Source organism: Salmonella sp. 32082101201600294FB01SM01 (genome assembly GCF_017572865.1).
GTDB lineage: Bacteria > Pseudomonadota > Gammaproteobacteria > Enterobacterales > Enterobacteriaceae > Salmonella > Salmonella enterica.
The window spans coordinates 115,344-346,029 of sequence record NZ_JAGESB010000004.1 but is presented as its reverse complement, the minus strand read 5'-3'; the positions used below and the strand labels follow the sequence as shown (position 1 = coordinate 346,029).

General features: G+C 53.4%; 190 protein-coding genes, 7 tRNA genes and 11 pseudogenes (2 of these 208 only partly in view). 139 read left to right on the top strand and 69 right to left on the bottom strand.

The annotated features are described in order from the left end of the window. Nucleotides 1-721: the 5' portion of a stationary phase inducible protein CsiE gene (gene csiE / locus J4645_RS18050; RefSeq protein ID WP_023214579.1), read on the bottom strand. 557 nt of this gene lie to the left of the window's left edge; 721 of the gene's 1,278 nt are visible here — the first part of the coding sequence; the start codon lies at nt 719-721; its stop codon lies off the left edge, out of view. A gap of 125 nt (nt 722-846) precedes the next feature. Between csiE and J4645_RS18045 the strand changes: the two genes are divergently transcribed. Continuing rightward, nucleotides 847-1,485, top strand: coding sequence for a DUF1007 family protein (locus J4645_RS18045; protein ID WP_000843763.1), 639 nt, complete (start codon nt 847-849; stop codon nt 1,483-1,485). Then, nucleotides 1,476-2,462 (top strand): nickel/cobalt transporter, encoded by a 987-nt coding sequence (locus tag J4645_RS18040; protein WP_000111031.1) that lies wholly within the window; start codon nt 1,476-1,478, stop codon nt 2,460-2,462. The genes J4645_RS18045 and J4645_RS18040 overlap by 10 nt, the downstream gene beginning before the upstream one ends. On the opposite strand, the gene asrC is transcribed toward J4645_RS18040, so the two are convergent. The 5 genes from asrC to suhB all read right to left on the bottom strand — a co-directional run bounded on the left by asrC (nt 2,463) and on the right by suhB (nt 7,360). Further along, entirely contained in the window at nt 2,463-3,476 is a 1,014-nt protein-coding gene (gene asrC, locus J4645_RS18035) for a sulfite reductase subunit C (protein WP_000020685.1), read from the bottom strand. Nucleotides 3,477-3,486: 10 nt separating this feature from the next. After that, nucleotides 3,487-4,305, bottom strand: a complete 819-nt coding sequence (gene asrB / locus J4645_RS18030) for an anaerobic sulfite reductase subunit AsrB (protein ID WP_000017587.1) — start codon at nt 4,303-4,305, stop codon at nt 3,487-3,489. Between the two features lie 3 nt (nt 4,306-4,308). Further along, nucleotides 4,309-5,352: an anaerobic sulfite reductase subunit AsrA gene (gene asrA, locus J4645_RS18025; RefSeq protein ID WP_000985214.1), complete on the bottom strand. Its 1,044-nt coding sequence runs from the start codon at nt 5,350-5,352 to the stop codon at nt 4,309-4,311. A 181-nt stretch (nt 5,353-5,533) separates the two neighbouring features. Then, nucleotides 5,534-6,412 (bottom strand): alpha/beta hydrolase, encoded by an 879-nt coding sequence (locus tag J4645_RS18020; protein ID WP_000174950.1) that lies wholly within the window; start codon nt 6,410-6,412, stop codon nt 5,534-5,536. Between the two features lie 144 nt (nt 6,413-6,556). Then, nucleotides 6,557-7,360: an inositol-1-monophosphatase gene (gene suhB / locus J4645_RS18015; protein WP_000553473.1), complete on the bottom strand. Its 804-nt coding sequence runs from the start codon at nt 7,358-7,360 to the stop codon at nt 6,557-6,559. A gap of 118 nt (nt 7,361-7,478) precedes the next feature. Between suhB and trmJ the strand changes: the two genes are divergently transcribed. From trmJ to sseB, 11 genes are all read left to right on the top strand, one after another. Beyond that, nucleotides 7,479-8,210, top strand: coding sequence for a tRNA (cytosine(32)/uridine(32)-2'-O)-methyltransferase TrmJ (gene trmJ / locus J4645_RS18010; RefSeq protein ID WP_000940033.1), 732 nt, complete (start codon nt 7,479-7,481; stop codon nt 8,208-8,210). 159 nt (nt 8,211-8,369) lie between these two features. Continuing rightward, nucleotides 8,370-8,864, top strand: coding sequence for a Fe-S cluster assembly transcriptional regulator IscR (gene iscR, locus J4645_RS18005; RefSeq protein ID WP_001241346.1), 495 nt, complete (start codon nt 8,370-8,372; stop codon nt 8,862-8,864). A 180-nt stretch (nt 8,865-9,044) separates the two neighbouring features. Further along, nucleotides 9,045-10,259: a cysteine desulfurase gene (gene iscS / locus J4645_RS18000; RefSeq protein WP_000775263.1), complete on the top strand. Its 1,215-nt coding sequence runs from the start codon at nt 9,045-9,047 to the stop codon at nt 10,257-10,259. 27 nt (nt 10,260-10,286) lie between these two features. After that, nucleotides 10,287-10,673, top strand: a complete 387-nt coding sequence (iscU, locus tag J4645_RS17995) for a Fe-S cluster assembly scaffold IscU (RefSeq protein ID WP_000331704.1) — start codon at nt 10,287-10,289, stop codon at nt 10,671-10,673. A gap of 28 nt (nt 10,674-10,701) precedes the next feature. Beyond that, complete coding sequence (iscA, locus tag J4645_RS17990) at nt 10,702-11,025, top strand: iron-sulfur cluster assembly protein IscA (protein ID WP_000028952.1); 324 nt, start codon at nt 10,702-10,704, stop codon at nt 11,023-11,025. Between the two features lie 195 nt (nt 11,026-11,220). Then, complete coding sequence (gene hscB / locus J4645_RS17985; protein WP_000384398.1) at nt 11,221-11,736, top strand: co-chaperone HscB; 516 nt, start codon at nt 11,221-11,223, stop codon at nt 11,734-11,736. A 12-nt stretch (nt 11,737-11,748) separates the two neighbouring features. Further along, nucleotides 11,749-13,599 (top strand): Fe-S protein assembly chaperone HscA, encoded by a 1,851-nt coding sequence (hscA, locus tag J4645_RS17980; RefSeq protein WP_208208998.1) that lies wholly within the window; start codon nt 11,749-11,751, stop codon nt 13,597-13,599. Nucleotide 13,600: 1 nt separating this feature from the next. Continuing rightward, entirely contained in the window at nt 13,601-13,936 is a 336-nt protein-coding gene (gene fdx, locus J4645_RS17975) for an ISC system 2Fe-2S type ferredoxin (RefSeq protein ID WP_001124466.1), read from the top strand. Nucleotides 13,937-13,947: 11 nt separating this feature from the next. After that, nucleotides 13,948-14,148 (top strand): Fe-S cluster assembly protein IscX, encoded by a 201-nt coding sequence (iscX, locus tag J4645_RS17970; protein ID WP_000523621.1) that lies wholly within the window; start codon nt 13,948-13,950, stop codon nt 14,146-14,148. Between the two features lie 53 nt (nt 14,149-14,201). Continuing rightward, a complete protein-coding gene (gene pepB, locus J4645_RS17965; protein ID WP_000133546.1) occupies nt 14,202-15,485 on the top strand; it encodes an aminopeptidase PepB in 1,284 nt (427 codons plus the stop codon). 109 nt (nt 15,486-15,594) lie between these two features. Further along, nucleotides 15,595-16,371: an enhanced serine sensitivity protein SseB gene (gene sseB / locus J4645_RS17960; protein WP_001533245.1), complete on the top strand. Its 777-nt coding sequence runs from the start codon at nt 15,595-15,597 to the stop codon at nt 16,369-16,371. A gap of 568 nt (nt 16,372-16,939) precedes the next feature. Here sseB and sseA read toward each other — a convergent pair. Beyond that, on the bottom strand, nt 16,940-17,782 hold the full coding sequence (gene sseA, locus J4645_RS17955) for a 3-mercaptopyruvate sulfurtransferase (RefSeq protein WP_000205241.1): 843 nt from the start codon (nt 17,780-17,782) through the stop codon (nt 16,940-16,942). A gap of 208 nt (nt 17,783-17,990) precedes the next feature. Here sseA and J4645_RS17950 point away from each other — a divergent pair, with 208 nt between their 5' ends. The 20 genes and pseudogenes from J4645_RS17950 (at nt 17,991) to shdA (ending at nt 62,998) form a co-directional block, all read left to right on the top strand. Continuing rightward, the gene (locus J4645_RS17950; protein WP_023214578.1) at nt 17,991-22,925 is read left to right on the top strand and encodes an alpha-2-macroglobulin; all 4,935 of its coding nucleotides are present in this window, start codon (nt 17,991-17,993) and stop codon (nt 22,923-22,925) included. Next, nucleotides 22,926-25,241 (top strand): peptidoglycan glycosyltransferase PbpC, encoded by a 2,316-nt coding sequence (gene pbpC, locus J4645_RS17945; RefSeq protein WP_023214577.1) that lies wholly within the window; start codon nt 22,926-22,928, stop codon nt 25,239-25,241. A gap of 154 nt (nt 25,242-25,395) precedes the next feature. Further along, nucleotides 25,396-27,774: a DMSO/selenate family reductase complex A subunit gene (locus J4645_RS17940; RefSeq protein ID WP_023214576.1), complete on the top strand. Its 2,379-nt coding sequence runs from the start codon at nt 25,396-25,398 to the stop codon at nt 27,772-27,774. Further along, complete coding sequence (locus J4645_RS17935) at nt 27,771-28,400, top strand: DMSO/selenate family reductase complex B subunit (protein WP_000077441.1); 630 nt, start codon at nt 27,771-27,773, stop codon at nt 28,398-28,400. Before J4645_RS17940 ends, J4645_RS17935 begins: the two co-directional genes overlap by 4 nt. Next, nucleotides 28,393-29,202: a dimethyl sulfoxide reductase anchor subunit family protein gene (locus J4645_RS17930; RefSeq protein WP_023214575.1), complete on the top strand. Its 810-nt coding sequence runs from the start codon at nt 28,393-28,395 to the stop codon at nt 29,200-29,202. The genes J4645_RS17935 and J4645_RS17930 overlap by 8 nt, the downstream gene beginning before the upstream one ends. Continuing rightward, nucleotides 29,202-30,065 (top strand): 4Fe-4S binding protein, encoded by an 864-nt coding sequence (locus J4645_RS17925; protein WP_023214574.1) that lies wholly within the window; start codon nt 29,202-29,204, stop codon nt 30,063-30,065. Before J4645_RS17930 ends, J4645_RS17925 begins: the two co-directional genes overlap by 1 nt. A 120-nt stretch (nt 30,066-30,185) precedes the next feature. After that, a complete protein-coding gene (ndk, locus tag J4645_RS17920) occupies nt 30,186-30,617 on the top strand; it encodes a nucleoside-diphosphate kinase (protein WP_000963846.1) in 432 nt (143 codons plus the stop codon). 206 nt (nt 30,618-30,823) lie between these two features. Further along, the gene (locus tag J4645_RS17915) at nt 30,824-31,990 is read left to right on the top strand and encodes a bifunctional tRNA (adenosine(37)-C2)-methyltransferase TrmG/ribosomal RNA large subunit methyltransferase RlmN (RefSeq protein ID WP_000003213.1); all 1,167 of its coding nucleotides are present in this window, start codon (nt 30,824-30,826) and stop codon (nt 31,988-31,990) included. 292 nt (nt 31,991-32,282) lie between these two features. Beyond that, complete coding sequence (gene rodZ / locus J4645_RS17910) at nt 32,283-33,287, top strand: cytoskeleton protein RodZ (RefSeq protein ID WP_001090885.1); 1,005 nt, start codon at nt 32,283-32,285, stop codon at nt 33,285-33,287. 26 nt (nt 33,288-33,313) lie between these two features. Then, on the top strand, nt 33,314-34,432 hold the full coding sequence (ispG, locus tag J4645_RS17905) for a flavodoxin-dependent (E)-4-hydroxy-3-methylbut-2-enyl-diphosphate synthase (RefSeq protein WP_000551832.1): 1,119 nt from the start codon (nt 33,314-33,316) through the stop codon (nt 34,430-34,432). A gap of 110 nt (nt 34,433-34,542) precedes the next feature. Then, on the top strand, nt 34,543-35,817 hold the full coding sequence (gene hisS, locus J4645_RS17900; protein WP_023214571.1) for a histidine--tRNA ligase: 1,275 nt from the start codon (nt 34,543-34,545) through the stop codon (nt 35,815-35,817). A gap of 13 nt (nt 35,818-35,830) precedes the next feature. Continuing rightward, nucleotides 35,831-36,451: a YfgM family protein gene (locus J4645_RS17895; protein ID WP_000409190.1), complete on the top strand. Its 621-nt coding sequence runs from the start codon at nt 35,831-35,833 to the stop codon at nt 36,449-36,451. A 10-nt stretch (nt 36,452-36,461) separates the two neighbouring features. Next, entirely contained in the window at nt 36,462-37,640 is a 1,179-nt protein-coding gene (bamB, locus tag J4645_RS17890) for an outer membrane protein assembly factor BamB (RefSeq protein ID WP_023214570.1), read from the top strand. A gap of 116 nt (nt 37,641-37,756) precedes the next feature. Then, the gene (der, locus tag J4645_RS17885) at nt 37,757-39,229 is read left to right on the top strand and encodes a ribosome biogenesis GTPase Der (protein WP_023214569.1); all 1,473 of its coding nucleotides are present in this window, start codon (nt 37,757-37,759) and stop codon (nt 39,227-39,229) included. An 88-nt stretch (nt 39,230-39,317) separates the two neighbouring features. Further along, nucleotides 39,318-39,539 carry a zinc ribbon domain-containing protein gene (locus J4645_RS17880; RefSeq protein ID WP_000406472.1) on the top strand — a complete coding sequence of 74 codons (222 nt, stop codon included), beginning with the start codon at nt 39,318-39,320 and terminating at the stop codon, nt 39,537-39,539. A gap of 346 nt (nt 39,540-39,885) precedes the next feature. Further along, nucleotides 39,886-42,078, top strand: coding sequence for an intimin-like inverse autotransporter SinH (sinH, locus tag J4645_RS17875; RefSeq protein ID WP_000252237.1), 2,193 nt, complete (start codon nt 39,886-39,888; stop codon nt 42,076-42,078). A 57-nt stretch (nt 42,079-42,135) separates the two neighbouring features. Beyond that, a complete protein-coding gene (locus tag J4645_RS17870; RefSeq protein WP_023214568.1) occupies nt 42,136-43,101 on the top strand; it encodes a SinI family autotransporter-associated protein in 966 nt (321 codons plus the stop codon). 119 nt (nt 43,102-43,220) lie between these two features. After that, nucleotides 43,221-48,824, top strand: coding sequence for a DUF823/DUF824 repeat adhesin RatA (gene ratA / locus J4645_RS17865; protein WP_071667765.1), 5,604 nt, complete (start codon nt 43,221-43,223; stop codon nt 48,822-48,824). Between the two features lie 125 nt (nt 48,825-48,949). After that, a pseudogene (gene ratB / locus J4645_RS17860) lies at nt 48,950-56,267 on the top strand (DUF823/DUF824 repeat adhesin RatB). Nucleotides 56,268-56,899: 632 nt separating this feature from the next. Then, nucleotides 56,900-62,998, top strand: a complete 6,099-nt coding sequence (shdA, locus tag J4645_RS17850; protein WP_024150807.1) for a fibronectin-binding autotransporter adhesin ShdA — start codon at nt 56,900-56,902, stop codon at nt 62,996-62,998. Nucleotides 62,999-63,162: 164 nt separating this feature from the next. Here shdA and xseA read toward each other — a convergent pair whose 3' ends face one another. Then, on the bottom strand, nt 63,163-64,512 hold the full coding sequence (gene xseA / locus J4645_RS17845; protein ID WP_208208997.1) for an exodeoxyribonuclease VII large subunit: 1,350 nt from the start codon (nt 64,510-64,512) through the stop codon (nt 63,163-63,165). Between the two features lie 160 nt (nt 64,513-64,672). On the opposite strand from xseA, the gene guaB reads away from it, so the two are divergent. From guaB to J4645_RS17830, 3 genes and pseudogenes are all read left to right on the top strand, one after another. Further along, entirely contained in the window at nt 64,673-66,139 is a 1,467-nt protein-coding gene (gene guaB / locus J4645_RS17840) for an IMP dehydrogenase (RefSeq protein WP_023215030.1), read from the top strand. 68 nt (nt 66,140-66,207) lie between these two features. After that, complete coding sequence (gene guaA, locus J4645_RS17835) at nt 66,208-67,785, top strand: glutamine-hydrolyzing GMP synthase (protein WP_000138296.1); 1,578 nt, start codon at nt 66,208-66,210, stop codon at nt 67,783-67,785. A gap of 213 nt (nt 67,786-67,998) precedes the next feature. Then, a pseudogene (locus J4645_RS17830) lies at nt 67,999-68,142 on the top strand (Arm DNA-binding domain-containing protein); the annotation flags it as partial. Here the strand turns inward: J4645_RS17830 and J4645_RS17825 are convergent. The 3 genes and pseudogenes from J4645_RS17825 to J4645_RS17815 all read right to left on the bottom strand — a co-directional run. After that, nucleotides 68,131-68,904, bottom strand: a pseudogene (locus J4645_RS17825) (DUF927 domain-containing protein); the annotation flags it as partial. The pseudogenes J4645_RS17830 and J4645_RS17825 overlap by 12 nt on opposite strands. 62 nt (nt 68,905-68,966) lie before the next feature. Further along, nucleotides 68,967-69,155: an AlpA family phage regulatory protein gene (locus tag J4645_RS17820; protein ID WP_023207709.1), complete on the bottom strand. Its 189-nt coding sequence runs from the start codon at nt 69,153-69,155 to the stop codon at nt 68,967-68,969. Between the two features lie 298 nt (nt 69,156-69,453). Then, a complete protein-coding gene (locus tag J4645_RS17815; protein ID WP_023207710.1) occupies nt 69,454-70,110 on the bottom strand; it encodes a hypothetical protein in 657 nt (218 codons plus the stop codon). Between the two features lie 432 nt (nt 70,111-70,542). Between J4645_RS17815 and J4645_RS17810 the strand changes: the two genes are divergently transcribed. From J4645_RS17810 to J4645_RS17795, 4 genes and pseudogenes are all read left to right on the top strand, one after another. After that, on the top strand, nt 70,543-73,866 hold the full coding sequence (locus tag J4645_RS17810) for a VPA1262 family protein (protein WP_023215028.1): 3,324 nt from the start codon (nt 70,543-70,545) through the stop codon (nt 73,864-73,866). 102 nt (nt 73,867-73,968) lie between these two features. Beyond that, nucleotides 73,969-74,202 (top strand): type II toxin-antitoxin system Phd/YefM family antitoxin, encoded by a 234-nt coding sequence (locus tag J4645_RS17805; RefSeq protein ID WP_004853132.1) that lies wholly within the window; start codon nt 73,969-73,971, stop codon nt 74,200-74,202. A 195-nt stretch (nt 74,203-74,397) separates the two neighbouring features. Then, nucleotides 74,398-74,565: pseudogene (locus J4645_RS22305) on the top strand (type II toxin-antitoxin system RelE/ParE family toxin); the annotation flags it as partial. A 328-nt stretch (nt 74,566-74,893) separates the two neighbouring features. Continuing rightward, nucleotides 74,894-75,223 (top strand): annotated as a pseudogene (locus J4645_RS17795) (DDE-type integrase/transposase/recombinase); the annotation flags it as partial. A gap of 79 nt (nt 75,224-75,302) precedes the next feature. Here the strand turns inward: J4645_RS17795 and J4645_RS17790 are convergent. After that, on the bottom strand, nt 75,303-75,632 hold the full coding sequence (locus tag J4645_RS17790; protein WP_023215027.1) for a DUF1493 family protein: 330 nt from the start codon (nt 75,630-75,632) through the stop codon (nt 75,303-75,305). Continuing rightward, nucleotides 75,617-75,934: pseudogene (locus J4645_RS22425) on the bottom strand (STM2901 family protein); the annotation flags it as partial. The pseudogene J4645_RS22425 and the gene J4645_RS17790, both read right to left, overlap by 16 nt. On the opposite strand from J4645_RS22425, the gene J4645_RS17785 reads away from it, so the two are divergent. Beyond that, entirely contained in the window at nt 75,858-76,094 is a 237-nt protein-coding gene (locus J4645_RS17785; protein WP_024146631.1) for a hypothetical protein, read from the top strand. The pseudogene J4645_RS22425 and the gene J4645_RS17785 sit on opposite strands and share 77 nt — an antisense overlap. 166 nt (nt 76,095-76,260) lie before the next feature. Here the strand turns inward: J4645_RS17785 and J4645_RS17780 are convergent, their stop codons facing one another. The 3 genes from J4645_RS17780 to J4645_RS17770 all read right to left on the bottom strand — a co-directional run bounded on the left by J4645_RS17780 (nt 76,261) and on the right by J4645_RS17770 (nt 77,751). Continuing rightward, nucleotides 76,261-76,800 (bottom strand): DUF5384 family protein, encoded by a 540-nt coding sequence (locus tag J4645_RS17780; RefSeq protein WP_001645527.1) that lies wholly within the window; start codon nt 76,798-76,800, stop codon nt 76,261-76,263. A 15-nt stretch (nt 76,801-76,815) separates the two neighbouring features. Further along, nucleotides 76,816-77,331 (bottom strand): glycine zipper 2TM domain-containing protein, encoded by a 516-nt coding sequence (locus tag J4645_RS17775; RefSeq protein WP_001009636.1) that lies wholly within the window; start codon nt 77,329-77,331, stop codon nt 76,816-76,818. Between the two features lie 228 nt (nt 77,332-77,559). Then, nucleotides 77,560-77,751 (bottom strand): YfgG family protein, encoded by a 192-nt coding sequence (locus J4645_RS17770; RefSeq protein ID WP_000075924.1) that lies wholly within the window; start codon nt 77,749-77,751, stop codon nt 77,560-77,562. Nucleotides 77,752-77,929: 178 nt separating this feature from the next. Between J4645_RS17770 and J4645_RS17765 the strand changes: the two genes are divergently transcribed. After that, the gene (locus J4645_RS17765) at nt 77,930-78,067 is read left to right on the top strand and encodes a hypothetical protein (RefSeq protein ID WP_001581698.1); all 138 of its coding nucleotides are present in this window, start codon (nt 77,930-77,932) and stop codon (nt 78,065-78,067) included. Between the two features lie 96 nt (nt 78,068-78,163). Then, the gene (locus J4645_RS17760; RefSeq protein ID WP_023215026.1) at nt 78,164-80,377 is read left to right on the top strand and encodes a sensor domain-containing phosphodiesterase; all 2,214 of its coding nucleotides are present in this window, start codon (nt 78,164-78,166) and stop codon (nt 80,375-80,377) included. A 35-nt stretch (nt 80,378-80,412) separates the two neighbouring features. Here J4645_RS17760 and ppx read toward each other — a convergent pair whose 3' ends face one another. From ppx to purM, 4 genes are all read right to left on the bottom strand, one after another. Further along, nucleotides 80,413-81,954 carry an exopolyphosphatase gene (gene ppx / locus J4645_RS17755; protein WP_023215025.1) on the bottom strand — a complete coding sequence of 514 codons (1,542 nt, stop codon included), beginning with the start codon at nt 81,952-81,954 and terminating at the stop codon, nt 80,413-80,415. 4 nt (nt 81,955-81,958) lie between these two features. Beyond that, nucleotides 81,959-84,025 (bottom strand): polyphosphate kinase 1, encoded by a 2,067-nt coding sequence (ppk1, locus tag J4645_RS17750; protein ID WP_000529555.1) that lies wholly within the window; start codon nt 84,023-84,025, stop codon nt 81,959-81,961. 188 nt (nt 84,026-84,213) lie between these two features. Beyond that, nucleotides 84,214-84,852: a phosphoribosylglycinamide formyltransferase gene (gene purN / locus J4645_RS17745; protein WP_001028588.1), complete on the bottom strand. Its 639-nt coding sequence runs from the start codon at nt 84,850-84,852 to the stop codon at nt 84,214-84,216. Further along, on the bottom strand, nt 84,852-85,889 hold the full coding sequence (purM, locus tag J4645_RS17740) for a phosphoribosylformylglycinamidine cyclo-ligase (protein ID WP_000130477.1): 1,038 nt from the start codon (nt 85,887-85,889) through the stop codon (nt 84,852-84,854). Before purM ends, purN begins: the two co-directional genes overlap by 1 nt. A gap of 413 nt (nt 85,890-86,302) precedes the next feature. Between purM and upp the strand changes: the two genes are divergently transcribed. The 3 genes from upp to J4645_RS17725 all read left to right on the top strand — a co-directional run bounded on the left by upp (nt 86,303) and on the right by J4645_RS17725 (nt 89,102). Beyond that, entirely contained in the window at nt 86,303-86,929 is a 627-nt protein-coding gene (gene upp, locus J4645_RS17735; RefSeq protein WP_000706208.1) for a uracil phosphoribosyltransferase, read from the top strand. Nucleotides 86,930-87,016: 87 nt separating this feature from the next. Then, on the top strand, nt 87,017-88,306 hold the full coding sequence (uraA, locus tag J4645_RS17730; RefSeq protein WP_000198344.1) for a uracil permease: 1,290 nt from the start codon (nt 87,017-87,019) through the stop codon (nt 88,304-88,306). A gap of 94 nt (nt 88,307-88,400) precedes the next feature. Further along, the gene (locus tag J4645_RS17725) at nt 88,401-89,102 is read left to right on the top strand and encodes a DnaA inactivator Hda (protein ID WP_061835882.1); all 702 of its coding nucleotides are present in this window, start codon (nt 88,401-88,403) and stop codon (nt 89,100-89,102) included. 26 nt (nt 89,103-89,128) lie between these two features. Here J4645_RS17725 and arsC read toward each other — a convergent pair whose 3' ends face one another. Both arsC and bepA read right to left on the bottom strand, forming a co-directional pair. Further along, entirely contained in the window at nt 89,129-89,488 is a 360-nt protein-coding gene (gene arsC / locus J4645_RS17720; protein ID WP_000132650.1) for an arsenate reductase (glutaredoxin), read from the bottom strand. Nucleotides 89,489-89,527: 39 nt separating this feature from the next. Beyond that, complete coding sequence (gene bepA / locus J4645_RS17715; protein WP_000489631.1) at nt 89,528-90,991, bottom strand: beta-barrel assembly-enhancing protease; 1,464 nt, start codon at nt 90,989-90,991, stop codon at nt 89,528-89,530. A gap of 207 nt (nt 90,992-91,198) precedes the next feature. Between bepA and J4645_RS17710 the strand changes: the two genes are divergently transcribed. Further along, nucleotides 91,199-92,266 (top strand): AI-2E family transporter, encoded by a 1,068-nt coding sequence (locus J4645_RS17710; RefSeq protein ID WP_000892057.1) that lies wholly within the window; start codon nt 91,199-91,201, stop codon nt 92,264-92,266. A 216-nt stretch (nt 92,267-92,482) separates the two neighbouring features. Beyond that, nucleotides 92,483-92,797, top strand: a pseudogene (locus J4645_RS17705) (glycerate kinase); the annotation flags it as partial. 61 nt (nt 92,798-92,858) lie between these two features. Here J4645_RS17705 and bcp read toward each other — a convergent pair. Together bcp and J4645_RS17695 are read right to left on the bottom strand one after the other, a co-directional pair. Further along, complete coding sequence (bcp, locus tag J4645_RS17700) at nt 92,859-93,329, bottom strand: thioredoxin-dependent thiol peroxidase (RefSeq protein ID WP_001068686.1); 471 nt, start codon at nt 93,327-93,329, stop codon at nt 92,859-92,861. Continuing rightward, a complete protein-coding gene (locus J4645_RS17695) occupies nt 93,329-93,901 on the bottom strand; it encodes a glycine cleavage system transcriptional repressor (RefSeq protein WP_000189061.1) in 573 nt (190 codons plus the stop codon). Before J4645_RS17695 ends, bcp begins: the two co-directional genes overlap by 1 nt. Nucleotides 93,902-94,046: 145 nt before the next feature. On the opposite strand from J4645_RS17695, the gene dapA reads away from it, so the two are divergent. From dapA to tmcA, 5 genes are all read left to right on the top strand, one after another. Continuing rightward, complete coding sequence (gene dapA / locus J4645_RS17690) at nt 94,047-94,925, top strand: 4-hydroxy-tetrahydrodipicolinate synthase (protein WP_000494020.1); 879 nt, start codon at nt 94,047-94,049, stop codon at nt 94,923-94,925. A gap of 16 nt (nt 94,926-94,941) precedes the next feature. Further along, complete coding sequence (gene bamC / locus J4645_RS17685) at nt 94,942-95,976, top strand: outer membrane protein assembly factor BamC (protein WP_000331877.1); 1,035 nt, start codon at nt 94,942-94,944, stop codon at nt 95,974-95,976. Nucleotides 95,977-96,150: 174 nt separating this feature from the next. Further along, complete coding sequence (gene purC / locus J4645_RS17680; RefSeq protein ID WP_001171630.1) at nt 96,151-96,864, top strand: phosphoribosylaminoimidazolesuccinocarboxamide synthase; 714 nt, start codon at nt 96,151-96,153, stop codon at nt 96,862-96,864. A 130-nt stretch (nt 96,865-96,994) separates the two neighbouring features. After that, on the top strand, nt 96,995-97,858 hold the full coding sequence (locus J4645_RS17675) for a neutral zinc metallopeptidase (RefSeq protein ID WP_001267523.1): 864 nt from the start codon (nt 96,995-96,997) through the stop codon (nt 97,856-97,858). Nucleotides 97,859-97,873: 15 nt separating this feature from the next. After that, nucleotides 97,874-99,892 carry a tRNA cytosine(34) acetyltransferase TmcA gene (gene tmcA, locus J4645_RS17670; RefSeq protein WP_023215023.1) on the top strand — a complete coding sequence of 673 codons (2,019 nt, stop codon included), beginning with the start codon at nt 97,874-97,876 and terminating at the stop codon, nt 99,890-99,892. A 26-nt stretch (nt 99,893-99,918) separates the two neighbouring features. Here tmcA and J4645_RS17665 read toward each other — a convergent pair whose 3' ends face one another. Genes J4645_RS17665 through J4645_RS17655 form a run of 3 tightly spaced genes read right to left on the bottom strand, consistent with a single transcriptional unit; the run spans nt 99,919 to nt 101,634 of the window. Continuing rightward, complete coding sequence (locus J4645_RS17665) at nt 99,919-100,119, bottom strand: YpfN family protein (RefSeq protein WP_000383842.1); 201 nt, start codon at nt 100,117-100,119, stop codon at nt 99,919-99,921. A 27-nt stretch (nt 100,120-100,146) separates the two neighbouring features. Then, nucleotides 100,147-101,274, bottom strand: a complete 1,128-nt coding sequence (gene dapE / locus J4645_RS17660; RefSeq protein WP_001277825.1) for a succinyl-diaminopimelate desuccinylase — start codon at nt 101,272-101,274, stop codon at nt 100,147-100,149. A 3-nt stretch (nt 101,275-101,277) separates the two neighbouring features. Beyond that, nucleotides 101,278-101,634, bottom strand: a complete 357-nt coding sequence (locus J4645_RS17655; RefSeq protein WP_000631923.1) for an ArsC family reductase — start codon at nt 101,632-101,634, stop codon at nt 101,278-101,280. A gap of 412 nt (nt 101,635-102,046) precedes the next feature. Here J4645_RS17655 and ypfM point away from each other — a divergent pair, with 412 nt between their 5' ends. Then, nucleotides 102,047-102,106 (top strand): protein YpfM, encoded by a 60-nt coding sequence (gene ypfM, locus J4645_RS17650; protein ID WP_001386977.1) that lies wholly within the window; start codon nt 102,047-102,049, stop codon nt 102,104-102,106. 101 nt (nt 102,107-102,207) lie between these two features. On the opposite strand, the gene acrD is transcribed toward ypfM, so the two are convergent. Then, nucleotides 102,208-105,321: a multidrug efflux RND transporter permease AcrD gene (acrD, locus tag J4645_RS17645; protein ID WP_001263076.1), complete on the bottom strand. Its 3,114-nt coding sequence runs from the start codon at nt 105,319-105,321 to the stop codon at nt 102,208-102,210. A gap of 184 nt (nt 105,322-105,505) precedes the next feature. Further along, nucleotides 105,506-107,206 carry a nitrate/nitrite two-component system sensor histidine kinase NarQ gene (gene narQ / locus J4645_RS17640; RefSeq protein ID WP_000216815.1) on the bottom strand — a complete coding sequence of 567 codons (1,701 nt, stop codon included), beginning with the start codon at nt 107,204-107,206 and terminating at the stop codon, nt 105,506-105,508. 185 nt (nt 107,207-107,391) lie between these two features. Here narQ and aegA point away from each other — a divergent pair, with 185 nt between their 5' ends. Further along, nucleotides 107,392-109,353, top strand: coding sequence for a formate-dependent uric acid utilization protein AegA (gene aegA / locus J4645_RS17635; protein ID WP_023215022.1), 1,962 nt, complete (start codon nt 107,392-107,394; stop codon nt 109,351-109,353). Between the two features lie 448 nt (nt 109,354-109,801). On the opposite strand, the pseudogene pbp4b reads toward aegA, so the two are convergent. Then, a pseudogene (gene pbp4b, locus J4645_RS17630) lies at nt 109,802-111,100 on the bottom strand (penicillin binding protein PBP4B). Between the two features lie 203 nt (nt 111,101-111,303). Between pbp4b and nudK the strand changes: the two are divergent. The 3 genes from nudK (at nt 111,304) to J4645_RS17615 (ending at nt 113,406) form a co-directional block, all read left to right on the top strand. Next, nucleotides 111,304-111,879, top strand: coding sequence for a GDP-mannose pyrophosphatase NudK (gene nudK, locus J4645_RS17625; protein ID WP_000084033.1), 576 nt, complete (start codon nt 111,304-111,306; stop codon nt 111,877-111,879). 124 nt (nt 111,880-112,003) lie between these two features. Then, a complete protein-coding gene (locus tag J4645_RS17620; protein ID WP_001270668.1) occupies nt 112,004-113,047 on the top strand; it encodes a DUF1176 domain-containing protein in 1,044 nt (347 codons plus the stop codon). Nucleotides 113,048-113,175: 128 nt separating this feature from the next. Further along, nucleotides 113,176-113,406 (top strand): hypothetical protein, encoded by a 231-nt coding sequence (locus tag J4645_RS17615; protein WP_000700635.1) that lies wholly within the window; start codon nt 113,176-113,178, stop codon nt 113,404-113,406. 62 nt (nt 113,407-113,468) lie between these two features. On the opposite strand, the gene tkt is transcribed toward J4645_RS17615, so the two are convergent. Together tkt and tal are read right to left on the bottom strand one after the other, a co-directional pair. Continuing rightward, nucleotides 113,469-115,469: a transketolase gene (tkt, locus tag J4645_RS17610; protein WP_000087328.1), complete on the bottom strand. Its 2,001-nt coding sequence runs from the start codon at nt 115,467-115,469 to the stop codon at nt 113,469-113,471. Between the two features lie 19 nt (nt 115,470-115,488). After that, complete coding sequence (tal, locus tag J4645_RS17605) at nt 115,489-116,439, bottom strand: transaldolase (RefSeq protein ID WP_001072443.1); 951 nt, start codon at nt 116,437-116,439, stop codon at nt 115,489-115,491. Nucleotides 116,440-116,710: 271 nt separating this feature from the next. On the opposite strand from tal, the gene maeB reads away from it, so the two are divergent. The 18 genes from maeB (at nt 116,711) to eutR (ending at nt 134,197) form a co-directional block, all read left to right on the top strand. Continuing rightward, nucleotides 116,711-118,990 carry an NADP-dependent oxaloacetate-decarboxylating malate dehydrogenase gene (maeB, locus tag J4645_RS17600; RefSeq protein WP_000344300.1) on the top strand — a complete coding sequence of 760 codons (2,280 nt, stop codon included), beginning with the start codon at nt 116,711-116,713 and terminating at the stop codon, nt 118,988-118,990. 416 nt (nt 118,991-119,406) lie between these two features. After that, on the top strand, nt 119,407-119,742 hold the full coding sequence (gene eutS, locus J4645_RS17595; protein WP_001031445.1) for an ethanolamine utilization microcompartment protein EutS: 336 nt from the start codon (nt 119,407-119,409) through the stop codon (nt 119,740-119,742). A 12-nt stretch (nt 119,743-119,754) separates the two neighbouring features. Then, nucleotides 119,755-120,234: an ethanolamine utilization acetate kinase EutP gene (gene eutP, locus J4645_RS17590; protein ID WP_023215020.1), complete on the top strand. Its 480-nt coding sequence runs from the start codon at nt 119,755-119,757 to the stop codon at nt 120,232-120,234. Continuing rightward, nucleotides 120,212-120,901: an ethanolamine utilization acetate kinase EutQ gene (eutQ, locus tag J4645_RS17585; RefSeq protein WP_000733869.1), complete on the top strand. Its 690-nt coding sequence runs from the start codon at nt 120,212-120,214 to the stop codon at nt 120,899-120,901. Before eutP ends, eutQ begins: the two co-directional genes overlap by 23 nt. Then, the gene (gene eutT / locus J4645_RS17580) at nt 120,898-121,701 is read left to right on the top strand and encodes an ethanolamine utilization cob(I)yrinic acid a,c-diamide adenosyltransferase EutT (protein ID WP_000997661.1); all 804 of its coding nucleotides are present in this window, start codon (nt 120,898-120,900) and stop codon (nt 121,699-121,701) included. The genes eutQ and eutT overlap by 4 nt, the downstream gene beginning before the upstream one ends. Then, nucleotides 121,698-122,714 (top strand): phosphate acetyltransferase, encoded by a 1,017-nt coding sequence (gene pta / locus J4645_RS17575; protein ID WP_001528591.1) that lies wholly within the window; start codon nt 121,698-121,700, stop codon nt 122,712-122,714. Before eutT ends, pta begins: the two co-directional genes overlap by 4 nt. A 40-nt stretch (nt 122,715-122,754) precedes the next feature. Beyond that, nucleotides 122,755-123,045 (top strand): ethanolamine utilization microcompartment protein EutM, encoded by a 291-nt coding sequence (gene eutM / locus J4645_RS17570; RefSeq protein ID WP_000387716.1) that lies wholly within the window; start codon nt 122,755-122,757, stop codon nt 123,043-123,045. Between the two features lie 112 nt (nt 123,046-123,157). After that, a complete protein-coding gene (gene eutN, locus J4645_RS17565) occupies nt 123,158-123,445 on the top strand; it encodes an ethanolamine utilization microcompartment protein EutN (protein ID WP_001522340.1) in 288 nt (95 codons plus the stop codon). Nucleotides 123,446-123,456: 11 nt separating this feature from the next. Then, nucleotides 123,457-124,860 carry an aldehyde dehydrogenase family protein gene (locus J4645_RS17560; protein ID WP_001075640.1) on the top strand — a complete coding sequence of 468 codons (1,404 nt, stop codon included), beginning with the start codon at nt 123,457-123,459 and terminating at the stop codon, nt 124,858-124,860. 10 nt (nt 124,861-124,870) lie between these two features. Continuing rightward, nucleotides 124,871-125,710, top strand: coding sequence for an ethanolamine utilization protein EutJ (eutJ, locus tag J4645_RS17555; RefSeq protein ID WP_000929675.1), 840 nt, complete (start codon nt 124,871-124,873; stop codon nt 125,708-125,710). Beyond that, a complete protein-coding gene (gene eutG / locus J4645_RS17550) occupies nt 125,700-126,887 on the top strand; it encodes an ethanolamine utilization ethanol dehydrogenase EutG (RefSeq protein ID WP_001147505.1) in 1,188 nt (395 codons plus the stop codon). Before eutJ ends, eutG begins: the two co-directional genes overlap by 11 nt. A 119-nt stretch (nt 126,888-127,006) precedes the next feature. Continuing rightward, nucleotides 127,007-128,233 (top strand): ethanolamine utilization protein EutH, encoded by a 1,227-nt coding sequence (gene eutH / locus J4645_RS17545; RefSeq protein WP_000512360.1) that lies wholly within the window; start codon nt 127,007-127,009, stop codon nt 128,231-128,233. Continuing rightward, nucleotides 128,230-129,633 carry an ethanolamine ammonia-lyase reactivating factor EutA gene (gene eutA / locus J4645_RS17540; RefSeq protein ID WP_001097518.1) on the top strand — a complete coding sequence of 468 codons (1,404 nt, stop codon included), beginning with the start codon at nt 128,230-128,232 and terminating at the stop codon, nt 129,631-129,633. Before eutH ends, eutA begins: the two co-directional genes overlap by 4 nt. A gap of 11 nt (nt 129,634-129,644) precedes the next feature. Further along, nucleotides 129,645-131,006, top strand: a complete 1,362-nt coding sequence (gene eutB, locus J4645_RS17535; RefSeq protein WP_000769990.1) for an ethanolamine ammonia-lyase subunit alpha — start codon at nt 129,645-129,647, stop codon at nt 131,004-131,006. Between the two features lie 18 nt (nt 131,007-131,024). Next, nucleotides 131,025-131,921: an ethanolamine ammonia-lyase subunit EutC gene (gene eutC / locus J4645_RS17530; RefSeq protein ID WP_023215019.1), complete on the top strand. Its 897-nt coding sequence runs from the start codon at nt 131,025-131,027 to the stop codon at nt 131,919-131,921. A 9-nt stretch (nt 131,922-131,930) separates the two neighbouring features. Continuing rightward, entirely contained in the window at nt 131,931-132,590 is a 660-nt protein-coding gene (gene eutL, locus J4645_RS17525; protein ID WP_001111056.1) for an ethanolamine utilization microcompartment protein EutL, read from the top strand. A 12-nt stretch (nt 132,591-132,602) separates the two neighbouring features. Continuing rightward, a complete protein-coding gene (eutK, locus tag J4645_RS17520; protein WP_000606266.1) occupies nt 132,603-133,097 on the top strand; it encodes an ethanolamine utilization microcompartment protein EutK in 495 nt (164 codons plus the stop codon). Nucleotides 133,098-133,144: 47 nt separating this feature from the next. Beyond that, nucleotides 133,145-134,197: an HTH-type transcriptional regulator EutR gene (eutR, locus tag J4645_RS17515; protein ID WP_000753666.1), complete on the top strand. Its 1,053-nt coding sequence runs from the start codon at nt 133,145-133,147 to the stop codon at nt 134,195-134,197. 261 nt (nt 134,198-134,458) lie between these two features. Here eutR and J4645_RS17510 read toward each other — a convergent pair whose 3' ends face one another. From J4645_RS17510 to amiA, 3 genes are read right to left on the bottom strand one after another with little or no spacing between them, the layout of a single operon-like run. Beyond that, complete coding sequence (locus tag J4645_RS17510; protein WP_023207719.1) at nt 134,459-135,130, bottom strand: hypothetical protein; 672 nt, start codon at nt 135,128-135,130, stop codon at nt 134,459-134,461. A gap of 26 nt (nt 135,131-135,156) precedes the next feature. Continuing rightward, nucleotides 135,157-136,056 (bottom strand): oxygen-dependent coproporphyrinogen oxidase, encoded by a 900-nt coding sequence (gene hemF / locus J4645_RS17505; RefSeq protein ID WP_023215410.1) that lies wholly within the window; start codon nt 136,054-136,056, stop codon nt 135,157-135,159. A gap of 2 nt (nt 136,057-136,058) precedes the next feature. Beyond that, on the bottom strand, nt 136,059-136,928 hold the full coding sequence (gene amiA / locus J4645_RS17500) for an N-acetylmuramoyl-L-alanine amidase AmiA (RefSeq protein ID WP_000102880.1): 870 nt from the start codon (nt 136,926-136,928) through the stop codon (nt 136,059-136,061). A gap of 212 nt (nt 136,929-137,140) precedes the next feature. Here amiA and J4645_RS17495 point away from each other — a divergent pair, with 212 nt between their 5' ends. The 11 genes from J4645_RS17495 to J4645_RS17445 all read left to right on the top strand — a co-directional run bounded on the left by J4645_RS17495 (nt 137,141) and on the right by J4645_RS17445 (nt 146,469). After that, nucleotides 137,141-137,566, top strand: coding sequence for a GNAT family acetyltransferase (locus J4645_RS17495; protein ID WP_000406008.1), 426 nt, complete (start codon nt 137,141-137,143; stop codon nt 137,564-137,566). Beyond that, entirely contained in the window at nt 137,553-138,002 is a 450-nt protein-coding gene (locus tag J4645_RS17490) for a DUF2919 domain-containing protein (RefSeq protein ID WP_023215016.1), read from the top strand. Before J4645_RS17495 ends, J4645_RS17490 begins: the two co-directional genes overlap by 14 nt. 61 nt (nt 138,003-138,063) lie before the next feature. Beyond that, nucleotides 138,064-138,639, top strand: a complete 576-nt coding sequence (locus tag J4645_RS17485; RefSeq protein WP_000838967.1) for an RpoE-regulated lipoprotein — start codon at nt 138,064-138,066, stop codon at nt 138,637-138,639. Between the two features lie 94 nt (nt 138,640-138,733). Beyond that, a complete protein-coding gene (yfeX, locus tag J4645_RS17480; RefSeq protein ID WP_000084583.1) occupies nt 138,734-139,633 on the top strand; it encodes a porphyrinogen peroxidase in 900 nt (299 codons plus the stop codon). A 236-nt stretch (nt 139,634-139,869) separates the two neighbouring features. Continuing rightward, nucleotides 139,870-140,661: an SDR family oxidoreductase UcpA gene (gene ucpA / locus J4645_RS17475; RefSeq protein ID WP_000517460.1), complete on the top strand. Its 792-nt coding sequence runs from the start codon at nt 139,870-139,872 to the stop codon at nt 140,659-140,661. Nucleotides 140,662-140,818: 157 nt separating this feature from the next. Continuing rightward, entirely contained in the window at nt 140,819-141,835 is a 1,017-nt protein-coding gene (gene cysP / locus J4645_RS17470) for a thiosulfate/sulfate ABC transporter substrate-binding protein CysP (RefSeq protein WP_001645467.1), read from the top strand. Next, nucleotides 141,835-142,668, top strand: coding sequence for a sulfate/thiosulfate ABC transporter permease CysT (gene cysT, locus J4645_RS17465; RefSeq protein ID WP_000881746.1), 834 nt, complete (start codon nt 141,835-141,837; stop codon nt 142,666-142,668). Before cysP ends, cysT begins: the two co-directional genes overlap by 1 nt. Beyond that, nucleotides 142,668-143,543 (top strand): sulfate/thiosulfate ABC transporter permease CysW, encoded by an 876-nt coding sequence (cysW, locus tag J4645_RS17460; RefSeq protein ID WP_000852705.1) that lies wholly within the window; start codon nt 142,668-142,670, stop codon nt 143,541-143,543. The genes cysT and cysW overlap by 1 nt, the downstream gene beginning before the upstream one ends. After that, entirely contained in the window at nt 143,533-144,630 is a 1,098-nt protein-coding gene (gene cysA, locus J4645_RS17455; RefSeq protein ID WP_000021076.1) for a sulfate/thiosulfate ABC transporter ATP-binding protein CysA, read from the top strand. Before cysW ends, cysA begins: the two co-directional genes overlap by 11 nt. A gap of 67 nt (nt 144,631-144,697) precedes the next feature. Continuing rightward, on the top strand, nt 144,698-145,609 hold the full coding sequence (gene cysM, locus J4645_RS17450) for a cysteine synthase CysM (RefSeq protein WP_023215015.1): 912 nt from the start codon (nt 144,698-144,700) through the stop codon (nt 145,607-145,609). 251 nt (nt 145,610-145,860) lie between these two features. Continuing rightward, entirely contained in the window at nt 145,861-146,469 is a 609-nt protein-coding gene (locus J4645_RS17445; RefSeq protein ID WP_023215014.1) for a tetratricopeptide repeat protein, read from the top strand. A gap of 99 nt (nt 146,470-146,568) precedes the next feature. Here J4645_RS17445 and J4645_RS17440 read toward each other — a convergent pair whose 3' ends face one another. Genes J4645_RS17440 through ptsJ form a run of 3 tightly spaced genes read right to left on the bottom strand, consistent with a single transcriptional unit; the run spans nt 146,569 to nt 149,037 of the window. After that, nucleotides 146,569-146,952 (bottom strand): YfeK family protein, encoded by a 384-nt coding sequence (locus J4645_RS17440; RefSeq protein ID WP_072206302.1) that lies wholly within the window; start codon nt 146,950-146,952, stop codon nt 146,569-146,571. Nucleotides 146,953-147,010: 58 nt separating this feature from the next. Continuing rightward, on the bottom strand, nt 147,011-147,730 hold the full coding sequence (locus J4645_RS17435) for a type 1 glutamine amidotransferase (RefSeq protein WP_001606681.1): 720 nt from the start codon (nt 147,728-147,730) through the stop codon (nt 147,011-147,013). Between the two features lie 14 nt (nt 147,731-147,744). Beyond that, a complete protein-coding gene (ptsJ, locus tag J4645_RS17430) occupies nt 147,745-149,037 on the bottom strand; it encodes a transcriptional regulator PtsJ (RefSeq protein WP_001606679.1) in 1,293 nt (430 codons plus the stop codon). Between the two features lie 82 nt (nt 149,038-149,119). On the opposite strand from ptsJ, the gene pdxK reads away from it, so the two are divergent. Then, entirely contained in the window at nt 149,120-149,986 is an 867-nt protein-coding gene (pdxK, locus tag J4645_RS17425) for a pyridoxine/pyridoxal/pyridoxamine kinase (RefSeq protein ID WP_000529601.1), read from the top strand. Next, on the top strand, nt 149,983-150,222 hold the full coding sequence (locus J4645_RS17420) for a hypothetical protein (protein WP_000844541.1): 240 nt from the start codon (nt 149,983-149,985) through the stop codon (nt 150,220-150,222). Before pdxK ends, J4645_RS17420 begins: the two co-directional genes overlap by 4 nt. A 162-nt stretch (nt 150,223-150,384) precedes the next feature. On the opposite strand, the gene crr is transcribed toward J4645_RS17420, so the two are convergent. From crr to cysZ, 5 genes are all read right to left on the bottom strand, one after another. Then, on the bottom strand, nt 150,385-150,894 hold the full coding sequence (crr, locus tag J4645_RS17415) for a PTS glucose transporter subunit IIA (RefSeq protein WP_000522253.1): 510 nt from the start codon (nt 150,892-150,894) through the stop codon (nt 150,385-150,387). Between the two features lie 40 nt (nt 150,895-150,934). After that, complete coding sequence (ptsI, locus tag J4645_RS17410) at nt 150,935-152,662, bottom strand: phosphoenolpyruvate-protein phosphotransferase PtsI (RefSeq protein ID WP_000623118.1); 1,728 nt, start codon at nt 152,660-152,662, stop codon at nt 150,935-150,937. Nucleotides 152,663-152,710: 48 nt separating this feature from the next. After that, nucleotides 152,711-152,968, bottom strand: coding sequence for a phosphocarrier protein Hpr (gene ptsH, locus J4645_RS17405; RefSeq protein ID WP_000487600.1), 258 nt, complete (start codon nt 152,966-152,968; stop codon nt 152,711-152,713). 383 nt (nt 152,969-153,351) lie between these two features. Beyond that, nucleotides 153,352-154,323, bottom strand: coding sequence for a cysteine synthase A (gene cysK / locus J4645_RS17400; protein ID WP_000036904.1), 972 nt, complete (start codon nt 154,321-154,323; stop codon nt 153,352-153,354). A 163-nt stretch (nt 154,324-154,486) separates the two neighbouring features. Beyond that, nucleotides 154,487-155,248: a sulfate transporter CysZ gene (cysZ, locus tag J4645_RS17395; RefSeq protein ID WP_000255008.1), complete on the bottom strand. Its 762-nt coding sequence runs from the start codon at nt 155,246-155,248 to the stop codon at nt 154,487-154,489. A gap of 231 nt (nt 155,249-155,479) precedes the next feature. Between cysZ and zipA the strand changes: the two genes are divergently transcribed. From zipA to J4645_RS17380, 3 genes are all read left to right on the top strand, one after another. After that, a complete protein-coding gene (gene zipA / locus J4645_RS17390; protein ID WP_000983115.1) occupies nt 155,480-156,466 on the top strand; it encodes a cell division protein ZipA in 987 nt (328 codons plus the stop codon). A gap of 71 nt (nt 156,467-156,537) precedes the next feature. Continuing rightward, nucleotides 156,538-158,553 (top strand): NAD-dependent DNA ligase LigA, encoded by a 2,016-nt coding sequence (gene ligA, locus J4645_RS17385; RefSeq protein ID WP_023215012.1) that lies wholly within the window; start codon nt 156,538-156,540, stop codon nt 158,551-158,553. A gap of 1 nt (nt 158,554) precedes the next feature. After that, on the top strand, nt 158,555-158,773 hold the full coding sequence (locus J4645_RS17380; RefSeq protein ID WP_001519708.1) for a DUF3820 family protein: 219 nt from the start codon (nt 158,555-158,557) through the stop codon (nt 158,771-158,773). Here the strand turns inward: J4645_RS17380 and J4645_RS17375 are convergent. Then, nucleotides 158,770-159,768, bottom strand: a complete 999-nt coding sequence (locus J4645_RS17375) for a bile acid:sodium symporter family protein (protein ID WP_000765569.1) — start codon at nt 159,766-159,768, stop codon at nt 158,770-158,772. The two genes, J4645_RS17380 and J4645_RS17375, sit on opposite strands and share 4 nt — an antisense overlap. An 89-nt stretch (nt 159,769-159,857) precedes the next feature. On the opposite strand from J4645_RS17375, the gene J4645_RS17370 reads away from it, so the two are divergent. Beyond that, nucleotides 159,858-160,784, top strand: a complete 927-nt coding sequence (locus J4645_RS17370) for a LysR family transcriptional regulator (protein WP_001109835.1) — start codon at nt 159,858-159,860, stop codon at nt 160,782-160,784. A gap of 61 nt (nt 160,785-160,845) precedes the next feature. Here the strand turns inward: J4645_RS17370 and J4645_RS17365 are convergent, their stop codons facing one another. Continuing rightward, a complete protein-coding gene (locus tag J4645_RS17365; RefSeq protein ID WP_000722939.1) occupies nt 160,846-161,607 on the bottom strand; it encodes an outer membrane protein OmpK in 762 nt (253 codons plus the stop codon). 255 nt (nt 161,608-161,862) lie between these two features. Between J4645_RS17365 and xapA the strand changes: the two genes are divergently transcribed. Genes xapA through J4645_RS17345 form a run of 4 tightly spaced genes read left to right on the top strand, consistent with a single transcriptional unit; the run spans nt 161,863 to nt 165,160 of the window. Continuing rightward, nucleotides 161,863-162,696, top strand: a complete 834-nt coding sequence (gene xapA, locus J4645_RS17360) for a xanthosine phosphorylase (RefSeq protein WP_001119755.1) — start codon at nt 161,863-161,865, stop codon at nt 162,694-162,696. A gap of 54 nt (nt 162,697-162,750) precedes the next feature. Further along, nucleotides 162,751-164,007: a nucleoside permease gene (locus J4645_RS17355; protein WP_023215011.1), complete on the top strand. Its 1,257-nt coding sequence runs from the start codon at nt 162,751-162,753 to the stop codon at nt 164,005-164,007. Between the two features lie 58 nt (nt 164,008-164,065). Beyond that, a complete protein-coding gene (locus J4645_RS17350) occupies nt 164,066-164,224 on the top strand; it encodes a DUF1427 family protein (RefSeq protein ID WP_000658727.1) in 159 nt (52 codons plus the stop codon). Between the two features lie 51 nt (nt 164,225-164,275). Continuing rightward, complete coding sequence (locus tag J4645_RS17345) at nt 164,276-165,160, top strand: LysR family transcriptional regulator (RefSeq protein WP_000438884.1); 885 nt, start codon at nt 164,276-164,278, stop codon at nt 165,158-165,160. Between the two features lie 163 nt (nt 165,161-165,323). Here the strand turns inward: J4645_RS17345 and J4645_RS17340 are convergent. The 4 genes from J4645_RS17340 to J4645_RS17325 all read right to left on the bottom strand — a co-directional run bounded on the left by J4645_RS17340 (nt 165,324) and on the right by J4645_RS17325 (nt 165,717). Then, a tRNA-Lys gene (locus J4645_RS17340) sits at nt 165,324-165,399 on the bottom strand. Between the two features lie 4 nt (nt 165,400-165,403). Continuing rightward, a tRNA-Val gene (locus tag J4645_RS17335) sits at nt 165,404-165,479 on the bottom strand. Between the two features lie 41 nt (nt 165,480-165,520). Then, a tRNA-Val gene (locus J4645_RS17330) sits at nt 165,521-165,596 on the bottom strand. Between the two features lie 45 nt (nt 165,597-165,641). Next, nucleotides 165,642-165,717 (bottom strand) — tRNA-Val (locus J4645_RS17325). 258 nt (nt 165,718-165,975) lie between these two features. Here J4645_RS17325 and gltX point away from each other — a divergent pair. Further along, complete coding sequence (gene gltX / locus J4645_RS17320; protein WP_000695623.1) at nt 165,976-167,391, top strand: glutamate--tRNA ligase; 1,416 nt, start codon at nt 165,976-165,978, stop codon at nt 167,389-167,391. Between the two features lie 53 nt (nt 167,392-167,444). Here gltX and J4645_RS17315 read toward each other — a convergent pair whose 3' ends face one another. Both J4645_RS17315 and J4645_RS17310 read right to left on the bottom strand, forming a co-directional pair. Next, nucleotides 167,445-167,837, bottom strand: coding sequence for a YfeC-like transcriptional regulator (locus J4645_RS17315; RefSeq protein ID WP_000826515.1), 393 nt, complete (start codon nt 167,835-167,837; stop codon nt 167,445-167,447). 1 nt (nt 167,838) lies between these two features. Beyond that, nucleotides 167,839-168,201 carry a YfeC-like transcriptional regulator gene (locus J4645_RS17310; protein WP_000472034.1) on the bottom strand — a complete coding sequence of 121 codons (363 nt, stop codon included), beginning with the start codon at nt 168,199-168,201 and terminating at the stop codon, nt 167,839-167,841. 221 nt (nt 168,202-168,422) lie between these two features. On the opposite strand from J4645_RS17310, the gene J4645_RS17305 reads away from it, so the two are divergent. The 3 genes from J4645_RS17305 to J4645_RS17295 all read left to right on the top strand — a co-directional run bounded on the left by J4645_RS17305 (nt 168,423) and on the right by J4645_RS17295 (nt 170,995). Further along, nucleotides 168,423-168,498, top strand: a tRNA-Ala gene (locus tag J4645_RS17305). 42 nt (nt 168,499-168,540) lie between these two features. Then, nucleotides 168,541-168,616: transfer RNA gene (locus tag J4645_RS17300), tRNA-Ala, on the top strand. A gap of 189 nt (nt 168,617-168,805) precedes the next feature. Next, a complete protein-coding gene (locus J4645_RS17295) occupies nt 168,806-170,995 on the top strand; it encodes a sensor domain-containing phosphodiesterase (protein WP_023215010.1) in 2,190 nt (729 codons plus the stop codon). A gap of 52 nt (nt 170,996-171,047) precedes the next feature. Here the strand turns inward: J4645_RS17295 and nupC are convergent, their stop codons facing one another. Next, nucleotides 171,048-172,250, bottom strand: coding sequence for a nucleoside permease NupC (nupC, locus tag J4645_RS17290; RefSeq protein ID WP_000376343.1), 1,203 nt, complete (start codon nt 172,248-172,250; stop codon nt 171,048-171,050). Nucleotides 172,251-172,592: 342 nt separating this feature from the next. Here nupC and J4645_RS17285 point away from each other — a divergent pair, with 342 nt between their 5' ends. Beyond that, nucleotides 172,593-173,834 carry an Nramp family divalent metal transporter gene (locus J4645_RS17285; protein WP_000131734.1) on the top strand — a complete coding sequence of 414 codons (1,242 nt, stop codon included), beginning with the start codon at nt 172,593-172,595 and terminating at the stop codon, nt 173,832-173,834. 60 nt (nt 173,835-173,894) lie between these two features. On the opposite strand, the gene ypeC is transcribed toward J4645_RS17285, so the two are convergent. Both ypeC and mgrA read right to left on the bottom strand, forming a co-directional pair. After that, the gene (gene ypeC, locus J4645_RS17280; RefSeq protein WP_000490091.1) at nt 173,895-174,221 is read right to left on the bottom strand and encodes a DUF2502 domain-containing protein YpeC; all 327 of its coding nucleotides are present in this window, start codon (nt 174,219-174,221) and stop codon (nt 173,895-173,897) included. A 113-nt stretch (nt 174,222-174,334) separates the two neighbouring features. Beyond that, nucleotides 174,335-175,333 (bottom strand): L-glyceraldehyde 3-phosphate reductase, encoded by a 999-nt coding sequence (mgrA, locus tag J4645_RS17275; RefSeq protein WP_000640285.1) that lies wholly within the window; start codon nt 175,331-175,333, stop codon nt 174,335-174,337. A 179-nt stretch (nt 175,334-175,512) separates the two neighbouring features. On the opposite strand from mgrA, the gene J4645_RS17270 reads away from it, so the two are divergent. Further along, nucleotides 175,513-177,165: an alpha-keto acid decarboxylase family protein gene (locus tag J4645_RS17270; RefSeq protein WP_023215009.1), complete on the top strand. Its 1,653-nt coding sequence runs from the start codon at nt 175,513-175,515 to the stop codon at nt 177,163-177,165. A 19-nt stretch (nt 177,166-177,184) separates the two neighbouring features. Here the strand turns inward: J4645_RS17270 and J4645_RS17265 are convergent, their stop codons facing one another. Continuing rightward, nucleotides 177,185-178,420 (bottom strand): ion channel protein, encoded by a 1,236-nt coding sequence (locus J4645_RS17265; protein ID WP_000468932.1) that lies wholly within the window; start codon nt 178,418-178,420, stop codon nt 177,185-177,187. 203 nt (nt 178,421-178,623) lie between these two features. On the opposite strand from J4645_RS17265, the gene glk reads away from it, so the two are divergent. Both glk and alaC read left to right on the top strand, forming a co-directional pair. Then, nucleotides 178,624-179,589: a glucokinase gene (gene glk / locus J4645_RS17260; RefSeq protein WP_000170380.1), complete on the top strand. Its 966-nt coding sequence runs from the start codon at nt 178,624-178,626 to the stop codon at nt 179,587-179,589. A 720-nt stretch (nt 179,590-180,309) separates the two neighbouring features. Further along, complete coding sequence (gene alaC, locus J4645_RS17255) at nt 180,310-181,548, top strand: alanine transaminase (RefSeq protein WP_000763118.1); 1,239 nt, start codon at nt 180,310-180,312, stop codon at nt 181,546-181,548. A gap of 50 nt (nt 181,549-181,598) precedes the next feature. On the opposite strand, the gene ypdK is transcribed toward alaC, so the two are convergent. Together ypdK and lpxP are read right to left on the bottom strand one after the other, a co-directional pair. Then, nucleotides 181,599-181,670 carry a membrane protein YpdK gene (gene ypdK, locus J4645_RS17250; RefSeq protein WP_010723117.1) on the bottom strand — a complete coding sequence of 24 codons (72 nt, stop codon included), beginning with the start codon at nt 181,668-181,670 and terminating at the stop codon, nt 181,599-181,601. A gap of 402 nt (nt 181,671-182,072) precedes the next feature. Next, nucleotides 182,073-182,993: a kdo(2)-lipid IV(A) palmitoleoyltransferase gene (gene lpxP / locus J4645_RS17245; RefSeq protein WP_000484431.1), complete on the bottom strand. Its 921-nt coding sequence runs from the start codon at nt 182,991-182,993 to the stop codon at nt 182,073-182,075. Nucleotides 182,994-183,514: 521 nt separating this feature from the next. On the opposite strand from lpxP, the gene J4645_RS17240 reads away from it, so the two are divergent. Next, nucleotides 183,515-183,757 (top strand): YfdY family protein, encoded by a 243-nt coding sequence (locus J4645_RS17240; RefSeq protein WP_000639889.1) that lies wholly within the window; start codon nt 183,515-183,517, stop codon nt 183,755-183,757. Nucleotides 183,758-184,032: 275 nt separating this feature from the next. Here the strand turns inward: J4645_RS17240 and pgtP are convergent, their stop codons facing one another. Next, nucleotides 184,033-185,424 (bottom strand): phosphoglycerate transporter PgtP, encoded by a 1,392-nt coding sequence (gene pgtP, locus J4645_RS17235; RefSeq protein ID WP_000955743.1) that lies wholly within the window; start codon nt 185,422-185,424, stop codon nt 184,033-184,035. Nucleotides 185,425-185,859: 435 nt separating this feature from the next. On the opposite strand from pgtP, the gene pgtC reads away from it, so the two are divergent. From pgtC to J4645_RS17200, 8 genes and pseudogenes are all read left to right on the top strand, one after another. Continuing rightward, complete coding sequence (gene pgtC, locus J4645_RS17230; protein WP_000467985.1) at nt 185,860-187,053, top strand: phosphoglycerate transport regulator PgtC; 1,194 nt, start codon at nt 185,860-185,862, stop codon at nt 187,051-187,053. Continuing rightward, nucleotides 187,050-189,056, top strand: a complete 2,007-nt coding sequence (gene pgtB / locus J4645_RS17225; RefSeq protein WP_000678493.1) for a two-component system sensor histidine kinase PgtB — start codon at nt 187,050-187,052, stop codon at nt 189,054-189,056. The genes pgtC and pgtB overlap by 4 nt, the downstream gene beginning before the upstream one ends. Beyond that, nucleotides 189,046-190,293: a two-component system response regulator PgtA gene (pgtA, locus tag J4645_RS17220; protein WP_000930843.1), complete on the top strand. Its 1,248-nt coding sequence runs from the start codon at nt 189,046-189,048 to the stop codon at nt 190,291-190,293. Before pgtB ends, pgtA begins: the two co-directional genes overlap by 11 nt. A gap of 267 nt (nt 190,294-190,560) precedes the next feature. Further along, nucleotides 190,561-191,493, top strand: a complete 933-nt coding sequence (gene pgtE, locus J4645_RS17215; RefSeq protein ID WP_208208996.1) for an omptin family outer membrane protease PgtE — start codon at nt 190,561-190,563, stop codon at nt 191,491-191,493. A gap of 344 nt (nt 191,494-191,837) precedes the next feature. After that, nucleotides 191,838-192,197: pseudogene (locus J4645_RS17210) on the top strand (helicase); the annotation flags it as partial. Between the two features lie 209 nt (nt 192,198-192,406). Continuing rightward, a pseudogene (locus tag J4645_RS22420) lies at nt 192,407-192,679 on the top strand (ogr/Delta-like zinc finger family protein). Between the two features lie 469 nt (nt 192,680-193,148). Then, on the top strand, nt 193,149-193,916 hold the full coding sequence (locus J4645_RS17205) for a DUF2971 domain-containing protein (RefSeq protein WP_000992783.1): 768 nt from the start codon (nt 193,149-193,151) through the stop codon (nt 193,914-193,916). 10 nt (nt 193,917-193,926) lie between these two features. Further along, nucleotides 193,927-194,943 carry a DUF2971 domain-containing protein gene (locus tag J4645_RS17200; protein WP_060634163.1) on the top strand — a complete coding sequence of 339 codons (1,017 nt, stop codon included), beginning with the start codon at nt 193,927-193,929 and terminating at the stop codon, nt 194,941-194,943. Here J4645_RS17200 and J4645_RS17195 read toward each other — a convergent pair. The 3 genes and pseudogenes from J4645_RS17195 to J4645_RS17185 all read right to left on the bottom strand — a co-directional run bounded on the left by J4645_RS17195 (nt 194,913) and on the right by J4645_RS17185 (nt 197,332). Then, nucleotides 194,913-196,080: pseudogene (locus tag J4645_RS17195) on the bottom strand (tyrosine-type recombinase/integrase). The gene J4645_RS17200 and the pseudogene J4645_RS17195 sit on opposite strands and share 31 nt — an antisense overlap. Before the next feature lie 160 nt (nt 196,081-196,240). Beyond that, nucleotides 196,241-196,315 (bottom strand) — tRNA-Arg (locus J4645_RS17190). A gap of 75 nt (nt 196,316-196,390) precedes the next feature. Then, on the bottom strand, nt 196,391-197,332 hold the full coding sequence (locus tag J4645_RS17185; protein WP_000377772.1) for a formate/nitrite transporter family protein: 942 nt from the start codon (nt 197,330-197,332) through the stop codon (nt 196,391-196,393). Between the two features lie 288 nt (nt 197,333-197,620). Between J4645_RS17185 and mlaA the strand changes: the two genes are divergently transcribed. Beyond that, nucleotides 197,621-198,376: a phospholipid-binding lipoprotein MlaA gene (gene mlaA / locus J4645_RS17180; protein WP_000776787.1), complete on the top strand. Its 756-nt coding sequence runs from the start codon at nt 197,621-197,623 to the stop codon at nt 198,374-198,376. A 60-nt stretch (nt 198,377-198,436) separates the two neighbouring features. On the opposite strand, the gene fadL is transcribed toward mlaA, so the two are convergent. Beyond that, the gene (gene fadL / locus J4645_RS17175) at nt 198,437-199,744 is read right to left on the bottom strand and encodes a long-chain fatty acid transporter FadL (protein WP_001549822.1); all 1,308 of its coding nucleotides are present in this window, start codon (nt 199,742-199,744) and stop codon (nt 198,437-198,439) included. A gap of 370 nt (nt 199,745-200,114) precedes the next feature. Between fadL and J4645_RS17170 the strand changes: the two genes are divergently transcribed. The 4 genes from J4645_RS17170 (at nt 200,115) to sixA (ending at nt 204,727) form a co-directional block, all read left to right on the top strand. After that, nucleotides 200,115-200,399: a YfcZ/YiiS family protein gene (locus J4645_RS17170; RefSeq protein ID WP_000030904.1), complete on the top strand. Its 285-nt coding sequence runs from the start codon at nt 200,115-200,117 to the stop codon at nt 200,397-200,399. A gap of 176 nt (nt 200,400-200,575) precedes the next feature. Next, nucleotides 200,576-201,886: an acetyl-CoA C-acyltransferase FadI gene (gene fadI / locus J4645_RS17165; protein ID WP_001248130.1), complete on the top strand. Its 1,311-nt coding sequence runs from the start codon at nt 200,576-200,578 to the stop codon at nt 201,884-201,886. Then, nucleotides 201,886-204,024 carry a fatty acid oxidation complex subunit alpha FadJ gene (fadJ, locus tag J4645_RS17160; protein WP_023215007.1) on the top strand — a complete coding sequence of 713 codons (2,139 nt, stop codon included), beginning with the start codon at nt 201,886-201,888 and terminating at the stop codon, nt 204,022-204,024. The genes fadI and fadJ overlap by 1 nt, the downstream gene beginning before the upstream one ends. 217 nt (nt 204,025-204,241) lie before the next feature. Then, entirely contained in the window at nt 204,242-204,727 is a 486-nt protein-coding gene (sixA, locus tag J4645_RS17155) for a phosphohistidine phosphatase SixA (RefSeq protein WP_001195805.1), read from the top strand. A gap of 99 nt (nt 204,728-204,826) precedes the next feature. On the opposite strand, the gene smrB is transcribed toward sixA, so the two are convergent. Beyond that, nucleotides 204,827-205,378: an endonuclease SmrB gene (smrB, locus tag J4645_RS17150; protein WP_023215006.1), complete on the bottom strand. Its 552-nt coding sequence runs from the start codon at nt 205,376-205,378 to the stop codon at nt 204,827-204,829. 165 nt (nt 205,379-205,543) lie between these two features. Between smrB and prmB the strand changes: the two genes are divergently transcribed. From prmB to J4645_RS17120, 6 genes are read left to right on the top strand one after another with little or no spacing between them, the layout of a single operon-like run. Then, the gene (prmB, locus tag J4645_RS17145; RefSeq protein ID WP_023215005.1) at nt 205,544-206,476 is read left to right on the top strand and encodes a 50S ribosomal protein L3 N(5)-glutamine methyltransferase; all 933 of its coding nucleotides are present in this window, start codon (nt 205,544-205,546) and stop codon (nt 206,474-206,476) included. Between the two features lie 35 nt (nt 206,477-206,511). Then, nucleotides 206,512-207,597: a chorismate synthase gene (gene aroC / locus J4645_RS17140; RefSeq protein WP_000918457.1), complete on the top strand. Its 1,086-nt coding sequence runs from the start codon at nt 206,512-206,514 to the stop codon at nt 207,595-207,597. Between the two features lie 3 nt (nt 207,598-207,600). Next, entirely contained in the window at nt 207,601-208,425 is an 825-nt protein-coding gene (mepA, locus tag J4645_RS17135) for a penicillin-insensitive murein endopeptidase (RefSeq protein WP_023215004.1), read from the top strand. Next, on the top strand, nt 208,425-209,234 hold the full coding sequence (locus J4645_RS17130) for a sulfite exporter TauE/SafE family protein (RefSeq protein ID WP_000368599.1): 810 nt from the start codon (nt 208,425-208,427) through the stop codon (nt 209,232-209,234). The genes mepA and J4645_RS17130 overlap by 1 nt, the downstream gene beginning before the upstream one ends. Then, nucleotides 209,234-209,782, top strand: coding sequence for an elongation factor P hydroxylase (locus tag J4645_RS17125; RefSeq protein WP_001089211.1), 549 nt, complete (start codon nt 209,234-209,236; stop codon nt 209,780-209,782). Before J4645_RS17130 ends, J4645_RS17125 begins: the two co-directional genes overlap by 1 nt. Nucleotides 209,783-209,814: 32 nt before the next feature. Beyond that, a complete protein-coding gene (locus J4645_RS17120) occupies nt 209,815-210,090 on the top strand; it encodes a YfcL family protein (protein ID WP_023215003.1) in 276 nt (91 codons plus the stop codon). Nucleotides 210,091-210,141: 51 nt separating this feature from the next. On the opposite strand, the gene mnmC is transcribed toward J4645_RS17120, so the two are convergent. Then, a complete protein-coding gene (gene mnmC / locus J4645_RS17115; RefSeq protein ID WP_023215002.1) occupies nt 210,142-212,142 on the bottom strand; it encodes a bifunctional tRNA (5-methylaminomethyl-2-thiouridine)(34)-methyltransferase MnmD/FAD-dependent 5-carboxymethylaminomethyl-2-thiouridine(34) oxidoreductase MnmC in 2,001 nt (666 codons plus the stop codon). A gap of 159 nt (nt 212,143-212,301) precedes the next feature. Here mnmC and fabB point away from each other — a divergent pair, with 159 nt between their 5' ends. Together fabB and J4645_RS17105 are read left to right on the top strand one after the other, a co-directional pair. Then, nucleotides 212,302-213,516: a beta-ketoacyl-ACP synthase I gene (fabB, locus tag J4645_RS17110; RefSeq protein WP_000817161.1), complete on the top strand. Its 1,215-nt coding sequence runs from the start codon at nt 212,302-212,304 to the stop codon at nt 213,514-213,516. 97 nt (nt 213,517-213,613) lie between these two features. Continuing rightward, entirely contained in the window at nt 213,614-214,270 is a 657-nt protein-coding gene (locus tag J4645_RS17105) for a type II CAAX endopeptidase family protein (RefSeq protein WP_023215001.1), read from the top strand. A gap of 66 nt (nt 214,271-214,336) precedes the next feature. Here J4645_RS17105 and J4645_RS17100 read toward each other — a convergent pair whose 3' ends face one another. From J4645_RS17100 to J4645_RS17090, 3 genes are all read right to left on the bottom strand, one after another. Then, nucleotides 214,337-214,855, bottom strand: a complete 519-nt coding sequence (locus J4645_RS17100; protein ID WP_000847534.1) for a YbjP/YqhG family protein — start codon at nt 214,853-214,855, stop codon at nt 214,337-214,339. Then, entirely contained in the window at nt 214,855-215,223 is a 369-nt protein-coding gene (locus tag J4645_RS17095; protein ID WP_023215000.1) for a hypothetical protein, read from the bottom strand. The genes J4645_RS17100 and J4645_RS17095 overlap by 1 nt, the downstream gene beginning before the upstream one ends. A gap of 168 nt (nt 215,224-215,391) precedes the next feature. Then, entirely contained in the window at nt 215,392-215,640 is a 249-nt protein-coding gene (locus J4645_RS17090) for a transcriptional regulator (RefSeq protein WP_000433429.1), read from the bottom strand. 172 nt (nt 215,641-215,812) lie between these two features. Between J4645_RS17090 and J4645_RS17085 the strand changes: the two genes are divergently transcribed. After that, a complete protein-coding gene (locus tag J4645_RS17085; RefSeq protein WP_001051266.1) occupies nt 215,813-216,187 on the top strand; it encodes a hypothetical protein in 375 nt (124 codons plus the stop codon). Between the two features lie 178 nt (nt 216,188-216,365). Beyond that, the gene (locus J4645_RS17080) at nt 216,366-217,544 is read left to right on the top strand and encodes an MFS transporter (protein ID WP_000127731.1); all 1,179 of its coding nucleotides are present in this window, start codon (nt 216,366-216,368) and stop codon (nt 217,542-217,544) included. On the opposite strand, the gene flk is transcribed toward J4645_RS17080, so the two are convergent. Continuing rightward, nucleotides 217,541-218,542, bottom strand: coding sequence for a flagella biosynthesis regulator Flk (gene flk / locus J4645_RS17075; RefSeq protein ID WP_000553396.1), 1,002 nt, complete (start codon nt 218,540-218,542; stop codon nt 217,541-217,543). The two genes, J4645_RS17080 and flk, sit on opposite strands and share 4 nt — an antisense overlap. Before the next feature lie 103 nt (nt 218,543-218,645). Here flk and pdxB point away from each other — a divergent pair, with 103 nt between their 5' ends. From pdxB to purF, 9 genes are all read left to right on the top strand, one after another. Next, nucleotides 218,646-219,782 (top strand): 4-phosphoerythronate dehydrogenase PdxB, encoded by a 1,137-nt coding sequence (gene pdxB / locus J4645_RS17070; protein WP_000699176.1) that lies wholly within the window; start codon nt 218,646-218,648, stop codon nt 219,780-219,782. A gap of 67 nt (nt 219,783-219,849) precedes the next feature. Continuing rightward, nucleotides 219,850-220,863, top strand: coding sequence for an aspartate-semialdehyde dehydrogenase (locus tag J4645_RS17065; RefSeq protein WP_001289141.1), 1,014 nt, complete (start codon nt 219,850-219,852; stop codon nt 220,861-220,863). Beyond that, nucleotides 220,863-221,675: a tRNA pseudouridine(38-40) synthase TruA gene (gene truA / locus J4645_RS17060; protein ID WP_000016631.1), complete on the top strand. Its 813-nt coding sequence runs from the start codon at nt 220,863-220,865 to the stop codon at nt 221,673-221,675. The genes J4645_RS17065 and truA overlap by 1 nt, the downstream gene beginning before the upstream one ends. Nucleotides 221,676-221,723: 48 nt before the next feature. Continuing rightward, the gene (locus J4645_RS17055; protein WP_023214998.1) at nt 221,724-222,383 is read left to right on the top strand and encodes a DedA family protein; all 660 of its coding nucleotides are present in this window, start codon (nt 221,724-221,726) and stop codon (nt 222,381-222,383) included. Nucleotides 222,384-222,532: 149 nt separating this feature from the next. Beyond that, nucleotides 222,533-223,447 carry an acetyl-CoA carboxylase, carboxyltransferase subunit beta gene (gene accD, locus J4645_RS17050; protein ID WP_000118383.1) on the top strand — a complete coding sequence of 305 codons (915 nt, stop codon included), beginning with the start codon at nt 222,533-222,535 and terminating at the stop codon, nt 223,445-223,447. A gap of 67 nt (nt 223,448-223,514) precedes the next feature. After that, nucleotides 223,515-224,783: a bifunctional tetrahydrofolate synthase/dihydrofolate synthase gene (folC, locus tag J4645_RS17045; protein ID WP_000792275.1), complete on the top strand. Its 1,269-nt coding sequence runs from the start codon at nt 223,515-223,517 to the stop codon at nt 224,781-224,783. Continuing rightward, nucleotides 224,773-225,447 carry a cell division protein DedD gene (dedD, locus tag J4645_RS17040; protein WP_000157030.1) on the top strand — a complete coding sequence of 225 codons (675 nt, stop codon included), beginning with the start codon at nt 224,773-224,775 and terminating at the stop codon, nt 225,445-225,447. Before folC ends, dedD begins: the two co-directional genes overlap by 11 nt. A 310-nt stretch (nt 225,448-225,757) precedes the next feature. Beyond that, nucleotides 225,758-226,246, top strand: a complete 489-nt coding sequence (gene cvpA / locus J4645_RS17035) for a colicin V production protein (protein WP_000262102.1) — start codon at nt 225,758-225,760, stop codon at nt 226,244-226,246. A gap of 37 nt (nt 226,247-226,283) precedes the next feature. Beyond that, entirely contained in the window at nt 226,284-227,801 is a 1,518-nt protein-coding gene (purF, locus tag J4645_RS17030; RefSeq protein ID WP_000334205.1) for an amidophosphoribosyltransferase, read from the top strand. A 35-nt stretch (nt 227,802-227,836) separates the two neighbouring features. On the opposite strand, the gene J4645_RS17025 is transcribed toward purF, so the two are convergent. Continuing rightward, a complete protein-coding gene (locus J4645_RS17025) occupies nt 227,837-229,264 on the bottom strand; it encodes a sigma-54-dependent Fis family transcriptional regulator (RefSeq protein WP_000168925.1) in 1,428 nt (475 codons plus the stop codon). 209 nt (nt 229,265-229,473) lie between these two features. Here J4645_RS17025 and J4645_RS17020 point away from each other — a divergent pair, with 209 nt between their 5' ends. Further along, nucleotides 229,474-230,686 carry the 5' portion of an alanine racemase gene (locus J4645_RS17020; protein ID WP_000132306.1) on the top strand. The gene runs 185 nt beyond the window's last position, so the window shows 1,213 of its 1,398 coding nt (coding positions 1-1,213); it begins with the start codon at nt 229,474-229,476; its stop codon lies off the right edge, out of view.

The window sequence follows — 230,686 nt, the reverse complement described above, 5'->3', positions numbered from 1 at the left end:
GCCGCGCCACCTCCAGTCGCAGTTGCTGCGCCCGTTGATGCGTGTCGCGAATCGGGTCGGGGAGGCGAATCATTGAAAACAGTAACGCCATAAACAGCGCTTCATTGAGCGGTGCGGCCTGCATCACGTGGCGCTGCCAGTGACGACCAATTTCCTGGGCGAGTGGATATTCCGCGCACGACTGCGCCCAAATCTGCTGTACAGGGTTGAATTCCGGGGTGATGCCAGCATGGTGTTGTAGCAGACAATACTGTAAAAAGAGACGCAGGAACTGCACGTCGCGATGTTCAAATGGTTTTTGCAACCGGCGGGCGCACAGATTGATGAGCGCGTGCAGATTAATATCGTCATACAGCGGACGCGCGATACCGCGCTGCTTTAGCGCGTTTTTTAAGGCCGGGGTAAACTGTTGCGTGACGAAGGTCGGGCATAAACGCAGGCCGCGCCTGAGCCAGTGTAAAAGGCAAAGGCGCTGATCGAGTGCTGTACCTTCGATCCGATAGCAACCGTTCTGGCATGTTGTGATGGCAAGGCGATGATAGCGCTGGATCTCCAGGCTTGTCTCAGTGATATCCTCACGGGCAGTATCATCATCAACGCCATTAAGCGCGCTGAAGATTTCCACCGTGGCAATTGGCTCCGGCTGGAAAAGCGTCAGCAATACCTGACAGCGGCGCTGGGGAGCGGAAAGTACAGATGGTGGGGCAATTGTCGGCATCATCTGTCAGGTCTCCCGTTAGTTTGTCTGGTAAGGATAGCTAAAGTTTGCGTGTGAAAAATGTGATAAGCGTGCTTTTAGGTCAGGAATGCTGAGGAGCGTCACAGAATTTTTATCGCGAGGAACAGATGAAGTCAGTGAAACGCAGCGCCTTAACACTATTTCTTGCCGTTTTATCTTTCGTGGCGGCGGCGCATCCGCACAGCTTCATCCGTCTGCAAACGCAGGTGGTCAGTGAAAATGAGCAATTTGTGGCGTTAAAAATGCGCTGGACAATGGACGCGCTGACATCCGCAGATCTGCTGTATGACGCCGGAAACGCGGCTCCGGGGTCAGAAATATGGAAAAAGTTGGCGGCGGAAGTGATGGCTAACGTACTTGGGCAGCACTACTTTACAGAAGTGTGGCGCAATGGCGCGAAAGTGAAGTTTAAAAACAGGCCGACAGAATACGGTATGACGCGTGACGTGCATCAGGCGGTATTGACCTTTACGCTACCGCTGGCTGAACCGCAGCCGTTAAGCGGACAGACTTATACCTTTTCAACGTTTGATCCCTCTTATTATGTCGATATGCATTATGACCAGGACAGCGATATCACGATGCCGGAACCGCTGCGCGAAAAGTGTCGGATTCAGGTTTATACTCCTGCGCCCGGCGAAGAGACGCTACGTTTCGCCCAGTCGCTGGATAAAGAGGACGCGCCGCCGGAGGATATGGATTTAGGTAAACAGTTTGCCCAAACGGTGACCTTGCAATGTCAGTAATTTTTTCTCAACGCACTCCGGGGTGGCGCTGGCTCTCGCTGTGGCCATTGGCGTTATTCCTGCTGCTGATGCTGGTTGGCGGTCTGTGGATATGGCAGGCCTGGCCGCAGGTGATGTTGAAAAGCGCTCTTTGGCAGCGGGACGTAAATCAGCAGTTGAGCGCGCTGCTTAACGCGGTGTCGACGCATCCTGAGCGGGCGGGCAGATCGTTGCTTCTGCTGAGTTTTATGTATGGCGTGCTTCATGCGCTGGGGCCGGGACACGGCAAAGTGGTGATCGCGACATGGCTGGCGACGCATCCTTCGAAGCTGAAATCGAGTATCGTGTTAACCCTCGCCGCCGCGTTATTACAGGGGTTCGTGGCTATCGGGTTGGTGGTGGGCGTGCTGACCGTATTGCAACTTCCGGCCAGGCAGCTCCATCTGAGCGGCTTCTGGCTGGAAAAGGGGAGCTATGCGTTAGTTGGCGGCCTGGGCATCTTGCTGTGCTGGCGGGCCATAAAAAGGTTACGCGCGCTGCTACGTAAACCTGTCTTTATCGCTTTTACGCCGCGCCATGTTCACCATGAAAAATGCGGCTGCGGACATCAGCATTTACCGACGCAGGAACAATTGCATAGCGGCGATGACTGGCGCGCGCGACTCATGATCGTACTGTCTATGGGGATGCGGCCCTGTTCCGGCGCGATAATGGTGCTGTTATTCAGTAAAGTGATTGGCGTTTTTAGCTGGGGAATGGCGTCGGTACTGGCGATGGCGGCGGGAACCTCGCTAACGATTACCTCGCTGGCGCTGCTGGTACACACTTTTCGTGCTCTGGCGGTGAAGCTCAGTGGAAACAAAGCGCCGGCGTTATGGCGGCAGGTAGGCTGGTCAACGCTGGCGCTGGCCGGAGGGGTCATACTGCTTGTCGCGGCGCTGGTCATGTGGTTTAGCGTGCCGCAGCCTGTGGGCGGGCTGCGGCCATGGCGTGGTTGATTAGTGCCCGGCGGGTTTGAGATGCATCCGCGCGACGGATTCGTCTTCGGCCCAGTAAATGCGTTCGGCGACCATCGCTTCCGGATTGAGCTGAACGCCGCGCAGTACCCGTTCTTTAAAACGCAGGTAGCCGCCTTTGTCGATCAGATGGCCCATATGGAGATAGATCGGTTTTCCGCCGAGCATCTCTTTTTCAAATTCATACAGGTTAACGATCACCTGCTTTATCACATCTTCAGTCACCCAGTTGAGGAAGAGCTTGCCGACGCGCGGCGTCTTTTTACTGGTGCGTCCGCCCAGACGGACTTGCCAGAGCTGATCCGGCTTACGTTGCCAGGCCAGCGTCGGACAGGCCAGCACGCACTCGCCGCAGCCGATACAGGCGGACTCTTCTTTGACCGCTTTGCCGTTCTTCAGCGCCAGGCAGCCTACCGCGTGGTGACTACAGGCCTTCACGCAGGCGCCGCAACCGATACAGCGATCGGCAGTGAAGCGCATTTTCGCCACGCCAATAATCCCCAGATCGGCCATTGACGCCTTCGCGCAGTCATTCGGGCAGCCGACGATGACCGTTTTGAGATGATAAGGGCTGGGATAGACCAGTTTTTCAAGACGACGGGACAGACCGGTCGTGTCAGTGTTGGCTTTCTGGCAAATGCGGTTCCCCTGACAGGCGACAATATTTCGCCCGCCAATAGCGAGATAGCCCGCTTTGGTATCCTCAACCTGGACGTCGCACAGTTCTATTTCAATCTCGCGAAGAAACGGCTCCAGCGCGGCGTTCACGTTGTCGATATCTTCGTAACGGATACCCGGCATCGCCAGCTTCTGGCGGGTAGTGAGGTGAATTTGTCCGTTGCCCCAGGTTTCGGCGATGTCACGCGCCACCGTTAGCAAATGCGCGGGCAAAATACCGCCGGGAATGCGGACGCTGATCATGGCTTCGCCGCGCACTTTTGACAGGCGATATTCGTTTTTCGCACGGGCTTTAATGATATCAATATCAATGCTCATGATGTTCTCCTTAATCGGCAAAACGTTGCGCGACGGCGTAGTTAAATATCGGGCCGTCGGTGCAGACATACACTTCGCCCATACGGCAGTGGCCGCACTTCCCGACGGAGCAGGCCATCCGGCGTTCGTAGTCCACCCAGATTTGCTCCGGCTTGAGCCCTTTTTGCAGCAGCATTTTTACGGTAAAGGTAATCATTATTGGCGGCCCAACGACGATGGCCTGCATGGTGTCGATATCGCTAAGCGTCATGTCGGCAAGCCGATCGGTCACCCGACCAATCTGGTAACGGTCATCAGCCTCGCCTTCATCCAGCGTGAGCACCAGATTATGTTTGCCGCGCCACGTTGCCATTTCTTCTTTGTACAGCACGCAATCGCGATTTTTATAGCCGAGAATCATATCCAGTTGACCAATTTCCTGCGGATTCTCAACGAAATAGCGCATTAAGCCTTTCACCGGCGCGACGCCCGTGCCGCCTGCGACAACCAGTAAGGGTTTATGGCGCAGCGTATCGACCGGATAGCCATTGCCATAGCAGCCGCGTAGCCACACGTTGTCGCCTTCTTTCAGCGTAAAGAGGGCGCTGGTCACTTTTCCGACATTACGAATCAGCAGATCTATCCAGCCGTCGCCGTAGTCGGAAACGGAGATGGGCGCTTCGCCGACGCGCGGCAGCGACACCTCAACAAATTGCCCCCAGTGCGCGGGAAAATCGACGGCCACGCGGAAATTCCACTCCAGCGGCGTGTGGCGAGTAATACTGAGGATGCGGTACGCCGCAGGCAGCAAACTGTGCTGCGGTTTATCATGACAGGAACAATGTGACATGCGTTATGCCTCCTCTGCCAGCGCCTGCCGAACGGCAGCAGTCATTTTATTGATAATCAAAGAAAATTTGATGTATTGTGGGCAGCGATCGTCGCAGCGGCCGCAGCCGACGCACATATGTTCAATGCCGTTGCGCGCTTTGTAGTCATTGACCTTATGCAGGGCGCGGTAGCGCAGACGCTCGCCGGGTTTTTCGCGAAAACCATGACCGCCGGCCATGTCGCTAAAGCCTGGCACCATGCAGCTTGCCCACTGGCGGCGGCGTTCGCCGCGCTGCGGATTTTCATCATAGGCGACGTCAAAGACGCTATAGCAGGTACAGGTTGGGCACCCGGTAGTGCAGCGGCCACAACTGATGCAGCGGCTGTCGTAAGCGTCCCATAGCGGATGGCGGGTGAGAATGTCGCGAATTTTTTGCGGATCGCGGCAAACGCTGTCCGGCGTGACGACGGTTTCCCGGTTTTCGCTGACGAAAGAGGGGGTATAGTCAGCCTCCTGCCCCAGCCCTTGTATCGCCGCCTCGATAAAGGGATCGCGGATGCTGACAAGCGCGCCTTCATCGCTAAAACGCATAGCGGCGCTATAACAGTCAGTTTTATTAGTACCCATTGAGACGCAGAAACAATTTTCGAAGCTTTCTTCACACTCAATAAGGACGAAACGAATATGCTCCCGTAGCAGTTGATAACTGTAATCGGAATTATTCCCATTTGATAAATACATATAATCCAGCCGCGACATGGCGTTAATGTCGCAGGCGCGGGCAAAGACGATTATCGGGGAGGTGTCTGTCTCGGCAATTTGAATGGTGTCTTTATCGAAATAAAAGAGCGTTTCGGTGATAGGGGCAATAATGGTATTCGGCGACATGTGCGATTTCTCGTGCCAGATGAGATCGCGCCAGCCGCTAATTCGTTGATAAATAATGTTGTCAGTGTCGGAAAAACGTCCGCCGCGAAACTCTGCGGACGGGGCAAACACGCGCCATTTTTTGTTTAATCGCTGGATAAGCAAACTAAACTCGTCAGGCGTAATTTTGATAGCCATCACATACTCCACAGTAATATTCAGGAAAAACAAATGAAAATAAATTGTTATAAAAATCAGTTGAATATTACTGTTACGCTAGCGCTAATCCACCGCCTTCGCTAACGGGAAAAAATGGTTTTTACTATCGGTATAATAAATATATTCTTAGTCATAAAATATGCATATATACAGCGTCGCGCTATTTAGCGGATAGCGCGGTCTGAATAAAATTAATCATTGCATCGCGGTAAAGGTTTTCATAACGCCCGGAAAGAGCATCAATGTGATCGCCGCCAGGAATGAAGATTTTTTGTTTGGGCTCTTGGGCGAGGGCATACAATTTCTCACTGTCCTGCCAGGGAATAACATGGTCTGCCGTGCCATGAAGAATCAATACCGGAATGGGGCTGACGCTGGCGATATTGCGATCCGCGCTATAGCGGTCATCAAGCAAATAGCCGCTGCCCGGGATCATCTGGTTGGCGATGGAGGAATAGGATAAAAACGTTGAGTCGAGGATAATCGCACGTATGCCCGCCTGGTCGGCGTAGCGCATATTTGCGCAGCCTACGCAGTGGCCTACGGCGGCCAGTACATTATTGCCGCCCAGGCTCTGCCCCAGCAGTACCAGGCGCTCGGGATTAACGTCGTCGCGATGCCGCACATAATCTATCGCGCTTTTCGTATCGTCCTGTAACCCCTCTTGTGATGGGGTGCCCTCAGATTCGCCAAAACCACGGTAATCAAACATAAACAGGTTTACGTTGCGTTCTGGCAGCCAACTGACTAACGGCCAGTGCGCCGACATATTTCCGGCGTTGCCATGGACATGAATCACCGTCGCGACGGCGTTTTCCGGCCTGCCGAAAGCAGTGGGAATAAACCAGCCGTGCAGATGCGTGCCATCTTTGGCGGTAAAGGTAATGGATTCAGCTTCGGCAGGGGTTGGCCCATAGACTTTATTGTCCGGGTAATAAAAGGCATTGATCGCTACGCGGGGTAGCAGGTAAATACAGACCACAATGATAAACAGAATAAAAAGGGATTTGACGATGCGTCGGGTATGTTGAAGGGTCATGTTCGCTTCCTTGCCGCTTTATGCCAATAGCGGAGCAGGGAGCGATCGTACAAAAACATGCAGGCAAGTAAAGCGATGAGGCTGTGTTTAGGAAAAACGCCTGAAAAGGCACGGCGGATGAGTGGCCCCATCCGCCGAAGAGACTTAGCGCTTCAGCGCATCGCTCAGTTCGTCGCGCATATTCGCCAGCATGGCTTTAACGACGCGCGGATTCCCCGCCACGATATTACCGGTCATCATGTAGTTATGACCGCCGGTGAAATCGCTGACGATACCGCCCGCTTCACGAACCAGCAGTTCACCCGCGGCGAAATCCCATGGACGAAGGCCAATTTCAAAGAAACCATCGACACGACCTGCAGCCACATAGGCCAGATCCAGCGCGGCGGAACCGGTGCGGCGGAAATCGGCGCATTCGGTGAACAGCTTGCCGATAATATTAATGTAGGTGGTCGCGTATTGTTTGGCTTTGAACGGGAAGCCGGTAGCGAGGATAGTGCCGTCCAGATCGCGAGCGGTACTGCCGCGCAGACGGTAGCCGTTCAGTTGCGCGCCCTGACCGCGGGTGGCGGTGAACAGTTCGTTACGCATCGGATCGTAAACGACAGCCACTTCAGTACGGCCTTTAATGCGTACAGCAATGGAAACAGAGAAGTGTGGCAGACGTTTGATGAAGTTGGTGGTGCCATCCAGCGGATCGATAACCCATTGAACATCCTGATCTGTGCCAACGTGCTCACCGCTTTCTTCGGTGATAATAGTGTGTTGCGGGTAAGATTTGCGAATGGTGTCGATAATTACCGCTTCAGCGGCCTTATCCACATTGGTCACAAAATCGTTACTGCCTTTTTGGCTCGCTTCTACAGCGTCCGGAGTTTCATAGTTTTTGGCAATTACATTACCCGCCTTGCGCGCTGCGCGCACGGCGATGGTCAGCATCGGATGCATCGGTCTCTCTCACTGGATGTTAAAGAACGGGAAAACGGCGCAGAGTATAGCAGCGAGATCGGAATCTGTCTTGGTTTTATGGTAAGATGTCAGAATAATCTTTAGCTGAAGAAAGACAATGCTGCAAAACATTCGAATTGTGCTGGTGGAAACCTCCCACACCGGCAATATGGGCTCTGTGGCTCGCGCTATGAAAACCATGGGCTTAACTAACCTGTGGCTGGTAAACCCGCTGGTGAAACCGGACTCCCAGGCCATCGCCCTGGCGGCAGGCGCCAGCGATGTGATCGGTAATGCGCAGATCGTCGATACGCTGGATGAAGCGTTGGCTGGCTGTAGCCTGGTGGTCGGCACCAGCGCCCGTTCCCGCACTCTGCCGTGGCCGATGCTTGATCCGCGCGAGTGCGGCTTAAAAAGCGTGGCGGAAGCGGCAAATACGCCGGTTGCGCTGGTTTTTGGTCGTGAGCGTGTCGGGCTGACTAACGATGAGTTGCAAAAATGCCATTATCACGTCGCGATTGCCGCTAACCCGGAGTACAGCTCGTTGAATCTGGCGATGGCGGTACAGGTCATCGCATATGAAGTCCGTATGGCCTGGCTGGCGACGCAGGAAAACGGCGACGCGGCAGATCATGAAGAGACGCCGTATCCGCTGGTGGACGATCTTGAACGTTTCTACGGCCATCTGGAGCAGACGTTGCTCTCCACTGGCTTTATTCGCGAAAGCCATCCGGGGCAGGTGATGAATAAATTGCGCCGTCTGTTTACCCGCGCCCGCCCGGAAAGCCAGGAGTTGAATATTCTGCGTGGGATTCTGGCGTCTATTGAGCAGCAGAATAAAGGCAAGTAACCGCGTCAATACCGCACGGAACGCTAAATACCTGACTAATTTACTCAAGTAAATAGTTGACCAAATTACTCGGGAATGTCAGACTTGTCCCTGCTATGCAATACCCCCATTTTACAATAAAAAACCCCGGGCAGGGGCGAGTTTGAGGTTAAGTAAGACATGAGACTGACATCTAAAGGGCGTTATGCCGTGACCGCAATGTTAGACGTTGCGCTCAACTCCGAAGCGGGCCCGGTACCGTTGGCTGATATTTCTGAACGTCAGGGGATTTCCCTTTCTTATCTGGAACAGCTATTTTCCCGTTTACGTAAAAACGGTCTGGTTTCCAGCGTACGCGGGCCGGGCGGCGGCTATCTGCTGGGTAAAGATGCTGGCAGTATCGCGGTCGGCGAAGTGATCAGCGCGGTTGATGAATCCGTTGACGCGACCCGTTGCCAGGGCAAAGGCGGCTGCCAGGGCGGCGATAAATGCCTGACCCATGCGCTGTGGCGTGATTTAAGCGATCGCCTGACCGGTTTTCTCAACAATATTACCTTAGGCGAGCTGGTGAATAACCAGGAAGTTCTGGATGTGTCTGGTCGCCAGCACACGCATGACGCGCCGCGCGCCAGTGGTCGTGCGCAGGACGCTATCGACGTTAAATTACGTGCTTAATTAAAATATTACGCCATCTCTTCTGGCGGCCTCATGCGGTGAATGCCGCGGTCGTCTGAAGGATGAAGCGTAAAAAAGAATTCAGAATCAGGCCGGGACGCGGACGTCCCGTCAACACGGTCGTACATCCAGCCGGTTGCCTGATTCCTTGCATTGAGTGATGTACGGAGTTTAAGAGCAATGAAATTACCGATTTATCTCGACTACTCCGCAACCACGCCGGTGGACCCGCGTGTTGCCGAGAAAATGATGCAGTTTCTGACCCTGGACGGAACCTTTGGGAACCCGGCGTCTCGTTCACACCGTTTCGGCTGGCAGGCTGAAGAAGCCGTCGATATCGCCCGCAACCAGATTGCTGAACTGGTCGGCGCCGACCCGCGTGAAATCGTCTTTACCTCAGGGGCGACGGAGTCTGATAACCTGGCGATTAAAGGCGCTGCCAACTTTTATCAGAAAAAAGGCAAGCACATCATCACCAGCAAGACCGAGCACAAAGCGGTGCTGGACACCTGCCGTCAGCTTGAGCGCGAAGGGTTTGAAGTGACCTACCTGGCGCCGCAGCGCAACGGCATCATCGATCTCAACGAGCTCGAAGCAGCGATGCGTGACGACACCATTCTGGTTTCCATCATGCACGTGAACAACGAAATCGGCGTGGTGCAGGATATCGCAACCATCGGCGAAATGTGCCGCGCGCGCGGTATCATCTACCACGTTGATGCCACCCAGAGCGTGGGCAAACTGCCTATCGACCTGAGCCAACTGAAAGTGGATCTGATGTCCTTCTCCGGTCATAAAATTTATGGTCCGAAAGGCATTGGCGCGCTGTATGTGCGTCGTAAGCCGCGTATTCGCATTGAAGCGCAGATGCATGGCGGCGGGCACGAGCGCGGTATGCGCTCTGGTACTCTGCCTGTTCACCAGATCGTCGGCATGGGCGAAGCTTACCGTATCGCGAAAGAAGAGATGGAGACCGAAATGGCCCGTCTGCGCGGTCTGCGTAACCGTCTGTGGAACGGCATCAAAGATATTGAAGAAGTTTACCTGAACGGCGACCTTGAGCAGGGCGCGCCAAACATTCTCAACGTGAGCTTTAACTACGTTGAAGGCGAGTCGCTGATCATGGCGCTGAAAGACCTGGCGGTCTCTTCCGGTTCCGCCTGCACCTCCGCCAGTCTGGAACCGTCCTACGTGCTGCGCGCGTTGGGCATGAATGACGAGCTGGCGCATAGCTCTATCCGTTTCTCTTTAGGTCGTTTTACCACTGAAGAAGAGATCGACTACACCATTGATCTGGTTCGTAAATCCATTGGCCGTCTGCGTGACCTTTCTCCACTGTGGGAAATGTACAAGCAGGGTGTGGATCTGAACAGCATCGAATGGGCACATCATTAATCGGTATCGGAATCAGGAGAATTTATAATGGCTTACAGCGAAAAAGTAATCGATCACTATGAGAACCCGCGTAACGTAGGGTCGTTTGACAACAACGACGATAACGTGGGAAGCGGCATGGTTGGCGCGCCGGCCTGCGGCGACGTCATGAAGTTGCAGATTAAAGTTAACGATGAAGGTATCATTGAAGACGCGCGCTTCAAGACTTATGGCTGCGGTTCCGCTATCGCCTCCAGTTCTCTGGTAACGGAGTGGGTGAAAGGGAAATCCCTGGACGAAGCGCAGGCGATTAAAAACACCGACATTGCAGACGAACTGGAACTGCCGCCGGTGAAAATTCACTGCTCTATTCTGGCGGAAGACGCGATTAAAGCCGCTATTGCGGATTACAAAAGCAAACGCGAAGCGAAATAAAATAGAACGTTAACATTGAGGTTTTGTTATGTCGATTACACTTAGCGACAGTGCAGCAGCGCGAGTTAATACCTTCCTGGCCAACCGTGGTAAAGGGTTTGGTCTGCGTCTGGGCGTGAGAACCTCCGGCTGCTCAGGTATGGCTTATGTACTGGAATTTGTTGACGAGCCAACGGCGGAAGACACCGTGTTTGAAGACAAAGGCGTTAAGGTAGTGGTTGACGGCAAGAGCCTGCAATTTCTGGACGGTACACAGCTGGACTTCGTAAAAGAAGGTCTGAATGAAGGGTTTAAATTCTCCAACCCGAATGTGAAAGATGAGTGTGGTTGCGGCGAAAGCTTCCACGTATAACCGTGTTCCGCTGTTATACCGAGCATTCGTGCTGCAGAAAAGCGGCAAGCGAGTGAATCCCCAGGCGCTTATTTGAGTAAGTGACTGGGGGAACCCGCGCAGACAACGCATCTGCGGCGCGAAGTAAGAAGGTATAACCCCACCGTGGTCGCCTGCGTGTGGGGTTTGTTCTGACAGGCTATCCCTGAGAATGTTATGGATTACTTCACCCTCTTTGGCTTACCAGCCCGTTATCAGATTGACACCCAGGCGCTGAGCCTTCGTTTTCAGGATCTGCAACGCCAGTATCACCCTGACAAATTTGCCAACGGCACTCAGGCGCAGCAGCTTGCCGCCGTCCAGCAATCCGCCACGATCAACCAGGCCTGGCAAACGCTGCGTCACCCTTTGACGCGCGCGGAGTATCTGCTTTCCTTACACGGGTTCGATCTGGCCAGCGAGCAACATACGGTACGCGACACCGCGTTTCTGATGGAACAACTCACGCTTCGCGAAGAGCTGGACGATATCGAACAATCAAAAGACGACGTGCGGCTGGAAAGCTTCATCAAACGCGTACAAAAGATGTTTGATGCTCGTCTTCAGCAAATGGTGGAACAGTTGGACAACGCCGCGTGGGACGCGGCGGCGGATACGGTGCGCAAACTGCGGTTTCTCGATAAACTGCGAAGCAGCGCAGAACAACTCGAAGAAAAGCTGCTCGATTTTTAACTGGAATCTAACATGGCCTTATTACAAATTAGTGAGCCTGGTCTGAGCGCCGCGCCGCATCAGCGTCGTCTGGCGGCGGGCATCGACTTAGGCACTACCAACTCTCTGGTTGCGACGGTTCGCAGCGGCCAGGCGGAAACTCTGCCTGATCACGAAGGGCGCCACCTGTTGCCTTCAGTGGTTCACTATCAGCAGCAGGGCCATACGGTCGGTTACGCTGCGCGCGACAATGCCGCGCAGGATACGGCCAACACTATCAGCTCTGTGAAACGCATGATGGGACGCTCGCTGGCGGATATCCAGGCGCGCTATCCGCATCTGCCTTACCGGTTTAAGGCAAGCGTTAATGGGCTGCCGATGATTGACACGGCGGCTGGATTGCTCAATCCGGTACGCGTATCGGCTGATATTCTCAAAGCGCTGGCCGCGCGGGCTAGCGAATCGCTCTCCGGCGAGCTGGATGGTGTGGTGATTACCGTTCCCGCCTATTTCGATGATGCCCAACGTCAGGGAACGAAAGACGCCGCGCGGCTGGCAGGCCTGCATGTGTTGCGCCTGCTCAACGAACCGACAGCGGCGGCGATTGCCTACGGTCTGGACTCAGGCAAAGAAGGCGTTATTGCTGTTTACGATCTCGGCGGCGGTACCTTCGATATCTCTATTTTACGCCTGAGCCGCGGGGTGTTTGAAGTGCTGGCGACGGGCGGTGATTCTGCGCTCGGCGGCGACGACTTTGACCATCTGCTGGCGGACTATATTCGTGAGCAGGCGGGAATTGCCGATCGTAGCGACAATCGCGTTCAGCGCGAACTGCTGGATGCCGCGATTGCGGCGAAAATCGCCTTAAGCGATGCCGATACCGTTCGCGTTAACGTTGCGGGCTGGCAGGGGGAAATCACTCGCGAGCAGTTTAACGATCTCATTTCCGCGCTGGTTAAGCGCACGCTATTGGCCTGCCGTCGTGCATTGAAAGATGCCGGCGTTGATCCCCAGGACGTTCTGGAAGTGGTCATGGTCGGCGGTTCGACCCGTGTACCGCTGGTGCGTGAGCGAGTAGGCGAATTTTTTGGCCGCACGCCGTTAACCGCTATCGACCCGGATAAAGTGGTCGCTATCGGCGCAGCGATTCAGGCCGATATTCTGGTCGGCAACAAGCCGGACAGCGAAATGCTGCTGTTGGACGTGATTCCACTCTCTCTTGGGCTGGAAACGATGGGCGGCCTGGTGGAAAAAGTCATTCCGCGCAACACCACTATCCCGGTGGCGCGCGCGCAGGATTTCACCACCTTCAAAGACGGTCAGACCGCGATGTCTATCCATGTGATGCAGGGCGAACGCGAACTGGTGCAGGACTGCCGCTCGCTGGCGCGTTTTGCGCTGCGCGGGATTCCGCCGCTGCCGGCGGGCGGGGCGCATATTCGCGTGACCTTCCAGGTAGACGCTGATGGCCTGTTGAGCGTCACCGCAATGGAAAAATCCACCGGCGTCGAGGCCTCCATTCAGGTCAAACCTTCCTATGGCCTGACCGATGGCGAAATCGCCTCGATGATCAAGGATTCCATGAGTTTTGCCGAGCAGGACGTGAAAGCGCGTATGCTGGCGGAGCAAAAAGTCGAAGCCGCGCGCGTGCTGGAAAGTTTGACCGGCGCGCTAACTGCCGACGCCGCGCTGTTAAGCGCCGCAGAACGTCAATGCATTGATGATGCCGCCGCACATTTAAGCGCGGTCGCACAAGGCGATGATGTTGACGCCATAGAACAAGCCATTAAAAACGTAGATAAACAAACCCAGGAATTTGCCGCTCGCCGCATGAACCAGTCGGTTCGTCGCGCGTTGAAAGGCCATTCCGTAGACGAGGTTTAACATGCCGAAGATTGTTATTCTGCCTCATCAGGATCTTTGTCCGGATGGCGCAGTTCTGGAAGCTGAGACCGGTGAAACCATTCTTGACGTTGCGCTGCGCAACGGCATCGAGATTGAACACGCCTGTGAGAAATCGTGCGCCTGCACCACCTGTCACTGTATTGTACGTGAAGGCTTCGACTCCTTGCCGGAAAGTTCGGAAGAAGAAGACGATATGCTGGATAAAGCGTGGGGGCTGGAGCCGGAAAGTCGACTGAGCTGCCAGGCCCGCGTTACCGACGACGATCTGGTTATCGAAATTCCACGTTACACAATCAACCATGCGCGTGAGCATTAACAGAGGGTAGTATGGGACTCAAGTGGACCGATAGCCGCGAGATCGGCGAAGCGTTATACGACGCATATCCTGATGTCGATCCTAAAACCGTTCGTTTCACCGATCTGCATCAGTGGATCTGCGAACTGGACGATTTTGACGACGACCCTAACGCATCCAATGAAAAAATTCTGGAGGCGATTCTGCTAGTCTGGTTGGATGAAGCAGAGTAAGTCAAATAACGGGCTGCCCTACGGCGGCCCGTTTGCTAATAAGGAAAATAACAATGACAGAAGCCATGAAAATTACGCTTTCCACGCAGCCTGCCGATGCGCGCTGGGGCGATAAAGCCACTTACAGTATTAATAACGACGGTATTACCTTGCATCTTAACGGTAAAGACGATCTGGGGTTGATCCAGCGTGCGGCGCGTAAAATCGACGGCCTGGGAATAAAACAGGTCGCGCTGACAGGCGAAGGATGGGATACCGAGCGTTGTTGGGCATTCTGGGCGGGTTACAAAGGACCAAAAGGCGTCCGTACCGTAATGTGGCCGGATTTAGACGATGCCCAACGTCAGGAGCTGGATAACCGCCTGACTATTATTGACTGGGTGCGCGACACCATTAATGCTCCGGCGGAAGAGCTTGGGCCGGAGCAACTGGCGCAGCGCTCGGTGGATCTGCTGTGCAGCGTCGCGTGCGATAGCGTCACTTACCGTATCACCAAAGGCGAAGATCTGCGCGAGCAGAACTATATGGGGTTGCATACCGTAGGCCGTGGTTCTGAGCGTCCGCCGGTACTGCTGGCGCTGGATTACAACCCGACGGGAGACAAAGATGCGCCGGTTTATGCCTGCCTGGTCGGTAAAGGTATCACCTTTGACTCCGGCGGCTACAGTATCAAACAAAGCGCTTTTATGGACTCAATGAAATCCGATATGGGCGGCGCGGCGACAGTAACGGGCGCGCTGGCATTCGCCATTACCCGTGGGCTGAATAAACGCGTAAAACTGTTCCTGTGCTGCGCCGATAATCTGATCAGCGGCAATGCGTTTAAACTGGGCGACATTATTCGCTACCGTAATGGTAAGAATGTCGAAGTCATGAATACCGATGCGGAAGGGCGACTGGTGCTGGCGGATGGCCTAATTGACGCCAGCGCGCAACACCCGCAGCTAATCATTGATATGGCGACGTTAACCGGCGCGGCGAAAACGGCGCTGGGTAACGACTACCATGCGCTATTCAGTTTTGACGATACGCTGGCGGGGCGCTTGCTGACCAGCGCGGCGCAAGAGAATGAACCGTTCTGGCGTCTGCCGCTGGCGGAGTTCCACCGTAACCAGCTGCCATCTAACTTTGCGGAACTGAACAACACAGGCAGCGCGGCGTATCCCGCTGGGGCAAGCACCGCCGCGGGTTTTCTGTCGCACTTTGTTGAAAATTACCGCGAAGGCTGGCTGCACATTGACTGTTCCGCCACTTATCGCAAAGCGCCGGTTGAGCAGTGGGCTGCCGGGGCAACCGGTCTGGGTGTGCGCACCATCGCGAATTTGCTGACCGCCTGAACGGTGTTTTTGTAGGCCGGGTAAGCGAGGCGCCACCCGGCATTTTGCCTGATGGCGACGCCGTGCGTCTTATCAGGCCTACAACCCATATACATAATTTGTGATTCCTATGTCCGAAACTAAAAATGAATTAGAAATCTTGCTGGAGAAAGCGGCGACTGAGCCCGCGCATCGTCCGGCATTTTTCCGTACCTTACTGGAGTCCACCGTCTGGGTGCCGGGCAGCGCTGCCGAAGGCGAGGCGATTGTGGAAGACAGCGCTCTGGATTTGCAGCACTGGGAAAAAGAAGACGGTACGACCGTCATTCCCTTCTTTACTTCTTTGGAGGCGCTGCAGCAGGCCGTGGAAGACGAACAGGCGTTTGTGGTGATGCCGGCGCGCACGCTGTTTGAAATGACGCTTGGCGAAACGTTATTCCTCAACGCTAAATTGCCGACCGGCAAAGAGTTTATGCCGCGTGAAATCAGCCTGCTTCTCGCTGAGGAAGGCAGTCCATTAAGTACGCAGGAAGTACTGGAAGGCGGCGAGTCGCTTATTTTATCCGAAGTGGCCGAGCCGCCGTCGCAGATGATTGATTCCCTCACTACGCTGTTTAAAACCATCAAACCGGTGAAACGCGCGTTTCTCTGCGCGATTAAAGAACATGCGGACGCCCAACCCAATCTACTGATTGGCATTGAGGCTGACGGCGAAATTGAAGAGATCATTCATGCGGCGGGCAATGTGGCGACCGACACGTTACCGGGTGACGAACCGATCGATATTTGTCAGGTGAGGAAGGGCGAGCAGGGTATCAGCCACTTTATCACCGAGCATATCGCGCCGTTTTACGAGCGCCGCTGGGGCGGGTTCCTGCGCGATTTTAAACAGAACCGCATCATCTGAAGAAAAGAAAGCCGCCCAACAGGGCGGCCTCCTGGCTTACCTGCTCTGGACGTTGAGCGTTACGGGAACAGAATTACCGGGGTAGCTTCTGTCTGCGTGAAGACACAACGTGCCAGAAACAAGAAGCACGACACAAAAGTATCGTACCTTCATGTTGCGGTCCTTGCGAAGACCGCATCACGGCAGCACCGCTGGCGATAATGCCGTGATAGCAGGCACTGTGGTGTGCCTGTGCTTACGGCCATGGAACATCCTCTCCTGAAGCCAGCGCCCGTTTGCGAGACGGCGGAGGGGGCCGGGAAAGATAATACCTCAAATGCTGAATAGTTTCGTCGTGAATTAACTTGACTTTGCTGTCCTTAAAAGGGAGTATTTACCTACTGTGGTGTGCCTGCGTTGCTATGGCAACAAAGCCTGCTGGAAAGGCCGCGAACCGGACCAGCACAAAAAAACCGCTCAATTGAGCGGTTTTTTTGTGGCCTGCTTAAACAGAATTTATGTAGATTCGTTTTAAATCAGCCTGAACGGTAGGCCGGATAAGCGTGAGCGCCATCCGGCATGGCAGATATTAAGCGGGTTCAACCGGTAAATCGGTACGCGCGCCCCATTCGCTCCATGCGCCGTCGTAAAGCGTGACGTCAGGCACATCCAGCGTGGCGAGCGCCAGCACCACGACCGCGGCCGTCACGCCGGAACCGCAACTGGCGATAATCGGTCTGTCGAAACTCACGCCGTGGCTGAAAAAAACCTCATTCAGTTCGTCAGTGGTCTTTAATTCGCCCTCATACACCAGTTCCGTCCACGGGACGTTTAGCGCGCCAGGAATGTGTCCGCGCCTCAGTCCCGGACGCGGTTCATCAGCCTGAGCGTTAAAACGCGCCGCCGGACGCGCGTCAACGATTTGCGCGGTTTTTTCATGACTTGCCAGCAATACGTCGGTGAGACGCACCACGGCTTGCGGCGCGAATTTCGCCTCAAACTCGCCTCCTTCATGCGCCTCCTCGCCTTCGCGCAATAGCCATTCGTCACGCTGCCAGCCCGCCAGTCCGCCCGCCAGAATGGACACTTTCTCGGCACCGAACGTGCGTAGCATCCACCATGCCCGCGGAGCGGAGAACAGATTGCCTTCATCGTATATGACCAGGTGTTTATCCTGGCGAACACCCAGTTCACGCATGGCCACCGCAAACGCTTCCGGGCGCGGCATCATATGCGGCAGCGGCGATGCGCGATCGGAAAGCGCTTCAATATCAAAAAACAGCGCGCCGGGAATATGTCCGGCGCGATATTCGCCCGCCATATCACGATGTTCCTGTCCTGGCGGCGCCATACGGGCGTCAAGAATCTGTATTTCCGGATCATCAATATGTTCGGCAAGCCAGTCGGCGGCGACAAAAAAGGCGGTGGTCATGGGCATCTCCATTGTTACCTGATTATGATCAAATTGTCGGACGTTTCCCGAAAAGGGACAAGTAGAAGAGGCTGTTTTGGCTGGCGAAACCACATTTCTGCGTAAAATTTTCGCATCATCACAGTAATACGGACTTACACAATAAAATTTCTCGCGCATAATATCTCATCAACCGTTGCTGACAGGCCGTTAAGGCCAGGGATGAAAGATGAAACATTTACGCGTGGTGGCCTGCATGATCATGCTGGCGCTGGCGGGATGCGATAACAACGATAAAACCGCCCCGACGACTAAAAGCGAAGCGCCAGCCGTAGCGCAGCCCTCGTCCGCGCAAGACCCGGCACAGCTACAAAAGCTGGCACAGCAAAGCCAGGGCAAAGCGCTCACGCTATTAGACGCCTCCGAAGCGCAGCTCGACGGCGCGGCGACGCTGGTGCTGACGTTTTCAATTCCTTTAGATCCTGAACAGGATTTCTCCCGTGTGGTTCACGTGGTTGATAAGAAAAGCGGCAGCGTTGACGGCGCATGGGAGCTGGCGCCAAATTTAAAAGAGCTAAGGTTACGTCATCTGGAACCTGAGCGCGTGCTGGTGGTCACGGTTGATCCCGCCGTTAAGGCGCTGAATAACGCCACCTTCGGCAAGTCTTATGAAAAAACGATTACCACGCGTGATGTCCAGCCCAGCGTCGGCTTTGCCAGCCGGGGATCACTGCTACCGGGGAAAATCGCGGAAGGACTGCCGGTCATGGCGCTTAACGTCAACCACGTTGATGTGAACTTTTTCCGCGTTAAGCCCGGATCGCTGGCGTCATTTGTCAGCCAGTGGGAGTACCGTAGTTCTCTCTCTAACTGGGAGTCCGACAATCTGCTGAAAATGGCGGATTTGGTTTATACCGGTCGTTTTGATCTTTATCCGGCGCGCAATACGCGTGAGAAACTGCTGCTGCCATTAAGCGATATTAAGCCGCTGCAACAGGCGGGCGTATATGTGGCGGTAATGAATCAGGCTGGACACTACAACTATAGTAATGCCGCTACGTTGTTTACCCTTAGCGATATCGGCGTGTCCGCGCACCGTTACCATAATCGGCTGGATATCTTTACGCAAAGCCTGGAAAACGGCGCGGCGCAGTCGGGAATTGAGATCGTTCTTCTGAATGATAAAGGTCAGACGCTGGCGCAGGCGACGAGCGACGCGCAGGGACATGTGCAACTGGAAGCTGATAAAGCGGCGGCGCTATTACTGGCGCGTAAAGAGGAGCAGACCACGCTGCTCGATCTCACGCTTCCGGCTCTGGATCTGTCGGAATTTAATGTCGCTGGCGCGCCCGGCTACAGCAAGCAGTTTTTTATGTTCGGCCCGCGCGATCTCTACCGCCCGGGCGAAACGGTTATCCTCAACGGATTACTGCGCGATAGCGACGGTAAAACGCTGCCCGATCAACCCGTTAAGCTGGAAGTGGTAAAACCAGACGGACAGGTGATGAGTACCATCGTCAGCCAGCCGGAAAACGGGCTATACCGTTTGAATTATCCGCTGGATATCAACGCGCCGACCGGCTTGTGGCATGTCCGCGCCAACACCGGCGATAATTTGCTGCGGAGTTGGGATTTCCATGTGGAAGACTTTATGCCGGAGCGGATGGCGCTCAACCTGACGGCGCAAAAAACACCGCTGGCACCTGCGGATGAGGTGAAATTCTCCGTTGTCGGCTATTACTTGTATGGCGCGCCTGCTATCGGCAATACCCTGCAAGGGCAACTTTTCCTGCGTCCGCTGCGCGACGCTGTCGCGGCGTTGCCTGGTTTCCAGTTCGGCAATATTGCCGAAGAGAATCTTTCGCGCAGCCTGGACGAAGTTCAGCTTACGTTGGATAAAGGCGGGCGTGGTGAAGTGAGTGCTGCCAGCCAGTGGCAAGAAGCGCATTCGCCGCTGCAGGTGATTCTACAGGCCAGCCTGCTGGAGTCTGGCGGTCGTCCGGTCACTCGTCGCGTAGAGCAGGCGATTTGGCCTGCCGATACGTTACCGGGAATTCGTCCACAGTTCGCCGCCAAAGCGGTATACGACTACCGTACGGATACCACCGTTAATCAACCGATTGTCGACGAAGACAGCAACGCCGCATTCGATATTGTTTACGCCAACGCGCAGGGCGAGAAAAAAGCGGTGTCTGGTTTACAGGTGCGGCTCATCCGCGAGCGTCGCGACTATTACTGGAACTGGTCGGAAAGCGAAGGCTGGCAGTCGCAGTTTGATCAAAAAGATCTGGTAGAGGGCGAGCAGACGCTGGATCTGAACGCGGATGAAACCGGAAAAGTCAGCTTCCCGGTGGAATGGGGCGCGTACCGTCTGGAGGTCAAAGCGCCGAATGAGACGGTCAGCAGCGTTCGTTTCTGGGCCGGCTATAGCTGGCAGGATAACAGCGACGGTAGCGGCGCGGCGCGTCCGGATCGCGTCACCCTCAAACTGGATAAAGCGAATTATCGTCCAGGCGACACCATGAAATTGCATATCGCCGCGCCGGTCGCCGGTAAAGGTTATGCGATGGTGGAGTCCAGCGATGGTCCGCTGTGGTGGCAGGCGATCGATGTGCCGGCACAAGGTCTGGAGCTCACGATTCCGGTGGATAAATCCTGGAATCGCCACGATCTCTATCTCAGTACGCTGGTGGTGCGTCCCGGCGATAAATCTCGTTCCGCGACGCCAAAACGCGCCGTGGGGTTACTACACCTACCGCTGGGGGATGAAAACCGCCGCCTCGATCTGGCGCTGGAAAGCCCGGCTAAAATGCGCCCGAATCAGCCGCTCACCGTCAGGGTGAAAGCCAGTGTTAAACACGGCGAAATGCCAAAACAGATCAACGTGCTGGTCTCCGCAGTCGATAGCGGCGTATTGAATATCACCGATTACGCGACGCCGGACCCGTGGCAGGCGTTCTTCGGTCAAAAACGCTACGGTGCGGATATCTACGATATTTACGGCCAGGTCATTGAAGGGCAGGGGCGGCTGGCGGCGTTGCGTTTTGGCGGCGATGGCGACGACCTTAAGCGCGGCGGAAAACCGCCGGTAAACCATGTCAATATCATCGCGCAGCAGGCGCAGCCGATCACGCTCAATGAGCAGGGCGAAGGCGTCGTAACGCTGCCGATTGGCGACTTTAACGGCGAACTGCGGGTTATGGCGCAGGCATGGACAGCGGACGATTTTGGTCGTGGCGAAAGCAAAGTTGTTGTCGCCGCGCCAGTGATTGCCGAGCTGAATATGCCGCGTTTTCTGGCGGGAGGGGATGTTTCGCGACTGGTGCTGGACGTCACCAATCTGACCGACCGCCCGCAGACGCTGAATATTGCGCTCGCCGCCAGTGGGTTACTGGAACTGCTTAGCCAGCAGCCGCAACCGGTCAACCTGGCGCCGGGCGTGCGCACCACCTTATTCGTTCCGGTACGCGCGCTGGAAGGTTTGGGCGAAGGCGAAATCCAGGCGACCATTAGCGGTCTGAATCTGCCGGGAGAAACCCTCGGCGCGCAGCATAAGCAGTGGCAAATCGGCGTGCGTCCGGCCTGGCCTGCCCAAACGGTAAATAGCGGCATTGCGCTGGCGCCGGGAGAGAGCTGGCATGTACCAGAGCAGCATCTGGCAAACGTCTCGCCAGCCACGTTACAGGGACAACTGCTGTTAAGCGGAAAACCGCCGCTCAATCTGGCGCGCTACATTCGCGAGCTGAAAGCATATCCGTACGGGTGCCTGGAACAAACCACCAGCGGGTTATTCCCGGCGCTGTATACCAATGCCGCTCAATTGCAGTCGCTCGGTATTACCGGCGATAGCGATGAAAAACGGCGCGCCGCAGTGGATATCGGCATCTCACGGGTACTACAGATGCAGCGTGATAACGGCGGTTTTGCGCTATGGGATGAAGATGGGGCGGAAGAGCCCTGGCTAACGGCCTACGCGATGGATTTCCTCATTCGCGCGGGCGAGCAGGGATATAGCGTCCCGCCGGAAGCCATTAACCGGGGCAATGAGCGACTGCTGCGTTATCTGCAGGATCCCGGCACGATGCTGATTCGTTATAGCGATAATACCCAGGCCAGTACTTTTGCCGCACAGGCTTACGCCGCGCTGGTACTGGCGCGTCAGCAGAAAGCGCCGCTCGGCGCGCTGCGCGAAATCTGGGAGCGCCGTAGTCAGGCGGCTTCAGGACTGCCGCTGATGCAATTGGGCATCGCGTTAAACACGATGGGTGATGCCAGACGCGGCGAAGAGGCCATTACGCTGGCGCTGAATACGCCGCGTCAGGACGAACGGCAATGGATAGCGGATTACGGCAGTTCTCTGCGCGATAACGCTCTGATGTTGTCGCTACTGGAAGAGAACAACCTCAGACCGGACGCGCAAAACGCGCTATTAAGCTCGCTTTCTGAGCAGGCCTTCGGTCAGCGCTGGCTCTCTACCCAGGAGAACAATGCCTTGTTCCTCGCCGCGCATTCGCGACAGGCCAGCGCGGGCGCCTGGCAGGCGCAGACCTCGTTAGAGGCGCAGCCGCTGTCGGGCGACAAGGCGCTGACCCGTAATCTGGATGCTGACCAGCTGGCCGCCCTTGAGGTGACGAACACCGGTAGCCAGCCGCTATGGTTGCGTCTGGATAGCAGCGGCTATCCCTCATCTGCGCCTGAGCCTGCCAGCAACGTTTTGCAGATTGAACGACAAATACTGGGAACCGATGGTCAGCGCAAATCGCTGTCCTCGTTGCGTAGCGGCGAACTGGTGCTGGTCTGGTTAACGGTAGTGGCCGATCGCAATGTGCCGGATGCGCTGGTGGTGGACCTGCTCCCGGCCGGGCTGGAGCTGGAAAACCAGAATCTGGCTGACAGCAGCGCCAGCCTGCCGGAGAGCGGTAGCGAAGTGCAAAATCTGCTTAATCAGATGCAGCAGGCGGATATTCAGTATATGGAATTCCGCGACGATCGGTTTGTGGCTGCCGTCGTTGTCAATGAGGGCCAGCCCGTGACGCTGGTCTACCTGGCGCGCGCGGTAACGCCGGGGACGTACCAGCTTGCGCAACCGCAGGTGGAATCGATGTACGTGCCTCAGTGGCGGGCAACCGGCGCGAGCGAGGGGCTGCTGATTGTGACGCCTTAAATGAACGGTTGGCGTGGTAAACGTGGCCGCTGGCTGTGGCTGGCGGGCGTGCCGCTTTTTATTTTCCTGGCGTTATGGGCGGCGGATAAACTCTGGCCGCTGCCGCTCAATGAGGTCCATCCTGCGCGGGTCGTGGTAGCCCATGACGGTACGCCGCTGTGGCGCTTTGCCGACGCCGGGGGGATCTGGCGTTATCCGGTGACGATAGAAGAGGTCTCTCCCCGTTACCTGGAGGCCTTAATCAATTACGAAGATCGCTGGTTCTGGCGGCACCCTGGCGTTAACCCTTTCTCCGTCGCGCGCGCGGCGTGGCAGGATCTTACCGCCGGGCGCGTTATTTCCGGCGGCAGTACGCTGACTATGCAGGTGGCGAGACTGCTGGACCCGCATTCGCGCACGTTCGGCGGTAAAATCCGCCAGCTTTGGCGCGCCCTCCAGCTTGAATGGCATTTGTCCAAGCGCGATATCCTGACGCTGTACCTGAACCGCGCGCCGTTCGGCGGCACGCTACAGGGTATTGGCGCTGCAAGCTGGGCCTACTTCGGCAAGCCGCCCGCGCGCCTGAGCTACGCTGACGCGGCGCTGCTGGCCGTATTGCCGCAGGCACCGAGCCGGTTACGCCCCGACCGCTGGCCTGCGAGAGCCGAAGCGGCACGAAATAAAGTACTGGATCGGATGGCGGCGCAGGGCGTCTGGCCTGCCGAAACGGTACGCGAGTCGCGTGAAGAGCCGGTCTGGCTGGCGCCGCGTCAAATGCCGCAACTGGCGCCGCTTTTTGCCCGAATGATGTTGAGTAAAAGCCAGAACGACAAAATTGTGACCACGCTGGACGCCGGATTGCAGCGGCAACTGGAAGATCTGGCGCGGGCATGGAAAGGGCGGCTGCCGGCACGCAGTTCGTTGGCGATGATCGTCGTCGATCATACCGATATGAGCGTGCGCGGCTGGGTAGGATCGGTAGACCTTAATGACGACAGCCGTTTTGGTCATGTCGACATGGTAACGGCGATCCGATCGCCGGGATCGGTACTCAAACCCTTTGTGTACGGTCTGGCGCTGGATGACGGCTTGATCCATCCCGCATCATTATTACAGGACGTTCCGCGCCGCACCGGAGATTACCGCCCGGGAAACTTCGACAGCGGATTTCACGGCCCGGTCAGCATGAGCGACGCGCTGGTACGCTCGCTGAATCTGCCTGCCGTTCAGGTGCTTGAAGCCTATGGGCCGAAACGATTTGCGGCAAAACTGCGTAACGTCGGCCTGCCGCTATATTTGCCTGCTGGCGCGGCGCCCAATCTTTCGCTGATTCTGGGCGGCGCGGGCGCGCGGCTTGACGAGATGGCGGCGGCATACAGCGCGTTCGCTCGTCATGGGAAAGCGGCGAAACTACGGTTACAGCCGGACGATCCGCTGTCGGAAAGACCATTAATGTCGCCGGGAGCGGCGTGGATCATTCGACGGATTATGGCGGATGAAGCGCAACCCTTGCCGGATAACGCGCTGCCACGCATTGTGCCGTTGGCGTGGAAAACCGGCACCAGCTACGGCTATCGCGATGCGTGGGCTATTGGCGTTAACGCGCGCTATATCATCGGTATCTGGACAGGCAGGCCCGACGGCACGCCTGTGGTGGGGCAATTTGGTTTTGCCAGCGCGGTGCCATTGCTTAACCAGGTCAATAATCTGTTACTGGCGCATACGGGACGCCTGCCGGAAGATCCGCGTCCGCAGACGGTAAGCCGCGGCGTCATTTGCTGGCCGGGCGGACAGACTCTGCCTGCCGGAGACAGCAACTGTCGCCGCCGACTGGCGACATGGCTTCTCGATGACAGCCAGCCGCCCACGCTGCTGTTACCTGAGCAGGAAGACATCAACGGTATTCGTTTCCCGGTCTGGCTGGATGATACGGGGCGGCGTGTCGCTGCCGACTGTCCGCAGGCGCGTGCGCATACGTTTATCGTCTGGCCGCGGCCGCTGGAGCCGTGGCTGCCGCCTGCGGAAAGACGTAGCGCCCGCTTGCCAGCGGCGTCCGACCACTGTCCGCCGCTGCAGGGCAATGATGCCGCGCCGTTAATGCTGTCAGGAGTGAGGGATGGCGCGGTGATCAGGCAATTGCCAGGCCAGGAAAACGTCACGCTGCCCGTCTCGACTACCGGCGGTAAAGGGCGTCGCTGGTGGTTTTTAAATGGCGAACCTGTTAATGGCGAAAATAATCGTCTTTCTTTATTACTCAATATCGCTGGACGTTATCAACTTGTCGTAATGGATGAGTCCGGTCAGGTTGCAGCGGTTAATTTTGAATTAATACGTTAACAACTCTTCAGAATAAATTATGAATTTCATTTAATTTAAAGTTAATGAGAATTATTAATTTTCCGGAATTACCCTTAATGAGGGAGCTTGATAAATATCAAGAGATCTAACACTTAAAAACGTGAGAATGGGTTTTTATTTGACGAGTCGGATCATGAAAAATATAAAAAGCCAGGGAAATGGCGAACAGCCCGCTATTTCTCGCCGCCACTTTATCCAGGCCAGCTCCGCGCTTATTGCGTTACCGTTTGTCTCCTCGCCAGCTACCGCTCAGGCGCGCGCTGTGACGGCAACTGAAAACAGGCCTGCGGAAAAAGTCGTTCAGACATGCAGCACTTTTGACTGCGGGGGCAAATGCGATATTCGGGCGCATGTTAGTGACGGTATCGTGACGCGAATTTCAACGCGACCGGATAATGCGCTGGATGCGCAAATGCCGGTGATGCGTGCCTGTGTTCGTGGACGCGCATACCGTAAATTTGTTTATCATCCTGACAGACTTAAATATCCCATGAAGCGCGCAGGAAAACGCGGTGAAGGAAAGTTCGAGCGAATTTCCTGGGATGAAGCGACAACCTTAATCGCCGATAATTTAAAATCGATTACTGAAAAATATGGCCCGGCTTCGCGCTATGTTCATGTTGGCACCGCCGTTTCCGGCGGCACCTTTTCCGGCGATAAAATGGCGCGTCGCCTGCTGAATCTGACCGGCGGCTATCTCGAAAGCTACCATTCTGTGAGTATGGGCAACACGGCGGCGGCGACGCCTTATACTTACGGCACTGCCGCCAGCGGCAGTTCGCTGGATACGCTTTTGGAGACCAAACTGGTGATTCTGTGGGGCCATAACCCGACGGAGACCATTTTTGGTCATACCAACTATTTCTTGCAGAAGATGAAGCAGAACGGTACGCGGTTTATCGTGGTCGATCCGCGCTATTCCGACACCGTTTCGTCGCTGGCGGATCAGTGGATCCCGCTACTGCCCACCACCGACAATGCGCTGATGGACGCGATGATGTACGTCATCATCAGCGAGAATCTGCACGATCGTGCATTTATTGCGCGCTACGCTATCGGTTTTGACGAAGACTCAATGCCGGAAGGCGTACCGGCTAACGAATCGCTGGTGGCGTATCTGACCGGCGCCAAAGACGGTGTCGTTAAGTCCCCCGAGTGGGCGGAAAAGATCACCCATGTGCCGGCGCAAACCATTCGCCAGTTAGCGCGTGATTACGCGAATACCAAACCCGCCGCGTTGATTCAGGGGTGGGGACCACAGCGCCACAACTGCGGCGAGCGCACCGCGCGCGGCTCGACCCTACTGGCGACCATTACCGGTAATGTCGGCATCAAAGGCGGTTGGGCTGCGGGTTACGGCGGCTGCGCTAACCGTAAATTTGCCGCGGGTCCGGAGATGCCGGATAACCCGGTAAAAGCCAAAATTTCGGTGATGAACTGGGTACAGGCCGCAGACGACGCCAGCAAAGTGACGCCGGATATGGGGCTGAAAGATGCCGATAAGCTGGACAGTAACATCCGTATTCTGTTCTCGCTGGCCGGGAACTATCTGGCGAATCAGAACCCCGATCTGCACCAGGCGGTACGCGTACTGGAGGATGAATCAAAGATCCAGTTTATTGTCGCCAGCGATCTGTTTATGACGCCGAGCGCGAAATACGCTGATCTACTGCTGCCGGAAACCAGCTTTATGGAACGCTGGAACATCGGTGAAACCTGGGGCACGGCAAGCTACCTGATACTCTCTGAAAAGCTGATCGAGCCTGAATTTGAGCGGCGCTCCGACTACGACTGGCTACGTGAGGTGGCGGCGAAATTAGGCATTGAGAATGAATTTAGCCAGGGGCGCGATGAGAAAGCGTGGATTGAACACATCTGGGAACAGACGCGCCTGGCGATGCCGGACGAAAATCTGCCGGATTTCGCCACGCTGCAAAAGACCCGTCAGCATCTGTTCAAAAGCGCGCCATTTGTCGCCTTTGAAGACAATATTCGCGATCCGGACAATCATCCGTTCCCGACGCCGTCAGGGAAAATAGAGATCTTCTCGAAGCGCCTGTACGACATGCAGCATCCGGAAATCCCGGCGTTATCGCACTACGTTCCCGCGCATGAAGGCCCGGAGGATGCGCTGGCGAAAGATTTTCCGCTTCAGTTAATTACGTGGAAAGGAAAAAACCGCGCCAACTCAACGCAATACGCTAATCCGTGGCTGATTGAAGTGCAGCAGCAGACATTGTGGATCAACCCGCAGGATGCGCAAAAGCGCGGCATTACGCATGGCGACATGGTGCGCATTCATAACTCACGCGGGATTTGCGAAATCCCGGCGGAAGTGACGCCGCGCATTATTCCCGGCGTTGTCGCAATGCAGGCTGGCGCCTGGTGGCAGCCGGATGAGAACGGTATTGATAAAGGCGGCTGTGCGAACGTCCTCAGCTCGGCCCGTATTACCGCGCTGGCGAAGGGAAATTCACATCAAACCATGCTGGTGGAGGTGGCTAAAGCATGAGTCAGTTTACACATTACCCGCCGGTGAGCGATAAACAACTGGGATTTTTTATCGACTCCTCACGCTGCTCCGGTTGTAAAGCCTGCCAGGTGGCCTGCAAAGACAAAAACAATCTGGAAGTAGGCCGTCGTTTCCGCCGCGTCTATGAAGTCAAGGGCGGAAGTTTCATCCCGACCGGGCAGGGCGGGGTCAGCAATAACGTATTTGCTTATACGCTTTCCATTTCCTGCAACCACTGTGCGGACCCTGTCTGCACCAAAAATTGCCCGACTACCGCTATGCATAAACGCCCTGGCGACGGCATCGTGCGCGTTGATACCGACAAATGCGTCGGCTGTGGCTACTGCGCCTGGTCCTGCCCTTACGGCGCGCCGCAGCTTAACGAGCAGACCGGCCAAATGTCCAAGTGCGACATGTGCGTTGATTTACAGGCGAAAGGTGAACCGCCCGTCTGTGTCGCGACCTGTCCGCTGGAGGCCATCAAGTTTGGCCCGATTGATGAACTGCGCGCGAAGTACGGTAGCGTATGCGACGTTAACGGGCTGCCAGATTCATCCATAACCAAGCCTAATCTGGTTGTAAAAGCGCATCAGGGCGCAGAAAAAGAGGGTAAACGCCATGCATGAGTTACCGCTGCTGATTTTTACGCTCTGTTTGCAAGGGTCTGTGGGGGTGACTCTGTGGCTGGCGTTGGGCCGCCAGTACGCCGTAGAGGGACGCGTGCCTGCACGCGTCGCGCTTCCCGCGATGGCGGGGGCGTTTGTGCTGGCCTGCGTGGGGCTGCTTGCTTCAGCGCTGCACATGGGCTATCCCCTGAATGCGCTAAATGCGTTACGTCATGTCGCCAGTTCGTGGCTGAGTCGCGAAATCGTCTTTGCCAGCCTTTATCTGGCGGCGCTGGGACTGGGGGTTGTGCTGCTGTTTTTCCGAAAGCCAGGCTGGCAGCCGCTGCTGGCGCTGGCGGCAGCGTTCGGGCTGGTGGATGTATTCTGCATGGCGCAGGTTTATATCCATGCCTCGGTGGCGACCTGGCAGCATAGCAACACGCTGGCGCTGTTTTTTGGCACGTCAGGCATTATCGGTTCGGTAGTCATTGCGCTGGCTTATCTGCGCAACGCTGGCACCGCAATGCGCTGCGCTGTGGTGGTGGTCGCACTGATGGTGCTGATTCGCCTGATCATGCAGCCGCTATGGCTGGCGGATATTAATGCGGTGGATACGACGATCGTCACTTTCCCGCATCATCCGCTACAGGCGCTGGCGCAGTTGCGTGACGTCTATCTTCTCGGCTGGTGTGTCTCAGCGGCGGGAATGCTCTGCTTTGCCGCAGGCGGTCTGCGAAACGCCAGAGGGACGCTGGTGGCGGGCAGCGTATTGCTGCTTATCGGCGAGATTATGCTGCGCTACGTCTTCTTTAGTATTGGCTGATGGTTAACCTGACGATCGATCCGGTGGTAGACGTGACGCAGGCCTGCGTCCGTCGTCGCTTTCGTTTTTCTTCCTGCCGCGCTTGCGCCGATGTTTGTCCGGCGCAGGCGTTTTCGCTGGCGCAGGGGCAGGTCAGCATAGATACGACGCGCTGCATAGCCTGTGGCGACTGTCTGTTTGTCTGTCCTGTTGACGCCATTACCGGTATCAAACCGGTTAAACGCTTTGTGCAGGGGGATACGTTGGTGGGGCCGTTTTCGCTACAGGCGCCAACGGTCGATGAACTGCTTCTCTGGCACAGCCAGTACGGTATTCGCTTTATTGATATTGCGGTGGAGCGATCGGCGCAGTGGCTGATGGCGCTGGCGGGGCTAAATTTAGCGCTGCGCCGCTATGGCGAGCCGGGCTGGTCTTTCAAACACGTTGTCGGCGCGGAGATTAACGCCTCGCGGCGCACTCTGTTTCATGTTCCGCGCGACGCCATTACCCCGTGCGCCGTCGAGCCGGGGAAACGGCGTCTCAGACAGGCGTTTTCCGCGTTCAGCGAATGCGTACCCGAAATCAGTCCGCAAGAGTGCAGGATGTGCGGCGCCTGCTGGCGAAGCTGCCCGGAAAACGTTATCCAGTTTGACGACAATACCCTGACGATAGCGGCGGCGCGTTGTACGGGATGCGGCGGCTGTGCGGCGGTATGTCCGCATCAGGCGCTGTGGCTGCGGTTTGACGTGGAACCCGCCTCAACGCGGCATAGTGCGGCGTATACGCTCACCTGCGAAAGCTGCAAACGTACTTTCCATGCTCTCACGCCTGAACACACGCACTGCGTGCTGTGTCAGTCCCCTGAGTTTGCTGTGCGCCTTTAACTTTTGTTGCTAATGCTCATTTTATTTTAAAAAAATGTTACCTGCATCCATAGGCAATTGATGGGATGCTCTTTATAATCCGCGCCTGACATAACAACAGAACATATTTCAGAGGTAAACATGGCTATTGAACGGACTTTTTCCATCATTAAACCCAACGCGGTGGCAAAAAACGTTATTGGCAGCATCTTTGCGCGCTTTGAAGCTGCAGGGTTCAAAATTGTTGGCACTAAAATGCTGCACCTGACCGTTGAGCAGGCGCGCGGCTTCTATGCTGAGCACGACGGCAAGCCGTTCTTTGACGGTCTGGTGGAGTTCATGACCTCTGGCCCTATCGTGGTATCCGTGCTGGAAAGTGAAAATGCGGTACAGCGTCACCGCGATCTGCTTGGCGCCACCAATCCGGCGAACGCGTTGGCGGGTACGCTGCGCGCCGACTACGCTGATAGCTTAACTGAAAACGGCACCCACGGTTCGGATTCGCTGGAATCCGCGCAGCGCGAAATCGCCTTTTTCTTCGGTGAAGGCGAAGTGTGCCCGCGCACCCGTTAATCTCCTTCGTCTTTCACGCTGTAAATGCGTTGGCGATAAATTATCGGTTCAAATATTATTTTTGCTAATGCCGCGTACAGACGTGGCATCCTTACGCCAGAATTTGTACAATGCAGCGCCCCCGGACGAGCAGTAAGCTTACCGGGGCGTTTCTTTTTTCAACCCTCCAGGGGCCATAACGTGTAATAACGAGGCCGGAATAGCATATGTCTGAACAAATTGTCACACCTGAAAGCAGTACCCCGGTAGTTCCTAACAACGAAACAAAAATCAACCTGCTGGATCTCAACCGTCAGCAGATGCGCGAGTTTTTTAAAAACTTAGGTGAAAAGCCTTTCCGCGCCGATCAGGTGATGAAATGGATGTATCACTATTGCTGCGATAATTTTGATGAGATGACCGACATCAACAAAGTGTTGCGCGGCAAATTAAAAGAGGTCGCGGAAATCCGCGCGCCGGAGGTCGTTGAAGAGCAGCGTTCCTCAGACGGCACCATTAAGTGGGCGATTGCTGTCGGCGATCAGCGCGTTGAAACGGTCTACATCCCGGAGGACGACCGCGCTACGCTGTGTGTCTCTTCACAGGTAGGGTGCGCGCTGGAGTGCAAGTTTTGTTCAACTGCGCAGCAGGGCTTTAACCGTAACCTGCGCGTATCGGAAATTATCGGTCAGGTCTGGCGTGCGGCGAAAATCGTCGGCGCGGCCAAAGTCACCGGCCAGCGTCCGATCACCAACGTGGTCATGATGGGGATGGGCGAGCCATTGCTTAACCTGACCAATGTTGTACCGGCGATGGAAATTATGCTCGATGACTTTGGTTTCGGCCTGTCCAAACGTCGTGTCACGCTCTCAACGTCCGGCGTGGTGCCTGCGCTGGATAAGCTGGGCGATATGATAGATGTCGCGCTGGCTATCTCCTTACATGCGCCGAATGACACTATTCGCGACGAAATCGTCCCGATCAACAAAAAATACAATATCGAAACGTTCCTGGGTGCGGTTCGCCGCTATCTGGAGAAATCCAACGCCAATCAGGGGCGCGTGACGATTGAATACGTGATGCTTGACCACGTCAACGACGGCACTGAACACGCGCATCAACTGGCGGAGCTACTAAAAGAGACGCCTTGTAAGATTAATCTGATTCCGTGGAACCCGTTCCCTGGCGCGCCGTATGGCCGCAGCTCTAACAGCCGTATCGATCGCTTTTCTAAAGTTTTGATGAGTTATGGTTTCACGACCATCGTACGCAAGACGCGTGGCGATGACATTGATGCGGCATGCGGACAGTTGGCAGGCGATGTGATTGACCGTACTAAACGTACCCTGCGTAAGCGTATGCAGGGAGAGGTGATTGACATCAAGGCTATTTGATAGCAGTTGCGCCACGGTGCATTCATTATACCGTGGCGCAATGTCAGTTGAATAATGTCTGGCGTTGTACTTGTCTGGTCAATAATAACGGTGCGTTTTTGTCGACTTTAAGGCAGTATGTAACGGTGCAACAAGAGTTTAGCCTTGTGTCTTACGCGGTTTTGTCATCTGCGGCCTGACAGGCTTATACTGTCTGACTAAGGTTAACTAACCTGATGTTTCGCGGTGTGGGCGGGCATTACGGCTCGTCGGCGCCTGAATCCTAATTTACACGTACCTGTAGCTGTAGCGAATGAATACTGAAGCCACGCACGACCAAAATGAAGCACAAACCACCGGCGTTCGTCTGCGCAATGCCCGTGAACAACTCGGACTCAGCCAGCAGGCTGTCGCTGAGCGACTTTGCCTGAAGGTTTCTACGGTACGCGATATTGAAGAAGATAAGGCGCCGTCCGATCTTGCTTCAACCTTCCTGCGCGGATATATCCGCTCATATGCGCGTCTGGTGCATGTTCCAGAAGAGGAACTGCTGCCGGGACTGGAAAAACAGGCCCCGCTGCGCGCCGCCAAAGTCGCTCCGATGCAGAGTTTCTCATTAGGAAAGCGTCGCAAAAAACGCGACGGCTGGTTAATGTCTTTTACCTGGCTGGTACTGTTTGTGGTCGTAGGGCTGACCGGCGCCTGGTGGTGGCAGAACCATAAGGCGCAGCAGGAAGAGATCACGACAATGGCCGATCAAAGCACGGCTGAACTGAACGCAGATAAAGACAGCGGCCAAAATGTACCTCTGGACACCCGTGACGCGACAAGCCAGGATACGACGCCAGCGCAAACGGCTCCGGCTCCTGCGACGCCGGTTGATTCGACAGCGGCGACGCAAACGCCAGCGCCAACGGCAACGGCAACGCAAAATACGGTAGTCGCGCCTTCGCAGGCGAATGTCGATACGGCTGCGACATCTGCCGCGCCAGCGGCAACGGAAACGCCGTCCGCGCTGCCGACCAGTCAGGCTGGCGTAGCGGCGCCTGCTGCCGATCCGAACGCGCTGGTGATGAATTTTACCGCTGACTGCTGGCTCGAAGTCACTGACGCCACGGGTAAGAAGCTGTTTAGCGGTATGCAGCGTAAAGATGGTAATTTAAACCTAACAGGTCAGGCGCCTTATAAACTTAAAATTGGCGCGCCGGCCGCGGTGCAGATCCAGTATCAAGGAAAACCTGTCGATCTGAGCCGCTTTATCAGAACTAATCAGGTTGCGCGTCTGACCCTTAATGCCGAACCGACACCGGCGCAGTAACAGACGGGTAACGCGGGAGATTTTTCATGCATAACCAGGCTCCGATTCAACGTAGAAAATCGACACGTATTTACGTTGGGAATGTGCCGATTGGCGATGGCGCCCCCATCACCGTCCAGTCGATGACTAACACGCGTACCACTGACGTGGAAGCGACGGTTAATCAGATCAAAGCGCTGGAACGCGTTGGCGCAGATATTGTTCGTGTTTCTGTACCGACCATGGACGCCGCCGAAGCATTCAAGCTTATCAAACAGCAGGTTAACGTCCCGCTGGTTGCCGATATTCACTTCGACTACCGCATTGCGCTGAAAGTAGCGGAATACGGCGTTGACTGTTTGCGTATCAACCCCGGCAATATCGGTAACGAAGAACGCATTCGCATGGTGGTGGACTGCGCGCGCGACAAAAACATCCCTATTCGTATCGGCGTAAATGCCGGATCGCTGGAAAAAGATCTGCAGGAAAAATACGGTGAGCCGACGCCGCAGGCGCTGCTGGAATCAGCCATGCGCCATGTCGATCATCTCGATCGTCTCAACTTTGATCAGTTCAAAGTGAGCGTAAAAGCGTCCGATGTATTCCTTGCCGTTGAGTCTTATCGTTTGTTAGCCAAGCAGATCGATCAGCCGCTGCATCTGGGGATCACCGAAGCGGGCGGCGCGCGTAGCGGGGCAGTCAAGTCGGCGATCGGTTTAGGTCTGCTGTTATCGGAAGGCATCGGCGACACGCTGCGCGTATCGTTGGCGGCCGACCCGGTGGAAGAGATCAAAGTCGGTTTCGATATTTTGAAGTCGCTGCGCATTCGCGCGCGCGGCATCAATTTCATCGCCTGCCCGACCTGTTCTCGCCAGGAGTTCGACGTTATCGGCACGGTGAACGCGCTGGAGCAGCGTCTGGAAGATATCATCACCCCGATGGACGTCTCGATCATCGGTTGCGTAGTGAACGGGCCTGGCGAAGCGCTGGTATCGACGCTGGGCGTGACGGGCGGCAATAAAAAAAGCGGCCTGTATGAAGACGGCGTGCGTAAAGACAGACTCGACAACGACGATATGATCGCGCAGCTTGAATCCCGTATTCGCGCGAAAGCAAGTCAACTTGATGAAGCGCGTCGGATTGACGTGCTGCAGGTTGAAAAATAAGAACGTGATGGGAAGCGGCGCGCTTCCCGTGTATGATTGAACCCGCATGGCTCCCGGTTCGTTCGGGGAAGCGCTGAGGGTTCATTTTTATATTCAGAAAGAGAATAAACGTGGCAAAAAACATTCAAGCCATTCGCGGCATGAACGATTATCTGCCTGGCGAAACCGCCATCTGGCAGCGCATTGAAGGCACACTCAAAAACGTGCTCGGCAGCTACGGTTACAGTGAAATCCGCTTGCCGATTGTAGAGCAGACCCCGTTATTCAAACGCGCGATCGGTGAAGTTACTGACGTGGTTGAAAAAGAGATGTACACCTTTGAGGATCGCAACGGCGATAGCCTGACATTGCGCCCTGAAGGTACGGCGGGCTGTGTACGCGCCGGCATCGAACATGGTCTCCTGTACAATCAGGAACAGCGTTTGTGGTATATCGGCCCGATGTTCCGTCATGAGCGTCCGCAAAAAGGCCGCTACCGTCAGTTCCACCAGCTAGGCGCCGAAGTCTTCGGCTTACAAGGCCCGGATATTGACGCGGAGCTGATTATGCTGACCGCACGCTGGTGGCGCGCGCTGGGCATCGCTGAACACGTTAGCCTGGAGCTGAACTCTATTGGTTCGTTAGAGGCGCGTGCGAACTATCGCGATGCGCTGGTCGCGTTCCTCGAACAGCATCAAGAGACGCTGGACGAAGACTGCAAACGCCGCATGTATACCAATCCGCTGCGCGTGCTGGATTCAAAAAATTCGGACGTGCAGGCGCTGCTCAACGACGCGCCCGCTCTCGGCGACTATCTTGATGACGATTCACGCGAGCACTTTGCCGGCCTGTGTAAATTGCTGGACGCGGCGGGGATTGCCTACACCGTCAACCAGCGTCTGGTACGCGGTCTGGATTACTACAACCGCACCGTATTTGAATGGGTAACAAACAGTCTGGGGTCACAAGGCACCGTCTGTGCGGGTGGTCGTTATGACGGTCTGGTGGAACAACTGGGCGGTCGCGCTACCCCGGCAGTGGGCTTTGCGATGGGCCTGGAACGACTTGTTTTGTTAGTTCAGGCAGTTAATCCGGAATTTATTGCCTCTCCTGTTGTCGATATATACCTGGTAGCTGCCGGCGCACAAACGCAGTCTGCGGCAATGACGCTGGCGGAGCGGCTGCGCGATGAAATGCCAGGCGTGAAGCTAATGACAAACCACGGCGGCGGCAACTTTAAGAAACAGTTTGCCCGCGCCGATAAGTGGGGCGCCCGTATTGCACTGGTTCTTGGCGAATCTGAAGTCGCCGATGGAACTGTTGTAGTGAAGGATTTGCGCTCCGGTGAGCAAACGGCAGTGGCGCAGGACAGCGTCGCCGCGCATTTGCGCACTTTATTGGGCTAAGGAGAAGGACAGCGTGGAAATTTACGAGAACGAACACGACCAGGTGGATGCGATTAAACGCTTCTTTGCCGAAAACGGCAAAGCGCTGGCTGTCGGAGTGATTTTAGGGGTTGGCGCGCTGGTTGGCTGGCGTTACTGGAGCAGCCATCAGACGGAGTCCGCGCGTGCTGCTTCTCTGGCGTATCAAAATGCGGTGACGGCGGTAAGCGCCGATAAGCCGGATAGCATTCCGGCCGCTGAAAAATTCGCGGCTGAGAATAAAAATACCTATGGTGCGCTGGCGTCTATGGAACTGGCGCAGCAGTTTGTGGATAAGAATGAACTTAAAAAAGCCGAAGCCCAGTTGCAGCAGGGGTTGGCGGCCACCAGCGATGAAAATCTCAAAGCGGTGATTAATCTGCGTCTCGCTCGCGTTCAGTTACAGCTTAAGCAAGCTGATGCCGCGCTGAAAACTCTGGATGCCGTTAAAGGCGAAGGATGGACGGCCATTGTCGCGGATTTGCGCGGCGAAGCGTTGCTGAGTAAGGGTGATAAAAAAGGCGCGCGCAGCGCATGGGAAGCTGGCGTCAATAGCGATGCTTCTCCGGCGTTGAGCGAAATGATGCAGATGAAAATCAATAATTTGTCCATCTGAGAGGGACCCGATGCAATTGCGTAAATTACTTCTGCCAGGGTTGCTTTCCGTTACCCTGCTCAGCGGCTGTTCACTGTTTAGCGGCGAAGAAGATGTCGTCAAGATGTCTCCATTACCGCAAGTTGAAAACCAGTTTACCCCGACCACTGTCTGGAGTACCTCTGTCGGTAACGGAATTGGCGAATTTTATTCTAACCTTCATCCGGTAATGGCAGATAACGTGGTCTATGCAGCCGATCGCGCGGGCGTGGTAAAAGCGCTCAATGCGGATGATGGCAAAGAGATCTGGTCTGTGAATCTGGGCGAGAAAGACGGCTGGTTCTCTCGTTCGTCCGCGCTGTTGTCCGGCGGCGTCACGGTCGCGGGCGGTCACGTCTATATCGGCAGTGAAAAGGCCGAGGTTTATGCGCTGAATACCAGCGACGGTACCACAGCATGGCAGACGAAGGTCGCAGGAGAAGCGTTGTCTCGCCCGGTTGTCAGTGATGGAATCGTCCTTATCCATACCAGCAACGGTCAGTTGCAGGCGCTAAATCAGGCGGATGGCGCCATTAAATGGACGGTGAACCTGGATATGCCTTCGCTGTCGCTGCGCGGCGAATCTGCGCCGGCAACCGCGTTCGGCGCGGCTATCGTTGGTGGCGACAATGGCCGCGTCAGCGCCGTGTTGATGCAACAAGGCCAGATGATTTGGCAACAGCGTATCTCCCAGGCCACTGGCCCAACGGAAATTGACCGTCTGAGCGACGTTGATACCACGCCGGTTGTGGTAAACGGCGTCGTTTACGCGTTGGCGTATAATGGTAACTTAACGGCGCTGGATCTGCGCAGTGGTCAGATTATGTGGAAACGCGAGCTGGGTTCGGTCAATGACTTTATCGTCGACGGCGACCGTATCTACCTGGTCGATCAGAACGATCGCGTGCTGGCGCTGACCACTGAGGGCGGCGTAACGCTGTGGACGCAAAGCGATCTGCTGCACCGTTTGCTGACCTCCCCGGTACTGTATAATGGTGATTTAGTCGTCGGCGATAGCGAAGGTTATCTGCACTGGATTGATGTTGATGACGGGCGTTTTGTGGCCCAACAAAAAGTAGACAGTTCCGGTTTTCTGACCGAACCGACGGTGGCGGATGGTAAACTGCTCATCCAGGCCAAAGACGGTACGGTCTACGCGATTACGCGTTAATCGTCACGGTTGTGCGTTTTAAAAAACGGCTCCTGGTGTAGGGGCCGTTTTCCTGTTTTTAACAATGGCGCAAAATGCGCGCGTTGTCTGATGATTTTTTTAATGAGGCTTTAAACATGGTACCTGTGGTCGCGCTTGTCGGGCGCCCTAACGTCGGAAAATCCACGCTATTTAACCGTCTGACCCGCACCCGAGATGCGCTGGTTGCGGATTTCCCGGGTCTGACTCGTGACCGTAAGTACGGTCGTGCGGAGGTTGAAGGCCGCGAGTTTATCTGTATCGACACCGGCGGTATTGACGGCACCGAAGATGGCGTCGAAACGCGGATGGCGGAACAGTCGCTGCTGGCGATTGAAGAAGCGGATGTGGTGTTATTCATGGTAGATGCGCGCGCTGGCCTGATGCCGGCGGATGAAGCGATTGCCAAACATCTGCGTTCCCGTGAAAAACCGACCTTCCTGGTGGCGAATAAAACGGATGGTCTCGATCCCGATCAGGCGGTTGTCGATTTTTACTCGCTGGGGTTAGGCGAAATTTACCCTATCGCCGCCTCACATGGTCGCGGCGTATTGAGCCTGCTGGAACATGTGCTTCTGCCGTGGATGGATGATGTCGCTCCGCAGGAAGAGGTGGATGAAGACGCGGAATACTGGGCGCAGTTCGAGGCGGAACAAAATGGCGAAGAAGCGCCGGAAGATGATTTTGACCTGCAAAGCCTGCCGATAAAGCTGGCGATTGTCGGTCGCCCGAACGTAGGTAAGTCCACACTCACTAACCGTATTCTCGGCGAAGAGCGCGTGGTGGTATACGATATGCCGGGCACCACTCGCGACAGCATTTATATCCCGATGGAACGCGACGAACGGGAATATGTGCTGATTGACACGGCGGGGGTGCGTAAGCGCGGAAAAATCACCGATGCGGTAGAAAAGTTCTCGGTGATTAAAACGTTGCAGGCGATTGAAGACGCTAACGTCGTACTGTTGGTTATCGATGCGCGCGAGGGGATCTCCGACCAGGATTTGTCTCTGCTGGGCTTTATCCTCAATAGTGGGCGCTCACTCGTTATCGTAGTCAACAAATGGGATGGCCTGAGCCAGGAAGTCAAAGAGCAGGTGAAAGAGACGCTGGATTTCCGTTTGGGCTTTATTGATTTTGCCCGCGTTCATTTTATCTCTGCGCTACACGGCAGCGGCGTCGGCAACCTGTTTGAGTCCGTACGCGAGGCTTACGACAGCTCCACTCGCCGGGTGAGCACTGCGATGCTGACCCGTATCATGACGATGGCGGTGGAAGATCATCAGCCGCCGCTGGTGCGCGGTCGCCGTGTGAAACTGAAATATGCCCACGCTGGCGGCTATAACCCGCCGATTGTGGTTATTCACGGCAACCAGGTAAAAGATCTGCCAGACTCCTATAAGCGCTATCTGATGAACTACTTCCGCAAGTCGTTGGAAGTGATGGGTACGCCGATTCGCATTCAGTTTAAAGAAGGGGAGAACCCGTATGCGAACAAGCGTAACACACTGACGCCAACGCAAATGCGCAAACGTAAGCGTCTGATGAAACATATCAAGAAAAGCAAGTAATGCTTTTTCAGTAATATTCCAGGCCTGACAAGCGCTGCGCTATCAGGCCTTTCAAGTAAAAGTGAGTCACGCGCCTGAGGAGAATGTTATGGAAATAACCTGTCCCGTTTGCCATCACGCGCTGGAGCGCAATGGCGATACAGCGCATTGCGAGACATGCGCTAACGATTTCTCGTTACAGGCAATTTGTCCTGACTGCCGCCAGCCGTTACAGGTTTTGAAAGCCTGCGGCGCAGTGGACTATTTTTGCCAGAATGGTCATGGTTTAATTTCAAAAAAACGGGTTAACTTCGTCATTTCCGATCAATAAAACCGCTGTCGACGTTGCGCCGCAGAGCAGAGGCGCCGACGTCTTATCCGGCTAAGGACAAAAGCGTTATTCGATACTCCCGTAATATCAGCATCGTATCCTGCCCGGTAGCTATTTTATTCTTTTTATTTATTCAACTATTTATAGGGAATATTATTTCCGAAAATTAATATTAGAAATAAATAATAGCTTTCTTTTTTATTTATTATATCAATATTATAAATCTGTTTCATATTAAACTTTTCTTTTTAGGAATATATTTAGGTCTGTTAGTTATGATTCCATCTGAATCATCCATATAATATCTTTTCATAGCGGCGTGTTTATTTAACGACAGGGATATCATATGGTGCGAAGGATTCGCATTCTGGTTTTGCTATTAGTGTCTGGAGTATCAGTTGCGGCTTCCGGCGCAGATAACTCTGTATCTGCAAATGATGAAAGCCACTCCTCCCTGCCTGATTTAGCCAGCGAATCCGCGAAAAAAGAAGAACAGGAAAATAAAGGAAAGACCTTTAAAGAACAGGGCGCTAACTACTTTATTAATTCCGCCACCCAGGGCTTTGATAATCTCACTCCGGAAGCGCTGGAATCCCAGGCGCGCGGTTATATTCAAGGGCAAGTCACGTCTTCTGCGCAATCCTATCTCGAAGGTATGCTTTCGCCTTATGGTAAAGTGCGCACCAGTTTATCTATTGGCGAAGGCGGCGATCTGGACGGCAGTTCGCTGGATTATTTTATTCCCTGGTATGATAACCAGAGCACGCTTTTCTTTAGCCAGATTTCGGCTCAACGTAAAGAAGACCGCACCATTGGTAACGTTGGGCTTGGCGTGCGCCAGAACGTCGGCAACTGGCTGCTTGGCGGCAACGCATTCTATGACTACGATTTTACGCGCGGTCACCGTCGATTAGGTCTGGGAACCGAAGCCTGGACGGATTACCTGAAATTCTCCGGCAACTATTACCATCCTCTTTCTGACTGGAAAGATTCCAAAGATTTCGACTTTTATGAAGAACGACCCGCGCGCGGCTGGGATATCCGCATGGAAAGCTGGCTGCCGTTTTATCCGCAGCTTGGCGCTAAATTAGTTTATGAACAGTACTACGGCGATGAAGTGGCGCTGTTTGGCACCGATAACCTGCAAAAAGATCCTCATGCCGTTACCGTCGGACTAAATTACACGCCGGTACCGCTGGTCACGGTTGGTACGGATTACAAAGCCGGTACTGGCGATAGTAACGATTTTAGCGTTAACGCGACCGTGAACTACCAGATAGGCACGCCGCTGGCGGCGCAGCTCGATCCGGAAAACGTTAAAATTCAGCACTCCTTAATGGGCAGCCGCACCGATTTTGTCGATCGTAACAATTTCATCGTTCTCGAATATCGCGAGAAAGATCCGCTGGACGTCACGTTGTGGCTGAAGGCCGACGCCACCAACGAACACCCGGAATGCGTGATTGAAGATACGCCTGAGGCCGCGGTGGGTCTGGAAAAATGCAAATGGACTGTCAACGCGCTGATTAACCACCATTACAAAATTATTTCTGCTTCCTGGCAGGCGAAAAACAACGCCGCCCGTACGCTGGTGATGCCGGTGGTGAAAGCGGATGCGTTAACCGAAGGTAACAACAACCGCTGGAATCTGGTGCTTCCTGCCTGGGTTAACGCCGATACCGAAGAGCAGCGCACCGCCCTGAACACCTGGAAAGTACGCATGACGCTGGAAGACGAAAAGGGCAATAAGCAGAACTCCGGCGTGGTGGAAATCACTGTCCAGCAGGATCGCAAAATTGAGCTGATCGTCGACAACATTGCCGATACCGATCGCAGCGATCATAGCCATGAAGCCAGCGCGTTGGCCGATGGCGAAGACGGCGTGGTGATGGATCTCCTGATCACCGATTCCTTTGGCGACGCCACGGATCGCAATGGTAACGAACTGGTGGACGATGCCATGACGCCCGTGTTGTACGACAGCAATGATAAAAAAGTCACCCTGGCCCAGACGCCCTGCACTACGGAAACCCCCTGCGTGTTTATTGCCAGCCGTGATAAAGAAGCGGGGACGGTGACGCTTTCCAGCACCCTGCCGGGCACTTTCCGCTGGAAGGCGAAAGCAGACGCCTATGGCGACAGTAACTACGTTGATGTCACTTTTATCGGCGACAACCTGAGCGCGCTGAATGCGGTGATTTATCAGGTCAAAGCCGCCAACCCTGTCAACCTTATCGGCAAAGAAGATAAGCACCCTACGGTCAATAATACCTACCGTTTCCTGCTGTGGCGCGACAAGAATAAAGACAATGTTTTTCAGATGTCCGAGCAGCTCACGGAAGAAGAGATGGCGCTGTACGACTACCAGTGGGAGTTTACCGGGCAGAGTACAAACGGACATACCGGCGCGCTGGCCAACACCATGAATGAAGATCTTGTCCTGCCAGTAACCAATAAAGAGGCGGCACAGAAGTTTGCCGCCAATGAGGAAGATGGCGTTCAGGGTTACGGCATACGCGTTACGTATAGCCAGAAATAGCGTCAGCGTTATGGCTGACCAGCCAGCCGCTGAATTTTGAGAAAAAGGAGAGTCTGAATGCAAGCAACAGTAAAACGGCGGCTGACGAAGGTCGCTTTAGCATTAGTAGTTGCCGGGTATTGCGCCGCGCCAGCGGTGGCGGCAAACGGTAATCTGAAATCGGGGCAGTGGCAGATTGTCTCTGAACAGACGGGCACCATTCAGGGTTCGGTGCCGTGGATTACCCGTGCAGCGGATAAAACCGCGGATACCGACAAAGATCACGTGACGGTAACTATCGATCGCGGCGATCGTACCGTTGTGACCGAAGGCGATAAGCAGTTCCACGTTGGCGATAAGGTCACGGTGAACTGGGCGATTGGCGATACGGAAGGCGACCTTGACGCCAACAACACCGCCACGAAACAGACGGTGCAGTGGATGAGATACAGCGACCAGAATGGTAGCAATCCCGAAGAGATTGGCACCAAAGGTAGCGATACCTATGAAATTCAGGCGAGTGACGCAGACCATTATATCGGTATCAAAATCACGCCAACCACCACCACCGGTGATCCTGCCGTGGCAACCGAACTGCTGTTGAAAGACCTGTCGACCGATGCGGGCGGTGGTGCGGATGGTGACGATATTCCGGAAGGTCCGGTGGTGGATGAAAACGTCCATGTGGTTATTCATGAGAAAGATTCGAATACCAACCTGTTGAAGAATACAGGGACGAAACTCAAAACGAATACCACCTACCAGGTATTGCTGTGGAGCGATAAGAACGGCAACGGCACCTATGATGCCGGTGAAAACGTTACCGACCAGTATGACTACCGTTGGAAATTCGTTGGCACCAGCGCAATTGCAGGTACTGGTACCGGCGGTATCGTTAACGAAAGCTGGAACGATAAAGACCTTGTCATCCCGCTTACCAACGCCGAAGCGAAAACGGCGTTCGAGGGAGCAGACGGCGGCGTTACCGTGGGTACCGACGGTGTCCAGGGCTTTGGTTTGTCCATCGACTACAGACGCAAATAAGTTGTCCTCAACATACCACTCCCCGCGGGGAGTGGTATTTTCCGCGCACTTTGCTTAGCTGCACGCTAAGCAAAGTGGGTTGAATCACGACAGAGAATGAATACGGGTGGCTATCGCTCATGAACAGGAATCGGCAAGTGAATAAAGTGGTACATTTCTTACTGACATTACTGATCATGTTTGCAGTGTCGATCGCGCCTGCGCAGGCGCTATTGAAGGGCGGAACCTGGCAAGAGCTGAACTCGACGACCGGCGCGGTTAACGGCACCGCGCCGCTGGCCGACGGTGCCACTATTCCCCTGTATCAGGGAAGTATGCTGCTTGACCCTACCAAGACCTACGATATCGAGTTTACCGCCATGCCGCGCGATTTTAGCGCTGATGCCTCCTCAACCTCGATGCGTGCGGTCAACTCCACCGATACGGAAGGCGATCTCTTTACCGATCCGCCCTCCATCGCCTGGGAAAATCAAGAACCGCCGACCATGAGCCTGGTATGGGCCGATGCCGCCACGCCGGATACACCGCTCTCGCCGCAGCCGATTCTTAACCAGACCTTTTGCGCCCAAAACCTCGCCGGGCGGCAACTGGTTGCCTGGGCGCAGGTGGAAGATGAGAACAGCGTTCCCGCACTGTGGCTTTATACCCGTACCGGGGTGCCGAACAGTGCGGTCATTCCGCTACTTAGCCCGAAAGTGACGCTGAATATCAAACCGGCGGTGAGCGATCCTGTTTCTGTGAGCGGCGATCATATTGACGCCAACTTTGCAGCCTCGAAAGTCAAAGCGGGGGAGAGCATTACCCTCACTGTCTCCACCAAAGCCTGTAATGGCGACGTAGCGCCGAATGCTGCCTTCGTGATCCGTCGCGAGGATGCAATAAATCGCCAGGGCGTGGTCAATAACGCTAACCCGGTGCGCGTTGGCGATACCGAGTTAACGACTACGCAAACAGAATATCACGGTGTAACGGACGGGCAGGGCAACGCCACGGTGGTGGTGACGCAAGAGCAAGGTCCGGGGGTAAAAACACGACTCATCGTCTCTTCGCAAAGCTATCCCACGCTGACCGACAATGTCGACGTCATTTTCACTACCATCACCAGTCCTGACAGTGATAAGGCCAACATGTACGGTCATATGCTTGAGAACGCCACGGCGACGCTGAACGGTACGACCTACACTTTCACCCGCCCGAAACTGGCGGCGGAAACCAGCGGAAATGGCGGCACCGTTGTGGACACCAACGAAACCTGGGCGCAGTTTACCTGGAGTGGCGCGGATAACCATTGCGACATTCTGCCGAATGCCGAACAACTGGTGGCGCTAAGGCATGAGCATAGTGCGTTGGCAACGTACACCGGCTGGCCGGTGACGGGCGATGCGGAATACTGGTCGTCAACCAAAGATCAGATAAACGACTACCACGCTGCCGTGCATATGAACAGCGCGTCGGTCGTCAGGGCCGCCAACAGCGACACGCTACTGGTCAGTTGTGTGGATAAGGCCCAGCCTGCGGCGCATCCGCAGATAACGCTCTCTCCAGAGGGGCCGTATAAAGCACAGGTGGGGGAATCGATTGATTTAGTGATGACCGTTGTGGATCGCGACACGCAAAAGCCGCTGCCTTATCGCTATATGGAGCTGTTCATTGACCCTGCGAAAAACCGCAAAGGAGAGCATCAGGACGCGTGGGATAACCAACGGGTTACAATCAACACCGAAGATATGCGCGCCTCGTCGCCGGAACACTATACCGGTGTGACCGACGCCAACGGCCAGGTACACCTGACGTTAAAACACGACAGCGGCCTGGGCGTAGAAACGCCCATCCGCATCGTGATGCCGGATGATGAAGGCGGCAGCATCGAGTTGCCCTTTAGCGTAATTTTCACCGTGATAACCAGCCCGGATGTGGACGGCGCCAACATGTGGGGCCATATGCAGGGCGTGGTGGACGCGGGCAACCTGTATAGACGCCCGCTGCTGGCGGTGGAAACCAGCCACAAAGACGGTCAGTTCAGCGAAAACAACGAAGAGTGGGCGACGTTTAATTCAGTGGAAAAAGCCACCGCGCAGTGCGGCATCGGCCAGGTGCCGGATCAGTCATCGCTGACGCATTTATACAGCGAACATGCTGGCGGCAAGATGGAAAGCGAACACGGCTGGCCAACCGAAGACTATTACATCGCCGCGGACAGCGACGCTTCGGGAACGGCGCACGTCAACCTTGAAAACGGCGATAGCGGTAAATTTACCAATCAACCGAATTACCTGACCTGCTCGGCCAACGAAATGGTGGCGGTGCTGGACGTCTACTTCAACGATGACCCGGCGACCAAAAACAGCGATGCGGTTGCCAAAGTGGGTGAGCAGATTAAGCTGAACATTCATTCGCGCAACGCCCTCAACGGCATGGCGATCGCCTATACCGACTTCACCGTCACCATGGCGAACGGCAAACGGCGCGACGGGTTGACGACCGGTTTTACCGACACCAGCAATGGTCAGATGCTGTTTGATGACGTGGGCTACCTTGCCGGGCAGGCTTATCATGGGATCACCGACGCCAACGGCGATGCGACCATTATCCTCACCCAGCCGAAGGGAGTAGGGCTGCTGACGCCGTTAAGCATTGCGCCCGTCGATTCATTAATCAGCACGCCCGTTTCCCGCAGCGTGAAGTTTACCGTCGCCACCAGCCCGGATACGCCAAAAGCCAAAATGTGGGGCCATATGGCTGATACCATCACCGTCGGCGATCTGACCTTTGAGCGGCCTAAGCTGGCGGATGAAGTGACGCCGGAACGTACTCAGGCTGAGGCTAACGAAACCTGGGCGCGCGTTCTGCATCCTGACGCGGCGGGCAACCCGGATAAGGGCGGCTGCGCGGCGAACCGCCTGCCGCGCATCGATCAGCTTGAGGCGTTGTACAACGCCAACAGCGACGGCGTGATGAAAAGCACCCAGGGCTGGCCGACACTGCTTAACTACTGGTCTTCGACCTTCCAGAGCGCTACCACGTGGAAACTGATCTCGCTGTTTAGCGGCAGTGAATTCGCCAACGCCAACGTCTCCATTTACGCCAGCTGTCTGGCCAGCGATAACCCGGCGGCGGCCTCGATTACCATTGAACCGGTGGATGCGTCGCAGTGGTACGATGGCAGCGGCGTTCACGCGGTCAAAGCGAAAAAAGGCGACACGATGCAACTGAAGGTGACGGTGAAGGACGCCAGCGGCAACCCGATCCCGGAAGCGCCGTTTGTGCTCACCCGCGGCGACGGTTACGATCGCAGGGGCGAGAAGTACACCGCCAGTGAGGGCAACGATCAGCAAGGCATCGTCACGCCCGTGGTGATCGATGGCGAATCCCTGGCCTGGACCACCACCAAAATGGGGATGCTGACCGGCGCTGACGGCACCCGCATCATCAGCGTTACCCGCCCGGACACACACGGCACCCGAACGGCCATTATCGCCGCGCTGTATGAAAATGCCGCCGTGAGCGCCAGCATTGACACCATCTTTACCGTCATCACCAGCCCGGATGTCGACGTTGCCCGCATGTGGGGGCATATGTTGCCGTCGCTCACGGCGGCGGATGGCGCGGAGTATCAGCGTCCACAGCTCTACGCTGAATTAGCCAATCAGGCAAGTGCCGCGCAATATACCGAAGACAACGAAATCTGGGCGGGGCTTTATGGGCCAGACAGTTCAAAAACCGACCCCGCTGTTAACTGCGCTGCGGGCTATTTCCCTTCCGTCGAGGCGCTGGATTCGCTCTACAGCAAATACCCAAACCGCACGATAAAAACCGCCCAGGGCTGGCCGATCAACCGTTCTTACTGGAGCGGTTCCAGTTCCGGGTCGTTAACCGGCGGAAAGCCCCGATCCTATTACATTGTCGATCTGGATGATGATTCGCGCCGGGGCGTCGTTAATGACGGTGTGAACGACAGGCAATACCAAATTTGCGCAACGACGCCGAAGACGCAGGCTACGCAAATTACGCTCACCTCCACGCTGGCGACGGATGACACTATTCAGGCGGTGAAGGCTAAAAACAGTGAGTCGATCCCACTGCTCGTCACCACCACCGATGCGGCGGGTAATCCGGTGCCTTATACGACGTTTTCGCTTAAGCGCGACGCCGGGACGCCGCGTAAAGCTGACTACCCGTTTACCAACAGCTACACCATGACGATGACGCAGTCTGGTGGCGCGACGCAAGAGTTTGCCTACAGTTCATCGGTTCTTTATGGGGCGACCGGGGCGAACGGTACGTTGGCCCTTTCGCTTGACGAACCTGGCGGAGTCGGGGTGAAAAGCGTGGTGACTGCCAGCCTGTATGATACGCCGACAGTAACCTCGTCGCTGCCGGCAGTGTTTACCGTCATCACCAGCCCGAACAGCGACAAGGCCAATATGTACGGCCATATGCCGGAAACCTTCACCGCCAGCAACGGCGCGGAGTTTATGCGCCCGCTGCTGTATGGCGAACTCTCATCGCAGAATCATACGTCGAGTTACTTCGAAACCAATGAAACCTGGTTTACGGTGAATAATTTTAATACCGGGAATTATGGCGCGTGCCCGATAAATCAGATGGCCACGCAGGATGATCTCCAGTCGCTGTACCGCGATCACCCCAAAGGTAAGATCACGACCGACATTGGATTACCCATCAAGAAAAAATGGTGGGCAGGCGACAGCCTGGTAAAAAATCAATCCATTTACTGGCAATTTACCGATCTCAATACGGGTAATGGCGGCACCACGTTGGAAACTCCGGGGAATTTCTATTACCAGCTCTGTCTGACGGAACCGCGACAGATGAAGATTGCGTTATCTACGGACGTGTGGAACGCGGATAAATCGGCGGCGGTGGCGAAAACAGGCGAGGCGATACCGATGACGGTAACGGTGACTAACGGCGCCGGGCAGCCGCAGGCGGGGGCGACGGTTATGCTGACGCGTGATTACTCTTATTCGCGTGGCACGGTGGATAGCAAATACATTCAGGCCGGTGTGATTGGCGAGCCGGTTGCGTCCAAAGGCGCGTTATCAGACATGACCCTGACGCCGGTATCGCCTGCGGGTGCGGCAGTGGTGTTTAATAACCAGAGGGGAACCAGCACGAAATGGTATGGCGTCACCGGCGATGACGGTAAGTTGCGGTTCACGTTAAACCAGGATAAATCGCTGGGTTTGAGAACATCCATCACGGCGACGCTTTCGGAGCTGGCTGGCGAGACGGCGAGCGTCGATGCGATCTTTACGGTACCAACCAGCCCGGATACGCCGTATGCGTCATACTGGGGCCATATGCCGGATACCGTTGAGGTTAACGGCGTTACGCTGCGCCGCCCATTCCTGAAAACAGAGATGTCCAAAATGCCGCCAGGCACCTGGCCGCTTAATAATGAAACCTGGGCGGCGAACTATATTGATTATGGTGAAACATCCATTCATGCTACGACATCGCTGCCTTATCTTTGCGGCTCGCTGGAAAACGCCGCGACGCTGGACGATCTGAAGGCGCTGAAGAACATCATTGGCGACCTGCACTGGCCTACGGCTGCGCCGGCGTCGTCGTATACATATGACTATGCATCGCAAACGATGGTTGGCGGTAAGTATTGCTCATTTAACGAAACGACCAATACGGAAAACTGTACGCTTTCAAGTCAAGGTTTTGCTTATGCCTCGTGCCGGGTGCAGTAGGTTGGGTGAGGCGCGCCCAACCTGAGTATCCCTTGCGGCTGGCGTTGTGCCGGTCGCGATGCATTTTTAATTCCTTGTATTAATGGAATGAGCTGCAACGAAATGGACTTTTCTCAGGTACGTCAGTGAAATCGAAAAAGTGTGTCGGTTTTTTATCCTGGTTGCTGTTATGCGCCTTTATTTTAACGCCTTTCTTCGCGCAGGCCGTGCGAAGCAGCGGCGCATGGCAGGAACTCACTGAGCAAACTGCGGCTATTAACGGTACTCCCCCTCAGGCCGATAGTGTGACGATCCCGGTCTATCAGGGCAGCGTTCAGTTGCGATCTGATGCGGCTAATTCTGTTGATTACTCCGCGAAACCCAGCCAGTTCAGCACCAGCGATGCCGGCAGCGCGCTGACCTTAACCAATCCGCACGATACTGAAGGCGATATTTTCGCCGATCCGCCGCTGGCCTGGCAGGCTGAACGCGCGCCCACCGTCACGCTGGTGTGGGCCGACGCCGCCACGCCGGATACGCCGCTGTCTCCGCAGCCATCGGCAAACCTGACGTTCTGTGAGCAAAATATGGCGGGCCGCCACCTGGTGGTCTGGCCGCAACTGGATACCTCAACCGCCGTACCGCCGCTGTGGCTGCTTACCCGCACCGGCGTGCCTTATGACAGCGCGGTAGAGATACTCAATCAAAAGATTGCGGTGGATATTGCTCCCGCCGTGGGCGACCCGGTTACTCTCGTCGCCGATCATCTGGACGAGTCGCTAAACGCCGCGAAGGTCAAAGCCGGTGAAAGCATCACGCTGACGGTGAATACCAAAGGCTGTAACGGCGAGCCTGCGGGCAATATCGCGTTCGTGATTACCCGCGGCGATGCGCTGAATCGCCAGGGCGTGGTGAACAATACCGCGCCGGTACGCGTCGGCAATACCGAACTGACCACCACCGCCACAGAATATCACGGCACCACCAATGCGGAAGGCGTGGCGACGGTGACCGTCACCCAGGCTAACGGTCCGGGGGGTAAAAACCCCGCTGGTGGCGCACCCGTCAGGCGCGCCTGCGCTGAAAGCCGACGTGGACGTGATTTTTACCACCCTCACCAGCCCGGACAGCGGCAGCGCCAATATGTACGGCCATATGGCGGACAATTCCACCGCCACGGTGGATGGCGAAAGCTACACCTTTAGTCGCCCCAAACTGGCGGCGGAAACCGACGGCGAAGACCGCGCCGTCAGTATCAACAATGAAAGCTGGGCGCAGTTCAACTGGGCTAATGCGGATAAACACTGCGATATTCTGCCGGATGCGCGCCAACTGGAAGGGTTAAAAATTGAGCGTGGCGATTTATCCACCACCCTCGGCTGGCCGGTGGGGCTGACATCCGGAGATGAAGAGTACTGGTCCTCCTCCCAGGGGTCGATCGCCGCCGACCATATCAGCATTGATATGCGCAGCCGCAGCCTTACGCAAATGCCGGACGCCACGCAATCGCTGGTAAGCTGCGTGGATAAAGCCTCGCCGGAGGTTACGCCGAAGTTAGTGATTAGCGCCGACAGTTTTGATTCAACGGTCAATGCCGCGAAAGTCGAGGTTGGCGATGAGATCAATATGAAGATCAGCGTGACCGACAGCGCCACCAACAAACCGCTGCCCTATCGCTACTTTAATGTCTATCTGGGCGACGAACAGAATCGCCAGAATCAAAAGAACGCCGATATTGACGCGGCGCATCAGTGGTCGGATGAACCGGTCGTCATCACCAATCTGGAAGGCAGCGACGGTCACTATCACGGCGTCACCGACGCCAACGGCCAGTTCTCGCTGGCGCTGACCCAGGATCGGGGCGCGGGCGTGTTAACCCCGGTGCGCGTGGTGCTGTTCGACGGGACGGAAGCGACGCAGAACGTCATTTTTACCGTAGTCACCAGCCCGGACGTGGCGCAGGCGCGCATGTGGGGCCATATGCAGGGCGTGGTGGAGGCGGGCAATATCTACAAACGTCCGCTGCTGGCGGACGAAGCCGCGCAGGACACCGGCTCTGAATTTGAGAATAACGAATACTGGGCCACGTTTAACTCGGTAACGGCGGCGACAAACCAGTGCGGCGCGGGCCAGGTGCCGGGGCAACTGCTGCTGGATACGCTGTATGCGGCCCATTCCGGCAACGCGATGGAAACGACCTACGGCTGGCCGACGCAGAAACACAGCTATATCGCGGCGGATACCGATGGCTCTACCACCGCGCACGTCAACCTGGCGACCGGCGCGGACAGCATGTTCAGCGGCGCTGAACCGAACTATCTTTCCTGTTCCGGCAACGAACTGGTGACCATCCTGAACGTTTACTTCGATGGCAACGAGTCGTTACGCAATGCGGTCGCCAAAGTGGGCGAACAGGTAACGATGAACGTGCACTCCGTCAACGCGCTGAACGGACTGACTGTGCCTAACGCCGCGTTTACCGTGACCATGTCGCATGGCAAAAATCGCGACAACGCGACGACCGGTTTTACCGATTCCAGCGACGGAACGTTGGTCATGGGGGGAACCTCGTTTGGCTCCTCCCAGGCGTCGATGACGTATCAGGGCATCACCGATGCCGAGGGGAACGCCACGCTGGTGATTGAACAGCCGCAGGGCGTCGGCTTGCTGACGCCGCTGACCGTACTGCCGCTCCACTCGCTGATCACCGCCCCCGTCAACCGCAGCGTGAAATTCACCGTACCCACCAGCCCCGACACGCCAAAAGCGCATATGTGGGGACATATGGCGGATACTATCACCGTGGACAATATGGAATTCCAGCGGCCAAAACTGGCGGCGGAAGCGACTGCCGCGACCAGGACCGAAGATCAGAATAACGAAACCTGGGCGCGCGTTACCCATGCCGATGCGCTGAACAACCCCGACGCCGGAGGCTGCGAGGTTAATCATCTGCCGCAAGATCACCAGCTTAGCGCACTCTATACCGCGAACGATGGCAATAAAATTCACACCGTATCCGGCTGGCCGACGTCGTATAACTACTGGTCTTCCACCTTCGCCAGCGCCAGTTCGTGGCAGACGGTATCGCTGGCCTCCGGCGACAAAACCGCTTCCGGCGACGCTTCCGATTTTGTGAGTTGCCTGGTTGGCGTCAATCCCACGGCCGCCTCAATTACCATCGAACCGGTAGATACGTCGCTGTGGTATGACGTCGGCGGCGAGCACGCGGTGAAAGTGAAAAAAGGCGACACCCTTCAGCTCAAGGTGACGGCGAAAGACGCCAGCGGCAATCCGGTCCCGGATGCGCCGTTTGTGCTCAGTCGCGGCGACGGCTATACCCGCCAGGGGGAAAAACACATCGCCGGTAGCGGCGACGGCATCGTTTCTGCGGTGGTCATCGACGGTGAATCGCTCAACGATACCGCCACCAAAATCGGCGAACTGACCGGCGAGGACGGCAGCAAAATTATCACCGTCACCCGCCCGGATACCCACGGTACGAAGGTCGCGATTACGGCGGCGCTGTACGATAACGCCAGCGCGACGGCCAGCATCGACACCATCTTTACCGTGGTCACCAGCCCCGACAGCGATAAGGCTAAAATGTGGGGCCATATGCCGGAAACGGTAGCGGCGGCCAACGGCGAGGTATTTAAGCGCCCGCTGTTATCGGCTGAAATCGCCAGCGGCATTACCCACGGCAGCAATACGGAAAATAACGAAACCTGGGGCAGCGTGAATTTTGAGGTGGCGAAAGACGCCTGCGGCGCGGGATTTGTGCCCTCGCTTGCCGATCTCCAGTCGCTGTACGACGCCTGGCCAGGCGGCGCCATGAATACCCAGCAGGGCTGGCCGCTGGACGGTAAAAACTACCAGGACAGCACCGCCGATTTAAGCAGGACATCGGAAAACCGCTACGTTAAGTCGATTAATCTGCGCGACGGCGGCATCGGTTCGCTGCTGTGGGATGAAAAACTCTATTTTGTCTGTCTGCAAAACGCCCATCCGGTGGCGACGCAGATAACGCTGACTTCGCCGCAGTATAACGACAGCGATGGTTTCGCTAAAGCGAAGGTCGGCGAGACGATTCCGGTCACCATCACCACGCTGGATGCCCAGGGCAAGCCGGTGGCGGACACGCCGGTTATCTTTACGCGCGGCGACAGCATTGGGCGGGCGAATCAGGAGGTTAACGGTTCGCAGGCGGCAGCCATACAGATTAACCACAGCGACGCGCGTAACAGCGGCGTTGAGTATTACACCGCTACCGGCGCGGACGGTACGCTGACGCTGGATATCAGCCAGGACGGGAGCGCTGGCTTTAAAACGCCGCTGATGGCGTCGATAGAGCACAGCAACGCCACAACGACCGCGCCATTGCCGGTTATTTTCACCGTGGTTACCAGCCCGGACACCCCGAAGGCCAGCTACTGGGGCCATATGGCGGAAACGTTAACCGACAGCAGCGGCGTGGCGTACAAACGTCCGCTGCTGGCGAGCGAGTTCAGCGCTACGCCCGGCAAAACGCTGACCATCGCCAACGGCTACTACGACAAGGGCGAAACCTGGGGCATGATAACCGTCGATAAAGCCTGGAACGGCGTCAGCGGCGGCTGCGGGCGCGATTATCTGCCCAGCGTCAGCAACCTCCAGACGCTGTACAATACCTGGCCTGATAATGCCATGCGCAGCCGTAACGGCTGGCCGATGACCAGTTCGGGCAACAACAACGTCAGCCGCTACTGGTGGGCGGGGGATTACGTGATATCGTCAGACGGCGCGCAGTCGCTGTACGCAGCGGTCAACCTGTTTAACGACGGCAATGATGTCAAAACGACGACCAGCACCACGGCTTACTACATGCAGACCTGTCTTGTCTCGGCGCGCCGCGCCGCTGCCAGCCTGACGCTGACGCTGGCAGGCCAGGATGAAGCCACCGGAATCGCAAAGGCGAAGAAGGGCGAGCAGATTGCCGCTACCGTCACGGTGAAAGACGCCGCAGGCCAGCCGATGAAAAACGTGATGGTGAAAATCAGCCGGGGAACGTCGTACAATCGCGCCAATAGCGCCGCATCGGCTTCAGGCGCCACAGACGATATTACGCTACGTAATGTGATGCCGTCCGGCCTTGCGACATCCCTGCTGGATACCTCCGCGAAATATCTGTACGTGGAAACTGATGAACTGGGTCAGGTGACATTTACCCTGGCTCAGGACAGTACCACAGGTTTAAAGACCACTATCAGCGCCGCCACGATGGATGGCAGCAACCTGACGGACAGTAAAGACGCAATCTTTACCGTAGTGACCAGCCCGGATACCGACAAGGCCATATACTGGGGCCATATGCCGGAAACCTTTACCAACAGTAAGGGGGTTGAATTTAAGCGACCGCTGCTGCGCGCTGAACTTTCTTCAACGGCGGACACGTCGGGTTATACGGAAAATAACGAGTCCTGGTATACCTGGAGCCGTTATCCGAATATGTATCAGGACACCGCCAGCCCGTGCGATAGGCTGGGGTTGCCGACGATGGATGAGTTAAAAACGCTGTATGCCGACTATCCGCAGGGCGGGCTAACGGCGGCCTTTGGGCTACCGGTGGCTGGGGGGAAATACTGGGGGGCGGGGGATTCGAAAGTCAACGATACGCACTCGACGAATAATTTCCAGTACATCAGGCTAAATACCGGCGAGACGACAACGACAAGCACCAATACTGCAACGGCGCAACTCTGCCTGGCGAAGTGCAGGGTGCTGTCGATAGCGCTGACTTCCAGCGCCATGAATGCCGAAAAATCCGCGGCGCTGGCGAAAAAGGGGGAAAAAATTCCGCTTACGGTGACCGTCACTGACGGCGCTGGTACGCCGCAGCCCAACGTCCCCATTCGTCTGGGGCGAGGGAACTATTCGCAAAACCGGGCGGGCGGCAATGAAAACGGCAGCAATAGCGACATGCTGTTAACGCCGATTGCGCCGCCAGCGGATGCCAAAGCGTTTGCCTATCATTATTCCGGCGAGCAACTCTGGTACTGGTACGGCACCACGGATGAGAGCGGCAGAGTGCAGTTTGAACTGACGCAGGATAACACCCCCGGCCTGAAAACACGGCTGGAAGCGATGCTTCCCGACAATCCGCCGACGGTCAGCGATATGGACGCGATTTTCACCGTCATCACCAGCCCGGACAGCGTGAAAGCCAAATACTGGGGACATATGCCGGAAACCGTGACCAACAGCGCGGGCGTGGAATTCCGCCGCCCGCTACTGGCGGCTGAGATGACGTCGAACAGCGGCACCTACCTTGACAATAATGAAACCTGGCCGCTGGTGACCATCGCGAACACCCAAAAAGCGGGCGCGACCGGCTGTGATGCGCAGTACCAGCCGTTATTAAACGACCTGCAAACGCTGTATGGCGACAATCCCAACAGCGCTATCGGTACGGCGTTCGGCTGGCCGGTTGGGGCGGGTAAATCCTGGCTGGCGGTAGACCAGGAAACAGGCACCGGGTATTACCAGTATCTGCGGCTGGATACTGGCGCCAAAGGCCGTTCCAGTTCCACGAGCGTGACCGGCGCGCAGGTGTGTCTGGTCGAGCCGCATACTTCTACTCCTGCCAGTATTACGCTGACCTCGACGGCGATGGACGGCGCGAAAAACGCGGCGGTAGTGGAGAAGGGAAGCGCGATGCCGTTAACGGTGACGGTAAAAGATAGCAGCGGTAACCCGGTCGCCAACGTCGGTTTTACGTTGTCACGTGGCGATTCGAAAAATCGGGCAGGTACGGTGGTAACGGATGGCGACGTGGCAGCGGATGCCGGAGCAGACGATCTCATGCTTAAAGCGCTGACACCCGCAAGCGCCAGCCAAAGTATGACCACCACCGGGATTGTCTTTACCGGCACTACCGGCAGCGACGGTACGGCAACGTTTACGCTTAATCAGGATAAAAGCCTGGGACTGAAAACGCCACTCACGGTGAAACTGACGGACAATACGACTCTTCACGCATCACTGGATGTGATTTTTATGGTACTTACCAGTCCGGATACGGATAAAGCGTTGTTCTGGGGAAATATGGCGGATACGACATCCGTTAACGGAAAAACGCTGCATCGTCCGTGGCTTCAGGCTGAGCTGCTGTCAGGCGTGACGCCAGTATTTACCAACGGAGTGCATACAAATAACGAGTACTGGGCGATGGCGCATACGGTGGACAACACTAAATGGGATATTGCCAAGCAGTGCGGTAGCCTTAGCAAAGCACCGGATAATAACGACCTGTTGACGCTGTATCATTCCATTAGCTCGTTAGGCTGGCCGACGCAGGGCTACCCCTATTTATCTAAATCAACCTCGAGCGGCGGCATGTATTGCGGCGTGGATGAGAATACCAGGAATCAAAACTGCGCCATTAAGCCGGCAAGTTCAGCAGGTTATGCGACGTGCGTGGATTAACGTATTAAGCGTCTGGCACGAAAAAAATCTGCTTTTCACGTTCCATTGAGCTTCATGAAAAAGTAATCGACGCATTCATTGAAAAGTATATGTTCTGCTAATTGGAGTCACCACCGTTTGCCGCGAGTGTGTAAAAGCGCCGTCTCGCTTCTGCAACCCGGCATCTGGCGCTACCCATATACTCTAAATAATTCGAGTTGCAGGAAGGCGACATAAAGTAAGTGACTGGGGTGAGGGAACGCAGCCGCAGCACATGCAACTTGAAGTATGACGAGTATATTTACAATAACACCAGGTGTCGCATGATAATCACACCTTTTTCCTCACGCATCTATTTATCTCAATATATGAAACCATTAAATATCATTCATAATATAAATTTTTATAAAATGGATAGATATATTTATATCAATTATGAATTAATCAAAGGTTGACCTGGCATTGAAATAGGCCTTGAAATTAGTTAATAATCTGTCTTTGATAATATATTGTTACAGATGATTGTAATCATTCATAGAACTATATTTTTGTTATTTATTATTTATCTCATTTATATACACCATTTAAAAGCTATTTACAGCCAATCAAAATCAAGTTTGCTTCGTGAACGTTATTAAAAGGAAATTTAAAAATTGAACAGGACCTACAGTATCGTCTGGAGCGCCGTGCGAAATATGTATGTCGTGGCTTCAGAACTGGCGCGAGGCCACAGCAAAGTTAAAATACAGGCGCACGCTAATGAAGTCGCCCCTTCTATTGAAAAGCCTGAGTCAGGATGGACAATTAGTGCAAAACACAATGCGCTGGCCTTCGCAATTGTTGCCGCGCTTGGGTTCGCCAGTCCGCTGGCTATGGCCGATAATCCGGTGTCCTACATTGACGGAACCGACCACGACCTGAACGCAGAAACGTCGCCAATTTCTTATTCAGGTACTGGTGAAGGCACCGCACTGTACCTCGAAGGTTTGCCCACACAGAACCAGGGCTGGCAGCCAACCTCAGCCACAGGCACGGGTGTTGTGATTGAAACGGACGGCGGCGGGGCTCCCCTTTCGGACGGTAGCAGCCATGCAGCCGCCACGGCGGTTAAGCTTACTAACGGCGCGATGCTTAATCTTACCGACGCGGTAATCACGACGTCGGGAGAATATGCTATGGGTATCGAGCTATCAGGACAGAGCAGCATAATGCTAACGGGAGGGACTCTCCTGGCCGGAGGCAATTATGGCATCATGACGCTCAGCGGCGAGTCGCAAGCGACATTGAGCGACATCAAGGTAACAGCAACAGCGGAAACCGGCAGCGATGTAGTTTCGCAAGAAGGCAGCACGCTGAACATCACGGACGGGAGTGAAATCACGCTCACGAGGGGACAACTGCGCGTGGTTGGCAGCACAACAGGCAACGCTTTCCTGAATGTGAGCGATAGTACAGTGAGTTCCACGGGTACAGACAGTACTGTTATCGCGTCCAACAAGGGCGTTCTTGATATTACGAACTCTACCGTCACGCACGATAATGCCAAAGGCGCAGCCATTGAGGCTGGTAATGCCTCAACGGTGACTATTTCCGGCGATAATAAAAGTTCGATGGTCATCAACTCCAAAGATATAGGCATTAAGAGCGCCAAATCTTCCGTCAACATTGACGGCGCCACCATCATCGCCAAAGGCGATGGTATTTTGATGACCACGGGGGGCAGCAGTTTTTACAGCAATAACTCCGGGCTGATGGTCAATAATGCGGACGTGACCTCAGACGACGCCGCCGCGCTGCACGTTGATAAAAACACGGTGATGGAAAAGCCCATTACATTAACCGACAGCACATTGACTGGCCCAACGGCTATTAAACTGGATAATGCGGCAACCGTAGAGGCCAACAACACAACGCTGAATGGCAACATTGACGCGGGGAGCACAGTATCGTCCTTGTCGCTGGCCGAAAAATCCTCACTGCAAGGGAGCGTCAACGGCCTGAACAGTTCATTGACGCTTGACGAAACCAGCCAGTGGAACATGACCAACCCGTCAACCGTCGGCAACCTGACCAACGATGGCGGCATTACGCTGGGCAACGCGAGCGGTTCGACAGGTACGCTGCTGACGGTGGACAATACCCTGACCTTGCAGGACGGCAGCCAGATAAACGCGACGCTGGATACCGCCAACAGCTCGCCAATTATCAAAGCCACCAACGTCACGTTGGACGGGACGCTGAACCTTAGCTCAACGGCCACCTTTGTCGCGCCCGAAACCGACGAGCACTTAGGATCGTTCACGCTGATTGATTCGCAAACTGCGATCACTACCGATTTTGACAGCGTAACGCTGGATGCCGACATCTCTGCTATGCCGGATTACCTTACGATCAACGCGGGCGTTGATGCGAATGATAATACCAACTACGAGTTGTCTACGGGCTTGAGTTGGTACGCGGGCGCAAATTCTGCGCGCGCTGCGCATGGCACTTTTACCGTTGATGCAGGCAGTACCTTTACCGTCACCAGCGAACTGGATGAAACCACGGCGACCTCCAACTGGGATGGCAGCAAGCTAACCAAACAGGGCGACGGCACGCTGATCCTCAGCAACACTGGCAACGACTACGGCGACACTGAAATTGACGGCGGCATTCTGGCCGCCAAAGACGCCGCCTCGCTCGGTACTGGCAATGTGACGATTGCAGAAAGCGCAACGCTTGCGCTGAGCCAGGGCACGCTGGATAACAACGTGACCGGCGGGGGCAAAATTGTCAAAACCGGTAACGATGAGCTGATCGTGACCGGCGATAACACTTACTCCGGCGGCACCACCATAACCGGCGGTACGCTGACGGCTGACCATGCGGATTCGCTGGGCACTGGCGCTATCGTTAACAGCGGCGTGCTTCAGGTGGGCGAAGGCGAGCTGGAAAATACGCTTTCCGGCAGCGGCGCGTTGGTGAAAACCGGTACGGGCGAGCTGACGTTAAGCGGCGATAACAGTTACTCCGGCGACACCACCATTACTGGCGGCACGCTGACGGCTGACCATGCGGATTCGCTGGGCACTGGCGTTATTGCCAACAGCGGCGTGCTTCAGGTCGGCGAAGGCGAGCTGGAAAATACGCTTTCCGGCAGCGGCGCGCTGGTGAAAACCGGTACGGGCGAGCTGACGTTAAGCGGCGACAACACTTACTCCGGCGGCACCACCATAACCGGCGGCACGCTGACGGCTGACCATGCGGATTCGCTGGGCACTGGCGTTATTGCCAACAGCGGCGTGCTTCAGGTGGGCGAAGGCGAGCTGGAAAATACGCTTTCCGGCAGCGGCGCGCTGGTGAAAACCGGTACGGGCGAGCTGACGTTAAGCGGCGACAACACTTACTCCGGCGGCACCACCATTACCGGCGGTACGCTGACGGCTGACCATGCGGATTCGCTGGGCACTGGCGTTATTGCCAACAGCGGCGTACTTCAGGTGGGCGAAGGCGAGCTGGAAAACACCCTTTCCGGCAGCGGTTCGCTGGTGAAAACCGGTACGGGCGAGCTGACGTTAAGCGGCGATAACACTTACTCCGGCGACACCACTATTACCGGCGGTACGCTGACGGCTGACCATGCGGATTCGCTGGGCACTGGCGATATCGACAACAGCGGCGTGCTTCAGGTCGGCGAAGGCGAACTGGAAAATACGCTTTCCGGCACCGGTTCGCTGGTGAAAACCGGTACGGGCGAGCTGACGTTAAGCGGCGACAACACTTACTCCGGCGGCACCACTATTGACGACGGTGTGCTGATTGCCACCAACGTTAACGCGCTGGGCGGCGGTGATGTCGATAACACGGGTACGCTGAAGCTGGACGCGGAGGGCGAATTCAACCTTGCGAATGTCACAACCCAGTCTGGAGCAACGACTGAGCTGGCCAAAGGTACGACGCTCAACGTCGACTCGCTGACTCAACAAGCCGATAGTACGCTGAATATTGACCTCAGTAAGGCCAACGGTGAAAGCGCCATTACCGCCGACAGCGTCACGCTGGGCGGCACGCTGAACGTCACCGGCATCGGCAGCGTTACAGACAGCTGGACGCCTGAGGTATACACCTACACGCTGATTGACAGCGACAGCGCCATTACGAGCGATTTCGACAATCTGACCGTCGCGGGAATGAACAGAGAAGATGTTGACTTCCTGACTATCGACGGAAAAGTCGACGAAGCAGACAACACCCACTATGATCTGACGGCCTCCCTCTCCTGGTATGCGGACAGAGACAACGCTTCTACCGACGCTCACGGTACCTTTACCCTTAGCGACCCTGACGGCAGCTTTAACGTTGCGGCTAATCTGACAGACGTTGACGACACGCTTGATCCGAATAGCACATGGGACGGTAAATCGCTGACCAAAGAAGGCGCAGGCACGCTGATCCTCTCCGGCGACAACGACTACAGCGGCGGCACCACCATCAATGAAGGTACGCTGGTCGCCGCCAGTACGACGGCGCTGGGCACCGGCCTGGTCGACAATAACGCCACGCTGGTGCTGGACGCAGATGGTGAAGTCAGCGCGGTGGGCGGCATCACCACTCATAGCGGCGCGACGACCCAACTGGCGCTCGGCACCTCGTTGGATCTCGGCGACAGCGCGTTAATTCAGGAAGATGGCAGTACGCTGAACGTTGAGCTGAATAGTGACTCAGTGCAACCGCTGATTACCGGCGGCAGCGCCACGCTTGGCGGCGATCTGGTCGTCAGCGACGCCAGCCTGGAAGCGCGCGCCTCCGACGCGGAGTTCCAGTCCTTTAAACTGATGGATATGGACAGCGATATCAGCGGCGACTTTACCAGCCTGACGATGAACCTTACTGACAAGCCGGACTATCTGACCGTAACCGGGACAATCAATCCTGAAGATGCGTCAGAATATCTGCTTACCGAAGGGCTGAGCTGGAATGCGACCGCCACGTCAGCGACGCCAGCACATGGCACGTTTACCCTGGGCGCAGGCGACAGTTTTGAAGTCACCAGCGTACTGGGCGATAAAACCGGCAACGGCGACTGGGACGGTAAATCGCTGACCAAACTGGGCGCGGGTAAACTGACGCTGAGCGGCGCGAATACCTATAGCGGCGATACCAACGTACAGGAAGGCACACTGTGGCTGTCCGGGGACGGTACGATCGGTGAAATGGGCAGCCAGCAAGCGGTGAACGTCGCCTCTGACGCGACCTTCGGCGGCAGCAACGGTACTACCGTTAACGGTAAGGTGACCAACGAAGGGACTCTGGTCTTTGGCGACAGCGAGGAAACTGGCGCTATCTTCACCCTCAATGGCGATCTGATCAACATGGGGACAATGACCAGCGGCAGCTCCTCCAGCACGCCTGGCAATACGCTTTATGTCGATGGTAATTACACTGGCAACGGCGGCTCGCTTTACCTGAATACCGTCCTGGGCGATGATGATTCGGCGACCGATAAGTTGGTCATTACCGGCGATGCCTCCGGCACCACCGATCTGTACATCAACGGCATCGGCAATGGGGCGCAGACCACTAACGGTATCGAAGTGGTGGATGTTGGCGGCACATCGACAAGCGATGCGTTTGTGTTAAAAAATGAAGTTAACGCCAGTCTGTATACCTACCGTCTGTACTGGAATGAAAGTGACAACGACTGGTATCTGGCGTCAAAAGCACAGTCTGATGATGACGACAGCGGCAGTGATGTCACGCCTCCAGATGATGACAGTGATGTCACGCCTTCGGACGACGGCGACGATGGCGGCGATGTCGCACCGCAGTACCGTGCGGATATCGGCGCGTACATGGGCAACCAGTGGATGGCGCGCAACCTGCAAATGCAGACCCTCTATGACCGCGAGGGTAGCCAGTATCGTAACGCCGATGGCAGCGTATGGGCGCGCTTCAAAGCGGGTAAAGCGGAATCCGAGGCTGTCAGCGGCAATATCGATATGGACAGCAACTACTCCCAGTTCCAGTTAGGCGGCGACATTCTGGCCTGGGGCAACGGCCAGCAGAGCGTTACCGTTGGCGTCATGGCGAGCTACATCAACGCCGATACCGACAGTACCGGTAACCGTGGCGCAGACGGTAGCCAGTTCACCAGTAGCGGCAACGTAGACGGCTACAACCTTGGCGTCTATGCCACCTGGTTTGCCGATGCTCAAACGCATAGCGGCGCGTATGTCGACAGCTGGTACCAATATGGTTTCTACAACAACAGCGTAGAGAGCGGTGATGCGGGTTCTGAATCTTACGATTCAACCGCTAACGCTGTCTCGCTGGAAACCGGTTATCGCTACGATATTGCGCTGAGTAACGGCAATACCGTCAGTCTGACGCCGCAGGCGCAGGTTGTCTGGCAGAATTACTCAGCGGATAGCGTGAAGGATAACTACGGCACCCGGATCGACGGTCAGGATGGCGACAGTTGGACAACGCGCCTGGGTCTGCGTGTTGACGGCAAGCTATACAAAGGCAGCCGTACGGTTATCCAGCCGTTTGCTGAAGCTAACTGGCTGCACACCAGCGATGATGTGTCGGTATCGTTTGATGATGCTACGGTGAAACAGGATCTTCCGGCTAACCGTGCGGAGCTGAAAGTGGGTCTGCAGGCAGATATCGATAAGCAGTGGAGCGTTCGCGCTCAGGTTGCCGGGCAGACTGGCAGCAATGATTTTGGCGATCTGAACGGTAGCCTCAATCTGCGCTATAACTGGTAAGTTAGTGACAAAACCGGGCAGGTATTCTCTGCCCGGTTTTGAGGCGAATGACAAACCGGTTGATCGTCAGATTATGGCTACACCTTATCCGATGTGGCGCGTAGGTTGGCTGAGGCGAAGTCGAACCCCAACATCGCGCTGCAAAGGGGGGGGGGAATGTTGGATTACGTGCCCGGCGTGACGGATTTGACTTCACTTTCAAGCCAGCCGTCCTCCAGTCTCGTGGTCATAATATCGCCTGCTTTAACCTGTTTGATCTTTTTCAGCACTTTGCCGTCCGTTGTCGTCGAAACCGTATAGCCGCGCGCCAGCGTGGCTAACGGGCTGACCGCCTCCAGATGCGTGACCGCGTTGCCAAAGCGTTCGCGCTGTTCGCTTAACCGTGAGCGGATATTCTCCGTCAGACGATATTCCAGCTGTTGGATGCGCGACTGCGCACGGTGAATGCGCGGCTGCGGATTTTGCTGGCTCAGGCGTTGACTTACGCGCTGTTGGCGCTGAGTGGCCTGCTTAATCCTGGCCTCAAGCGCAAATCCCATCCGTTGGCGTAGACGTTCCAGCGCGGTTTGCTGGCGGGCCAGACGCAGTTGCGGATGTTGCTGTTGCAGACGGTGAAAAATCTGCGTGAAACGGCAGCTACGGTTAGCGAGGTAGTAGTCCATCGCCATGCCCAGACGCTGCTGGGCGGATTGAATCTGGCGCAACAACTCCTGCTGGTTACGGCTGACAATTTCTGCCGCTGCTGATGGCGTCGGCGCGCGCAGGTCGGCGACAAAATCAGCTATCGTGACGTCCGTTTCGTGACCGACGGCGCTGACCATCGGAATGCGGCTGGCAAAAATAGCCCGCGCCACGCGTTCGTCGTTAAAACTCCACAAATCTTCCAGCGAACCGCCGCCGCGTCCGACGATCAGTACATCACACTCGCCCCGCGCGTTCGCCAGTTCGATAGCACGAACAATCTGCCCCGGCGCGTCGTCGCCCTGGACCGCCGTCGGGTAGATAATTACGGGCAGGGATGGGTCACGACGCTTTAGCACGTGGAGAATATCGTGCAACGCTGCGCCGGTTTTCGAGGTGATCACCCCCACGCAGTGGGCCGGGGAGGGTAACGGTTGTTTATGCTGCTGATCGAACAACCCTTCGGCCTGCAGTTTGGCTTTTAGCTGCTCATATTTCTGCTGCAACAAGCCTTCGCCCGCGGGCTGCATACTTTCGGCGATGATTTGATAATCGCCGCGCGGCTCGTACAGCGTAATATTGGCGCGTACCAGCACCTGCTGCCCGTGCTGCGGGCGGAACGTCACCCGGCGGTTGCTGTTACGGAACATCGCACAGCGCACCTGAGCGGTATCGTCTTTGAGCGTAAAGTACCAGTGGCCCGACGCAGGCTGCGTGAAATTAGAAATCTCGCCGCTGATCCATACCTGTCCCATCTCCTGTTCTAACAGCAGACGAACCGTCTGGTTAAGGCGGCTTACGGTAAAAATTGAGGAAGTTTGAGAGGATAACATGTGAGCGGGATCAAATTCTAAATCAGCAGGTTATTCAATCGATAGTAACCTGCTCACGGGGGATCGCAAGCACTATTTGCAAAAAAATGTAGATGCAACCGATTACGTTCTGTATAATGCCGCGGCAATATTTATTAACCTCCCAGGTGAGATATTGCCCATGCTACGTATCGCTAAAGAAGCCCTGACGTTTGACGACGTCCTCCTTGTTCCCGCTCACTCCACCGTTTTGCCGAATACTGCCGATCTCAGCACGCAGTTGACGAAAACTATTCGTCTGAATATTCCTATGCTTTCTGCGGCGATGGACACCGTGACGGAAGCGCGCCTGGCAATTGCCCTGGCTCAGGAAGGCGGCATTGGTTTTATCCACAAAAACATGTCCATCGAGCGCCAGGCGGAAGAAGTTCGCCGCGTGAAGAAACACGAGTCCGGCGTAGTGACCGACCCGCAGACCGTCCTGCCAACCACCACGTTGTATGAAGTGAAAGCCCTGACCGAGCGTAACGGTTTTGCGGGCTATCCGGTGGTGACTGAAGATAACGAGCTGGTGGGTATCATCACCGGTCGTGACGTGCGTTTTGTGACTGACCTGAACCAGCCGGTGAGTGTCTACATGACGCCGAAAGAGCGTCTGGTGACTGTTCGTGAAGGCGAAGCCCGCGAAGTCGTGCTGGCAAAAATGCACGAAAAACGCGTAGAAAAAGCGCTGGTCGTTGATGATAACTTCCATCTGCTTGGCATGATTACCGTAAAAGATTTCCAGAAAGCGGAACGTAAACCAAACTCCTGTAAAGATGAGCAGGGCCGTTTACGTGTCGGTGCGGCGGTCGGCGCAGGCGCGGGCAACGAAGAGCGCGTTGACGCGCTGGTGGCGGCAGGCGTTGACGTTCTGCTGATCGACTCCTCTCACGGTCACTCTGAAGGCGTGTTGCAACGTATCCGTGAAACGCGCGCAAAATATCCTGACCTGCAAATCATCGGCGGCAACGTTGCGACGGGCGCAGGCGCTCGCGCACTGGCGGAAGCCGGTTGCAGCGCGGTGAAAGTGGGCATCGGCCCGGGTTCCATCTGTACGACTCGTATCGTGACTGGTGTGGGCGTTCCGCAGATCACCGCTGTTTCCGACGCGGTGGAAGCGCTGGAAGGCACCGGGATTCCGGTTATCGCTGACGGCGGTATCCGTTTCTCCGGCGACATCGCCAAAGCCATCGCCGCAGGTGCAAGCGCGGTAATGGTGGGTTCCATGCTGGCGGGTACCGAAGAATCCCCGGGCGAAATCGAACTCTACCAGGGCCGTTCGTACAAATCTTACCGTGGGATGGGCTCGCTGGGCGCGATGTCCAAAGGCTCTTCTGATCGTTACTTCCAGAGCGATAACGCCGCCGACAAACTGGTGCCGGAAGGTATCGAAGGCCGCGTAGCCTATAAAGGTCGCCTGAAAGAGATCATTCACCAGCAGATGGGCGGCCTGCGCTCCTGTATGGGGCTGACCGGTTGTGCTACCATCGACGAACTGCGTACTAAAGCGGAGTTTGTGCGTATCAGCGGTGCGGGCATTCAGGAAAGCCACGTTCACGACGTGACCATCACCAAAGAGTCCCCGAACTACCGTCTGGGCTCCTGATTCTCTTCGCCCGACTTCATGTCGGGCGATTTATTTAATCTGTTTCACTTGCCTCGGAATAAGCGTCAATGACGGAAAACATTCATAAGCATCGCATCCTCATTCTGGACTTCGGTTCTCAGTACACTCAACTGGTTGCGCGCCGCGTGCGTGAGCTGGGCGTTTACTGCGAACTGTGGGCGTGGGATGTGACAGAAGCGCAAATTCGTGACTTCAACCCAAGCGGCATTATTCTTTCCGGTGGCCCGGAAAGCACCACCGAAGAAAACAGCCCGCGCGCGCCGCAGTATGTCTTTGAAGCAGGCGTGCCGGTATTTGGCGTCTGCTACGGGATGCAGACCATGGCGATGCAGCTTGGCGGTCATGTAGAAGGTTCTAATGAGCGTGAATTTGGTTACGCGCAGGTCGAAGTGTTGACCGACAGCGCGCTGGTTCGCGGTATTGAAGATTCCCTGACCGCCGACGGCAAACCGCTGCTGGACGTGTGGATGAGCCACGGCGATAAAGTGACGGCGATTCCGTCCGATTTCGTGACCGTCGCCAGCACCGAAAGCTGCCCGTTCGCCATTATGGCCAACGAAGAAAAACGCTTCTACGGCGTACAGTTCCACCCGGAAGTGACTCACACCCGCCAGGGTATGCGTATGCTGGAGCGTTTTGTACGCGATATCTGCCAGTGTGAAGCCCTGTGGACGCCGGCGAAAATTATCGACGACGCCGTGGCGCGCATTCGCGAGCAGGTGGGCGACGACAAAGTGATCCTCGGTCTCTCCGGCGGCGTGGATTCCTCCGTAACCGCCATGCTGCTGCACCGCGCGATCGGTAAAAATCTGACCTGTGTTTTCGTCGATAACGGCCTGCTGCGCCTCAACGAAGCCGAGCAGGTGATGGACATGTTTGGCGACCATTTTGGCCTGAATATCGTTCACGTACCGGCAGAAGAGCGCTTCCTGTCCGCGCTGGCTGGCGAGAACGATCCGGAAGCCAAGCGTAAGATCATCGGTCGTGTTTTTGTAGAAGTGTTCGACGAAGAAGCGCTCAAACTGGAAGACGTGAAATGGCTGGCGCAGGGCACCATCTACCCTGACGTTATCGAATCTGCGGCGTCTGCAACCGGTAAAGCGCACGTCATCAAATCTCACCACAATGTCGGCGGCCTGCCGAAAGAGATGAAGATGGGGCTGGTTGAACCGCTGAAAGAGCTGTTCAAAGACGAAGTGCGTAAGATTGGTCTGGAGCTGGGCCTGCCGTATGACATGCTGTATCGCCATCCGTTCCCGGGGCCGGGCCTCGGCGTGCGCGTACTGGGTGAAGTGAAGAAAGAGTACTGCGACCTGCTGCGCCGTGCGGACGCTATCTTCATTGAAGAACTGCGCAAAGCGGATCTGTACGACAAAGTTAGTCAGGCGTTCACCGTCTTCCTGCCGGTCCGTTCCGTAGGCGTCATGGGCGATGGTCGTAAGTACGATTGGGTGGTCTCTCTGCGTGCCGTCGAAACCATCGACTTTATGACCGCGCACTGGGCACATCTGCCGTATGACTTCCTGGGTCGTGTTTCCAACCGCATTATCAATGAAGTCAACGGGATTTCCCGTGTGGTGTATGACATTAGCGGTAAACCACCGGCTACCATTGAGTGGGAATAAGCCGATAACCCTTCCTGTGTTTTCATGAACAGGTAAAAGGAAATTTAACCCTCTGTTTTTGCAGAGGGTTTTTATTTATGTGCATAGATGAGTTTTCTGTGTAGCGCACAGCTCCTGACGGTAAATTTGACGTAATCGTCGAAAAAGTAGACAGCCCTCATTAGTCAATACATACAGTAATTAGTCAATTCTGACGGTATTTCCGGAGGGCGTATGCTTACCGATATCCAGCTTAAAAGACTTAAACCGCAGGAAAAAATCTACAAAGTTACCGATCGTGATGGGCTCTATGTAGCCGTATCGCCCACCGGAACTCACTCATTTCGTTACGATTATCGGATTAATGGCCTGCGCAAAGCCGCCAGTCAGATAGTGGCTGCCCTGAAGGATGACATTGTTGCCACCGGGACCGATAACCTCATCCGGCAGCACATACACCCCGCAGTGCCAGCCGGTTTTCTCCACGCAGGTGACCCGGCGTCCGGGGAGTGACCGTGAGATGTACTCGCACAGCAGGCTGCGCAGGGCGGGGCGGGTGGAGATATAGGTCAGGCCATTCTCCAGCAGGATGCGCCGCAGCTCCTCGCCGTTGCCGCTGAGCATCGCCATCGGCATGGCCCAGTGCCGCAACTGCCCGGTGGTGGTGTGCCATTCCAGCAGGCGGCCATAGCTGCCGTCATGGCTGTCGCAGGTGATGGCGGTGACGCGTAGCGGGGAACAGATGCGCTGGGGCTGGACGCCGCTTTCGCCGTCACGGCGTTCGATGAGCTTGTCAAACCACAGCGCCTCTTCATCGAGGCGGAAGTGCTCCGGCAGGATGTCAGAGGGCCTTTCCTGTCGAAGGCGTTCAAGCTGCCCGGTCCAGTTCTCCAGCAACTCCTCCTCGCGGATATCGCCTGTGCGAAGCACCCGGACGTAGAGCGCGTCAGGTCTGATTATGGTCAGGTTATCCAGATCGGCCCGTTCATCCGGTCCGAGAACCACCGGAGGAATATCATCTTCCCGGTCGGGATCTTTTCGCCAGGCGCGTGAGGTCTCCCATGCCAGGCTTCCGGCCAGGATCACCACCTTGAGCGTGCGCTCGGGAGACTGCTTATTGAGAAAAGGGGCGTGTTTCATGATGGGATATCGGTCGGCTCATCCCTGAGCATGGATTAAAGGATGGCGGTGCGGCGCTGTTGTCACTGGCGGATTTCAGCGGCATCGAAGACCACCAGTCGGGAAGAGAGGTGGACGGGGCGGGGGAACCCGGTCTCTTTCACTCTGCGATGGACAGTGGATTCAGTCATTGCTAGGAACTGTGCGACCTGACGGATGCGCACATTTCCTGAAAGAGGAAATTCCGAGGCTGAGGTTGGTAATATATTCATAATCGCTCCTGCTTGGAGTTGAGGTGGCAAGGCCGATAGTATTCAGCTGGTTAGAACACGTCTATAGGGTTGAAAAAATACAGTGAAAGATGCAGTCGTCCAGTGAAAGAAAGTGCTATCTGATGAATAACGATGGATAGGATAAAAAGGGAAGTATAGTTCCAAAATATGTTCTATCTTTATGTATTATAAATAAAAAAACATGGATTGAGCTAATGGGATGACAGAACAGTGAACGACTACGAACCCGTACGAATACGTCCTGAGACGTCCAGGGATGACTGTGGAACACAAAAAGTTAATCTGCGTGGCGATGTTGGACAGACAGAGCCGATTTTAACTTGTTGTAAATGGTAGCGCGTGAGAGACCTTCAGACGAAAATCCTTCGTCTTCCGCAAGGGTTTGTAAATCCCGATAGAGGTTAGACAGACGAGGTGAGTCGAGTGTTCCATATGTACCATTGGCATTTTTGACTAACAGTGAGAGTAATAAAAAAAGCAACCTGTAGGTGTTTTCCTGCTCTGCCGCTTTCCTGTACTGGCCGCGCTGATTGCGGCGTAGTTCCAGACCGCACTCCAGCAATTGCTGGCCTCCAAGTTGCATCAGTAGATCTCTGGCTTTGTTGCGTTTGGCAATAGCAGCTACTGCTCGAAGGCAACGTTCTTGCACTGGTTTTGGTGTGATCTCTTCATCAATCATCAGGTATGCCAGCGCGAACATTTCATCAGCCGAGTGAGTCTGCGAGTTTCTGCCCGGAGGGAAGCATCCGGCAGATTTGATTTGCCGGATAATTTGGTGAAGGAAGATATCGTAGTACTCGTGTTTATCGTCAGGAATTGCAGCGGTTGTGAGGTGTGGTTCCAGAGCACACAACATCAGCGCCAGTTCACGGGCACTGACGGCAGGTAGGTTAGCAGCCCGTTCGAATAGGCTCTGGCGAATAGGACTTATCATAAGAGAGATACTCCAGTTATTTATTAAATACTTAACATGAGGAAAGCTTAAGTTTCTAAGTGGCTTACGAAAAGTGTGTTGCAAGTAACATCAAGTGTCAGTGCCAAGCATACAATCCAGCATTATGTAGGTTAGTCTACACTTAAAATAATGGCTTGGATGAGACTGGTTTTTTAAAATATTGAATTTGGATTTTGGATCTAAGAGAGACTCTCTCTGATCTCCATCAGAGCAATTTTCGTGGAACTATTTTAGCAGGTTTTGTAAAGTGGGAGTTTTTTGCAAGATTTTTCGACTTTTTTGCAACTTGTGTTCTTGCTCTGGATACTATAGATAAAGAGTGTGATATATTTATTAAAATTTACTAAATATATGTTTTAATGTAAAAATATATTCGATTTTGAAATATTATTAAGGATTGGTGGATATTTTATGGCATTTACACTTGATGATTTAATAAATGATAATCGATTAGGGCGATTGTTTTCTGCGGATGAGCGTAATTGTGCGTTGCAACTATGGGTCTTACAGATAACATCCAATTCAATGACGCAAAATCGTATTCTTTATGGGCGTTTGCTCCCATATAACCATTCTAATAATAGCTGGTCCTTTAGTGATAATAATAAATTTCAATCGCTTGGTCAATTCAAAGTAAATGTCACTCGGCTAAATTTATATATTAAAAATAATATTTGTGCCGAGTTGTTAAAAAAAATAAATGATGGTTTGACTATATCTGTAATAAGTGAGGCATTAGGTTTTAAATTTCCTGATAAACTAAATAAACGATTTGGAGAAACAAAGCTTTCTACTGAGGCCTTGGCTTATCGTCCTGTTTCATATTTACTTAATCGAGATGCCTATGACTTTCATACTCTTTCTAGCCCTCATGGCGGAGCAGGGGCACTGAGCGCCTCTATAATCCAGACGGATAAGGCTGCGTTGTTTCGCTTGGGGCCAGATTATGACACTGCGTTAATGGACATGGTAGTCAAGGATCTTAATGAAGATACTGGACTGGACTTCGGAAGAACTGATATTGCCCGATTTGGCGAAATCGAGTTGTTGGTTTTTCCTGCTCTGGATGATAAAGAACGTAAACTACTTGATGTTAGTTGGGTAAATAGACCTAGGGCTTTAGTTGTAAGATTTAATTCTATGCAGGTTCCACAGTTTACGGCTTTTCAGTTTCGCCTGAATATAATGAATAATGGACAGGTTATTTTCTCAGGTATTGCTGTTGGTATTCGTGACTCTGAAGGGATATTTGAATGTTCGTTTGAATTAAGTGACCAAATCCGAACTATTACCGACAGTACAGAAATTGAAATTTTTGGTTTCGTTGATGAATGTTATCGCCTCGGAATGCTGTGTTGCCGCTGGCGTATAGGATATATCCGGGAAATTAATATTCTAGGTCATGCGATTGGACAAAAATCTAATCCAGTAAAATTTGATTGGTTAGAAAAAACGATAAAGCCATCAATGTCAGATCGTGCGAAATCTGCACTCACAATTAATCGCGGTAATTTGGGTTTTACCAGTCATGTTGGAGGGCGTGAAATTGATGTGTGGGTTCCTGCTAACAAAGAGTTGTTATCTATTTTTGAACAGCTTCACCCGAAAAAATCTGAGGGTATGTTTTTCTTGCGATGGGGACAAAGTGATGGTGAAGGACGGTTGCAATTTGTAGAATGGTTTAGGAAAGTTCTATCTCAATACCAAGAACACCAAATAGTTATTTTTGACCCATATTTTGAAGATGCGGGTTTAGGGTTAGTTTTGCTTTGTGCAGCATCAAACTCTGATTATATTATTTTTACGTCTCTTCCAAAAATACCGAAGTTTGATGAAACGGTTGTAGAGGTAGAGTCAGATAAATTATTCACAGGACGAGTTAATAATCTTGTTGCCTGTTGTGAAAATAATATCAACCTGTTAAGTAAGCTTAAGTTACGTATTTATGGAATGAAAGAAGGGCGACTGCATGATCGCTATATCCTAATTATGGGAAGAAATGGATTACCAGTTACTGGGTTTAACCTATCAAATTCTTTCCAGAAAGCCGCAGAAAATCATCCTTTGTTGATAACTCCAATCCCATCAGATGTATTACTTCAGGTGGAGGAGTATATGTCTAGCCTATTGCAGGAAATTGGAACTAATAAGAATGATGATATAGAGGGAAGTACTGCTATACGACTTCTTTTTGACTCAAAGTCATTAGTTATGAGTCCGAAGCGCTATGAACCATTACGTTTTCTTGAGAAAAAGGATGCTGGAAGTGCATTAAGTTTATGGTTTAATCAAATAATATTACGAGATTTAAGTGGTGATAAATTAAAAGAACAGCTAGTAGCACTCGGTTTACTTAAAGGAGACTCACATATTCTGGGTGAAGCCGGTAGCATTCGGTATTATTTAGATAACTTGGCAGTGGATTTATCTGGTTTTATTTCTAGTTGGGATGTCATTGGTGATTTGCTGGCTCATTCCCATAATGATGAGATCAATATACAAAATGAACATAATTTTATTGAATTGTTGACGCAATACCTTGGGTTATCATTTAATCGCTCACATGATGATACTAATAAAGAGTTGGCAGTTGTTGATTCACAACTATTTCAACGAACACTTAAATCTCTCTTACAAACCTCTTATCGTGTAGAACATCTATTTCATTCTACAAAATATACGGTTCTTACTTGGGCTGAATATTACGCAGTCTGTTTATTGTGGCGATATGCTCCTAAACAATTGCTGTTACTTGCTGAAGAGCAAATTACTAAAATGCCAAAAGATACGCAAGGCATAGAAATAGTTAGAATATCTTTATTAAGTCAGATCGTTAGCCAAATTTCCTTATCTATGAATTTTAATCTTAGTGAGGTTCAACAAGAATGTCTTCTCCGAAGTGGCAATGGCTTACTACAATGGATGGGGATAAGTGCTATTGAATCAAAGTTAGAGAAGGTTAAATGTGTTTCCACTGTTTTACCGTTATTAAATATTTTTTCCCATACTGAGCGTGTAATGATATTAGGATGGATGGTTAATCATGCAGCAAGAAACAAGCATGAAACACAGCCCTATAAGGATTTAATCAAAGCATTACATACAGTACTGCCAGAAATTATATCATCAGATGAGTTGCAGCATTTGGTTGACTCTTTACGAGGCCATATGCAGCGATTGGCTTGGGCAGAACCATGGTTATTTACGGATGTAGTTGCTCCTTTGTTGCAAGCGGGAAGAGTGTCTAATGACGACGCTTGTAAAATTTGGACAGAGGAGCTTGTTTATATGCTTGAGGCCCATTCACCGAAGTTGTTTGAGGAATCTAGAGAGGGGCAAACAACTAACATCGCCGCTTTCCTTCTTGCTAATAGTAATCCTGAGGCACAATCGACTAGCGTTAAATTGATACACAATATATTGAAACGTCAGCAACGGATAGTACAACAACCACTTGCGAGTACTTCTAACTGGACTCGATGGGATGGTGCGCTTTTGATTTCTATGTGGATACTGATCTTTGCAAGATGGGGGAAATATTACTTGCGTCAGCGTTCCATGGTTAATGCTGAGTTGGAGCATTTATCACAAGAGGCGTATAGGTTGGTTGTATTTAGACCAGAAGATGAATGGCGATCGAAAAATACAGGTAAAGAAGGTGCATTAATGGCTGTTCTTGATCAAGTAGAGCTACTTTTGACCGAACAGGACGGTGCTGAGGTAAGCCCTCAATAGGCTAAGGTGTTCGCAAGGCAGTTATCAGCACTCATGAATCTTGCTGATGGTCTAAATATAGTCTATATTAAAACCAAAGGATGACTATTAGGCGGACCAATCATGAAAGTAGAGACAATCAGCTACGTTAAAAAGAACGCAGCAACGCTTGATCTGTCAGAACCCATCCTGGTCACACAAAATGGTGTGCCTGCTTATGTTATAGAGTCCTATGACCAGCAACAGGAACGGGAGAACGCCATTGCTTTGCTGAAGCTGCTTACCCTGTCAGAGAAAGATAAAGCTGAAGGGCGCGTGTTCTCGAAAGACCAGTTGCTGGATGGCCTTGCGGATTAAACGCAGCGCGCTAAACGTTAAGGGATTTCCATGGAACAGCAGGTGACCTTTGAGTACACGCTTACGGTAAGACACTGCATTGACACAATAGCCGGTTTTCTGAAGCGTGTTGATGTTGAGCCTCGTCCGGTTATCGCAGATATTCTCACACAGTTTGAGAGTACCGTGGGTCAGTTCCCGCTGGGATGCCAGATTTGCCCTGAATTGCTGAAAATTGGCTGCGCCAAATACCGGGAATTTAACCACTCTGAAGGCTACCGGGTTTTGTATTCAGTAGACGGAACGTTAGTGACAGCACATGCGATCCTGGCACATCGGCAGGATGTTCAGCAGCTGCTGTTTAAGCGTCTGATAATGGCCTGAGAACCCGATCAGTTTACCAATGTCCGCTGTCTGGCAATGGTGAGAGTTCAAAGAAGGCTGGATGTAACTTATGTGTAAAAAATAGTTTACAGCCTCAGCTTTATCATTCTTACGGTATTAATTACGGTATCACAAGAAAGCTTATCTCATAAAACCAATTAATAACAATTAGATAGAATTATTATAAACCATTGAGTGGGAATAAACCGATAACCCTTCCTGTGTTTTCATGAACAGGTAAAAGGAAATTTAACCATCTGTTTTTGCAGAGGGTTTTTATTTATGTGCATAGATGAGTTTTCTGTGTAGTGCACAACTCCTGACGGCAAATTTGACATAATTACGAACCCACGAAGGTTGGCTGTATCTTGCCGTGGTCGTTGATTTGTTCTCGCGCAAAGTTATCGGTTGGTCAATGCAACCACGAATGACAAAAGATATTGTCCTGAATTCGCTTCTGATGGCCGTGTGGTGACGTCATCCCCAAAAACAGGTGCTGGTTCATTCTGATCAGGGTAGTCAGTACACCCGCTATGAATGGCTGAAATCGCACGGACTGGAGGGCAGTATGAGCCATCGTGGCAACTGTCATGACAATGCGGTTGCAGAAAGCTTTTTCCAGCTACTGAAGCGTGAACGGATAAAGAAAAAGATCTACCAACGACTCAGAAGTGCCCAGGTTATCCGTGGCGATTCAGCCCAAATAAGGGGTATTTAAAATATAGTAACTTTATTCTTCAACTATATAACCAACGTCCAGCTTTAGCACTTTCAACGAGCATACCAACTGTTAGTGGCTTACGCGGATCAGGCTCTTTACTTCCAAAGTACTCTGGATTCAGATAGTTGAGTATGTCAAATCCTTCTGAATCTATATTCCAACGCTTGAAGTACTCTTGTAGAAGTTCTTCACTATCTTCAAAAACGAGTTTTAGATCATCCCTAATACTGGTATCAAGCGTGATGGTTCGCTTTGGCCCACAGAGAAAGTACTTTTTAGTGTTATATTCCTGATCGATAAAATCGATAATTTCTTTCTCAATATCTCTCATTAGAAGCACGTCCACTGAATGCGATCTTTAGGAACCGCCACACGATTAAATGTATCTTTAATATCACGCTGGATATCATAAATCGTAGTGAATGTCATAACCCAACCGAGCCAGGGTACATTACGACCAACGAAACGACCTAAATTATTCGTTGAGCTTAGCTGTAATGAGTTGATGGTTTTGCCTGTCAACGTTGGTAATCTGATCCCAGGTGGCAGTTTATAGTTCAACCAATTACTGATGTACTTAGAAGCAATTGATGTTCCTGGAGTTGTTCCACGAGGTTTACCCCTCGTAGGTAGAACTGGTTGCCCTGAACTGCTGAAAATTGGCTGTGCCAGCTACCGGGAGTTTAACCACGCTGAAGGCTATCGGATTTTGTATTCGGTCGAGGGAATCTTAGTAACCGCGCATATGATCTTGTCACCCAGGCAGGATATCCCGCGGTTGCTCTTTAAGCGTCTGATCATGGCCTGAACCCATTGAGTGGGATTGTCTTTTTGCGTTAACGCTAAAGCTTCTTTTTCTTGCGCGGGCTTTTTTATGTAGGGTGACCCGTCCTGAACAGCGAAAATACTGTGCGACCAGACAGAAACCTCCGCTCACGCAGAGGTTTTTTACTGGTCATAAATGATTAGCGAAATCAGTTAAACCAGCCGCTTGCCTTTTCCTCACGGGCTTTACCTTCGCTTTGCAGCAGATCGCGACCGCCTTCAGATAGATTTCTGTTTGCATCAGCATGAGATTGAATAACATCTGTCTGGGCAGCTTTACTTTTCAGCTCTTGATCGATGAATTCATTTTCTCTTTTTACCCGGGCCTCTTCCCTGGCCAGCGCCAGTTTTTGTTTCTGAATTTCTAAACGACGAAGCTCATCTTCGTAGCTTTGATCGCGCGCTTTATCTTGCGCGGCTTCCGCTGCCAATTTTGCTTGCCGTGCTTTCCGTTCAGCTTCTGCCGCTTTTGCTCGCTGCTTAGCAACCGCGGCCGCATTGGCTTGCCTTTGTCTTTCCTGTTGAGCCTCTTGATCTCGTTTGGCTTGCAGAGCATCACGTTGTCTGTTTTCTTCATTTTTTCCTTGCTGTTCAGCCTGGGCTACCGCCGCAAGCTGATCCTGCAAAGAAGAAGATAAAACCGAGCCGCTTAGGGTGAATAAAACAGCGCCGAAAATAACTTTCTTCATAAAATCTCCCGATAGTTAGCTTTTCTCAGGACATTTCGTATTGGGTTGAATTCGCGTTTCGTTATCTTTGGTCGATATCACCATCGCCAGACCGGTGGTAAATTGGCACGTTTTTCCAACCTGGGTGGAGGTATAAACCTTCGTTCCTTCTTTGTAAGTCAAAGATACAGCTTCAACTAACGTTTTATCTTTAACTAATGAACCCGCCGCTGCGCCAACGGCTCCGCCGCCAACCGCGCCGGCAGTAGTACCCAAACCGCTACCTGAACCCACGTTATGACCAGTAACGCCGCCCGCTACAGCCCCAAGAATTGCGCCGAAGGTCTGAGCGGTTTTTTTATTGGCGGTGTTATCTACGGCAACTTTCGCTGGCAAAACAGAGATAATATTGACGGTCTTTGTTTCTTGCTTCGCGTTTAACTGCCCGGTTTGGTAAACATCTGCGGCATAGTCATCCGCATTGGACTGGCATCCGGCAAGAGAAAAAGAGGCAAACAAAACCAGAGGCAAAGCATTTTTTTTAAAATTCATCACAATTCCTTGTTTAGGTAATAACGCAAAAAGGAATGTATTTAAGACTAATCTTAAAAAAAGTAAACTATCGTTTCTTGTAGTTGATTGTTTTTTTAGACTAAAAAACAAAGCATTAGATAGTACGATGCTTTGTTTTTATCGGTTCATGCTAAGCCAGGGAAGGGAAAACAGAGTTCTGGATAACACAGTAAGCCTGTGACGATAATATCGCCAACGGATAACAGCTTAACGTTGTCCCGGCGTGGTGACAGAAAGCGATGACTGTTGCGCTTCTTTTTTATCCTGATGGTGCTGCCAGGCGCCGATAGAAGAGTAGACGAAACGTCCAAAGAAGAAGAGAAAACTGATAAGCAGTACGATACGGGTCATGCGAGTGTTAAATCGATGTCGTTTTCGCATACTGTTGGCCTGACTCACAAAGGGTTCCTTAACGTTGGCCCAGCGATATGGGCGGGATCAGGCCGGGTTCTTCAAGGGTATTATCAAGGCGAAGAACGTAACAAGCCTGCGTTCACTCTACATTAAGGCATACTGCGAACCGATGGTCAATTCCTCTTAATGTAAAATTGCGTCAGTTGATTTATCTTATATTGTTATGGAAGATAATTTTAGTATTTACATTAATAATAAATTAATGATAACAAAGAATAAAAAGACGAATAAAGGCTGCAGGAGAAAGGTAATAATTGACTTAAATCAAATGTTACTTTTGTTTAATAATTACAATCGATGACTATCGTGTGATGTATATCGCATCATCAATTTAAAGTCAGGTGGGATGCCTGTCTGTTAACGCCCCTTTGGGATTGGGGGGTTCTGCTGAGCATCTATGAAACTAAATAAAACTTATATAAATATCAGAGATAAATGGTGGGGACTACCGCTCATTCTCCCTTCGATTTTACTACCTGTTTTAAGTAGCGCAAATACTTATGCGCTTACCAGCACTGGAAATGTGGTTCTTTTTTACCTGCCGTTAGCTTTTATGCTTAGTCTGATGCTCTTTTTCGGCTGGGCAGCACTGCCGGGTATTGTGCTTGCTATCTTCTGGCGCAGATACCCGCAGACAGGGCTGTATGAAACCCTTTCTGTGACGATGCACTTTATCATTACTATCGTGCTAAGTTGGGGCGGCTATCGTGTCTTTTCCCCCCGGCGAAATAATGTTTCCCACGGCGACGCCCACCTGTTGTTTCAACGAATGTTCTGGCAGGTATTTTGTTCAGCAACATTATTTCTGGTCATCTACCAGTTTGCCGCTTTTGTTGGCATGTACGAAAGTAAAGCCAGCCTGATGGGGGTAATGCCCTTTAATATCAACACGCTGATTAATTACCAGGCGTTACTGGTCGGTAACCTTATCGGCGTGCCATTGTGCTATTTTATTATTCGTACTCTCCGCAATCCGCTGCACCTGCGCGGGTATTATCAGCAATTAAAGCTACAGATTGATAGCAAGGTCACTAAAAAAGAGATCGTTATTTGGCTGGCCGTATTGACTACACTAATGTTTATACTGTGTATGCCATTGACTGATAATAGTTCAATATTTAGTACCAACTATACGCTTTCGTTATTATTGCCGGTCATGCTGTGGGGCGCGATGCGCTATGGCTATAAGTTTATTTCAATTATCTGGGCCGTCGTGCTAATTACGTCAATTCATTATTATCAGCGTTATATGCCCTGGTATTCAGGTTATGATACGCAATTAGCGATTACCTCTTCGAGCTATCTGGTTTTTTCTTTTATTGTTAATTATATGTCTGTACTGGCCACGCGCCAGCGCGTAGTGAGTGGTCGCGCACGGCGGCTGGCCTATCTTGACCCGGTGGTACATCTTCCCAATTTACGTGCGTTAAACCGCGCGCTCCAAAATGCGCCCTGGTCTACGATCTGTTTTTTACACGTGCCGGGTCTGGAGCTATTGGGTAAAAATTATGGCGTCATGCTACGCATCCAGTATAAGCAAAAGCTCTCTCACTGGATTACGCCGATGTTGGCCTCAAATGAGTGCGTCTACCAGATGTCAGGGCACGACCTGGTGCTGCGTCTTAATACAGAGGCGCATCAGCAGCGTATTGAAGCGCTGGATAAACATATTAAGCAGTTTCGGTTTATCTGGGATGGACTGCCGCTACAGCCGCCTGTCGGCGTGAGCTACTGCTGCGTGCGTTCTCCGGTTAGCCACCTTTATCTTCTGCTGGGCGAATTAAGCACCAGTTCCGATCTTTCGTTGACGACTAACGCGCCGGAGGATTTACAGCGGCGCGGCGCAATGCACCTGCAGCGCGATTTGAAGGGCAGAATTGCGATGATGAATCGCCTGCAACAGGCGTTGGAGCACGATCATTTTTTCCTGATGGCGCAGCCTATTTTCGGTGTTCGTGGGGACGTTTACCATGAAGTTTTACTGCGACTCAGGGATGACAACGGCGACGTTATCAACCCGGACAATTTTTTACCCGTGGCGCATGAGTTTGGTTTGTCTTCCGCTATCGATCTCTGGGTGATTGAAAACACGCTGCGGTTTATGGCGGCCAGCCGGGAATATATGCCCGCGCATCGTTTTGCCATTAATCTGTCGCCAACATCGGTATGTCGCGCCCGTTTTCCTGCAGAAGTTAAGCAGTTGCTTAAACAATATCAGGTTGAACCCTGGCAACTGGTTTTTGAGGTAACGGAAAGCAACTCTCTCACCAATGCTGAGCAGGCGCAGTTGACGCTGGGACAGCTACAGCAGTTTGGCTGTCAGATAGCGATTGATGATTTCGGTACAGGCTACGCCAGCTATGCGCGGCTGAAAAACGTTAACGCCGATATTCTTAAAATTGACGGCAGTTTTATTCGCAATATAGTGTCAAACAGTCTCGATTATCAGATTGTGGCTTCTATTTGTCATTTAGCGCGAATGAAAAAAATGCAGGTCGTCGCGGAGTATGTCGAGAGCGAAGAAATACGAAGCGTCGTGCTGTCGTTGGGGATCGACTATCTTCAGGGATATTTAATTGGCGAGCCGCAGCTATTATCTGAGATTCAGTAAAGGCAGACGCCGCGGCGCGGCGTCTGATCCACAATTTACGCGGCGATCTCCGGCGAGCTTTCTTCCTCAATATTGAGACGCCAGCCAGTTACCGCTTCCCAGTACTGCTGTTCTTTTTCCAGATCAAGCAGTACCAGCGCATTCTGGCTGAACCAGTCATGCGGAAAACATAACGTCCAGTGGCTGTCATCGGTCGTTAGCCGCAGCGTCGGCGGCGTGGTGGTCGCCTGCCGCTGGTTGTTCAGTAATACGCCCAGCCGAAGTAGCTGAATTAACGGCAGATACTGTTTTTTCTTAAACAGCGTAAAGCGGGGCATATCATCCAGTTTTATGGCTTTACGATGATAACGCACCAGCGTCGCCATCATCATTTGCTGCTCCTGATTAAAGCCGGGCAAATCGCTGTGTTGCAGAATATAAGCCGAATGGCGATGTAAACCGCTGTGATTAATATTCAGTCCAACCTCATGCAGCATTGCCGCCCAGCGGAGCAACGCTTCAAGCTGCGGATGCGCCAGTTTTGGCTGCTGGGCCTGCCACTGCTCGTACATTTGCATGGTGGTTTCCAGCACGCGTCTGGCCTGTTCTCTGTCAATGTTGTATTGATTGGCCAGACTTTTTGCGGTACGGCTGCGAACATCCTGATGGCGGAAGCGGCCTTCCATTTCATACAGCACGCCTTCGCGCAACGCGCCGTCGGAAAGGCGAAGCTCGCGGATAGCCAGAGCATCAAAAACGCCGCACAGAATCGCCAGGCCCGGCACAAAGACCGCTTTTCGTTCTTCAGACAGACCCGGCAGGCTGAGCGCATTAAAGGAGCGGTGCTTCAACACTTCTGACTTCAGTTTATCGAGGCGCTCCGGCGTAATGAAGCCATTTTTCTCACCCAGCGCCAGGAGAACTTCATGAGCGGCCTTAATCGTACCGGAAGCGCCCATCGCCACGTTCCAACCCTGAATACGATACTGCCAGGTTAAGGTTTCCAGTTTTTGCGCCGCCGCCATTCGGGCGCGCTGGAAGTTTTCTTTATTGATAACGCCGCCGGGAAAGTAGAGCTGCGCGAAGCTCACGCAGCCCATACGACGGCTTTCAACCAGCCTGGGTTCGAAGTTTTCGCCAATGACCAGCTCTGTTGACCCGCCGCCGATATCGATCACCAGCTTGCGGCCTTTTTCCGGCTGCGTATGTTCTACGCCCATAAAAATCAGGCGCGCTTCTTCGTTACCGGAAATAATCTCTATCGGGTAGGGAATAACCTTTTCCGCGCGTTTGAGAAAATCAGCGGCATTTTGCGCCTGACGTAACGTATGGGTACCTACGATACAGACGCTGGAAGGGGAGAAACCTTGTAAGCGTTCAGCAAACAACGACAGACAGCTAAGCCCTCGTTCCATGGCTTCTTCGCTGAGTTTGTTATCCGCGCCCAGCCCGTCCGCCAGATGGACGCGCTGTTTTAAGCGCCCGATAATCTGCATTGCGCCGTCAACCACGCGGGCAATGACCATATGAAAGCTGTTTGAGCCGAGATCGACCGCAGCGAACTCCTGCGGGCGAGGGGATTTATCGTAAATTGGCATAGCGTTAGTCTGGTTGCTCGAGTGATTTGATGTAGTCATAAATTGCCAGCTGCGCCTGAACTTTACGGCGATTGCCGCGCGGCACGTAGCGGTTGCTGAGTTCTTTATCGATAAAACGCGCTTTTACCGTGTCGCTAAACAGAATGTCAATGATATCCAGGACGCGTTGTTTAAGCCGCGGGTCGAGGATAGGCGTAGCGACTTCGATACGGTAGTCAATATTACGCGTCATCCAGTCAGCTGAAGAGAGCCAAACTTGCTTATCACCGCCGTTTTCGAAAATATAAACCCGATCGTGTTCCAGATAGCGATCCACGATGCTAATCGCGCGAATATTATCGCTAATGCCTTCCAGCTGCGGAATAAGAGAACACATACCGCGCACCAGCAGATTGACCTGGACGCCCGAACCCGACGCGGCGTATAGCCTGTCGACTAACCCTTTATCAACCAGGTTGTTAAGCTTTAACGTAATCCCTGACGGTAAGCCTTGCTGGGCGTTGGCGATTTCACGATCGATCATCTCATACAGCAGACGCCGTGAGTTTTGTGGAGAAACCATCAAATAATCGAAAGTGACCGGGCGATAGGGGTTTTCAATAAAATTAAAGACCCGACGCACTTCATTGGTAATGCGCGCATCGGCGGTCAGCAGCGAATAATCGGTATACAGCCGCGCTGTTTTTTCGTTGAAGTTACCGGTGCCGATATGCGCATAACGCACCACGTCATCGCCCTCTTTTCGTGAGATGAGAAAGAGTTTGGCGTGAATTTTCAGCCCAGGCGCAGAGAAAATAACATGGACGCCCGCTTCGGTTAACCGCTTGGCCCAGTGAATATTCGCCTCTTCATCGAAGCGCGCCTGCAACTCCACCACCACGGTGACTTTTTTGCCGTTATGGGCGGCATGGATCATCGAGTCAATAATGCGCGAGTCTTTCGCTACGCGATAAATATTGATTTTGATCGCCAGCACGCTTGGGTCAAACGACGCCTGGCGTAGCAGTTCCAGTACATGCTCGAAGGTATGGTACGGATAATAGAGCAGCACATCACGTTCACGAATCGCGTCAAAACCGTTACGAAACTTCTCTTTATCAAACCAAAGATGGCGTAACCGCGGTAACGGTTTATTGACCAGGTTGGCTTTACCGACATTCGGAAAATTAATAAAGTCTTTAAAATTGTGGTAGCGCCCGCCGGGTACGATTGAGTCATACCGGGAGATCGTCAGTTTTTCCCGCAGCACGTCGACCAGCGCGGCGGGCATATCGCGTTGATAGACAAAGCGCACAGGTTCAGCGGTCAGGCGCTGCTTCAGGCTGGAAGACATCAGCTCCATCAGACTGGATTCCATCTCATGCACCAGGTCATATTCGGCATCGCGGGTCATTTTCATCGAATAGGCATTAAGCGCGTCATAGTCGAAGAACCCTTTAAAAATGTCATCCAGGCAGTAGCGCAGAATATTATCCAGAAGAATCATCGGCTTGCGTCTGCGCGGTGTCTCCGGCGGCAGATTAACGAAGCGTGGGACTTTGTCGGACGGTATCTCCAGCAGCGCATAGTTGATGGTATCGCCGCGGATAATCTCCACCGCCAGATAGGTGTAATCATCTTTTAAAAACTGAACAAGATCCGTCTCCCGGTTAATGAGAATCGGGGTAATATGCTGGCGCAAATAGTGCTTAAAATAGTGGCGCAACCAGCTTTGTTGGTTCACCGAGAGCTGACGCTCGTTGATCAGAAAGATTTGATTACGCGCCATTTCCAGCAGTAATTCGTTGTACAGGCCGTCGAACTCCTGGTCTGCTTTCAACACGCGGGACTGAATTTTGCCTAACAAATGGCGTGAATGAGAATTTGAACCCTGTTCTTCGCTGATAATAATGCGTCGTTTCAGTTCAGCGAAACGCACTTTGTAGAACTCGTCGAGGTTATTAGAATAGATTCCCAGGAACCGCATCCGCTCAATCAACGGGTTGGATTTATCCGCTGCTTCCTGTAACACGCGTTCGTTAAATGCTAACCAGCTCAGTTCTTTCTCGATATATAGCTTTTCCTGACCCATTACTACCTATACTCCGTTTTATTCACGGGACACTGCCTGATGATTATGGCGAGCATTACGCGTTAATGTCCAACTGCGCCAGAAAAATATGACAATAAACTGATAGCATAAAGGAAGGGAAAAGAGTAGGCCGGATAGGCATTTATGCCGCCATCCGGCAAGCAGACGCAGTCCTGTCCGATGACGTATTATTCGTCAGACGCATAACCTTGCGGCGGCAGACGACGCCCGTCCAGCCAGGCGGCGTTATCGCGCATCTTTAGACGCCCCTGCGCAAACCAGCCAATCACCAGCGGATAAATCGCATGTTCCTGAGTTTGTACGCGTGCGGTGATATCATCTTCGCTGTCGTCGGCAAAAACCGGCACCTTCGCCTGGAGAATGACCGGGCCGCCGTCGAGTTCGTCTGTCACGAAATGCACCGAGGTACCGTGCTCCTCATCGCCGTTTTCCAGTGCCTGGCGATGGGTATGCAACCCCGGATATTTTGGCAGCAGGGAAGGGTGAATGTTCAGCAGACGCCCGTAGTAATGCGCGACAAACATCGGACTCAGAATACGCATAAAACCAGCCAGCACGACCACATCGGGCGCATACGCGTCTATCTTGCGAATCAACTCGCGATCGAAGGCGTCGCGGCTGTCAAACCGATCGGCAGTCAGCGCTTGCGCCGGAATACCGGCTTCTCTGGCGCGTTCAAGGCCGAACGCGTCGGCCTTATTGCTGAATACTGCCCTGAGGGTGCCTTTAATTTTCTTCGCTTCGCAGGCATCGATAATCGCCTGTAAATTGCTTCCATTGCCGGAAATCAGCACCACAATATTCATTATTCAATAACCACACGCTGTTCGGAATCAGAGGCTTTGATGATACCGATTTTCCATGCGTTTTCACCTTTCTCGTTTAACAGAGCAAGCGCTTTGTCCGCTTCCGGAGCGGAGAGCGCAATCACCATGCCGACGCCGCAGTTAAAGGTACGGTACATTTCATGTCGGCTGACATTACCGGCGGTTTGCAGCCAGGTAAAGATGGCGGGCCACTGCCAGGACGACTCATTAATTACCGCCTGGGTATTCTCCGGCAGAACGCGCGGAATATTTTCCCAAAAGCCCCCGCCGGTGAGGTGGGCGATAGCGTGTACATCGACGTTTTCAATCAGTTCCAGAACCGATTTTACGTAGATACGGGTCGGTTCAAGCAGATGATCGGCCAGCGGCTTCCCTTCCAGCAGAGTGGTTTGTGGGTCGCAGCCGCTAACGTCAATAATTTTCCGCACCAGCGAATATCCATTCGAGTGCGGGCCGCTGGAGCCGAGTGCAATCAGCACGTCGCCTTCGGCAACCCGGGAGCCGTCGATGATTTCTGATTTTTCGACTACGCCGACGCAGAAACCCGCCACATCGTAATCTTCGCCGTGATACATGCCCGGCATTTCCGCCGTCTCGCCGCCAACCAGCGCGCAGCCGGATTGCAGGCAGCCTTCGGCAATACCGTTGATCACGCTGGCGGCGGTATCGACATCCAGTTTACCCGTGGCATAGTAATCGAGGAAAAACAGCGGTTCCGCGCCCTGAACGACCAGATCGTTTACGCACATCGCCACCAGATCAATACCGATAGCATCGTGACGCTTTAAGTCCATCGCCAGGCGAAGTTTGGTGCCTACGCCGTCAGTGCCGGAAACCAGTACCGGTTCACGATATTTTTGCGGCAACGCGCACAGCGCACCGAAACCGCCCAGACCGCCCATAACCTCCGGGCGGCGAGTTTTCTTCACTACGCCTTTGATTCGATCAACCAGAGCGTTACCCGCATCAATATCGACGCCGGCATCTTTATAGCTAAGAGAGGTCTTATCGGTCACTGCCTGGTTCCCCACGTTTTTTCTTGCGGTAAAAGTTAAATTCGGCGCAATTCTAACAGGGAAAGCAAACGTTTGCGAGCGTGGTCTGCGCCCTGGATATCCGGGCGATTTTTTTGGCATGGTTTCGGTCGCTGCTTGAAAATTTCTCTGTTGGTAAAAAAGAAAAGGATATCCAGCACTTGGTTTACGACAGGCGATCAGGACAGGCCATTCATCCTTAAAATTGCTAAGATTCAAACGGTTGTTAGCCTTTATCACCTGTTTCAACGTGAGTGATTTATACTCACTTTTCCGCTATCTGCGCTTTTGGTTGATCCAGGTCAAGCATACATTGTGTTGCGCCAGAGAGGAAAAGCGGTATAATCCGGCGATTTTTTTTGTGGTTGCCAGTCATCTGAGGATAGGAGAAGAGTATGAAGATCGTGGAAGTCAAACACCCACTCGTCAAACACAAGCTGGGTCTGATGCGTGAAAACGACATTAGCACTAAACGCTTTCGTGAACTCGCCTCAGAAGTAGGCAGCCTGCTGACGTATGAAGCGACAGCCGACCTGGAAACGGAAAAAGTCACCATCGAAGGCTGGAATGGCCCGGTGGAAATCGACCAGATCAAAGGTAAAAAAATTACCGTTGTGCCGATTCTGCGGGCGGGTCTGGGCATGATGGAAGGCGTTCTGGAAAATGTACCGAGCGCGCGTATCAGCGTAGTCGGGATGTACCGTAACGAAGAGACGCTTGAGCCAGTACCTTATTTCCAGAAACTGGTATCGAACATTGATGAGCGCATGGCGCTGATCGTCGACCCGATGCTGGCGACCGGCGGTTCTGTCATCGCGACCATCGACCTGCTGAAAAAAGCAGGCTGTAGCAGCATTAAGGTGCTGGTGCTGGTCGCCGCGCCGGAAGGCATTGCGGCGCTGGAAAAAGCGCACCCGGACGTTGAACTGTACACCGCCTCTATCGATCAGGGGCTTAACGAGCACGGATACATTATTCCGGGGCTTGGCGATGCCGGCGATAAGATTTTTGGTACCAAGTAAGTGAATAAATAATTAAAAGCCGACTTTAAGAGTCGGCTTTTTTTTGAATAAAACAACTCATAACAAACACACTTAGAGGAAAACACTATGACGCGCCGTGCTATCGGGGTGAGTGAAAGACCGCCGCTTTTACAGACAATCCCGCTTAGTTTACAGCACCTTTTCGCCATGTTTGGCGCGACCGTGCTGGTGCCAGTTCTGTTTCATATCAACCCCGCGACGGTGCTGCTGTTTAACGGTATCGGAACGCTGCTGTATCTCTTTATCTGCAAAGGTAAAATTCCGGCCTACCTCGGATCGAGCTTTGCCTTTATTTCCCCGGTACTACTGCTGTTGCCGCTGGGTTATGAAGTGGCGCTGGGCGGTTTTATTATGTGCGGCGTGTTGTTCTGTCTGGTTTCTTTCATCGTTAAAAAAGCGGGCACCGGCTGGCTGGATGTGATGTTCCCGCCTGCGGCAATGGGCGCAATTGTTGCCGTCATCGGTCTGGAGCTGGCTGGCGTCGCGGCGGGGATGGCCGGATTGCTGCCTGCGCAAGGGCAGTCGCCGGACACGAAAACAATTATCATCTCCATGGTCACGCTGGCGGTGACGGTGTTCGGCTCCGTACTGTTTCGCGGTTTCCTGGCGATCATTCCGATTTTGATCGGCGTGCTGGCAGGCTATGCGCTGTCATTCGCGCTGGGAGTGGTCGATACCACGCCCATTGCCCAGGCACACTGGTTTGCGCTGCCGACCTTCTATACGCCGCGTTTTGAATGGTTCGCGATCCTGACGATTCTGCCCGCGGCGTTGGTCGTGATCGCCGAGCATGTCGGTCATCTGGTGGTGACGGCGAATATCGTCAAAAAAGATCTGGTGCGCGATCCCGGTTTGCACCGCTCGATGTTCGCTAACGGACTGTCGACGATCGTCTCCGGTTTCTTCGGCTCCACGCCGAATACCACCTATGGGGAAAATATTGGCGTCATGGCGATCACCCGCGTTTACAGTACCTGGGTTATCGGCGGCGCGGCGATTTTCGCCATTCTGCTTTCCTGCGTCGGCAAACTGGCGGCGGCGATTCAGATTATCCCGTTACCCGTGATGGGCGGCGTCTCACTGCTGTTGTACGGCGTTATCGGCGCGTCGGGGATTCGCGTCTTGATCGAATCGAAAGTCGATTACAACAAAGCGCAAAACCTGATCCTCACCTCGGTGATTTTGATCATCGGCGTGAGCGGCGCGAAAGTGCATATCGGCGCGGCAGAATTGAAAGGGATGGCGCTGGCGACCATCGTCGGGATTTGCCTGAGCCTGATTTTTAAACTGATTAGCCTGTTGCGTCCGGAAGAAGTGGTACTGGAGGCAAATGATGCGGAGTCTCCGCATCAGTAACGGGTTGCCGGGCAGCGATGCTGCCCGGTTCTATCTCAAGGGAATTATGTGGTAAACTCAGCGCGATTTTATGTCATCCTGGGTTGAGGTATCTCTGAACACACCGGCACAGCTCTCTTTGCCACTTTATCTTCCTGACGACGAAACTTTCGCAAGTTTCTGGCCGGGGGATAACGCCTCTCTACTGGCCGCGTTACAAAACGTGTTGCGCCAGGAACATAGTGGATATATCTACCTTTGGGCGCGTGAAGGCGCGGGCCGCAGCCATTTGCTGCACGCCGCCTGCGCTGAACTGTCGCAGCGTGGAGATGCGGTAGGCTACGTCCCGCTCGATAAACGTACCTGGTTCGTGCCGGAAGTGCTCGACGGTATGGAACACCTCTCGCTGGTGTGTATTGATAACATTGAATGTGTCGCTGGCGATGAACTGTGGGAGATGGCGATCTTTGATCTCTATAACCGCATTCTGGAGTCCGGTAAGACGCGGTTATTGATCACCGGCGATCGTCCGCCAAGACAGTTAAATCTGGGCTTGCCCGATCTCGCTTCCCGTCTGGACTGGGGGCAAATCTATAAACTCCAGCCTCTTTCCGATGAAGACAAACTTCAGGCGCTACAGTTGCGCGCCCGGTTACGGGGGTTTGAACTGCCGGAAGATGTCGGGCGGTTTTTACTCAAACGTCTTGATCGCGAAATGCGCACGCTGTTTATGACGCTGGATCAGCTCGATCATGCGTCGATCACTGCCCAGCGAAAACTGACGATCCCGTTTGTCAAAGAGATCCTGAAACTGTAATACGCCGCGACGGCGGCGTTCAACGGTTAACCGAGGATGTCCAGCACCTGCTCAGGCGGTCGGCCAATGCGCGCCTGACCATTTGCCACCACAATGGGGCGCTCCATCAGTTTAGGGTGTTCAACCAGCGCCTGGATTAACGCCTCTTCACTCAGCTGGCTATCCGCCAGATGAAGCGTTTTATAGAGATCTTCTTTTTGGCGCATCAGTTCGCGCGCGCTGGACATGCCCAACATACGCAGCAGTTCTCGCACGGTGGCGGCGTCAGCGGGCGTATCCAGATAAAGCACCACTTCCGGTTCCACGCCGTTAGATTTCAGCAGGTTCAGCGTGTCGCGGCTCTTCGAACAGCGCGGGTTATGGTAGATTTTAATCGTGTCGGTCATGAGTTCTCCTTGTGACGCCATCCGGCTAATAAACGGCGATTACATTTTCGTGTATGGCTTGAAGCGTTCCTGTAACTGGCGCAACTGGTCGATACGCGCATCGTAACGCGCCTGTTGCTGGCTACCCAGTTTTGCCTGGGCGCTGGCGCTACTGAGCAGTGAAATTGCCTGATCCAGTCGTCCCGCCAGCGCATAACTTTCAGCGCGCGCCGCCAGCTCCTGATCGCGGTTGTTCAGCGCGGCTTCGGCCTGAGCAAGCAGATCCCAGCCGTTACCGTCATCTTTATGGCTAAAGGTGTAGCGATTCAGAATGGTTTCCGCCGCTTTGGGCTGGCCTCCCTGGAGGTACGCATTGGCGAGGTTTAACTGCAGCACAGGATTAACGCGCAGATCGCGGGCATTTTTCAGGCGATTAATCGCGTCGTTGGCTCTTTTCTGCCCCAGGTCAATATCGGTGGCGAGGTCAAGATACCAGGCATTGTTCGGTTCCGCGCTTAACAGCGGCTGCAACGTTTTGCGCGCTTCATCGTATTTGCTCGCTTCCATCGCCTGCAACGCCCGGCCATATTGCGCCGCATGTTGCTGACGCACGTTGCCTTTAGACCACTGATCCAGCAGGTCGCTGGTAAGCTGGTTACGTCCGGAATTGTACATTCCCAGGGCGCGCGCTTTGGCGAGATAAAAGTCGGCGGAAGATTGCACCACGACCGGGCGCATCTGGTTGGCACGGTTGCGGGCATCCGCAAGGCGGCTTTCCGGTAAGGGGTGAGTGAGCAAAATTTCAGGCGGACGCGTGGAGTAACGCGCCTGGTCGAGCAGTTTTTCGAGGAAAGAGGGCATCGCCTGTGGGTCAAATCCGGCGCGTTGCAGTACCTGAATACCAATACGGTCGGCTTCTTGCTCATTTTGCTGGGTGAAACTTATCATTCCCTGGCGCGTTCCCGCCAGAGTACCGGTTAGCGCCGCCATACCGGCCTGTGGGCTGGCCATGGCCAGCAAAATGGAACCCAGCGCGCCCACCCAGGTAAGCGGCGCGCTGCGCTTTTGATCTTCCATCGCGCGCGCCAGATGGCGCTGCGTCACGTGGGAGATTTCATGCGCCATGACTGAAGCTAGCTGGCTTTCGTTATCCGCGTAGCGAAAAAGTGCCGAGTGCAGCACCACATTGCCGCCAAAGAACGCGAACGCGTTGATTTCGTCATTATTGATCAAGAAAAAATGGAAGGGCGTTTTGACGGAGTCGGCGTGCGAGACCAGACGCATACCCAGCGCGTTAATGTATTGCACCAGCAGCGGATCGTTGATTAACGGCGCGCTGCCGCGTAGCTGGCGCACATAAAAGTCGCCCATTTGCATCTCTTGTCCGATAGAAAGCGTGCTTCCTGCCGAGGTTCCCATATCGGGCAGCGTGTCGGCAGGGTCGGCAAATGCGGGCGCGACCTGACCGAGAGCCAATGCTGCAATGAGGGTTGCCACCAGGTTTTTTTTCAACTGCCTGAACATAACCTCTATCCTGTTGTTTTGAGATAGCCCTTTGACCAACGTCGTGAAATATCGTTCCACGCTCCGACACTTCATAAGTGTAACTGTGATGAGCACAGACTCACTATTTTAGTTTCCTGAATCAACGATAAAAAGCGAAGTCTTTTTTGTGACATTTCGATACAATTCGGCATCACAATCCCGCAGTTGAGTTCTGGGAAGGGTTTTATGCTCGAAATGTTAATGCAATGGTATCGCCGTCGCTTCAGCGACCCGGAGGCGATTGCCTTGCTGGTCATTCTGGTGGCTGGTTTTAGCATCCTCTTTTTCTTTAGCGGCCTGTTAGCGCCGCTGCTGGTCGCTATCGTACTGGCCTACCTGCTGGAGTGGCCGACGGCGCGCCTGCAGGCGATTGGCTGTTCCCGGCGCTGGGCAGCCTCCATTGTCCTTATCCTCTTTGTCGGCATTTTGTTATTAATGGCGTTTGTGGTGATGCCGATTGCCTGGCAGCAGGGTATTTACCTGATTCGTGATATGCCCGGTATGCTGAATAAACTGTCCGATTTTGCCGCGACCTTGCCGCGACGCTATCCGGCGCTGATGGATGCGGGCATTATTGATGCGATGGCGGAAAACATGCGTACCCGGATGCTTAACATGGGCGATTCGGTGGTGAAGTATTCGCTGGCTTCGTTAGTCGGGCTACTGACGCTGGCTGTATATCTGGTGCTGGTGCCGCTGATGGTCTTTTTCCTGGTAAAAGATAAAGAGCAGATGCTGAATGCCGTGCGCCGCGTGCTGCCGCGTAATCGCGGGCTGGCGGGGCAGGTGTGGAATGAGATGAATCAGCAGATCACCAACTATATCCGCGGAAAAGTGCTGGAGATGGTGGTGGTGGGCGTAGCGACCTGGCTGGGCTTTTTGCTGTTTGGCCTCAACTATTCGCTACTGTTGGCGGTACTGGTGGGCTTTTCGGTTCTGATCCCCTATATCGGCGCCTTTGTGGTGACAATTCCGGTGGTGGGCGTCGCGCTGTTTCAGTTTGGCCTGGGGACGGAATTCTGGAGCTGTTTTGCCGTTTATCTGATTATTCAGGCGCTGGATGGCAATCTGCTGGTACCGGTACTTTTCTCCGAAGCGGTGAATTTGCATCCGCTGGTGATTATTCTGTCAGTGGTGATTTTCGGCGGTCTGTGGGGGTTCTGGGGAGTGTTTTTCGCCATTCCATTGGCGACGCTGATTAAAGCCGTTGTCCATGCCTGGCCGGATGGTCAGGTGACGGATACCTCATCCTGAGCGGTCTGTACAAAAGTTGTAAAGCGTGAACGACATCATAGTGCCCTGCCGCCATTTTGCGCACGCCTGATGAGGGACAAGCGCTTAGAAAGCCGCTCTTTTTTTTAATGCCGCACCGTGTTGCGGCATTTTTATTGTCGGAACCTACAAAATTCTCGCTGCTGAAGGAAAACTGTATTGTAGAAATTGATTCCGCTACCGCCAATCAGCTTAAAGGCGTGCGATGTCAACAATCCGCTGTGTGGTCCCCAGGGCGCATCGGCCATCTTTGGCCCACAAAAAGGGGCGACAGCGGAAATGGTGAACACCCTGGACGAGGCGCTGGAAAACTGGGGCCGGCATATTTATCAGGCTACGGGACGTGAGGTGATTAACGCTCCCGGCGCGGGCGCGGCAGGTGGAATGGGCGCCGCGCTTTTAGGATTGCTCAATGCGGAATTACGCGCCGGCGTAGAGATTGTCGTGGAAACGCTACAGCTTGAGCAGGCGGTTAAAGATGCCGATCTGGTGATTACCGGAGAAGGGCGTCTGGCGCGGCAAGCCTGACGGCGCATTCCCTTTCCAGGCCGCACATCAGCGCGGCCTGAGGCTTTTACGCGTTTTCTTTCAGCCAGTTCAGCACCACATCATGGTGATTGCTGGTTTTAAAATCATTAAAGACGTGTTCAATCTTACCATCAGCGTCAATCAAAAAGCTGATGCGGTGAATGCCGTCATACGTTTTGCCCATAAACGACTTTTCGCCCCAGACGCCGAACTGTTCACACACCTGATGGTTTTCATCGGACAAAAGGGTAAAGTTCAGCAGCTCTTTTTCAGCGAAACGGGAGAGTTTTTCAGGTTTATCGGTGCTGATGCCCAGCACGTCCACGCCTGCTTTTTTGAGCTCGTCCATGTTATCGCGTAAGCCGCAGGCCTGCACGGTACAGCCGGGTGTCATGGCTTTTGGGTAGAAATAAACCAGAACGCGCTGTCCCTGGAAGTCGGTCAAATTTACTTGTTCCCCGTCTTGATCCGGCAAGCTAAATTTCGGTGCGATATCACCGGCTTTCAGTGGATTCATTACTTAACTCCATCCTGTTCATCATGTTGTGAGTAATTGACGACGTTTATACTGCCTTGCGCATTGAGTTCTGTACATAGTGCTTTAAAGGCTTGCTCAATATTTGCGGAATTTTGCGACGCCGGGCTATGTGCGGTGATTTGAATAAATAATTGCGCAGCTTTATCACCTTCAGCCGGCTGCGTGCGGGAGACCAGCTCCGCAATGTTCATTTCATGACTATTAAACAGCGCGGTGAATCGCTCAATTAAATGCGGGGAGTCGGCGACCTCAACCTGAACCCATACCGTCGCGGGCATTGCCGGGCGGGGGCGGTCGGACGTCCGTTTCATCACAATCAGCAGATCCAGCTCCGCGCCTTTTAACGGCAATGTCGATTCAATCAAGGTAATCGCGTTCCACGTGCCGGACAACAGCATAATAAACGTGAATTCATCGCCCAGCATCGCCAGTCGGCTGTCTTCGATATTACAGCCGCAACTGCTGACATGGCGAGTAATGGTATTCACAATACCGGGCCTGTCGGCGCCCAGCGCAGTGATAACCAAATAGTGTTGTGATGACGGTGTCAAACCAGTTATTCCTTTGAGCGGTGAGGTAATCTTAAGGAAACCATAAAAAAAACCTGCATACAACAATCAGAACGGCTTTGGTCGCTTGCTTTTATTGCCATACCAAACGTACCATTGAGGGACTTGTTTGCACAGAGGATGGCCCATGTTCACGGGAAGTATTGTCGCGCTTGTTACGCCGATGGATGAGAAAGGTAACGTCAGTAGGTCTTGCCTGAAAAAACTCATTGATTATCATGTCGCCAACGGTACCTCGGCGATTGTTTCGGTTGGCACCACCGGCGAGTCTGCCACGCTAAGCCATGATGAACATGGCGATGTCGTGATGATGACGCTGGAACTGGCTGACGGACGTATTCCGGTTATCGCCGGCACGGGCGCAAACGCGACCGCGGAAGCGATTAGCCTGACGCAGCGTTTTAACGATAGCGGCATTGTTGGCTGCCTGACGGTAACGCCGTACTACAATCGCCCCACGCAGGAAGGTTTGTTCCAGCATTTCAAAGCCATCGCGGAACACACTGACTTGCCGCAAATTCTGTATAATGTGCCGTCCCGTACCGGTTGCGACATGTTGCCGGAAACCGTGGGTCGTCTGGCGGAAATAAAAAATATTATCGCTATCAAAGAGGCGACAGGGAACTTAACCCGCGTTCACCAGATCAAAGAGCTGGTTTCAGACGATTTTATTCTGCTTAGCGGCGATGACGCGTCTGCGCTGGACTTTATGCAGCTGGGTGGTCATGGCGTGATTTCCGTTACGGCTAACGTAGCGGCGCGCGAGATGGCTGACATGTGCAAACTGGCGGCGGAAGGGCAATTTGCCGAGGCGCGCGCTATCAACCAGCGTCTGATGCCGTTACACAACAAACTATTTGTCGAACCCAATCCTATCCCGGTGAAATGGGCATGTAAGGCATTGGGTCTTGTGGCGACCGACACGCTGCGCCTGCCAATGACGCCTATCACAGACCATGGTCGTGACATCGTCAAAGCAGCGCTTCAGCATGCTGGCCTGCTGTAAAGTTTAGGGAGATTTGATGGCTTACTCAGTACAAAAGTCGCGCCTGGCGAAGGTTGCGGGTGTTTCGCTTGTTTTGCTGCTCGCTGCCTGTAGTTCCGATTCGCGCTACAAGCGCCAGGTAAGCGGCGATGAATCCTATCTGGATGCCGCGCCGCTTGCTGAACTTCACGCCCCGGCAGGAATGATCCTGCCGATAACGACCGGCGACTACGTTATTCCGGTCACGAAGGGGAGCGGCGCGGTTGGTAAGGCGTTGGATATCCGTCCGCCAGCGCAGCCGTTAGCGTTAGTGAGCGGCGCGCGTACCCAGTTCTCTGGCGATACCGCTACGCTATTGGTGGAAAATGGTCGTAGCAGCACGCTGTGGCCGCAAGTCGTCAGCGTGATTCAGGCGAAAAATTATCCGATTGAAAAACGTGACGATGCCAGCCAGACCCTGACGACCGATTGGGTGAACTGGAACCGCCTGGATGAAGACGAACAGTATCGTGGACGTTATCAAATCTCGGTGAAGCCGCAGGGCTATCAGCAGGCGGTAACGGTAAAACTGGTTAATCTGGAACAGGCTGGCAAGCCGGTCGCTGACGCGGCGTCGCTGCAGCGCTATAGCACGGAAATGATGAACGTCATTTCCGCCGGTCTGGATAAGACCGCTACGGATGCGGCAAATGCCGCGCAGAACCGTTCCGCCGCAACGATGGATGTGCAGAGCGCCGCTGATGATACCGGTTTACCTATGCTGGTCGTTCGCGGTCCGTTCAACCTCGTGTGGCAACGCCTCCCGGCCGCGCTGGAAAAAGTGGGCATGAAAGTCACCGACAGCACTCGCTCTCAGGGCAGCATGGCGGTAACGTACAAACCGTTGTCTGACAGCGACTGGCGGGACCTGGGCGCTAGCGACCCGGGCCTGGCATCCGGAGATTATAAATTGCAGGTCGGCGATTTAGATAACCGCAGCAGCTTGCAGTTTATCGATCCTAAGGGGCATACTCTGACGCAAAGCCAGAACGACGCGCTGGTTGCCGTCTTCCAGGCAGCGTTCAACAAGTAATTTAACAGGGCTGGAGCAATCCGGCCCTTTTTTCTGATAAGATACGCAAACGTGTGCGTCGGTACAAAAACGCGATTTAACCGCTATTTCGCACCACAATTACAGGCCGGCGTCTCCGGCAGGCGTAGCAGGAAATGAATACTTATCGTTAATTCACACCCAGGAGTGTTAAAGATGCAAAAGCAAGCTGAGTTGTATCGTGGTAAAGCGAAAACCGTATACAGCACGGAAAACCCGGACCTGTTGGTGCTCGAATTCCGCAATGATACGTCAGCAGGGGATGGCGCGCGCATTGAACAGTTTGATCGCAAAGGCATGGTAAATAACAAATTCAACCATTTCATTATGACCAAACTGGCCGAGGCGGGCATCCCGACCCAGATGGAACGTTTGCTGTCTGATACCGAGTGTCTGGTGAAGAAGCTGGAGATGGTGCCGGTTGAATGTGTGGTGCGCAACCGTGCGGCTGGGTCGCTGGTCAAGCGTCTGGGCGTGGAAGAAGGCATGGAGCTTAACCCGCCGATATTCGATCTGTTCCTGAAAAACGACGCGCTGCACGACCCGATGGTGAATAGTTCCTACTGTGAAACGTTCGGTTGGGTAAGTCAGGAAAATCTGGCGCGTATGAAAGAGTTAACCTACAAAGCCAACGACGTACTGAAAAAACTGTTTGATGACGCGGGTCTTATCCTGGTGGATTTCAAACTGGAGTTTGGCCTGTATAAAGGCGAAGTGGTGCTGGGCGATGAGTTTTCACCGGACGGTAGCCGCCTGTGGGATAAAGAGACGCTGGACAAAATGGACAAAGACCGCTTCCGCCAGAGCCTGGGCGGTCTGATTGAAGCCTATGAAGCCGTCGCGCATCGCCTGGGCGTGAAATTAGATTAATTCCGCTTCTGACCGGGGGGCAACCGCTCTCCGGTATCATCCTTTCCTCATTCTGATAGCGTTTACCTGTGGTAATCCTGCGCCTGACCGCCTACGATCATCTGTATAACAAAGAGAGAATGAGGTGATTATGCGCTGGCAAGGGCGTCGTGAAAGTAACAATGTAGAGGACAGACGTAATCGGCCAGGCGGCCCCTCGCTGGGTGGCCCTGGCTTTCGTCTTCCGCGCGGAAAAGGCGGCATCATTCTGTTGGTGGTGGTGTTGGTCGCAGGGTACTATGGGGTGGATTTAACCGGTCTGTTGACCGGCCAGCCGGTTTCGCAGCAGCAGTCGACGCGTTCGATAAGCCCCAATGATGATGAAGCGGCAAAATTTACCTCGGTGATTCTGGCGACGACCGAAGATACCTGGGGGCAACTCTTTCAAAAAATGGGGCGCGGCTATCAGCAGCCAAAACTGGTGATGTACCGTGGTATGACGCGCACCGGCTGTGGCGCGGGTCAGTCCGTGATGGGGCCGTTTTACTGCCCGGCGGACGGTACCGTCTATATCGATCTCTCATTTTACGATGATATGAAAAATAAGCTGGGCGCGGACGGTGATTTTGCCCAGGGTTATGTCATCGCCCACGAAGTCGGCCACCACGTACAAAAACTGTTAGGTATTGAGCCGAAAGTACGCCAGTTGCAGCAAAACGCGTCGCAAACGGAGGTGAATCGCCTTTCGGTGCGCATGGAGCTACAGGCGGATTGCTTTGCCGGCGTGTGGGGACACAGTATGCAGCAGCAAGGCGTACTGGAGGCGGGCGATCTGGAAGAGGCGCTCAATGCCGCACAGGCTATCGGCGACGATCGCTTACAGCAACAGGGGCAGGGGCGCGTCGTGCCGGATAGTTTTACCCACGGCACCTCAGAACAGCGCTACAGCTGGTTTAAGCGTGGCTTTGACAGCGGTGACCCGGCGCAATGTAATACGTTTGGCAAAAACTTTTGATAAACCGGGGCAGGGATGTCTGATATCGATGCGCTACAGGCGTTAACGTCGCAAATGACACAGGAAGGCATTCGCCGTTTACTGGTCATCAGCGGCGATGCGGCGTGGTGCCGGGAGCGGGCCGAGGCGATACGCGCTGCGCTGCCCGGTGACTGGCTGTGGGTCGCGCCTGACGCGCCCGCCCAGCCGCGCTGTACGCCACAGGCGTTACAAACGCTGCTGGGCCGTGAATTCCGTCATGCGATATTTGATGCCTGGCAGGGCTTTGACGCCGCAGCGTTTGCCGCCCTGAGCGGGACCTTGCAGGCCGGAAGCTGGCTGCTTCTGCTGATGCCGCCGTATGAGACGTGGGAAAGCAGGCCTGATATCGATTCACTGCGCTGGAGCGACTGCGCGCAGCCTATCCCCACACCGCAGTTTGCACAGCATCTTAAACGGACTCTTTCCCGCGATCCGCAAACGCTGCTTTGGCGACAGCGCCAGCCGTTTTGCTGGCCATCTTATCCTTCCCGTGAACGCTGGCGACCCGCCACCGGCGAGCCGCAGCCGGAGCAGGCGGCTATCTTATCGCGTTTACGTGAAATGCCGCCCGGCGTGGCGACGGTGATTGCCCCCCGTGGGCGCGGCAAATCGGCGCTGGCCGGGCAATTCATCTCCCGGATGGCGGGCACGGCTATCGTGACCGCACCGGCGAAAACGGCAACGGATATCCTGGCCGCGTTTGCCGGTGAGCGGTTCTGCTTTATGGCGCCGGATGCGTTGCTGGCGAGCGGGGCAAGAGCCGACTGGCTGGTGGTTGACGAGGCGGCGGCAATCCCCGCGCCGCTACTGCTGCAACTGGTTTCGCGCTTTCCCCGCATACTACTCACCACCACCGTTCAGGGCTACGAAGGCACCGGACGCGGTTTTTTACTTAAGTTTTGCGCCCGTTTTCCGCAGCTTCACCGCTTCACGCTTCGTCAGCCTGTCCGCTGGGCGCCAGAATGCCCGCTGGAAAATATCGTCAGCGAGGCGCTGATATTCGACGATGAAGCGTTTGCGCAGGCGCCACATGGCGCGATAGCAATCTCGGCGTTTTACCAACAGGCCTGGGTGAATACGCCCGCGTTGCCGAGGGCTGTGTATCAGTTACTGTCGGGGGCGCACTATCGTACTTCGCCGCTGGATCTGCGCCGAATGATGGATGCGCCAGGACAGCATTTCTTGCAGGCCACGGCGAATAACCGTGTGGCGGGCGCCCTCTGGCTGGTCGAAGAGGGCGGGTTATCCGCAGAACTCAGTCAGGCTGTATGGGCCGGTTTCCGGCGTCCGCGTGGAAATCTGGTGGCGCAGTCGCTGGCGGCGCACGGTAGCGACCCTTTAGCCGCGACGCTGGTCGGGCGTCGCGTAAGCCGTATCGCAGTGCACCCCGCTCGCCAGCGTGAAGGCATCGGTCAGCAGTTGATTGCCTGCGCGTGCATGCAGGCGGCGCAGTGTGATTATCTTTCCGTCAGCTTCGGCTATACGCCGGAGCTGTGGCGTTTCTGGCAACGCTGCGGCTTTGTACTGGTACGGATGGGCAACCATCGGGAGGCGAGCAGCGGTTGCTATACGGCGATGGCGTTATTGCCGCTGAGCGACGCGGGAAAACGGCTGGCGCAGCAGGAACACCGACGTTTGCGCCGCGATGCGGATATCCTGACGCAGTGGAACGGCGAGGCGATACCGCTGGCGGCGTTACGCGAACAGGCGCTTAATGGTGAAGACTGGCGTGAGCTGGTCGGTTTTGCGTTCGCGCACCGCCCGCTACTGACATCGTTAGGTTGCCTGCATCGTTTACTGCAATACAGCGCATTGCCATTACCGGCGCTGAGAGGGCGGCTGGAGGAAAAAGCCAGCGATGCCGAACTGTGCGCCCGGCTACGCATTTCAGGCCGTAAAGCTCTGCTGGCGTTGCAGCGTGCGCAGGCGGCGCAGGCGCTGATTGCGCTGGATGCCGGACGAACGCAGCGTTTGCGCGACGTAATGCCCGGCGGTGGGGAGCATGCCGGATAGCGATAGCTGTCCGGCATGTTATCCGGTTACTTTTTCGGCTGATCTTTCTTCGGCCAGTCTTCTTCATCGTCCCACTTATCGTTAAAATCGCGATGCGGGGGCAGCTCAGGTTTATTGGCAAGGAATTTCTTATGGTCGATGCGTTTGAGATCTTTGATCACATTCAGCAGTACGCCTACCAGAAACACCAATACCAGAATCCACCAATATTTTGCCAGCCAGTCCATGCTTATTTCCTCTTACAGGAACGCTCATCAGGCGACGAGCTGTTCCATAATACGTTGATACATACGAGCCAGTAGCTGGAGATCGGCGGCATTCACACATTCATTAATTTTATGAATGGTGGCGTTCACCGGCCCCAGTTCTACCACCTGCGCTCCCATACGGGCGATAAAACGTCCGTCGGACGTACCGCCCGTCGTCAGTAATTGCGGTTTAATTTCATTATAGTGCTCAATGGCGTTTACCACCGCGTCCACCAGCTTGCCGCGTGCGGTCAGGAACGGCTGGCCGGAAAGCCACCAGTCTACGGTATAACGCAGCTGATGCTTCTCAAGCAGCGCATGTACCCGCTCTTTGATCATCTCATCGGTCAGTTCCGTGCTGAAACGGAAGTTAAACTGCACGAACAGTTCGCCCGGAATGACATTATTGCTGCCGGTGCCTGCCTGGATATTGGCTACCTGCATACTGGTGGCCGGGAAAAAGTCATTGCCCCGATCCCACTCGATAGCGACCAGTTCATTAAGAAAAGGCGCGGCGCGATGAACAGGGTTATCCGCCAGATGCGGATAGGCGACGTGCCCCTGAACGCCATGAATAGTGAGGTTACAGGTGAGGGAACCGCGACGCCCGTTTTTGACGACATCGCCCACAATTTCAGTACTGGAAGGTTCGCCGACCAGACAGTAATCCAGCCGCTCGTTACGGGCCATCAGCGCTTCAACCACCTTTACGGTGCCATTTTTTGCGCTGGCTTCCTCATCAGAGGTAATCAAAAATGCGAGACGGCCCCGGTGATGAGGATGCTGCGCAACAAAACGTTCAGCGGCCACCACCATGGCCGCCAGTGAACCTTTCATATCCGCCGCGCCGCGACCGAACAACATTCCGTCACGAATCGTAGGTTCAAACGGCGGATTGATCCAGCGATCGACATCGCCAGCCGGTACGACGTCAGTATGCCCGGCGAACGCCAGCGTTTCGCCACGCCCACGCCATGCCCAAAAATTTTGCGTGTCGCCAAAATCCATATGCTCAATGGTAAAACCGATTTTACGCAGGCGTTCAATCATTAATGCCTGACAGCCTGCGTCATCCGGACTCAGGGAGGGGCGACGAATAAGTTGCTGTGTCAGCTCAATAACCGGGCACGACATAGACTACACCTCATCAAAAAACTGCTGATAACGGGATTCACTGAAACCAAGCAGCATAGGCTTCCCGGGCGCGCAGAGCAATGGGCGTTTGATGATTGCCGGCTGTTCAACCATGAGAGCAGCGGCGGAGTCGGCATCGGTAATCCCGCTGCGGTCGCCTTCATCCAGTTTGCGCCATGTTGTGCCGCGCGTATTCAGTAAAGGCTGCCAGCCGAGTTCGGCAATAAAGGTATTAAGAAGAGGGAGGTCTATGCCATCCACACGGTAATCGTGAAAACGATAATCAATGCCATGCTCCTCCAGCCAACGGCGCGCTTTTTTGATCGTGTCGCAATTCTTAATGCCATAGAGGGTAATCATATTGAATCCTTTAACGCGAAATTCGAATAAATAATCAATAGTATCGTCTGCGGGATAATAAGTGTGGCTGTTAATGGTTATTTATCCAGCGCTGATCGGCAATCAATATAACATTGTTGAGTGAATGTGAATAATGATTCCAAAACGTTCCAAATGTGGCTTGTTTATAATTCGCGGGACAAATCCTATTTTGCGCACATGCAATTGATTGTTTTTTAACCCGATTTGATAAAGTAGTAGAAAAGGTATTAATGTTGCTAAATATTGCAGTAAGTCACATAAAATTTACGGCTACAGCGCCATAGTAATATCATAGACAGCGTAACCAGAGGATATCGCAACAATCGGTTAAATGAACTTCTCTCTATACCGCTAACTACGTAGAATACCCATAATAATAAGAGAGGCTATTATGATTGAACGTGAACTGGGGAACTGGAAAGATTTTATCGAAGTCATGCTTCGTAAATAAATGACTGGAAGGCACCGCGCTCCCATAGGTGATAAGAAAAGGCGACTCAACGAAAGTCGCCTTTTTTGTGCCCGACACCTCGTATCAGGCTGGCCAGGAGCTTATTCCGGGCGCGGCTTCAGCGGGAAGCGGCGACGTATCAGCACGAAAAACAGGGGTACAAAGAAGATAGCCAGAATGGTTGCTGAGATCATTCCCCCCATCACGCCGGTTCCGACAGCATGTTGGCTACCCGAGCCTGCCCCGGTGCTGGTGGCCATCGGCAATACGCCAAAGATAAACGCCAGCGAAGTCATCAGTATCGGTCGCAGGCGCTGGCGGCTGGCGTACAGCGTGGCGTCTAACAGCGCGTGTCCCTTCTGATTCATTTCGTTGGCGAATTCCACAATCAGAATCGCGTTTTTCGCCGAGAGGCCGATAACGGTCAACAGCCCCACCTGGAAGTAAACATCGTTTTCCAGCCCGCGCATCCAGGTGGCGAGTAACGCGCCGATGACCCCGAGCGGCACAACCAGCATCACCGAGAAGGGCACCGACCAGCTTTCATACAATGCCGCCAGACACAGGAAGACGACTAATAGCGAAATAGCGTACAGCGCAGGCGCCTGCGCGCCGGAGAGCCGTTCCTGGTAAGACATGGCTGTCCATTCCAGGCCAAAACCGCCCGGTAGCTGATGTACCAACGACTCCATGACATCCATCGCCGTCCCGGTACTGACCCCCGGCGCGGCCTCTCCGACAATTTCTACCGCCGAATAGCCGTTATAGCGTTCCAGACGCGGCGATCCGGTTTCCCAGCGCGAGGTGGCGAAGGCGGAGAAGGGGACCATGCCGCCGTCTTTGTTACGGACATACCAAAGATTAATATCATCCGGCAACATACGATATTTCGCCGCGGCCTGAACATAGACCTTCTTCACGCGGCCCCGGTCCATAAAGTCGTTGACGTAGCTCGATCCCCAGGCTGTTTGCAGGGTGTCGTTGATATCGTCAATCGATACGCCCAGCGCCTGCGCTTTTCGTTGGTCAATATCAATTTGCAGTTGCGGGCTGTCGTCCAGGCCGTTGTGGCGCACGCGGGTCAAGGAACTGTTTTTCCCGGCCAGCTCAATGAGTTGATCTCGTGCGGCCATCAGCGCGTCATGGCCTGCTCCGGCGTGATCCTGTAATTCCATATCAAAACCGGCGGAGCTGCCCAGACCGCTAATTGCCGGCGGGCTGCTGGCGAAGACGCGAGCTTCTTTAATCTGGTTAAACGCTTTTGTCGCCCGCTCAATAATGGCGAACGAGGAGCCGGTGGTGGGATCGCGCGCGTCCCAGTCTTTCAAGCGAACAAACATGCGCGCGACGTTTTGCCCATTCCCGCCAGGGCCGGAACCTACCGTCGAGAAGACCGACATAATGTTGTCTTTCTCATGGGTGAAGTAATAGTTTTCAACCTTTTCAACGACTTTCAGGGTCTGCTGTTGCGTAGAGCCGCTCGGTAGCTGGATAGACGTAGTGAACATGCCCCGATCTTCTTGCGGCAGAAAGGAGGTGGGGAGGCGCAGAAACAGGAACACCATGCCGCCAAGCAACAGAACATAAATCAGAATCCAGCGCAGGCTGCGATGCAAAATTTTCGCTACGCCTTTCTCATAACGTTCGGCATTACGATTGAAAGTACGGTTAAACCAGCCGAAAAATCCGCGTTGCCCGTGTTGTTCGCCTTTGTGCAACGGTTTTAATAACGTTGCGCACAGCGCCGGCGTCAGGATCATGGCGACCAGCACCGACAGCACCATTGCCGAGACAATGGTGATAGAAAACTGACGATAAATCGCCCCGGTGGTACCGCCAAAGAACGCCATCGGCACGAATACCGCAGACAGCACCATCGCAATACCGACCAGCGCCCCCTGGATCTGCCCCATGGATTTGCGCGTCGCTTCACGCGGCGTGAGCCCTTCTTCGCTCATGATACGTTCGACGTTTTCCACCACCACGATGGCATCGTCGACCAGGAGCCCGATCGCCAGCACCATCGCGAACATGGTTAATGTGTTAATACTGTAGCCAAACGCGTAAAGCACGGAGAAGGTGCCCATTAATACCACCGGCACGGCGATCGTCGGAATCAGCGTGGCGCGAAAGTTTTGCAGGAACAGGTACATCACCAGGAAAACCAGCGCGATAGCCTCCAGCAACGTTTTGACCACATCGATAATCGAGGCTTTAACAAAGGAGGTGGTTTCATACGCGATCTTGTATTCCAGGCCGTGAGGGAAGTACTGCGCCAGCTCGTTGAGGCGATCCAGCACCAGCTTCGCGGTCGCCATTTCATTCGCGCCGGAAGCCAGCTTAACCCCAAGACCGGAAGCCGGATTGCCGTTAAAACGGCTGAGGTAGTCATACTTTTCCGCCCCCAGCTCCACGGTGGCGACATCGCCCAGTTTGACCTCGGAACCGTCCTGATTAACGCGCAGGGTGATATCGCGAAATTGTTGCGGCGTTTGCAGCAGTGACTGCGCATTAATGGTGGCGTTCAGCGCCTGCTTGTCGACCGAAGGCGTACCGCCAAGCTGCCCGACGGCGATTTGCGCATTCTGCGACTCAATTGCATCGGTCACGTCTTTCGTGGTCATCTGAAAACTATTCAATTTGGCCGGATCGAGCCAGATACGCATAGAGTACTGTGAACCATAAGCGTCAATATCGCCCACGCCGTTGACGCGGCTGAGCGGGTCCTGAATATTACTGGCGACGTAGTCGGCGATATCCTGCTTGTCCATAGAGCCGTCGGTAGAGACGAAAGCGATGGTCAAAATATTGGTATCACCCGTTTTGCGTACCGTGACGCCTTGATCCTGTACTGCCTGCGGCAGTTTACGCATCGCGGACTGTAACTGGTTTTGCACCTGCTGAACCGCCTCATCAGGATCGGTTCCCGCAATAAAGCTCAGGGTGATGGTCGCCTGCCCGGTTCCGCTGCTTTGTGATGACATGTACATCAGATTATCGAGGCCCGTCATATTCTGCTCAATAACCTGGGTTACGGTATTTTCCAGCGTTTGCGCCGACGCTCCCGGATAATTCGCGGTAATACGTACGTTGGGCGGTGCCAGATCGGGATATTGTTCAACAGGTAAAGAAAAAATGGCTAACGCCCCTGTCAGACACAACAGGATAGCCAGCACCCAGGCAAAAATGGGGCGATCGATAAAAAAATTCGCCATTAAAGGGGAACCTCGTGTTTCTACATATCGTTATAGATTTGAACTGCTTCACTGTAGCGGCAAGCTACGAGCCAAACGTGGAGAAATAAAGGAGATAATGTAAATTATCATGCGCTTTTACAGCATACTTTTTGTGCCAACGCCGGAAAGCCTGATATCTGGCCTTCCGGCGATTTGCCGTTCTTTACGTTAACTGACTCTCTTCCTTGTTGGAGGAGCGAAAACTGATACTGACCAGTGTGCCGCCGCCGGAGGGTTGCGAAAAATTCAGCGTGCCGCCAAGGCGCTCCGCGCGCTCACGCATTATATTCAGACCATAGTGTCCGGCAGGCTCATGCGGTTCGCCGATACCAATGCCATTATCGCGAATATAAACGGTATGATCGCCGTCAGGCGCGGTGACGCAGCTCACGGCGATTTCGCTCGCGTTGGCGTGTTTAATGGCGTTCAGGACCGCTTCACGCACAATTTGCAACAAATGCACCTGCATTTGCGCATCCAGCGCCAGCGTGGGTAAACGGCAATCCAACGTGAGTTTGGCCGGGGTCTGACTCTGTAAATCTTCCAGCATCTCATGCAATGCGGAGGGTAAATCGGCCTGCTGTAACGTCAGACGGAACGTGGTGAGTAGCTCGCGAAGCTGACGGTAGGCGTCGTTCAGCGCTCTGGAAAAATCCGCCATGATGCTTTGCGCGCCGGCGTTATCCTGAGGAATGGCGCGCTTCAAAAGCGTTAACTGAATACGTAAATAAGAAAGTACCTGCGCCAGCGAATCGTGTAGCTCACGGGCAATCGTCGCGCGCTCTTCCATTAACAAAAGTTGCTGGAAGTGTTTTTGTGCCTGATTAAAGTACAAACCACGCCCCAGCATCGTGGAGACGCTGTTTAGCAGCGGCGTAGAGGCATTAACGTTGGGGCTTTGCCAGTGGAGTTCGCCATAAACCGTGTCCTGCATCGTCACTGGCAGCATTTGCATCGGCAGGTCGGGGCTTTGCGTGCCTTCGCTAATCCGCCAGTTATCGCCCACGGTTAACTCCAGATACCAGGCGGCGTCATGTTCACGGACAATTTGCAAAATATGGCGAAAACAGTGGACATCGATTTGGCTGGTATTCAGCGCCTGAGAGCACTGGTATAACACCTCCAGGCGGCGATGCGCTTCGTGCAGATCGTGCGTTTTTTCTTCCACCGAGGCTTCCAGCGAACGGTAAAGTTTATGCAGCTCGCTCGACATCTGACTAAACGTTTTCGCCAATAATCCCAGCTCATTGGGTAAGCTGGTATCCAGCGGCAGCGGGGCGAACTGACCATGTTCAATACGCTGACTGGCGGTGACCAGTTGATTCAGCGGACGAACGACCTGCTGGCGAATACGCCGTAGGGTAAAAAAGACCAGCGTAAATATGCCGATACCGCCCGCCAGCGATATGGCGACGACCAGCATGACTTTACGCTCGGCGTAATGCTGTAACGCCAGAACGAAGAGATCAATTTGATCGACGTAATTGTTGATATTGGTCTGATACCAGGCAATGTCGCCGTCCTGTAGGCGGCTATTCATCTCCAGCCAGTTGGCGTGCAGGCGCGCGTAGCGAGTTTTCACCGCCTGCGGCACATACCAGGCGTTGAGATTTTGCAGTACCGGCGAGTTGAGCGCGTGCTGGAAAAGTTGACGATGCGCATTAATCTGCGGGCTACGGCTTTGCAGATCGTAACCCAGCCGATAGCTCTGCATTCGTAGCGAACCGGCGATATTGATCGCTTCGGCATCCCGTAAACTGCTGGTCAGCGTCAGTAATGCGCTGCCGGTGGACAGAATAGACAACAGCACAATATAGAAAAAAGCCTTAGCCAGACTGGCTGAGACCGGGCGTTTAACCGTCACGCTGGCACTCCCCGCATTTAGCTGAATCGCAATTGCATTTGCTTTGAAATAAATTGATCTGCCACAGGTTCTGGACAGATAGTTGTGCTTCCTGGGCAGATGAACATTGCCGACCCCGCCTTCGTCAGTTAATAACAATGCTCATATAAAGAATAAGGTTTTTACAACCAAAACAGAAGGATGCCATGAATCGTTTTATTATGGCCAATAGCCAGCAGTGTCTGGGCTGCCATGCCTGCGAGGTCGCCTGCGTAATGGCTCACAATGATGAGCGACATGTCCTGACGTCACAGCGCTATCAGCCCCGAATTACTGTCATCAAACATCAGCACCAGCGCAGCGCGGTCACATGTCACCATTGCGAAGATGCGCCCTGCGCCCGTAGCTGTCCGAACGGCGCGATCGCGCATATTAACGACAGCGTGCAGGTCAATGCGCAGAAGTGCATCGGCTGTAAATCCTGCGTCGTCGCCTGCCCATTCGGCACCATGCAGATGGTATTGACGCCCGTCGCGCCAAACCAGTTCAAAGCCAGCGCGCATAAATGCGATCTGTGTCAGGGACGTGAACAGGGTCCGGCCTGTGTGGAAAATTGCCCGGCGGATGCGCTGCAATTGGTCACCGAAGACTCGTTGACCCGTCTGGCTAAAACGCGACGGCTGCGTACCGCCCGGCAGGAGATTCGCCCCTGGCATACCGTGGATACACAACACAGTGGGACAGCAAGCAGCAAAGTCGAGCGTATGCAGGCGACGCCGCCGCGCGGCGAACCGGATAAACTGGCGATTGAAGCGCGTAAAACCACCTTTGAGGAAATTTATCTGCCGTTTCGCGCCGCGCAGGCGGAGCGTGAAGCGTCCCGCTGCCTCACATGCGGGGAACACAGTATCTGCGAATGGACTTGTCCGCTGCATAACCATATTCCCCAGTGGATCGAACTGGTGAAAGCCGGCGATATTGATGCGGCGGTAGAGCTTTCCCACCAGACCAACTGCCTGCCGGAAATTACCGGGCGCGTCTGTCCGCAGGACCGGCTATGTGAAGGCGCGTGTACACTCCGCGATGAGTATGGCGCGGTTACCATCGGCAACATTGAGCGCTATATCTCCGATCGCGCTCTGAGCAAAGGCTGGCGTCCCGACCTGTCGGACGTACAGAAGAGCGATAAGCGCGTGGCGATTATCGGCGCGGGGCCGGCAGGTCTTGCCTGCGCTGACGTGTTGGCGCGCCATGGCGTAAGCGCCACCGTCTACGATCGCCACCCGGAAATCGGCGGTTTGCTCACCTTTGGTATTCCGGCTTTCAAACTGGATAAATCTCTGCTGGCGCGCCGTCGGGAGATCTTCAGCGCGATGGGGATTTGTTTCGAGCTTAACTGCGAAGTAGGGAAAGATATTTCTCTGGAGACGCTGCTGGAGAGTTATGACGCCGTCTTTGTCGGGGTAGGAACCTATCGTTCCATGAAGGCTGATTTACCGAATGAAGACGCGCCGGGGGTATATGATGCGTTGCCATTCCTTATCGCCAATACCAAACAGGTGATGGGGCTTCCGGCGTTGCCTGACGAGCCGTTTATTGATACTGCGGGCCTTAACGTGGTTGTGCTGGGCGGCGGTGACACCGCAATGGACTGCGTACGTACGGCGCTGCGTCATGGCGCTGCCAACGTCACCTGCGCTTATCGCCGTGATGAGGCCAATATGCCGGGGTCGAAAAAAGAGGTGAAAAACGCGCGGGAAGAGGGCGCGAACTTTGAATTTAACGTTCAGCCGGTTGAGTTGGTGCTGGATACGCACGGGCGCGTCAGCGGTATTCGCTTTTTGCGTACGCGGCTTGGCGAACCGGATGGTCAGGGGCGACGCCGTCCGGTACCTGTACCGGACAGCGAGTTCGTGATGCCGGCGGATGCGGTCATTATGGCGTTTGGTTTTCATCCGCATGGTATGTCGTGGCTGGAATCGCATGGCGTGAAGGTGGATAACTGGGGACGTATTGCCGCCAGCGTCGAGAGCGAGTTTCGTTACCAGACGTCCAACCCGAAAATTTTCGCCGGCGGCGATGCGGTGCGCGGCGCCGATCTGGTGGTGACGGCGATGGCAGAAGGCCGACATGCCGCGCAGGGGATACTCGACTGGTTAGCTAAATAAGCGTATTTGTAGGCCGGTTAAGGCCTGGAACGGTTAAATGATTGAGTGATAAAAAATCTTAAACTTATTGGCTAACCTTACTCCGTTTGCAGAAATGTTGACGCTCGCAGGGCTGGACGCCCTGCGATAAACATTTTCCCGTCGGGGCGACGTTTAACAGGCCTGATGAGGCCAATCTTAGTATTGAAAATAGAGTGTAAATTGAAGGAAGGGACGCTATCAGAATCCCTTCTTAGAGCCTATCCCATTACGACTATTTTACTTGTCATTTTGGTCCTGGGCAGTGCTCGCCAAAACGCGTTAGCGTTTTGAACGCCGCTAGCGGCGGCCCGAAGGGCGAGCGTAGCGAGTCAAACCTCACGTACTACGTGTACGCTCCGGTTTTTGCGCGCTGTCTGTGTTCAAACTGGCTGCGCCAATAACGCCTGGTGAGATAGGCTCTTAATTTTTATTTTAAGGAACCATATATCTGGTCAACAATCCAGCCATACGTCGCCGCAGGTAATAATCCACTGACAAAAACATTCGGATTTACTTTAGGATTTGCTACCGGAGAGTGCGGCCTGTTACCTAAAATCACAATCGCCATATGATTAACCGGATCGATAGACGTCAGCGTTCCGGTTCATCCGGTATGTCCATACGTTTGCGGACTGGCTAATACCCCGAACGTGGGGGTCATTGAGGCGTTGCCGTTAACGCGCCACCCCAGACCAAAGGTAGCGTCTTCTGGCGAGCGGCGAGTAAACTGCGCAACCGTTTTGTCGTCGAATAGCTTCACGTTACCGTAGCCGCCCCCATTGAGCATGACTTGCATTAACACAGCCATATCATGGGTGTCAGAAAACAGTCCGGCGTGTCCTGAAACGCCGCCCATTGAGTACCAGGCTTTTTCATCATGCACCTGGCCCCATAGTGTATTGGTGCGAATATTGGGGAAATGAATCACGCCGTCACGCGTATTGCCGTGTAGTTCCGTTGCGGCGATTTGCGGCGGCGTGAAGCCTTTCATCAGCGGGTTAAAGACGGTATGTTTTAATCCGAGCGGTTTATAAATGGTGGTTTCGACGTAGCGATCTAATGGCATTGCCGTTATCGATTCAACGATAAAACCAAGAATCATATAATCCACGTCGCTGTAGATATGCTTTGATCCAGGTTGATATTCCAGCGGCGTCTTTTTAATCATCTCCAGAGTAGTGCTTTTACTCTGTGAAAATAATTTACCGGCGACGTTTTTATTGGGATATTGTGGGTCGGCAGGAAAGCCCGCGACGTGATGAAGAATATCAATAATGCGGAGTTTATCTTTGCCTTTTATTTTATCCCCAGGCATATCCTTAAAGCCGGGGATGTATTTTGATACCAAATCATTGACATCTATTTTCCCTTCATACACCAGTTTTTGCAATGCAAAGTTAGTGGCATACATTTTTGTGTTTGAAGCCAGGTCATACATCGTGTTAGTGGTCGCCCGAATGGGATGGGCTAACAGCGTGGAACCGTCATATTTTTTGGCATAGCCCCAGGCTTTTTGTAGAACAATATGATTATCTTTTATCACCAGAAGATTAATACTGGGATATCCGGCATCAATTTGATTTTGAATCCAGCCATCAAGTCGGTGAAGTTTTTGGCTATCAAATCCCACCTGATCAGGGCTCGCGGTGGTCAATACCGGATACTCAACGGCAAAAGCTGAAAGGGAAAACGTCAGTAGAACCGTCGCAACGAGAGTAAATTTCATGATGATTCCCTCAGTCTCACTCCGGCCGTCAAATCATATCGCGAGCATGGACTTTGCGGCCCGGAGAAGCAGAATATGGTCATGGCAGTGACAGAAAAATATGGCTGTACATCTGTTCAGTCGGCGTTAAGGATTAACCCTTCAGCAGACAAAACCGACCTCACGGCGTAATATTAATGCTCTTTTTACACCCTGGAGCCAGCATGTCGCAAACCATTACGCTTATTAAGGATAAAATTCTTTCTGATAATTATTTTACTCTGCGCAACATTACCTATGACCTGACCCGTCGTAATGGTGAGGTTATCCGTCACAAGCGTGAAGTTTACGATCGCGGGAATGGCGCAACCATTCTGCTTTACAACTCAACTAAAAAAACCGTGCTTCTGGTTCGTCAGTTTCGCGTGGCGACATGGGTCAACGGTAATCAAGACGGTATGTTAATTGAAACCTGCGCTGGCCTGCTTGATAACGACGAGCCGGAGGTCTGTATCCGTAAAGAGGCCATTGAAGAGACAGGGTATGACGTTGGTGAGGTACGCAAGATATTTGAGCTTTATATGTCGCCAGGCGGCGTCACGGAGCTGATTCATTTCTTCATTGCCGAATATCATGATAGCGAGCGTGCCAGCATCGGCGGCGGCGTGGAGGACGAAGAGATTGAGGTGCTTGAACTGCCGTTTTCCCGGGCGCTGGAAATGGTGCGCTCAGGTGAGATTCGGGACGGTAAGACCGTGTTATTGCTTAACTATTTACAGACGTCTCATCTAATGGACTGAAAAAAAAGAAATATATTTCTTTACACAAAAAAGACCAATCCGATAAATCTGATTGAGAACCCTGAGGCGCGCAAGGAAGATACCGCCTTAGCTGTGTTGTTCTGAATCTGGGGTTGTTCCGTTCATGCGCTACCGCGTTATTCTTTTTTGTCTGTTTGGCCTGTTGCCGGTCCAGCTACTGTGGGCTGCGCCAGCGCAACGGACTTTTTCCGACTGGCAGGTCACCTGTAATAACCAAAATTTTTGCGTAGCGCGCAATACTGGCGAACATCATGGGCTGGTGATGACATTAAGCCGCAGCGCCGGGGCGCGTACCGATGCGGTACTGCGTATCGACCGCGGCGGTTTGGCGCCGCCCGACGCCAAAGAAGCCGCAATTGCGCCTCGCTTATTGCTGGATGGCAAACCGCTTTCGTTCAACAGTCCACACTGGCGCGTGTCGCCCTGGCATCTCATGACCGGCGATCCTGCCACCATCACCGCATTTTTACAGACGATTCAGGATGCGCAAGCTATCACCTTAAAAAACGGCGTTCAGACGCTTTCGCTGGCGGGATTAAAAGCGGCATTACTGTTTATCGACGCGCAACAAAAACGTGTGGGCAGCGAAACCGCCTGGATTGAAAAAGGAAACGAACCGCCGCTCAGCGTGCCCCCGGCACCGGCATTAAAGGGGATCGCCGTGATTAATCCAACGCCCGTACCGCTGAGTGAGGAAGAACGCGACGATCTGCTGGACTACGCAGCATGGCGGGTAAACGGCATTCGCTGTTCGCTTGACCCGCTGCGTCGCGAGACGCAGGTCAGCGCGTTGACGGATGATAAAGCGTTATTGATTGTTAACTGCGAAGCCGGCGCCTATAACACTATTGATCTCGCCTGGGTAGTTTCACGCAAAAAAACGCTCGCCTCGCGCGCCGTACGTTTGCGGCTGCCGTTTAATCGCGGCGTCGAAAGTAATGACATGGAGTTGATGAACGCCTTCTTTGACGAGAAAACGCGCGAGCTGGTGACGTTGGCGAAAGGGCGGGGGTTAACCGACTGTGGTATCCAGACGCGCTGGCGTTATGATGGCGATCGTTTTCGTCTGGTACGTTATGCCGAAGAACCGAGCTGCGATAACTGGCACGGGCCGGATGCCTGGCCTACGCTGTGGATCACGCGTTGAATCCTGGTTGTTATCCCCCTTTTCAGAATAGGGATACACCTATTGAGGTTTCATTTATGGTATAGAGATTGCTACGTTACGGTAGGATTGTTATTTTACCCGATAGCCTCACCACAGCAGGAAATAGTATGAAAATAAATAATGGCCCCGTATTATGCCCCCATTGTGGCTGCCTGAGCGCTTATTATGAAATAGATCGGCTGGCGGCGATAAGAGAAAAAGTGAATAAAGAAGGCGGATCAGCGGCGTGGGATTCAACATTGCAGGCGCATAAAAAAAAGGCCTTTTGCCTGATGTGCCATAAATCCATTGATGAGGTCGTCATCGGGCAGTCAGATGCGCCTGAGTCTACGAAGTAATTTTGCACAGCCTACAGAACAGGTCTGCAGACTGCGCAAAGTCTGTGTTGCTAACGCTCGCCTTAGCCTTTGATGTTCAGCACCCGGCGGGCTTTTTCTACAATATTTTCCACGGTAAAGCCAAAATACGGGAACAGTTTGTCAGCCGGGGCGGATTCACCGTATCCCGTCATGCCGATAATTGCGCCTTTTAGGCCAACATATTTATACCAGTAGTCGGCTATACCGGCTTCCACCGCGACGCGGGCGGTCACGTGCGCCGGTAGCACTGATTCGCGATATGCCTCGTCCTGCGCATCGAAAATATCCGTTGAAGGCAACGACACCACGCGAACGTTATGCCCCTCGCCAGTCAATTTTTCCGCCGCCTGGAGGGTAATTTCCATTTCCGATCCGGTAGCGATCAGAATGATATCCGGCTTGCCGCCGCTATCCTTCAGAATATAACCGCCGCGAGCAATTGCTTTCACCTGTTCCGGCGTGCGTTCCACCTGCGCCAGATTCTGCCGCGAGAGAATCAACGCCGTCGGCCCGTGCTGACGTTCAATGGCCAGCTTCCAGCCGACCGCCGCCTCAACCTGATCGCAGGGACGCCAGGTGCTGAAGTTAGGCGTTAAGCGCAGGCCCGCCAGTTGTTCCACGGCCTGGTGCGTCGGGCCATCTTCGCCCAAACCGATGGAGTCGTGGGTATAGACCATAATCTGCCGGGCTTTCATTAAGGCCGCCATACGCGCCGCGTTACGCGCATATTCGACAAACATCAGAAACGTGGCGGTATACGGTACAAAGCCGCCGTGGTGGGCGATGCCGTTGGCAATGGCGGTCATGCCGAATTCGCGCACGCCATAGTGGATGTAATTACCTGCCGGATCCTCTTTCAACGAGGTCGAACCTTTCCAGATAGTCAGGTTGCTCGGCGCCAGATCCGCCGATCCGCCCAACAGTTCCGGCAACAGGGGACCGTAGGCATTGAGCGTATTTTGCGATGCTTTACGGGTGGCGATTTTGGCCGGATTAGCCTGCAAGTCGTTAATAAATTTTTGCGTGGCGGATTCCCATGTCTCCGGCAGTCCGCCGCTCATCCGGCGGGTAAACTCTGCGGCCAGCTCAGGATAAGCCTTCTCATAAGCAGCAAACTTTTCCTGCCACTGCTGCTGCGCTTTCTCACCTTTTTCACGGCCATCCCACGCGCGGTAAATTTCTTTTGGGATCTCAAACGCCGGATGATGCCATCCCAGCTTCTGGCGGGTCAACGCCACCTCTTCTTCGCCCAGCGCCGCGCCGTGCGACTCCTCCTTCCCGGCTTTATTCGGCGAGCCAAAACCTATCACCGTCCGACAGATAATTAGCGAAGGTTTGTCTTTTACGCTCTGGGCTTCCAGAATGGCTTTTTTCACCGCCTCCGGATCGTGCCCGTCAATGTCATGCACGACATGCCAGTGGTAGGCTTCAAAACGTTTGGCGGTATCGTCGGTAAACCAGCCTTCGGTTTCGCCATCAATGGAGATGCCGTTGTGATCGTAAAAGCCGATCAGTTTGCCCAGCCCCAGCGTACCAGCCAGCGAACACACCTCATGCGAGATCCCCTCCATCAGACAGCCGTCGCCCATAAAGACATAGGTGTAGTGGTCGACAATCTCATGGTCCGGCCGGTTGAACTGTGCGCCTAACGTACGCTCGGCAATCGCCAGCCCGACGGCATTCGCCAGCCCCTGGCCCAGCGGCCCGGTGGTGGTTTCAACGCCGGGCGTATAGCCAATCTCCGGGTGACCGGGCGTTTTAGAGTGCAGTTGACGGAAGTTTTTTAACTCCTCCAGCGGCAGGTCATAACCGGTTAAATGCAGCAGACTATAGAGCAGCATGGAGGCGTGACCGTTGGAAAGGATAAAACGGTCACGGTCATACCAGGTTGGATCGGTGGGGTTATGTTTAAGAAAATCGTTCCATAGCACTTCAGCGATATCCGCCATCCCCATCGGCGCGCCGGGGTGCCCGGAATTGGCTTTTTGAACGGCATCCATGCTCAGCGCACGAATCGCATTGGCAAGGTCTTTACGGGACATAAATCACTCCATGCAAGGTTTATAGTTTGGCGGCAAGCAGGTCTTCCAGTTTGCGCTGGTCAACGGCAAAAAGACGGATACCTTCCGACAGCTTCTCTACGGCCATCGCGTCCTGATTATGTTCCCAGCGGAACTCCGCTTCCGTCATTGGCGTAGGACGGTGGAACATCTGCGAGGAAGGCACCAGTTTACGGATCACCGGTTCTTCTTTTTCTTTCAGCTCTTTAAGCAGGTTAGGGGAGATAGTCAGTCGATCGCAGCCGGTTAGCGCGAGGATTTGCTCAGTACGGCGGAAACTTGCCCCCATCACGATGGTTTCATAGCGATGCTGTTTAAAGTAATCGTAGATATTGCGTACCGATTTCACGCCGGGATCTTCCTCCACGACATACGGCTCCAGCGGACTACGCGCCTGATACCAGTCGTAAATTCGGCCCACGAACGGAGAGATCAAATAGACGCCCGCTTCGGCGCAGGCGCGCGCCTGGGCAAAAGAGAACAACAACGTCAGGTTGCAATTAATGCCCTCTTTTTCGAGCTGCCCGGCGGCGCGGATACCTTCCCAGGTTGCGGCGAGCTTGATCAGAATGCGCGATTTATCAATACCCTGCTGCTGGTAGAGATCCACCAGATGGCGCGCTTTCTCGATACTTTTTTCTTTATCGAATGATAACCGCGCGTCGACTTCAGTGGAGACGCGACCGGGAATACTTTTCAGTATTTCCGCGCCAAAATTGACCGCCAGTTTATCGCTGGCTGCTGCAACTTGCTGTTCCTGCGTACCGCCGTGTTTTTTTCCCCAGGCAATCGCATCCTCAATCAAATGACCATACTGCTCAAGCCCGGCGGCTTTCAACAGTAAAGAGGGATTTGTCGTGGCATCCTGCGGCTGGTAGTGGCGGATGGACTCGATGTCGCCGCTGTCGGCGACGACGGTAGTGAATTGTTTGATGCCGTCTAGCTGGTTCATAGGAAATACTCCTTGAAAAGTAAAGTGTTAGATGAGTGTGTTGATTCACACTTCTGAAAGATTGATACACTACATAACCAAAAAGCATAGCAGACAGGCATGGTATTGCTGGTATAAGCAGGTAACATGGCCGTTATAAGTTGATAACAAACTCTTGCGCCGCGTCGTGATAGTTTGCAGACCTTCAAAGTTTGTGTTGCGCAGTACGGTGATAATGTGCGGCGCACCAGGCCGCGTCACTTTTTGAACGATACGTGAAAGGAACAACAAGATGGATGAGCAGTTAAAACAAAGCGCCCTTGATTTCCACGAATTTCCGGTACCCGGTAAAATTCAGGTTTCTCCGACTAAGCCCCTTGCCACCCAACGCGATCTGGCGTTGGCTTACTCGCCAGGCGTGGCGGCGCCCTGCCTGGAAATCGAAAAAGATCCGCTGGCAGCCTACAAATACACCGCGCGCGGCAACCTTGTCGCGGTCATTTCCAACGGTACAGCGGTGCTGGGGTTAGGCAACATTGGCGCGCTGGCCGGCAAGCCGGTCATGGAAGGCAAAGGCGTTCTGTTTAAAAAATTCGCCGGCATCGATGTGTTTGACATTGAAGTCGATGAGCTTGACCCGGACAAATTTATCAACGTGGTCGCGGCGCTGGAGCCGACCTTTGGCGGCATTAACCTCGAAGACATTAAAGCGCCGGAATGTTTCTATATTGAACAGAAACTGCGCGAGCGCATGAACATCCCGGTTTTCCATGACGATCAGCACGGAACGGCGATCATCAGTACGGCCGCCATTCTTAATGGCCTGCGAGTCGTAGAGAAAAATATTTCCGACGTGCGGATGGTCGTCTCCGGCGCAGGGGCGGCGGCAATCGCTTGTATGAACCTGCTGGTCGCGTTGGGGATGCAAAAGCACAACATTGTGGTGTGCGACTCTAAGGGCGTTATTTACAAAGGCCGTGAGCCGAATATGGCAGAGACCAAAGCGGCCTATGCGGTAGACGACAGCGGCAAGCGCACGCTGGATGAGGTCATTGACGGCGCGGATATTTTCCTCGGCTGTTCAGGCCCGAAAGTGCTGACTCAGGAGATGGTGAAGAAAATGGCCCGCGCGCCAATGATTCTGGCGCTGGCCAACCCGGAACCGGAAATTCTGCCGCCGCTGGCGAAAGAAGTGCGTCCGGACGCCATCATCTGTACCGGTCGTTCCGACTATCCGAACCAGGTGAACAACGTATTGTGCTTCCCGTTTATCTTCCGCGGCGCACTGGACGTTGGCGCGACGGCGATCAACGAAGAGATGAAACTGGCGGCGGTCCGTGCGATTGCCGAGCTGGCGCACGCCGAACAGAGCGAAGTGGTGGCCTCGGCCTATGGCGATCAGGACCTGAGCTTTGGGCCGGAATACATTATTCCGAAACCGTTCGATCCGCGTCTGATTGTCAAAATCGCTCCGGCGGTCGCGAAAGCGGCAATGGATTCCGGCGTGGCGACGCGCCCGATTGCTGACTTTGATGCCTATATCGATAAACTGACCGAGTTTGTCTACAAAACCAACCTGTTCATGAAGCCGATCTTCTCGCAGGCACGCAAAGATCCGAAGCGCGTAGTGCTGCCGGAAGGGGAAGAGGCGCGCGTGCTGCACGCAACCCAGGAGTTGATAACCCTGGGGCTGGCGAAGCCCATCCTGATCGGGCGTCCGAGCGTGATCGAAATGCGTATCCAGAAACTGGGGCTACAGATCAAAGCGGGCGTTGATTTCGAGATCGTGAATAATGAATCCGATCCGCGCTTCAAAGAGTACTGGAGCGAGTATTACCAGATCATGAAGCGTCGCGGGGTAACTCAGGAACAGGCGCAGCGTGCGATGATCGGCAACCATACGGCCATTGGCGCGATCATGGTGCAGCGTGGGGAAGCGGATGCGATGATCTGCGGCACCATCGGCGACTACCATGAGCATTTCAGCGTCGTGAAAGCCGTCTTTGGCTACCGTGACGGCGTGCATACGGCAGGGGCGATGAACGCCTTACTGCTGCCAAGCGGCAACACTTTTATCGCCGATACTTATGTTAACGAAGATCCCACGCCGGAACAGTTGGCGGAGATCACCGTAATGGCGGCGGAAACCGTTCGCCGCTTTGGTATTGAGCCGAAAGTCGCGCTGTTGTCGCACTCTAACTTTGGTTCCTCAAATTCGCTGTCCGCCAGCAAAATGCGCGAAACCCTTGAGCGGGTACGCGAACGAGCGCCCGATCTGATGATTGACGGTGAGATGCACGGTGATGCAGCGTTGGTGGAAAGTATTCGTAATGACCGGATGCCGGATAGCCCGCTGAAGGGAGCCGCCAATATTCTGGTGATGCCGAATATGGAAGCCGCCCGCATTAGTTACAACTTACTCCGCGTCTCCAGTTCCGAAGGCGTCACGGTCGGCCCGGTCCTGATGGGCGTGTCTAAACCGGTACATGTATTAACGCCGATCGCCTCTGTACGCCGTATCGTGAATATGGTGGCGTTAGCGGTAGTTGAAGCGCAAACCACGCCGCTTTAATAACGCATTACTCTCTCTTCTGGCGCAGGTTCTCCTGCGCTTTTTTTATGCGCCGCTGGGCTTCGCCATGGCATGAAAGGCTCGGGTGGGGATATTCTGGAACCTATTGCGTTACCCCTACTTATTTCACTGAATCTGTACTATGCACAAATCGAGTGATACGCATTATTTTTATCAATAGTAGTAATGCAAAGAATAGCCGGTGGGTATTTATTGCGGAACAGGTTTAAATTCAGAATGACGCCTGAAAATGTGATGTACCACGATATTTATCGTTAACACCTTCGACAGAAGTCACTTTTATTTTCTTTCTCTTAGTGATCTACCTCACCTTTTACATCACCTTGCCGAATTTTGTTATTTACTCCGACAAAAAATTGCCACGATGACGGCAGTTTCAGTGGAGACGGTGAGCAATGAATAAAGAACGCATTATTCAGGAATTTGTGCCGGGCAAACAGGTCACGCTGGCGCATCTCATTGCGCACCCTGGTGAAGAACTGGCGAAAAAGATCGGCGTTCCCGATGCCGGCGCGATTGGCATTATGACCTTAACGCCGGGGGAAACGGCCATGATCGCTGGCGATTTAGCGATGAAGGCTGCGGATGTACACATCGGTTTTCTCGACAGATTTAGCGGCGCGCTGGTGATTTATGGCACCGTCGGCGCAGTAGAAGAAGCGCTATTACAGACGGTCAGCGGGCTGGGGCGATTATTAAACTTTACCCTGTGTGAGTTAACAAAAAGTTAATTGGTGGCGGTAATGAAACGTATTGCTTTTGTCGGCGCGGTCGGTGCCGGAAAGACAACGCTTTTTAACGCGTTACGGGGAAATTATTTCCTCGCCAGAAAAACACAGGCCGTGGAATTTAATGATCATGGCGATATCGATACGCCAGGTGAATATTTTAGCCATCCCCGTTGGTATCACGCCTTAATTACCACGTTGCAGGATGTGGACACGCTGATTTATGTCCACGCGGCAAACGATAAAGAAAGTCGCTTACCTGCCGGGTTATTGGATGTTGGAACCCGTAAACGACATATCGCCGTTATCAGCAAAACGGACATGCCGGATGCCGACGTCGCCGCTACGCGGCAGTTGCTTTGCGAAATTGGATTCCGGGAGCCGATTTTCGAGCTCAACGGCCACGACCCGCAAAGCGTGCGGCAGTTGGTGGATTATCTGGCGGCTCTCAGTCAACAGGAGGAAGAGGCAGGTGAAAAAACTTATCACAGCTAACGATATTCGTGCGGCCCACGCCCGCGGCGAACAGGCGATGTCGGTAGTGCTGCGCGCCAGCATTATTACCCCGGAGGCTCGCGAAGTGGCGGAACTACTGGGATTCACGATTACCGAATGCGACGAGTCCGTCCCGGCATCCACATCGGCGCAGGCGTGTAAAAGCGAAAGCCAGCGCATTCGGGAAGCCATCATCGCGCAGCTCCCGGAAGGGCAGTTTACTGAAAGCCTGGTGGCGCAGCTGATGGAAAAAGTGCTCAAGGAAAAGCAGTCGCTGGAACTGGGGACGATGCAGCCGAGCTTTACCTCCGTCACGGGTAAAGGCGGCGTGAAAGTCATTAACGGCAGCAGCGTGAAATTTGGCCGCTTCGACGGCGCCGAACCGCACTGCGTCGGCTTAACCGATCTGGTTACAGAGCAGGACGGCAGCAGCATGGCCGCCGGGTTTATGCAGTGGGACAACGCCTTTTTCCCGTGGACGCTGAACTACGACGAAATCGACATGGTGCTGGAGGGCGAACTGCACGTACGCCATGAAGGCGAAACCATGATTGCCAAAGCCGGAGATGTCATGTTCATCCCTAAAGGCTCCAGCATTGAATTTGGCACGCCAACGTCCGTGCGCTTTCTGTACGTCGCCTGGCCTGCGAACTGGCAATCCGTATGAACGATTTCATCACCGAAACGTGGCTCAGAGCGAATCATACGCTCAGCGAAGGATCGGAAATCCATCTGCCCGCTGATGCACGACTGACGCCCTCGGCCCGGGAACTGCTGGAAAGCCGCCGCCTGCGCATTAAGTTTCTGGATCAGCAAGGCCGGCTGTTTGTCGATGATGACGAACAGCAGCCGCAGCCGGTACATGGCTTAACCAGTAGCGATACGCACCCACAGGCCTGCTGTGAACTGTGCCGCCAGCCGGTGGTGAAAAAGCCCGATACGCTGACCCATCTGACGGCGGACAAAATGGTCGCCAAAAGCGACCCGCGCCTCGGCTTTCGCGCCGCGCTCGACAGCGCCATCGCGCTGACCGTGTGGCTACAAATCGAACTGGCGGAACCCTGGCAGCCGTGGCTTTTCGATATCCGGTCGCGGCTGGGCAACATTATGCGCGCCGACGCTATAGATGAACCGCTGGCGGCGCAGTCTATCGTCGGGCTGAACGAGGATGAGCTGCATCGGCTTTCCCACCAGCCGCTGCGCTATCTCGACCACGATCACCTGGTGCCGGAGGCCAGCCACGGTCGCGATGCGGCGCTGCTTAATCTCCTGCGAACCAAAGTCCGCGAAACGGAAACCCTCGCCGCACAAGTGTTTATTACCCGTAGTTTTGAGGTCTTGCGCCCGGACATTTTACAGGCGCTGAACCGACTCTCCAGCACGGTTTACGTGATGATGATTTTGAGCGTGGCGAAACATCCGCTGACGGTCGCCCAAATTCAACAACGGTTGGGAGAGAAGCCATGATCATTGAACGCGCCCGCGAACTGGCGGTACGCGCCCCCGCCAGAGTCGTCTTTCCCGATGCGCTGGACGAACGCGTGCTGAAAGCGGCGCATTACCTGCAACAGTACGGTCTGGCTCGCCCCGTTCTGGTCGCCAGTCCGTTTGCGCTGCGTCAGTTTGCCCTGAGTCATCGTATGGCGATGGATGGCATTCAGGTCATCGACCCACACAGCAACCTGAGTATGCGCCAGCGTTTTGCGCAACGCTGGCTTGCCCGTGCCGGAGAAAAAACGCCGCCGGACGCAGTGGAAAAGCTTAGCGACCCGCTAATGTTCGCTGCCGCCATGGTGAGCGCCGGTGAGGCTGATGTGTGTATCGCAGGCAACCTGTCGTCAACGGCGAATGTGCTGCGCGCAGGGCTGCGGGGGATTGGCCTGCAACCCGGGTGCAAAACATTGTCGTCTATTTTCCTGATGCTGCCGCAGTATGCCGGTCCGGCATTAGGGTTCGCCGATTGCAGCGTAGTGCCGCAGCCGACGGCGGCGCAGCTGGCGGATATCGCTATCGCCAGCGCCGACACCTGGCAGGCCATTACCGGCGAAGAGCCGCGCGTGGCGATGCTGTCATTTTCAAGCAACGGCAGCGCCCGTCACCCCAATGTTGCCAACGTGCAGCAGGCGACAGAGCTCGTTCGCGAACGTGCGCCGCAACTGCTTGTGGACGGTGAATTGCAGTTTGACGCCGCTTTCGTACCGGAGGTCGCCGCGCAAAAAGCGCCTGACAGCCCGCTGCAAGGCCGCGCCAACGTGATGATTTTCCCGTCGCTGGAGGCGGGCAATATTGGCTACAAAATCGCTCAGCGTCTGGGAGGCTATCGCGCTGTTGGGCCGCTAATTCAGGGGCTTGCCGCGCCGCTTCACGACCTCTCCCGAGGGTGTAGCGTGCAGGAAATTATCGAACTGGCGTTGGTGGCAGCCGTGCCGCGCCAGGCTGACGTGAGCCGCGAACGCAGCTTACACACACTGGTTGAATGAACGGTCCCGTTCTGGACCCCTTTAATGAGAGGAAAACACGATGGAAGCATTAGGAATGATTGAAACCCGGGGCCTGGTTGCGCTGATTGAGGCCTCAGATGCGATGGTAAAAGCCGCACGCGTGAAGCTGGTCGGCGTGAAGCAGATTGGCGGTGGCCTGTGTACGGCCATGGTGCGTGGCGACGTGGCGGCGTGCAAAGCCGCAACCGATGCTGGCGCCGCTGCGGCGCAGCGCATTGGCGAGCTGGTCTCTGTACACGTGATTCCACGCCCGCACGGCGATCTGGAAGAAGTGTTCCCGATCAGCTTCAAAGGCGACAGCAACATTTGATGGTAGGCCGGATAAGACGCGCAGCGTCGCCATCCGGCATGAATGCGCGCCATTGCCTGATGGTGCGCAGATTCAAGGCCTACGACCCAACGGGCAATCCATGGAGGCGGATATGAAACTGGCAGTCGTCACAGGACAAATCGTATGTACCGTCCGCCATCAGGGACTGGCGCATGACAAATTGCTGATGGTGGAAATGATCGATGCCCAGGGCAACCCCGACGGGCAGTGTGCCGTCGCTATCGACAGTATCGGGGCGGGAACCGGAGAGTGGGTACTGCTGGTCAGCGGCAGTTCCGCACGCCAGGCGCATCGCAGCGAATTATCACCGGTCGATCTGTGCGTCATTGGCATCGTCGATGAAGTGGTGGCTGGCGGGAAAGTGGTTTTCCATAAATAGGACTGAACATCATGAATCAACAGGATATTGAACAGGTGGTGAAAGCGGTACTGCTGAAAATGAAAGACAGCAGCCAGCCGGCCAGTACTGTTCATGAGATGGGCGTTTTTGCCTCCCTGGATGACGCAGTGGCGGCAGCAAAACGGGCCCAGCAGGGGCTGAAGAGCGTGGCGATGCGCCAGCTTGCCATTCATGCCATTCGCGAAGCGGGCGAAAAACACGCCCGAGAATTAGCGGAACTTGCCGTCAGCGAAACCGGTATGGGACGCGTTGACGATAAATTTGCTAAAAACGTGGCGCAGGCGCGCGGCACGCCGGGCGTCGAGTGTTTATCCCCGCAGGTGCTGACCGGCGATAACGGCCTGACGCTGATTGAAAATGCGCCGTGGGGCGTGGTGGCCTCGGTCACGCCGTCCACCAATCCGGCAGCGACGGTGATTAATAACGCCATCAGCCTGATTGCCGCAGGCAACAGCGTTGTGTTTGCTCCGCATCCGGCGGCGAAAAAGGTCTCTCAGCGGGCAATCACCCTCCTCAATCAGGCGGTGGTCGCCGCCGGCGGCCCGGAAAATTTGCTGGTCACCGTGGCGAACCCGGATATCGAAACCGCCCAGCGGCTGTTCAAGTATCCCGGTATTGGCCTGCTGGTGGTGACCGGCGGCGAAGCGGTGGTGGACGCGGCGCGCAAACATACTAATAAACGCCTGATTGCCGCGGGTGCCGGTAATCCCCCGGTGGTGGTGGATGAGACCGCCGACCTGCCTCGCGCTGCACAATCCATCGTCAAAGGCGCGTCGTTTGATAACAACATCATCTGTGCTGACGAAAAAGTGCTGATTGTGGTGGATAGCGTCGCCGACGAGCTGATGCGTCTGATGGAAGGTCAACATGCGGTGAAACTGACCGCCGCTCAGGCCGAACAGCTCCAGCCGGTGCTACTGAAGAATATCGATGAACGCGGTAAAGGCACCGTCAGCCGTGACTGGGTCGGTCGTGACGCGGGCAAGATCGCCGCAGCCATCGGCCTGAACGTCCCGGATCAAACGCGCCTGCTGTTTGTGGAAACGCCCGCTAACCATCCGTTTGCCGTCACTGAAATGATGATGCCGGTACTGCCGGTGGTGCGGGTCGCCAACGTCGAAGAAGCCATCGCCCTGGCGGTACAACTTGAAGGCGGTTGCCACCATACGGCGGCGATGCACTCGCGCAATATCGACAACATGAACCAGATGGCGAACGCCATCGACACCAGCATTTTCGTCAAAAACGGGCCGTGCATTGCCGGGCTTGGATTGGGCGGAGAAGGCTGGACCACCATGACCATCACCACGCCAACCGGCGAAGGCGTGACCAGCGCGCGTACCTTTGTGCGGCTGCGTCGATGCGTGCTGGTGGATGCGTTTCGCATTGTATAAGGGATGACTCATGGCGCACGACGAACAACTCTGGCTCACCCCAAGACTGCAAAAAGCGGCGGCCCTGTGTAACCAGACGCCCGCCGCCAGCGACACACCGCTGTGGCTGGGCGTCGATTTGGGCACTTGCGACGTGGTGTCGATGGTGGTCGACGGCAACGCCCAGCCGGTGGCGGTGTGCCTTGACTGGGCCGACGTTGTGCGTGACGGCATCGTCTGGGATTTCTTCGGCGCCGTCACCCTCGTGCGCCGCCATCTCGACACCCTTGAACAGCAGCTCGGCTGCCGCTTTACCCACGCGGCGACCTCGTTCCCGCCAGGCACCGACCCGCGTATTTCGATCAACGTGCTGGAGTCTGCTGGGTTAGAAGTCAGCCACGTACTGGATGAGCCGACGGCGGTGGCGGATCTGCTGGCGCTTGATAATGCAGGCGTGGTGGATATTGGCGGCGGTACTACCGGCATTGCCATCGTCAAACAGGGCAAGGTGACTTACTCCGCCGATGAAGCCACTGGCGGGCACCATATCTCCCTGACGCTGGCGGGCAACCGCCGTATTCCCCTGGAAGAGGCGGAACAGTACAAGCGCAGCAATGCGCAGGAGATTTGGCCGGTAGTGAAGCCGGTGTACGAAAAAATGGCGGAAATCGTTGCTCGCCACATTGAAGGGCAAGGAATTGCTGATTTATGGCTGGCGGGCGGTTCCTGTATGCAGCCGGGCGTGGAGGCGTTATTTCGCCAGCGTTTCCCGGAGTTACAGGTGCATTTACCGCAGCACAGCCTGTTTATGACCCCGCTGGCGATAGCCAACAGCGGGAGAGCGAAAGCGGAGGGACTCTATGCAAGCTGAACTACAGACGGCGCTGTTTCAGGCATTCGACACCCTGAATCTGCAACGGGTGAAAACGTTCAGCGTACCGCCGGTCACGCTGTGCGGACTTGGGGCGCTCGGCGCCTGTGGACAGGAAGCGCAAGCGCGGGGCGTAAGCCATCTGTTTGTGATGGTCGACAGCTTCCTGCATCAGGCGGGAATGACCGCGCCGCTGGCACGCAGCCTGGCGATGAAAGGCGTGGCGATGACGGTCTGGCCGTGTCCGCCAGGCGAGCCGTGCATTACCGACGTTTGCGCGGCGGTGGCGCAACTGCGTGAGGCGGCGTGCGATGGCGTAGTGGCCTTTGGCGGCGGTTCGGTGTTGGACGCGGCGAAAGCGGTTGCCCTGCTGGTGACTAACCCTGATCAGACGCTGAGCGCCATGACCGAGCGCAGTACATTACGCCCGCGTCTGCCGCTGATTGCGGTGCCGACCACCGCCGGAACCGGTTCTGAAACCACCAACGTGACGGTGATTATCGACGCGGTCAGCGGGCGCAAGCAGGTGCTGGCACACGCGTCACTAATGCCGGATGTGGCGATTCTTGATGCTGCCGTGACCGAAGGCGTTCCGCCAAACGTGACGGCGATGACCGGTATCGATGCGTTGACGCATGCGATTGAGGCCTACAGCGCGCTCAACGCCACGCCGTTTACCGACAGCCTGGCGATTGGCGCGATAGCGATGATTGGCAAATCGCTGCCGAAAGCCGTGGGTTACGGCCACGATCTGGCGGCGCGTGAAAATATGTTACTGGCCTCCTGTATGGCGGGAATGGCCTTTTCCAGCGCCGGTTTGGGGCTGTGTCATGCGATGGCGCACCAGCCAGGGGCGGCGCTGCATATTCCGCACGGCCAGGCCAACGCTATGCTGCTGCCAACGGTCATGGGCTTTAACCGGATGGTATGCCGCGAACGCTTCAGTCAAATCGGTCGGGCGCTAACCAATAAGAAATCGGACGATCGCGATGCGATTGCGGCGGTGAGCGAGCTGATTGCCGAAGTGGGGCAGAGCAAACGGCTGGCTGACGCTGGCGCCAAACCCGAACACTACAGCGCATGGGCGCAAGCCGCGCTGGAGGATATTTGTCTGCGCAGTAACCCACGCACCGCCACACAGGCACAGATTATCGACCTGTACGCGGCTGCCGGGTAATGCCTGTAGGCCGGATAAGGTGCTCGCACCGCCATCCGGCAATAACACGGCGTTAATGCCGGAGGCGACGTAAACGTCTTATCCGGCCTACAAATCATAAATGGCAGGGAGTAAGGGCTATGGGAATTAACGAAATCATCATGTACATCATGATGTTCTTTATGCTGATTGCCGCCGTGGACAGAATCCTGTCGCAGTTCGGCGGGTCGGCGCGCTTCCTCGGTAAATTCGGTAAGAGTATTGAGGGGTCTGGCGGCCAGTTTGAAGAGGGCTTTATGGCGATGGGCGCGCTGGGGCTGGCGATGGTCGGTATGACCGCGCTGGCGCCGGTGCTGGCGCATGTACTGGGGCCGGTTATTATCCCGGTATACGAAATGCTGGGCGCGAACCCATCCATGTTCGCGGGTACGCTGCTGGCCTGTGATATGGGCGGATTCTTCCTCGCCAAAGAGCTGGCCGGCGGTGATGTCGCGGCGTGGCTATACTCAGGGTTAATCCTTGGGTCGATGATGGGGCCGACCATTGTGTTCTCCATTCCGGTGGCGCTCGGCATTATCGAACCGTCTGACCGCCGCTACCTGGCACTTGGCGTACTGGCGGGTATCGTCACCATTCCCATTGGCTGCATTGCGGGGGGATTGATCGCCATGTACTCAGGCGTGCAGATCAATGGTCAGCCAGTGGAGTTTACCTTCGCGCTGATCCTGATGAACATGATCCCGGTATTGATCGTCGCGGTGCTGGTAGCGCTGGGGCTGAAGTTCATCCCGGAAAAAATGATCAACGGTTTCCAGATTTTCGCCAAATTTCTGGTGGCGCTGATCACCATCGGCTTGGCAGCTGCGGTGGTTAAATTCCTGTTGGGTTGGGAGTTGATTCCGGGACTCGACCCGATCTTTATGGCGCCAGGCGACAAACCCGGCGAAGTGATGCGCGCCATTGAAGTGATCGGCTCTATCTCCTGCGTGCTGCTCGGCGCGTATCCGATGGTGCTATTACTGACTCGCTGGTTTGAAAAACCGTTGATGAATGTCGGTAAACTGCTGAACGTAAATAATATTGCGGCGGCAGGCATGGTAGCGACCCTGGCGAACAATATCCCCATGTTCGGCATGATGAAGCAGATGGATACCCGCGGCAAAGTGATTAACTGCGCATTTGCCGTCTCTGCGGCGTTCGCGCTGGGCGACCATTTAGGCTTCGCCGCCGCCAACATGAACGCCATGATCTTCCCGATGATCGTTGGCAAGCTGATCGGCGGCGTGACGGCGATTGGCGTGGCGATGATGCTGGTGCCGAAAGATGACGCCGCCCAGGTGAAAACCGAAGTGGAGGCGCAATCGTGAACACTCGCCAGCTACTGAGCGTCGGTATCGATATCGGCACCACCACCACGCAGGTGATCTTCTCGCGCCTGGAGTTGGTTAACCGTGCGGCGGTGTCGCAGGTGCCGCGCTACGAATTCATCAAACGCGACATTAGCTGGCAAAGCCCGGTCTTCTTTACGCCCGTGGATAAGCAGGGCGGTCTGAAAGAGGCCGAACTTAAAGCGCTGATTCTGGCCCAGTATCAGGCCGCAGGCATCGCGCCTGAATCGGTGGACTCCGGGGCTATCATTATCACCGGCGAAAGCGCCAAAACCCGCAACGCCCGTCCGGCGGTCATGGCGCTCTCGCAGTCGCTGGGCGACTTTGTGGTCGCCAGCGCCGGGCCGCATCTGGAATCAGTCATTGCCGGTCACGGCGCCGGAGCGCAAAGCTTGTCTGAGCAGCGGATGTGCCGGGTGCTGAATATTGATATCGGCGGCGGCACGTCTAACTACGCGCTGTTTGACGCGGGAAAAGTCAGCGGCACCGCCTGCCTTAACGTCGGTGGTCGCCTGCTGGAAACCGACGCTCAGGGGCGCGTGGTTTATGCCCACCAGCCGGGGCAGATGATTATCGATGAGGTGTTCGGTTCGGGTACTGATGCTCGCGCCTTAGCTGCCGCACAGTTGGGGCAGGTGGCGCGGCGGATGGCGGATCTCATCGTCGAGGTTATCACTGGCGCGCTCTCGCCGCTGGCGCAATCGCTGATGCAAACCGGGCTACTGCCCGCCGATATTACGCCGGAGGTGATTACCCTTTCCGGTGGGGTAGGTGAATGCTACCGCAATCAACCTGCCGATCCGTTCTGCTTTTCTGATATCGGGCCGCTGCTGGCGACCGCGCTGCATGAGCACCCGCGTCTGCGCGAGATGAACGTGCAGTTTCCGGCGCAAACCGTGCGCGCCACGGTGATTGGCGCGGGGGCCCATACGCTCTCGCTTTCCGGCAGTACTATCTGGCTGGAAGACGTCCAACTGCCGCTGCGCAACCTGCCGGTGGCGATCCCGCAGGATGACGCCGATCTGGTGAACGCCTGGCGGCAGGCGCTTCTCCAGCTTGATCTCGACCCGCAAACCGACGCTTACGTGCTGGCGCTTCCCGCCACGCTCCCGGTGCGTTACGCCGCATTACTCACGGTCATCAACGCGCTGACGGCTTTTGTCGCGCGTTATCCCAATCCACATCCCCTGCTGGTGGTGGCCGAGCAGGATTTTGGTAAAGCGCTGGGCATGTTATTGCGCCCACAGTTACCGCAACTTCCGCTGGCGGTCATCGATGAGGTGGTCGTGCGGGCGGGAGACTATATCGACATTGGTACGCCTCTTTTTGGCGGATCGGTTGTGCCGGTGACGGTGAAATCACTCGCATTTCCTTCCTGAGGGAACGACTTATGAAACTAAAGACCACATTGTTCGGCAATGTTTATCAGTTTAAGGATGTAAAAGAGGTACTGGCTAAAGCCAACGAACTGCGTTCGGGGGATGTGCTGGCCGGGGTTGCCGCGGCAAGTTCGCAGGAGCGCGTAGCGGCAAAACAGGTACTGTCGGAAATGACGGTGGCGGATATCCGCAACAATCCGGTGATTGCCTATGAAGAGGACTGCGTGACGCGCCTGATTCAGGACGACGTCAACGAAACGGCCTATAACCGGATTAAAAACTGGAGCATCAGCGAACTGCGTGAATACGTGCTGAGCGATGAAACCTCCGTGGACGACATCGCGTTTACCCGCAAAGGCCTGACCTCCGAAGTGGTGGCGGCAGTAGCGAAAATCTGCTCCAACGCTGACCTGATCTACGGCGGCAAGAAAATGCCGGTGATCAAAAAAGCCAATACCACCATCGGTATTCCGGGCACCTTTAGCTGCCGTTTGCAGCCGAACGATACCCGTGACGATGTACAGAGTATCGCCGCGCAAATCTACGAAGGGCTTTCTTTCGGCGCGGGCGATGCGGTGATCGGCGTTAACCCGGTGACCGATGACGTGGAGAACCTGACCCGCGTGCTCGACACCGTTTACGGCGTTATCGATAAATTCAATATTCCGACCCAGGGCTGCGTGCTGGCGCACGTCACCACCCAGATTGAAGCGATTCGTCGCGGCGCGCCGGGCGGACTGATTTTCCAGAGCATTTGCGGCAGCGAGAAGGGCTTAAAAGAGTTCGGCGTCGAGCTGGCGATGCTCGACGAAGCGCGGGCTGTGGGGGCGGAGTTCAACCGCATCGCCGGGGAAAACTGCCTGTACTTTGAAACCGGGCAAGGGTCTGCGCTCTCTGCTGGCGCGAACTTTGGTGCCGACCAGGTGACGATGGAAGCGCGTAACTACGGGCTGGCTCGCCACTACGATCCGTTCCTGGTGAACACCGTGGTGGGCTTTATCGGGCCGGAATATCTCTACAACGACAGGCAGATTATCCGCGCCGGTCTCGAAGATCACTTTATGGGCAAGCTGAGCGGCATCTCGATGGGCTGCGACTGCTGCTATACCAACCATGCCGACGCCGACCAGAACCTTAACGAAAACCTGATGATTCTGCTCGCCACTGCCGGCTGTAACTACATCATGGGGATGCCGCTCGGCGACGACATCATGCTCAACTACCAGACCACCGCTTTCCACGATACCGCCACCGTCCGTCAGTTGCTGAATTTACGGCCGTCGCCGGAGTTTGAACGCTGGCTAGAAACGATGGGCATTATGGCAAACGGTCGTCTGACCAAACGGGCGGGCGATCCGTCACTGTTCTTCTGATGACGCGGGGATAACACCATGGATCAAAAACAGATTGAAGAAATTGTACGTAGCGTGATGGCGTCAATGGGACAGGACGTACCGCAGCCCGTCGCGCCGTCAACGCAGGTAGGCGTAAAGCCGCAGTGCGCCGCGCCGACGGTGACCGAAAGCTGCGCGCTGGATTTAGGTTCCGTGGAGGCAAAAGCCTGGATTGGCGTCGAGAATCCGCATCGTGCGGACGTGCTGACCGAACTGCGTCGCAGTACTGCGGCACGCGTCTGTACGGGTCGTGCCGGGCCGCGTCCGCGCACCCAGGCGCTGTTGCGCTTCCTGGCGGATCACTCCCGTTCGAAAGATACCGTGCTCAAAGAAGTGCCGGAAGAGTGGGTAAAAGCGCAAGGGCTGCTGGAAGTGCGTTCGGAGATCAGCGACAAAAACCTGTACCTGACGCGCCCGGATATGGGGCGTCGCCTGAGTCCGGAAGCCATTGACGCGCTGAAGTCACAGTGCGTGATGAACCCGGATGTGCAGGTAGTGGTCTCCGATGGCCTCTCTACGGATGCGATCACCGCCAACTATGAAGAGATCCTGCCGCCGCTGCTTGCCGGTCTGAAGCAGGCCGGGCTGAACGTCGGCACGCCGTTCTTTGTGCGCTATGGCCGCGTGAAGATTGAAGATCAGATTGGCGAAATTCTCGGCGCGAAGGTCGTCATCCTGCTGGTGGGCGAACGTCCGGGGCTGGGGCAGTCGGAAAGCCTCTCCTGCTACGCCGTCTATTCCCCGCGCGTGGCGACCACCGTCGAGGCCGACAGAACCTGTATTTCAAACATTCATCAGGGGGGGACGCCGCCAGTAGAAGCTGCCGCCGTGATTGTGGATTTGGCCAAACGGATGCTGGAGCAGAAAGCGTCCGGCATCAACATGACCCGTTAAGGAGACATCATGCCTGCATTAGATTTGATTCGACCTTCAGTAACTGCCATGCGCGTGATTGCCTCCGTGAATGACGGCTTTGCGCGGGAACTTAAATTACCGCCACATATCCGTAGCCTCGGACTCATCACGGCAGATTCTGATGATGTGACCTATATTGCCGCTGACGAAGCGACCAAACAGGCGATGGTGGAAGTAGTCTATGGCCGCTCCCTCTATGCCGGGGCGGCTCACGGGCCGTCGCCTACCGCTGGTGAGGTGTTGATTATGCTGGGCGGACCGAACCCGGCGGAAGTCCGCGCCGGTCTGGATGCAATGGTCGCCAGCATTGAAAACGGCGCGGCGTTCCAGTGGGCGAACGATGCGGAAAATACCGCATTCCTGGCGCATGTGGTTTCGCGTACCGGCTCGTACCTCTCGTCTACCGCAGGTATCGCGCTGGGCGATCCAATGGCCTACCTGGTGGCGCCGCCGCTGGAAGCGACATTCGGCATTGACGCGGCGATGAAATCCGCTGACGTTCAGCTGGTGACTTACGTGCCGCCGCCGTCGGAAACCAACTATTCGGCCGCGTTCTTAACGGGAAGCCAGGCCGCGTGTAAAGCCGCCTGCAATGCCTTTACCGACGCCGTGCTGGATATCGCCCGTAACCCTGTCCAGCGTGCGTAACGGAGGCTGCCAATGATCAATGCCCTGGGATTACTGGAAGTGGACGGAATGGTCGCCGCCGTCGATGCGGCGGATGCCATGCTGAAAGCGGCCAACGTGCGTTTGCTCAGTCATCAAGTGCTCGACCCTGGCAGGCTCACGCTGGTGGTGGAGGGCGATCTGGCGGCGTGTCGTGCGGCGCTGGATGCCGGAAGCGCCGCCGCGCAGCGCACAGGCCGTGTGATTAGCCGCAAAGAAATTGGTCGTCCGGAAGAGGACACCCAGTGGCTGATTGGCGGGTTTGCGCGTGCGACAACGCCGACTGAGAAAGCGCCCCAGGTACCCGCAACGCCTGAGTTCGCTGAAGCGTTACTGGCGCTGCTGGCATCAGTACGCCAGGGAATGACGGCGGGAGAGGTTGCCGCGCATTTTGGCTGGCCGCTGGAGCAGGCCAGAAACGTGCTGGAACAACTCTTTTCTGACGGAGCGTTGCGTAAACGCAGTAGTCGCTATCGCATCAAAAATTAATCTGTCGGAGGGCCGGGCATCCTGGCGGGCGTCCGGCATAGAAGATCATGAAAAAGACCCGTACAGCGAATTTGCACCATCTTTATCATGAAGCGTTACCCGAAGACGTTAAACTTACGCCCAGAGTCGAGGTGGACAATGTTCATCAGCGACGGACGACGGATGTCTATGAACATGCTCTGACTATCACCGCCTGGCAGCAGATCTACGATCAGTTACACCCGGGTAAATTTCATGGCGAGTTCACGGAAATCCTGCTTGATGAGATTCAGGTGTTCCGTGAATACACCGGCCTGGCGCTGCGTCAGTCGTGTCTGGTTTGGCCAAACTCTTTCTGGTTTGGTATTCCGGCGACGCGCGGCGAACAGGGATTTATCGGCGCGCAGGGGCTCGGCAGCGCCGAGATTGCCACCCGACCGGGAGGCACCGAGTTTGAACTGAGCACGCCGGATGATTACACCATTCTGGGCGTCGTTATCTCGGAAGATGTTATTTCCCGTCAGGCCACGTTTTTGCATAACCCGGAAAGGGTGCTGCATATGCTGCGTAACCAGTTAGCGCTGGAGGTAAAAGAGCAGCATAAAGCGGCGCTGTGGGGCTTTGTGCAGCAGGCGCTGGCCACCTTTAGCGAGAGTCCTGAAACCCTGCATCAACCTGCGGTGCGTAAGGTCTTGAGTGATAATTTGTTGCTGGCGATGGGCACGATGCTGGAAGAGGCGAAGCCGATTCATAGCGCCGAGAGCATCAGCCATCAGGGATATCGTAGGCTACTGTCGCGGGCGCGGGAATATGTGCTGGAAAATATGTCGGAGCCGCTGACAGTGCTCGACTTATGTAACCAGCTACACGTTAGCCGCCGCACGCTGCAAAATGCGTTTCACGCCATTTTGGGCATTGGCCCCAATGCGTGGCTGAAACGTATTCGCTTAAACGCGGTACGCCGGGAACTGATTAGCCCGTGGTCGCAGAGCACCACGGTCAAAGATGCCGCGATGCAGTGGGGATTCTGGCATCTGGGGCAATTTGCCACCGATTATCAGCAATTATTTGCCGAAAAACCGTCGTTGACGCTGCATCAACGGATGCGGCAATGGGCTTGATATTGATGGGTAGGCTCTCCGGTTGCTGATAACGTGCGCGTGTCGGGAATTGCCCGGTGGCGGCTGGCGCCTTACCGGGCCTACGGATTCGCTGCTGTCTGTGGTTGGTAGCCCGGACAAGGCGCGCCAGCGCCGCCTCCGGGGAACCGCGCGCACAACGTGCAAAACAGTTTTGTCATCAGGTCATGAGGATGAGCGTTTATGTTTGCTGATAAGACGTTGCCGTTGTTTGGCAGAAGGGGCAGATAAACCCGTAAAGCATCATAAATTCCCTTCAATCATGATGCTATCATATTGATGCAGAAGCGGTTGTATCCATTCTATAACATATTGAATAAAGGAAGCGTACTCTCCGTTACTGCGCGCAATTATCAGCCAGTGCGAGATTATTTTCTCGCATTCAGCAAGCGTAAATTCATTCCAGCTTGTGTAATCAAAGGATTTATCCTCACGATTTCGTGGGTATAGCTTATTAATTCCAGCGGCCAGTATCTCAAAATCGGACTCGTAAATCATCAGACAGTCAACATTATAATCCCATCCCCCATCCGGATCTTCTTTATAAGGATAGATAAAACATCCAATTTTACTCTCTGTGCGACGATGTCTTTTTCGTAGAGTTGTTCGGCGCCCTTTAACATTAAAATCAAGGTAATAAGGTGGTATTGGGGTATGCAGTGCGGTGGTTATTGCGATCAGGAACTTAGACCACTCTTTATGGTGTATTTCGCGGCTACACCAATAATCGACATCAATATATTTTTCTGACCATCGTAGATCGCAATACTGTTTTTTATGGTTCACGTGGAACGTTGTATCTGTATGGTAATCGTTTATTTGTTGCGTTCCCCAGTATTCGCGAAAAAATTCAGCTAACCTGTTTTTTTGCTCTTCAGGGGATAATGAGGGCGCAGATATGAGGCGGGCGTTCATTGCTACTTCCTTAATGTCATATGTGTTTAAATCCAGTCGCGTACCTGAATAAACTCGCTCAGCGCCGCTTCCGGGCTACCCGCTTCTGGCTGCCAGTCGTATTCCCAGCGCACCAGCGGCGGCATCGACATCAGGATAGATTCAGTGCGCCCGCCGGTTTGCAGACCAAACAGGGTGCCTCTGTCCCATACCAGATTGAACTCCACGTAGCGACCGCGGCGATAAAGTTGAAAATTACGCTCCCGCTCGCCCCAGACCATCGCTTTGCGTCGTTCGACAATCGGTAAATACGCCTCGGTGTAGCCGTTACCGACCGCCTGCATAAAAGCAAAACAGTGGTCGAAATCCGGCGTATTCAAATCGTCAAAAAAAAGGCCGCCAACGCCGCGCTGCTCGTTACGATGCTTGAGGAAAAAGTAGTCGTCGCACCACTTTTTATAACGCGGATACACATCGTCGCCAAACGGCTGGCACAGGTCGCGGGCGGTGCGATGCCAGTGAACGGCATCCTCTTCAAAGCCGTAATAGGGCGTTAAATCGAACCCGCCGCCAAACCACCACACCGGATCGGCGCCCGGTTTTTCGGCAATAAAAAAGCGCACGTTAGCATGGCTGGTGGGAATATACGGATTGTGCGGATGCACCACCAGCGATACGCCCATCGCTTCAAAGCTACGCCCGGCCAGTTCTGGCCGATGCGCGGTGGCGGATGCGGGCATTGCATCGCCGTGAACGTGAGAGAAATTAACGCCCGCCTGTTCGAAAATCCCGCCGTTGCGTAATACCCGGCTACGTCCGCCGCCGCCCGCTTCGCGTCGCCAGCTATCTTCGACAAAGTTTGTGCCATCCACAGCGGATAACGTTTGGCAAATATCATCCTGCAGGCGTAGCAGAAACTGTTTTACGTGATGTGCATCGGGTTTCATGATTACCGTTTCTTCGTGTGTGCTTTCTGATTATCAAACCAGTGAAAATAACTGATGATGCCGTTGGCGATCGCCGTAGCGATTTTCTGGCGAAACGCCGTCGTGCCCAGCAGGCGTTCTTCTTCCGGATTGGTAATAAACGAGGTTTCGACCAGTACCGACGGAATTGACGGTGATTTTAGCACCACGAAAGCCGCTTGTTCGGTAGTGCGGCTGTGTAATTTATGTATAGGTTTGATTTTCTTGAGAATATGCGAACCCAGCGTCAGACTGTTTTTAATCGTATCGGTTTGCACCAGATCAAACAAAACTTGTTGTAATAGATGATCCCGGTCAGTGGCTTTTTTACCCGCCACTTCGTCCGCGCGGTTTTCACGCTCGGAGAGATACTTCGCCATGGCGCTACTGGCCCCGCGGTTGGAAAGCGCAAAAACGGAAGCGCCCGCCGCTTTCGGGTTGGTAAAACCATCGGCATGAATGGACATAAACAGATCCGCGCCGTGCTTATGGGCGATTTCCACCCGATCGTACAGCGGAATAAAGGTATCCCCTGTCCGGGTTAAACGCGCATCGATTCCGTGATTTCGCAAAATAGCGCGTACGTTTTTGGCAATTGCCAGTACGACGTGTTTTTCCTGAGAACCGTTGCGGCCAATCGCGCCGGTATCGATGCCGCCGTGTCCGGGGTCGAGCATCACCAACCGTTTACTGCCGGTTTTTTTGGTTTTGGGTTTGCTGTGACCATTACTGGTTTTTAGCGTTTCTTCTTTGGCTATTGCGTGCGACATACCTGACAGCGTCAGGGCCGCCAGACCTGTTTTGAGTACCTGGCGGCGCGAAGTGAGAGTTTTTAGGAGTTTAAAAGTGCTCATACGGCCTGAGTTGTGAAAATTAAGTTCAAGATGTTATATCGTATCGCGTAATCCGTTACGACAGTTGGTGATGAGAATTGTTTTACTTTTCATTTCAATACGTGACACATCGCCATTATGCCATTTTTTCCGCTACATCGCGTCAGATATTGGCTGAATCAGATGTTTGCGCCATAATCTTGGTTTTTCCACCCGAAAAGGCAACGAATACCATGGAAATACGCGTTTTTCGCCAGGAAGATTTCGAAGAGGTGATCACCCTCTGGGAGCGTTGCGACCTGCTGCGTCCATGGAACGATCCTGAAATGGATATTGAACGCAAGGTGAATCACGATGTCAGCTTGTTCCTCGTTGCGGAAGTTAGCGGCGAAGTCGTCGGTACGGTAATGGGCGGTTATGACGGGCATCGCGGCTCGGCGTATTACCTGGGCGTTCACCCGGAGTTCCGCGGGCGCGGCATTGCGAATGCGTTGCTTAACCGGCTGGAAAAAAAACTCATCGCCCGCGGGTGTCCGAAAATCCAAATTATGGTGCGTGATGATAACGACGTTGTGCTGGGCATGTATGAACGTCTGGGGTATGAGCATTCTGACGCCCTAAGTTTGGGTAAACGCCTGATTGAAGATGAAGAGTACTGAGTTTCATCCAGCCGATTATGATGTACACGGACGTTTACGCCTGCCGTTTCTGTTCTGGTGCGTACTGCTACTTCAGGCGCGCGCTTGGGTACTCTTTGTCATTGCCGGTTCATCCCGTGGACAGGGTAATACTTTGTTAAACTTTTTTTATCCCGACCATGACAATTTTTGGCTGGGGCTGTTGCCCGGCGTTCCGGCGGTAGTGGCGTTTTTACTCAGCGGGCGGCGTGAAGCGGTTCCTGGTGTGTGGCGCTGGCTGCGCAGACTCCTGATCCTCGCTCAACTGGTGTCGTTGTGCTGGCTGCCGGTGATGTGGCTGGGTGGCGACCCGGTCAACGGCGTCGGGCTGGCGCTGCTGCTGGCGGACATCGTCGCGCTGATCTGGCTGTTAACCAATCAACGTTTGCGTGCCTGTTTTTCCCTTGAGAAAGAATAACGGCACTTTTTGGCGAACCCGCACTCCAACCAACGTTAATTAATAAAAGAAAGGAAGTGAGATGAAATCGCTGCGTTTGACTTTACTCGCACTGCCGCTGGCGCTGACCGGCTGCTCGACGCTCTCCTCGGTCAACTGGTCTGCCGCAAATCCATGGAACTGGTTTGGTTCCTCGACAGAAGTTACTGAGCAAGGCGTGGGAGCGCTGACCGCCGCCACGCCGCTGGAAGAGCCGGCTATTGCAGAGGCATTAGATGGCGATTATCGCCTGCGTAGCGGTATGAAAACCGATAACGGCAACGTGGTGCGCTTTTTCGAAGCGATGAAGGGCGACAATGTCGCGATGGTGATCAACGGCGAGCAGGGAACCGTGAGCCGTATTGATGTGCTGGACAGCGATATCCCAACCGCCGCGGGGGGCAAAATCGGTACGCCGTTTAGCGACCTTTACAGCAAAGCGTTTGGTCACTGCGAGCCGGTTTCCAGCGATAGCCATACCAGCGTCGAATGTAAAGCCGAGGGAAGTCAGCATATTAGCTATGTTTTTTCCGGCGAGTGGAGCGGACCGGAAGGCTTAATGCCTCCTGATGACATCTTAAAAAACTGGGACGTGCGCAAAATTATCTGGCGTCGTTAATTTGCGCCTGAACAAACCGCTTCGCTTAAAAACAAGGTAAAATAGCCTCCATTAATGCCACGACTGCGTGGCATTCTCATTTTCAGGAGGAATCATGTCTCAGGTTCAAAGTGGCATTTTGCCGGAACATTGCCGTGCGGCAATTTGGATTGAAGCCAATGTGAAAGGCGACCTGGACGCCCTGCGCGCGGCCAGCAGAACATTTGCCGATAAACTGGCGACCTTCGAAGTCAAATTTCCGGACGCCCATCTTGGGGCCGTTGTGGCGTTTGGCAACAACACCTGGCGCGCCCTGAGCGGCGGCGTCGGGGCGGAAGAACTGAAAGATTTTATTCCTTATGGTAAAGGGCTGGCGCCGGCCACGCAGTATGACGTGCTGATCCATATCCTTTCCCTGCGCCACGATGTGAATTTTTCTGTTGCCCAGGCGGCGATGGAAGCCTTCGGCGACTGTATCGACGTGAAAGAAGAAGTTCACGGCTTCCGTTGGGTGGAAGAACGCGATCTGAGCGGCTTTGTCGACGGGACAGAGAACCCGGCGGGCGAAGAGACGCGTCGTGAAGTGGCGGTGATCAAAGATGGCGTGGATGCCGGCGGCAGTTATGTGTTCGTGCAACGTTGGGAACACAATCTCAAGCAACTTAACCGGATGAGTATCCACGATCAGGAGATGATGATCGGGCGTACCAAAGAAGCCAATGAAGAGATTGACGGCGATGCGCGTCCGGCAACGTCTCACCTGAGCCGCGTGGATCTCAAAGAAGATGGCAAAGGGCTGAAGATTGTGCGCCAGAGCCTGCCATACGGTACCGCCAGCGGTACTCATGGTCTCTATTTCTGCGCTTACTGCGCACGTCTGCACAATATCGAACAGCAGCTTCTGAGTATGTTCGGCGATACCGACGGTAAACGCGACGCGATGCTGCGCTTCACCAAGCCGGTGACTGGCGGCTACTATTTTGCGCCGTCGCTGGATCGCCTGTTAGCGCTATAAGTAAAACCCTGTCGGATGGCAGCGCAAACGCTTTATTCGACCTACGATTGGTAGGCCTGATAAGCGCCGCGCCATCAGGCAGAACAGCATAAAAATGCCCATCCTCGCCTCCGCGGGGATTTTTTTACCTAATATTTACCTGAATTAGTGAGCTATTCCTCAGCACTTATTTGTTATTACTGTATTTTCAGTGTTAATGGAGTGTAAGACTCCATATTCAAAAGGAGACATTGAAAATGGGTAAACTCACGGGCAAGACAGCATTGATTACGGGCGCATCGCAGGGCATTGGCGAAGGGATCGCTCGCGTATTCGCACGCCACGGCGCGAACTTAATCTTGCTGGATATCTCCGATGAGATTGAAAAGCTGGCGGATGAGCTGGGCGGGCGCGGGCATCGCTGTACTGCCGTTAAAGCCGACGTCAGAGATTTTGCTTCGGTGCAGGCGGCGGTTGCGCGCGCCAAAGAGACTGAAGGTAGAATTGATATTTTGGTGAATAACGCTGGCGTGTGCCGTCTGGGCAACTTCCTCGATATGAGTGAAGAAGATCGCGATTTCCACATTGATATTAATATTAAAGGTGTCTGGAACGTCACCAAAGCCGTCCTGCCGGAGATGATTAAACGTAAAGATGGCCGCATTGTGATGATGTCTTCCGTCACGGGAGATATGGTGGCGGACCCGGGTGAAACGGCCTATGCGCTGTCAAAAGCCGCCATTGTCGGTTTAACCAAATCGCTGGCGGTAGAGTATGCGCAGTCCGGTATTCGTGTGAATGCCATTTGCCCCGGTTATGTAAGAACGCCGATGGCGGAAAGCATTGCCCGTCAGTCTAATCCTGACGATCCGGAATCGGTATTAACGGAAATGGCAAAAGCTATTCCGCTACGCCGTCTTGCCGATCCGCTGGAAGTAGGGGAACTGGCGGCATTTCTGGCTTCCGATGAGTCCAGCTATCTTACCGGAACGCAAAACGTCATTGATGGCGGCAGTACCCTGCCTGAAAGCGTAAGCGTAGGCGTCTGATTGATGCCGGTCTCCTCCCCGCGCCGCGTGGGGAGGGATTCTCTTATTCCCTTTTCAACTTTCAAATCATCAAACGGTATATAAAACCGTTACTCCTTTAGCGCTGGTTATAAATATGATGACCATAAGAAAGTCATTAAATTTATAAGGGTGCGCAATGGCCGTTAACTTACTGAAAAAGAGACCCCTGACGCTGGCAGCAATGCTGTTACTGGTAGGGCAGGCGCAGGCAACGGAGCTGCTGAACAGCTCATACGATGTCTCCCGCGAGCTGTTTGCCGCCCTTAACCCGCCGTTTGAGCAACAATGGGCGAAGGAGAACGGCGGCGATAAGCTGACGATTAAGCAGTCTCATGCCGGGTCATCAAAACAGGCGCTGGCGATTTTGCAGGGACTGAAGGCAGACGTCGTGACCTACAATCAGGTGACCGACGTACAGATTCTCCATGATAAAGGCAAACTGATCCCTGCCGACTGGCAAAGCCGTCTGCCGAACAACAGTTCGCCATTCTATTCCACGATGGGCTTCCTGGTGCGCAAGGGGAACCCGAAAAATATTCACGACTGGAGCGATCTTGTACGTTCCGACGTGAAGCTGATTTTCCCTAACCCGAAAACCTCCGGCAACGCCCGTTACACGTATCTGGCGGCATGGGGCGCGGCGGATAACGCGGACGGCGGCGATAAAGCCAAAACCGAACAGTTTATGACCCAGTTCCTGAAAAACGTCGAAGTGTTTGATACCGGCGGTCGCGGCGCTACGACTACCTTTGCCGAGCGTGGTCTGGGCGATGTGCTGATTAGTTTTGAATCGGAAGTGAACAACATCCGCAAACAATATGAAGCCCAGGGATTTGAAGTGGTGATCCCGAAAACGAACATTCTTGCTGAGTTCCCGGTTGCCTGGGTGGATAAAAACGTGAAGGCCAACGGCACAGAAAAAGCCGCCAAAGCTTACCTGAACTGGCTGTATAGCCCGCAGGCGCAGACCATCATCACCCATTACTACTACCGCGTGAATAACCCGGAAATCATGGGCAAGCAAGCAGATAAATTCCCGCAGACCGAACTGTTCCGCGTGGAAGACAAGTTTGGCACGTGGCCGGAAGTGATGAAAACGCACTTTGCCAGCGGCGGCGAGCTGGACAAACTGTTGGCGGCGGGGCGTAAGTAATGCTTGCCGTTTCTTCCCGACGCGTGCTGCCCGGCTTTACGTTAAGCCTCGGCACCAGTTTGCTGTTTGTCTGCCTGATCCTGCTGTTGCCGTTGAGCGCGCTGGTGATGCAGCTCTCACAGATGAGCTGGTCGCAATACTGGGATGTCGTGACCAACCCTCAGGTGGTGGCTGCCTATAAAGTGACGCTACTGGCGGCATTTGTGGCGTCGATTTTTAACGGCGTGTTTGGCCTGCTGATGGCGTGGATTTTAACCCGCTACCGTTTTCCTGGGCGCACGTTACTGGATGCGCTGATGGATCTGCCGTTTGCGCTGCCGACAGCGGTGGCGGGGTTAACGCTGGCCTCGCTGTTCTCAGTGAACGGTTTCTACGGTCAGTTTCTAGCGCAGTTTGATATCAAAGTGACCTATACCTGGCTCGGTATTGCGGTGGCGATGGCCTTTACCAGCATTCCATTTGTGGTGCGCACTGTCCAGCCGGTACTGGAAGAGCTGGGGCCGGAATATGAAGAAGCGGCACAAACGCTGGGGGCCACCCGCCTGCAAAGTTTTCGCAAAGTCGTGCTGCCTGAGCTGTCGCCTGCGCTGATTGCCGGCGTGGCGCTCTCTTTTACCCGTAGCCTGGGCGAGTTTGGCGCGGTGATTTTTATCGCCGGAAATATCGCCTGGAAAACAGAAGTGACCTCGCTGATGATTTTTGTGCGCTTGCAGGAGTTTGATTACCCAGCCGCCAGCGCGATTGCCTCGGTGATCCTTGCGGCGTCACTGCTGCTGCTGTTCTCAATTAACACTCTGCAAAGTCGCTTTGGTCGACGTGTGGTAGGTCATTAATGGCGGAAGTGACTCAATTGAAGCGATACGACGTCCCCCGCATTAACTGGGGAAAATGGTTTTTGATTGGCGTCGGGATGCTGGTTTCGGCGTTTATCCTGCTGGTGCCGATGATTTACATCTTCGTGCAGGCGTTCAGCAAAGGGTTAATGCCGGTACTGCAAAATCTGGCCGATCCGGACATGCTGCACGCCATCTGGCTGACGGTGTTGATTGCCTTGATCGCAGTGCCGGTGAATCTGGTGTTCGGCATTCTGCTGGCGTGGCTGGTGACGCGCTTTAACTTCCCCGGACGTCAGCTACTGCTGACCCTGCTGGATATTCCCTTTGCCGTCTCGCCGGTGGTGGCCGGTCTGGTTTATCTGCTGTTTTATGGCTCCAACGGCCCGTTGGGCGGCTGGCTGGATGAGCATAATTTGCAAATGATGTTCTCCTGGCCGGGGATGGTACTGGTCACTATTTTTGTCACCTGCCCGTTTGTGGTGCGCGAACTGGTGCCAGTGATGCTCAGTCAGGGCAGTCAGGAAGATGAGGCGGCGATTTTACTGGGCGCATCCGGCTGGCAAATGTTTCGCCGCGTGACGTTGCCGAATATTCGCTGGGCGCTACTTTACGGCGTGGTGTTAACCAACGCCCGCGCGATTGGCGAGTTCGGCGCGGTGTCGGTGGTGTCCGGCTCGATTCGCGGCGAAACGTTATCGCTACCGTTACAGATTGAATTACTGGAGCAGGACTACAACACCGTCGGCTCCTTTACCGCCGCCGCATTGTTGACGCTAATGGCGATTATTACCCTGTTTTTGAAGAGCATGTTGCAATGGCGTCTGGAGAATCAGGAAAAACGCGCGCAACAGGAGGAAAATCATGAGCATTGAGATCGCCAGAATTAAGAAATCGTTTGGTCGTACTCAGGTACTGAATGATATCTCGCTGGATATTCCTTCCGGCCAGATGGTTGCCTTGTTGGGGCCGTCAGGTTCCGGCAAAACGACGCTGCTGCGCATTATTGCTGGGCTGGAACATCAGTCCAGCGGCCATATTCGTTTCCACGGTACGGACGTTAGCCGCCTGCACGCGCGTGAGCGTAAAGTCGGTTTTGTGTTTCAGCACTATGCGCTGTTTCGCCATATGACGGTGTTTGACAACATTGCTTTTGGTCTGACGGTGCTGCCGCGACGCGACCGCCCAACTGCGGCGGCGATTAAAACGAAAGTGACGCAATTGCTGGAGATGGTGCAACTGGCGCACCTCGCGGATCGCTTCCCCGCCCAGCTTTCCGGCGGACAAAAACAGCGCGTGGCGCTGGCGCGCGCGCTTGCCGTGGAACCGCAAATTCTACTGCTGGATGAACCCTTTGGCGCGCTGGATGCCCAGGTACGTAAAGAGTTACGTCGCTGGTTGCGCCAGCTACATGAAGAACTGAAATTCACCAGCGTCTTTGTCACCCACGATCAGGAAGAAGCGACGGAAGTGGCGGATCGGGTGGTGGTGATGAGTCAGGGCAATATCGAACAGGCTGATGCGCCGGATCGAGTGTGGCGTGAACCGGCAACCCGCTTCGTACTGGAGTTTATGGGCGAGGTGAACCGCCTGACAGGCACCGTCCGCGGCGGGCAGTTTCACGTTGGCGCGCATCGCTGGCCGCTGGGTTATACGCCCGCGTACCAGGGGCCGGTCGATCTGTTCCTGCGTCCGTGGGAGGTGGATATTAGCCGCCGCACCAGCCTGGATTCTCCGCTACCAGTACAGGTCATTGAGGCCAGCCCGAAAGGTCACTATACACAGCTAGTGGTGCAGCCGCTGGGGTGGTATCACGATCCGCTGACGGTGGTGATGGCGGGTGAGGATGTTCCGGTTCGCGGCGAGCGTTTGTTTGTTGGACTGCAAAAAGCGCGTCTGTATAACGGCGACCAGCGTATTGAAACGCGTGAAGAGGAACTTGCTCTGGCGCAATCGGCCTGATAGGTTAATTTGTATAGTTATCGCCCGGTGGCGCTACGCATACCGGGCTTTTTTACGAGCTGAAAACGTGAATACATTAGAACAAACCATCGGTAATACGCCGCTGGTCAAATTACAACGTCTGGCGCCGGATAACGGCAGTGAAATCTGGGTCAAGCTGGAAGGCAATAATCCGGCAGGATCGGTGAAAGATCGCGCGGCGCTATCGATGATTGTCGAGGCGGAAAAGCGCGGGGAAATTAAACCGGGCGATGTCCTGATTGAAGCGACCAGCGGCAACACTGGCATTGCGCTGGCGATGATCGCCGCGCTGAAAGGTTATCGCATGAAGCTGTTGATGCCGGACAACATGAGCCAGGAGCGTCAGGCGGCAATGCGGGCCTATGGCGCGGAACTGATTCTGGTCACTAAAGAGCAGGGAATGGAAGGGGCGCGCGATTTGGCGCTCGCTATGTCTGAGCGAGGCGAGGGCAAACTGCTCGATCAGTTTAATAATCCTGATAACCCCTACGCCCACTACACCACCACCGGCCCGGAAATCTGGCGGCAAACGTCAGGTCGCATCACCCATTTTGTTTCCAGCATGGGCACCACCGGCACCATTACCGGCGTGTCGCGTTTTCTGCGCGAGCAGGAAAAGCCGGTCACTATCGTTGGCCTGCAGCCGGAAGAGGGCAGCAGTATTCCGGGAATTCGCCGCTGGCCTGCGGAATATATGCCGGGCATATTTAACGCTTCGCTGGTGGATGAGGTGCTGGATATTCATCAGAATGATGCCGAAAACACCATGCGTGAACTGGCGGTGCGTGAAGGGATTTTCTGCGGCGTGAGTTCCGGCGGCGCGGTAGCGGGTGCGTTACGCGTCGCACGAGCCACGCCCGGTGCGGTAGTGGTGGCAATTATCTGCGATCGCGGCGACCGTTACTTGTCTACCGGCGTGTTTGGTGAAGAGCATTTTAGCCAGGGGGCAGGGATTTAAATATGATCGCCAATGCTATGAAATTGACCAGGAATTGCGCGATTTTTCCTGCTAGTTGCACCATGTCTCCTCTGTTCAAACTGAAACTCATTGGATAAGTGACTGCAAAAGGGATATGACCGCACAATTTCAACTGGGCCGGAAATATCACATTGTCGATGGTGCGGAATCAGACATACAGAAAGCTATCTTTAGGCATAAAAACACGTCAAAAAGGATGATGACGCTACGTAATTAAAGGAATTAATTTCATGAAATCTGCTTTCCGGACACTGATTTTTGTCGGTTTGTTTTACGCCATTGCCCCTCTTGCCTATGCAGAAACCTCGTTGGATGAGTTACAGCAACAGGCAGATCGAGGGGATATGAATGCGCAGTTTCAACTGGGCCGTAAATATCATATTGGCGATGGTGTGGAGCGTGATGTGGAGAAAGCCGTTTTTTGGTATCAAAAAGCCGCAGCTCAAGGGAGCGCAAAAGCGACAAATAATCTGGGCGTGTTATATGAGCATGGACATGTTGCCCCCGAGGATGAGCACCGTTCAGTAGAATGGATAATGGAAAAATCATTTGCCTATTTTACGGATGCCGCTAAAAAGGGTCAGTGTACCGCCCAGCAAAATATTGGTGCGACTTATGCTTATCGACACGAATATGTTCAGGCGTGGGCATGGCTCACGGTAGCAGCGACGCGAGGTTCTAAATGGGGATTGATAGACCGGGGACGTTTTGAGAACAGTATGAGTTCCGATGAACGAAAACAGGCGGAGAAACTGGCGAAGGAATACCTGCAAAAATACGACACGAAAGAAGGGCGGTGTAACGAGCAGACGATTGATTTGAGTACTTATAAGCGTTAATCCTGCTCTACTTTTTAAGCAACAGATCTGCCTGGCAGGTCTGTTGCATGAGAATAACCCATTGCGCACCGCCAGCTTCATTGCTGCGGTTTACTTCCCTTACGGCGCAACCGTTTTATCCGTTTCCGCAATAAGCGCATGTAAATAAGGCTGCGCGTTTTCATCGCTTTTACCGGGAATTTTAACGATATAGGGTTTTCCGGTGATGGACGACGACGACGCGACTTTATCGATAAACTGTTCGGCGGTGTCGATACGATTGCGCGTGTTACCCAGTTTTAAGCGCAGGTGCGATACGGCTTCCTCGCAGTTATGCGCATCACCGTTACGAACGAATGTCAGATCCTGTTTCTGCGCCAGCGCATTAAGCATGGCGTTAATGCGAGCTTCTTCATGGGCGTTTAGTTTCGCCCAGGCGGGTAGAGTCAGCAGGAGCGCAACGACGGCGCAGACAATTTTCTTCATGGTAAAATCCTTTTTCATGCGAGAATCACTGCACCTCAGACCGTTAGCCGGGTAATAAGTTGCACTCCTGGTGGGGTTATTTCTGTGAGTGCGCCAGCGTGAGTTCATCCAGAAAACGCCACAGCTTTTCATTCATTTGCTGGTAATCCCATGCGCGCATCTCGGCGACCGAGCGGATAAAACGCTTCCCTTGCGCGTCGGCCAACTCCTGTTGCGAATGTTGGATTAATCCTTCAACCGCCTCGACGGTAAATTCCATATGACACTGGAAGCCGTAGACAAAATTGCCGTACTGCACTATCTGACGTGGACAGCCGGCACTTTCAGCCAGCACGGTCGCCTGATCGGTGAGTCCTGGCATATCGTTGTGCCAGTGGCCGACGGTTAACGGGGAGCCAAAGTGGGTGATAAGCGGATGCCGCAGACCGGCTTCAGTGAGCGTAATAGGGTAGTGACCAATCTCTTTTTCCGGACTTTGGCACACAGCGGCGCCCAGCGCCTCGCCAATGAGCTGCGAACCAAGACAAATGCCGATAACCATTCGCCGGGCCGTAATCGCCTGATTAATTAAGTGCTGTTCGGCGTGAGAGTCAAAGTACGGGCACTCTTCGCGGGTGGTGCGCGGCGACTGCGGACCGCCAAATACCACGAGCATATCGAACTCATCGGCATTGGGCGGTAGCGCTTCTCCGGCATAGACGCGCGACCATGAAATGGTATAACCGCGATCTTCAGCCCATTTCAGATAAGCGCCAGCGGATTCAAACGACTCATGGACAACAAAATGAACTCGCACGTTATTTTCTCCTGTTAGCGATTTAGCGCCTGATGGATATCAGCCGCCAGCGTGTTGATCTCGCCGTCATTTAATGTCGACAGCGTGATACGTAGACCGTGAGACGGCGCGCTTACGCCAAAGGCTTCTCCCTCACGTACCAGCCAGCCGGATTTTGCCAGCGTAAACGCGGTAGCCTGGCTATGGGTGTCCAGCGGGAGCCAGGCATTCACGCCGTCGCCGGGAGAAATGGCGATGCCATATTGCTGTAGGGCGCAGGCCAGTTTTTGTTGCCGGGCGGCGTAAAACAGCCGCGTTTGCGCCAGCCTGTGCTGATACTCAGGGTCGGTCAGGCAGGCGTAGACCAGATCCTGTAACAGATGGCTGACCCACTGACTACCGGCATTTAGCCTCAGCCGAAGTTTTTCCGAGGTCGCGCTGTCGCTGGCGACAATAGCAAGACGTAAATCGGGGCCGAGGGCTTTGGAAACGGAGCGTATCACCGCCCAGTGTTGCGTTGTCTGCGCAATAACCGGCTGCCAGGGCGACGAAGAAAGTAGAGCGAAGTGATCGTCGATAATGACCAGTACCTGAGGGTAACGCGCCAGTATATTTTGCAGCGCAGCGGCACGGCGAGCGCTCAGACTACAGCCGGTAGGGTTGTGCGCGCGCGGCGTTAAGATCACTGCCCGCGCGCCCTGATTTAGCGCCTGCTCCAGCTTTTCAGGCTGCATTCCTTCGCTATCTACGCTGACCGGGCTGGCGCTAAAACCGGCATAGCGCAGCATATTGATACTGCTTAAAAAACAGGGATCTTCCACCGCGACGCTGTCGCCCGGCAGCAGATGCGCGCAAAGCAGTCTTTCGATAGCGTCGATAGCTCCGCTGGTGATATCAATTTCGCCTGCGACGGGAGTGGCATCCCGTAGCCAGCGCGCCGCCCAGGCGTGTAGTTCAGGGGAAACGGGCGCATCGCCGTAGAGATGCGGCGTGCGGTTGAGACGGGCAAAATAATGGCTGAGGTCAGGCAGACGCTGCGGATCGGGATTGCCGCCGGAAAGGTCGTGCAGAGGCGTATGCGGATCGCCGCCTTCCAGCGCTACGGGAGACGGACTGCCTTTAATCACCGTCCCATTGCGGCCTAAACTTTGCGCCAGTCCCGCCGTTATCAGCCGTTTATACGCCGCTGCGACGGTATTGCGGTTCACCTTTAATTCGTTTGCCAGCTCCCGTACCGGCGGGAGCGAATCCTCTGCCCGTAACGTGCCGGCAATAATGTGTTGACGGATACTGTCAAAAATTTCGTTAGCGGTTTTTCCGTCGATCATTATTGACCTATGACAAAATGAATTTTAGCATATGACAATGATAATGAGGCGGTAGCCTGCTGTCCAGCGAGAGGAAAATTTTATGGGACAAGAGAGTGATATTCAGTCAGTGCTCTTCGACGACAACCATCGGGCGTTACAGACCGATATCGTCGCCGTCCAGTCACAGGTCGTGTACGGCAGCGTAGGCAACAGCATCGCTGTTCCGGCCATTAAAGCGCAGGGATTACGCGTGGCGGCTGTCCCGACGGTGCTGTTCAGCAATACGCCGCACTATAAAACGTTTTATGGCGGCATTATTCCCGCCGAGTGGTTTGCAGGCTACCTTACGGCGTTGAATGAGCGCGATGCTCTACGTGAATTAAAAGCGATTACCACCGGTTACATGGGCAGCGCAGACCAAATTGTCTTGCTTTCGAAGTGGCTAATGGCGATCCGGGCTTCGCATCCGGATGTGTGTATTCTTGTTGATCCGGTCATTGGCGATACCGACAGTGGAATGTATGTGCAGGCGGAAATTCCGCAGGCTTATCGCACACATTTGTTGCCGCAGGCGCAGGGGCTAACGCCGAACGTATTTGAGCTGGAGATGCTGAGTGGTAAACCGTGTCGCACGCTGGAAGAGGCGGTGGCGGCGGCGCAATCGCTGCTTTCCGATACGCTGAAATGGGTGGTTATCACCAGCGCGCCGGGCGAATCGCTGGAGACCATAACGGTTGCCGTCGTTACCGCGCAGGTCGTGGAGGTCTTTGCCCACCCGCGGGTGGCGACGGAATTAAAAGGGACGGGAGATCTCTTCTGCGCCGAGCTGGTCAGCGGTATTGTGCAGGGAAAAAAACTGACGACCGCGGCAAAAGATGCGGCGCAGCGCGTGCTGGAGGTGATGACCTGGACACAGCAGTGTGGCTGTGATGAGTTAATTCTGCCGCCGGCAGGGGAGGCGCGATGAAGAGTTATCGGCTGGTAGTTCGCCAGCAGGGACGTATCGTGGGGCATTTTGAAACGAGCGGGCTGGACGCGCTGGAAGATATTTGCGTAGCGCGGGCGATGTTTGGTATCACTGGCGGCTATCAGTGCGAGTTGCAAGTGTCCGATTCCGAACGCAGGATGCTGGAGAGTGGCCCGGATGGGATGAAGATCCTGATGCGCGAGAAGTGCTTTCGCCCGGTGACCTCGCAGTTGTAACCCGTGGATTGGCGCTGAAATGTTCGCAACCTTGTAGGCCTGATAAGCGTAGCGCCATCAGGCAGTGCGCCGCACCATCGCCGGATGGCGGCGCAAGCGCCTTATCCGGCCACAGGCAAAAAAAATGGCGCCCAAAGGCGCCATTCTTCACTGCGGCAAGAATTACTTCTTAATGCGGATAACCGGAGTTTCACCCACGGTCACGCTACCGGACAGTTTGATCAGTTCTTTGATTTCATCCATGTTGGAGATAACAACCGGAGTCAGGGTAGACTTGGCTTTTTCTTCCAGCAACGGCAGATCGAACTCGATGACCGGATCGCCAACTTTCACGCGCTGACCTTCTTCAGCAATACGCTTGAAGCCTTCACCTTTCAGCTCAACGGTGTCGATACCGAAGTGAACGAACAGCTCAATGCCGCTATCGGATTCGATAGAGAACGCATGGTTGGTTTCAAAGATTTTGCCGATGGTACCGTCAACAGGGGCGACCATTTTGTTACCGGTTGGTTTGATAGCGATGCCATCACCAACGATTTTTTCAGCAAAAACTACATCCGGCACGTCTTCGATGTTGACGATCTCGCCAGAGAGCGGGGCAACAATCTCAATAGTTCCGGTGTCTTTCTTATCATCAGAAACCAGAGATTTTAGTTTATCGAACAAACCCATGATCTTCTCCTAAGCAGTAAATTGGGCCGCATCTCGTGGATTAGCAGATTGTTTTTTCTTCAATGAACTTGTTAACCAGCGTCATTAACTCGTCCGTTGTCGGTTGAGCAAGAGCCTGCTCTGCTAACACCTTCGCATCTTCGAAGTTCGTGTTACGGATAATCTTCTTAATGCGCGGGATAGAAATGGCGCTCATAGAGAATTCGTCCAGACCCATCCCCAGCAACAGAAGTGTAGCACGTTCGTCGCCTGCAAGCTCACCACACATGCCAGTCCATTTACCTTCTGCATGAGAAGCATCAATAACTTGCTTGATCAAGTTCAGTACGGACGGTGACATTGGCTGGTAAAGGTGTGAAATCATATCATTACCACGGTCAACTGCCAGGGTGTACTGCGTTAAATCATTGGTGCCGATACTAAAGAAATCAACTTCTTTGGCTAAATGACGCGCAATTGTCGCCGCAGCCGGTGTTTCCACCATCACGCCAATCTCAATGCTTTCGTCAAATGCTTTACCTTCGTCACGCAGTTCCTGTTTGTAGATTTCAATCTCTTTGCGCAGCGCGCGAACTTCTTCAACAGAGATGATCATCGGGAACATAATGCGCAATTTACCGAAAGCGGAGGCACGCAGAATCGCGCGAACCTGGTCACGCAGGATCTCTTTGCGATCCATGGCGATACGCACGGCGCGCCAGCCCAGGAACGGGTTCTCTTCTTTCGGGAAGTTCATGTACGGCAGCTCTTTGTCGCCGCCAATGTCCATGGTACGGACGATAACCGCCTGCGAGCCGCACGCTTCAGCGACCGCTTTATAGGCGGCAAACTGCTCTTCTTCCGTCGGCAGCGCGTCGCGATCCATGAACAGGAATTCAGTACGATACAGACCAACGCCTTCCGCGCCGTTGCGCTCAGCGCCTTCAACGTCACGAACGGTACCGATGTTGGCGCAAACTTCAACCTGATGTCCATCCAGCGTGATTGCCGGCAGATCTTTCAGTTTTGCGAGTTCCGCTTTCTCGGTCGCAACCTGCTCCTGGACGGCGCGCAGTTGCTCAATAACATCGTTGGTCGGGTTGACGTAAACCTGGTTGTTTACGGCATCCAGAATCAGATAGTCGCCGTTTTTCACCTGAGAGGTGACGCTACCGGTACCTACGATCGCCGGCAGTTCCAGAGAACGCGCCATGATGGAGGTATGAGACGTGCGTCCGCCCGCGTCGGTGATGAAGCCCAGCACTTTCTGCAGGTTCAGCTGTGCAGTTTCTGATGGCGTCAGGTCAGCGGCAACCAGGATAACTTCTTCCTGAATCGCGCTCAGATCGATAATGGCCAGACCCAGGATGTTGCGCAGCAGGCGCTTACCGATATCACGTACGTCAGCCGCGCGCTCTTTCAGGTATTCATCATCCAGTTCTTCCAGGGCAGTGGCCTGACCTTCGATAACTTCATGTGCGGCTGCGTCAGCCGTCATGTGCTTATCTTTAATCAGGGCTATGATTTCCTGCTCCAGCTCCTCATCTTCGAGCAGCATAATATGCCCTTCAAAGATGGCTTCTTTTTCTTCACCGAACGTTTCACCAGCTTTTGTCTTGATCGCTTCCAGTTGCGCAGATGCCTTGGCACGACCGCTCAGAAAACGTTCAACTTCCTGATCAACCTTGTCGGCAGAAATTTTTTTCCGGTCAATGACGATTTCGTCTTCTTTCAGCAGCAGTGCTTTGCCGAAAGCGATACCCGGGGATGCTAAAATGCCTGAAATCATAACCCTACCTTACTTGTGACTGATTTTTAAAAGAACCCGGAAAAAAACTTACTCGAGTTCCGCCATCAGTTTGACCAGATGTTCAACCGCTTTCTGCTCATCTTCACCTTCTGCGGAGATGGTGACGACGGTGCCTTGAGTCAGGCCCAGAGTCTGCAGTTTAAACAGGCTTTTCGCGCTGGCGCTTTTGCCGTTGGAAGTCACAGTAATCTCAGAAGTGAAGCCTTTTGCTTCTTTAACAAACTGAGCAGCAGGGCGGGTGTGCAGACCGTTCGGAGCGGTAATGGTAACTTCTTGCTGGAACATTGTATTTCCCCAACTTATAGGTTTAGTGTTGTGGAACTAAAGTCTAGCCTGGCGGCTCAACTTTAGCCTGTATTGTTAGCGCCGGCGTAAACGGGACGCGACACAAAAGGTGTTCTACGCAATCCGTTGCTGGCAACTTATGGCCGCTGACGTTTCGCTCGTCATTAAACATTATGCCGCGAAAGGAAGATTTGAACCAAATCATAAAATCGATTCAGCTAACGCTTTTCCTGTAACGATTAATTTCGCGCATCAAAATAATTAGTCTGGTTAAATACCAGTTCCGGCAGGGTGAATCAATGCCAGGTGAGGTGAAAGTTTGAAGCAGGCCACAAAAAAGCACCCAAAAAGGTGCTTTTTTACGCGTTTTTAACATGCTGGCATCACTGTTGCAGTTCTTTCTCAGTAAAGAGATCGGCGAACAACGCGGTGCTCAGATAACGCTCACCCGATGAAGGTAGGATAACCACAATATTCTTATTGGTAAAGCTTTCATCTTCCTGCAGCTTAAGCGCTGCAGCAACCGCGGCGCCGGAAGAAATTCCTGCCAGAATACCTTCCTCTTCCATCAGACGGCGCGCGGTAGAAATGGCTTCTTCATTGGTGATGCCAACCACTTTATCAATCAGTTTCAGATCCAGGTTGCCCGGGATGAAGCCTGCGCCGATGCCCTGAATTTTATGCGGGCCTGGTTTGATCTCTTCACCAGCCAGCGCCTGGGCGATAACCGGGGAGTCAGTGGGTTCTACCGCAACGGTGATAAGATCGGTTTTACCCTTCGTCCCTTTGATATAACGCGTGACGCCGGTTAACGTACCGCCAGTGCCGACGCCGGAGATAAACACATCCACCTGACCATCGGTGTCTTCCCAGATTTCCGGGCCGGTAGTTTTTTCATGGATTTCCGGGTTGGCAGGGTTGCTGAACTGCTGGAGCAGGAGATATTTTTGCGGATCGCTGGCGACAATTTCTTCGGCTTTCTGAATAGCGCCTTTCATCCCTTTCGCCCCTTCGGTCAGCACCAGATTCGCGCCTAATGCTTTGAGTAGCTTGCGGCGTTCAATGCTCATGGTCTCCGGCATGGTCAGGGTGAGTTTGTAACCGCGCGCGGCGGCGACATACGCCAGCGCAATACCGGTGTTGCCGCTGGTCGGCTCCACCAGTTCCACGCCAGGTTTCAGTACGCCACGCTTTTCGGCATCCCAAATCATATTGGCGCCGATACGGCACTTGACGCTGAAGCTCGGGTTGCGCGACTCCACCTTCGCCAGAATGCGTCCATTACCGATACGGTTCAGTCGAACCAGCGGCGTATGACCGATAGTCAGCGAGTTATCTTCATAAATCTTACTCATGGCCTGTCCTTAACTGTATGAAATTGGGATACCTTCCCAGCATACCTTCCAGCCAGATATGGGGAAGTAAGGATTTCGCATATCTATATGCTGATGGGAAATAATGGTTATCAGTATGGAATAAGAGACAGCATAAGCCATCTCTTATTTATACATTTTTACGTTATTTCCATAACGCGTGCTTAGCACGCCAGCAATCAACCCACATTGCCGTCGCGCCACAGACGGCGACAGGCATAATGAAAAGGTTAAGCACCGGAATCATCGTAAAGAGGCTGGTGAGCGCGCCAAATTGCATATTCGCGACCTTCTGCGTGCGCAACGCGGCGCGCATCGTTTTAAACGGCACTTTGTGGTTATCAAACGGGTAGTCGCAATACTGGATCGCCAGCATCCAGGCGCTGAACAAAAACCACAGCACCGGCGCGATGGTTTGGCCAATGCCAGGAATAAAATAGAGAACCAGCAGCACAATAGCACGCGGCAGATACCACGCCAGCTTTTGCCATTCACGTTTCATAATGCGCGGTACATCTTTCATGATGCCAAGTATGCCGGTATCTGGCGGCGTGGCGCCGGTTAACCGCGCCTCAAGCTGTTCGGCTAAAAGGCCGTTAAACGGCGCGGCGATCCAGTTGGCGAGGGTAGAGAAAAAATAGCCAAAGACCAGCAGAACAGAGATAACCGCAATCGGCCACAGCAGATAGCTCAGCCATTGCAGCCAGTCCGGCACATGACTCATCAACGAAGGTATCCAGGCGTCAAGCTGCGTAAACAGCCACCAAAATGCGCCGCCCATCAGCACAATGTTGACCAGCAAAGGTAAAATAACAAAGCGGCGGATTCCCGGTAGGGTGACTAACTTCCATCCTTGCGAGAAATAATAGACGCCGCTACGTGGTACGGTTGTGGATGATGAAACCATATTCAGGACATACTCCTTTTTCTTAAAGCCCTGGGTAAACGTGGGATATCTTACCCGGTTATCAGACGGTGGATAGTTCGGAAATGTTCGAAAAAACAGCAAAAAGTACATTTTCCTTCATCTTTATGCTGCGAAAGCCAACAGTACACTTGCACTTGACGTAATCGGCAAATACTCTTAGTGAGTAAATGTTTGCCGTGGTGGCAAGGTGTTAGAACAACAGAGAATATAATGATGCAGGATTTGCGTCTGATATTAATCATTGTTGGCGCGATCGCCATAATCGCTTTACTGGTACATGGTTTCTGGACCAGCCGTAAAGAACGATCTTCTATGTTCCGCGATCGTCCACTAAAACGCATGAAATCGAAACGCGACGACGACTCGTATGACGACGATGTTGAAGAAGACGAAGGCGTGGGTGAAGTTCGTGTTCACCGCGTAAATCATGCCCCCGGCCAGCCGCAGGAGCATGATGCCCCTCGTCAGTCGCCGCAACACCAGTACCAGCCGCCTTATGCGTCTGCGCAACCGCGTCCAGCGGCGCCGCCGCAGCCGCAAGCGCCGATGCAACAGCCGGTTCAGCAACCGGTCCAACCTGCGCCGCAGCCTCAGCAGGTTCAGCCATCTGCGCCGCCGGTACAGCCGCCGCAACAGCAGCCTGCACCGCCGTCGCAAACGCCGCAGCCTGTTGCGCAGCCCGCGCCGCCGCCATCAGCGCAAACCTTCCAGCCTGCGGAACCTGTGGTTGAGGCAGAACCGGTAGTGGAAGAAGCGCCGGTTGTGGAAAAACCGCAGCGTAAAGAGGCGGTCATCATTATGAACGTCGCGGCCCATCATGGCAGCGAGCTTAATGGTGAAGTGTTACTGAACAGTATTCAGCAGTCAGGCTTTAAATTTGGCGATATGAATATTTTCCATCGTCATTTGAGCCCGGACGGCAGCGGCCCGGCCTTGTTCAGTCTCGCGAATATGGTCAATCCGGGAACGTTTGATCCTGAAATGACGGACTTCACTACGCCTGGCGTCACTATCTTTATGCAGGTTCCGTCTTACGGCGATGCGCTGCAGAACTTCAAGCTGATGCTGCAATCCGCGCAGCATATCGCTGATGAGGTCGGCGGCGTCGTGCTGGATGACCAGCGTCGGATGATGACGCCGCAGAAACTGCGCGAATATCAGGACCGCATCCGCGAGGTGATGGACGCTAACGCCTGAGGTTAACGCAGGTGTGATATTTTTAACGTAACCCCCGCCTGTCGGGGGTTTTTTATCATTGATGGTGTGATATGGAACCAATCGAACAACAACTGACAGAACTGCGAACCACGCTTCGCCATCATGAATATCTGTATCATGTGATGGATGCGCCCGAGATTCCCGACGCCGAATATGACCGCCTGATGCGGGAACTGCGAGAGCTGGAGGCGCAACGTCCGGACCTTATCACGCCGGATTCGCCCACGCAGCGCGTTGGCGCGGCGCCGCTGACGGCATTCAACCAGATTCGCCATGAAGTACCGATGCTGTCGCTCGATAACGTATTTGATGAAGAAAGCTTCCTGGCGTTTAACAAGCGAGTGCAGGATCGTCTAAAAAGCACGGAAAATGTCATCTGGTGCTGCGAGCTAAAACTGGATGGCCTGGCGGTCAGCATTCTGTATGAAAACGGCGTGCTGGTGAGCGCTGCGACGCGTGGCGACGGCACCACCGGTGAAGATATCACTTCAAACGTGCGCACGATTCGCGCCATTCCTTTAAAGCTGCATGGCGATAACATTCCGGCGCGTCTTGAAGTTCGCGGAGAGGTATTTTTACCGCAGGCCGGGTTCGAAAAGATCAATGAAGACGCGCGCCGTACTGGCGGCAAAGTGTTTGCTAACCCGCGTAACGCGGCGGCGGGCTCGCTGCGTCAGCTCGATCCGCGTATTACGGCGAAGCGACCACTAACATTTTTCTGCTACGGCGTCGGTATTCTGGAAGGCGGCGAGTTGCCGGATACGCATCTGGGACGTTTGCTGCAATTTAAAGCGTGGGGGCTACCGGTCAGCGATCGCGTGACGCTGTGCGATTCTCCCCAGGCGGTACTGGATTTTTATCACAACGTCGAAAAAGATCGCCCCACGCTCGGTTTTGATATCGACGGCGTGGTGATTAAGGTCAACTCGCTGGCTTTGCAGGAACAGCTGGGCTTTGTGGCCCGCGCGCCGCGCTGGGCGGTGGCGTTTAAATTCCCTGCTCAGGAGCAGATGACTTTTGTGCGCGATGTTGAGTTTCAGGTCGGGCGCACCGGGGCGATTACGCCGGTGGCGCGTCTGGAACCAGTTCAGGTGGCTGGTGTGCTGGTCAGCAATGCCACGTTGCATAATGCCGATGAAATTGAACGGCTTGGCTTGCGTATTGGCGATAAGGTGGTTATCCGTCGGGCAGGCGATGTGATCCCTCAGGTGGTCAACGTGGTTCTGTCCGAACGCCCTGAAGAGACGCGTCCGATTGTGTTTCCAACGCACTGTCCGGTGTGCGGATCGGACGTAGAGCGCGTTGAAGGCGAAGCCGTTACCCGTTGTACCGGCGGGCTGATTTGCGGCGCGCAGCGTAAAGAGTCGCTGAAACATTTTGTGTCGCGCCGGGCGATGGATGTAGACGGGATGGGCGATAAGATCATCGACCAACTGGTGGAAAGGGAGTATGTCCATACGCCAGCGGATCTGTTCCGTCTGACGGCGGGTAAACTGACCGGCCTGGACCGAATGGGGCCAAAGTCCGCGCAAAATGTTGTAAACGCGCTGGAAAAAGCCAAAGCGACGACCTTTGCGCGTTTTCTCTATGCGCTGGGCATCCGTGAAGTGGGTGAGGCGACGGCGGCGGGGCTGGCGGCTTATTTCGGCACGTTGGAGGCGCTGCAGGCCGCCACCATTGACGAGTTGCAGAAAGTGCCTGACGTGGGGATTGTTGTCGCTACGCACGTCTTTAACTTTTTTGCCGAAGAGAGTAATCGTGACGTGATTGGGCAGCTACTGGCGGAAGGGGTTCACTGGCCCGCGCCGGTAGTCATTAATGTGCAAGAGATCGATAGCCCGTTTGCCGGTAAAACCGTGGTACTAACCGGTAGCCTGAGCCAGATGTCCCGCGATGACGCTAAAGCGCGTTTAGTGGCGCTGGGCGCGAAAGTGGCAGGCAGCGTATCGAAGAAAACCGATCTGGTGATTGCCGGTGAAGCGGCGGGTTCCAAACTTGCCAAAGCGCAGGAACTGGGTATTACCGTGATTGATGAAGCGGAAATGATCCGCTTACTGGATGCCTGAGATGGAAAAAGAGCAGCTGGTTGAAATCGCCAACACCGTGATGCCGTTCGGCAAATATCAGGGACGTCGATTGATCGACCTTCCGGAAGAGTATTTGCTGTGGTTTGCCCGTAAAGATCAATTTCCGGCGGGTAAACTGGGGGAGTTGATGCAAATCACGCTGCTGATTAAAACCGAGGGGCTGACGCAACTGGTACAGCCCCTGAAACGCCCGCTTTAAGCTTTCGCGGCGCGGCTTTCCTGCTGCGCCTGTAACTTCTCGGTCTGACGTTTGTAGCGCCGCGCCAGCCCTGCGCAGACCATCAGTTGGATCTGGTGGAAGATCATCAGCGGTAATACCATCATACCCAGCACTGACGTCGGAAAAAGAATATTGGCCATCGGGATCCCGTTGGCCAGGCTTTTTTTCGAACCGCAGAAAACAATAGTGATTTCGTCGGCTTTATTGAAGCCGCATTTACGGGCGACAAAGACGTTAATAGCGATGACGATCGCCAACAGTATGAGGCTGACCACGACGATAAACAGCAGCGATCCCCAGCCGACTTTGTGCCAGATGCCGTTGACCACCGCTTCGCTGAACGCCGAGTAGACCACCAGCAGAATAGAGGTCTGATCCGTTTTCGCGATCCACTTTTTGTTGCGCGCGACCCAGTTGCCGATCCACGGGCGAGACAGGTGTCCCAGCACAAAAGGCAGCAGCAGTTGCAGCATAATTTTGCCCACCTCTTCCAGACTGCCCTGCGCGCCATGAATATTCATTACCAGACCGACCAGCAGCGGCGACAGGAAAATGCCCAGCAGACTGGACGCAGACGCTGAGCACACCGCGGCCGCGACGTTACCGCCCGCGAGTGAAGTAAACGCAATCGCAGACTGCACGGTGGCGGGCAAAATACACAGATACAGAAAGCCGCTGTAGAGCATAGGGTCGACATTGACAGGCGCCCACCAGGCAAACAGTACGCCGAGGACAGGGAAGAGCACAAAAGTGCTGCACATGACCCACAGATGCAACCGCCAGTGGCTGCCGCCAGCGATGATCGCTTCACGTGAAAGCTTCGCGCCATGCATAAAAAACAGCAGAGCGATGGCCGCTGTCGTAATGCCTTCAACGACAGGCACAAAGCCACCTTCCGCCGGGAAAAAAGAGGCCAGCAGTACCACGGTGATAAGTGTCAGCGTGAAAGGGTCAAGGATACGAAAAAGTTTCATAAAAACTCCTGAAAGTCGGTGCAGCTATTTTGCGTTTTTCGCTTTGAGAAATAAAATTGATTTATTGCATCTATATATGAATCTAGTCGATGAACTATTCACTGCGTCAACTGCGTATTTTTATTACCGTCGCCCAGGCCAAAAGTTTTAGTCGGGCAGGGGACAGGATTGGACTGAGCCAGTCTGCGGTCAGTCATAGCGTAAAAGAGCTGGAGCGGCAAACCGGCGTCAGACTGCTGGATCGCACTACGCGTGAGGTGGTGCTGACCGAGGCGGGGCAACAACTGGCGACGCGTCTGGAGCGGGTGCTTGATGAACTGAACAGCATACTGCGCGATGCAGGCAGAGTAGGGACACAATTAACCGGCACCGTGCGCGTTGCCGCGAGCCAAACCATTTCTGCGCATCTTATTCCGCAATGCATTGCCCAAAGTAATTCACTTTATCCCGCTATTGATTTTGTATTGCACGATCGTCCGCAGCAGTGGGTGCTGGAGAGTATCCGCCAGGGAGAAGTGGATTTTGGCATCGTTATCGATCCTGGCGCAGCGGTGGATTTACAGTGTGAAGCCATCTTATCAGAGCCTTTTTTACTGTTGTGTCGCCAGGATCATCCGCTGGCGCATCAGGAATGGGTAAGCTGGCAGGATCTTAAACAGGCGTCGCTGGTCTTACAGGATTATGCTTCCGGCAGTCGACCGCTGATTGATGCGGCGCTGGCCCACTTTTCGATTGATGCCAATATTGTTCAGGAGATTGGTCACCCGGCCACGCTTTTTCCAATGGTGGAAGCGGGAATCGGCATCAGCGTACTGCCCGCGCTGGCGTTACCGCTCCCGCAGGGCAGCCACTTACAGGTTAAACGGCTGACGCCCGTAGTTGAAAGGCAGCTCATGCTGGCGCGGCGAAAAAACCGTTCTTTATCCACCGCGGCGCAGGCGTTATGGGATGTAGTACGCACCCAGGCCAGCGAATTAACCGCCGCGAGGGCGAAAGATCCACTGTATCAGCTATAAATATCTATCTGTCCGTGCGTGAGGTGCGGTCTTGCCCTGCCATTTTTGACAGGGCAGTGCATTAAAACAGGTATTTGATGGAATAAATAATGCCATCCTGCAGGAAGGATTCTCCTAACTTATTATCAGCGTAACGATATTGTACTCCTGCGGTCAGGTGAGGAGTCGCATTCCACCACAGCGCTACTGCGCCATTAATGCCATCTTTCCCGCCATTGCCCGCAGCGTAGGACGCATCGCGGTCAAACTCATACTCATTCCAGTTCGTTACGCTGAATTTCTCACTACCCAACGAGAAGCTATAGCCGGCCACCCAACCTAATACATAACCATTATCGCCTGTGTAGTAGGTCTGATCGGTATAACGTTTGGCAAAGAAGGGTTTAAACCAGTAACCGTTACCTGCGAAGTTATAGCCTAAACCATAGAGAAACATGTCATCATGGAAATTAGCGCGATGAGGTGAACCGTACGTCCCGTAGGCATGGAGATAGAGGTTTAATCCTGTATCGCCCAGATAAATACGGTTAGTATTTTTAAAGGTGTAACGCTGTTCGCTGCCGGGTTTAGCGTGGCGGCCATTGTAAAAATTTTCCCAGTCGAAAAAAACGTACATTTCTCCCCAGCTAAAATTCGCTCCGCCTTCCAGTTCCAGGTACCCAAAATCATCTTTATGAGATTTTTTACTGGTTTTTTCCGTGGTGTCTGATGTCCAGTCGAGGTAATGGAGGCCGATATCGGCGAACCCGCCTTTAAATTCCGCATGGGTGAGTGTGGGAATAATGAGCAAAGAAGAAAGCGTCAGAGTAAGAATTTTTTTCATAGCATATTTCCCTATGCCGATAATTATTAATGGGTTAATTAAAAAGAGGCAATTTATAAATATGAAAGCGGCATATTGTTAATATGAAGTGCAAGCAAAAACCAATACTGTTTTACCTCTGTATTAATACAGAAGCGATCTAAATCTATCGATATTAAATGGCTATTGATGACACGTGAAAAGTGTATTGGTCAGCAAGGGGCGATGGTCGTTATAAAAAGGAGTCAAATTAAATCCGATAGAACAAGGAAACTTATGCCTCACGCTCTTTTTTCTCATAATCCTGAGTATTGTGTTGATATTATTCATGCACATAAACCGGCATTTACCCCGCGAGTCGCGTTTATTTTAGGTTCCGGGTTGGGTGCTCTGGCGGATCAAATCGAAGATGCGGTAGCCATTTCTTACGAGAAATTGCCGGGATTTCCCGTCAGCACCGTACACGGCCATGCTGGTGAACTGGTGCTCGGCCATCTGGCGGGTGTTCCGGTGGCCTGTATGAAAGGCCGCGGGCATTTTTATGAAGGGCGTGGAATGGCGGTGATGACCGATGCCATTCGCACGTTGAAATTACTGGGCTGTGAAGTGTTGTTCTGCACCAATGCGGCAGGATCTCTGCGTCCGGAAGTGGGGCCGGGTAGCCTGGTTGCGCTTAGCGATCACATTAATACGATGCCCGGTACGCCGATGGTGGGGCCAAACGATGATCGTTATGGCGATCGCTTCTTCTCGCTGGCTAATGCTTATGACGCAGATTATCGCGCCATGCTTCAGTCCGTTGCGGCAGAGGAGGGATTCCCCCTCACTGAAGGCGTATTTGTTTCTTATCCGGGTCCGAACTTCGAAACGGCGGCAGAAATCCGCATGATGCAGATTATTGGCGGCGATGTGGTCGGAATGTCCGTTGTCCCTGAGGTGATTAGCGCACGTCATTGTGGTCTCAAAGTTGTTGCTGTCTCAGCGATCACCAATCTGGCGGAAGGGCTGGGCGATGTAAAACTCTCCCATGCGCAAACGCTGGCTGCGGCTGAACTTTCCCGGCAGAACTTTATAAATCTGATTTGCGGCTTTTTACGTAAGCTGGCCTAAACACAATGACTACGGCCCCGTATTGGGGCTTTATCTCACGGCAAGGAATAAAAAATGGGTATTACGTCCCGCTTAAAAGTCATGTCGTTCTTGCAATATTTTATCTGGGGGAGCTGGCTGGTTACCCTGGGCTCTTACATGATCAATACACTGGATTTTACCGGCGCGAATGTTGGTATGGTCTACAGCTCAAAAGGGCTGGCAGCGATTATCATGCCGGGCATTATGGGGATCATTGCTGATAAATGGCTGCGCGCTGAGCGAGCCTATATGCTTTGCCATCTGGTTTGCGCGGGGGCGTTATTGTACGCCACCACCGTTACCGATCCCCAGACGATGTTCTGGGTGATGTTGGTTAATGCGATGGCGTATATGCCAACGATTGCATTATCCAATAGCGTTTCGTACTCCTGTCTGGCGAAAGCAGGTCAGGATCCGGTAACGTCATTTCCGCCTGTGCGCGTTTTCGGCACAATAGGTTTTATTGTTGCGATGTGGACGGTGAGCCTGATGGGGCTGGAACTGAGCAGTGCGCAATTATACATCGCTTCTGGCGCATCGTTATTGCTGGCCCTGTATGCACTGACGTTACCGAAAATTCCGGTAGCCGAGAAGAAGGCGAACACCACGCTTGCCAGTAAGCTCGGACTGGATGCTTTTGTTCTGTTTAAAAATCCACGCATGGCAATCTTCTTTTTGTTTGCGATGATGTTGGGGGCGGTGCTGCAAATTACCAATGTCTTCGGTAATCCGTTCCTGCATGATTTTGCCCGTAATCCTGAGTTTGCCGGTAGTTTTGTGGTGAAGTATCCCTCTATCTTGCTTTCAGTTTCGCAGATGGCGGAAGTGGGCTTTATCCTCACCATTCCGTTCTTCCTTAAACGCTTTGGTATTAAAACGGTAATGCTGATGAGCATGCTGGCATGGACGCTGCGTTTCGGCTTCTTTGCCTTTGGCGATCCATCCCCGTTTGGCTTTGTGCTATTGCTGCTGTCGATGATTGTTTATGGCTGCGCATTTGATTTCTTCAACATCTCAGGGTCAGTATTTGTAGAGCAGGAGGTGGACTCAAGTATTCGCGCCAGCGCGCAGGGGCTATTTATGACCATGGTTAACGGCGTGGGGGCGTGGATTGGGTCTCTTTTAAGCGGTATGGCCGTGGATTATTTTTCTATTGATGGCGTAAAAGATTGGCAAACCATCTGGCTGGTCTTTGCCGCCTACGCTCTGGCATTGGCCGTTATTTTTGCATTGTTCTTTAAATATCAGCACCATCCAGAAAAACTGTCGACCAAATCATTAGCACATTAATTTTATTTGACTGGCGAGAGGATGTTCGCCAGTCCATTTTTATGAACAAGGACACAGCATGAAAGAAATTATTCTCTCCTCCGGTATTGGATTTGGTATTGGCGCATTTTTTACTTTATGCCGTATACCTATTCCTGCACCAAATGTTTTACCCGGGGTGTTATCTATTGTATTTATGTATATTGGGTATCTTGTCGTTAAATCTATTTTTTACTAGGTAATATGGTAAATTCCAGACGTTATCCCTTATTGCTGGAGTGCGATAGTGATGGAACGAGCCCATCGTATTGATCTAAAGCTATTACGTTATTTCCTCGCTGTTGCAGAAGAATTGCATTTTGGCCGGGCTGCTGCCCGGTTAAATATGTCACAACCTCCCTTGAGTATCCATATCAAAGAACTTGAACAGCAACTGGGTACATTGTTGTTTATTCGTCATTCCCGCAGCGTTGCATTAACCCATGCCGGGAAAGTTTTGATGGAAGAGTCACGTCGCTTGTTAGCCAATGCAAATCAGGCGCTGGCGCGAGTGGAGCAGATTGGTCGCGGTGAAGCGGGGCGCATTGAACTGGGTGTGGTTGGTACGGCGCTGTGGGGAAGAATGCGCCCTGCGATGCGTCACTTTTTGAAAGCAAACCCCAATGTTGAAGTACTTTTTCGCGAAAAGTCTCCAGGTATGCAAATGGCGTTGTTAGAGCGTCGGGAGCTTGATGCAGGGATCTGGCGTATGGCTATCGAACCGGCAGTCGGTTTTACCAGCATACGTTTGCATGAATCTGCATTCATGGTTGCAGTTCCGGAAGATCACGATCTGGCATCCAGAGATTCTGTGCCGCTGGCGGCGTTGCGCAATGAATATTTTGTCACGCTGCCTTCCGTGCATTCTGATTGGGGATTTTTACAACGTGTATGCCAACAGGCGGGTTTCTCGCCAATGATTATTCGGGAAGTGGTTGAGCCGCAAACGGTGTTGGCGATGATCAGTATGGGGATTGGGATTACGTTGATGGCTGATGGCTATGCGCAAATGAGCTGGCCGGGTGTGGTGTTCCGTCCGTTAGAGGAACGTATTCCGGCGGATTTGTATATTGTGTATGACCAGCAGCAGGCAACGCCAGCACTGGAGAAACTGGTGGCGGCGTTGACGGTATGATGTCTGTGCCGGATGGCGACTAACGTCTTATCCGGCCTACGAGTGCGGTGTCGTCTGTAGGCCTGATAAGCGCAGCGCATCAGGCAAGACCCGAACCTGTGGCAGGTTCGAATCTTATAAATCGCAGATAGCAAAAAAGCGCCTTTAGGGCGCTTTTTTACATTGGTGGGTCGTGCAGGATTCGAACCTGCGACCAATTGATTAAAAGTCAACTGCTCTACCAACTGAGCTAACGACCCGAAGTGGTGGGTGATGACGGGATCGAACCGCCGACCCCCTCCTTGTAAGGGAGGTGCTCTCCCAGCTGAGCTAATCACCCACTTCGGTACTTCACAATAAGAAATTTAGCTGGCGAGAAAGTGGTGGGTGATGACGGGATCGAACCGCCGACCCCCTCCTTGTAAGGGAGGTGCTCTCCCAGCTGAGCTAATCACCCACTTCTCAATTTCTTATCTACACGGCGGAGACTACATAAAGTAGTTGGTGGGTGATGACGGGATCGAACCGCCGACCCCCTCCTTGTAAGGGAGGTGCTCTCCCAGCTGAGCTAATCACCCCCGCTGTGTGGAGTCGCATTATAGGGAGAGTTGAAAATGAGTCAACGCATTTTCTAAAGTTTTTGTTTGTTCGTCGTAAAATTAAACAAAACGATCGTGAATTACTCCGCGCTGCATGATTTCTATACGGAAATAGCAAAGCGTAGCGTTCTGACCGGATCAACATTGAGGAATCAAGCCACAGTGATAGAATACAAGGCTATTCATCTTTCCAGGATTTGCCGGTTGTCGGCATCTTTATAAACGTAAGGCCATTTCATGAAAATCAAAACTCGCTTCGCGCCTAGCCCGACAGGTTATCTGCACGTCGGCGGCGCGCGTACTGCTCTTTATTCCTGGCTTTTCGCACGTCACCACGGCGGTGAGTTCGTGCTGCGTATTGAAGACACCGATCTTGAGCGTTCCACGCCGGAAGCCATTGAAGCCATCATGGATGGTATGAACTGGCTGAACCTGGAATGGGACGAAGGCCCATATTTCCAGACCAAACGTTTTGATCGCTATAACGCGGTGATTGACGAGATGCTGGAGGCGGGAACGGCCTATAAATGCTACTGCTCTAAAGAGCGTCTGGAGCAACTGCGTGAAGATCAGATGGCGAAAGGCGAGAAGCCGCGTTATGACGGGCGCTGCCGCCACAGTCACGAACATCATGCCGACGATGAGCCATGCGTGGTGCGCTTTGCTAACCCGCAGGACGGTTCCGTTATTTTTGATGATCAGATCCGTGGCCCGATCGAATTCAGCAATCAGGAGCTGGACGATCTGATCATTCGTCGTACCGACGGTTCGCCGACCTACAACTTCTGTGTGGTGGTGGACGACTGGGATATGGAAATTACCCATGTGATTCGTGGCGAAGACCATATCAACAATACTCCGCGCCAGATTAACATTCTGAAAGCGTTAAACGCGCCGGTGCCGATGTACGCGCATGTGTCGATGATTAACGGCGACGACGGTAAAAAGCTGTCTAAACGTCACGGTGCGGTGAGCGTGATGCAGTATCGCGATGACGGTTATCTGCCGGAAGCGTTGCTGAACTATCTGGTGCGTCTGGGCTGGTCCAGCGGCGATCAGGAGATCTTCACCCGCGAAGAGATGATCAAGCTGTTCTCCCTCGGTGCGGTGAGCAAGTCTGCGAGCGCGTTCAACACCGATAAACTGCTGTGGCTGAACCACCACTATATCAATACGCTGGCGCCGGAATATGTGGCGACGCATTTGCAGTGGCATATCGAGCAGGAAAATATCGACACCCGTAACGGCCCGCAGCTTGCTGAACTGGTGAAGTTGCTGGGCGAACGCTGCAAAACTCTGAAAGAGATGGCGCAGAGCTGCCGCTACTTCTATGAAGACTTCAGCGAGTTTGACGCCGATGCGGCGAAAAAACACCTCCGCCCGGTGGCGCGTCAGCCGCTGGAAGTGGTGCGCGACAAGCTGTCGGCGATTACGGACTGGTCAGCAGAAAACGTCCACCACGCGATTCAGGCCACGGCGGATGAGCTGGAAGTGGGGATGGGTAAAGTAGGGATGCCGCTGCGTGTGGCTGTGACCGGTGCCGGGCAGTCGCCTGCGCTGGATGTCACCGTACATGCGATTGGTAAAACCCGCAGCATTGAGCGTATCAACAAAGCGCTGGGCTTTATCGCCGAGCGTGAAAGTCAGCAGTAACGCCAGCTGAAACAGAATAAACGGCAGGGCAGACGCCTGCCGTTTATTCTTTGTTAGTCCGCCTCATTGATACCTAAACGCGTCAGAAATCCGCGAATACCTTCCCGCGATAAAAACAGCGCCAGTTTTTCCTGTTCCTGAGCAGACATATTTTCAACGGCATCAATAATTTGTCGATAAGCGTGACTGTGCGTCGCGTTCGCATATTCTGCGAAAGCCTCTTCCGCCTGATAAAACGCAGGCAGTTTGCGAAAAGCTGGAATATTGAGAATAAATTCCCGCACGCTGGCATCAATATGGATGAGTCTTGCGCGTCCGCCTTTGACGCCGGGAAATTTTTCGGTTTTCCAGTGTTGTTCTCTGATCCAGCGATTGACGGTTTGTCTGGCCACGCCGAGGCATTCAGCCAGCTCTTCAGTGGTCATTTTACTGCGTAATCTTTTCATATTATTTGCTATCGCGTATCCCTAAGCGTTGTAACAAACCGGTAATCCCTTCACGCACGAGGAGAGAGGTAAACTGTTTCTGCTCGGATGAGGTCATCTCTTTGGCGAGCGTCATGAGCAGCGCTTCAAGCGATGCGTTGCTGGCAGGCGTGAATGTGTCTGCGTGATGGTCAACTGAACGTTCAGCGCTGCGGATATATTCACGAACCTGTTCGTTTACATGAACCAGACGGGCTTTACCGCCCTGGACGCCAGGTTTGGGCGATGTTGCCCAGCCTTCTTTCCGTACCCATTTATTGATGGTTTGTCGGCTGTAACCGGTGAGATTAGCGAGTTCTTCTGGCGTCATCCGTTCCTTGAACATAACGATTCCCTGAATAGTCGTGGGGTTAATTAGTGGTTCATTTTATAGCACCATTTTAGTCGAAACCGTGACGTGTTTAACTACTGAATGCGAGTTGTGCCGCAATGTCCTTTATTTGAATGCTTTTTCAGCGATTGAATTCGGCAAGTTCATTTTGCCGTTGACACATGCCGAGGGAATTCATATGATGCCGCCCGTCAACTCGACAAGCTTTACGTAGTGGGGCTATAGCTCAGCTGGGAGAGCGCTTGCATGGCATGCAAGAGGTCAGCGGTTCGATCCCGCTTAGCTCCACCAAATTTACTCCCGATAAATTTGGCGTATACGTAAAAGCACTATGGGGCTATAGCTCAGCTGGGAGAGCGCTTGCATGGCATGCAAGAGGTCAGCGGTTCGATCCCGCTTAGCTCCACCAATATTCAAACCCTCGCTGAAAAGCGGGGGTTTTTGCTTTTGTCACGAAATTCATGGCGTCTGATCTGTTCTTCAGGTGCGTTTGTTTGCCGCTGCTTTTGCGGTCAATATGAGCTTTTGTTAGATTGCTTCATAATGCGAATATACTTATTATTCATGCGCCTTATATAATGATGTGAGCATTAAAGCAATGCCGGATAAGTGTAACGTATTAAAAAATATAAAAATATTTTTACTGGCTTTCTGCCTGACCGTTCCGGCTATTCTGCTATCTCGTCTCATTTCTCCCCGCGCCACAATTGATTCCAGCTATATCTTTCTGGCCTGGCTACCGCTCTGCGTCATGTTTTCCGTGCTGTTCTTATTTGGCCGCCGTGGCGTCGCGCCGATGGTAGGCGGAATGATGTTGACTAATGAATGGAATTTTCATTTACCTCTGCCACAGGCGATGGTGCTGCTATTTTGCCAGACGTTTCCCGTGTTGCTGGTTTGCGCTATCGTACGCTGGCAGCTGGGCGCGCGCTGGCGCTACGGAATACCCAACCAAGGCATCTGGCTACGCGTTTTCTGGTTAGGGTTAATGACGCCGTTTGGCATAAAAATCAGTATGCATCTGGCGGGGCACTACCTGGCTTTCCCGGTGACCATCTCTACCTTCTTTGGCACCGGCACCGCTATTTTCTCGATTGTTGATTTATTGAGTCTGATTTCTGCCGCGCTTATTTTTACCCTCTTTTTCTATTATCCGCTGCGGATGATAGTCAGCCCGCACTATATTCGTATTTTCTGGCGGAGGGATGTCGCTCCTTATCTCGCCAAAGAAAAACGCCTGTTTACGCTTCTCTGGTTTGCCACTCTGGCGACGCTATTAGCGGTGCTGTGTACGCCTTTCGAGACAAAGTATATTGCTGGCTATCTGGTGCCAGTCCTGTTCATTGGATTTACCATCGGCGTGGGGAAAATCAGCTATCCGCTGTTGAATTTTAGTTGGGCTCTCACTGCGCTATTCCTGCTTAGCTATAACCGCAATTTTCTGCAGGGCGTGGGCTCAGAATATTCGCTGGCATTTATCCTTTCAGTTCTCATTTCTTTTAGTATTTGTTTGTTGTACATGGCGCGGATTAATCAGCGTAGCGAATGGTTGAATCGACAATGGCACTCGCAGGCGTTGACCGATCCGTTGACGCAGCTGCCTAACCTGCGTGCGCTGGAGCAGTTTCTTTTACAGGATACCGGGCAAAGCGTGTGTTATCTACGCATGGAAAACCTGGAATTTCTGAGCCGTCATTACGGTATGCAGATGCGCGTGCATTGCGAACGCGAGGTGTTTCGCGTGTTGCAGCCGCTGCTGCTGGAAAAGGAGAAAATTTTCCATCTGCCGGGCAGTGAATTATTGCTGGTACTGACGGGACCGGAGACGGAAGCCCGCCTGCAATATATGCTCAATGTGCTTAATAACCGCAAAATTTACTGGAACAATACCGGTCTGGACATGGAATATGGCGCATCGTGGGGAACATTCGATGGACGCCAGGAAACCTTGCAACCGCTGTTGGGGCAATTAAGCTGGCTGGCGGAGCAATCCTGTTCGCACCGTCGGGTGCTTGCACTGACCCAGAGTATTGAAGCCGCTTCCGGGCAGACGACGGAACGGGTGCTGCGGTTGCAGAAAATCCGTCAGGCGCTGGAGCGCGGCGCGCTGGTTTTGTATGCGCAACCCATTCGCGACGCGCAGGGAAAAGGGTATGACGAGATTCTGACGCGGCTTCGGTGCGACGACGGTATCATGATGCCGAATCAGTTCATTCCGCTTATCGCCCAGTTTAACCTGAGCGTACGGTTTGATATGCAGGTGATGGAAGCGCTCCTGCAATGGTTGTCCGCGCATCCTTCGGCGGAGCAGGGGGCGCGTTTCTCGGTTAATTTGATGCCGCTGACGCTGCTGCAAAAAGAGACGGCGTCGCGCATTATGCAGCTTTTTAAACGCTATGGCGTCCCGCCTGCTTCGGTCATCATCGAAATTACTGAAGAACAGGCCTTCTCTCATTCCGAAATCAGTATGCACAATATCAACCAGCTGCGTAAGTTTGGCCTAAAAATCGCCATTGATGATTTCGGTACCGGTTATGCAAACTATGAACGGCTAAAACGCCTCAAGGCGGACATCATTAAAATCGACGGTTGTTTCGTAAAAGATATTCTGACGGACTCCCTGGATGCGATGATCGTGAAATCCATCACTGATTTAGCGAAAGCGAAATCGTTGAGCGTCGTGGCTGAGTTTGTTGAAACGCCTGCGCAGCGCGATCTGCTATTGCAGCTTGGCGTACACAGTTTGCAGGGATATCTGATTGGCCGCCCGCGCCCGTTAGGTAAATAAGCGGCATAAAAAAACCGGGGATAGCTCCCCGGTTTCTACATTAAACGCAGACTTACAGTACCAGCGCCGCGATAGAGGCGGACAGTACGCTCACCAGCGTAGAACCGTACACCAGCTTCAGACCAAAACGGGAAACCACGTTGCCTTGCTCTTCGTTCAGGCCTTTAATCGCGCCCGCAATAATACCGATGGAAGAGAAGTTCGCGAAGGACACCAGGAAGACGGAGATAATGCCTTCAGCGCGTGGAGAGAGGGTAGAGGCGATTTTCTGCAGATCCATCATCGCCACGAATTCGTTGGAAACCAGTTTGGTCGCCATGATACTTCCTACCTGCAGCGCTTCACTGGACGGTACGCCCATTACCCATGCGACCGGGTAGAAGATGTAACCCAGAATGCCCTGGAAGGAGATGCTGTAACCGAACCAACCGGTAACCGTTGCGAACAGCGCGTTCAGCGCCGCGATCAGCGCGATGAAGCCGATCAGCATCGCCGCGACGATAATCGCCACTTTAAAACCTGCCAGAATGTACTCGCCCAGCATTTCGAAGAAACTTTGGCCTTCATGCAGGTTCGACATCTGAATATTTTCTTCGCTGGCATCAACGGTATAGGGGTTGATCAGCGACAGTACGATAAAGGTGCTGAACATGTTCAGAACCAGCGCTGCGACCACATATTTAGGGTCCAGCATGGTCATATACGCGCCCACAATAGACATGGAAACGGTCGACATCGCCGTTGCAGCCATGGTGTACATGCGGTTACGGGACATTTTGCCGAGGATATCTTTATAAGCGATAAAGTTCTCAGACTGGCCGAGGATCAGCGAGCTGACGGCGTTAAAAGATTCCAGTTTGCCCATACCGTTTACTTTGGACAGCAGGAAACCAATAGCGCGGATGACCACTGGCAGAACACGGATATGCTGGAGAATACCGATCAACGCGGAAATAAAGACAATCGGGCACAATACTTTCAGGAAGAAGAACGCCAAACCTTGATCGTTCATACTGCCGAAGACGAAGTTTGTCCCTTCGTTGGCAAATCCGAGCAGTTTTTCAAACATCTCGGAGAAACCTTTTACGAAGCCAAGGCCAACATCAGAGTTCAGGAAGAACCAGGCCAGTAGCACTTCGATAACAAGTAACTGAATGACATAACGAATGCGAATTTTTTTACGGTCACTGCTAACCAGCAGTGCGAGTACCGCAACAACGGCAAGCGCCAGGACAAAATGAAGGACGCGGTCCATATTTGCTCCAAATATGAGGCAGGTTTAATTTTCGTGCACATTCTATGCAACAGCCGTAAAGAAAACGAGATCCAACACACACTATAATAAGGACCTGTGACGAGATTCAAAATTAGTGATCTGTAATACACTTTTACTGTACTGAATATGAAAATGAAAAGTTATATCAGTGTGCTAATCTTGTAATGTTAAGCCAAACTGTTCTGATACAGGTCGTCATCGTATCGGTCTATCGTTTCACACTATCAAAGTAATCACCCGTACCCATTGAAATGCACTTGATAATCATTATCAATAAACATAGCATGAAACATAGCAAAGGCTATGTTTTTGAGGCAAAAGATGACTGACAATCGCGTAGAGAATAGCAGCGGACGGGCGGCGCGCAAGCTAAGGCTCGCATTAATGGGACCTGCGTTCATTGCCGCGATTGGTTATATCGATCCCGGTAACTTCGCGACCAATATTCAGGCCGGCGCCAGCTTTGGCTACCAGCTACTCTGGGTGGTGGTCTGGGCGAACCTGATGGCGATGCTGATTCAAATCCTCTCGGCAAAACTCGGAATCGCCACGGGCAAGAACCTGGCGGAGCAAATTCGCGACCATTATCCGCGCCCGGTAGTCTGGTTTTACTGGGTACAGGCGGAAATCATCGCGATGGCCACCGATTTAGCTGAATTTATCGGCGCGGCAATAGGTTTTAAGCTGATCCTGGGCGTCTCTTTATTACAGGGCGCGGTATTGACCGGTATCGCGACGTTTCTGATTTTAATGTTACAACGCCGCGGTCAAAAACCGCTTGAAAAAGTCATCGGCGGTTTACTGCTTTTTGTCGCCGCTGCTTACATTGTGGAGCTGTTTTTCTCTCAGCCTGATATGGCGCAGCTCGGCAAAGGAATGGTTATCCCGGCGCTACCGAACCCGGAAGCCGTATTCTTAGCCGCCGGCGTGCTTGGCGCGACGATTATGCCGCACGTGATTTATCTGCACTCGTCATTAACACAGCATCTGCACGGCGGAACGCGGCAACAACGGTACTCAGCAACAAAATGGGATGTCGCTATTGCCATGACGATTGCCGGTTTTGTCAATCTGGCAATGATGGCGACCGCCGCGGCGGCGTTTCATTTTAGCGGCCACACTGGCATCGCCGACCTCGATCAGGCATACCTGACGCTGGAACCGTTACTAAGCCATGCGGCGGCAACGGTGTTTGGTCTTAGTCTGGTAGCGGCAGGGCTTTCCTCCACTGTGGTAGGGACGCTGGCGGGGCAGGTGGTGATGCAAGGGTTTGTCCGTTTTCACATTCCGCTGTGGGTACGGCGCACCATTACCATGCTGCCCTCATTTATTGTGATTTTGATGGGGCTGGACCCTACCCGAATTCTGGTGATGAGCCAGGTGCTGCTGAGTTTTGGTATTGCGCTGGCGCTGGTGCCGCTCCTGATTTTCACCAGTAACGCTACGCTAATGGGCGAGCTGGTGAACACGCGGCGGGTAAAACAGATTGGCTGGATAATTGTCGTGCTGGTCGTCGCCCTGAATATTTGGTTGCTGGTTGGAACGGTGATGGGGTTGTCATAAAGACAGAAAGATAGCAGGCCCGATGCGTGGGTGTCATCGGGCTATTATTCAGCAGGAGGCTTAGTGATGATGTTTGTGACCCCGGCCTCGCCCGCGATGATCGTCGCGATCGCGCCAGCCTTCCCGATAACCGCGTTCATACGCTTTACGCTTATCCCAGCCGCGATGATAGCCGTTGTCATGGCGCCACCAGCGATTTTTACGCCATTCATAATGGTTGTGCCAGTAATCCCGGTCGCGCCAGCGACCACCGTCCCAGTAGTTACCGTAATCATCGCGATCGCCAATCTGTAATTTAATTGAGGGCAACAGGGTGATTTCGCCCGCATTCGCGGCAAGCGGTGTAAAAGCCAGCAAGGCTGCCGCCAGAATCAGTGACCTGAACATACTTTCTCTCCTTCACGATCGAGCCGTCGCCGGCCTGTTAATGCAATATTACAAAGCAGTAAAGATTTGTTTCATCGCCTTAACTCTTAAATCATGAAGGAGAGCATTTTTTGCTAAAACCGGCCCTCCAGAATAGCGTCAATTTCTGCACATTCCGCCGCTGAAAAACGGCGATTGGCCAGCATTCCTACGGCGTCTTCGATTTGCGACGGTTTGCTGGCGCCAATCAGTACCGAGGTAACGTTATCGTTACGCAGCACCCAGGCGAGCGCCATCTGAGACAATTTTTGACCCCGTCGCGCAGCCAGTTCATTCAACCGGCGAACTTTTTCCAGTTTGTCGGCGGTAATCTGTTCTGGTTTAAGGAAACGGCTTCCGCTCGCCGCGCGGGAATCTTCCGGAATACCATTCAAATAACGGTCAGTGAGCTGCCCGCCCGCCAGCGGCGAGAAGGCAATACTACCGACGCCTTTTTCCTGCAACAGCGCCAGCAGCCCGTCCTCTACCCAACGCTCAAAAAGCGAATATTTAGGCTGATGAATCAGGCAAGGCGTGCCGAGATCCTCCAGAATATCGATAGCTTGTCTGGCCAGATCGGCAGGATAGTTAGAGATCCCCACGTACAACGCTTTGCCCTGGCGCACAAGGTGATCTAACGCTTTCATCGTCTCTTTAAGCGGCGTTTCGGGATCGGGACGATGGTGATAAAAGATATCGACATACTCCAGCCCCATACGTTTCAGGCTTTGATCGAGGCTGGCGATAAGGTATTTCCGTGAACCCCAGTCGCCATAAGGGCCATCCCACATGGTGTAGCCCGCTTTGGTGGAGATGATCAACTCATCGCGCCACGGTAAAAAATCTTCCTGCAGAATGCGGCCAAAATTGCATTCTGCGGAGCCCGGCGGCGGCCCATAATTATTGGCGAGATCAAAGTGGGTAATGCCCAGATCGAACGCGCGTTGCAGCAGCGCCCGGCTATTTTCTACCCGTGTCGCATCGCCGAAGTTGTGCCATAACCCCAGCGAAATGGCGGGAAGTTTGACGCCGCTGCGCCCGCAGCGACGATACTCCATTGTGTGATAACGATTTTCATCGGGCTGATAAATCATGACCTTTCCCCCTGTGGCGTGAATAAATAGTGTATACGGTTACACTCGCCAGGCGGTATCCGGATTTTACTGTTCGCCGCTGTAAACATTGTTTTCCAGGCTTTCATTCCCACCGTGCTGGACAGCCATCGCCATTCCTTAATACTCAACATAATGTCAACGTCAGAAGGAAAGCTGTCATGCAAAACCCCTATACCGTGGCCGACTATTTGCTGGACAGACTGGCAGGATGCGGCATTGGCCATCTTTTTGGCGTACCGGGCGATTATAACTTGCAGTTTCTTGACCAGGTGATTGACCACCCGACCTTGCGTTGGGTGGGATGCGCCAATGAGCTGAACGCCGCTTATGCCGCGGACGGTTATGCGCGCATGTCGGGCGCTGGAGCGCTACTCACCACCTTTGGCGTGGGAGAACTTAGCGCTATTAACGGTATCGCGGGCAGTTACGCGGAATATGTCCCGGTCTTGCATATCGTCGGCGCGCCCTGTAGCGCTGCGCAGCAGCGTGGCGAATTGATGCACCATACCCTCGGTGACGGCGATTTTCGTCATTTTTATCGCATGAGTCAGGCGATATCTGTTGCCAGCGCAATATTGGATGAACAGAACGCCTGTTTCGAGATTGACCGTGTATTGGGTGAAATGCTTGCCGCACGCAGGCCAGGATACATCATGTTGCCCGCCGACGTGGCGAAAAAAACGGCCATCCCGCCTACGGAGGCGCTGGCGTTGCCCGTGCATGAAGCGCAAAGCGGTGTGGAGACGGCTTTTCGTTACCACGCCCGTCAGTGCCTGATGAACAGTCGGCGCATTGCGCTATTGGCCGACTTTCTTGCCGGGCGTTTTGGTTTACGACCACTGTTGCAGCGCTGGATGGCGGAAACGCCCATCGCTCATGCGACACTACTGATGGGGAAGGGGCTTTTTGATGAGCAGCACCCGAACTTCGTTGGCACCTATAGCGCAGGCGCCAGCAGCAAAGAAGTGCGTCAGGCCATAGAGGACGCCGATAGGGTTATCTGCGTCGGCACCCGTTTTGTCGATACCCTTACGGCCGGATTTACTCAACAATTGCCGGCGGAACGCACGCTGGAGATTCAGCCTTACGCGTCGCGCATCGGCGAAACCTGGTTCAACCTCCCGATGGCGCAGGCGGTGTCTACGCTGCGCGAACTGTGCCTTGAATGCGCTTTTGCGCCGCCGCCGACGCGTTCCGCCGGACAGCCAGTGCGGATTGATAAGGGAGAACTGACCCAGGAAAGTTTCTGGCAAACTTTACAGCAGTATCTCAAACCCGGCGATATTCTCCTTGTCGACCAGGGGACCGCAGCTTTTGGCGCTGCCGCGCTGTCGCTTCCTGACGGCGCGGAGGTTGTGGTACAGCCGCTGTGGGGATCTATCGGCTATTCCTTGCCCGCCGCGTTTGGCGCGCAAACCGCCTGCCCCGATCGGCGGGTGATTCTGATTATCGGCGATGGCGCGGCGCAGCTCACGATTCAGGAGATGGGCTCGATGTTACGCGACGGGCAGGCGCCGGTCATCCTGCTGCTCAACAATGACGGCTATACCGTAGAGCGCGCCATTCACGGCGCGGCCCAGCGGTATAACGACATCGCGAGCTGGAACTGGACGCAGATACCACCGGCGCTAAACGCGGCGCAACAGGCGGAGTGCTGGCGGGTGACGCAGGCTATCCAACTGGCGGAGGTCCTCGAACGGCTGGCGCGCCCACAACGTCTGTCATTTATTGAAGTGATGTTGCCAAAAGCCGATCTGCCGGAATTACTGCGTACCGTGACCCGGGCGCTGGAAGCCCGCAACGGGGGATAATGGCCCCCGCTGCGCCGGATTAGGGTTCGTGACGGTTGGCGGCCAGCAACGGTTTTCCCGCCAGCAATAGCCAGGCGGGGAGCATCACAATGCAGAGCAGCGGCAGCAGATTGGTATCCGGTACGACAACTGCCGCCATAAACAGACTGAGCCAGCCGTCACGCGTCACTACCAGCACTAAGCCAAGAATCGCGCAGGAGACGGTAATCGCCGCGGGTACGGCCTCAACATGGGCATGGAGCATGAGCCCCAGCGCCGCGCCGATAAACACAGCCGGAAAAATGCGCCCGCCGCGAAAGCCGCTCGCCGCCGCGATGACCAGCGCGGCGAGTTTGACGACGGCTAAGGTAAAATAATCTCCCGCGCCCAACGTCTGGCTAAACGCCATTTGTTGCATTTCGTCCAGTCCTTTAAACAGGGTAAGCGGCCCGCCAATGACGCCCAGAATACCCAGTATAAAACCGCCAATGCCGAGAATCAGGACCGGATTTTTCAGTCGGTGCAGCAACTCATGCAGACGCGGAAGACACCAGACGGCGACCATCCCGGCGGCAATGGCGATCGCCGCGACGATCGCTCCGCTGGCAATGTCCACCAGCCGCATCTGCGTGTAATGGGCGATGGGTAACGAAAAATGCGGATGAAAGAACAGGCTGGTGGTGAGTGACCCCGCCGCTGCCGCCATTAACGGCGCAAACAGGCGATCCCACATGGGAATATCGTTAGAGCCGCTAAGGGTTTGCGAAAAAATCAGCGCTGCGGCGACGGGCGTGCCGAATAGCGCGCCGATGGTGCCCGCTGAGGCCAGAATCGTCCAGTCTAACGCCGTGATACGCGGAAACAGGCGGGAACCGAAAGCCGCCGCCAGCGCGATATTTATTGTCATTATCGGATGCTCTGGCCCCAAACTTACCCCACCAGCAAGGCCGATGATTAAGGCGAGAAGCAGCCCGGGCAGCGCAGATGGCGAGACCGGCATACTGATTAACGGTTCGATGGCCGGATCGGGGCCAGCGTGTCCGGGACTGTAACGGATAATCAAACCCACCACGATCCCGGTTAGCGTGAGCATACCCACTATCCAGAACGGCGAATCATAAGCGATGCCGATGCTGGCGGGCAGTCGTTGCCAAAGAAATTGCTGAAAAACCGACGCGACTTTCATCGAGGCGATTAAAACCAGGCTTGACGCTACGCCAATAATCAGTGCAGGGAGCGACAGCAGCAGCATCGTTCGGGCACGCGGGTGGAACATAATCTCTTCCTTACACGGGGTCGTATACCTATTTTGCACAGCCTGCCCGACGGCATTGCTGCAATTGGTGCTGAAACAAGAAAGTAATTCTGTGATGAAGATCTATATTTATAGGCAGTCAGCCTGATGGCCGTTGTTGTTATGCCCCCATGAATTTACAGTGTGACAAAGACTTATTTTGACTTTAGCGGAGCAGTAGAAGAATGACAAAGTATGCTTTAGTAGGAGATGTAGGCGGCACGAATGCGCGTCTTGCCCTGTGTGATATCGCCAGTGGAGAAATCTCGCAGGCCAAAACGTATTCCGGCCTGGATTATCCCAGTCTTGAGGCCGTGGTGCGCGTTTATCTCGATGAGCATAGCGTCAGCGTGGAAGATGGTTGTATCGCCATAGCCTGCCCGATTACCGGTGACTGGGTAGCGATGACTAACCATACCTGGGCTTTTTCTATTGCGGAAATGAAAAAAAATCTCGGCTTTAGCCATCTGGAAATCATCAACGATTTCACCGCCGTGTCGATGGCGATCCCGATGCTGAAAAAAGAGCATTTAATTCAGTTCGGCGGCGGCGAACCGGTAGACGGCAAACCTATTGCGGTGTATGGCGCGGGAACCGGCTTGGGCGTGGCGCATCTGGTGCATGTGGATAAGCGTTGGATTAGCCTTCCGGGCGAAGGCGGGCATGTCGATTTTGCGCCTAATAGCGAAGAAGAAGCTATGATTCTGGAAATATTGCGCGCCGAAATTGGCCATGTTTCCGCCGAGCGCGTGCTGTCTGGCCCGGGGCTGGTGAATCTTTACCGGGCGATTGTTAAGTCCGACAACCGTCTGCCGGAAAATCTGCGCCCGAAAGATATTACCGAACGCGCCCTGGCGGATAGCTGTATCGATTGTCGCCGCGCGTTGTCGCTCTTTTGCGTCATAATGGGGCGATTTGGCGGCGACCTGGCGTTAACCATGGGGACATTTGGCGGCGTTTATATCGCTGGCGGTATTGTCCCGCGCTTCCTGGAATTTTTTAAAGCGTCCGGCTTCCGTGGTGGCTTTGAAGATAAAGGCCGCTTTAAAGATTATGTACACGGTATTCCGGTCTATCTGATTGTCCATGATAACCCTGGCTTGTTAGGTTCCGGCGCGCATCTGCGCCAGACATTAGGTCATATTCTATAAGCCAGATGGCGGCATAAACGCCTTAGCCGGCCTACAAAAGTGTGTCATCTGTAGGCCTGATAAGCGCAGCGTCATCAGGCAATTAATCATTCTCTTGCCAGTCTCAAACCGCGTGCCTCACGCGGTTTTTTTCATTGCCGTTCCTGTGCATGAATACTTCAACTGACTGAATTATTTCACTTTACTCTTGCTGAGCGAAAGGTCAAACACCAGCGCGTTGAGTCATCACGTCATGGCGGTTAGTCAGGCGAAAACAGGGATTTATTTTATTATACGTACCCGGTTCGCTGCCTTATTTACGGTTTCATCGCGGCATCTTGCCGGAAAGGATCTTTATTTTCGGGGAAATGTCCCTGAAAAACACCGCAATATGACATGATTGAATACCATTATCCTTAGTAAGGATTTTGGTTAAAGAGGAAAAACCACAAAAGCAAAAGGGGATTATTTGAGATAAGGTTTATTGACAGGAAATTATCGTCGGCTGTACCGCTTTAGGTAAATTCAAAGATATCAATTTGTTAATAATATTGTTTTTTTGATGCTATAACGACACGCTTAAAAAGTAAATTTTTACTGTTGTTCCTCTTTTTCGTCGCTAAAAAATATTTTCATTAGCCTCTCGACAGGAAGAAAATTTTCAGGCTATTTTCTAAAGGAGCCACCATCGTGGCAGCGTCGCTCGGACGGTCCGGGCGCTAACGTTAATCTGAGGATATTATGGCTGACTTCCGCCCTGAACGTCGCTTTACGCGTATCGATCGCCTTCCGCCCTATGTTTTTAACATCACCGCTGAACTCAAAATGGCTGCGCGTCGGCGCGGCGAAGATATTATTGATTTCAGTATGGGTAATCCTGATGGCGCAACCCCTCCCCACATTGTCGAAAAACTTTGCACCGTCGCGCAGCGTCCGGATACGCACGGTTATTCCACGTCTCGCGGCATACCGCGTTTACGCCGCGCGATTTCTCACTGGTATCAGGAACGTTATGATGTCGATATCGATCCGGAAACCGAAGCGATTGTGACCATCGGTTCCAAAGAGGGACTGGCGCATTTAATGCTGGCGACGCTGGATCATGGTGATACGGTACTGGTGCCGAACCCCAGTTACCCGATTCATATCTATGGCGCCGTTATCGCCGGGGCGCAGGTGCGTTCGGTTCCATTGGTAGAGGGGGTGGATTTCTTCAACGAGCTGGAGCGCGCTATTCGCGAAAGTTATCCGAAACCGAAAATGATGATTTTGGGTTTTCCGTCTAACCCTACGGCCCAGTGCGTCGAACTGGAATTTTTTGAAAAAGTGGTCGCTCTGGCTAAACGTTATGATGTGCTGGTAGTGCACGATCTGGCGTATGCCGATATCGTGTACGACGGCTGGAAAGCGCCATCCATTATGCAGGTGCCTGGCGCGCGCGACGTGGCGGTCGAATTTTTCACGCTGTCGAAAAGCTATAATATGGCGGGCTGGCGTATTGGGTTTATGGTGGGCAATAAAACCCTGGTCAGCGCGCTGGCGCGCATTAAAAGTTATCACGATTATGGCACCTTTACCCCACTTCAGGTGGCGGCTATCGCCGCTCTGGAAGGCGATCAGCAGTGCGTGCGCGATATTGCCGAGCAGTATAAACGTCGTCGCGATGTGCTGGTGAAGGGGTTGCATGAGGCGGGCTGGATGGTTGAAATGCCGAAAGCCTCAATGTACGTCTGGGCGAAAATCCCGGAGCAATATGCGGCGATGGGGTCGCTTGAGTTTGCCAAGAAGCTGCTGAATGAGGCGAAGGTTTGCGTTTCTCCAGGGATAGGCTTTGGTGACTATGGCGACACCCATGTACGCTTTGCATTAATAGAGAATCGCGATCGCATTCGCCAGGCCGTCAGAGGGATTAAAGCGATGTTCCGCGCCGATGGCGTGCTGCCGTCACATCCAAAACCCGTTGAGGCGAGCACGGAGTAGAAAAGCAAACAGGAGCCCCATGGCTCCTGTTTTTCTTTTGCATTGTACTTTTAAATCATCAGGGCGAAAGTACCGGCCCAAACGATGACCATAAATGAAATGCCCATAAAGAAATATTTCACGTTTCATCTCTCCGCGTACCTGTCGTACGCCTAAATGAACTTACACTTACCTGATTATAGAGAGTTGATGCCGGACAATACGAAATTGAGAATTATTCGTGTTTCGACCGCCTGCATCACCTCAGAATTCTGCGCGTCATCGCTCCAGACGGCGCTAATGTACGCCTAAAAATGAGGTGAAACAAGAGGCATTTTCTTATTTACTTTTAGTAACTTACAAGTGTCGGGAATCGGCGACAGTTTAATTTCTGACAGTGATGAATCGCTATTGAGCGACGCCGCCGACACAGTAAAAAATCGCCTGTAAACAGGAGACTTATCGCTAAAAGCAGGAATGAGTAATTTACGATATGAATATTATGGCAATGCGGAATGACAAAATAAAAGGCCTTGCGGCCTTTTTCAGATGTAGAGTGACGCTTCTCCCAACGGGCGAGTCTTGAAACGGCGATGAATCCAGAGATATTGCTCCGGGGCGCGCATGATCTCTTTCTCAATAATTTTATTCATATAGGCAGCGGCTTGATTTTCATCTGCCGGGTAACCTTCCATTTCAGGGGTAATATACAGACGATAACCCGAGTTATCGGATTTCCTTACCATTGTAACGGTCAACATGGCGGCGCCAGACAGCCTGGATAGTACATAGGTGCCGTTGGTGGTGGCGACGTTTTCAACCGCGAAAAATGGCGCAAAGGAGCTACCTTTAGGGCCGTAGTCCTGGTCGGGAGCAAACCAAACGGCTTCCCCTTTTTTTAGCGCGCCCACAATGCCGCGCAGATTGTTTCTGCCGATCATCGCTTTATTTGAGCGCATACGACCGCGCGTCTGTACCCACTCCATGAGCGGATTGTTATGCGGACGATAGGTCGCCATCATCGGCTGGCAGAGACCCATTACCCGGCCTCCCAATTCCAGCGACATAAAATGCACGCCAACGACCATTACGCCGCGATTTTGCGCCTGCGCACGGGTAAGGTTGTCCAGCCCGTCCACATCAAACCATTTGCGAACCCGGCTATCAGGCCAGAACCAGGCCATGCCCGTTTCAAGCAGCGCCATGCCAAGAGAGTGGAAATTCTCGGCGATCAGTTTTTCCCTTTCTTCCCGGGAGAGGGTCGGAAAACAGAGTTCAATATTTTTCTGGGCGATCGACTCACGTCGCTTCAGGAAGGGGCGCGCCAGTTTACCGGTGCGGGTGCCCAGAAAACGCAAAACCGGGTAGGGAAGCTGCACCAGTAACCAGAGGACACCAACGCCAAACCACGTCAGCCAGTAGCGCGGGTGCAAAAACGCGCGTGAAAATTTGCTTTGAGGAAACATAAAATACCTTCTGTAGATACGAAAATAATGTATCGCAGAAGAGTCATTATCCGCAGCGGTACACTCTGAAATACGCATCATCCTTCAAGTTGCGTTCGCTTATCCGAAGCACTTACTTGAGTAAGCCCATCAGGGTAACTTGAATGATTTACGTATAGTTAGGCCATCATGTACGACAATGGTTCCCGTAAGGAGTGTAAAACTAAGTCAGTACTAAACCACGAGGGCATGAACGCCAGGCAAGCTAATGTACCACCAGTTATTTACTCGCGCCCAGAAATTCTTTATCAAGAAGCGTAAATATTTCTCCCGTAGCAAAAATAAGCTAATCATTATTTTTAATGCATTGTTTTTACAGTAATAATTTTATTTCAGACGAAGGTCATTGAAAAATGATTAAAAAAATAAAATGTGAGATAAATGTTATGGAAATGACTTGCTGATAAGGTTTATCTTAAAGGAGAAGTGAGAGGGACCGTAAGGCTATATGGAAGCCTTGCCATAGACAGGAGGTATTATAGATGATCTATTTATGGACATTTCTTGCAATAAGTATACTTGCCGTGAGTGGCTATATCGGTCAGGTGATGGGGGCTTTTTCTGCGGTTTCTTCTTTTACGGGAATGGTTATCCTTGCCGCGCTGATTTATTTACTCAATGTATGGCTGCAGGATGGCGATGACATCGTTAGCGGATTATTGCTTTTTCTCGCACCGGCATGTGGGTTAATTATTCGCTTTATGGTGGGATACGGTAAGCGTTAGTCAGTAGATACCCTTCATACTTCAAGTTGCTTATGTGTTGGCTACGGATTACTCGACCCATCCATGGGCCTCGCCCTGACGGGCCGTCGCACGCGACGTTCAAATCTGCTCCCGGCAGATTTGTCGCTCACCCCAGTCACATCGTTATCTATGCTCCTGGGGACTCACTCCCTTGCCGCCTTTAAGCAACTCGAATTATTTTGGGTATATACGATGTCAGCGAATAGATAGCGCCGACAATGTCGGCGCTTCTGTTCCCCGGGAAGGCTAATCGTTTATTGCGCGTCCGCAAGCTGCAGCGAGTCCTGATTATGTAACGCATTCTGGCGCTGGCGTTCCAGTTCCAGCGCGCCGCGATGGGAGAGGTAACAGAATAGAATGCAGCACACGATGCCGCCCATCAGAAGATAAAATCCGCCGTACCAGCCAAGTTTATCCACCATGACGCCAAACAGGCTGGTGCCCAACGAGGCGCCGAAAATATAGCTCATGAACCCACGTAAACCGACGGCGGAACCTACGGCAAAGCTGGGGACTATCTCCATTGTCTGTACGGACGCGAGGAATTGCGGGACGTAAATCAGACAACCTACAATGGCGGCGAAAATCGTTACCATCAGCAAAGATTCACTTTTCCAGTATCCGATCAGACAGACAAAAATCAGCGCCATGCAAATCATGGCTAACGGCATTCTGCGGCCCTTAAACAGTTTATCTGACAGCCAGCCTGCCAGTAGCGTAGAGGGAATCGCCGCCCATTCGAAAAAGAGAAACGCGACGCTCATCTGTTCTTTTGAAAAGTGTTTTACTGTCAACAGATAGATAGGCAACCAGCTAATCATGCCAAACCGCACCATATAGACGAAGACATCCACCAGCGAAATATACCAGGCATTTTTATTGCGCAGCACATAAGTACAGAAGATTTGCCATGCGCTCATATTTTCCGGCGCTTTTGCCATATTCTTCGTTTTCAGTACGACTTTTTCTTCCGGCATCATCTGTTCCAGGGAGGGAAGACCTTCTTCGCGCGGCGAACCTTTTCCCAATACCAGAACAATTAAGGCAAAAATGATGGCGACGCAGGCCGGAACGATATAACTGGCGCTTTGCCAGTGTTCGCTGCCCAATATCGCAAAAGCCGCACCGACGATAGGCGCGACGATCCCGCCGCCAACGTTATGCGAGATATTCCAGAAGGCGCCTACGCGTCCGCGCTCCCGACGAGGGAACCAGTTTGCAATGGTAATAAACGAGGGGCCGACGCCCATGCCCTGAAAAAGGCCATTGAAGACCACCAGAGCGGCAAATATCCAGAATGCGCTACTGAATCCCAGCCCAACGTTAACAATCGCGCAGAGTACCAGACCGCACGCCATGAAGACTTTTGGGCTGGCTTTATCCGCCAGACTGCTCATTACGCCTTTACTGATTCCGTAAGCAATAAGCATACAGCTACTCAGCAGGCCGATTTGCGTAGCGCTGAGATCCAATTGCTCTTTTAAATAAGGCGTCGATAATGTGAAGTTGTTTCTGACTATATAGTAAGCGAGATATCCCAGAAATACGCTTAACAATGCCTGTATACGATATCGACCATACGTAGCCTGGACTTTTTCCGGTGGGACTTTATGCGCCGATTGCCCTGTTTTTAATATTGTTAACATGGAGTCACCTGTATTTTATAGTGAGATGAACATCAGGAGGTTTTGTCGGTAGAGTGAAAGGAGTGACAATAAAATTCAAGTCGAAGAAATGTGTCAAAATTGACTCAATTGGGTGAATTTAAAGGTTATTTTTGACCCATCCTGAAGGGTGTGGTGAAACTTTAATTATTGGCATGGCCGTTTTATCGTTAGCATGTGCGGATATTAACAAATTTGCTGCCAGTAATCTGATACGCTTTATTGATGTTTTCGAGCGACGGACCCGTTATTATTCAAATAACGCTGTTCTGGATGCCAACAGAAATAAAAGGGTAAGTTTTGTCTCAATATTTTCTTTATGTGATATCGATATTTATGAACGGGATCACAAATCGACTTTTCTCATGCTGTGGTCGTTTCGCCAGAGTGGGCGCTTTTACGCTATGGCTGGCGGCGATGTTCGGTTCTTGCCAGGCGTACAGCCGCGAGCTGGTGATGGCAACGACCTTTTCACCCAGCGCGACCGCCTGGATTATCCAGCGCTGGCAGACGGAGCCGGGTTCCGTCATGATTCGTACGCTCAACCGCACCAGCGGTTCTTTAGAGCAATTACTTGATACGGCGAATGCGGAAAATGTCGATCTGATCCTGACGTCATCCCCCATGCTGTTGCAACACCTTCAGGAGCACCAAAAGCTGGCGCTATTAGATAGCGCGCCTGCCGCCAGCCAGAAGCTGGTGCCGCGTTCTATCCGCTCAACTTCAGTGGCGGTAGCGGTATCCGGATTTGGGCTATTGATCAATCGTTCAGCGCTCGCTGCGCGCCATCTTCCGCCGCCTGCCGACTGGCAGGATATGGGCCTGCCCAGTTACCAGGGCGCTCTATTAATGAGCAGTCCGTCACGCTCAGACACCAATCATTTGATGGTGGAGTCGCTGTTGCAGCAAAAAGGCTGGACGGCAGGATGGGCGACGCTGCTGGCAATCTCGGGTAATTTGGTCACGATTTCCTCTCGCAGTTTCGGCGTAGCGGATAAAATCAAAAGCGGGCTTGGCGTTGCCGGGCCGGTCATTGATAACTATGCTAATTTGCTACTTAACGATCCTAATCTTACTTTTACCTATTTCCCGTATTCTGCGGTGTCGCCCACTTACGTCGCGGTGTTGAAAAACAGCCGTCATGCAGACGAAGCGCGTGCTTTTATTCATTACTTATTAAGTCCGAAAGGGCAAAGGATACTGGCTGACGCGAATACCGGTAAGTATCCCGTCGCACCGCTTAGCGCCGATAATCCTCGCGCCGCGCAACAACAGCGTTTGATGGCCCAGCCGCCGTTGAACTATCGTCTGATCCTGAAGCGTCAGCAACTGGTACAACGCATGTTTGATACCGCGATCAGTTTTCGTCTTGCGCAGCTTAAAGATGCATGGCGAGCGTTGCACAGCGCAGAAACGCGGCTTAAACGCCCCTTACCTGAAATCAGAGCTTTATTGACCAGCGTCCCGGTGGATGCGGCAAGCAGCGAAGATGAAACCTGGCTGGCGCAGTTTGATAATAAAAGCTTTGCCGAACAAAAAATGATGGAGTGGCAGATCTGGTTTCTGAACAATCAGCGGCTGGCGATTCACAAACTGGAAGAGCTGAAATGAAGGGGAGATTATTGCAACGGCTTCGTCAGCTCAGTATCAGCAACAGTTTACGGGGCGCATTTTTAACTGGCGCATTACTGACGCTGATTGTCAGTATGGTCAGCCTTTATTCCTGGCATGAGCAAAGTTCGCAGGTTCGCTATTCGCTTGATGAATATTTTCCTCGCATCCACTCCGCTTTTTTAATTGAGGGGAACCTGAATCTGGCCGTGGATCAGCTCAATGAATTTTTGCTGGCGCCGAACACGACGGTACGTTTGCAGTTACGTACGCAGATTATTCAGCATCTGGATAAGATTGAGCGTCTGAGTCAGGGGCTTCAGCTTGCTGAGCGCCGGCAACTGGCCGTCATTTTACAGGATAGCCGGACCTTGCTGGCGGAGCTGGACAACGCCCTCTACAACATGTTTTTGGTGCGGGAGAAAGTCAGCGAGCTTTCCGCTCGTATTGACTGGCTCCATGATGATTTCACCACGGAGCTAAATTCGCTGGTACAGGATTTTACCTGGCAGCAGGGGACACTGCTCGATCAAATTGAGGCGAATCAGGGTGATGCAGCGCAGTATTTGCAACGTTCGCGCGAGGTGCAGAACGAGCAGCAGCAGGTATATACCCTGGCGCGAATTGAAAATCAGATTGTTGACGACCTGCGAGACAGATTGAATGAGCTCAAGTCTGGCAATAATGACGGGATGTTGGTAGAGACCCATATTCGCTATCTGGAAAACCTAAAAAAAACGGCGGATGAGAATATTCGTGCGCTGGATGACTGGCCCAGTACAATCACGCTGCGGCAAACCATCGACGAACTATTGGAAATCGGGATGGTAAAAAATAAGATGCCCGATACCATGCGCGATTATGTTGCGGCGCAAAAAGCCTTACTGGACGCCAGCCGCGCCAGAGAGGCTACGCTAGGGCGCTTTCGCACGCTGCTTGAGGCGCAGTTAGGTAGTAGTCACCAGCAAATGCAGACGTTCAATCAACGCCTGGAACAGATTGTCCGCGTTAGCGGTGGGCTTATTTTAGTGGCAACGCTCCTGGCGTTGCTGCTGGCCTGGGGACTCAACCACTATTTTATCCGTTCCCGGCTGGTAAAGCGTTTTACCGCGCTTAATCAGGCTGTGGTACAGATAGGGCTGGGGAGAACCGACTCGACTATCCCGGTTTACGGGCGCGATGAGCTAGGACGGATAGCCCGTTTGCTACGTCATACGCTGGGCCAGCTCAATATGCAACGCAGGCAGCTTGAACAAGAGGTCGCCGAGCGCAAAGAGATAGAAGCCGACCTGCGCGCCATGCAGGATGAGTTAATTCAGACGGCGAAACTGGCGGTAGTCGGCCAGACCATGACCACGCTGGCGCATGAAATTAACCAGCCGCTGAATGCGCTTTCAATGTATTTATTTACGGCGGGACGCGCGATTGAACAAGGTCAGAGCGGACAAGCGAGAAATACGCTCACCAAAGCGGAAGGGCTCATTAACCGGATTGACGCCATTATCCGTTCGCTGCGGCAGTTTACCCGCCGGGCGGAGCTGGAAACGCCATTGTATCCCGTTGATCTGCGCCAAACCTTCGTGGCGGCATGGGAGTTATTAGCCATGCGCCACCAATCCCGGCAGGGAGCGCTTTCACTGCCAACCGACACCGTATGGGTTAGCGGCGATGAAGTGCGTATTCAGCAGGTTCTGGTGAATGTGCTGGCGAATGCGCTTGACGCCTGTTCGCATGATGCGGCGATCGCGGTGACGTGGCAGACGCAGGGAGAGGCGCTGGAGGTTTATATTGCAGATAACGGCCCTGGCTGGCCTGTGGCGCTGTTGCCCTCTTTACTCAAGCCATTTACTACCAGTAAAGCTGTCGGATTGGGTATTGGGCTGTCGATTAGCGTGTCGCTGATGGCGCAAATGAAGGGCGACCTGCGTCTGGCGTCGACGCTGACGCGTAACGCTTGCGTGGTGCTGCAATTCTCGGTAACGGATGTCGATGATGTTGAATGATGAATGTTCTATTTTGCTGATTGATGATGACGTTGATGTACTTGACGCCTATACCCAAATGCTTGAGCAGGCAGGCTACCGCGTGCGTGGCTTTACCCATCCTTTCGAGGCCAAAGAGTGGGTAAAAGCGGATTGGGAGGGGATCGTTTTGAGCGATGTATGTATGCCGGGGTGTTCCGGTATCGATCTTATGACGCTGTTTCATCAGGATGACGATCAACTGCCAATCTTATTGATTACCGGACATGGCGATGTACCGATGGCGGTTGATGCGGTGAAAAAGGGCGCCTGGGATTTTCTGCAAAAACCCGTCGATCCGGGCAAGCTGTTGATATTAATTGAAGACGCGCTACGCCAGCGCCGGTCGGTCATTGCACGGCGGCAATATTGCCAGCAGACGTTACAGGTTGAACTGATTGGGCGCAGCGAGTGGATGAATCAGTTTCGACAACGGTTACAACAACTGGCGGAAACGGACATTGCCGTATGGTTTTACGGTGAGCATGGCACTGGACGTATGACTGGCGCCCGTTATCTCCATCAACTGGGGCGTAACGCGAAAGGGCCGTTTGTACGCTATGAACTCACGCCGGAGAATGCCGGGCAGTTGGAGACATTCATCGACCAGGCGCAAGGAGGCACGCTGGTGTTGAGTCATCCCGAATATCTGACACGCGAACAGCAGCACCATCTGGCGCGTTTACAAAGCCTGGAGCATCGGCCTTTTCGTTTGGTGGGCGTTGGCAGCGCTTCGCTGGTGGAGCAGGCGGCAGCTAACCAGATTGCGGCCGAGCTTTACTACTGTTTCGCCATGACCCAAATCGCCTGCCAGTCTCTTTCTCAGCGACCGGATGATATCGAGCCGTTATTTCGCCATTATCTTCGAAAAGCCTGTCTGCGACTCAATCATCCAGTGCCGGAAATTGCGGGGGAATTACTGAAAGGAATAATGCGACGCGCCTGGCCAAGCAATGTGCGCGAACTGGCCAATGCGGCGGAGCTTTTCGCTGTTGGCGTGCTGCCGCTGGCGGAAACGGTCAACCCGCAGTTGCTTCTTCAGGAGCCGACCCCGCTTGACCGGCGCGTTGAAGAGTATGAGCGACAAATTATTACCGAAGCATTAAATATTCATCAGGGACGAATTAATGAAGTGGCAGAGTACCTGCAAATTCCCCGTAAAAAACTTTATCTGCGCATGAAAAAATATGGTCTAAGTAAAGAGCATTATAAATTCTGATATTACAGTTACTTTCAATCTGGCTGACAACATCAGCAACGATGTCGTTAGCCAGATAACGCCGCATCACCGTAATGGTAAATCATTCCATCATGATTATAGCTTGCTTATTATTCTCCTGAGCATCGAATTCTATTTCTTAACTTCAATATAAAGTAAAAATGCGTCAATTTCTCTGGCGTAATAAATGTACTCTTGTCCGACGATTTGACAAGATGAAAACTTCATTACCTCTCCAGATTACATCTGAATATGAGGACAAGAGAAATGAAAAAACATGCTATTGCAGTAATGATGATCGCCGTATTTTCTGAGTCGGCTTATGCGGAGTCTACCTTATTTATTCCGGACGTCTCTCCTGAGAGCGTCACGACATCCCTTTCCGTGGGAGTGTTAAATGGTAAATCCAGGGAGCTGGTTTATGATACCGACACCGGGCGGAAGCTGAGTCAACTGGACTGGAAAATAAAAAATGTCGCCACGTTGCAGGGGGATTTATCATGGGAACCCTATTCGTTCATGACGCTGGACGCCCGCGGCTGGACGTCTTTGGCATCGGGATCGGGTGTTGACCATGACTGGATGAGCAGTGAGCAGCCAGGCTGGACCGATCGTTCAATTCATCCGGACACCAGCGCCAACTATGCTAATGAATACGATTTGAACGTGAAAGGTTGGTTATTGCAGGGCGATAACTACAAGGCGGGCGTAACAGCGGGCTATCAGGAAACCCGTTTTAGCTGGACGGCAAGAGGCGGGTCTTATATTTATGATAATGGTCGGTATATTGGTAATTTTCCTCATGGCGTGCGCGGCATAGGTTATAGCCAGCGTTTCGAAATGCCCTATATCGGGCTGGCGGGTGATTATCGTATTAATGACTTTGAGTGTAATGTACTGTTTAAATACAGTGACTGGGTAAATGCGCATGATAATGACGAACACTACATGCGCAAACTTACCTTCCGTGAAAAAACGGAAAATTCACGATATTATGGCGCTTCTATTGACGCCGGATATTATATTACCAGTAATGCAAAAATCTTTGCTGAGTTTGCTTACAGTAAATATGAAGAAGGTAAGGGCGGTACGCAAATCATAGATAAAACCAGCGGTGATACGGCGTATTTTGGTGGCGATGCCGCAGGTATAGCTAATAATAACTATACGGTTACCGCGGGGTTGCAGTATCGCTTCTAGACCACATCGGGATGTCATCGGTCATAACCGGCCGATGACGACTTTTTGCTGAACGTATGGCATGTCCGGTGATATTGCATAGGGGCAATAAAAGCAACATGAAAGGGGAACCGCTCGAAAGGTTATGCAGCAAGAAGAGAATGTCCTGGGTCCTGCAGGAATGTGATTAATAAATTAAATAATTGATTTTTATGAATATAAAAATTTTAAAGTCATAATTCTATACACTTAGTTATACACATAAGAAAAAATCAATGGTTTTTATGGACTGGGTGTATCTTCCCCAGCCCAGCCCAGCCCAGCCCAGCCCAGCCCAGCCCAGCCCAGCCCAGCCCAGCCCAGCCCAGGAAGATAAAGCGGCACTTGAACAGGTTCGGGACTTCATGACGCGTAATCAGTTCAGTCGTTTTGCTGACTGGAATGACTATAGGAACCGGCCTGTTTCAATGATGGGATTCAGAAAAGTTGATAAAGAAGACAACGTGACAGAGCCGGTTGTGACGTTCTGCGTTCTCCCGTCAGGCTGGAAGGAGATCTGTAAGGGATTTTACTTGCGTAAGGTGGCCAGGTTGTGTGTGGATGCGGGCTGGCTGAAACCCGGTGAAGATGGCCGGACGCAAAACAGAATTCGCCTGCCAGAAATAGGGCTTAAACGTGTGTACCAGTTCAATACGCAGGTACTGGGAAGCGCCGAACCTGAGTAATTATCGCGTGAGTCTTAGTTTTATGAGGTAACACTGGTAACAAAAAATGGTGTGTTATCACGCGTTACCTCTTGATTATGCTGACTGGTAACAGGTTAAATCCTTTTAAATCAATGATGTTACACGTGTTACCAGTGTTACACGTTCAGAACAAGAGGTAGGGAACCAAATCCCTTCCTCTGGCGGGCAACAGGATAGGGCACAGAACTATGAAGATGATGAGAATGTACTGCTCCACATGTCAGGCAGTAGCGCGGATAGGCAAAACAAACAGGAAACACCCACAACTGTACGATGTGTAGTGCTATTGCTCTAATGTGGAGTGTGGTCACTCGTTTGTGATGAATGTTGCTTTCTCCCATTCCGTTAGTCCAAGCGCGTTGAACGGTCAGGGGAGGGTTAAAGAGCTAATTGATGTAATTCCACCCGAGGAACTGGCAAAGGCTTTAAAGTTGCTGCTGGCTGCGCAAAAGAATGGGTAAAGTATGCGTCGGGAATGGCCGCTCCGTCCCCGGAATCTGAACGCAGGATTTCAGTTTATGCAGACATAAAATTATTATTTTTCAAATTGTTATGTTTTTCATGTTTCACAAGCCTCCATAAAATTATACACCTAAAATAAATTATCCCTTTAATATCATAGTGTTGCGTATTCAGGCCACAAATGCGACGGACAGTAAAACTGAAAAAAGCTGAATTTCTTTTCATTCTTTTCAGTTCCTGTCTCGCAGAGCATCCCCAGAATGGGCGCGGACTGGCGATATCGTTTGTAAAAAATCACAACTGAAAAATTTTAGTGATATGAAAACCGCAGGTGGGTGCGGTGTAGTGCGATTTTGGTCATTTGAGCGTTTTATAATGTTGAGGTATGATTCTTCAGCAAAGGACGTGTCACTGATTTAGGAGGGAAAATTGTATATATATAAGTATCGAAGATTTGATGAAAATAGTTTGAATGCATTGAAGAATAATGAAATTTGGTTTTCTAGAGGTGTTAAGTTTAATGATCCTTTTGATTGCTCTTTAAATGTTCCTATTACATTAATGTCAATAACATCTATAAGAAAGTTTATTAACGTTAATAAGAATAACAGTCTATTATTGGAGTTGGCAAAAAATAATGAGGATTTAATTGATTTTATAGTTAACCAACAAATTGAAAAGAATAGGGAATATATAGAGAACAATAGTATTGAACGGACAGATCTTTATCCGGTTTATGAACTCGTAATGGCATCATTGTCAAGAGCATTTATATGTTGTTTTTCTCAGACTGCAACAAATTCTTTATTATGGTCTCATTATTCTAATTCACATACTGGTTTTTGCCTAAGATTTAAGAAAGATGTGTTATTGAATGATTTGTCGTTATTTGATTATGGGGAGGTTAAATATACTAATGAACCAATAAACCTTATGGAAGGATTGTATGATAATAGCAATCCAGCTAGAAATATAATTTTTACGAAGGATGAAAACTGGAGATATGAACAGGAGTTTAGATTAGTTCATCAGGATGTGGCGAGAAATAATGAGGATGACTATAGAGTATGTAAATATTCTGATGAATCTATTGACTGCATTATACTAGGATATAACTCAAGCCCTGAGTGTTATCAAGAAATAAGAAAAATAATAAACGACAAAAAAATAATACTTAAAAAAATAGAACGTTCAAATTATGGGTTTAAATTATACGTGGGAACTGATAGATATTAAAGGTAACGAAATGAAAGTTTATAAATATAGAGGTGGGAATAAAAGCATTCTTAAGAGAGAGCTGCGTAGTCTTTATAATAATGAAATTTATAGTGCGCCATTTAATTTATTGAACGATATCTTTGAAGCAAGATTTACAATAAATGAAAATCATTTTGCATTAAGTCAAATGCGATCTGTTATAAAAGAGCAAGATCTTAAAAAGATAAACGCATCGACTTTGAAAGTTTTACGGGAGTATGCCGATAATGTTAATGAATTTGGTATTTATTCATTGAGCAAAACGTTTGAAGATGAACTCCTTTGGGCTTATTACGCAGATTCTCATCGTGGATTTTGTCTTGAATATGAATTAGATGAACTAATGGAATACAGAATGAGGGATGAATTGGTCATTCCAGTTGACTATCAGGAAAAAATGCCTTGTATAACGGATATAGATCTTCTTGATTTCTTTGAAAGTAAGAAAATGGCAGGGAACTTGAATAGGAAGATGATAGGTACAAAATCTCTTCGATGGAAGCATGAGGATGAAGTTAGAATAGTTACAGGGCAATCAGGATTGTATAAATATAAACCATCAAGTTTAAAATCAATATATTTCGGTTGTAGATGTGATTCTAGATTTATAAAACTTGTAATGAAAGTCTTATGTGGTCGTGGTTTAAAATACTATAAAATGTCTATGAAGGCGGATACTTATAAATTAGAAAGAAATAGATTGGAGGATTGTTACAAGGGCCGGAGTTATAACAATAAAGTGCTTGCTACAGTCGAGAATGGTGTTCCATATATCTTCGAAGGTAATGAAAAATATGTTAAATACATTAATGTAGCAATAGATATTGTAAGGCGACTACCTGATTGCAAAAATATTTTCAATGCTGACTTGTCAGTCAATAAAGGTACTCCATCTAATCCGGTTGTATATGTTCAGTATGAGTCTATAGATGGAAGAATACAAAGTGAATATTATACTTTAAATGTATTAGATTATTATTTTAGGAAGCAAAGTAAGTCGGAATAAAATTGCATCATCAATCTTCTTTTTTCAATATATTGCGCATAATTGTAAGTCCCTCGAATGGAATTCTTATCAACATGCGCAAGCTGCATTTCAATCCAAGGGCTTTCAAAACCATGTTCATGCAAAATAGTACTCATGGTATGCCTGAAGCCGTGACCCGTTAACCGACCATGATAGCCCAGTAGTTTTATCACTTTGTTGATACTGGCCTCGCTCATTGGCTTTCTGACATCGTTTCGTCCAGGGAAAACGAGACTGTAATTCCCAGTTACTTCTTGCAGCTTTTTCAGGATGCTGATCGCCTGAGTAGATAACGGAACCAAATGGGGGCGCGTTTCTTCATCCGTTCTTTGGGGATCTCCCATAAGGCATTATCTAAATCAAACTCAGCCCACTCCGCTGCACATAGTTCAATTGTGCGCACTCCGGTTAGCATCAACAGATGCGTGGCATATTTAGTGACTAAACTGCCTTGATAGTTTTCCAGAGCATTGACAAAATCAGGCAATTCACTTTCAGTAAGGAACGGGAAGTGTTGAGTTTTAGGCTTGTTGAGTGCAATAGCCAAGTCAGGAGCAAAGTTATATTTAGCCCGTCCGGTGGCGACGGCATAACGTAAAACCTCACCGCAGCGGCGGCGGATCTTACTGGTTTGTTCCAGTGCACCTCTTTTCTCTATTTTTTGCAGGACGGTTAGCAGCTCTAGTGGTTCAATCTGCTCAATTGGGCGCTGACCGATAAAAGGAAAAATATCCTTTTCCATACAATTGAGAACCTCTTTTGCATATCCCTCTGACCAGGTAGCTTTTTTCGATGAGTGCCATTCTCTGGCCACAGACTCAAAGCTGTTCTCATGCGCGAACTGCAAAGTTATCTTATTTGCTTTTCTGGCTTCACTTGGGTTGATCCCTTTGGCCAACATCGAGCGCGCTTCATCACGGCACGTGCTTGTGCCAATGACACATCGCCATATACGCCAAAGGAAATCATCTTTGGCTTACCTGCAAAGCGATAGCGGAAACGCCAGCCTTTGCTGCCCGTTGTGTCGATGAGGAGTGATAGGCCCATACCATCGTTAAGCGTATAGGGTTTGTCCTTCGGTTTTGCTCTTTTTATTTGGATGTCAGATAGCAGCATATGTATAGAAAAAAGATCGAACTCAGTTATACACAATGTTATACGCAAAGATGTATAGATTCCATTAGAAATAATGGCATTTTGCTGGACAAGTAAAAGGAGATGAGAACAGTAGAAACAGTGAGTTATGGAATTAATTGGACTTAGTGAGAAGTGTTCATGGTGTCCCCTGCAGGAATCGAACCTGCAACTAGCCCTTAGGAGGGGCTCGTTATATCCATTTAACTAAGGGGACAACGCGGCGCCAGTATAGCGTTTTTTATTCGCCGGAGTAAGTGTAGCGCCGCCTGACTGGTTAAACCGTCGCCACTCAGCGCTGTTTTTCCGCTTTTTTCCGCTCCCGTTCCAGGCGCTCGCCGCGTAGCCTCGCTTCTTCCTTACGCTTATTGCTCATATCGTTGCGGATCTGCGCGTGGCTCATCAATGCGAAAATAAAGGTGCCGCCGCAGATATTTCCGGCAAGTGTGGGAAGGGCGAAGGGCCAGAGAAAGTCGCTCCAGGGCAGCGTGCCGTTGAAAACCAAATACAAAATTTCAACGGAACCGACGACAATATGGGTGGTATCGCCCAGCGCGATAAGCCAGGTCATCAAAATAATGACCACAATTTTTGCCCCGCCTGCAGCAGGAAACATCCATACCATTGTGGCGATGATCCAGCCAGAGATAATCGCGTTGGCAAACATCTCCGTTGGGCTATTTTTCATGACCTCCATACCAATTTTGACAAAGGCGTCGCGGGTCTCTTCATCAAATATAGGCATATATTCAAATGCCCACGCCGCAACCCCGGTGCCAATAAGGTTGCCCAATAAGACTACGCCCCATAAGCGCATCAGCAGGCCAACGTTACTCAGAGTGGGATTTTGCATTACCGGCAATACGGCAGTAACGGTATTTTCAGTAAATAATTGCTGGCGGGCCATGATGACAATGATAAAACCAAAGGTGTAGCCGAGATTTTCCAGTAAAAAGCCGCCGGGAACGCCTTCAAGCTGCACGTGGAAAATCCCTTTCGCCAGGAGTGATGCCCCCATAGAAAGTCCTGCGGCAATGGCTGACCAGAGCAAAGCCATCGCATCGCGTTCCATCTCTTTTTCACCATCCTGGCGAATATGTTCATGAATCGCCATGGCGCGGGAGGGAAGACGATCTTCATCCACTTCAATCTCTTTACCGCTTTGTTTTTCTTCGCTTTCAACTTCCAGGTCACTGCTGTGCCGGTTAATTTTATCGTCGTTAAGGCTATCCATGATGATCCCTGCTGATTAACACATATTAATAAAGCGTAGCGGTTTTTCATTTACCCAGGCCGGGGCATTCTCCGAAAAAATAAAAATGATCACGCTCGTTTTTATCTGTTTCGTTAGAATGGGGCCGTCACGTTGTTGCGTTACCAGGCTATGCTCAGAGCAATGAGATCGCGCATATAGACATCGTTTGACGTGCTGTTAAAATCGCTCACACCTAAACAGGCGGATACGGTAGCGTTCCGTCATGGATGGCAATCAGCGATAGCCATAATTCACAGGGAGACATCTATGAAGCTTCGCCTGTCGGCGCTGGCGCTGGGAACCACACTGCTGGTCGGGTGTGCGAGTTCCGGTACAGAACAGCAGGGGCGTTCAGACCCATTTGAAGGGTTTAACCGCACCATGTACAACTTCAACTTTAATGTGCTGGACCCGTATGTTGTTCGGCCGGTCGCGGTCGCCTGGCGTGATTATGTTCCACAGCCTGCGCGTAACGGTTTAAGTAATTTCACCGGCAACCTCGAAGAACCGGCGATCATGGTGAACTATTTCCTGCAGGGCGATCCTTATCAGGGTATGGTGCATTTCACCCGTTTCTTCCTGAACACCTTATTAGGGATGGGCGGCTTTATTGACGTCGCGGGAATGGCGAATCCTAAGCTGCAGCGCGTTGAACCGCATCGCTTTGGCAGTACGCTGGGCCATTATGGCGTGGGGTATGGGCCTTATATGCAACTTCCGTTCTACGGCAGCTTCACGCTGCGTGAAGATGGCGGGGATATGGCGGATACCTTGTATCCGGTGCTCTCGTGGTTGACCTGGCCAATGTCCATAGGAAAATGGACTATCGAAGGGATAGAAACTCGCGCGCAGTTGCTGGACTCCGATGGTTTGCTGCGCCAGTCTTCCGATCCTTATATTATGGTGCGCGAGGCGTACTTCCAGCGTCATGACTTTATCGCCAATGGCGGAAAACTCAAGCCGCAGGAAAACCCGAACGCGCAGGCGATTCAGGACGAACTCAAAGAGATCGACTCGGAATAAACGGCAGTAAATAAAAAGGTGAGCGCAATGCTCACCTTTTTGATCCGCTTCAGAAAGAGATTAGAACGCGTAGTTAAAGTTAGTACCGAACAGCCAGGCTTTCCCTTCAGATTCAAACTGATAAGGGCCTTCATTAATTTTCACGCTCTGACCATGCATATAAGAGACGCCAACGTCGACAGACGCATCTTTATTAAAGGCGTAAGTCGTACCGGCGCTCAGCCAGAAACGGTCCTGGTCCGGAATAGAGATAGAACGGTTTTGCGCTGGTACCGGGCTGTCATCGAAGGCGATACCGGTACGGAACGTCCAGTTGTCATCGTAGTAATAGGTGGTACCCAACGCAATGCGATAAGCGTCTTTAAAGCCTTCATGCTTCTCAAAGAGCGTATCGCCGGCGGTCGATTTTGCCTTCAATTCCTGGAACTGACTCCAGCTGGTATAGGCCAGGCTATAGTGGATGGCCCACTGTGGCGCCACACGGTTATAACCGGACACTTCCCACATTTCCGGCAGATTCAGCGTCAGGTAGCCTGACTGCGTCGCGCCGCCGGTTGCCGTTGGGATGGGCAGATTAAATTGGTTTATAGCGATGGGAAGATCGCTACTGTAGTTGCCTTTAAAGTCAATTTTGACTTCCGAGCGGTAGGTCAGCGCGTAGCGGTTATTTTTATCCAGTTCATAAAGGATCCCGGCATTCCAGCCAAAGCCCCACTGATTACCGTTCAGGTGGGCAATCTTGGTATCGCTGGGAATCCGACCCGCGACCGGCGCCAGCGCCGGATTCTGTGCCGCGACCAACTGGCCTAAATCGCCCGCAAAACGTTCGATTTTCGCGCGCGCGTATACCGCATCAAAGCCAAGGCCGAAGCTCCAGGCCTCATTTAAGCGATAAGCGCCGCTTAAATTCAGGTTCATGGTTTCAAGATCGGTCGTACCGCCAACCGAGCCGCCGGCGTATGTGTCGTTAAACTCTGTCGCCAGACCATAGTTAGAGGTAATAGAAGCTCCCCAGCCAAACTGATCGTTAATCGGGGCGACAAAATGGACGTTCGGCACCCAGGCCGTCGGCGCGATGTTATCCGCATCTAACGTCCGACGAGATGGCGATGTCCCGCTAATATTAACATCAGGATCAATATAAACCGCGCCCGCTGAAAACGTCGGGCGGTCAAACATAGTAATTAACGCCGGGTTACGGCTAACGTTACCCGCATCATCTGCGATTGCGCCTTCACCCGAATAGGCCCGGCCAAGGCCAGAGGAAGAAAATTCGTTTAACTGAAAGCCTGCAGACCAGGCTTGGGTGGAGATGATTGCCACTGCGACTGCGAGAGCAGACTTTGTAAACAGGGTTTTCTGGCTCATGACCATAACCTCATTGATTATTTTTATACAAACTATGTTACATGCTGTAACAGGAGCGCGAAGTGTAGGGTCTGCGGTACGACTTAGAAATCAGACCAGTGGCGAGAGTATAGGTCTGACCAGCTAGAATGTTGCAAGTATGTTTATAAGTTTTTTCAATTGTGATCTTAGAAACGAGATCTGGCTGGCAAAATCGGCGGGCTTAACGGTCACCCGATCGCGTGATTTTTGTTTTAGATCATTTTTAAGTGTGATTTCGGTCACTTAACGCGTTTCCCACCATTAACGACTGGAGAGGCGAATGCCGGGAGCGTAAAATATCCCCATCGTTTATCTGGCACCCTGGGTGCAAATACAGAGGAAATCTACAATGAGTAAATGCAGTGCTGATGAAACCCCGGTTTGCTGCTGTATGGACGTTGGAACCATCATGGACAACTCCGATTGCACCGCGTCATACAGCCGCGTATTCGCTACCCGCGCAGAGGCTGAAGAGACGCTGGCGGCGTTAACCGAAAAAGCGCGTAGCGTGGAGTCTGAACCTTGCCAAATTACGCCAACCTTTACCGAGGAATCCGAAGGCGTTCGTCTGGATATTGATTTTGTTTTCGCCTGCGAAGCAGAAACGCTGATCTTCCAGCTCGGCCTGCGTTAATCCGTTCATTCACGACGCCTCCGTCATCATCTGGCGGAGGCGTTTTCTTTTTTTGTCGCTTCCCTTCACTGTGCCTTAGCTCCCACTTTCTTTTCTCTCTGCTTGGCTAAATGTAAAAAATTGGTTAAGACTGTGATCAGGTCAGACCACTAATTTATTTTTTACAGGGGAGTACTATGCGTCAGGCTTTACCGTTGGTCACCCGCCAGGGCGATCGCATTGCTATTGTCAGTGGGTTACGAACCCCCTTCGCTCGTCAGGCCACTGCATTTCATGGTATTCCCGCTGTTGATCTCGGCAAGATGGTGGTAGGCGAGCTGCTGGCGCGCAGTGAAATTCCAGCCGATGCCATTGAGCAACTGGTTTTTGGTCAGGTAGTACAAATGCCGGAAGCGCCCAACATTGCGCGCGAAATTGTGCTGGGTACGGGGATGAATGTTCATACCGATGCCTATAGCGTAAGCCGCGCCTGCGCCACCAGTTTTCAGGCGGTAGCGAATGTGGCGGAAAGCCTGATGGCCGGCACGATACGCGCGGGTATCGCTGGCGGCGCAGATTCGTCGTCGGTACTGCCAATAGGCGTGAGTAAAGCCCTGGCGCGGGTACTGGTTGATGTCAATAAAGCCCGGACGACCCGCCAACGGCTGACGCTTTTTTCTCGTCTGCGCTTACGCGACCTGCTGCCCGTTCCTCCCGCCGTTGCTGAGTATTCCACCGGTCTGCGCATGGGCGATACCGCCGAACAGATGGCGAAAACGTATGGTATTACGCGTGAACAGCAGGACGCGCTGGCGCATCGTTCACATCAGCGCGCCGCGCAGGCATGGGCGGAGGGCAAACTGGCGGAAGAAGTGATGACGACCTATGTGCCGCCGTATAAAAACCCCTTTGCAGAAGACAACAACATTCGCGGCACCTCCACGCTGGCGGACTACGCTAAACTGCGTCCGGCTTTTGACAGAAAACATGGCTCCGTGACCGCCGCCAATAGTACACCGCTGACCGACGGCGCTGCCGCCGTTATTCTGATGACCGAATCCCGCGCTAAAGAGCTGGGGCTGCACCCGCTTGGTTATCTGCGCAGCTACGCCTTTACCGCTATTGATGTCTGGCAGGACATGCTATTGGGGCCGGCCTGGTCAACGCCGCTGGCGCTGGAACGGGCCGGGTTGACGATGGCCGATCTGACGCTTTTCGACATGCATGAAGCGTTTGCCGCTCAGACTCTGGCGAACTTACAACTGCTGGGCAGCGAACGATTTGCCCGTGAGGTGCTTGGTCGTGCGCAGGCGACAGGGGAGGTGGATGACGCTAAATTCAACGTGCTTGGCGGCTCAATCGCCTACGGGCATCCTTTTGCCGCAACGGGCGCGCGGATGATAACCCAAACGTTGCATGAATTACGGCGTCGGGGCGGAGGTTTTGGCTTGGTCACGGCCTGCGCGGCTGGCGGTCTTGGCGCGGCGATGGTTCTGGAGGCGGAATAATGACTACCACATCAGCTTTTATACTTAACGTGCGTCTGGATAATGTCGCGGTTGTCGCTATTGATGTCCCTGGAGAAAAGGTGAACACCCTGAAAGCGGAGTTTGCCGCGCAGGTACGCGCCATCCTGAAGCAGATCCGGGAAAATAAAGCGTTGCAGGGCGTTGTTTTTATCTCAGCCAAAGCAGATAACTTTATTGCTGGCGCTGATATCAACATGATAGGTCACTGCCAAAATGCGCAGGAAGCGGAAACGCTGGCGCGTCAGGGGCAACAACTGATGGCGGAGATCCAGGCGTTGCCTGTTCCGGTTATCGCCGCCATTCATGGCGCCTGTCTGGGGGGCGGCCTTGAAATGGCGCTGGCCTGCCATCGACGTATCTGTACCGACGACGTTAAAACTATTCTCGGACTGCCGGAGGTACAGTTAGGGCTTTTACCGGGATCGGGCGGAACGCAGCGTCTTCCGCGGCTGGTGGGGGTCAGTACCGCGCTGGATATGATCCTGACAGGTAAACAGCTTCGCGCCAGACAGGCGCTTAAAGCCGGGCTGGTTGATGATGTGGTGCCGCAAACTATTTTACTGGAAGCGGCTGTCGAGCTGGCTAAAAAAGAACGCCTGGCGCAACGGACATTACCGGTCCGGGAACGTATCCTGGCGGGGCCGCTGGGGCGCGCGCTGTTATTTCGCCTGGTGCGTAAAAAGACGGCGCAAAAAACGCAGGGTAATTATCCGGCGACGGAGCGGATCATTGATGTGATTGAAACCGGACTGGCGCAGGGCAGCAGTAGCGGCTATGACGCGGAAGCGCGCGCTTTCGGCGAGCTGGCGATGACGCCTCAATCGCAGGCGCTGCGTGCTATTTTCTTTGCCAGTACCGAGGTGAAAAAAGATCCCGGTAGCGATGCGCCGCCCGGCCCGCTGAACAGCGTGGGCATCTTAGGCGGCGGGTTAATGGGCGGCGGTATCGCCTGGGTTACGGCCTGTAAAGGCGGCTTGCCAGTACGAATTAAGGATATAAATACTCAGGGAATCAATCATGCTCTGAAGTACAGCTGGGATCTGCTTGAAACAAAAGTACGCCGCCGCCATATCAAAGCCAGCGAACGCGATAAACAATTGGCGTTGATATCAGGTTCGACAGATTATCGTGGTTTCAGTCATCGTGATCTGGTCATTGAAGCGGTGTTTGAAGATCTGCCGTTAAAACAACAGATGGTGGCGGAAGTGGAGCAAAATTGCGCTGCTCACACCATTTTTGCCTCCAATACTTCTTCCCTGCCGATTGGCGATATTGCGGCGAATGCGGCCAGACCGGATCAGGTGATTGGATTGCACTTTTTTAGCCCGGTCGAAAAAATGCCGCTGGTTGAGGTTATTCCTCATGCGTCTACTTCCGCGCAGACCATCGCCACGACCGTTAAGCTGGCGAAAAAACAGGGTAAAACCCCGATAGTCGTCAGTGATAAAGCCGGGTTTTATGTTAACCGAATTCTTGCGCCGTATATCAATGAGGCGATTCGGATGCTGACTGAAGGCGAACGCGTCGAACATATTGACGCCGCCCTGGTAAAATTTGGTTTTCCGGTGGGGCCAATCCAACTTTTGGATGAGGTAGGAATCGACACGGGCACTAAAATTATTCCTGTGCTTGAGGCGGCGTATGGAGAACGTTTTAGCGCGCCTGCAAATGTTGTCGCTTCAATTTTGAATGACGATCGCAAAGGTAGAAAAAATGGTCGCGGTTTCTATCTTTATGGCGAAAAAGGGCGTAAAAGCAAAAAACAGGTTGACCCTGCTATTTATAAGCTTATTGGCGGGCAAGGGCAGAGTCGATTGTCTGCGCAGCAGGTGGCAGAGCGCTGTGTCATGTTAATGCTTAACGAAGCGGCGCGCTGTTTCGACGAAAAAGTGATTCGCAGCGCGCGCGATGGCGATATCGGCGCCGTGTTTGGTATCGGTTTTCCGCCGTTTCTCGGTGGCCCGTTCCGCTATATGGATGCTCTCGGGCCGGGTGAAATGGTGGCGACATTACAGCGCCTGGCCGCACTTTACGGTCCTCGTTACGCGCCTTGTGAACAATTAGTGCGCATGGCGGAGCGCAGGGAGCATTTCTGGACGAATAGGGAAACTGACTAGGGAAATTGAGGTCAAAGAGAATATGAATCCGCACTGAATGCCTCCTTAGTGGCGAAATAATAATCAAGGATTGACTATACTTACGCCATTGAGGTAAAAAACAGCGTTTCATTCAGTGAATGGATAAGGCACAATGCCGGCCACCGCATTTTTGCCGCAGCCAATAGGGGCATGTGGTAAGCGTGTTGGTGAAACTGGTTAACAAAAGCGGTGCAATATGCAAGTTTTTATCATGCGTCACGGCGACGCAGCCCTCGATGCCGCCAGTGATTCGGTTCGTCCCTTGACCTCTTGTGGGTGTGACGAGTCTCGCCTGATGGCGAACTGGCTGAAAGGTCAAAAAGTGGATATCGAACGTGTTCTGGTGAGTCCGTTTCTTCGGGCCGAACAGACGTTAGATGTGGTCGGCGATTGTATGAATCTGCCGGCTCAGGTGGATGTCCTGCCGGAGCTAACGCCCTGTGGCGATGTCGGTCTGGTCAGCGCCTACCTCCAGGCGCTGGCTAATGAAGAGATCGGATCGGTGCTGGTGATCTCTCACTTACCTCTGGTCGGATACCTGGTATCTGAGCTTTGTCCGGGCGAAACGCCGCCGATGTTCACGACGTCCGCAATTGCCAACGTTACGCTTGATGAAAGCGGCAAGGGGACATTCAACTGGCAAATGAGTCCCTGCAATCTGAAAATGGCGAAAGCGATTTAATCTTTGCTGCCTGATGGCGCTTCGCTTATCAGGCCTACGACAGCGCTGGCTGTTCGTAGGCTGGATAAGCCGCTTGCGCCGCCATCCGGCAATTCCGCATCAGGTTAATTCGGGCGGTTGCCACTCTTCCACTTCAATCAACACCAGCAGCGCGGCGTCGCCGCCGTACTCTTTCGGCGCCTGATGAAAGGCCATCACATGCGGATGCTGCGCCAGCCATAACGGCGTTTGCTGTTTCAGAATATGTTTACCGTGTCCATGCATGACGCAGGCGCAAAAAATATGTTCCCGACGGCAGGCGGCAATCAGCGCCCCCAGTTCCTGCTTGGCCTGAAGCTGCGTTAAGCCGTGTAAATCCAGAAACAGTTCTGGCGAATAGTCGCCGCGGCGCATTTTTTTTAGCTCGAAATGGCTGACATCTTCACGGACATACTTTACCGGCCCTTCCGTATTGAGCAGCGGCTGGAACTCATCAGAAAAATAGTGGCTGGCGTCCGCCTGTTCCTGAATTAACCTTCGGGTAGGGACTTCCGTGATTTTCTTGCGCAGTGGCCGATGGACGATAGTATCCTGTTTAATCTTTCGGGTGCCGACCATCAGCTGACGGAACAGCGCCTGGTCCTCCTCGCTGAGCGATGTTTTCTTTTTCATTCGTGGGTCTCGTCTGATCTTTTGCCTTAGTTTACCCGACCCGGAGGATATCCGAACGGTCAAAACGGATTTTTCGTATTCTCCCGCCGCGTCAATGCTGATTTATCCCTGTCTTCGTGGCAAACTAGCCGCCGAATTTAATGCGAGCATGCCCTGGAGGAATACGTGGATAAAATTTTCGTCGATGAAGCAGTAAGTGAACTGCATACCATTCAGGACATGTTGCGCTGGGCGGTAAGCCGCTTTAGCGCGGCGAATATCTGGTATGGACACGGTACCGATAACCCGTGGGATGAAGCGGTACAACTGGTGTTGCCGTCTCTTTATTTGCCGCTGGATATTCCGGAAGATGTGCGGACCGCGCGGCTGACGTCCAGCGAAAAACACCGCATTGTCGAGCGAGTGATTCGTCGCATTAACGAGCGTATCCCGGTCGCCTACCTGACCAATAAAGCCTGGTTCTGCGGCCACGAATTTTATGTCGATGAGCGCGTGCTGGTGCCGCGTTCGCCGATTGGCGAGCTGATTAATAACCACTTCGCCGGCCTTATTAGTCAACAGCCGAAATATATTCTGGATATGTGTACCGGTAGCGGCTGCATCGCCATCGCCTGTGCTTATGCTTTCCCGGACGCAGAGGTTGATGCGGTCGATATTTCGCCGGATGCGCTGGCTGTCGCCGAGCATAACATTGAAGAACACGGTCTTATCCATCACGTGACGCCAATCCGTTCCGATCTGTTCCGCGATCTGCCGAAAGTTCAGTACGATCTGATTGTCACTAACCCGCCTTATGTCGATGCGGAGGATATGTCCGATCTGCCGAACGAATATCGCCACGAACCTGAGCTGGGGCTGGCGTCCGGCACTGACGGCCTCAAATTGACCCGTCGTATCCTGGGAAATGCGCCGGATTATCTGTCCGATGACGGCGTTCTGATTTGTGAAGTCGGAAACAGCATGGTACATCTGATGGAGCAGTATCCGGATGTGCCGTTCACCTGGCTGGAGTTTGACAACGGCGGCGATGGCGTCTTTATGTTGACCAAAGCGCAGTTGCTCGCGGCCCGTGAACATTTCAACATTTATAAAGATTAAAACACGCAAACGACAACAACGATAACGGAGCCGTGATGGCAGGAAACACAATTGGACAACTCTTTCGCGTAACCACTTTCGGCGAATCACACGGGCTGGCGCTTGGGTGTATCGTCGATGGCGTGCCGCCCGGCATCCCGTTAACGGAGGCCGATCTGCAGCACGATCTCGACAGACGCCGCCCCGGCACCTCGCGCTATACTACCCAGCGCCGCGAACCGGATCAGGTAAAAATTCTCTCCGGCGTGTTTGATGGCGTGACGACCGGCACCAGCATTGGCCTGCTGATTGAAAACACCGATCAGCGCTCGCAGGACTACAGCGCGATTAAAGATGTTTTTCGTCCGGGACACGCGGATTACACCTATGAGCAGAAATACGGCCTGCGCGATTACCGTGGCGGTGGACGTTCTTCCGCGCGTGAAACCGCGATGCGCGTAGCGGCAGGGGCGATTGCCAAGAAATACCTGGCGGAAAAGTTCGGCATCGAAATCCGCGGCTGCCTGACCCAGATGGGCGACATTCCGCTGGAGATTAAAGACTGGCGTCAGGTTGAGCTTAATCCGTTCTTTTGTCCCGATGCGGACAAACTTGACGCGCTGGACGAACTGATGCGCGCGCTGAAAAAAGAGGGCGACTCCATCGGCGCGAAAGTGACGGTGATGGCGAGCGGCGTGCCGGCAGGGCTTGGCGAACCGGTGTTTGACCGACTGGATGCGGACATCGCCCATGCGCTGATGAGCATCAATGCGGTGAAAGGCGTGGAGATCGGCGAAGGATTTAACGTGGTGGCGCTGCGCGGCAGCCAGAATCGCGATGAAATCACGGCGCAGGGTTTTCAGAGCAACCACGCTGGCGGCATCCTCGGTGGCATCAGTAGCGGGCAACACATTGTGGCGCATATGGCGCTGAAACCTACCTCCAGCATTACCGTGCCGGGACGTACGATCAACCGGATGGGTGAAGAAGTCGAGATGATCACCAAAGGGCGCCACGATCCGTGTGTGGGGATTCGCGCAGTGCCGATCGCAGAAGCCATGCTGGCGATCGTGCTGATGGATCACCTGCTGCGCCATCGGGCACAGAATGCGGATGTAAAGACAGAGATTCCACGCTGGTAAGAAATGAAAAAAACCGCGATTGCGCTGCTGGCATGGTTTGTCAGTAGCGCCAGCCTGGCGGCGACGCCGTGGCAGAAAATAACTCATCCTGTCCCCGGCGCAGCCCAGTCTATCGGTAGCTTTGCCAACGGATGCATCATTGGCGCCGACACGTTGCCGGTACAGTCCGATAATTATCAGGTGATGCGCACCGATCAGCGCCGTTATTTCGGCCACCCGGATCTGGTCATGTTTATCCAGCGGTTGAGTCATCAGGCGCAGCAACGGGGGCTCGGAACCGTCCTGATAGGCGACATGGGGATGCCTGCCGGAGGCCGCTTTAATGGCGGACACGCCAGTCATCAGACCGGGCTTGATGTGGATATTTTCTTGCAGTTGCCGAAAACGCGCTGGAGCCAGGCGCAGCTATTGCGCCCGCAGGCGTTAGATCTGGTGTCCCGCGACGGTAAACATGTTGTGCCGTCGCGCTGGTCGTCGGATATCGCCAGTCTGATCAAACTGGCGGCACAAGACAATGACGTCACCCGTATTTTCGTCAATCCGGCTATTAAACAACAGCTTTGCCTCGATGCCGGAAACGATCGTGACTGGCTACGTAAAGTACGCCCCTGGTTCCAGCATCGCGCGCATATGCACGTGCGTTTACGCTGCCCTGCCGACAGCCTGGAGTGCGAAGATCAACCTTTACCCCCGCCGGGTGATGGATGCGGCGCTGAACTGCAAAGCTGGTTCGAACCGCAAAAACCTGGCACCACAAAGCCTGAGAAGAAGACACCGCCGCCGTTGCCGCCTTCCTGCCAGGCGCTACTGGATGAGCATGTACTCTGATGGACAATTTTTATGATCTGTTTATGGTCTCCCCGCTGCTGCTGGTGGTGCTGTTTTTTGTCGCCGTACTGGCAGGATTTATCGATTCTATCGCCGGGGGCGGAGGGCTGCTCACTATCCCTGCGCTGATGGCCGCCGGGATGTCGCCGGCAAACGCGCTGGCGACCAATAAATTACAGGCGTGCGGCGGCTCCCTCTCGTCTTCGCTCTATTTTATTCGCCGTAAAGTGGTAAACCTGGCGGAGCAAAAGCTCAATATTCTGATGACGTTCATTGGCTCGATGAGCGGCGCGCTGCTGGTGCAGCACGTGCAGGCGGATATTTTGCGCCAGATCTTGCCCATCCTGGTGATTTTCATCGGCCTCTATTTTTTATTGATGCCGAAGCTGGGCGAGGAAGATCGCCAGCGTCGCCTGTATGGATTACCGTTCGCGCTGATAGCCGGGGGATGCGTCGGGTTTTACGACGGTTTTTTCGGGCCTGCCGCCGGGTCGTTTTACGCTCTGGCGTTTGTCACCTTATGTGGCTATAACCTGGCGAAATCCACGGCACATGCCAAAGTGCTTAACGCTACCTCCAACGTTGGCGGCCTGCTGTTATTTATCATCGGCGGCAAAGTGATCTGGGCGACGGGCTTCGTGATGCTGGTTGGTCAGTTTTTAGGGGCGCGAATGGGGTCGCGTCTGGTGTTGAGCAAAGGCCAAAAACTTATCAGACCGATGATCGTTATTGTCTCGGCGGTAATGAGCGCCAGGTTACTTTATGATAGCCACGGACAGGAGATCCTCCACTGGTTGGGGATGAATTAATGAACAGTACGCACCATTACGAACAGTTAATTGAGATTTTTAACGGCTGCTTTGCCGAAGAATTTAATACCCGTCTGATTAAAGGCGACGACGAACCGATCTATCTTCCTGCTGACGCGCAGGTACCGTACCACCGCATCGTCTTTGCGCATGGGTTTTACGCCAGCGCGCTGCATGAGATTTCTCACTGGTGTATCGCCGGTAAGGCGCGCCGCGAACTGGTTGACTTTGGTTACTGGTACTGCCCGGACGGACGCGACGCGCAGACCCAAAGTCAATTCGAAGACGTTGAGGTGAAGCCACAGGCTTTCGACTGGTTGTTTTGCGTGGCGGCGGGGTATCCCTTTAACGTCAGTTGCGACAATCTGGAAGGCGATATTGAGCCGGATCGCGTGGCGTTTCAGCGCCGGGTTCATGCGCAGGTAATGGCGTATCTGGAGCAGGGCATTCCTGAACGTCCGGCCCGCTTCATCAAAGCGCTACAGAATTACTATCACACGCCCGAACTTAAGGCGGAACAGTTCCCGTGGCCGGAAGCGCTTAATTAAAGCCAGCGCCACGTTTACAATGAGGAAAGAAGATGATCGCGGAGTTTGAATCACGCATTCTGGCATTAATTGACGATATGGTAGAGCACGCCAGCGACGATGAGCTTTTTGCCAGTGGATACCTGCGTGGCCACCTGACGTTAGCCATTGCCGAGCTGGAGAGCGGTGATGACCACTCCGTCGAGGCGGTCTATGCCAACGTTAGCCAAAGTCTGGAAAAAGCGATCGGCGCCGGTGAACTGTCGCCGCGCGATCAGGCGTTAGTCAAAGCCATGTGGAACAATTTATTCGACAAGGCAAAACAATAACGCCGAGGGCCGGAAGGCGACGCTTGCCGCCTTCCGCTATTGACTGGCCCATTACTTCACCGCTTTTCCCTTCAATAACTTTCTCACCCATAACCGATTCGGATTTAACGCCGCCAGCGTACCGGCATCCAGTGGAATCGGCTCGTTACTCATCTGCGCCGCCAGAATTTCTGCGCATAATGGCGCTGAGCACAAACCGCGCGATCCCAGCGCGCCGAGCATAAATAAACCCGGATACACAGGCGCAGACGCCGCCGACGTTTTATTATCGGCTAAATCGGCGTAATGCGTCAGCGTGGCGTGGTAATCCGGGACATTGCCCACCATCGGCAGATGATCGCGGGTGGCGCAACGCACGCCGCAACGGGCGCTGTTGCCGCTAACGTCAACCTCTGTGGCCCATTTCGCATCCGGAAAACAGTCAAGCAGACGCTGTCGGTTCTGACGCTGATCTTCTTCGCGCCAGACGGTGCTTTCGTCGCCCCGGTGATAGCTGGCGCCAATACAGTGCTGCTGATTATGCGGATTTTGCGGCGTCAGATAGCCGTCGTAGCATAACACCTGACGCAACGCCGAGAGGGCGGGGGTGGTGGGAATATGACTGACCTGCCCCCCGACGGCATACACCGGCAGCGGCCGGGTCTGATCAAAACGGTTAATCTGATGGCCGTTCGCCAGGACGACGGTCTCATGGCTGGCGGTTTCACCTGACGTAAAGCGCAGTTGCCAGCGCGACTCCTGCGCAACGAGCGACGTGAGCGTATGGCAAAAGCGCGTTTGTAAACCCTGTTCGGTCGCCAGTGCGATGACTGCGCGAGTTAATTGTTCCGGGCAAAGCCAGCCGCCTGCCGGATAGGTAATTCCTCCGCAGCGTGTCGTCACGCCAACCGCCTGTTCCGCCTCTTCGGCATTGAGCGCCGAGGCCAGTCCGGCGGGCAGCGCCAGGGACAGCATCTGGGCAATTTTCTGCTGGCTTTTCTCATCCCATCCGAGCTGCGTCACGCCGCACCAGTCATGATCAAAAGAGACGGGCAGGGCATCATACAGGCGACGGGCAAAGGTGAATGCGGTCGGGAAAAAGCGATTAATGGCGGCGTCATGTTTGCTAAGGAGCGGATAAAGCGCGCCCTGTCGATTACCGGAAGCGCCCTGGGCGGGCTGATCATCTGCGCAATAGAGCGTCACCTGCCAGCCGCGACGCAGTAACGCCAGTGATAACAGCGCGCTGGCGATGCCGCCGCCAATGATCGCCGTTTCACGTTTTTCGCTTCCGCTGCGGTAAAACCAGGGCGCGGAAAGGGTCGGCATGAGGTGTTGTTCCATCACTCCGCAAAGCATCTCGCGTTTACGTCCGAAGCCTTTGCGTTTTTGCATGGTAAAACCGGCTTCCTGTAATCCCCGACGAACGAAGCCCGCCGAGGTAAACGTCGCCAGCGTTGCGCCGGGCCGCGCCAGCCGCGCCATCGCGTTAAACAGGTTTGGCGTCCACATATCCGGATTTTTCGCCGGGGCAAAACCGTCGAGGAACCAGGCGTCGACTGTTTGATTCAGCGTGGCGTCCAGTTGGTCGGTCAATTCATTAATATCGCCAAACCACAAATCCAGCGTCACCCGACCCCGATCCAGCAATAGGCGGTGGCACCCCGGGAGCGGCAGCGGCCATTGCGCCTGCAGTTGCTCTGCCCAGGGCGCGAGCTCCGGCCAGTGTTGGTGCGCCAGCGCCAGATCGTCGCGCGTTAACGGGAATTTCTCAAAACTGATGAAATGTAGCCTTTGCAGCGTCGCTTGTGGGTGCGCAGAACGAAAGCTGTCAAACGCCTGCCACAGCGTCAGGAAGTTGAGTCCGGTGCCAAAACCGCTTTCCGCGACTATAAATAATGGATGTGAATGTACGGGAAATCGCTCCTCAAGACGATTGCCGCCAAGAAAAACGTAGCGTGTTTCTTCGAGTCCATTGTCATTAGAAAAATAGACATCATCAAAATCTCGGGAAACAGGTGTACCCTCAGCGTTAAATTCGAGTGTGGCGGGTTGTATGGCGTATTGTTTCACGTAAGTTACTCGTCTGACGGGCGGTATCGCGATCTTAACGATGTGTGCCTGATGGCGCAAATTTCCGTACTAAATGGCTGATCGGACTTGTTCGGCGTACAAGTGTACGCTATTGTGCCAATCGAAACTTAAAAATAGTGCGAATTACAGAGGTATTGAATGAAACGTGCAGTGATTACTGGCCTGGGCATCGTTTCCAGCATCGGTAATAACCAGCAGGAAGTCCTGGCATCTCTGCGTGAAGGACGTTCAGGGATCACTTTCTCTCAGGAGCTGAAGGACGCCGGCATGCGTAGCCAGGTATGGGGCAACGTAAAACTGGATACCACTGGCCTCATTGACCGCAAAGTCGTGCGCTTTATGAGCGACGCCTCCATTTATGCTTATCTGTCTATGGAGCAGGCAGTGGCCGACGCCGGTCTGGCGCCGGAAGTCTATCAGAATAACCCGCGTGTCGGCCTGATTGCAGGTTCCGGCGGCGGCTCCCCGAAATTCCAGGTCTTTGGCGCAGACGCCATGCGTAGCCCGCGTGGTCTGAAAGCCGTGGGCCCGTATGTGGTGACGAAAGCAATGGCATCCGGCGTTTCCGCCTGCCTCGCTACGCCGTTTAAAATTTATGGCGTGAACTACTCCATTAGCTCCGCTTGCGCGACCTCCGCACACTGTATCGGCAATGCGGTTGAACAGATCCAACTGGGCAAACAGGACATCGTTTTTGCTGGCGGCGGCGAAGAGCTGTGCTGGGAAATGGCCTGTGAGTTCGACGCGATGGGGGCATTGTCCACCAAATATAACGATACGCCTGAAAAAGCGTCCCGTACCTATGATGCGCACCGTGATGGGTTTGTCATCGCAGGCGGTGGCGGTATGGTTGTTGTCGAAGAGCTGGAACACGCTCTGGCGCGCGGCGCGCATATCTATGCGGAAATCGTCGGTTACGGCGCAACATCCGATGGCGCAGACATGGTTGCTCCGTCTGGTGAAGGCGCAGTACGTTGCATGCAGATGGCGATGCACGGCGTAGACACGCCGATCGACTACCTGAACTCTCACGGTACCTCTACTCCGGTAGGCGACGTGAAAGAACTCGGTGCAATCCGTGAAGTGTTTGGCGATAACAGCCCGGCTATCTCCGCGACCAAAGCGATGACCGGCCACTCGCTGGGTGCCGCAGGCGTGCAGGAAGCTATCTACTCTCTGCTGATGCTGGAGCACGGTTTTATCGCGCCGAGTATCAACATCGAAGAGCTGGATGAGCAGGCCGCGGGCCTGAACATCGTGACCGAAACGACCGAGCGTGAACTGACTACCGTAATGTCTAACAGCTTCGGTTTTGGCGGCACCAACGCCACGCTGGTGATGCGTAAGTTGTAAGCCTGACTATTACGTTGTAGTATCAATAATGAAACAGGTCGCTAATGCGACCTGTTTTTTCATTCAGGGAACAACAAATTATATGGATATTATATAAATGCCAACTAATACATTAGATAAAATTAGGCATAGTTTGAGTTGCGTGGCTGTTTTATTTGGTTTGCTTGGCATTTTTGTTTTTGCCTCATTTTCGCCTTCCTATGCCTGGCTTTATTTGGCAGGTCTGGCTGCGCCTTTTATATATAGTATTGTTTTTGTCTATGCGATTGCCGCCTGGAGTATTTATTCAAAGTATTATCCGTTTTTATCATTGGGCCGCTTATCATTTGTGGAATGTTTTGTTCCGGCGCTGGCCCTGGTGTGCCTTACCGTTCTCTACAATGCTTTTAGTGGCCCGGAACCCTGGATGGCCGAGTTATCAAGGCAATTTTTTCTTCATAAATTTCTTAACACGCTGGCGATGTGCTTTCTGGCTCCTGTGGCGGAGGAAATTATATTCAGAGGGTTTTTATTAAACAGCAGTATCGGTTGGGGTCGGTACTCAAGAGTTTCCGGTATTATTATTACCTCACTCGCTTTTGCATTTATGCATACACAATATCTCTTTGCGGTGACTTTTGTTTATCTGTTTGTTTTTTCATCGATATTATGCGTTGTTCGAATGAGAAGTCGTGGGCTAATGATACCGATAATACTTCATATTTTAAATAATGCCTGGGTTATTTTCGGCTTACTGTTTTCAGCGACGGAATAAGCGCCTGATGCAATAGGCGCTTTAACCTCTCCGGTACGAACAAGAGACCGATGGCGGTTCCCTTTTTTAATGCTTCTTATATTCCGGCGCGACTTTCGCTGACCAGGCCTCAGCTTGGGTGATGGCGCCTGCGTCATAAATCGGCTGTTCATAACCCTTATCAGCATCCCGAACGCGGTAAATTTTCCAGCGTCCCTCTTCCCAACGGGTATAAACTTCCAGGTGGATGGGCGTTGACTCTGTAGCCAACAGAACATCCACTTTTTCTCCGCCGAGGAAAGGGTGTGCCTTCCCAACCCGTAACTGTGGAATCCACTCTGGCGCATAGTCCTGCGCATACATAAAATAATCAGCCCCCACAATCTCCTGTTCATAAAGGGACTGTATTAGTGCCAGGCGATGAATAACCTCTTTAGCGACGTAACGTTGCATTAAGGCGGTGGTGTCGTCAGGGGGATTCACATCGTTCGTGAACGTCGTCATCCATGAGGTATAGAACTGCTTCACGGCCTGCGTACTGTCGTGATGAGGCGCAGAGCAACTACAAAGCAACAGGATAAGCGCGACAAGGGAGAACGTTTTCATTAATTCTTCCTGTAGATGGTATATGAGGGCCTGGCTGCCCGGTAGCCCGGGCCGGCCCACATATCGCGTTGTTTAAAATCTGAATACCACTCTGTGCCATCATATATCGCCATGTGACCGCTCGGGTTGCCGCCAGCGTAAGGTTGAATAATGATGACGTCACCCTCGTGCGGCATTTCATAGGTACCAATAGCGGTGAATCCGGCGCTTCTTAACATTGGGCCATAATCTTTCGCATGATATGTATGCCCCAGCGTGATACCGCCCGCCTGAATTGCCTTTCGGGTAAATTCCGCACACCGGCCTTGAGAATGAGAACCTGCATGCGTTTTGGCATAATTAACCGCCATTCTTTTATCCCAACTCATAATGATTCCTGTTAATAAAATACGTAATAGCAATGACGTAATGCTTTAACAGTATTTAATTCGGGAAGCATGACAAATAGTGCTATTACTATTTTCAATAGAATAAGTTTAAATATTTATTAATTGTTGAGATTGATAAGTTAGGGCCAATTTATTCAACATTAATTATTATTCTGCGGTATTGGCATCATTTTTTATTTGCATATCGCCATAGCGCGACGGCCAGATCTCCTGCGGCGTGATGCCAAGCGCGTCCGCAATAATCCGTTCGGCTCTCGGCCAGGAGCGGGTAAAGACATTGCGCAGTGAATCAGGTGATAAACCGGCCTGACGAGAAAGATCTCTGAGCGTAATACCTCTTTTTTCCAGTGCACTTTTAATATCTGCACGATGCCAGTCTTGGCTTTTTGGTTCCATTCTGTAATCCTAAGAAGATGTGTTATCGGCACCGATATTTTTAAAGTGAAAATTAGCGTGAGAAAAAGAAAGTTACTTTCTTTTTCACTCTAAGAATAGTGCCAGAAAGAAAGCAAAATTTCGCGCAAAAGAAGAAATATTTTTATTTCATCAGAGGAAAGGAAAGAAACCGATGGCAAAGGAATGGTTCACGGTTAAGGAATGTCTTGGCTTACCGGGGTTTCCGGGAAGCGAGCCTGCGGTTCGCGAACGTTTATATAAGTACAGCGAAGGGAAAGAGGGGGTCAGGCGTAAGCGTGTTAAATCAAAGGCCGAGGAGTTTCATATATCTGTTTTCCCTCTTTATGTTCATCGTTATCTGGACGACAGCGGAGAGGAACCGACGCCAGAACCCATTTCCTTACAGGAAGCGGAGCCTGAAGATATCTGGGAGATGATGTTCAGGTTACTGACGCCAGAACAGCGCAAGCAGGTGACCGGACGGTTTAAGGTGAGAGGGATGAAAGCGGTCTTTCCCTTTCTGTTTGATGACACGCCGCCGCGTTGATACCCTGGCTGCAATTTCAAGGTTGACAAGTTTCGCGTCTCACAGGCAGACTTCACTCTCTACATTATCCTTCCGATAATGCGTAAGCGTTTAACGTTATCCAACGCACCTTAATCCTGACGTTCAGGTAGAGGGGGCGTGGCCTTTCCCCGCCTTACTCTGCATTCTGGAGTAATGCATGACAGCAGTTAGCCAAAAAACAACGACCCCGTCTGCGAATTTTTCGCTGTTCCGCATCGCCTTTGCGGTTTTCCTGACCTATATGACGGTCGGCCTGCCGTTACCCGTCATCCCGCTTTTTGTCCATCACGAACTGGGCTATAGCAATACGATGGTTGGGATCGCCGTGGGCATTCAGTTTTTTGCGACGGTACTGACGCGCGGCTATGCCGGACGGCTGGCGGATCAATATGGCGCTAAACGATCGGCGTTACAGGGGATGTTTGCCTGCGGGCTGGCGGGCGCCGCCTGGCTCCTGGCCGCGCTGTTGCCGGTTTCCGCGCCGGTAAAATTCGCGCTGCTTATTGTCGGGCGCTTAATTCTCGGTTTCGGCGAAAGCCAGCTGCTGACCGGAACCCTGACCTGGGGACTGGGGCTGGTTGGCCCAACGCGTTCCGGTAAGGTGATGTCGTGGAACGGAATGGCGATTTACGGCGCGCTGGCGGCCGGTGCGCCGTTGGGCTTGCTGATCCATAGCCACTTTGGCTTCGCGGCGCTGGCGGGAACGACGATGGTTTTACCGCTGCTGGCCTGGGCATTCAACGGCACCGTGCGTAAAGTGCCTGCGTATACGGGGGAGCGACCTTCACTGTGGAGCGTGGTCGGGCTTATCTGGAAACCGGGCCTGGGCCTGGCATTGCAGGGCGTGGGCTTTGCCGTCATCGGTACGTTTATTTCACTTTATTTTGTCAGCAATGGCTGGACGATGGCGGGATTCACCCTGACCGCGTTTGGCGGTGCGTTTGTACTGATGCGCATGTTGTTCGGTTGGATGCCGGACCGCTTTGGCGGCGTGAAGGTCGCCGTTGTCTCATTGCTGGTTGAGACGGCAGGACTGCTGCTCTTGTGGCTGGCGCCGACGGCCTGGATAGCGCTGGTAGGCGCGGCGCTCACCGGGGCAGGGTGTTCACTGATTTTCCCGGCGCTGGGCGTGGAGGTTGTGAAACGCGTACCTGCACAGGTACGCGGTACGGCGCTCGGCGGCTACGCCGCGTTTCAGGATATCTCCTACGGCGTTACCGGCCCGCTGGCGGGCATGCTGGCCACGTCATGCGGCTATCCTTCCGTATTCCTCGCGGGAGCGATCTCCGCGGTGGTTGGCATCCTGGTGACGATATTATCGTTCCGGCGTGGTTAAGAAACCAGCCAGAAAAGCGCCAGTACAATTATTAGCGCGATAAACAACAGGCCTGGTCGCGCAGACAGATTTTTCACGGTTTCAATCATCGGCGCGAACGGGCGGTAGATGGGTTGAATAGAGAGCGGTTCCAGCTCATTCGCCTCCCGCTCTACGCGACGCAGGAAAATATGGTTAAGTAAGTCCTGCACCTGGGCGGTGGTCAGCACCGTTTGCGGCTGAATTTGATAAGTGTGTTGGGCATACTCTTTGATCGCTGTGAGCTCGTCTGGCTCAAGCGGTTGTTTTAACGCAGCCTGCAGCGTATGTAGCGTAGGCGCGTGTTGTAGTGACAGCGTCTGCCGCGCCTGTAGCCATGTCGCCAGATGGGTAAACTGCTTTGCCGGAATGAGCTCGCCGCTTTTCACGCCGGAGAGTTCCAGCATTGATTGCCAGATAAGTTTGTTTGACTCGCCGGTCGCGGCCGCCAGCTTCGTCACCAACTGATTCAACGTATTATGTTCAGCAGGCAATAATGGCCGATCCGTTGCCGGACGTTGCTGCGGCTGCGGAATGGAAAGCTGCCCCTGTTGCAGGAGCGTCAGTACGTTTTTGAGTTGATCGGGCGTAAGCTGGCTAAGCGCGGTTTGACCGTATTGCTGACGGATAAAATCGCTGACGGCCTGACGATTATTCCCGACGCCAAGCAGCTCTGTTAGCTGTGAAAGCACCTGACGATTGGCGTGATTTTGCTGCGCTACGCCCAGACGCTGGGTAAGATTCTGTTCAGCGGCGGGGAAGTGGCGCGACAGTAGCGGCGCGTCATTTTTTATCCCCAGATCGTGTTTCATTCCGGCCCATACTTCCGCGCTTTGCTGCTGGGTCAGTGAAATCAGGCGCGTGATCAGCCTTTCCAGTACCGTACGCTGTTGCATGGAAAGCGGCTGCTCGCTCGCAGCGGAAAGAGGATTACGCCCTTCGCCTGGAGGCTGTGCAGGGGCACCGGAGATGGGATGCATAATTAATTATCCTTTAACCATAAATCTGAGCAATATATGCCTGGCGGCCAGATTATGGCACACTTGTTCGGTTAACTCTCGTTCTCAAACAGGTACGACAGTCGTGAAAATTCTCGTTGATGAAAATATGCCTTACGCCCGCGAATTATTTAGCCGCCTGGGTGAGGTAAAGGCAGTGCCGGGTCGCCCGATCCCCGTTGAAGAATTGAACCATGCCGATGCGTTAATGGTGCGTTCGGTCACGAAAGTGAATGAATCGCTGCTGAGCGGCACGCCGATTAACTTCGTTGGTACTGCTACGGCAGGCACCGATCATGTGGATGAGGCATGGCTGAAGCAGGCGGGCATCGGTTTTTCAGCCGCGCCCGGCTGTAATGCTATCGCCGTGGTGGAGTATGTGTTTTCCGCGCTGTTGATGCTGGCCGAACGTGACGGCTTTTCGTTACGCGATCGCACTATAGGGATTGTCGGCGTGGGTAACGTCGGAAGCCGGCTACAGACCAGGCTTGAAGCGTTGGGTATCCGCACGTTGCTGTGCGATCCGCCACGCGCCGCACGCGGGGACGAGGGTGATTTTCGTACGCTGGATGAGCTGGTGCAGGAAGCGGATGTCCTGACTTTCCATACGCCGCTTTATAAAGACGGACCGTACAAAACGCTGCATCTGGCCGATGAGACGCTGATCCGTCGACTGAAACCCGGCGCCATTCTCATTAACGCCTGCCGCGGTCCGGTGGTGGATAACGCCGCGTTGTTGGCGCGACTTAATGCCGGGCAGCCGCTGAGCGTGGTGCTTGATGTGTGGGAGGGCGAACCGGATCTTAACGTCGCGCTACTGGAAGCCGTGGATATCGGCACGTCGCATATTGCCGGCTATACGCTGGAAGGCAAAGCGCGCGGCACCACCCAGGTCTTTGAGGCGTATAGCGCGTTTATCGGTCGCGAGCAGCATGTCGCGCTGGAGACATTACTGCCTGCGCCTGAGTTTGGTCGTATTACGCTTCACGGCCCGCTGGATCAACCGACGCTGAAAAGACTGGCGCATTTGGTGTATGATGTGCGCCGCGACGATGCGCCGCTGCGTAAAGTCGCTGGAATTCCGGGTGAATTTGATAAATTGCGTAAAAATTATCTTGAGCGCCGTGAATGGTCGTCTTTATACGTGATGTGTGACGACGAAACGGCAGCCGCCTTGCTGTGTAAGCTAGGTTTTAACGCTGTTCATCACCCGGCACATTAATGTCTTCTTAATGCTCCCTGTCGAATAATGCGACAGGGACGCTTATGTATTTCTGGAGTAAATCACCATGTCTGAAGGCTGGAACATTGCCATTCTGGGCGCAACGGGCGCCGTAGGCGAAGCCCTGCTTGAAACACTGGCTGAACGCCAGTTCCCGGTCGGTGAAATTTATGCGTTGGCGCGTCATGAAAGCGCGGGCGAGCACCTCCGTTTTGGTGGCAAGTCGGTCATTGTCCAGGATGCGGCGGACTTTGACTGGACGCAGGCGCAGTTGGCGTTTTTCGTTGCCGGCGCAGAGGCATCGGCTGCCTGGATAGACGACGCGACTAATGCAGGTTGCCTGGTGATAGATTCCAGCGGTCTGTTCGCGCTGGAGCCTGATGTGCCGCTGGTCGTGCCGGAAGTTAACCCGTATGTACTGGCGGATTACCGTAACCGTAACGTGATTGCGGTCGCCGATAGTCTGACCAGTCAACTGCTGGCGGCGCTCAAGCCGTTAATCGATCAGGGGGGACTGTCGCGCATCGCCGTCACCAGTATGTTATCAGCGTCCGCACAGGGGAAAAAAGCGGTCGATGCGCTGGCCGGACAGAGTGCGAAGCTGCTTAACGGCATACCGATTGATGAAGATGATTTCTTTGGCCGCCAGTTGGCGTTCAATATGCTGCCGCTGCTGCCGGATCGTGAAGGCAGCGTGCGCCAGGAACGTCGTATCGTCGATGAAGTGCGTAAAATTTTGCAGGACGATGGCGTGATGATCTCCGCCAGTGTCGTGCAGTCGCCGGTGTTCTATGGCCATGCGCAGATGGTGAGCTTTGAAGCGCTCCGTCCGCTGGCGGCGGAAGAGGCGCGCGAGGCGTTTTCCCGCGGTGAAGATATCGTACTGTCAGAAGAGACGGATTACCCGACGCAGGTGGGCGACGCTTCCGGCAATCCACAGCTTTCTATTGGCTGTGTGCATAATGATTACGGTATGCCGGAACAAATTCAGTTCTGGTCAGTGGCGGACAACGTGCGTTTCGGCGGCGCGCTGATGGCCGTTAAAATTGCGGAGAAGCTGGTGCAGGAGTATCTGTACTGATGTCCGGACAGCAATCATCGCCGGTCTATAAAATTGCGCTGGGTATTGAGTACGACGGCAGCAAGTATTATGGCTGGCAGCGTCAGAATGAAGTGCGCAGCGTGCAGGAAAAGCTGGAAAAAGCGCTCTCGCAGGTGGCAAATGAACCTATTAACGTGTTCTGCGCCGGGCGTACCGATGCCGGCGTTCACGGCACCGGGCAGGTTGTCCATTTCGAAACGACCGCATTGCGCAAAGATGCGGCATGGACGCTGGGGGTAAATGCGAATTTGCCTGGTGACATTGCCGTGCGCTGGGTGAAAACTGTACCGGATGATTTTCACGCGCGATTTAGCGCTACGGCTCGCCGTTATCGCTATATCATCTACAATCATCGACTGCGTCCCGCGGTATTAGCAAAAGGCGTGACGCATTACTATGAGCCGCTGGATGCAGAGCGGATGCATCGCGCGGCGCAGTGTCTGCTTGGCGAAAATGATTTTACCTCGTTTCGTGCGGTGCAGTGCCAGTCGCGCACGCCGTGGCGTAATGTGATGCACATCAACGTTACTCGCCACGGCCCTTATGTGGTGGTCGATATCAAAGCGAATGCCTTTGTTCATCATATGGTCAGGAATATTGTCGGCAGCCTGCTGGAAGTAGGCGCTCACAACCAGCCGGAGAGCTGGATCGCAGAGCTGTTAGCGGCCAGGGACAGAACGCTGGCGGCGGCAACGGCGAAGGCGGAAGGGCTATATTTGGTTGCGGTGGATTACCCTGACCGGTTTGACCTTCCAAAACCGCCAATGGGCCCGCTATTTCTGGCGGACTAATCCGAATCGTACACCCGAAACGTGTCGGGTAGAAAGGCAAAGACAAATATGGACCTGATCTACTTTATTATTGATTTTATTCTGCACATCGATGTGCATCTGGCGGAGCTGGTCGCGGAGTACGGCGTCTGGGTGTACGCTATTTTGTTTTTGATTCTGTTTTGTGAAACCGGCCTGGTCGTCACGCCGTTCCTGCCGGGCGACTCGCTGCTGTTTGTCGCCGGGGCGCTGGCTTCGCTGGAAACCAACGATCTCAATGTGCATGTCATGGTGGCGTTAATGCTGATCGCCGCAATTGTCGGCGATGCGGTAAATTACACGGTTGGTCGACTGTTCGGCGAAAAACTGTTCAGTAATCCGAATTCGAAAATTTTCCGCCGCAGTTACCTGGATAAAACCCACCAGTTTTATGAAAAACACGGCGGTAAAACTATCATTCTCGCTCGCTTCGTGCCGATCGTCAGAACCTTTGCGCCGTTTGTGGCAGGGATGGGGCACATGTCCTATCGGCATTTTGCCGCTTATAACGTCATCGGCGCGCTGCTGTGGGTACTGCTCTTTACCTACGCCGGTTATTTCTTCGGTACGATACCGTTGATTCAGGATAACCTTAAGCTGCTGATTGTGGGGATTATCGTGGTTTCGATATTACCTGGCGTCATTGAGATTGTCCGGCATAAGCGCGCTGCGTCGCGTGCCGCAAAATAGAAAGTAACTCAGCGGTTCGACCACTTTTTTATCCAAAGTTTCGGGCTGTTATGTTTTAATGTGCAACATTCATGGTCTGTTGGGGGCAAAAATGGCATTATGCGCCCCTTATAATAAAGCTGACTAAGGTTCAGGCAGAAAGGTCACCAATGAGCTGGATTGAACGAATTAAAAGCAACATTACTCCCACCCGCAAGGCAAGCATTCCTGAAGGGGTGTGGACCAAGTGTGATAGCTGCGGTCAGGTTTTATACCGCGCTGAGCTGGAACGTAATCTTGAGGTCTGTCCTAAGTGTGACCATCATATGCGCATGTCGGCGCGCAATCGCCTGCATAGCCTGTTAGATGAAGGTTCCCTTGTGGAGTTGGGTAGCGAGCTGGAGCCAAAAGACGTGCTCAAGTTCCGCGACTCCAAAAAATATAAAGACAGACTGGCGTCCGCGCAGAAAGAAACCGGCGAGAAAGACGCGCTGGTGGTCATGAAAGGGACGCTTCACGGTATGCCGGTTGTCGCCGCCGCGTTTGAATTCGCGTTCATGGGCGGCTCAATGGGGTCTGTCGTTGGCGCACGCTTCGTTCGCGCCGTTGAACAGGCGCTGGAAGACAACTGTCCGTTAGTGTGTTTCTCTGCTTCCGGCGGCGCGCGTATGCAAGAAGCGCTGATGTCGCTGATGCAGATGGCGAAAACCTCGGCGGCGCTGGCTAAAATGCAGGAACGCGGTTTACCGTACATTTCTGTACTGACCGACCCAACGATGGGCGGCGTTTCCGCCAGTTTTGCGATGCTGGGCGATCTCAACATCGCCGAGCCAAAAGCCCTGATTGGCTTCGCCGGCCCGCGCGTTATCGAACAAACCGTCCGTGAGAAGCTCCCGCCGGGATTCCAGCGCAGTGAGTTCCTGATCGAAAAAGGCGCTATTGATATGATCGTCCGCCGCCCGGAAATGCGCCTGAAGCTGGCGAGCATTCTGGCGAAGCTGATGAATCTGCCCGCGCCGAACCCGGACGCCCCGCGTGAAGGCGTGGTGGTGCCTCCGGCGCCAGATCAGGAGTCTGAGGCCTGATAACTGAAAAGGGCAGGGCCGCAGGCTCTGCCCTTTTGCTTTTCACCGTAAAGAAGCAGCGGAATCAATGAAAAACAAATCTATACCTCAAGCTGCGTCGCCCCTGGCCTCGTGGCTTTCTTATCTGGAAAACCTGCACAGCAAGAGTATCGATTTAGGCCTTGAGCGCGTAAGCCAGGTGGCAGCGCGTCTGGACATCCTCAAGCCTGCGCCGTTCGTTTTTACCGTGGCGGGAACCAACGGTAAAGGTACGACCTGTCGAACGCTGGAGTCGGTGTTAATCGCGGCGGGATACCGTGTGGGCGTCTATAGTTCGCCTCATCTGGTACGTTACACCGAGCGCGTGCGCGTGCAGGGGAAAGAATTAGCGGAATCCGCGCATACCGCGTCCTTTGCGGAAATAGAAGCGGCGCGCGGCGATATTTCATTGACCTATTTTGAATATGGCACGTTGTCGGCATTGTGGCTGTTTAAACAGGCTAACCTTGACGTGGTGATTCTGGAGGTCGGGTTGGGCGGGCGCCTGGACGCCACGAACATTGTGGATGCCGATGTAGCGGTAATTACCAGCATCGCGCTTGACCATACTGACTGGCTGGGGCCGGATCGCGAAAGTATCGGCCGCGAGAAGGCCGGGATTTTTCGCGCGGAAAAACCCGCTATTGTCGGCGAACCGGAAATGCCGGCAACCATCGCGGATGTCGCGCAGGAGACCGGCGCGCTGTTGCGGCGTCGCGGCGTTGACTGGCGTTATGAGGTGACAGCGACCCACTGGGCGTTTACCGATGGTGACGGCACGCTTGCCGGACTGCCGTTGCCGCAGGTTCCTCAGCCGAATGCCGCCACCGCTCTGGCCGCGCTGCGCGCCAGCAGGTTGAACATTGACGAGCAGGCGATTCGCGACGGTATTGCGCAGGCTACCTTGCCGGGACGTTTTCAAATCGTGAGTGAGTCGCCGCGCGTTATCTTTGATGTCGCCCATAATCCCCACGCGGCGGAATACCTGACGGGTCGTCTGAAAATGTTGCCGAAACGCGGGCGCGTGCTTGCGGTGATTGGTATGCTGCATGATAAAGATATCGCCGGCACGTTAGCCTGGTTGAAAAGCGTGGTTGACGACTGGTATTGTGCTCCGTTAGAGGGGCCGCGCGGCGCGACGGCGGAACAACTTCTGGAACATCTGGGGAAAGGGAATGTCTATGATAGCGTCGCGCAGGCATGGCAGGCCGCTATCGACGCGGCGCAGCCAGAAGATACCGTGCTGGTGTGCGGATCGTTCCACACCGTCGCACATGTTATGGAAGTGATAGACGCGGGGAGAATCGGTGGCGAGTAAGTTTCAGAATCGTTTAGTCGGCACGATTGTGTTAGTCGCGCTGGGGGTTATTGTGCTTCCCGGTCTGCTGGACGGACAGAAAAAGCATTATCAGGATGAATTTGCTGCGATTCCACTGGTACCGAAGCCTGGCGACCGCGATGAGCCGGATATGATGCCTGCCGCAACGCAGGCGCTACCGACACAGCCGCCGGAAGGGGCGGCTGAAGAGGTGCGGGCGGGAGATGCGGCAGCGCCATCGCTGGACCCGTCGCGCATGGCGTCTAACAATGTCGAGCTTGATCCGATACCGGCGGAGACGCCTAAACCGAAGCCGGTTGAAAAGCCAAAGCCGCAGCTTAAACCGCAACAGCCGGTTGTCGTCGCTTCCACGCCGACGCCCGCGCCGAAACCGGCCGCCGACGATAAACCTGCGCCGACCGGCAAAGCTTATGTCGTACAGTTGGGCGCGCTGAAAAACGCGGATAAAGTCAACGAGATAGTCGGCAAGCTTCGTTCCGCCGGGTTCCGGGTTTATACTTCCCCCTCAACGCCGGTACAGGGTAAAATAACCCGTATTCTCGTCGGGCCGGATGCGTCGAAAGATAAGATGAAAGGATCGCTTGGCGAGCTCAAGCAGATTTCCGGGTTAAGCGGCGTGGTGATGGGGTATAGCCCGAACTAAGGCGCGTTTTGCCCGACTGCGCAGCGTTAAGGCCTACGGTGTTCATCTGGTAATAGCCGAAGTCCTGTAGGCTGGATAAGGCGTTTACGCCGCCATCCGGCAGAAGGAATAAACCTGGTATCCTGCGCTTATCAGGCCGATGGCAGCTCTTCTGGTCGTGCCCGAAGAGATAAAAAGTGTGATGGCGTTGAATATTTTTTCAGCGCCATTTTTATTTACGCGTGGGAAGGAAATCCCTACGCAAACGTTTTCTTTTTCTGTTAGAATGCGCCCCGAACAGGACGACAGGGCGTAAAATCGTGGGACATCTATGGTCTGGATTGATTACGCCATTATCGCGGTGATTGCTTTTTCCTGTCTGGTTAGCCTGATCCGCGGCTTTGTTCGTGAAGCGTTATCGCTGGTGACGTGGGGTTGTGCTTTCTTTGTCGCCAGTCACTACTACACTTACCTGTCTGTCTGGTTTACGGGCTTTGAAGACGAACTGGTTCGTAATGGGATTGCTATCGCGGTACTGTTTATCGCGACGCTTATCGTCGGCGCTATCGTGAATTTTGTGATAGGTCAGCTAGTAGAAAAGACCGGCCTGTCGGGAACTGACCGGGTGTTGGGGATCTGTTTCGGCGCACTGCGAGGGGCGCTGATTGTCGCCGCCATTCTGTTCTTCCTTGATACCTTTACCGGCTTGTCGAAAAGCGAAGACTGGAGCAAATCGCAGCTCATCCCGCAGTTCAGCTTCATCATCAGATGGTTCTTTGACTATCTGCAAAGCTCGTCGAGTTTCTTGCCCAGGACGTAACAGGTTCTGAGATGTGGCTTAACGAGGAAAATGACGTATGTGCGGTATTGTCGGTATCGCCGGTGTTATGCCGGTCAACCAGTCGATTTATGACGCGTTAACAGTGCTCCAGCATCGTGGTCAGGATGCTGCCGGTATCATCACCATTGATGCGAATAACTGCTTCCGCTTGCGTAAGGCAAACGGACTGGTGAACGATATTTTTGAAGCTCGCCACATGCAGCGTTTGCAGGGCAACATGGGGATCGGCCATGTGCGCTACCCTACCGCAGGCAGCTCCAGCGCTTCGGAAGCGCAACCTTTTTACGTTAACTCGCCGTATGGCATCACGTTGGCCCATAATGGCAATCTGACTAACGCGCACGAGCTACGTAAAAAGCTGTTTGAAGAAAAGCGCCGTCATATCAACACCACCTCCGATTCCGAAATCCTGCTCAATATTTTCGCCAGCGAGCTCGACAACTTCCGTCACTATCCGCTGGAAGCCGACAATATTTTTGCCGCGATTGCCGCGACTAACCGTCAAATCCGCGGCGCCTATGCCTGCGTGGCGATGATTATCGGTCACGGTATGGTGGCTTTTCGCGATCCGCACGGCATTCGCCCATTAGTGCTGGGCAAGCGTGACGTTGGCGATGGTCGTACGGAGTATATGGTCGCTTCTGAAAGCGTGGCGCTGGATACGCTGGGCTTTGAATTCCTGCGCGATGTCGCGCCGGGCGAAGCTATCTATATTACCGAAAAGGGGCAACTGTTCACGCGCCAGTGCGCGGATAACCCGGTCAGTAACCCCTGTCTGTTTGAGTACGTTTATTTTGCTCGCCCGGACTCCTTTATCGACAAGATCTCCGTCTACAGCGCTCGTGTGAATATGGGCACCAAACTTGGCGAAAAAATCGCTCGTGAATGGGAAGATCTGGACATCGACGTCGTGATCCCTATCCCGGAAACCTCCTGCGATATCGCACTGGAAATTGCCCGTATTCTCGGCAAGCCGTACCGCCAGGGATTTGTCAAAAATCGTTACGTGGGACGTACCTTTATCATGCCGGGCCAACAGCTACGCCGTAAATCCGTGCGCCGTAAGCTCAATGCTAATCGCGCGGAATTCCGCGATAAGAACGTCCTGCTGGTGGATGATTCCATCGTGCGTGGCACCACATCAGAGCAGATCATCGAGATGGCCCGGGAAGCCGGCGCGAAGAAGGTTTATCTGGCGTCCGCCGCGCCGGAAATTCGTTTCCCTAACGTCTATGGCATTGATATGCCGACCGCCAATGAGCTGATCGCGCATGGTCGCGAGGTGGATGAGATTCGTCAGATCATCGGCGCAGACGGGCTTATCTTCCAGGATCTAAACGATCTGATCGAAGCCGTACGCGCGGAAAACCCGGATATCCAGCAGTTTGAATGTTCGGTATTTAACGGGGTATATGTCACCAAAGACGTAGACCAGCAATACCTCGACTTCCTGGATTCATTACGTAATGACGACGCCAAAGCGGTGCTGTTCCAGAACGAAATGGAAAACCTGGAAATGCATAACGAAGGCTAATGGCTTTGCCAGCGGCGCAATGCCGCTGGCCGATGTCAATTACGCACCACGCCGAAGCGAATAGCGTATTTTTGTACTTTGTACTGTAACGTGGTGCGCGATACGTTAAGGCTGCGGGCCGCGGCGGCAATATTCCCCTGATGCGTATCCAGCGCGGTTTCTATTAAATGCCTTTCGTAGTTGGCAACCCGTACCTCCAGCGATCCTTCATACTGCGGATCGGGTGACGAGGGAAGGGGATTTTCCGGCGCGGTTTCCGGTACGCCTAAATTTAACTCGTCCTGTTCAAAAATGATGTGTTTCAGCAGCCCGTCTTTTTCCTGCATGATCATGCTGCGTACAATCGCGTTTTCCAGCATCCTGACATTACCCGGCCAGGCGTGATTGAGCAGATCAGCACGCGCCGTCTCGCTTAATCCGTGAATGTCCTGCGGCACGTCATTACGGTATTTATCAATAAAATAATTCGCCAGTAAGGGAATATCTTCCGGGCGGGCGCGCAGCGGCGGTAACGTCAACATTCCGACGCTCAACCGATAAAAAAGATCTGCCCGCAGACGTTCTTGTTGAATTAATTTGACGGGCGCTTCGTTCATGGCGGCAACGATCCTGACATCAGAGTGGAGTTGCTGTTGTCCGCCGAGCCGCCAGAAGGTTTTATCCTGCAAGAATCGCAGCAGCTTACTTTGCATCTCTATCGGCATGGCGTTCAGCTCATCAAGAAAGAGCGTTCCCCCGTTTGCCAGCTCCAGATAGCCCTGGCTATTTTCCGCGCCGGTATAGGCGCCGCGCACGGTGCCGAAAAGCGTACTTTCGATAAGCGTAGGCGGTAGAGCGCCGCAGTTCAGGGCGATAAATGGTTTATTCGCCCGCTTGCTGCATTGATGGATCAGGCGGGAAAATAGCTCCTTACCCGTACCCGTCTCCCCGACAATCGTCACCGGAATATTACTGGCGGCCAGCCGTTTGGCTTTGGCGATATTACTGAGCATTTCCGGGTTTTCGGTAATAATGGCATGGTGCTTCTCATGGTGATCGGCATACAGCAGTTGGTTCAGTTCTACCACCTGCTCCTGGAGCCGCCTGACGCCGGACATATTCCTGCCGATTTCGATAACGCCGACCATGCCGCCATCGCTTGCATAGAGCGGCGCGGTGGTGTGCTGATAGTCAACGGCCTGGCCTCGCGCATTGTAATAAATTTGATAATGGCCAATGTATTCCACGCCTTTTTTTAACGATGAAAGCATCGTACTTTGGGTCTCTTTCATGCCCGGATAGACATCCAGCATATGTTTTCCCATTGCCCGTTCAATACTGTAGCCGTCCAGATCCGCGCTTTCCTGATTGTAGTAAACGTATTCACCACGCTCATTAATGACGGCCAACGGCTGATGAATCAAATCGAAAAAGCGGGAAAACATCCTGAGCGCCGAGGCCAGTTCCTGATTGGTGGATGCCATACACGCATTCCTCATATCTATTGTTCATGTTGCCATTATAAAAGTGACGAATTTTCGTCGTTGTGATGAATAGCAAACTCAATGACGAAAATGAGAAAAAGCTTATTTTTATAAGTAATTGATTATTATGATAAAAATAGTGGCATGCCTTTTGCTTTATCCATGTAAAGAATGCGGATTTTTACCATAAACATTAAGCAGAGGGCGTTATGACTGACTCGATTATGCAGAATTACAACCAGCTACGTGAGCAGGTAATCAACGGCGATCGCCGTTTCCAGCACAAAGACGGTCATTTGTGTTTTGAAGGGGTCGATCTGGACGCTCTGGCGCGCCAGTACCCCACGCCGTTCTATGTGTTTTCTGAGCCGGAGATTATTCGTAACATTCATGAAATCCAGCAGGCATTTGCGGCGCATAAAAATACCAAAACCTTCTTTGCGTCAAAAACCTGCTCGGTCATGGGGGTGTTGAAAGCCATTCGTGACGCCGGAATTTGCGCGGAGGCAAACTCACAATATGAGGTTCGCAAGTGCCTGGAGATAGGCTTTCGCGGCGATCAGATCGTCTTCAACGGCGTGGTGAAAAAGCCTGCCGATCTGGAGTATGCCATCGCCAACGATCTGTATCTTATTAATGTTGATAGCCTGTATGAGCTGGAACATATTGATGCCATCTCTCGCAAGCTGAAGAAAGTCGCCAATGTTTGCGTCCGCGTAGAGCCGAATGTTCCCTCGGCGACGCATGCGGAACTGGTTACCGCTTTCCATGCGAAGTCGGGTCTCGACCTGGAACAGGCGGAAGAAACCTGCCGCCGCATTCTGGCGATGCCTTATGTGCATTTGCGCGGCTTGCATATGCATGTGGGCGATCAGGTGCCGGAGTCAGAGCCTTTCGCAAAAGCGACTAAAGTGCTGGTGGATGAATCCCGTCGCCTGGAAGAGGTGCTCGGTATTAAATTTGATTTGATCAACGTAGGCGGCGGAATTCCGGTTCCCTATAAATATGACGACGAGAATGGCGACCCGTTAAAAGATAATATGTATGCCGGTATTACCGCCCAGGATTTTGCCGATGCGGTCATTCGCGAAGTGCATAAATGGCGTACCGATGTGGAAATATGTATTGAACCGGGACGTAAAGTGACCGGGTCGGCGGCGGTTTTACTGACGGAAGTCTCCTGCGAAAAACGTAAAACAAATTACGATCTTAACGGCAATGTGGAATGCCACGTTGAATGGAAATTTGTCGACGCTGGTTACAGCGTACTCTCTGACAGCCAGCATTTTGACTGGTTCTTTTATGTCTATAACGCCTCTCGCATGACGGCAGCGCACGACGCCTGGATAAAATTAGCCGGGCCGCTGTGTGATGGCGGAGATTATTTCCACATGGGGGTGAAAGGCGAAGAGTTTTTACTGC

What these genes read in the sequence shown, in the direction of transcription:
- J4645_RS17130 (WP_000368599.1), top strand. Translation starts at nt 208,425, where the DNA reads ATGGACAATTTTTATGATCTGTTTATGGTCTCCCCGCTGCTGCTGGTG.
- iscR (WP_001241346.1), top strand. Translation starts at nt 8,370, where the DNA reads ATGAGACTGACATCTAAAGGGCGTTATGCCGTGACCGCAATGTTAGAC.
- J4645_RS17710 (WP_000892057.1), top strand. Translation starts at nt 91,199, where the DNA reads ATGCTCGAAATGTTAATGCAATGGTATCGCCGTCGCTTCAGCGACCCG.
- eutK (WP_000606266.1), top strand. Translation starts at nt 132,603, where the DNA reads ATGATCAATGCCCTGGGATTACTGGAAGTGGACGGAATGGTCGCCGCC.
- ppx (WP_023215025.1), bottom strand. Translation starts at nt 81,954, where the DNA reads ATGCCAATTTACGATAAATCCCCTCGCCCGCAGGAGTTCGCTGCGGTC.
- sixA (WP_001195805.1), top strand. Translation starts at nt 204,242, where the DNA reads ATGCAAGTTTTTATCATGCGTCACGGCGACGCAGCCCTCGATGCCGCC.
- fadJ (WP_023215007.1), top strand. Translation starts at nt 201,886, where the DNA reads ATGACTACCACATCAGCTTTTATACTTAACGTGCGTCTGGATAATGTC.
- J4645_RS17265 (WP_000468932.1), bottom strand. Translation starts at nt 178,420, where the DNA reads ATGTTCCACCCGCGTGCCCGAACGATGCTGCTGCTGTCGCTCCCTGCA.
- J4645_RS17815 (WP_023207710.1), bottom strand. Translation starts at nt 70,110, where the DNA reads ATGATAAGTCCTATTCGCCAGAGCCTATTCGAACGGGCTGCTAACCTA.
- J4645_RS17065 (WP_001289141.1), top strand. Translation starts at nt 219,850, where the DNA reads ATGTCTGAAGGCTGGAACATTGCCATTCTGGGCGCAACGGGCGCCGTA.
- amiA (WP_000102880.1), bottom strand. Translation starts at nt 136,928, where the DNA reads ATGAGCACTTTTAAACTCCTAAAAACTCTCACTTCGCGCCGCCAGGTA.
- aroC (WP_000918457.1), top strand. Translation starts at nt 206,512, where the DNA reads ATGGCAGGAAACACAATTGGACAACTCTTTCGCGTAACCACTTTCGGC.
- tmcA (WP_023215023.1), top strand. Translation starts at nt 97,874, where the DNA reads ATGTCTGATATCGATGCGCTACAGGCGTTAACGTCGCAAATGACACAG.
- pdxK (WP_000529601.1), top strand. Translation starts at nt 149,120, where the DNA reads ATGGGACAAGAGAGTGATATTCAGTCAGTGCTCTTCGACGACAACCAT.
- purN (WP_001028588.1), bottom strand. Translation starts at nt 84,852, where the DNA reads ATGAATATTGTGGTGCTGATTTCCGGCAATGGAAGCAATTTACAGGCG.
- dapE (WP_001277825.1), bottom strand. Translation starts at nt 101,274, where the DNA reads ATGTCGTGCCCGGTTATTGAGCTGACACAGCAACTTATTCGTCGCCCC.
- J4645_RS17495 (WP_000406008.1), top strand. Translation starts at nt 137,141, where the DNA reads ATGGAAATACGCGTTTTTCGCCAGGAAGATTTCGAAGAGGTGATCACC.
- upp (WP_000706208.1), top strand. Translation starts at nt 86,303, where the DNA reads ATGAAGATCGTGGAAGTCAAACACCCACTCGTCAAACACAAGCTGGGT.
- J4645_RS17365 (WP_000722939.1), bottom strand. Translation starts at nt 161,607, where the DNA reads ATGAAAAAAATTCTTACTCTGACGCTTTCTTCTTTGCTCATTATTCCC.
- eutG (WP_001147505.1), top strand. Translation starts at nt 125,700, where the DNA reads ATGCAAGCTGAACTACAGACGGCGCTGTTTCAGGCATTCGACACCCTG.
- iscU (WP_000331704.1), top strand. Translation starts at nt 10,287, where the DNA reads ATGGCTTACAGCGAAAAAGTAATCGATCACTATGAGAACCCGCGTAAC.
- J4645_RS17375 (WP_000765569.1), bottom strand. Translation starts at nt 159,768, where the DNA reads ATGAAACTTTTTCGTATCCTTGACCCTTTCACGCTGACACTTATCACC.
- J4645_RS17620 (WP_001270668.1), top strand. Translation starts at nt 112,004, where the DNA reads ATGCGCTACCGCGTTATTCTTTTTTGTCTGTTTGGCCTGTTGCCGGTC.
- J4645_RS17870 (WP_023214568.1), top strand. Translation starts at nt 42,136, where the DNA reads ATGCAAGCAACAGTAAAACGGCGGCTGACGAAGGTCGCTTTAGCATTA.
- J4645_RS17310 (WP_000472034.1), bottom strand. Translation starts at nt 168,201, where the DNA reads ATGTTCAAGGAACGGATGACGCCAGAAGAACTCGCTAATCTCACCGGT.
- uraA (WP_000198344.1), top strand. Translation starts at nt 87,017, where the DNA reads ATGACGCGCCGTGCTATCGGGGTGAGTGAAAGACCGCCGCTTTTACAG.
- ucpA (WP_000517460.1), top strand. Translation starts at nt 139,870, where the DNA reads ATGGGTAAACTCACGGGCAAGACAGCATTGATTACGGGCGCATCGCAG.
- J4645_RS17370 (WP_001109835.1), top strand. Translation starts at nt 159,858, where the DNA reads ATGAACTATTCACTGCGTCAACTGCGTATTTTTATTACCGTCGCCCAG.
- iscX (WP_000523621.1), top strand. Translation starts at nt 13,948, where the DNA reads ATGGGACTCAAGTGGACCGATAGCCGCGAGATCGGCGAAGCGTTATAC.
- J4645_RS17350 (WP_000658727.1), top strand. Translation starts at nt 164,066, where the DNA reads ATGAAAGAAATTATTCTCTCCTCCGGTATTGGATTTGGTATTGGCGCA.
- J4645_RS17380 (WP_001519708.1), top strand. Translation starts at nt 158,555, where the DNA reads ATGGAAAAAGAGCAGCTGGTTGAAATCGCCAACACCGTGATGCCGTTC.
- xapA (WP_001119755.1), top strand. Translation starts at nt 161,863, where the DNA reads ATGCCTCACGCTCTTTTTTCTCATAATCCTGAGTATTGTGTTGATATT.
- eutB (WP_000769990.1), top strand. Translation starts at nt 129,645, where the DNA reads ATGAAACTAAAGACCACATTGTTCGGCAATGTTTATCAGTTTAAGGAT.
- J4645_RS18045 (WP_000843763.1), top strand. Translation starts at nt 847, where the DNA reads ATGAAGTCAGTGAAACGCAGCGCCTTAACACTATTTCTTGCCGTTTTA.
- J4645_RS17185 (WP_000377772.1), bottom strand. Translation starts at nt 197,332, where the DNA reads ATGGATAGCCTTAACGACGATAAAATTAACCGGCACAGCAGTGACCTG.
- mlaA (WP_000776787.1), top strand. Translation starts at nt 197,621, where the DNA reads ATGAAGCTTCGCCTGTCGGCGCTGGCGCTGGGAACCACACTGCTGGTC.
- J4645_RS17240 (WP_000639889.1), top strand. Translation starts at nt 183,515, where the DNA reads ATGATCTATTTATGGACATTTCTTGCAATAAGTATACTTGCCGTGAGT.
- arsC (WP_000132650.1), bottom strand. Translation starts at nt 89,488, where the DNA reads ATGACCGACACGATTAAAATCTACCATAACCCGCGCTGTTCGAAGAGC.
- J4645_RS17100 (WP_000847534.1), bottom strand. Translation starts at nt 214,855, where the DNA reads ATGAAAACGTTCTCCCTTGTCGCGCTTATCCTGTTGCTTTGTAGTTGC.
- cvpA (WP_000262102.1), top strand. Translation starts at nt 225,758, where the DNA reads ATGGTCTGGATTGATTACGCCATTATCGCGGTGATTGCTTTTTCCTGT.
- J4645_RS17125 (WP_001089211.1), top strand. Translation starts at nt 209,234, where the DNA reads ATGAACAGTACGCACCATTACGAACAGTTAATTGAGATTTTTAACGGC.
- J4645_RS17765 (WP_001581698.1), top strand. Translation starts at nt 77,930, where the DNA reads ATGGAAGATAATTTTAGTATTTACATTAATAATAAATTAATGATAACA.
- gltX (WP_000695623.1), top strand. Translation starts at nt 165,976, where the DNA reads ATGAAAATCAAAACTCGCTTCGCGCCTAGCCCGACAGGTTATCTGCAC.
- bepA (WP_000489631.1), bottom strand. Translation starts at nt 90,991, where the DNA reads ATGTTCAGGCAGTTGAAAAAAAACCTGGTGGCAACCCTCATTGCAGCA.
- J4645_RS17105 (WP_023215001.1), top strand. Translation starts at nt 213,614, where the DNA reads ATGCCAACTAATACATTAGATAAAATTAGGCATAGTTTGAGTTGCGTG.
- cysK (WP_000036904.1), bottom strand. Translation starts at nt 154,323, where the DNA reads ATGAGTAAGATTTATGAAGATAACTCGCTGACTATCGGTCATACGCCG.
- tal (WP_001072443.1), bottom strand. Translation starts at nt 116,439, where the DNA reads ATGAACCAGCTAGACGGCATCAAACAATTCACTACCGTCGTCGCCGAC.
- mepA (WP_023215004.1), top strand. Translation starts at nt 207,601, where the DNA reads ATGAAAAAAACCGCGATTGCGCTGCTGGCATGGTTTGTCAGTAGCGCC.
- rodZ (WP_001090885.1), top strand. Translation starts at nt 32,283, where the DNA reads ATGAATACTGAAGCCACGCACGACCAAAATGAAGCACAAACCACCGGC.
- eutL (WP_001111056.1), top strand. Translation starts at nt 131,931, where the DNA reads ATGCCTGCATTAGATTTGATTCGACCTTCAGTAACTGCCATGCGCGTG.
- eutS (WP_001031445.1), top strand. Translation starts at nt 119,407, where the DNA reads ATGAATAAAGAACGCATTATTCAGGAATTTGTGCCGGGCAAACAGGTC.
- eutH (WP_000512360.1), top strand. Translation starts at nt 127,007, where the DNA reads ATGGGAATTAACGAAATCATCATGTACATCATGATGTTCTTTATGCTG.
- pta (WP_001528591.1), top strand. Translation starts at nt 121,698, where the DNA reads ATGATCATTGAACGCGCCCGCGAACTGGCGGTACGCGCCCCCGCCAGA.
- zipA (WP_000983115.1), top strand. Translation starts at nt 155,480, where the DNA reads ATGATGCAGGATTTGCGTCTGATATTAATCATTGTTGGCGCGATCGCC.
- iscA (WP_000028952.1), top strand. Translation starts at nt 10,702, where the DNA reads ATGTCGATTACACTTAGCGACAGTGCAGCAGCGCGAGTTAATACCTTC.
- J4645_RS17775 (WP_001009636.1), bottom strand. Translation starts at nt 77,331, where the DNA reads ATGAATTTTAAAAAAAATGCTTTGCCTCTGGTTTTGTTTGCCTCTTTT.
- nudK (WP_000084033.1), top strand. Translation starts at nt 111,304, where the DNA reads ATGTCGCAAACCATTACGCTTATTAAGGATAAAATTCTTTCTGATAAT.
- ppk1 (WP_000529555.1), bottom strand. Translation starts at nt 84,025, where the DNA reads ATGGGTCAGGAAAAGCTATATATCGAGAAAGAACTGAGCTGGTTAGCA.
- ratA (WP_071667765.1), top strand. Translation starts at nt 43,221, where the DNA reads ATGAACAGGAATCGGCAAGTGAATAAAGTGGTACATTTCTTACTGACA.
- hscB (WP_000384398.1), top strand. Translation starts at nt 11,221, where the DNA reads ATGGATTACTTCACCCTCTTTGGCTTACCAGCCCGTTATCAGATTGAC.
- J4645_RS17420 (WP_000844541.1), top strand. Translation starts at nt 149,983, where the DNA reads ATGAAGAGTTATCGGCTGGTAGTTCGCCAGCAGGGACGTATCGTGGGG.
- cysT (WP_000881746.1), top strand. Translation starts at nt 141,835, where the DNA reads ATGCTTGCCGTTTCTTCCCGACGCGTGCTGCCCGGCTTTACGTTAAGC.
- eutJ (WP_000929675.1), top strand. Translation starts at nt 124,871, where the DNA reads ATGGCGCACGACGAACAACTCTGGCTCACCCCAAGACTGCAAAAAGCG.
- trmJ (WP_000940033.1), top strand. Translation starts at nt 7,479, where the DNA reads ATGCTGCAAAACATTCGAATTGTGCTGGTGGAAACCTCCCACACCGGC.
- J4645_RS17820 (WP_023207709.1), bottom strand. Translation starts at nt 69,155, where the DNA reads ATGAATATATTACCAACCTCAGCCTCGGAATTTCCTCTTTCAGGAAAT.
- mgrA (WP_000640285.1), bottom strand. Translation starts at nt 175,333, where the DNA reads ATGATTTATCAGCCCGATGAAAATCGTTATCACACAATGGAGTATCGT.
- nupC (WP_000376343.1), bottom strand. Translation starts at nt 172,250, where the DNA reads ATGGACCGCGTCCTTCATTTTGTCCTGGCGCTTGCCGTTGTTGCGGTA.
- hemF (WP_023215410.1), bottom strand. Translation starts at nt 136,056, where the DNA reads ATGAAACCCGATGCACATCACGTAAAACAGTTTCTGCTACGCCTGCAG.
- iscS (WP_000775263.1), top strand. Translation starts at nt 9,045, where the DNA reads ATGAAATTACCGATTTATCTCGACTACTCCGCAACCACGCCGGTGGAC.
- J4645_RS17120 (WP_023215003.1), top strand. Translation starts at nt 209,815, where the DNA reads ATGATCGCGGAGTTTGAATCACGCATTCTGGCATTAATTGACGATATG.
- cysP (WP_001645467.1), top strand. Translation starts at nt 140,819, where the DNA reads ATGGCCGTTAACTTACTGAAAAAGAGACCCCTGACGCTGGCAGCAATG.
- eutR (WP_000753666.1), top strand. Translation starts at nt 133,145, where the DNA reads ATGAAAAAGACCCGTACAGCGAATTTGCACCATCTTTATCATGAAGCG.
- J4645_RS17915 (WP_000003213.1), top strand. Translation starts at nt 30,824, where the DNA reads ATGTCTGAACAAATTGTCACACCTGAAAGCAGTACCCCGGTAGTTCCT.
- J4645_RS17090 (WP_000433429.1), bottom strand. Translation starts at nt 215,640, where the DNA reads ATGGAACCAAAAAGCCAAGACTGGCATCGTGCAGATATTAAAAGTGCA.
- truA (WP_000016631.1), top strand. Translation starts at nt 220,863, where the DNA reads ATGTCCGGACAGCAATCATCGCCGGTCTATAAAATTGCGCTGGGTATT.
- J4645_RS17615 (WP_000700635.1), top strand. Translation starts at nt 113,176, where the DNA reads ATGAAAATAAATAATGGCCCCGTATTATGCCCCCATTGTGGCTGCCTG.
- J4645_RS17675 (WP_001267523.1), top strand. Translation starts at nt 96,995, where the DNA reads ATGCGCTGGCAAGGGCGTCGTGAAAGTAACAATGTAGAGGACAGACGT.
- J4645_RS17925 (WP_023214574.1), top strand. Translation starts at nt 29,202, where the DNA reads ATGGTTAACCTGACGATCGATCCGGTGGTAGACGTGACGCAGGCCTGC.
- J4645_RS17315 (WP_000826515.1), bottom strand. Translation starts at nt 167,837, where the DNA reads ATGAAAAGATTACGCAGTAAAATGACCACTGAAGAGCTGGCTGAATGC.
- J4645_RS17880 (WP_000406472.1), top strand. Translation starts at nt 39,318, where the DNA reads ATGGAAATAACCTGTCCCGTTTGCCATCACGCGCTGGAGCGCAATGGC.
- J4645_RS17485 (WP_000838967.1), top strand. Translation starts at nt 138,064, where the DNA reads ATGAAATCGCTGCGTTTGACTTTACTCGCACTGCCGCTGGCGCTGACC.
- cysW (WP_000852705.1), top strand. Translation starts at nt 142,668, where the DNA reads ATGGCGGAAGTGACTCAATTGAAGCGATACGACGTCCCCCGCATTAAC.
- J4645_RS17490 (WP_023215016.1), top strand. Translation starts at nt 137,553, where the DNA reads ATGAAGAGTACTGAGTTTCATCCAGCCGATTATGATGTACACGGACGT.
- J4645_RS17805 (WP_004853132.1), top strand. Translation starts at nt 73,969, where the DNA reads ATGAAAGTAGAGACAATCAGCTACGTTAAAAAGAACGCAGCAACGCTT.
- ptsH (WP_000487600.1), bottom strand. Translation starts at nt 152,968, where the DNA reads ATGTTCCAGCAAGAAGTTACCATTACCGCTCCGAACGGTCTGCACACC.
- J4645_RS17025 (WP_000168925.1), bottom strand. Translation starts at nt 229,264, where the DNA reads ATGGCATCCACCAATCAGGAACTGGCCTCGGCGCTCAGGATGTTTTCC.
- J4645_RS17510 (WP_023207719.1), bottom strand. Translation starts at nt 135,130, where the DNA reads ATGAACGCCCGCCTCATATCTGCGCCCTCATTATCCCCTGAAGAGCAA.
- eutN (WP_001522340.1), top strand. Translation starts at nt 123,158, where the DNA reads ATGAAACTGGCAGTCGTCACAGGACAAATCGTATGTACCGTCCGCCAT.
- J4645_RS18020 (WP_000174950.1), bottom strand. Translation starts at nt 6,412, where the DNA reads ATGACCCTTCAACATACCCGACGCATCGTCAAATCCCTTTTTATTCTG.
- J4645_RS17085 (WP_001051266.1), top strand. Translation starts at nt 215,813, where the DNA reads ATGGCAAAGGAATGGTTCACGGTTAAGGAATGTCTTGGCTTACCGGGG.
- J4645_RS17080 (WP_000127731.1), top strand. Translation starts at nt 216,366, where the DNA reads ATGACAGCAGTTAGCCAAAAAACAACGACCCCGTCTGCGAATTTTTCG.
- asrB (WP_000017587.1), bottom strand. Translation starts at nt 4,305, where the DNA reads ATGTCACATTGTTCCTGTCATGATAAACCGCAGCACAGTTTGCTGCCT.
- flk (WP_000553396.1), bottom strand. Translation starts at nt 218,542, where the DNA reads ATGCATCCCATCTCCGGTGCCCCTGCACAGCCTCCAGGCGAAGGGCGT.
- J4645_RS17055 (WP_023214998.1), top strand. Translation starts at nt 221,724, where the DNA reads ATGGACCTGATCTACTTTATTATTGATTTTATTCTGCACATCGATGTG.
- J4645_RS17940 (WP_023214576.1), top strand. Translation starts at nt 25,396, where the DNA reads ATGAAAAATATAAAAAGCCAGGGAAATGGCGAACAGCCCGCTATTTCT.
- ligA (WP_023215012.1), top strand. Translation starts at nt 156,538, where the DNA reads ATGGAACCAATCGAACAACAACTGACAGAACTGCGAACCACGCTTCGC.
- J4645_RS17665 (WP_000383842.1), bottom strand. Translation starts at nt 100,119, where the DNA reads ATGGACTGGCTGGCAAAATATTGGTGGATTCTGGTATTGGTGTTTCTG.
- cysZ (WP_000255008.1), bottom strand. Translation starts at nt 155,248, where the DNA reads ATGGTTTCATCATCCACAACCGTACCACGTAGCGGCGTCTATTATTTC.
- guaA (WP_000138296.1), top strand. Translation starts at nt 66,208, where the DNA reads ATGACGGAAAACATTCATAAGCATCGCATCCTCATTCTGGACTTCGGT.
- tkt (WP_000087328.1), bottom strand. Translation starts at nt 115,469, where the DNA reads ATGTCCCGTAAAGACCTTGCCAATGCGATTCGTGCGCTGAGCATGGAT.
- J4645_RS17785 (WP_024146631.1), top strand. Translation starts at nt 75,858, where the DNA reads ATGTACTTAGAAGCAATTGATGTTCCTGGAGTTGTTCCACGAGGTTTA.
- pgtE (WP_208208996.1), top strand. Translation starts at nt 190,561, where the DNA reads ATGAAAAAACATGCTATTGCAGTAATGATGATCGCCGTATTTTCTGAG.
- J4645_RS17355 (WP_023215011.1), top strand. Translation starts at nt 162,751, where the DNA reads ATGGGTATTACGTCCCGCTTAAAAGTCATGTCGTTCTTGCAATATTTT.
- eutC (WP_023215019.1), top strand. Translation starts at nt 131,025, where the DNA reads ATGGATCAAAAACAGATTGAAGAAATTGTACGTAGCGTGATGGCGTCA.
- der (WP_023214569.1), top strand. Translation starts at nt 37,757, where the DNA reads ATGGTACCTGTGGTCGCGCTTGTCGGGCGCCCTAACGTCGGAAAATCC.
- ptsI (WP_000623118.1), bottom strand. Translation starts at nt 152,662, where the DNA reads ATGATTTCAGGCATTTTAGCATCCCCGGGTATCGCTTTCGGCAAAGCA.
- J4645_RS17930 (WP_023214575.1), top strand. Translation starts at nt 28,393, where the DNA reads ATGCATGAGTTACCGCTGCTGATTTTTACGCTCTGTTTGCAAGGGTCT.
- lpxP (WP_000484431.1), bottom strand. Translation starts at nt 182,993, where the DNA reads ATGTTTCCTCAAAGCAAATTTTCACGCGCGTTTTTGCACCCGCGCTAC.
- ptsJ (WP_001606679.1), bottom strand. Translation starts at nt 149,037, where the DNA reads ATGATCGACGGAAAAACCGCTAACGAAATTTTTGACAGTATCCGTCAA.
- asrC (WP_000020685.1), bottom strand. Translation starts at nt 3,476, where the DNA reads ATGAGCATTGATATTGATATCATTAAAGCCCGTGCGAAAAACGAATAT.
- J4645_RS17445 (WP_023215014.1), top strand. Translation starts at nt 145,861, where the DNA reads ATGAAATCTGCTTTCCGGACACTGATTTTTGTCGGTTTGTTTTACGCC.
- xseA (WP_208208997.1), bottom strand. Translation starts at nt 64,512, where the DNA reads ATGTTATCCTCTCAAACTTCCTCAATTTTTACCGTAAGCCGCCTTAAC.
- glk (WP_000170380.1), top strand. Translation starts at nt 178,624, where the DNA reads ATGACAAAGTATGCTTTAGTAGGAGATGTAGGCGGCACGAATGCGCGT.
- folC (WP_000792275.1), top strand. Translation starts at nt 223,515, where the DNA reads ATGAAAAACAAATCTATACCTCAAGCTGCGTCGCCCCTGGCCTCGTGG.
- yfeX (WP_000084583.1), top strand. Translation starts at nt 138,734, where the DNA reads ATGTCTCAGGTTCAAAGTGGCATTTTGCCGGAACATTGCCGTGCGGCA.
- J4645_RS17560 (WP_001075640.1), top strand. Translation starts at nt 123,457, where the DNA reads ATGAATCAACAGGATATTGAACAGGTGGTGAAAGCGGTACTGCTGAAA.
- bamC (WP_000331877.1), top strand. Translation starts at nt 94,942, where the DNA reads ATGGCTTACTCAGTACAAAAGTCGCGCCTGGCGAAGGTTGCGGGTGTT.
- accD (WP_000118383.1), top strand. Translation starts at nt 222,533, where the DNA reads ATGAGCTGGATTGAACGAATTAAAAGCAACATTACTCCCACCCGCAAG.
- pgtA (WP_000930843.1), top strand. Translation starts at nt 189,046, where the DNA reads ATGTTGAATGATGAATGTTCTATTTTGCTGATTGATGATGACGTTGAT.
- eutT (WP_000997661.1), top strand. Translation starts at nt 120,898, where the DNA reads ATGAACGATTTCATCACCGAAACGTGGCTCAGAGCGAATCATACGCTC.
- ispG (WP_000551832.1), top strand. Translation starts at nt 33,314, where the DNA reads ATGCATAACCAGGCTCCGATTCAACGTAGAAAATCGACACGTATTTAC.
- sinH (WP_000252237.1), top strand. Translation starts at nt 39,886, where the DNA reads ATGGTGCGAAGGATTCGCATTCTGGTTTTGCTATTAGTGTCTGGAGTA.
- suhB (WP_000553473.1), bottom strand. Translation starts at nt 7,360, where the DNA reads ATGCATCCGATGCTGACCATCGCCGTGCGCGCAGCGCGCAAGGCGGGT.
- J4645_RS17810 (WP_023215028.1), top strand. Translation starts at nt 70,543, where the DNA reads ATGGCATTTACACTTGATGATTTAATAAATGATAATCGATTAGGGCGA.
- fabB (WP_000817161.1), top strand. Translation starts at nt 212,302, where the DNA reads ATGAAACGTGCAGTGATTACTGGCCTGGGCATCGTTTCCAGCATCGGT.
- dapA (WP_000494020.1), top strand. Translation starts at nt 94,047, where the DNA reads ATGTTCACGGGAAGTATTGTCGCGCTTGTTACGCCGATGGATGAGAAA.
- ypeC (WP_000490091.1), bottom strand. Translation starts at nt 174,221, where the DNA reads ATGTTCAGGTCACTGATTCTGGCGGCAGCCTTGCTGGCTTTTACACCG.
- pepB (WP_000133546.1), top strand. Translation starts at nt 14,202, where the DNA reads ATGACAGAAGCCATGAAAATTACGCTTTCCACGCAGCCTGCCGATGCG.
- J4645_RS17440 (WP_072206302.1), bottom strand. Translation starts at nt 146,952, where the DNA reads ATGAAAAAGGATTTTACCATGAAGAAAATTGTCTGCGCCGTCGTTGCG.
- eutP (WP_023215020.1), top strand. Translation starts at nt 119,755, where the DNA reads ATGAAACGTATTGCTTTTGTCGGCGCGGTCGGTGCCGGAAAGACAACG.
- cysA (WP_000021076.1), top strand. Translation starts at nt 143,533, where the DNA reads ATGAGCATTGAGATCGCCAGAATTAAGAAATCGTTTGGTCGTACTCAG.
- purC (WP_001171630.1), top strand. Translation starts at nt 96,151, where the DNA reads ATGCAAAAGCAAGCTGAGTTGTATCGTGGTAAAGCGAAAACCGTATAC.
- J4645_RS17780 (WP_001645527.1), bottom strand. Translation starts at nt 76,800, where the DNA reads ATGAAGAAAGTTATTTTCGGCGCTGTTTTATTCACCCTAAGCGGCTCG.
- J4645_RS17345 (WP_000438884.1), top strand. Translation starts at nt 164,276, where the DNA reads ATGGAACGAGCCCATCGTATTGATCTAAAGCTATTACGTTATTTCCTC.
- J4645_RS17095 (WP_023215000.1), bottom strand. Translation starts at nt 215,223, where the DNA reads ATGAGTTGGGATAAAAGAATGGCGGTTAATTATGCCAAAACGCATGCA.
- guaB (WP_023215030.1), top strand. Translation starts at nt 64,673, where the DNA reads ATGCTACGTATCGCTAAAGAAGCCCTGACGTTTGACGACGTCCTCCTT.
- bcp (WP_001068686.1), bottom strand. Translation starts at nt 93,329, where the DNA reads ATGAATCCACTGAAAGCCGGTGATATCGCACCGAAATTTAGCTTGCCG.
- asrA (WP_000985214.1), bottom strand. Translation starts at nt 5,352, where the DNA reads ATGGCTATCAAAATTACGCCTGACGAGTTTAGTTTGCTTATCCAGCGA.
- ndk (WP_000963846.1), top strand. Translation starts at nt 30,186, where the DNA reads ATGGCTATTGAACGGACTTTTTCCATCATTAAACCCAACGCGGTGGCA.
- hscA (WP_208208998.1), top strand. Translation starts at nt 11,749, where the DNA reads ATGGCCTTATTACAAATTAGTGAGCCTGGTCTGAGCGCCGCGCCGCAT.
- smrB (WP_023215006.1), bottom strand. Translation starts at nt 205,378, where the DNA reads ATGAAAAAGAAAACATCGCTCAGCGAGGAGGACCAGGCGCTGTTCCGT.
- J4645_RS17170 (WP_000030904.1), top strand. Translation starts at nt 200,115, where the DNA reads ATGAGTAAATGCAGTGCTGATGAAACCCCGGTTTGCTGCTGTATGGAC.
- J4645_RS17655 (WP_000631923.1), bottom strand. Translation starts at nt 101,634, where the DNA reads ATGATTACCCTCTATGGCATTAAGAATTGCGACACGATCAAAAAAGCG.
- pbpC (WP_023214577.1), top strand. Translation starts at nt 22,926, where the DNA reads ATGAACGGTTGGCGTGGTAAACGTGGCCGCTGGCTGTGGCTGGCGGGC.
- maeB (WP_000344300.1), top strand. Translation starts at nt 116,711, where the DNA reads ATGGATGAGCAGTTAAAACAAAGCGCCCTTGATTTCCACGAATTTCCG.
- purF (WP_000334205.1), top strand. Translation starts at nt 226,284, where the DNA reads ATGTGCGGTATTGTCGGTATCGCCGGTGTTATGCCGGTCAACCAGTCG.
- pgtP (WP_000955743.1), bottom strand. Translation starts at nt 185,424, where the DNA reads ATGTTAACAATATTAAAAACAGGGCAATCGGCGCATAAAGTCCCACCG.
- alaC (WP_000763118.1), top strand. Translation starts at nt 180,310, where the DNA reads ATGGCTGACTTCCGCCCTGAACGTCGCTTTACGCGTATCGATCGCCTT.
- pgtC (WP_000467985.1), top strand. Translation starts at nt 185,860, where the DNA reads ATGTTCGGTTCTTGCCAGGCGTACAGCCGCGAGCTGGTGATGGCAACG.
- eutM (WP_000387716.1), top strand. Translation starts at nt 122,755, where the DNA reads ATGGAAGCATTAGGAATGATTGAAACCCGGGGCCTGGTTGCGCTGATT.
- fadL (WP_001549822.1), bottom strand. Translation starts at nt 199,744, where the DNA reads ATGAGCCAGAAAACCCTGTTTACAAAGTCTGCTCTCGCAGTCGCAGTG.
- J4645_RS17950 (WP_023214578.1), top strand. Translation starts at nt 17,991, where the DNA reads ATGAAACATTTACGCGTGGTGGCCTGCATGATCATGCTGGCGCTGGCG.
- J4645_RS17760 (WP_023215026.1), top strand. Translation starts at nt 78,164, where the DNA reads ATGAAACTAAATAAAACTTATATAAATATCAGAGATAAATGGTGGGGA.
- aegA (WP_023215022.1), top strand. Translation starts at nt 107,392, where the DNA reads ATGAATCGTTTTATTATGGCCAATAGCCAGCAGTGTCTGGGCTGCCAT.
- J4645_RS17295 (WP_023215010.1), top strand. Translation starts at nt 168,806, where the DNA reads ATGCCGGATAAGTGTAACGTATTAAAAAATATAAAAATATTTTTACTG.
- pgtB (WP_000678493.1), top strand. Translation starts at nt 187,050, where the DNA reads ATGAAGGGGAGATTATTGCAACGGCTTCGTCAGCTCAGTATCAGCAAC.
- acrD (WP_001263076.1), bottom strand. Translation starts at nt 105,321, where the DNA reads ATGGCGAATTTTTTTATCGATCGCCCCATTTTTGCCTGGGTGCTGGCT.
- J4645_RS17285 (WP_000131734.1), top strand. Translation starts at nt 172,593, where the DNA reads ATGACTGACAATCGCGTAGAGAATAGCAGCGGACGGGCGGCGCGCAAG.
- J4645_RS17270 (WP_023215009.1), top strand. Translation starts at nt 175,513, where the DNA reads ATGCAAAACCCCTATACCGTGGCCGACTATTTGCTGGACAGACTGGCA.
- sseA (WP_000205241.1), bottom strand. Translation starts at nt 17,782, where the DNA reads ATGACCACCGCCTTTTTTGTCGCCGCCGACTGGCTTGCCGAACATATT.
- crr (WP_000522253.1), bottom strand. Translation starts at nt 150,894, where the DNA reads ATGGGTTTGTTCGATAAACTAAAATCTCTGGTTTCTGATGATAAGAAA.
- J4645_RS17935 (WP_000077441.1), top strand. Translation starts at nt 27,771, where the DNA reads ATGAGTCAGTTTACACATTACCCGCCGGTGAGCGATAAACAACTGGGA.
- fdx (WP_001124466.1), top strand. Translation starts at nt 13,601, where the DNA reads ATGCCGAAGATTGTTATTCTGCCTCATCAGGATCTTTGTCCGGATGGC.
- J4645_RS18040 (WP_000111031.1), top strand. Translation starts at nt 1,476, where the DNA reads ATGTCAGTAATTTTTTCTCAACGCACTCCGGGGTGGCGCTGGCTCTCG.
- bamB (WP_023214570.1), top strand. Translation starts at nt 36,462, where the DNA reads ATGCAATTGCGTAAATTACTTCTGCCAGGGTTGCTTTCCGTTACCCTG.
- J4645_RS17200 (WP_060634163.1), top strand. Translation starts at nt 193,927, where the DNA reads ATGAAAGTTTATAAATATAGAGGTGGGAATAAAAGCATTCTTAAGAGA.
- sseB (WP_001533245.1), top strand. Translation starts at nt 15,595, where the DNA reads ATGTCCGAAACTAAAAATGAATTAGAAATCTTGCTGGAGAAAGCGGCG.
- fadI (WP_001248130.1), top strand. Translation starts at nt 200,576, where the DNA reads ATGCGTCAGGCTTTACCGTTGGTCACCCGCCAGGGCGATCGCATTGCT.